The 218,419-nt window shown below is 56.8% G+C and carries 188 protein-coding genes and 6 pseudogenes; 107 read left to right on the top strand and 87 right to left on the bottom strand.

The features are described 5' to 3' along the window. The 9 genes from aiiB (RRU01S_RS18835) to RRU01S_RS18795 form a co-directional block, all read right to left on the bottom strand. Nucleotides 1–577: quorum-quenching N-acyl homoserine lactonase AiiB (gene aiiB, locus RRU01S_RS18835; RefSeq protein WP_045231755.1), on the bottom strand; the 577-nt coding region annotated here is incomplete at its 3' end. Between the two features lie 79 nt (nt 578–656). Next, the gene (locus RRU01S_RS18830; RefSeq protein ID WP_010974863.1) at nt 657–1,871 is read right to left on the bottom strand and encodes an acyl-CoA dehydrogenase family protein; all 1,215 of its coding nucleotides are present in this window, start codon (nt 1,869–1,871) and stop codon (nt 657–659) included. 88 nt (nt 1,872–1,959) lie between these two features. Next, complete coding sequence (locus RRU01S_RS18825; protein ID WP_010974864.1) at nt 1,960–3,555, bottom strand: ABC transporter substrate-binding protein; 1,596 nt, start codon at nt 3,553–3,555, stop codon at nt 1,960–1,962. A gap of 57 nt (nt 3,556–3,612) precedes the next feature. Beyond that, complete coding sequence (locus tag RRU01S_RS18820; RefSeq protein WP_045023436.1) at nt 3,613–5,283, bottom strand: dipeptide ABC transporter ATP-binding protein; 1,671 nt, start codon at nt 5,281–5,283, stop codon at nt 3,613–3,615. Further along, a complete protein-coding gene (locus RRU01S_RS18815; RefSeq protein ID WP_233278971.1) occupies nt 5,280–6,185 on the bottom strand; it encodes an ABC transporter permease in 906 nt (301 codons plus the stop codon). Before RRU01S_RS18815 ends, RRU01S_RS18820 begins: the two co-directional genes overlap by 4 nt. A gap of 35 nt (nt 6,186–6,220) precedes the next feature. Next, nucleotides 6,221–7,207, bottom strand: a complete 987-nt coding sequence (locus tag RRU01S_RS18810) for an ABC transporter permease (RefSeq protein WP_045023439.1) — start codon at nt 7,205–7,207, stop codon at nt 6,221–6,223. Further along, nucleotides 7,204–8,691 carry a SidA/IucD/PvdA family monooxygenase gene (locus RRU01S_RS18805; RefSeq protein WP_012655011.1) on the bottom strand — a complete coding sequence of 496 codons (1,488 nt, stop codon included), beginning with the start codon at nt 8,689–8,691 and terminating at the stop codon, nt 7,204–7,206. The genes RRU01S_RS18810 and RRU01S_RS18805 overlap by 4 nt, the downstream gene beginning before the upstream one ends. Nucleotides 8,692–8,701: 10 nt before the next feature. After that, nucleotides 8,702–9,928, bottom strand: coding sequence for an LLM class flavin-dependent oxidoreductase (locus RRU01S_RS18800; RefSeq protein WP_010974865.1), 1,227 nt, complete (start codon nt 9,926–9,928; stop codon nt 8,702–8,704). Further along, complete coding sequence (locus tag RRU01S_RS18795; protein WP_010974866.1) at nt 9,925–11,217, bottom strand: NtaA/DmoA family FMN-dependent monooxygenase; 1,293 nt, start codon at nt 11,215–11,217, stop codon at nt 9,925–9,927. The genes RRU01S_RS18800 and RRU01S_RS18795 overlap by 4 nt, the downstream gene beginning before the upstream one ends. Nucleotides 11,218–11,388: 171 nt before the next feature. Between RRU01S_RS18795 and RRU01S_RS18790 the strand changes: the two genes are divergently transcribed. The 12 genes from RRU01S_RS18790 to RRU01S_RS18725 all read left to right on the top strand — a co-directional run bounded on the left by RRU01S_RS18790 (nt 11,389) and on the right by RRU01S_RS18725 (nt 25,060). Next, nucleotides 11,389–12,351 (top strand): LysR family transcriptional regulator, encoded by a 963-nt coding sequence (locus RRU01S_RS18790; RefSeq protein WP_010974803.1) that lies wholly within the window; start codon nt 11,389–11,391, stop codon nt 12,349–12,351. An 81-nt stretch (nt 12,352–12,432) separates the two neighbouring features. Next, entirely contained in the window at nt 12,433–13,026 is a 594-nt protein-coding gene (locus RRU01S_RS18785; RefSeq protein WP_045231754.1) for a DUF6088 family protein, read from the top strand. A gap of 249 nt (nt 13,027–13,275) precedes the next feature. Further along, nucleotides 13,276–14,262, top strand: a complete 987-nt coding sequence (locus RRU01S_RS18775) for an AAA family ATPase (protein ID WP_045231753.1) — start codon at nt 13,276–13,278, stop codon at nt 14,260–14,262. 3 nt (nt 14,263–14,265) lie between these two features. Continuing rightward, entirely contained in the window at nt 14,266–16,776 is a 2,511-nt protein-coding gene (locus tag RRU01S_RS18770) for a S8 family peptidase (RefSeq protein WP_045231752.1), read from the top strand. A gap of 350 nt (nt 16,777–17,126) precedes the next feature. Further along, complete coding sequence (locus RRU01S_RS18765) at nt 17,127–18,479, top strand: LLM class flavin-dependent oxidoreductase (RefSeq protein ID WP_045231751.1); 1,353 nt, start codon at nt 17,127–17,129, stop codon at nt 18,477–18,479. Nucleotides 18,480–18,501: 22 nt separating this feature from the next. Further along, the gene (locus RRU01S_RS18760) at nt 18,502–19,434 is read left to right on the top strand and encodes an aliphatic sulfonate ABC transporter substrate-binding protein (protein WP_045231750.1); all 933 of its coding nucleotides are present in this window, start codon (nt 18,502–18,504) and stop codon (nt 19,432–19,434) included. A gap of 18 nt (nt 19,435–19,452) precedes the next feature. Beyond that, nucleotides 19,453–20,253: an aliphatic sulfonate ABC transporter permease SsuC gene (gene ssuC, locus RRU01S_RS18755; RefSeq protein WP_045231749.1), complete on the top strand. Its 801-nt coding sequence runs from the start codon at nt 19,453–19,455 to the stop codon at nt 20,251–20,253. A gap of 48 nt (nt 20,254–20,301) precedes the next feature. Next, the gene (locus tag RRU01S_RS18750; protein WP_045231765.1) at nt 20,302–21,081 is read left to right on the top strand and encodes an ABC transporter ATP-binding protein; all 780 of its coding nucleotides are present in this window, start codon (nt 20,302–20,304) and stop codon (nt 21,079–21,081) included. Next, nucleotides 21,078–22,025 carry a LysR family transcriptional regulator gene (locus RRU01S_RS18745; RefSeq protein ID WP_045231748.1) on the top strand — a complete coding sequence of 316 codons (948 nt, stop codon included), beginning with the start codon at nt 21,078–21,080 and terminating at the stop codon, nt 22,023–22,025. The genes RRU01S_RS18750 and RRU01S_RS18745 overlap by 4 nt, the downstream gene beginning before the upstream one ends. Before the next feature lie 31 nt (nt 22,026–22,056). Then, nucleotides 22,057–23,658: a rhodanese-related sulfurtransferase gene (locus RRU01S_RS18740; protein WP_045231747.1), complete on the top strand. Its 1,602-nt coding sequence runs from the start codon at nt 22,057–22,059 to the stop codon at nt 23,656–23,658. A gap of 13 nt (nt 23,659–23,671) precedes the next feature. Next, on the top strand, nt 23,672–24,166 hold the full coding sequence (locus RRU01S_RS18735) for a cupin domain-containing protein (RefSeq protein WP_012654853.1): 495 nt from the start codon (nt 23,672–23,674) through the stop codon (nt 24,164–24,166). A gap of 486 nt (nt 24,167–24,652) precedes the next feature. Then, entirely contained in the window at nt 24,653–25,060 is a 408-nt protein-coding gene (locus tag RRU01S_RS18725; RefSeq protein ID WP_045231745.1) for a VOC family protein, read from the top strand. Between the two features lie 257 nt (nt 25,061–25,317). On the opposite strand, the gene RRU01S_RS18720 is transcribed toward RRU01S_RS18725, so the two are convergent. Both RRU01S_RS18720 and ligD read right to left on the bottom strand, forming a co-directional pair. Then, on the bottom strand, nt 25,318–26,091 hold the full coding sequence (locus RRU01S_RS18720) for an SOS response-associated peptidase family protein (RefSeq protein WP_045231744.1): 774 nt from the start codon (nt 26,089–26,091) through the stop codon (nt 25,318–25,320). Between the two features lie 55 nt (nt 26,092–26,146). Continuing rightward, a complete protein-coding gene (gene ligD, locus RRU01S_RS18715; RefSeq protein WP_045231743.1) occupies nt 26,147–27,208 on the bottom strand; it encodes a non-homologous end-joining DNA ligase in 1,062 nt (353 codons plus the stop codon). A gap of 282 nt (nt 27,209–27,490) precedes the next feature. Between ligD and RRU01S_RS18710 the strand changes: the two genes are divergently transcribed. The 6 genes from RRU01S_RS18710 to RRU01S_RS18685 all read left to right on the top strand — a co-directional run bounded on the left by RRU01S_RS18710 (nt 27,491) and on the right by RRU01S_RS18685 (nt 36,125). Continuing rightward, complete coding sequence (locus RRU01S_RS18710) at nt 27,491–28,243, top strand: ImuA family protein (RefSeq protein WP_045231742.1); 753 nt, start codon at nt 27,491–27,493, stop codon at nt 28,241–28,243. Then, entirely contained in the window at nt 28,164–29,675 is a 1,512-nt protein-coding gene (locus RRU01S_RS18705) for a Y-family DNA polymerase (RefSeq protein ID WP_045231741.1), read from the top strand. The genes RRU01S_RS18710 and RRU01S_RS18705 overlap by 80 nt, the downstream gene beginning before the upstream one ends. Further along, nucleotides 29,672–32,935, top strand: coding sequence for an error-prone DNA polymerase (locus RRU01S_RS18700; RefSeq protein ID WP_012654873.1), 3,264 nt, complete (start codon nt 29,672–29,674; stop codon nt 32,933–32,935). The genes RRU01S_RS18705 and RRU01S_RS18700 overlap by 4 nt, the downstream gene beginning before the upstream one ends. Nucleotides 32,936–33,169: 234 nt before the next feature. Next, on the top strand, nt 33,170–34,288 hold the full coding sequence (locus tag RRU01S_RS18695; protein ID WP_045231740.1) for a hypothetical protein: 1,119 nt from the start codon (nt 33,170–33,172) through the stop codon (nt 34,286–34,288). 519 nt (nt 34,289–34,807) lie between these two features. After that, complete coding sequence (locus tag RRU01S_RS26250) at nt 34,808–34,984, top strand: hypothetical protein (protein ID WP_045024681.1); 177 nt, start codon at nt 34,808–34,810, stop codon at nt 34,982–34,984. A gap of 217 nt (nt 34,985–35,201) precedes the next feature. After that, nucleotides 35,202–36,125 carry a DUF3991 and toprim domain-containing protein gene (locus RRU01S_RS18685; protein ID WP_045231739.1) on the top strand — a complete coding sequence of 308 codons (924 nt, stop codon included), beginning with the start codon at nt 35,202–35,204 and terminating at the stop codon, nt 36,123–36,125. On the opposite strand, the gene RRU01S_RS18680 is transcribed toward RRU01S_RS18685, so the two are convergent. Further along, complete coding sequence (locus RRU01S_RS18680) at nt 36,086–36,682, bottom strand: mobile mystery protein B (RefSeq protein ID WP_045231738.1); 597 nt, start codon at nt 36,680–36,682, stop codon at nt 36,086–36,088. The genes RRU01S_RS18685 and RRU01S_RS18680 overlap by 40 nt on opposite strands. Then, nucleotides 36,679–37,140 (bottom strand): mobile mystery protein A, encoded by a 462-nt coding sequence (locus tag RRU01S_RS18675; RefSeq protein ID WP_045231737.1) that lies wholly within the window; start codon nt 37,138–37,140, stop codon nt 36,679–36,681. The genes RRU01S_RS18680 and RRU01S_RS18675 overlap by 4 nt, the downstream gene beginning before the upstream one ends. 389 nt (nt 37,141–37,529) lie before the next feature. Here RRU01S_RS18675 and RRU01S_RS18670 point away from each other — a divergent pair, with 389 nt between their 5' ends. The 3 genes from RRU01S_RS18670 to RRU01S_RS18660 all read left to right on the top strand — a co-directional run bounded on the left by RRU01S_RS18670 (nt 37,530) and on the right by RRU01S_RS18660 (nt 43,766). Then, nucleotides 37,530–38,132, top strand: coding sequence for a DUF1419 domain-containing protein (locus tag RRU01S_RS18670; RefSeq protein WP_045231736.1), 603 nt, complete (start codon nt 37,530–37,532; stop codon nt 38,130–38,132). 12 nt (nt 38,133–38,144) lie between these two features. Continuing rightward, a complete protein-coding gene (locus RRU01S_RS18665; RefSeq protein WP_045024671.1) occupies nt 38,145–38,546 on the top strand; it encodes a DUF3085 domain-containing protein in 402 nt (133 codons plus the stop codon). Nucleotides 38,547–38,675: 129 nt separating this feature from the next. Beyond that, nucleotides 38,676–43,766, top strand: coding sequence for a helicase-like domain-containing protein (locus RRU01S_RS18660; protein ID WP_045231735.1), 5,091 nt, complete (start codon nt 38,676–38,678; stop codon nt 43,764–43,766). Nucleotides 43,767–43,861: 95 nt separating this feature from the next. Here the strand turns inward: RRU01S_RS18660 and RRU01S_RS18655 are convergent, their stop codons facing one another. After that, nucleotides 43,862–44,221, bottom strand: a complete 360-nt coding sequence (locus RRU01S_RS18655) for a winged helix-turn-helix transcriptional regulator (protein WP_045231734.1) — start codon at nt 44,219–44,221, stop codon at nt 43,862–43,864. An 82-nt stretch (nt 44,222–44,303) separates the two neighbouring features. Between RRU01S_RS18655 and RRU01S_RS18650 the strand changes: the two genes are divergently transcribed. The 6 genes from RRU01S_RS18650 to RRU01S_RS18625 all read left to right on the top strand — a co-directional run bounded on the left by RRU01S_RS18650 (nt 44,304) and on the right by RRU01S_RS18625 (nt 49,393). Then, nucleotides 44,304–45,287: a zinc-dependent alcohol dehydrogenase family protein gene (locus tag RRU01S_RS18650; protein WP_045231733.1), complete on the top strand. Its 984-nt coding sequence runs from the start codon at nt 44,304–44,306 to the stop codon at nt 45,285–45,287. 380 nt (nt 45,288–45,667) lie between these two features. Further along, a complete protein-coding gene (locus RRU01S_RS18645) occupies nt 45,668–47,428 on the top strand; it encodes a ParB N-terminal domain-containing protein (protein ID WP_045231732.1) in 1,761 nt (586 codons plus the stop codon). A 96-nt stretch (nt 47,429–47,524) separates the two neighbouring features. Then, nucleotides 47,525–47,998: a UCP036055 family protein gene (locus RRU01S_RS18640; protein WP_045231731.1), complete on the top strand. Its 474-nt coding sequence runs from the start codon at nt 47,525–47,527 to the stop codon at nt 47,996–47,998. Next, nucleotides 47,995–48,882 carry a DUF7007 domain-containing protein gene (locus tag RRU01S_RS18635; RefSeq protein WP_045231730.1) on the top strand — a complete coding sequence of 296 codons (888 nt, stop codon included), beginning with the start codon at nt 47,995–47,997 and terminating at the stop codon, nt 48,880–48,882. Before RRU01S_RS18640 ends, RRU01S_RS18635 begins: the two co-directional genes overlap by 4 nt. Beyond that, nucleotides 48,879–49,187: a hypothetical protein gene (locus RRU01S_RS18630; protein WP_045231764.1), complete on the top strand. Its 309-nt coding sequence runs from the start codon at nt 48,879–48,881 to the stop codon at nt 49,185–49,187. Before RRU01S_RS18635 ends, RRU01S_RS18630 begins: the two co-directional genes overlap by 4 nt. Beyond that, nucleotides 49,184–49,393 carry a hypothetical protein gene (locus tag RRU01S_RS18625; protein ID WP_045231729.1) on the top strand — a complete coding sequence of 70 codons (210 nt, stop codon included), beginning with the start codon at nt 49,184–49,186 and terminating at the stop codon, nt 49,391–49,393. The genes RRU01S_RS18630 and RRU01S_RS18625 overlap by 4 nt, the downstream gene beginning before the upstream one ends. Before the next feature lie 19 nt (nt 49,394–49,412). Here RRU01S_RS18625 and RRU01S_RS18620 read toward each other — a convergent pair whose 3' ends face one another. After that, nucleotides 49,413–49,718: an alkylphosphonate utilization protein gene (locus RRU01S_RS18620; RefSeq protein ID WP_045024867.1), complete on the bottom strand. Its 306-nt coding sequence runs from the start codon at nt 49,716–49,718 to the stop codon at nt 49,413–49,415. Nucleotides 49,719–50,235: 517 nt separating this feature from the next. Between RRU01S_RS18620 and RRU01S_RS18615 the strand changes: the two genes are divergently transcribed. The 4 genes from RRU01S_RS18615 to RRU01S_RS18600 all read left to right on the top strand — a co-directional run bounded on the left by RRU01S_RS18615 (nt 50,236) and on the right by RRU01S_RS18600 (nt 54,002). After that, nucleotides 50,236–50,835, top strand: coding sequence for a hypothetical protein (locus tag RRU01S_RS18615; RefSeq protein ID WP_045231728.1), 600 nt, complete (start codon nt 50,236–50,238; stop codon nt 50,833–50,835). A gap of 313 nt (nt 50,836–51,148) precedes the next feature. Then, on the top strand, nt 51,149–52,075 hold the full coding sequence (locus RRU01S_RS18610) for an ArdC family protein (protein WP_045231727.1): 927 nt from the start codon (nt 51,149–51,151) through the stop codon (nt 52,073–52,075). Further along, nucleotides 52,075–53,013, top strand: a complete 939-nt coding sequence (locus tag RRU01S_RS18605) for a hypothetical protein (RefSeq protein WP_045231726.1) — start codon at nt 52,075–52,077, stop codon at nt 53,011–53,013. Before RRU01S_RS18610 ends, RRU01S_RS18605 begins: the two co-directional genes overlap by 1 nt. Nucleotides 53,014–53,684: 671 nt before the next feature. Then, nucleotides 53,685–54,002 carry a DUF736 domain-containing protein gene (locus RRU01S_RS18600; protein WP_041699416.1) on the top strand — a complete coding sequence of 106 codons (318 nt, stop codon included), beginning with the start codon at nt 53,685–53,687 and terminating at the stop codon, nt 54,000–54,002. Nucleotides 54,003–54,093: 91 nt separating this feature from the next. Here the strand turns inward: RRU01S_RS18600 and RRU01S_RS18595 are convergent, their stop codons facing one another. From RRU01S_RS18595 to RRU01S_RS18580, 4 genes are all read right to left on the bottom strand, one after another. Next, nucleotides 54,094–54,705: an ATPase gene (locus RRU01S_RS18595; protein WP_162936981.1), complete on the bottom strand. Its 612-nt coding sequence runs from the start codon at nt 54,703–54,705 to the stop codon at nt 54,094–54,096. Next, nucleotides 54,686–54,928 carry a hypothetical protein gene (locus RRU01S_RS18590; protein ID WP_003524955.1) on the bottom strand — a complete coding sequence of 81 codons (243 nt, stop codon included), beginning with the start codon at nt 54,926–54,928 and terminating at the stop codon, nt 54,686–54,688. The genes RRU01S_RS18595 and RRU01S_RS18590 overlap by 20 nt, the downstream gene beginning before the upstream one ends. Nucleotides 54,929–55,008: 80 nt before the next feature. Next, nucleotides 55,009–56,415: a HEPN domain-containing protein gene (locus tag RRU01S_RS18585; protein WP_010974890.1), complete on the bottom strand. Its 1,407-nt coding sequence runs from the start codon at nt 56,413–56,415 to the stop codon at nt 55,009–55,011. 62 nt (nt 56,416–56,477) lie between these two features. Continuing rightward, nucleotides 56,478–57,329 (bottom strand): DUF4160 domain-containing protein, encoded by an 852-nt coding sequence (locus RRU01S_RS18580; RefSeq protein ID WP_045231725.1) that lies wholly within the window; start codon nt 57,327–57,329, stop codon nt 56,478–56,480. Nucleotides 57,330–57,460: 131 nt separating this feature from the next. Between RRU01S_RS18580 and RRU01S_RS25515 the strand changes: the two are divergent. The 3 genes and pseudogenes from RRU01S_RS25515 (at nt 57,461) to RRU01S_RS26245 (ending at nt 59,219) form a co-directional block, all read left to right on the top strand. Continuing rightward, a pseudogene (locus tag RRU01S_RS25515) lies at nt 57,461–57,945 on the top strand (NUDIX hydrolase). Between the two features lie 467 nt (nt 57,946–58,412). Next, entirely contained in the window at nt 58,413–58,730 is a 318-nt protein-coding gene (locus RRU01S_RS18565; RefSeq protein ID WP_045024646.1) for a DUF736 domain-containing protein, read from the top strand. 318 nt (nt 58,731–59,048) lie between these two features. After that, the gene (locus tag RRU01S_RS26245) at nt 59,049–59,219 is read left to right on the top strand and encodes a hypothetical protein (protein WP_162936979.1); all 171 of its coding nucleotides are present in this window, start codon (nt 59,049–59,051) and stop codon (nt 59,217–59,219) included. A 41-nt stretch (nt 59,220–59,260) separates the two neighbouring features. Here the strand turns inward: RRU01S_RS26245 and RRU01S_RS18560 are convergent, their stop codons facing one another. Both RRU01S_RS18560 and RRU01S_RS18555 read right to left on the bottom strand, forming a co-directional pair. Next, nucleotides 59,261–59,539 (bottom strand): HU family DNA-binding protein, encoded by a 279-nt coding sequence (locus tag RRU01S_RS18560; protein ID WP_010891541.1) that lies wholly within the window; start codon nt 59,537–59,539, stop codon nt 59,261–59,263. A 138-nt stretch (nt 59,540–59,677) separates the two neighbouring features. Then, a complete protein-coding gene (locus RRU01S_RS18555; protein ID WP_010974892.1) occupies nt 59,678–59,935 on the bottom strand; it encodes a WGR domain-containing protein in 258 nt (85 codons plus the stop codon). Between the two features lie 431 nt (nt 59,936–60,366). On the opposite strand from RRU01S_RS18555, the gene RRU01S_RS18550 reads away from it, so the two are divergent. Further along, nucleotides 60,367–60,693, top strand: a complete 327-nt coding sequence (locus RRU01S_RS18550; RefSeq protein ID WP_045025118.1) for a hypothetical protein — start codon at nt 60,367–60,369, stop codon at nt 60,691–60,693. Between the two features lie 377 nt (nt 60,694–61,070). Here RRU01S_RS18550 and RRU01S_RS18545 read toward each other — a convergent pair whose 3' ends face one another. The 4 genes from RRU01S_RS18545 to traC are packed head-to-tail and all read right to left on the bottom strand — an operon-like array spanning nt 61,071 to nt 63,945. Further along, complete coding sequence (locus tag RRU01S_RS18545) at nt 61,071–61,472, bottom strand: hypothetical protein (protein WP_045023315.1); 402 nt, start codon at nt 61,470–61,472, stop codon at nt 61,071–61,073. Nucleotides 61,473–61,492: 20 nt separating this feature from the next. Next, the gene (gene traG / locus RRU01S_RS18540; RefSeq protein ID WP_045231723.1) at nt 61,493–63,442 is read right to left on the bottom strand and encodes a Ti-type conjugative transfer system protein TraG; all 1,950 of its coding nucleotides are present in this window, start codon (nt 63,440–63,442) and stop codon (nt 61,493–61,495) included. Beyond that, complete coding sequence (traD, locus tag RRU01S_RS18535; RefSeq protein WP_045231722.1) at nt 63,429–63,644, bottom strand: type IV conjugative transfer system coupling protein TraD; 216 nt, start codon at nt 63,642–63,644, stop codon at nt 63,429–63,431. Before traD ends, traG begins: the two co-directional genes overlap by 14 nt. A gap of 4 nt (nt 63,645–63,648) precedes the next feature. Then, nucleotides 63,649–63,945: a conjugal transfer protein TraC gene (gene traC / locus RRU01S_RS18530; protein WP_045023309.1), complete on the bottom strand. Its 297-nt coding sequence runs from the start codon at nt 63,943–63,945 to the stop codon at nt 63,649–63,651. A 256-nt stretch (nt 63,946–64,201) separates the two neighbouring features. Between traC and traA the strand changes: the two genes are divergently transcribed. The 5 genes from traA to RRU01S_RS18505 all read left to right on the top strand — a co-directional run bounded on the left by traA (nt 64,202) and on the right by RRU01S_RS18505 (nt 70,976). After that, entirely contained in the window at nt 64,202–67,786 is a 3,585-nt protein-coding gene (traA, locus tag RRU01S_RS18525; protein WP_045231721.1) for a Ti-type conjugative transfer relaxase TraA, read from the top strand. Continuing rightward, nucleotides 67,783–68,313: a conjugative transfer signal peptidase TraF gene (gene traF, locus RRU01S_RS18520; protein WP_045023305.1), complete on the top strand. Its 531-nt coding sequence runs from the start codon at nt 67,783–67,785 to the stop codon at nt 68,311–68,313. The genes traA and traF overlap by 4 nt, the downstream gene beginning before the upstream one ends. After that, a complete protein-coding gene (locus RRU01S_RS18515) occupies nt 68,303–69,499 on the top strand; it encodes a conjugal transfer protein TraB (protein WP_045231720.1) in 1,197 nt (398 codons plus the stop codon). The genes traF and RRU01S_RS18515 overlap by 11 nt, the downstream gene beginning before the upstream one ends. A 13-nt stretch (nt 69,500–69,512) precedes the next feature. Continuing rightward, the gene (locus tag RRU01S_RS18510; protein WP_045023302.1) at nt 69,513–70,142 is read left to right on the top strand and encodes a TraH family protein; all 630 of its coding nucleotides are present in this window, start codon (nt 69,513–69,515) and stop codon (nt 70,140–70,142) included. A 525-nt stretch (nt 70,143–70,667) separates the two neighbouring features. Beyond that, nucleotides 70,668–70,976 (top strand): transcriptional repressor TraM, encoded by a 309-nt coding sequence (locus RRU01S_RS18505; RefSeq protein WP_010891530.1) that lies wholly within the window; start codon nt 70,668–70,670, stop codon nt 70,974–70,976. Between the two features lie 162 nt (nt 70,977–71,138). On the opposite strand, the gene RRU01S_RS18500 is transcribed toward RRU01S_RS18505, so the two are convergent. The 6 genes from RRU01S_RS18500 to RRU01S_RS26240 form a co-directional block, all read right to left on the bottom strand. Then, nucleotides 71,139–72,878, bottom strand: a complete 1,740-nt coding sequence (locus RRU01S_RS18500; protein ID WP_045231719.1) for a methyl-accepting chemotaxis protein — start codon at nt 72,876–72,878, stop codon at nt 71,139–71,141. Between the two features lie 155 nt (nt 72,879–73,033). Then, nucleotides 73,034–73,309: a hypothetical protein gene (locus RRU01S_RS18495; RefSeq protein ID WP_233278959.1), complete on the bottom strand. Its 276-nt coding sequence runs from the start codon at nt 73,307–73,309 to the stop codon at nt 73,034–73,036. A gap of 29 nt (nt 73,310–73,338) precedes the next feature. Further along, entirely contained in the window at nt 73,339–74,043 is a 705-nt protein-coding gene (gene traR / locus RRU01S_RS18490) for an autoinducer-binding transcriptional regulator TraR (RefSeq protein WP_045023300.1), read from the bottom strand. A gap of 217 nt (nt 74,044–74,260) precedes the next feature. After that, nucleotides 74,261–75,769, bottom strand: coding sequence for a sucrose phosphorylase (gtfA, locus tag RRU01S_RS18485; RefSeq protein ID WP_236736194.1), 1,509 nt, complete (start codon nt 75,767–75,769; stop codon nt 74,261–74,263). After that, on the bottom strand, nt 75,770–77,422 hold the full coding sequence (locus RRU01S_RS18480; RefSeq protein WP_045231718.1) for a Na/Pi cotransporter family protein: 1,653 nt from the start codon (nt 77,420–77,422) through the stop codon (nt 75,770–75,772). It lies immediately after the preceding gene. Nucleotides 77,423–77,461: 39 nt separating this feature from the next. Then, on the bottom strand, nt 77,462–77,614 hold the full coding sequence (locus RRU01S_RS26240) for a hypothetical protein (protein WP_165572247.1): 153 nt from the start codon (nt 77,612–77,614) through the stop codon (nt 77,462–77,464). Between the two features lie 349 nt (nt 77,615–77,963). On the opposite strand from RRU01S_RS26240, the gene RRU01S_RS18475 reads away from it, so the two are divergent. From RRU01S_RS18475 to RRU01S_RS18395, 16 genes and pseudogenes are all read left to right on the top strand, one after another. After that, entirely contained in the window at nt 77,964–78,740 is a 777-nt protein-coding gene (locus RRU01S_RS18475) for a DeoR/GlpR family DNA-binding transcription regulator (RefSeq protein ID WP_010974787.1), read from the top strand. Between the two features lie 57 nt (nt 78,741–78,797). After that, a complete protein-coding gene (locus RRU01S_RS18470) occupies nt 78,798–80,363 on the top strand; it encodes an ABC transporter substrate-binding protein (protein ID WP_045231717.1) in 1,566 nt (521 codons plus the stop codon). Nucleotides 80,364–80,396: 33 nt separating this feature from the next. After that, entirely contained in the window at nt 80,397–81,362 is a 966-nt protein-coding gene (locus RRU01S_RS18465; RefSeq protein ID WP_233279035.1) for an ABC transporter ATP-binding protein, read from the top strand. Then, nucleotides 81,359–82,378 (top strand): oligopeptide/dipeptide ABC transporter ATP-binding protein, encoded by a 1,020-nt coding sequence (locus RRU01S_RS18460; RefSeq protein ID WP_010974903.1) that lies wholly within the window; start codon nt 81,359–81,361, stop codon nt 82,376–82,378. Before RRU01S_RS18465 ends, RRU01S_RS18460 begins: the two co-directional genes overlap by 4 nt. Beyond that, nucleotides 82,375–83,301, top strand: a complete 927-nt coding sequence (locus RRU01S_RS18455) for an ABC transporter permease (RefSeq protein WP_045231716.1) — start codon at nt 82,375–82,377, stop codon at nt 83,299–83,301. Before RRU01S_RS18460 ends, RRU01S_RS18455 begins: the two co-directional genes overlap by 4 nt. Then, a complete protein-coding gene (locus tag RRU01S_RS18450; protein ID WP_010891520.1) occupies nt 83,294–84,154 on the top strand; it encodes an ABC transporter permease in 861 nt (286 codons plus the stop codon). The genes RRU01S_RS18455 and RRU01S_RS18450 overlap by 8 nt, the downstream gene beginning before the upstream one ends. A gap of 15 nt (nt 84,155–84,169) precedes the next feature. Then, nucleotides 84,170–84,970, top strand: coding sequence for a glycerophosphodiester phosphodiesterase family protein (locus RRU01S_RS18445; RefSeq protein ID WP_045023290.1), 801 nt, complete (start codon nt 84,170–84,172; stop codon nt 84,968–84,970). Continuing rightward, nucleotides 84,963–85,781, top strand: a complete 819-nt coding sequence (locus RRU01S_RS18440; protein ID WP_010974906.1) for an inositol monophosphatase family protein — start codon at nt 84,963–84,965, stop codon at nt 85,779–85,781. Before RRU01S_RS18445 ends, RRU01S_RS18440 begins: the two co-directional genes overlap by 8 nt. Before the next feature lie 101 nt (nt 85,782–85,882). After that, entirely contained in the window at nt 85,883–86,239 is a 357-nt protein-coding gene (locus RRU01S_RS18435) for an NUDIX hydrolase (protein ID WP_233278960.1), read from the top strand. A 20-nt stretch (nt 86,240–86,259) separates the two neighbouring features. Beyond that, nucleotides 86,260–87,243, top strand: a complete 984-nt coding sequence (locus RRU01S_RS25505) for an aldose 1-epimerase family protein (protein WP_045023288.1) — start codon at nt 86,260–86,262, stop codon at nt 87,241–87,243. A gap of 34 nt (nt 87,244–87,277) precedes the next feature. Continuing rightward, nucleotides 87,278–87,373: an AAA family ATPase gene (locus RRU01S_RS25500; RefSeq protein WP_198927928.1), complete on the top strand. Its 96-nt coding sequence runs from the start codon at nt 87,278–87,280 to the stop codon at nt 87,371–87,373. Between the two features lie 639 nt (nt 87,374–88,012). Further along, nucleotides 88,013–88,357, top strand: coding sequence for a hypothetical protein (locus RRU01S_RS18420; RefSeq protein WP_045231714.1), 345 nt, complete (start codon nt 88,013–88,015; stop codon nt 88,355–88,357). Nucleotides 88,358–88,359: 2 nt separating this feature from the next. After that, nucleotides 88,360–89,619 carry a cytochrome P450 gene (locus RRU01S_RS18415; RefSeq protein WP_010974908.1) on the top strand — a complete coding sequence of 420 codons (1,260 nt, stop codon included), beginning with the start codon at nt 88,360–88,362 and terminating at the stop codon, nt 89,617–89,619. Nucleotides 89,620–89,695: 76 nt separating this feature from the next. Beyond that, nucleotides 89,696–90,871: a cytochrome P450 gene (locus tag RRU01S_RS18410; protein ID WP_010974909.1), complete on the top strand. Its 1,176-nt coding sequence runs from the start codon at nt 89,696–89,698 to the stop codon at nt 90,869–90,871. Nucleotides 90,872–91,146: 275 nt separating this feature from the next. Next, a pseudogene (locus RRU01S_RS18405) lies at nt 91,147–92,255 on the top strand (IS110 family RNA-guided transposase). A 2,549-nt stretch (nt 92,256–94,804) separates the two neighbouring features. Continuing rightward, on the top strand, nt 94,805–95,239 hold the full coding sequence (locus RRU01S_RS18395; RefSeq protein ID WP_010891509.1) for a VirK family protein: 435 nt from the start codon (nt 94,805–94,807) through the stop codon (nt 95,237–95,239). Between the two features lie 97 nt (nt 95,240–95,336). Here RRU01S_RS18395 and RRU01S_RS25480 read toward each other — a convergent pair. Beyond that, nucleotides 95,337–96,088, bottom strand: a pseudogene (locus RRU01S_RS25480) (type II toxin-antitoxin system HipA family toxin); the annotation flags it as partial. Between the two features lie 454 nt (nt 96,089–96,542). Between RRU01S_RS25480 and RRU01S_RS25470 the strand changes: the two are divergent. Next, a pseudogene (locus RRU01S_RS25470) lies at nt 96,543–96,719 on the top strand (transposase); the annotation flags it as partial. Nucleotides 96,720–97,076: 357 nt separating this feature from the next. Here the strand turns inward: RRU01S_RS25470 and RRU01S_RS26235 are convergent. The 4 genes from RRU01S_RS26235 to tzs all read right to left on the bottom strand — a co-directional run bounded on the left by RRU01S_RS26235 (nt 97,077) and on the right by tzs (nt 100,471). After that, the gene (locus tag RRU01S_RS26235; protein ID WP_165572246.1) at nt 97,077–97,214 is read right to left on the bottom strand and encodes a hypothetical protein; all 138 of its coding nucleotides are present in this window, start codon (nt 97,212–97,214) and stop codon (nt 97,077–97,079) included. A gap of 670 nt (nt 97,215–97,884) precedes the next feature. Then, the gene (locus tag RRU01S_RS18385) at nt 97,885–98,595 is read right to left on the bottom strand and encodes a hypothetical protein (protein ID WP_045023280.1); all 711 of its coding nucleotides are present in this window, start codon (nt 98,593–98,595) and stop codon (nt 97,885–97,887) included. A gap of 462 nt (nt 98,596–99,057) precedes the next feature. Beyond that, the gene (locus tag RRU01S_RS26230; protein ID WP_045023278.1) at nt 99,058–99,300 is read right to left on the bottom strand and encodes a hypothetical protein; all 243 of its coding nucleotides are present in this window, start codon (nt 99,298–99,300) and stop codon (nt 99,058–99,060) included. Nucleotides 99,301–99,739: 439 nt separating this feature from the next. Beyond that, on the bottom strand, nt 99,740–100,471 hold the full coding sequence (gene tzs, locus RRU01S_RS18375) for a (dimethylallyl)adenosine tRNA methylthiotransferase (RefSeq protein ID WP_010974913.1): 732 nt from the start codon (nt 100,469–100,471) through the stop codon (nt 99,740–99,742). Nucleotides 100,472–101,306: 835 nt separating this feature from the next. Here tzs and virA point away from each other — a divergent pair. From virA to virG, 13 genes are all read left to right on the top strand, one after another. Then, entirely contained in the window at nt 101,307–103,808 is a 2,502-nt protein-coding gene (gene virA, locus RRU01S_RS18370) for a two-component system sensor kinase VirA (RefSeq protein ID WP_045231713.1), read from the top strand. Nucleotides 103,809–104,352: 544 nt separating this feature from the next. Beyond that, nucleotides 104,353–105,090, top strand: a complete 738-nt coding sequence (locus RRU01S_RS18365) for a type IV secretion system lytic transglycosylase VirB1 (RefSeq protein ID WP_045231712.1) — start codon at nt 104,353–104,355, stop codon at nt 105,088–105,090. Beyond that, entirely contained in the window at nt 105,090–105,455 is a 366-nt protein-coding gene (gene virB2 / locus RRU01S_RS18360) for a pilin major subunit VirB2 (RefSeq protein WP_010891502.1), read from the top strand. The genes RRU01S_RS18365 and virB2 overlap by 1 nt, the downstream gene beginning before the upstream one ends. Beyond that, entirely contained in the window at nt 105,455–105,781 is a 327-nt protein-coding gene (locus tag RRU01S_RS18355) for a type IV secretion system protein VirB3 (protein ID WP_010891501.1), read from the top strand. The genes virB2 and RRU01S_RS18355 overlap by 1 nt, the downstream gene beginning before the upstream one ends. Further along, complete coding sequence (virB4, locus tag RRU01S_RS18350) at nt 105,781–108,150, top strand: type IV secretion/conjugal transfer ATPase VirB4 (RefSeq protein ID WP_045231711.1); 2,370 nt, start codon at nt 105,781–105,783, stop codon at nt 108,148–108,150. The genes RRU01S_RS18355 and virB4 overlap by 1 nt, the downstream gene beginning before the upstream one ends. A 16-nt stretch (nt 108,151–108,166) precedes the next feature. Continuing rightward, nucleotides 108,167–108,829 carry a pilin minor subunit VirB5 gene (gene virB5, locus RRU01S_RS18345; protein ID WP_010891499.1) on the top strand — a complete coding sequence of 221 codons (663 nt, stop codon included), beginning with the start codon at nt 108,167–108,169 and terminating at the stop codon, nt 108,827–108,829. A gap of 100 nt (nt 108,830–108,929) precedes the next feature. After that, nucleotides 108,930–109,817 carry a type IV secretion system protein gene (locus tag RRU01S_RS18340; protein WP_010891498.1) on the top strand — a complete coding sequence of 296 codons (888 nt, stop codon included), beginning with the start codon at nt 108,930–108,932 and terminating at the stop codon, nt 109,815–109,817. 34 nt (nt 109,818–109,851) lie between these two features. After that, nucleotides 109,852–110,019 (top strand): type IV secretion system lipoprotein VirB7, encoded by a 168-nt coding sequence (locus RRU01S_RS25460; RefSeq protein WP_010891497.1) that lies wholly within the window; start codon nt 109,852–109,854, stop codon nt 110,017–110,019. Next, nucleotides 110,006–110,719 (top strand): type IV secretion system protein VirB8, encoded by a 714-nt coding sequence (locus RRU01S_RS18335; protein ID WP_010891496.1) that lies wholly within the window; start codon nt 110,006–110,008, stop codon nt 110,717–110,719. Before RRU01S_RS25460 ends, RRU01S_RS18335 begins: the two co-directional genes overlap by 14 nt. Further along, entirely contained in the window at nt 110,716–111,597 is an 882-nt protein-coding gene (gene virB9 / locus RRU01S_RS18330) for a P-type conjugative transfer protein VirB9 (RefSeq protein WP_010891495.1), read from the top strand. The genes RRU01S_RS18335 and virB9 overlap by 4 nt, the downstream gene beginning before the upstream one ends. Continuing rightward, on the top strand, nt 111,594–112,727 hold the full coding sequence (gene virB10, locus RRU01S_RS18325) for a type IV secretion system protein VirB10 (protein ID WP_045231710.1): 1,134 nt from the start codon (nt 111,594–111,596) through the stop codon (nt 112,725–112,727). Before virB9 ends, virB10 begins: the two co-directional genes overlap by 4 nt. Before the next feature lie 40 nt (nt 112,728–112,767). Further along, nucleotides 112,768–113,802: a P-type DNA transfer ATPase VirB11 gene (gene virB11, locus RRU01S_RS18320; RefSeq protein ID WP_010891493.1), complete on the top strand. Its 1,035-nt coding sequence runs from the start codon at nt 112,768–112,770 to the stop codon at nt 113,800–113,802. A gap of 218 nt (nt 113,803–114,020) precedes the next feature. Then, nucleotides 114,021–114,782: a two-component system response regulator VirG gene (virG, locus tag RRU01S_RS18315; RefSeq protein WP_010891492.1), complete on the top strand. Its 762-nt coding sequence runs from the start codon at nt 114,021–114,023 to the stop codon at nt 114,780–114,782. A 141-nt stretch (nt 114,783–114,923) separates the two neighbouring features. Here virG and RRU01S_RS18310 read toward each other — a convergent pair whose 3' ends face one another. Next, nucleotides 114,924–115,532 carry a conjugal transfer protein VirC2 gene (locus RRU01S_RS18310; RefSeq protein WP_045023999.1) on the bottom strand — a complete coding sequence of 203 codons (609 nt, stop codon included), beginning with the start codon at nt 115,530–115,532 and terminating at the stop codon, nt 114,924–114,926. A gap of 2 nt (nt 115,533–115,534) precedes the next feature. Further along, nucleotides 115,535–116,230 (bottom strand): conjugal transfer ATPase VirC1, encoded by a 696-nt coding sequence (locus tag RRU01S_RS18305; RefSeq protein WP_010891490.1) that lies wholly within the window; start codon nt 116,228–116,230, stop codon nt 115,535–115,537. Nucleotides 116,231–116,500: 270 nt separating this feature from the next. On the opposite strand from RRU01S_RS18305, the gene virD1 reads away from it, so the two are divergent. The 9 genes from virD1 (at nt 116,501) to RRU01S_RS18255 (ending at nt 130,600) form a co-directional block, all read left to right on the top strand. Then, a complete protein-coding gene (gene virD1, locus RRU01S_RS18300; RefSeq protein WP_010891489.1) occupies nt 116,501–116,944 on the top strand; it encodes a T-DNA border endonuclease subunit VirD1 in 444 nt (147 codons plus the stop codon). A 33-nt stretch (nt 116,945–116,977) separates the two neighbouring features. Further along, on the top strand, nt 116,978–118,321 hold the full coding sequence (locus RRU01S_RS18295) for a T-DNA border endonuclease VirD2 (RefSeq protein ID WP_045231709.1): 1,344 nt from the start codon (nt 116,978–116,980) through the stop codon (nt 118,319–118,321). Between the two features lie 302 nt (nt 118,322–118,623). Further along, nucleotides 118,624–120,357, top strand: coding sequence for a protein virD3 (locus RRU01S_RS18290; RefSeq protein ID WP_234903668.1), 1,734 nt, complete (start codon nt 118,624–118,626; stop codon nt 120,355–120,357). A 73-nt stretch (nt 120,358–120,430) separates the two neighbouring features. Further along, nucleotides 120,431–122,437: a type IV secretion system ATPase VirD4 gene (gene virD4, locus RRU01S_RS18285; RefSeq protein WP_045231707.1), complete on the top strand. Its 2,007-nt coding sequence runs from the start codon at nt 120,431–120,433 to the stop codon at nt 122,435–122,437. 111 nt (nt 122,438–122,548) lie between these two features. Further along, nucleotides 122,549–125,074, top strand: coding sequence for a virA/G regulated protein (locus RRU01S_RS18280; protein WP_045024003.1), 2,526 nt, complete (start codon nt 122,549–122,551; stop codon nt 125,072–125,074). Nucleotides 125,075–126,236: 1,162 nt separating this feature from the next. Beyond that, the gene (gene virE3, locus RRU01S_RS25450; RefSeq protein ID WP_010974776.1) at nt 126,237–126,488 is read left to right on the top strand and encodes a type IV secretion system virulence effector VirE3; all 252 of its coding nucleotides are present in this window, start codon (nt 126,237–126,239) and stop codon (nt 126,486–126,488) included. Between the two features lie 115 nt (nt 126,489–126,603). Beyond that, on the top strand, nt 126,604–126,795 hold the full coding sequence (virE1, locus tag RRU01S_RS18265) for a type IV secretion system effector chaperone VirE1 (RefSeq protein WP_010891482.1): 192 nt from the start codon (nt 126,604–126,606) through the stop codon (nt 126,793–126,795). A 13-nt stretch (nt 126,796–126,808) separates the two neighbouring features. Then, entirely contained in the window at nt 126,809–128,479 is a 1,671-nt protein-coding gene (locus tag RRU01S_RS18260; RefSeq protein WP_045024005.1) for a type IV secretion system single-stranded DNA binding effector VirE2, read from the top strand. Nucleotides 128,480–128,545: 66 nt separating this feature from the next. Next, the gene (locus tag RRU01S_RS18255; protein ID WP_045231705.1) at nt 128,546–130,600 is read left to right on the top strand and encodes a virA/G regulated protein; all 2,055 of its coding nucleotides are present in this window, start codon (nt 128,546–128,548) and stop codon (nt 130,598–130,600) included. Between the two features lie 510 nt (nt 130,601–131,110). Here the strand turns inward: RRU01S_RS18255 and RRU01S_RS26840 are convergent. The 6 genes and pseudogenes from RRU01S_RS26840 to RRU01S_RS18225 all read right to left on the bottom strand — a co-directional run bounded on the left by RRU01S_RS26840 (nt 131,111) and on the right by RRU01S_RS18225 (nt 135,951). Then, nucleotides 131,111–131,794, bottom strand: a complete 684-nt coding sequence (locus tag RRU01S_RS26840) for an autoinducer binding domain-containing protein (protein ID WP_421721600.1) — start codon at nt 131,792–131,794, stop codon at nt 131,111–131,113. A gap of 71 nt (nt 131,795–131,865) precedes the next feature. After that, nucleotides 131,866–132,501: pseudogene (locus RRU01S_RS18245) on the bottom strand (sugar phosphate isomerase/epimerase family protein); the annotation flags it as partial. A gap of 23 nt (nt 132,502–132,524) precedes the next feature. Further along, nucleotides 132,525–133,052 (bottom strand): NUDIX hydrolase, encoded by a 528-nt coding sequence (locus RRU01S_RS18240; protein ID WP_045231704.1) that lies wholly within the window; start codon nt 133,050–133,052, stop codon nt 132,525–132,527. 36 nt (nt 133,053–133,088) lie between these two features. After that, entirely contained in the window at nt 133,089–133,544 is a 456-nt protein-coding gene (locus RRU01S_RS18235; RefSeq protein ID WP_045231761.1) for an inositol monophosphatase family protein, read from the bottom strand. Then, nucleotides 133,537–133,821, bottom strand: a complete 285-nt coding sequence (locus RRU01S_RS18230) for an agrocinopine phosphodiesterase (RefSeq protein ID WP_010974926.1) — start codon at nt 133,819–133,821, stop codon at nt 133,537–133,539. The genes RRU01S_RS18235 and RRU01S_RS18230 overlap by 8 nt, the downstream gene beginning before the upstream one ends. An 864-nt stretch (nt 133,822–134,685) precedes the next feature. Continuing rightward, nucleotides 134,686–135,951 (bottom strand): glycerophosphodiester phosphodiesterase family protein, encoded by a 1,266-nt coding sequence (locus tag RRU01S_RS18225; RefSeq protein WP_045231703.1) that lies wholly within the window; start codon nt 135,949–135,951, stop codon nt 134,686–134,688. A 771-nt stretch (nt 135,952–136,722) separates the two neighbouring features. On the opposite strand from RRU01S_RS18225, the gene RRU01S_RS18220 reads away from it, so the two are divergent. Then, nucleotides 136,723–137,388, top strand: coding sequence for a RolB family protein (locus RRU01S_RS18220; protein ID WP_233283094.1), 666 nt, complete (start codon nt 136,723–136,725; stop codon nt 137,386–137,388). Nucleotides 137,389–137,843: 455 nt separating this feature from the next. Here the strand turns inward: RRU01S_RS18220 and RRU01S_RS18215 are convergent, their stop codons facing one another. After that, entirely contained in the window at nt 137,844–139,415 is a 1,572-nt protein-coding gene (locus RRU01S_RS18215) for a hypothetical protein (RefSeq protein WP_045231702.1), read from the bottom strand. 1,054 nt (nt 139,416–140,469) lie between these two features. Here RRU01S_RS18215 and RRU01S_RS18210 point away from each other — a divergent pair. The 3 genes from RRU01S_RS18210 (at nt 140,470) to RRU01S_RS18200 (ending at nt 144,011) form a co-directional block, all read left to right on the top strand. After that, the gene (locus RRU01S_RS18210) at nt 140,470–141,186 is read left to right on the top strand and encodes a RolB family protein (protein WP_045231701.1); all 717 of its coding nucleotides are present in this window, start codon (nt 140,470–140,472) and stop codon (nt 141,184–141,186) included. Between the two features lie 709 nt (nt 141,187–141,895). Next, on the top strand, nt 141,896–142,588 hold the full coding sequence (locus RRU01S_RS18205) for a RolB family protein (RefSeq protein ID WP_010891466.1): 693 nt from the start codon (nt 141,896–141,898) through the stop codon (nt 142,586–142,588). A 478-nt stretch (nt 142,589–143,066) separates the two neighbouring features. Continuing rightward, a complete protein-coding gene (locus tag RRU01S_RS18200) occupies nt 143,067–144,011 on the top strand; it encodes a RolB family protein (RefSeq protein WP_065687545.1) in 945 nt (314 codons plus the stop codon). 814 nt (nt 144,012–144,825) lie between these two features. Here the strand turns inward: RRU01S_RS18200 and RRU01S_RS18195 are convergent. Together RRU01S_RS18195 and RRU01S_RS18190 are read right to left on the bottom strand one after the other, a co-directional pair. Continuing rightward, nucleotides 144,826–145,755, bottom strand: coding sequence for an SDR family NAD(P)-dependent oxidoreductase (locus RRU01S_RS18195; protein ID WP_233278963.1), 930 nt, complete (start codon nt 145,753–145,755; stop codon nt 144,826–144,828). Nucleotides 145,756–145,992: 237 nt separating this feature from the next. Then, nucleotides 145,993–147,249: a glycerophosphodiester phosphodiesterase family protein gene (locus RRU01S_RS18190; protein ID WP_065687546.1), complete on the bottom strand. Its 1,257-nt coding sequence runs from the start codon at nt 147,247–147,249 to the stop codon at nt 145,993–145,995. Between the two features lie 614 nt (nt 147,250–147,863). Here RRU01S_RS18190 and RRU01S_RS18185 point away from each other — a divergent pair. Next, on the top strand, nt 147,864–148,547 hold the full coding sequence (locus tag RRU01S_RS18185; protein WP_081880123.1) for a RolB family protein: 684 nt from the start codon (nt 147,864–147,866) through the stop codon (nt 148,545–148,547). A 508-nt stretch (nt 148,548–149,055) separates the two neighbouring features. Here the strand turns inward: RRU01S_RS18185 and iaaH are convergent. Then, nucleotides 149,056–150,459, bottom strand: a complete 1,404-nt coding sequence (gene iaaH / locus RRU01S_RS18180) for an indoleacetamide hydrolase (protein ID WP_045231698.1) — start codon at nt 150,457–150,459, stop codon at nt 149,056–149,058. Nucleotides 150,460–150,798: 339 nt separating this feature from the next. On the opposite strand from iaaH, the gene RRU01S_RS18175 reads away from it, so the two are divergent. Then, a complete protein-coding gene (locus tag RRU01S_RS18175; protein ID WP_045231697.1) occupies nt 150,799–153,066 on the top strand; it encodes an FAD-dependent oxidoreductase in 2,268 nt (755 codons plus the stop codon). Nucleotides 153,067–153,768: 702 nt separating this feature from the next. Then, nucleotides 153,769–154,488 (top strand): adenylate dimethylallyltransferase Ipt, encoded by a 720-nt coding sequence (ipt, locus tag RRU01S_RS18170; protein WP_032489582.1) that lies wholly within the window; start codon nt 153,769–153,771, stop codon nt 154,486–154,488. A 499-nt stretch (nt 154,489–154,987) separates the two neighbouring features. Here the strand turns inward: ipt and RRU01S_RS18165 are convergent, their stop codons facing one another. Beyond that, a complete protein-coding gene (locus RRU01S_RS18165) occupies nt 154,988–155,620 on the bottom strand; it encodes a RolB family protein (protein ID WP_045231696.1) in 633 nt (210 codons plus the stop codon). A gap of 437 nt (nt 155,621–156,057) precedes the next feature. On the opposite strand from RRU01S_RS18165, the gene RRU01S_RS26770 reads away from it, so the two are divergent. Continuing rightward, complete coding sequence (locus RRU01S_RS26770; protein WP_080803222.1) at nt 156,058–156,753, top strand: RolB family protein; 696 nt, start codon at nt 156,058–156,060, stop codon at nt 156,751–156,753. A gap of 424 nt (nt 156,754–157,177) precedes the next feature. Here RRU01S_RS26770 and nos read toward each other — a convergent pair whose 3' ends face one another. The 7 genes from nos to RRU01S_RS18130 all read right to left on the bottom strand — a co-directional run bounded on the left by nos (nt 157,178) and on the right by RRU01S_RS18130 (nt 165,019). Continuing rightward, the gene (nos, locus tag RRU01S_RS18160; protein WP_045231695.1) at nt 157,178–158,416 is read right to left on the bottom strand and encodes a D-nopaline dehydrogenase; all 1,239 of its coding nucleotides are present in this window, start codon (nt 158,414–158,416) and stop codon (nt 157,178–157,180) included. A 505-nt stretch (nt 158,417–158,921) separates the two neighbouring features. After that, the gene (gene ocd, locus RRU01S_RS18155; protein WP_045231694.1) at nt 158,922–159,986 is read right to left on the bottom strand and encodes an ornithine cyclodeaminase; all 1,065 of its coding nucleotides are present in this window, start codon (nt 159,984–159,986) and stop codon (nt 158,922–158,924) included. 47 nt (nt 159,987–160,033) lie between these two features. Further along, nucleotides 160,034–161,116, bottom strand: a complete 1,083-nt coding sequence (locus RRU01S_RS18150) for an NAD/NADP octopine/nopaline dehydrogenase family protein (protein WP_045231693.1) — start codon at nt 161,114–161,116, stop codon at nt 160,034–160,036. Nucleotides 161,117–161,191: 75 nt separating this feature from the next. Next, the gene (rocF, locus tag RRU01S_RS18145) at nt 161,192–162,148 is read right to left on the bottom strand and encodes an arginase (RefSeq protein WP_080803215.1); all 957 of its coding nucleotides are present in this window, start codon (nt 162,146–162,148) and stop codon (nt 161,192–161,194) included. Between the two features lie 47 nt (nt 162,149–162,195). Next, complete coding sequence (locus RRU01S_RS18140; protein WP_045231692.1) at nt 162,196–163,614, bottom strand: FAD/NAD(P)-dependent oxidoreductase; 1,419 nt, start codon at nt 163,612–163,614, stop codon at nt 162,196–162,198. Further along, entirely contained in the window at nt 163,611–163,904 is a 294-nt protein-coding gene (locus RRU01S_RS18135; RefSeq protein WP_045231691.1) for a (2Fe-2S)-binding protein, read from the bottom strand. The genes RRU01S_RS18140 and RRU01S_RS18135 overlap by 4 nt, the downstream gene beginning before the upstream one ends. Beyond that, nucleotides 163,901–165,019: an NAD(P)/FAD-dependent oxidoreductase gene (locus tag RRU01S_RS18130; protein ID WP_045231690.1), complete on the bottom strand. Its 1,119-nt coding sequence runs from the start codon at nt 165,017–165,019 to the stop codon at nt 163,901–163,903. The genes RRU01S_RS18135 and RRU01S_RS18130 overlap by 4 nt, the downstream gene beginning before the upstream one ends. A 602-nt stretch (nt 165,020–165,621) precedes the next feature. Between RRU01S_RS18130 and RRU01S_RS18125 the strand changes: the two genes are divergently transcribed. Then, nucleotides 165,622–167,658: a hydantoinase/oxoprolinase family protein gene (locus RRU01S_RS18125; protein ID WP_045231689.1), complete on the top strand. Its 2,037-nt coding sequence runs from the start codon at nt 165,622–165,624 to the stop codon at nt 167,656–167,658. A 3-nt stretch (nt 167,659–167,661) separates the two neighbouring features. Beyond that, nucleotides 167,662–169,617, top strand: coding sequence for a hydantoinase B/oxoprolinase family protein (locus RRU01S_RS18120; protein ID WP_012654954.1), 1,956 nt, complete (start codon nt 167,662–167,664; stop codon nt 169,615–169,617). Between the two features lie 118 nt (nt 169,618–169,735). On the opposite strand, the gene RRU01S_RS18115 is transcribed toward RRU01S_RS18120, so the two are convergent. From RRU01S_RS18115 to nocP, 5 genes are all read right to left on the bottom strand, one after another. Next, nucleotides 169,736–170,656: a LysR family transcriptional regulator gene (locus RRU01S_RS18115; RefSeq protein WP_012654955.1), complete on the bottom strand. Its 921-nt coding sequence runs from the start codon at nt 170,654–170,656 to the stop codon at nt 169,736–169,738. 114 nt (nt 170,657–170,770) lie between these two features. Next, nucleotides 170,771–171,496 (bottom strand): nopaline ABC transporter permease NocM, encoded by a 726-nt coding sequence (gene nocM, locus RRU01S_RS18110; protein WP_012654956.1) that lies wholly within the window; start codon nt 171,494–171,496, stop codon nt 170,771–170,773. A gap of 1 nt (nt 171,497) precedes the next feature. Beyond that, the gene (nocQ, locus tag RRU01S_RS18105) at nt 171,498–172,208 is read right to left on the bottom strand and encodes a nopaline ABC transporter permease NocQ (protein ID WP_012654957.1); all 711 of its coding nucleotides are present in this window, start codon (nt 172,206–172,208) and stop codon (nt 171,498–171,500) included. A 72-nt stretch (nt 172,209–172,280) separates the two neighbouring features. After that, nucleotides 172,281–173,132, bottom strand: a complete 852-nt coding sequence (nocT, locus tag RRU01S_RS18100; protein ID WP_012654958.1) for a nopaline ABC transporter substrate-binding protein NocT — start codon at nt 173,130–173,132, stop codon at nt 172,281–172,283. 65 nt (nt 173,133–173,197) lie between these two features. After that, nucleotides 173,198–173,971: a nopaline ABC transporter ATP-binding protein NocP gene (gene nocP, locus RRU01S_RS18095; protein ID WP_012654959.1), complete on the bottom strand. Its 774-nt coding sequence runs from the start codon at nt 173,969–173,971 to the stop codon at nt 173,198–173,200. Nucleotides 173,972–174,224: 253 nt separating this feature from the next. On the opposite strand from nocP, the gene RRU01S_RS18090 reads away from it, so the two are divergent. Further along, nucleotides 174,225–175,127, top strand: coding sequence for a LysR family transcriptional regulator (locus RRU01S_RS18090; RefSeq protein WP_041723969.1), 903 nt, complete (start codon nt 174,225–174,227; stop codon nt 175,125–175,127). Nucleotides 175,128–175,358: 231 nt separating this feature from the next. Here the strand turns inward: RRU01S_RS18090 and trbI are convergent, their stop codons facing one another. The 12 genes from trbI to traI are packed head-to-tail and all read right to left on the bottom strand — an operon-like array spanning nt 175,359 to nt 185,664. Beyond that, entirely contained in the window at nt 175,359–176,669 is a 1,311-nt protein-coding gene (gene trbI, locus RRU01S_RS18085) for an IncP-type conjugal transfer protein TrbI (protein ID WP_012654961.1), read from the bottom strand. A 12-nt stretch (nt 176,670–176,681) separates the two neighbouring features. Then, nucleotides 176,682–177,158 carry a conjugal transfer protein TrbH gene (gene trbH / locus RRU01S_RS18080; protein WP_012654962.1) on the bottom strand — a complete coding sequence of 159 codons (477 nt, stop codon included), beginning with the start codon at nt 177,156–177,158 and terminating at the stop codon, nt 176,682–176,684. After that, nucleotides 177,158–178,012 (bottom strand): P-type conjugative transfer protein TrbG, encoded by an 855-nt coding sequence (gene trbG, locus RRU01S_RS18075; RefSeq protein ID WP_041724026.1) that lies wholly within the window; start codon nt 178,010–178,012, stop codon nt 177,158–177,160. Before trbG ends, trbH begins: the two co-directional genes overlap by 1 nt. Nucleotides 178,013–178,029: 17 nt before the next feature. Then, nucleotides 178,030–178,692 carry a conjugal transfer protein TrbF gene (locus RRU01S_RS18070; RefSeq protein WP_012654964.1) on the bottom strand — a complete coding sequence of 221 codons (663 nt, stop codon included), beginning with the start codon at nt 178,690–178,692 and terminating at the stop codon, nt 178,030–178,032. Nucleotides 178,693–178,706: 14 nt separating this feature from the next. Then, a complete protein-coding gene (trbL, locus tag RRU01S_RS18065; protein WP_012654965.1) occupies nt 178,707–179,903 on the bottom strand; it encodes a P-type conjugative transfer protein TrbL in 1,197 nt (398 codons plus the stop codon). Beyond that, entirely contained in the window at nt 179,897–180,115 is a 219-nt protein-coding gene (gene trbK, locus RRU01S_RS18060) for an entry exclusion protein TrbK (protein ID WP_012654966.1), read from the bottom strand. The genes trbL and trbK overlap by 7 nt, the downstream gene beginning before the upstream one ends. Beyond that, nucleotides 180,112–180,921 carry a P-type conjugative transfer protein TrbJ gene (gene trbJ, locus RRU01S_RS18055; protein WP_012654967.1) on the bottom strand — a complete coding sequence of 270 codons (810 nt, stop codon included), beginning with the start codon at nt 180,919–180,921 and terminating at the stop codon, nt 180,112–180,114. Before trbJ ends, trbK begins: the two co-directional genes overlap by 4 nt. Beyond that, a complete protein-coding gene (locus tag RRU01S_RS18050) occupies nt 180,893–183,361 on the bottom strand; it encodes a conjugal transfer protein TrbE (protein WP_012654968.1) in 2,469 nt (822 codons plus the stop codon). Before RRU01S_RS18050 ends, trbJ begins: the two co-directional genes overlap by 29 nt. A 10-nt stretch (nt 183,362–183,371) precedes the next feature. After that, nucleotides 183,372–183,671 carry a conjugal transfer protein TrbD gene (locus tag RRU01S_RS18045; protein WP_012654969.1) on the bottom strand — a complete coding sequence of 100 codons (300 nt, stop codon included), beginning with the start codon at nt 183,669–183,671 and terminating at the stop codon, nt 183,372–183,374. Further along, complete coding sequence (gene trbC, locus RRU01S_RS18040; RefSeq protein WP_012654970.1) at nt 183,664–184,071, bottom strand: conjugal transfer pilin TrbC; 408 nt, start codon at nt 184,069–184,071, stop codon at nt 183,664–183,666. The genes RRU01S_RS18045 and trbC overlap by 8 nt, the downstream gene beginning before the upstream one ends. After that, nucleotides 184,061–185,032 (bottom strand): P-type conjugative transfer ATPase TrbB, encoded by a 972-nt coding sequence (gene trbB, locus RRU01S_RS18035; protein WP_012654971.1) that lies wholly within the window; start codon nt 185,030–185,032, stop codon nt 184,061–184,063. The genes trbC and trbB overlap by 11 nt, the downstream gene beginning before the upstream one ends. Further along, nucleotides 185,029–185,664 (bottom strand): acyl-homoserine-lactone synthase, encoded by a 636-nt coding sequence (gene traI / locus RRU01S_RS18030; protein WP_041723972.1) that lies wholly within the window; start codon nt 185,662–185,664, stop codon nt 185,029–185,031. Before traI ends, trbB begins: the two co-directional genes overlap by 4 nt. A gap of 363 nt (nt 185,665–186,027) precedes the next feature. Between traI and repA the strand changes: the two genes are divergently transcribed. The 3 genes from repA to repC all read left to right on the top strand — a co-directional run bounded on the left by repA (nt 186,028) and on the right by repC (nt 190,019). Then, a complete protein-coding gene (gene repA, locus RRU01S_RS18025) occupies nt 186,028–187,245 on the top strand; it encodes a plasmid partitioning protein RepA (RefSeq protein ID WP_041724029.1) in 1,218 nt (405 codons plus the stop codon). A gap of 229 nt (nt 187,246–187,474) precedes the next feature. Then, the gene (gene repB, locus RRU01S_RS18020) at nt 187,475–188,485 is read left to right on the top strand and encodes a plasmid partitioning protein RepB (protein ID WP_012654974.1); all 1,011 of its coding nucleotides are present in this window, start codon (nt 187,475–187,477) and stop codon (nt 188,483–188,485) included. Nucleotides 188,486–188,699: 214 nt separating this feature from the next. Beyond that, on the top strand, nt 188,700–190,019 hold the full coding sequence (gene repC, locus RRU01S_RS18015; RefSeq protein ID WP_012654975.1) for a plasmid replication protein RepC: 1,320 nt from the start codon (nt 188,700–188,702) through the stop codon (nt 190,017–190,019). An 8-nt stretch (nt 190,020–190,027) separates the two neighbouring features. Here the strand turns inward: repC and RRU01S_RS18010 are convergent, their stop codons facing one another. Beyond that, complete coding sequence (locus tag RRU01S_RS18010) at nt 190,028–190,969, bottom strand: recombinase family protein (RefSeq protein ID WP_045231688.1); 942 nt, start codon at nt 190,967–190,969, stop codon at nt 190,028–190,030. A gap of 282 nt (nt 190,970–191,251) precedes the next feature. On the opposite strand from RRU01S_RS18010, the gene RRU01S_RS18005 reads away from it, so the two are divergent. After that, nucleotides 191,252–192,361, top strand: coding sequence for an RHE_PE00001 family protein (locus tag RRU01S_RS18005; protein ID WP_045231687.1), 1,110 nt, complete (start codon nt 191,252–191,254; stop codon nt 192,359–192,361). A gap of 180 nt (nt 192,362–192,541) precedes the next feature. On the opposite strand, the gene RRU01S_RS18000 is transcribed toward RRU01S_RS18005, so the two are convergent. Together RRU01S_RS18000 and RRU01S_RS17995 are read right to left on the bottom strand one after the other, a co-directional pair. Then, entirely contained in the window at nt 192,542–195,052 is a 2,511-nt protein-coding gene (locus RRU01S_RS18000; RefSeq protein ID WP_045023411.1) for a DEAD/DEAH box helicase, read from the bottom strand. A 202-nt stretch (nt 195,053–195,254) separates the two neighbouring features. Next, nucleotides 195,255–196,442 carry a phage exclusion protein Lit family protein gene (locus RRU01S_RS17995; protein WP_045023413.1) on the bottom strand — a complete coding sequence of 396 codons (1,188 nt, stop codon included), beginning with the start codon at nt 196,440–196,442 and terminating at the stop codon, nt 195,255–195,257. Nucleotides 196,443–196,675: 233 nt separating this feature from the next. Between RRU01S_RS17995 and RRU01S_RS17990 the strand changes: the two genes are divergently transcribed. From RRU01S_RS17990 to RRU01S_RS17975, 4 genes are all read left to right on the top strand, one after another. Continuing rightward, entirely contained in the window at nt 196,676–197,392 is a 717-nt protein-coding gene (locus RRU01S_RS17990) for an antitoxin Xre/MbcA/ParS-like domain-containing protein (protein ID WP_045023415.1), read from the top strand. A gap of 92 nt (nt 197,393–197,484) precedes the next feature. Further along, nucleotides 197,485–197,985, top strand: coding sequence for an RES family NAD+ phosphorylase (locus RRU01S_RS17985; RefSeq protein ID WP_234903667.1), 501 nt, complete (start codon nt 197,485–197,487; stop codon nt 197,983–197,985). Between the two features lie 2 nt (nt 197,986–197,987). Further along, nucleotides 197,988–198,980 (top strand): hypothetical protein, encoded by a 993-nt coding sequence (locus RRU01S_RS17980; protein WP_045231686.1) that lies wholly within the window; start codon nt 197,988–197,990, stop codon nt 198,978–198,980. Nucleotides 198,981–199,077: 97 nt separating this feature from the next. After that, a complete protein-coding gene (locus tag RRU01S_RS17975) occupies nt 199,078–199,479 on the top strand; it encodes a hypothetical protein (protein WP_012654983.1) in 402 nt (133 codons plus the stop codon). A 28-nt stretch (nt 199,480–199,507) separates the two neighbouring features. Here the strand turns inward: RRU01S_RS17975 and RRU01S_RS17970 are convergent, their stop codons facing one another. From RRU01S_RS17970 to RRU01S_RS17960, 3 genes are read right to left on the bottom strand one after another with little or no spacing between them, the layout of a single operon-like run. Continuing rightward, entirely contained in the window at nt 199,508–199,900 is a 393-nt protein-coding gene (locus RRU01S_RS17970; RefSeq protein ID WP_045231685.1) for a hypothetical protein, read from the bottom strand. 3 nt (nt 199,901–199,903) lie between these two features. Next, nucleotides 199,904–200,197 carry a hypothetical protein gene (locus tag RRU01S_RS17965; RefSeq protein ID WP_045231684.1) on the bottom strand — a complete coding sequence of 98 codons (294 nt, stop codon included), beginning with the start codon at nt 200,195–200,197 and terminating at the stop codon, nt 199,904–199,906. Between the two features lie 25 nt (nt 200,198–200,222). Then, nucleotides 200,223–201,119, bottom strand: coding sequence for a LysR substrate-binding domain-containing protein (locus RRU01S_RS17960; RefSeq protein WP_045023424.1), 897 nt, complete (start codon nt 201,117–201,119; stop codon nt 200,223–200,225). Between the two features lie 117 nt (nt 201,120–201,236). On the opposite strand from RRU01S_RS17960, the gene RRU01S_RS17955 reads away from it, so the two are divergent. The 9 genes from RRU01S_RS17955 (at nt 201,237) to RRU01S_RS17910 (ending at nt 210,304) form a co-directional block, all read left to right on the top strand. Continuing rightward, complete coding sequence (locus tag RRU01S_RS17955) at nt 201,237–202,109, top strand: PhzF family phenazine biosynthesis protein (RefSeq protein ID WP_045231683.1); 873 nt, start codon at nt 201,237–201,239, stop codon at nt 202,107–202,109. 554 nt (nt 202,110–202,663) lie between these two features. Continuing rightward, complete coding sequence (locus RRU01S_RS17945) at nt 202,664–203,488, top strand: ABC transporter permease (protein ID WP_233278968.1); 825 nt, start codon at nt 202,664–202,666, stop codon at nt 203,486–203,488. After that, nucleotides 203,485–204,288, top strand: a complete 804-nt coding sequence (locus RRU01S_RS17940) for an ABC transporter ATP-binding protein (protein ID WP_080803206.1) — start codon at nt 203,485–203,487, stop codon at nt 204,286–204,288. The genes RRU01S_RS17945 and RRU01S_RS17940 overlap by 4 nt, the downstream gene beginning before the upstream one ends. 26 nt (nt 204,289–204,314) lie before the next feature. Next, entirely contained in the window at nt 204,315–205,274 is a 960-nt protein-coding gene (locus RRU01S_RS17935; RefSeq protein ID WP_045231682.1) for an aliphatic sulfonate ABC transporter substrate-binding protein, read from the top strand. 209 nt (nt 205,275–205,483) lie between these two features. After that, nucleotides 205,484–206,359 carry an LLM class flavin-dependent oxidoreductase gene (locus RRU01S_RS17925; protein ID WP_080803237.1) on the top strand — a complete coding sequence of 292 codons (876 nt, stop codon included), beginning with the start codon at nt 205,484–205,486 and terminating at the stop codon, nt 206,357–206,359. Next, nucleotides 206,356–207,603, top strand: coding sequence for an LLM class flavin-dependent oxidoreductase (locus RRU01S_RS17920; protein WP_045231679.1), 1,248 nt, complete (start codon nt 206,356–206,358; stop codon nt 207,601–207,603). The genes RRU01S_RS17925 and RRU01S_RS17920 overlap by 4 nt, the downstream gene beginning before the upstream one ends. Then, on the top strand, nt 207,600–207,752 hold the full coding sequence (locus RRU01S_RS26225; RefSeq protein ID WP_154965369.1) for a hypothetical protein: 153 nt from the start codon (nt 207,600–207,602) through the stop codon (nt 207,750–207,752). Before RRU01S_RS17920 ends, RRU01S_RS26225 begins: the two co-directional genes overlap by 4 nt. Then, nucleotides 207,749–208,519 (top strand): SDR family NAD(P)-dependent oxidoreductase, encoded by a 771-nt coding sequence (locus tag RRU01S_RS17915; protein ID WP_012654998.1) that lies wholly within the window; start codon nt 207,749–207,751, stop codon nt 208,517–208,519. The genes RRU01S_RS26225 and RRU01S_RS17915 overlap by 4 nt, the downstream gene beginning before the upstream one ends. Before the next feature lie 159 nt (nt 208,520–208,678). Further along, nucleotides 208,679–210,304, top strand: a complete 1,626-nt coding sequence (locus tag RRU01S_RS17910; protein ID WP_010974855.1) for a GMC family oxidoreductase — start codon at nt 208,679–208,681, stop codon at nt 210,302–210,304. A 134-nt stretch (nt 210,305–210,438) separates the two neighbouring features. Here the strand turns inward: RRU01S_RS17910 and RRU01S_RS17905 are convergent, their stop codons facing one another. The 8 genes and pseudogenes from RRU01S_RS17905 to aiiB (RRU01S_RS17870) all read right to left on the bottom strand — a co-directional run. Further along, entirely contained in the window at nt 210,439–211,335 is an 897-nt protein-coding gene (locus tag RRU01S_RS17905; protein WP_049783284.1) for a haloalkane dehalogenase, read from the bottom strand. A gap of 14 nt (nt 211,336–211,349) precedes the next feature. After that, nucleotides 211,350–211,973, bottom strand: coding sequence for a peroxidase-related enzyme (locus tag RRU01S_RS17900; RefSeq protein ID WP_052816127.1), 624 nt, complete (start codon nt 211,971–211,973; stop codon nt 211,350–211,352). A 139-nt stretch (nt 211,974–212,112) separates the two neighbouring features. Further along, nucleotides 212,113–213,318 (bottom strand): acyl-CoA dehydrogenase family protein, encoded by a 1,206-nt coding sequence (locus RRU01S_RS17895; protein WP_010974857.1) that lies wholly within the window; start codon nt 213,316–213,318, stop codon nt 212,113–212,115. A 53-nt stretch (nt 213,319–213,371) separates the two neighbouring features. After that, a complete protein-coding gene (locus RRU01S_RS17890; protein WP_010974858.1) occupies nt 213,372–213,941 on the bottom strand; it encodes a peroxidase-related enzyme in 570 nt (189 codons plus the stop codon). A gap of 156 nt (nt 213,942–214,097) precedes the next feature. After that, nucleotides 214,098–215,132: an ABC transporter permease gene (locus RRU01S_RS17885; protein ID WP_010974859.1), complete on the bottom strand. Its 1,035-nt coding sequence runs from the start codon at nt 215,130–215,132 to the stop codon at nt 214,098–214,100. 10 nt (nt 215,133–215,142) lie between these two features. Further along, on the bottom strand, nt 215,143–216,723 hold the full coding sequence (locus RRU01S_RS17880) for a sugar ABC transporter ATP-binding protein (protein ID WP_233278969.1): 1,581 nt from the start codon (nt 216,721–216,723) through the stop codon (nt 215,143–215,145). 2 nt (nt 216,724–216,725) lie between these two features. Beyond that, a complete protein-coding gene (locus tag RRU01S_RS17875) occupies nt 216,726–218,033 on the bottom strand; it encodes a sugar ABC transporter substrate-binding protein (RefSeq protein WP_045023428.1) in 1,308 nt (435 codons plus the stop codon). A gap of 132 nt (nt 218,034–218,165) precedes the next feature. Continuing rightward, nucleotides 218,166–218,419, bottom strand: a pseudogene (gene aiiB, locus RRU01S_RS17870) (quorum-quenching N-acyl homoserine lactonase AiiB); the annotation flags it as partial.

Here is a 218,419-nt window from a genome sequence, read left to right as displayed (position 1 = left end):
CAGCATGGCCGCTTCCGAAGTTGAGCAGGGTCACTCCAGGCGCGAGTTCTCTTTCTCTCTCATCGCGACTGACAAGATCCCAGTTTCGTGGGGCCGCAAACCACGCCTCGATATCCTTGACGATGTAAGGCGACGAATGATCCCCCGTCGCGAAATACCGGACTGCGGTTGCGAATTCATCTTCATGTGCAATCAGCCTCGACTTTCCGAAATACTCGACGCAACCGGCGTGATCATTGTGAAGATGCGACAGGACCACCGTCGAAATATCGTCCGGTGAAAGGCCGAGCTGCCTCAGCCGTTCCGGCAGATTGCATTCCGACGCCCCGATATAGGGCGCGTTCAGTTGCGATTGCGCGGGCCACCGGCCATTCGTTCCCATGCATTCCGGGTGACATCCTGTGTCGTAGAGGACCGTGGCATCGGTGCATTGGATGAGGTAGGCGGAGACCGGAATGTCGATCAGACGACTACTCACCGTCGGCTTCTGCGGCGTGACAAAAGTGGAGTTGGCGATGATGAAGTTTTCGTCGACACGAATTTCACCCAGGTCGAGAACGAACAGCTTATTTCCCATAAGATCTCCTAATTAAGTCACGCGATCTGGTTCAGCGCCGGCTGAGGTGAGGTTGACCAGCCTCGACGCGAAACATCCGCTAGGCCTTTCCAATGCCGGTGGTCCAAAGATCCGGCGGCAGGCTGCGGTTAACCGCGAAATCACCGATCTGACGCTCCTTGTAGATGACCGGATTGTGGGAGGAGATGGCGCGGGCGTTTCGCCAATAGCGATCCAGCCCCAACTCGTTGCTGAGCGCAGACGCTCCCAGTCCGTCGAAGAGGACGGTCGTCGCATCGAGGATGAGTTGGTGGACGACGACCTGTGCCTGGTAAATCTGCACCTCGAGTTTGCCGATCTCCGTTCTTTCCCTGCAGCCTTTAGCAACAGCGCGGTGATAGGCGTCGGCGGCTGAAAGTACGATCGAGTTTGCCCCGTGCGCATTGGCAAACACCTTACCGACGAGCTGGAGCACCTGCGGATCGTCGCTCGCGGTGCTGGCAGCCGCGTGGGAATATGTCCGTTTGCGTGACCGCACATAGTCCGCAACGGCAGTGGACGCCCCCCGCCCGATTCCGACAAGCGTTGCCAGATGGGCCAATTGAGCGAAGGCCGTCAGGAACGGCCACCGCGATGCCGATGGCGCAATATCGTCATCGTGCAGAAGGACCTGATCGAATACGGCGGTCCCACTGGCGGTCAGTCTCTGTCCGAAACCGTTCCAGTCATCGACAATGGACGTTCCTGGCGCCGTCGTTTTTATAAGCGCTATGATCAGCTCGTCAGCATTGTTCAAGCCGCTGACAGTCATCCATTCCGAGAACAGAGCGCCGGTCGTATAGAATTTCTGGCCGTTGAGACGATGGCCCTCATTGGTTTTTATGATGGAAGTCGAAAATTTGCCAAGCGTGGCATTTCCAACCTCCGTCGCTGCAGCGGAGATGATCTCCCCGGATCCGATGATGTCGATGCAACGCCTCGTCCAGGCGTTGGATGGTTCGTCGAGAAGCTGTCCGAGCAATCCGAAATGGGCGCGGAAGATCTGCGCGACATTCGAGTCTGCCTCTGCAAGCTCGACGAGCAATGCAAGGAGTTCCAGCGGTGTCGCTCCCAAACCGCCTTTATCTTTGGGGAGAAGCAGCGCACCGAATTTGAGCGCTTTCAGCCTTGCGACTTCATCGCGCGGGAGTGTGCGTGTCGCATCTCTTTGGCGCGAGCCTTCGGCGATTTCGGCGAACACCGGCCGGAAAATTGCCACGAGTGTGCGGAATGCGGGTGTGTCGATTGTCGGCCAGGTATGAGGATGATGGGTCAAGGGCGTTCACTTACAATTTGGAAATAATGACGGTGTTGTCGCGCTACGTGGCAGGCGGCGCCTGTGGAGCCCGCCTGCCGGATAAAGCTCAGCTTCCCAGCCACGCAGCGGCGAAGTCGACCGAATGCCCGGACGAATCCTCGGTGTGGTTGTGCAGCGTCTTGCGATAGAGCGTCAGGTTCTGGAACTGAACGAGGTTTACCGCCGGCAGATCGCGGTGAAGGATGTGTTGGAACCTGACGAAGTATTCTTTGCGCTTCGCCGGATCGATTTCGATCGATCCTTTCTCGAAGATCTCATCGACCTCGGCATTGCTGTAGCCGGAGTGATTGGACCACGGCACGCCCTTCTTGATGTTCTTCGACCAGTAGCCGCGCTGGATGCCGTCCGTCGGATCATAACCGTTGGCAAGATGCTGGAGGTCGATATCGAAGGCCGCGTCGGTATAGACGCTCTTGATGTAGGTCGCGTAGTCGTAGCTCTGGATCGCCACGTCGACGCCGATGTCGCCGAAGGCGGATCGGAGGAATTCTGCGCCGACACGGGTTGGCCCGTAGACAGGATTGTAGGTAAGGCGCAGCGCGAACCGTTTCCCATCACCACCACGCTTGTGGCCGGCCTCATCAAGAAGCGCTTCCGCCTTGGCCTTGTCGAAGGCATAGAAGCCGATACTTGGATCGTGATATTCTGCCATCGACGGTGCAATCGCGGTCGGGGACGGCACAGCATATCCCTTCCAGACGAGACGGATGTAGTCGTCGATATTGATGGCGTGAGCGAAAGCCTGGCGAACACGCAGATCGCTGAGAATCGGATGATCCAGACGGAAAAACAACTGGTTCAGACTGCCTTCAAGCTCGTAACCGCGAGTCTCGACGCCGAAGCGCGGATCGTCGCCAAGGCGCTTGATCTCGTCGAGCGGCACGGGTGTGTGATAGCCTACATCGACGTCTCCCGCCTCGAAAGCCGCCCCGCGGGCGCTGACATCAACGATAAACCGTGTCACCACAGCATCGAGCAGGGGCAGATCCTTGATCCAGTAATCGGGATTGCGTTCGAGCAGGATATGGCTGCCGCGTTCCCACTCCTTGAACACGTAGGGGCCCGTGCCTATCGGTTTTGCGTTATAGGGGTTCGCCCGAATATCCGTCTCTTCGTAGAGGTGTTTCGGGATGATGGGCGAAGCGATGCCGGAAAGGGCCGGCAACAGGAATGGAACCGGTGTCTTGAACTGGGCGACGACCGTCAGTGGATCGGGCGTGTCGATCTTTTCGAGCGATGCAAACGTCACACGCCGGCGCGGATGGGTTTCCTTCAACGTCAGCAGCGAGAATGCAACGTCCGCGGAGGTGAACGGTTGACCGTCATGCCACTTGATGCCCGGGCGCAGGTGAAAAGTGTAGGTCTTTCCATCCGCGCTGATATCCCAGCTCTCCGCAAGATGTGGTTTGAAGGTCCGGTCGAAACTGACCTTCAACAACCCTTCGATGACACGGGAACCGACGCCGGCGTTGCCGGTGTTCTGGAACAATTCGATGAGCATGGCGGGTTCGCTGGCGGCGACGATGCGGGCGGTACCGCCACGCACCGGCGTAGTTTGAGCGAACGAAATACCGGGTATGGCGGTACCCAATGCGCCGATTCCGAGGGCGGCGTTGAACGTCCGGCGCGACAGTTTGATCATGAAATTCTCCTGGCTCGTGAAGTTTCGGGTTCTGTTGTTTTAGGGAGTCCGTTGCCGTTACGAAGCTGCTGCGATCAGCTTCCTCGTGTATTCATGGGAGGGATTGCTCCATAGATTTTGGTGGTTGCCGCGCTCGATGATGTGTCCATCCTTCATGACCATGATCCTGTCCGAGATGTATTTCACGACAGCCAGATCGTGGGAGATGAAGAGATAGGAAAGACCGGCTTCCTCCTTGAGATCGGCAAGCAAGTTGAGAATTTGCGCCTGAACGGACACGTCGAGTGCCGATACCGGTTCGTCGCAGATGACGAGCGAGGGCCGCACGATCAGGGCTCTGGCAATCGCGATCCGTTGACGCTGCCCACCGGAGAATTCATGGGGAAAGCGCTCCACCGCCGAACGTGGCAGGCGGACCTGGTCGAGAGCTTCGCTTATGCGCGATTGCCTGTCGGCGGAATTGCGATACTTGTGTGCATGCAGCACGCTATCGAGAATATCTCCAACGGTCCGGCGCGGGTTTAGGGAAGAATAAGGATCCTGGAAGATCATCTGCACGCGCCCGCGGAAGGCGCGCAGGTCGGCTCCACCTGCGTGGGTGATGTCCTGACCTTCGAACAGGATCTGTCCGCCGGCAACGGGTATCAGACGGCTGAGCGCCTTTGAAAGCGAAGACTTGCCGCTACCGGATTCTCCGACCAGCCCGAGCGTTTCGCCGCGCAGGAGTTCGAAGGTCACACGATCGACGGCAGGCGGTGTCTTGCTAGCGGGGTCATAGCGAACCGTGAGATCCTCGACTTCCAGAAGCGCATCTGCCGTTGCATTGGTGCGCGGTTCCGCTGCAACCGGCGGGCTACGGATCTCGAAGCTGGTTGTGCCGTTGCTGTTCCTGTGGGTCCGGATCTCGTTCAGCCGCTCCGATGAAGCGTGGCGCCCATCGCCGAGACGGATCGATGCGCCGATCAGCCCTTTCGTGTAGGGATGCTGGCTCTCCTGAAACAGATGCTCTGCCTTGAGCTCTTCCATCCTTTTGCCGTTGTGCATGACGACCACGCGGTCGGTCCAGCGCGACACCAGTGTCAGATCGTGGGAGATGAGAAGCAGGCCCATGGACAGATCGCGCCGAAGACGATCGATCAATTCGAGGATCTGGCTCTGGATCGTCGAGTCGAGAGCCGTGGTCGGTTCGTCTGCGATCAGCAGGAGCGGCGTGAGCGCGATCGCCTGGGCGATCATGGCACGCTGTCTCTGGCCCCCGGACAGTTCGTGTGGATAGGACGCGATACGACGGTGTGGTTCCGGCATTGACACCAGATCGAGTAATTCCAGAACCCGCGAACGTGCAGCCTTCCGGGACAGCCGTTCATGGGCGTGCAGTACCTCGGCGATCTGGTCTCCGACCGTATAGACCGGATTGAGAGCGCTCATCGGCTCCTGGAAGATCATGCCGATCCGGGGTCCGAGAATGGGCCGCCATGCCTTGGGTGGGAGGCGGAAGAGATCCAGGCCATCGAAGGTCACCTCGCCGCTGCTGGACGCTTCGTCCGGCAGGAGGTTGGACAGCGCAAGGGCAGTCGTGCTTTTCCCGCAACCGGATTCGCCGACCAGAGCGACAGCCTCGCCGGCGGCGATGTCGAAGGAAAGGTTCTCGACGGCAACCGCTTCACCGCTCCGGCTGTGATATCGGACTGAGAGGTCGCGGACACCAAGCAAAGGTATCGCCATCATTCCACTGCTTTCCGCGAGCGGACTTTGCGCCTGATCCGCGGGTTGAGCGCGTCGTTGAGGCCATCCCCGATGAGGTTGAGCGCCAGCACGGTGAGGACGATGCACCCACCGGGCATGAGCGTGAGGTACCAGTGGCTGCGGATCACCTCGCGGCTGGCGCCGATCATTGATCCCCAGGTGACGGTATTCGGATCGCTAAGCCCCATGAAGGACAGCGCAGATTCCATCAGGATCGCCGAGGCAACCATGATCGATGAGACCACGATGAGCGAGGGCAGGGCGTTGGGCAGGATTTCCTGCAGAATGATCCGTGGCGCCGAAATGCCAGACGCCCTGGCAGCCATGACGAAATCCTTCTCCCGGATCGAGCGGAACTCGGCGCGGGTGAGACGCGCGATCATCGCCCAGGACACAAGTGCGATGCCGACGATGACCGTACCGATTGTCGGTGTCGCGAAGGCGACGAGAACGACCAGCAGGACGAAGCTAGGAATGGTCTGGAATATCTCGATGAACCGGACGATGAGATCGTCGATCCAGCCGCCGCAATAGCCGGCGATGGCTCCAATAAGTCCACCGAACACCAGACCGAGAATTGTTGCGGAAATCCCCACCAGCAGCGAGACACGGGCGCCATGTACCAGTCCCGCCCAGACGCTTCGACCGAGTGAATCCGTGCCGAGTAGAAAGTCCGGATTTTCTCCGGGCCAAAGACGCTCAGGGCCGACAATCGACTGCGGATCGCCCGGAGCCAGCCACGGGGCCAACAGCGCCAGGAGCATTATAATGCTGAGTGTCATGAGACCGGCTGTCGCGCCCGGGTTCGAGAGAAAGTCGCGCAGGACCGAGCGCGCAATGACAGGATTGCCGATGTTGCTCCAGGGGGCTTCACCGGCTGCCATGCGTGCGGTTGAGGATTCGATATCGAAGCCGCTCATCAGCGCACCTCGATTCTGGGATCGAGGGCAGCCTGGATGATGTCGACGATAGCGTTGACGCAAATCACCAGGACAGACGAGACCAGCATGATGCCGAGCAACAGCGTATATTCACGCGCCATGACGGCATCAAAGGCAAGCCGACCCATGCCTGGCCAACTGAAGACCGTTTCGATGACGATGGCGCCGCCAAGAATGCCGGCCACGTGGATACCGGCCACCGTGGTGATCGGGATGAGCGCGTTGCGCAGCACGTGGCGAAGGACAACCTGTCGTGGCGCCAGACCCTTCGCCTTTGCGGTGCGGACATGATCCTGCCCGATGACCTCAAGGATAGAAGATCGGGTGAGACGTGCGTAGATCGCCATGTAATAGAGCGCCAGTGACGTCGCGGGGAGCAATGCATAAGAGGCGCGGTCGATAAGCCAGCCAAAGCCCCCCGAGGAAGCGCCGATGGTTTTCATGCCGCCAGCCGGTAGCCAGCCGAGCTTCACCGAGAAGACGATGATGAAGATCAATCCGATCCAGAATGTCGGGACTGAGTAGAACAGCAGCGATGCCACCGAAAGAATGCGATCGGCCGCGCGCGTTGCGTTCAGTGCCATGATCGTGCCAGCTGCGATCCCCACCAGCAGGGCGATGACGATCGCAAGAACCATGAGCGTCAGGGTACCCGGCAGACGCTCCATGATGAGATCGGCGACGGGGACACCGTAGCGGGGAGATATGCCGAGACTGAAATGCGCCAGACTTGTATAGTAGTTCGCAAGCTGATCGAGCAGCGGCAGATCGAGCCCGAAAGCCCGGCGAATGTCGGCCACCGTTTCCTGCGTGGCGGCACCGGATTCGGCCGCCATGTAATCGGCGGCATCCCCAGGCGCGAGCTGCAGCACGAAGAAACCGAGCGTGACGATGACGAACATCGTCGGGACCGCCTGAATGAGGTTGCGTAGCAGACTGCGGCCAACCCGCGTAAGCCTCTTCATGGAGCTGCCTCCCAAGGTCCGGAGACGGGTGAGGGAGCGACGCGGTCGACCGCGATGGACGGCCCGAGGCTCGCAAGCCGCTCGTAGTCCGCGCGAGCATGGATAAAGAGTGAGCGAGCGACTGCCGCGATCAGGCGGGGCAGTGCGATCGCGGCGCTGCCGATATCGCCAGCATGGATGCCGTGACTGATGATCGCCGCGAAGGTATAGACATGGATACGCTTAAGCCATGGCGCCGAACCAGGCTCTATCTCCTGCAATTCAAAACCTTTCCCAAGATAGGGATGCGAAGACCAGCCGCTTTCCCTCTCCGCCGCCGCAACGCGGTCTTGCCAGAGGAGAATGTGGGGAGCCGCGGCGGTCAGTTCCGGCCGGGCATAAACGTTTTGCCTATAGCCGGTCGCGGCAATGACCGTGTCCAGCATTATATCGCCCGTCGTCGTTCTCGCTACGATATCGTCGCCAAGAGCTACAATCTGTTCTGCCGCAACGTTGAAATGGAGATAGTGGTTCGGATGCTGGCAGGCCCGGGCGATGGCCGCATCCGGCGCGGAGCTGCGTCGCCGGCGCTCCAAAATCAAACGCCATCGCATTGCATCATCGAATTCCGGAAAGAACAGCTTGTCAGCCGAGGGTCTGGCGGCAGCCTGATCGTTGGCCTCTACGAGATCGCCGTGTCGGACGAATTGATGCACACTCGCTGCACCATGTTCCAGCGCGACAGCCGCTGCGTCGAACGCGGATGCGGCCGCTCCGACCACACCCACGCTCAAGCCGCGAAGGCTAGCGAAATTAATGAGGTCGTTCGTGTGGACAAGGCGGTCGGGAGGAAGAGTGTGGGAAAGAACCGACGGTATATAGGGTTCGCCCAAGCCGTCCAGGCCAGTTGCCAGTACGATCGTCTGTGTTGACAGATCTATCACGCCCTTGTCCTGCAGTTCAAAGCGCAGATTGAGCGGTGCGTTTTCGGCGTCCGAACGCGGATCGATCGAAATCAGGCGATGCTGCCATCGCACGTCGATCCCCGCCGTTTCGCGATACCAGTTGAGATAGTCGAGCCAGACGGTGCGGGGTATTTCCGCCATTGCGGCAAATGCGGCGTCACCATGAAGCGCAACGTACCAGTGCTCGAATGTCAGTTCAGGGATGCCCTGTTCGAGACCGGTAAATCCCTTGCCCGCGCGAAGCGTGTGCATCCTGGCTATGGTATTCCAGACGCCCGCTGTTTCCGGCGTGGCGGCATCGAAAACCTGCACCCGTCGGATGCCGGCACGGCGCAGTCCAAACGCAATGGCAACACCACTCTGACCACCGCCGATGACGGCAACGTCCATATCTGTGGCGACCGGAGCAACCCAATCCAGAGTGACCGGTTCGAGCTGCGCGATTGCGCGACGCGTCTGTTCACTGAGCTGGTTGAGACGCTCTTGCGACACCGTTCTCCCGCTTGATCGGCCCGACGCGATTTTTTGTTGAACTGTCATCTCATCACCCCTAGAGCCGCAAACCGGCTGCCCGCATCAGCGGGAGAACGGTTCGTCCGAAATGGGTGAGGTCGGGCAGGTAGTCGAAGAAGGAGATGTGGAAACCGTCCACTCCTTCGGCATGCAAAGCGGCAAGCTGTTCGACGATCCGTTGAGGCGAGCCGACGAGCCGGACATTCCCCCCGACAGCGATCGCATCGACCGAGTTTACATCGTTGCTCTTCGCCCACGCCTGCGCGTCGCTGACCAGCCGTTTGTCGAAATCCTTCGTGTCAGCAATGTTATGCAGCCCGCCGACATTCCTCTGCTCGACGGCGGCAACAATCGCGCCATAGTATTCCTGAGCTTCCTGATCCGTGTCGCGACAGACGATGATTGGATTGAGGATGACGCGGATTGTGCGCCCGTTTCGAGCCGCAGCTGCCTTGACGGTGGCGGTATGGGCGCCGAGCGACGCCCGCGCTGCCTCGAAACTGCCCCCGCCGGGGCTAGTGACAAAGACGATATCCGATTGCCGCGCAGCGAAGTCTATGCCGGCGGGCGAGCCTGTCGCGCTGATCAGAAGGGGTCGGCCGAAACGCGGCTTCGGCGTGATGAAGCCCTCTTTGATCCGCCATGGCGATTTACCGGAAAAGGTGACGGGCTCGTCCGAGCGCCACAATGCCTTCAGCGCATTGACGAATTCGTCGGCGAGCCTGTACCGCTGATCGTGCTCGATCTGCGAGCCGCCGAACATCTCGTGTTCAATCCGGCGATGACCGGTCACGACATTGAGGCCCCAGCGGCCATTTGTGATGTGATCGAGGGTGGCGCCGGCGCGCGCCAGATGAAGCGGGTGCCAAGGTCCATACAGGATATGCACGGTCGATGCGAGCAGGATATTCTTCGTCTCTGTCGCCAGCGCAGCCATGGTGACGAAGGGGTCGAGAGAGGTGCCGTTCAGTACTTCGCCGAACCCGCCTTTCGGAAGCCATTGCGACAGTCCAAAGACGATGTCGAAGCCGAGTTCGTCAGCGATTCGTACGAGGTTGCGGTTGTAGCCGAAATCCCATGACGTCGTGCGTGGCAGATGCGACGCACTCCAGCCACCGGCATTGAGTGGCAGAAAGAGGCCGAGCATCGTCGGCTGCCGGAAGATGCGCGCGACTGGGCTTTCGTCAAAATCAGCGGGTGACGGGACCGGATCGTTCTGCGTTAGTTCCGTGGATGTGAGCGTGTGGTGAGGGTCGCGCGTCATTCACCGAGCCCCAGGTTTCCGCGCAATGTGCTGTGCCGATATTCCGACCGGAAGATGCCACGTCGCTGCAGGATGGGGATGACGCTTTCCGTAAACGAACTGAAGCCATCGGGAAAATGCGTGGCGCTGACATTGAAGCCGTCAGCCGCACCGCTGCGGAACCACAACTCAATCTCATCGGCGACCTTCTCTGGCGTCCCGGCAATAAAGCGGTTGCGTCCCTGCGAACTGAGCAGGATTTCCCGCAGCGTCGCGCCGGGCCGCCGCTCGATCATCTGCCAGGTGGATTCCGAAATCCCGGTTGAAACCGCAGGTGTGAAGTCAGCCTGAGCGCGGGTCGGAGCCGGTTTGTCGAGGTCCTCGCCACCAAGAGGGACACCAAGACGAATCCCGAACCAGCGCGCATCGGCGGCGAGGTCGCGAAGCGCGTCGAGTCGTTCAACTTTTCTGAGCGCCTCTTCTTCGGTTGAGCCAACGACCGGATAGATTCCAGGCATGAACAGCGTCCGGTCGGGATCGCGCCCCGCCTTGCGCACCGCATCCTTCGTCCTTCTGTAACCCGCCTGGGCCGCCTCGAGGTTGGTCTGGAGGCTATAGATCAGGTCGGCGTGCCTTGCGCCGAAGCTAAGGCCGACCTCGGAGGATCCGGCTTGTACCAGGATGGGCTTTCCTTGCGGGCTGGTCGGCACCTGCAAGGGCCCACGGACTTTAAAATGCATTCCAACATGGTTGAGATGGCTGACCTTCTTCCAGTCGACGAACGTGCCGCCAGCCTGGTCGAGTAATAGCGCACCGTCTCCCCAGCTTGCCCAGAGAGCCTTTGCAACGCTCACGAACTCCTCCGCACGGTCGTAACGCTCGTCATGCGTCGGCAGGTCCATGCCGAAATTCCAGCCTGCTTCCGGAAGATAGCTTGTCACAATATTCCAGGCAGCACGGCCACCGCTGATATGATCGAGCGAAGAGAGCTTGCGGGCGAGTTCGTAGGGCTCGGAAAATGTCGTGGAAACAGTGGCGATCAGTCCCACGGATTCAGTTCTCGCCGCTATCGCCGAAAGTGCCAGCAATGGATCGAGTGCGTGCCACGGTTCGACTGGCGGCTCCATCGGAAGGCTTTGGAAGTCCGATAGAAAAACAGCGTCGAAACCTGCCTTCTCCGCGATCTGCGCGACCTCGATGTGAGCGTTCACATCGAGAAACTGCGCGGGGTTGTCGATGAGGCGCCATCGCGCTGGGTGCAAGCCGAGGCCAAGATTGTAATTTGCGGTGAAATGAAGTTCTCGTTGCATATCGTTCTTTGCTTCAGGAATAAGGAGGTGCCGCGCCCATGACAGACGGTTTCAAATTGCGGGCGGCGGGCCTATTTAGGAAGCAAAAGTCTACTAATTCTATAGACGTTGGTGCATATTCCTGTCGATTATATGTTTGTTTTCGATTTCACTATTCGAGAGGTTCGAAGAATGCGGGGCACCGACTTTGGCAATCTGCGTGCTTTTATGATGATCGTGGATTCCGGCAGTTTCGTTCGGGCCGCAGCAGCCCTGAAAATCGCGCCTTCCACTCTCAGCTACACAATCCAGGTTCTGGAAGGGCGGCTTGGGACGAAACTGCTGCAGCGTACGACGAGAACGGTCAGATTGACCGAAGCTGGAAGTCGATTGGCCCGGCGCCTCGGGCCAATGATGTCCGAATTCGACACCTTGATGGAGGACCTGACGGAGCCTCGGGAAAAGCCCTCCGGGACGCTGAAGCTTTGCGTCCCGCGTATGCCGATGCGGCTTTATATGGAACCGCTTCTTAATGGCTTCGAAGCCGCTTACACGGACATTACCATCGATCTCACGATTGGAGATGTGCTCGTCGACATCGCGGTGTCCGGGTTTGATGCTGCGGTCATCCCTAACCGGAGCATCCAGGACGATCTGGTCTCTATTCGGTTAGGACCGGAATTAAAGCGCATTGTCTACGCCTCACCAAGATATCTCGCCCGTTTCGGGGCGCCCTCTGAACCGGGAGACCTCGTTCATCATAATTGCATCAACTTTCGAGGCCCCCACACCGGAGCAATCTACCCCTGGGAGTTTCAGCGCGGTCAAGAACGCTTCGAGGTTGCTGTCAGCGGTTCGCTCATCGTGTCGGATTCGACCTACACACTTTCAGCCGCTCTCAGCGGCAAGGGCATAGGCTATGGCATAGAGCCAATTTCGAAGCCTTTTCTGGACGACGGCAGTCTGATTTCACTCCTGGAAGGCTGGGTCGCCCCCCATCCGGGGTTCATGCTGTGTTATCCAAAGAACCGGAATATCTCCGCCGCACTCAAGGCATTGCTTTCGTATGTAAGAAAGCAGAGCCGTGCCGGCAGTAGACTGAACGACGACCGTGTGAATGGTCGCCTTGGATCTACTCATATTGTTCGAACATGAAGCGCGCTCTTGAATGTCAGAAAAATATAGCCTAATTTCTGACGCATGAAACCCCTCGCGACATCAGTTCCAGACCTAATTATGAAGCGTGCCCGTGCCGGCGGGCGCGGCAGTGTCTTCACGCCCAGTGATTTCCTGGACGTGGCCGCGCGCGCGGCCGTCGACCAAGCGCTTTCTCGGTTGGCCAGGAATGGAAAGCTTCGGCGCCTGACGCGAGGCCTGTACGACTTCCCAAAGGTTCATCCGCAACTTGGGGCCCTTTCGCCTAGGCCTGACGATGTGGCGAAAGCGTTGGCGCGGGAGACCGGATCTCAGGTGCAGATCGCCGGTGCGCGCGCGGCGAATGCCCTTGGCCTGTCAACACAGGTCCCCGCACATAGCATCTATCTGACTGATGGCCCGTCGCGCCGTGTTGTGCTCGATAAGCGCGTCGTTGATCTGCGCCACGCTTCGCCCAAGCACCTTATTGCTCCGGACAGTGCTGCCGGCACAGTTGTTCAGGCCCTTCGTCACGTCGGGGCGGTGCGTGCCGCCGACGTTGCGCAGATCGCCTCGCGTCGACTGTCGGCCAGCGACAAGAAGACGCTAGCATCCAATGCGGTCCGGGCTCCCGCTTGGATGCGTTCGACGCTGGTCTCGATCGCTAACGCAATGCCGAGTGAGATAGATGGATAACCATGCGAATGTATCCATCAAGCTGATAGGAAAGAATTTGCTCTCGTTGCAGTCTCAAATGTTGGGAACTGTTGCTCCGTTCAAATTGCTTTTCGCTATGGCGATCATTAAACTGGATTTTAACCAGTTCTTTGGGAGAGGCGTCTATCTCTCGAAAGTGCCAAAAAGTCACCGCGAGAGGGACACGATGACGCAAATGTGGACCATTCAATCAGAAGGAGCTCGATCTATGAACCGAGCTCAGTCGTCATGACCACGGCGCAGCAGTTGATCTCGCTGCTGAAGAGCCACGTCGAAGGCGACGACGAGCAGTTCCTGACGATTGCATTGCAGGCTGCAGCAAGTGAGGCCCGCAGGGGTCATGGAAAGGTGGCTGTGCAACTCCGCGAGCTTGTCGATGCAGCGCGCGCCAACAAGGATCGTACCTCCGGGCGCAAGAAAGCCCCTGTTCCTATTGCGCAGCCACGCGGTGATCTCGCGAACCTGGTTGCGGTGCGCTACACTGACGTTCGGTTGTCGAGCATGATCCTTCCTGCGGAGCTCGAAGCTCGTTTGAAACGAGTCATTCTCGAGCAGCGACAACAGCATAAGCTTCGCAGCCATGGGCTGGCCCCACGGCGCAAACTGTTGCTCATCGGTCCCCCCGGATCCGGAAAGACAATGACCGCGGCTGCGCTCGCCGGTGAACTCCATACGCCGTTGTTCACCGTGCAGCTCGATGGCTTGATGACGAAGTTCATGGGGGAGACCGCCTCAAAGTTGCGGCTGGTGTTCTCGGCGATGGCTGAAACCAAAGGCGTCTACTTCTTCGACGAGTTCGATGCGATCGGCGCGAAGCGCGCGGAACGCAATGACGTGGGCGAGATCCGGCGTGTCCTCAATTCGTTCCTTCAATTCCTCGAGGAGGATGAGAGTGACGGTCTGGTGGTGGCGGCGACTAATCACCCGGAATTGCTCGATCCAGCGCTCTTTCGGCGGTTCGATGACGTCATCGAGTATGCATTGCCGAGCGTTGAAGTCGCGACCGGCATTTTGCAAGCGCGCCTTTCCAGCTTCGACACCCGGGATATCAACTGGACAAAAGCGGTTACAGATGCTGCCGGTTTGAGCCAGGCCGAGATTGCTCGCGCTGCGGCCGACGCCGCGAAACTCGTCGTCCTGTCCGACCGGGACCGCATCACCCAGAACGATCTGTCCCTCGCGATAGCCGAACGCAAAGGAGCGGCGTCGCAATAATCGATGGCAGAAGAACCACCGCGTCCACTCCCACACGTTTATTTGCCCGGTCACGGGAACATCCAGGACTACACCGCCAGAGGCGGAGGTGGCGGCACAACCGTGCCGGTGCGCGATAGGGCTCAGCATGCTGTAAAGCTGACAGAAGCCCTTACCCGGGCAGTGGCAGACGCGGAAGCGCAATTGAGAGCCCGCGAGCCCGACCTTGCGGGTGGAACGCCAGGTTTCTATCTTGAGTTCGAACTCCCTTCATCCCAGAGCGAGATCGTCGATAAGCTCGAAAACCGCCAGGGCAGGTTTCCGATCGAACTTGTTAGCGTTCGCCCGATAGGGGAGGGAGGGAACGCGATTGCCGCCACCGTCTTCGTCCCCGAGCGCCAGCGCGACTATTACCTCAAGAAGGTGGCCGAATATCGCGACCAGGACCGGATCCAACGGGTCGAGGTGGACGGTGAGATCGTCGAAAGAAACAACGGACCCAAGAATGAAGTGCTCGTGGCCTCACTTGAGACCGCGCGTCTTGCGGTGGCCAGATCCCTCTATACGGATGACGAGGCGTTCTTTCCGGTGCCCGGTACGGCCATCTGGTGGGAGGTCTGGCTGCGTCTCGGGACCAGAGATACCTTTGCGACGGCGGCTGAGCGACTGGAGCTTCCGGTGCGTGAACATGCCCTTCAGTTTCCGGAGCGCGAGGTGTTGATCGTCCACGCGAGCGCCGAAACCCTCGGGCGGATCATTGCGCACACCGACACGATCGCAGAGCTACGAACCGCCCGCGATACACCGGCCTTCTTTATGGAGATGGACGGCGCCGAGCAACGCGCCTGGGCTGCGGAGACGGCGGGCCGCATTGTGGCCCCCGATGGTGACCGTCCCGCCGTCTGCCTTCTCGATTCAGGCTCTACCCGACGTCACCCTTTGATCCTCCCGGCGCTCGCAGCAGTGGATCAGCAGGCATTCGATCCCGGCTGGAACGTCGAAGACACCAGTAATCAGGGGCACGGCGGACATGGCACCCAGCTTTCCGGCGTCGCCCTATACGGTGACCTGACCGATGTTCTCGCCGGAGCCGGGCAGATCATCCTGACGCACCGACTGGAGTCGGTAAAGATTCTGCCCGACCATGGCGCGAATGACCCCGATCTCTTCGGCGCCATCACCGCCCAATCAATCGCCCGTGCCGAGATCGTTGCGCCGAACCGGCCTCGCGCGATCTGCCTTGCCCTGACCAGTGACGGCGATCACTGGCGCGGCCGTCCGTCGTCATGGTCTGCGGCTCTCGACGCACTTGCCTATGGCGCCGACAATGCGCCGCGCCTGATTGCGGTTTCCGCCGGCAATATTCGTGAGGATATCCATCAGAACGATTATCTCGTCCGCAACGATATCATGCCGATCGAAAGCCCTGCTCAGGCGTGGAATGTGCTGACGGTCGGAGCATTTACCGAGAAGACGACAATCACCGACCCTGTCTTCAACGGGTGGGGTGTCATGGCCCAGGTCGGCGATCTTATGCCACGTAGCCGCACCTCCGTCACTTGGAACTACGATTGGCCCCTCAAACCCGATGTCGTCTTCGAGGGTGGCAATCTGGGCGTAGATCCGGCGACGCTCATTGGTGATCACCTTGACGATCTCGCGCTGCTGACGACCTATCGGACGCCTGAGAACCGGGCGTTCACGACGACCGGCGAGACCAGTGCAGCAACTGCGCTCGCGGCAAGGATGGGCGCGCAGATCCTGGGGCAGCGTCCTGATCTGTGGTCCGAGACGGTCAGGGCGCTGATCGTCCATTCGGCGGAATGGACACCGACGATGAAAGCCCATCTTGGCGGGATCAACAAGAATGCCTTGATGCGGCGTTACGGTTTCGGGGTTCCATCACTGGTGCGCGCCCTTGGAAGTCTCGATAACGATGTCACCATGGTCATTGAGAACGAGATGCAACCATTCAAGACCGTGGGCAGCAGGATCGAGACCAAGGACATGGTCCTGCACGCGCTTCCCTGGCCGACGGAGGAGCTCGAGGCTCTTGGAGAAACCCAGGTCCAGTTGCGGATCACGCTCAGCTATTTCATTGAGCCCAATCCTGGGGAGCGTGGCCAAACACGCCGTCACAGCTACGCTTCGCATGGATTGCGGTTTGCGTTGAAACCGGGCGACGAGCGCCCCGATGTCTTCTTGCGTCGCATCAATGCCGCGGCCGGGGCAAGGCCGCCGGCAAGGGCGGCGGGAGACACAGGCTGGACGCTTGGTCCCGTTCTTCGCAATCGAGGATCGCTGCATGGGGATATCTGGGAGGGAAACGCCGTCGAGCTCTCCCAGCGTGACGCTATCGCCATCTATCCGACTGGCGGATGGTGGCGGGAGAATACGGGTCAGAGAAGGGGTGATACAGCAGTTCGTTATGCACTTGTCGCAACGTTGCGAACTGCGGCTGATGTCGATCTCTACACCCCGATCAGCACCCCCATCCTTCCAGAGGTGGCGCCCGAAATTCTGATTGAGACTTAAACCCTCCCGCGTGGGGCATTGGACCGTGTACGTGCCAGACGAGGGGGCCTCCCAGTCAGTCATCCGACTCGGCAGCTCATATTGGCGGGTTCCCGCCCCACCGCCTTGAAGGAGGGATGTGTGGCTTTCCCCAACAGATCAGGACACGCGTGCGACAATTTCGACGTCATCGTGGTAGGCAGCTATTCGCGAAAACTGTTGCCTACGAGGAAACTGTTTCCGCAAACCTCAGACAATTAGACCCCTGAGGCTTTCTTTCGATACCAAGCATTATTCCATTATTTCTATATTGACGGTAGATTTTATATAAATAGTCTTTCTGAGAATGATTATCTCAGGAAGGCGTACGGATGCATCTCGCTCTTTATCTCGAGGCCGGCACACATCTCGGCGGTTGGCGGCTCCCGGAGTCGGCCACCTCAGGCGGCGTCGACTGGGCGCTCTACAAGACCGTCGCCCGCCGCGCAGAAGCCGCGAAGCTGGACATGCTTTTCGTCGCCGACAAGCTTTCGATCGACGACAACTATGGCCAGCACTTTGCCGACACTGTGAAGTATCGTCTCGTCACCAGGCCCGAGCCGTTGACCACACTGGCGGCGCTCGGAGCCGTCACCGATCATATCGGCATAGGCGGCACGATCTCATCATCATATGCCTCGCCTTATGCCGCCGCCCGTATGTTGGCGAACATCGACCATATCAGCGGCGGTCGCGCCGCCTGGAACCTCGTCACCTCCGTCAGCGATGGCGAGGCGCGCAATTTCGGCCGGGAGCAACATTTCGGACACGAGGAGCGCTACCTCCGCGCCATCGAATTTGCGGACGTCATGGGCAAGCTATGGGATAGCTGGGAAGCCGATGCGCTCGTCCTCGACAAGAAGTCCGGCGTCTTCGCGGATCCCACCAAATTCCATTACATTGACCATGAAGGCGACTTCTTCAAAATCCGCGGCCCTATCAACGTACCCCGCCCACCGCAGGGTCGTCCGGTCCTCATTCAGGCTGGCGTTTCGGACCGGTTCCAGGGGATCGCGGCGCAGAATGCCGAGGTGATCTTCGTCGTCCATGCTGAACTGGAGCGCGCACGAAGCTTCTACAAGAACTTCAAGGAAAAGGTAGTCGAAGGCGGCCGCTCGGAGAACGCCGTAAAGGTCCTCCCCGGCATCGTCCCCGTGGTCGGCCGCACCCGTAAGGAAGCACTGGACAAGGAACGAGAGCTCAAGGAACTCATTCTGCCCGAGGCAGGCCTCAGCTTCATGTCGGCGAGCATGAACTTCGACCTCGCCCAGTTCCCCCAGAATGCACCCTTCCCCGATATCACCGACAAGATCACCGGCAGCGTCGGCCGCTTCCAGTACGTCATCAAGCGCGCCATTGAACAGAAAATGACAGTTGCCGAGGTCGGAAAATGGTATGCGGAAAGCCTGTCATTCTTCGCGCCCGTCGGTACGCCGGAGGAAGTCGCCAGTCAGTTGGCCCATTGGTACTCCCAGCGTGCGTGTGACGGCTTCGTCATCCTGCCTCCCTACATCCGTCGCGACGAGGACCTCTTCCTCGAAGGCGTCGTCCCGGTTCTCCAGGAGCGCGGACTTTTCCGTCGGGAGTATCCGGGAACCACCCTGCGCGAGACCCTGGGTCTCGAACGGCCAGCCAATCAATTCGAAACACGCGAGACAACCGAGAAGCGGCGCGCTGCGCTCTGACCTCGCATCAAGGAGTATTGTGATGAAGACCAAGTCAATCATTCGCCTCGCACTGTCAGTGGCGATCTCCGTCGCCGCGACTGTCGCCTCCGCCCAGGAGGTTCTTCGCGTTGGCGACCAGCGCGGCAACGCGCGCGCTGTCATGGACGCTTCCGGCGTGCTTAAGGACGTCCCCTATCAAGTCGAGTGGAGCGAATTCGCCAACGCCGCCCCTCTGCTCGAAGCTCTCGCTGCCGGAGCTCTTGACGCTGGTTCGGTCGGCGACGCGCCACTGACCTTTGCCGCTGCGCGTGGTGTCAAGGCAAAGGCCATCTTCGCCACAAAGTACGAAGGAAACGCCATCATCGTAAAGAACGACGCACCTTATCAGGGCATCAAGGATCTCGTCGGCAAGAAGGTCGCTTTCGTGAAGGGTTCGGCGGGCCACGCCCTTATCCTTCAGTCGCTCAAAGAGGCTGGTCTCAAGGAAGACGCCATCACGCCGGTCTTCCTGCCGCCTGCGGAGGCGACGCTCGCCTTGACGAACGGATCGGTCGATGCCGTCTCGCTCTGGGAACCCTACATCTCCTTCACGACGCTCAAGTCCGGGGCTCGCATCATCGTCGATGGCAAGAACTACCCCAGCCTTTCCTATTTCATCGCCTCCGAGGCTGCTATCGAAGGCAAGCGCGATATCCTCAAGGACTTCGTCGCCCGCAGCGCCAAGGCTCGCGCCTGGGGGCTCGAGCATCCGCGGGAATACTCGAAGATTATCGCCCAGCTCGTCAAAATTCCCGATGACGTGGCGCTCGGCAAGCAGACCCGCGAAAGGCACGCTCCCCAGCTGATCAACGCAGACGTCGAGAAGCTCCAGCAAAGCACGATCGATCTCTATTATGGAGCCGGGATCATCGACAAGAAGCTGAACGCCAGCGACCTGTTGGACGACTCCTTCTCTCCCAAGCAGACGGACTGACGAACGCAGAGGCTGACGATGATGACGACCAGCGCGAAGACTCCAATCACAGCAGGACGGTATCTGGCCCAGGCATTTGCTCCGTGGGCGTTTCCTGTAATCGTCGTCATTCTCTGGCAGATCGCCTCATCGGGAGGACTGCTCTCCCAAGGCATTCTACCCTCGCCGCTCGCCGTCCTGGAGGCCGCCTGGTCTCTGGCGGCAAGCGGCGAGCTTGTGCAGCATATGGCAGCCAGTTTTTGGCGAGCGGCCGTCGGCTTCGGTATAGGTGCGGCTCTGGGGCTGTTCTTCGGTTTTGTGAACGGCCTTTGGCGAACCGGGGAAACGCTCTTCGACAGCTCGCTTCAGATGCTCCGCAACATTCCATCGCTCGCCATGGTGCCGCTCGTCATCATGTGGTTCGGAATCGGCGAGGAAGCCAAGATTTTCCTCGTAGCGTTCGCCACCATGTTTCCGATCTACCTCAACACCTTCCACGGCATCAAATCAGTCGATCAGGGTCTGATCGAGATGGGGCGGAACTACGGACTGACACGAACCGGTCTTCTACGTGACATCATACTGCCTGGAGCCATGTCGTCTATTCTCGTTGGTGTGCGGTACGCGCTCGGGGTGGCCTGGATCGTGCTGATCGTCGCCGAGACGATCGCAGCGAGTTCGGGTATCGGCCTTCTCGCTACGAACGCGCGCGAATTCCTTCAGGCCGATGTCGTGGTGCTCTCGATCATCCTGTACGCGCTTCTCGGCAAGCTGACAGACTGGCTGGCGCGGCTCGCGGAGAACCGTTGGCTACGCTGGCATCCATCCTATCAGAAGTAAGAGAGGTCTCTGGTGACTTTAGTCTCCTTGAAATCGACGCGGCCGAACGTGGCAAAAGAGGTTTCGTTAAGCAACACCTCCGCGGGCGGAGCCGCGCTGGACATCCTCGGCCTGTGGAAGGGCTTTGACGGGACGGAGGTTCTCAAGGGCCTTTCGCTCAACGTACCCGCCGGTCAGTTTCTTTCGATTGTCGGCCGCTCGGGCTGTGGGAAGTCCACTCTACTGCGGCTGATCGCGGACCTCGAAACTATCGATGGCGGGACAATCCAGATCGACGGAAATCCCCTGTCCGAAATCTCCGGTGAGGTGCGGATGATGTTCCAGGACGCGCGCCTCTTGCCCTGGAGAACCGTTCTCCAAAACATCGGGATCGGCCTGCCCAATCCATGGCAGAACCGCGCACGCAAGGCGCTTGCCGAGGTTGGTCTTTCCGAACACGCTGACAAATGGCCGTCCCAATTATCAGGTGGACAGAGGCAGCGCGTTGCCCTTGCCCGTGCCCTTATACACCGGCCGCGTCTCCTGCTGCTTGACGAACCGCTCGGCGCACTGGATGCACTGACGAGACTTGAAATGCAGAACCTCATCGAAAGCATCCGTGCGCGCCACGGATTCACTGTCCTTCTCGTCACACACGACGTCGAGGAGGCCATTGCTCTTGGCGATCGCGTCATCTTGATGGAGAAAGGCGAGATCGTTCTCGAGCTGGATATCGAGCTTGCGCATCCTCGTGTGCGCAGTTCGCAGGCGTTCACGTCAATTGAGGAGAAGGTTCTTTCCAGGGTACTGAACTCCAGAAATGCACCAAGCGGAGACGATTGCAAATGAACCTCGACGACATCGAAGCTTTCATCGCCGTGGTCGGAGCCAGGTCGCTCAGCCAAGCGGCGGCTATTCTTTCGTTGACCCAGTCGGCGATCTCGAAGCGCATCCAGAACCTCGAGAAGGACCTCGGTGTTACCCTGCTCGACAGAAGCGTCAAGCCACCCGTTCCAACCACCGTAGGTCTCGGCGTCCACGAGCAGTGCCTCAATATCCTCAAGGAAGTCGACAAGCTCCGCTTGACGTTGAGTGCCCGCTCGAACCTGACGGGTGGTGCGCGCTTGGGACTGACCCAGGCGGTCTGCGATGTGATTCTTGCCGACATAGTCCATCTGCAACGGGAGCGATGGCCGGAACTGTCTATACGTGCCACCACAGGCTGGGCGAACCAGATTGTTGAAAAGCTCGTCGACGGCCAGATCGATGCTGCGATCGTATTGATGCCCACACGGAAAATCTTTCCGCACAAAGTGACCGCCGTTTCGCTGGCGCAGGTCGAGATGGCGATCGTGGGGCCGCTCGGATCGGGCGGAGACCGTGCCCAACGCCTTGGCACCCTTCACAAATCCGGGTGGATTCTGAACCCCGACGGATGCGGTTTCCGGGCGGAACTGCAGCGGGCGCATGCGGCGCTCAATCTTCCGTTCAAAGTCAATCTCGACACCTTTGCTCGAGAGACGCAGTTGGAGATGGTTGCCGCAGGTCTCGGACTTGGACTCGTTCCCGTGCCCCTTCTGGAGATGAGCCCCCACCGTACCAAACTGGAGATCATCACGGTCAGCGACTTTTCGTTGCGCGCAGAACTCTGGCTCTGTCACGCGCCGACTCTCGGTGCTCTCGAACCACCCATCAGCGCTTTTGGAGCGAGAGCCGCAACGCTGTTTCAGGGGGCGGCAGCTCCGAGCAGGCTGGTCGACTTTGAAGCTGCCAACCAGACCATCACCTCGTGAATAGCTCACGAGATCGATAGCAGGAGAAAATATGTCAGCCCCGACAACGAAGCACAGCCTCAGGTACGACGAAGTGCGGCAGCATCTTCTGGCCCGCTCGGAAATCCTTCTCGCCGACGTCCGCGAAGAAGATCCTTTCGCGCAAGGGCATCCCCTCTGGGCAGCCAACTTTCCCATTGCCCGGCTTGAACTGGATGCATGGCGCAGGATCCCACAACGCGATACGCTGATCGTTCTGTATGGTCACGATGGCATACGAGACCTCGCTCCCATCGCCGTCGAGAAACTGAAATCGCTCGGCTACACGAATGTCCATATCCTCGAAGGGGGATTGGAAGCGTGGAAGGCCGACGGCGGCGAACTGTTCATTGACGTCAACGTGCCGAGCAAGTCATTCGGTGAACTGGTCGAAGCGAAAAGGCACACGCCGCTCTGGGACGCGACCAAGGTAAAGGCGCTTCTAGATGAAGGAGCCAACGCGGTCGTTTTCGATGCACGCCGTTTTGACGAATATCAAACGATGAGCATTCCAAAGGGTATCAACGTTCCCGGTGGTGAACTCGTCCTGCGCGCACGGGACCTTGCTCCCGATCCCGAGACCCTTGTGATCGTCAACTGTGCTGGCCGCACACGCAGCATCATCGGAACGCAGTCTCTCATCAATGCCGGGATACCGAACAAGGTCGTCGGTCTTCGCAACGGAACAATTGGATGGACTTTGGCAGGTCAGACACTGGAACATGGAGCGAGCAGGAGCTTCGCTGACGTCGAAGCCAGGGACCGCTCGGAGGCGCAAAAATCCGCTGCAGCCGTCGCCGCGCGCGCGGGTGTTCGGAGCATTGCTCTGTCGGACATCGGCAGCCTTCAAACCCCGGACCGAACGACTTATCTGATCGACGTCCGCACCGAACCAGAATACCTCGAAGGCCACCTGCCGGGCTTCATGCACGTGCCAGGCGGACAGCTTGTACAGGAGACTGATCACTACGCGCCTGTCCGTGGTGCGCGTATCGTACTAAGCGACGACGAGACAACGCGTGCCAATATGGCAGCGTCGTGGCTCGCGCAGATGGGTTGGGAAGTCTATGTCGTAGAACAGGCTCCGAGTGATGCCATCAGCGAACAAGGATCCTTCAAGAGCATATCGCCCGAAGTCGAGCCGACCCCGACGATCTGCGTCCGCGATCTTTCTTCCGCGATCTCCAATCCGAATTCCGATATCGTCGTGCTCGATTTCACGACCAGCGCGAACTACCTAAAGGGGCACATCCCGGGTGCGTGGTTCGCGCTACGCTCCCAGCTCCCGGAAGCGATCAAGCGCGCGCCTCCCGCAAAAACCTACGTCGTCACATGCGGCACAAGCGCGCTCGCCATTTATGCCGCCGTCGACCTTAAGAAACTGGTCGATGTTCCAGTCCTCGTTTTTGAGGGCGGCAACGCTGCCTGGAAGGCTGCCGGTCGAATCCTGGAAACCGATGAGTCCCACCTCGCATCACCCCGCATCGATCGCTATCGTCGGCCCTACGAAGGCACGGACGCCCCCGTGGAGGCTATGCAGGCCTATCTCGACTGGGAATACGGACTGGTCGCGCAGCTCGATCGCGACGGCACGCACTTCTTCAACGTCATCTGAGCAGGACCGCACCATGAGCGACGACCATCACCACGACCACCATCACTCGGACCATTGGAAGCACAACGGGATCCGTGTCATCAAGGGCGACCAGCTCGATTCCAACACGGCCCAGACGCCTGGCATGTTCCGGCAGGCAGCCGTCAATCATGCCCGCGTCGGCGCACAGAAAATCTGGGCAGGCACCGTCGCAATCGAGCCGAACGCCAAGACCGGGGTCCACCACCACGGTGCGCTCGAAAGCGTTATTTTCGTGATCCGTGGCAAGGCCCGTATGCGCTGGGGGGATCATTTGGAATATGTCGCGGAGGCGGGACCAGGCGACTTCATCTTCGTGCCGCCTTACGTACCGCACCAGGAAATCAATGCCGATCCTGACAACGTGCTCGAGTGCGTCCTGGTGCGATCGGACAACGAGGCAGTCGTCGTCAACATCACGGATGTCGATCCTGTAGAGAAGCCGGAAGAGGTTTATTGGGTTGATCCAATACACCGCCATCCGGATTGACAGAGAGAAACCGGCCCACCATGGGCTGCTCGCATGCCGGACCTCGTCCAGCGACGCTTCGGTGTTGACGGCCGTGAACAAGTCGACAGGGAAGGTTTCCTTGGCCGTAAACCGGCCGGCGATGATCAAAAGCGGACCGCCGATTGCTCCATCGGGCAGTCCGCCCCCATGTTGGACTGCGGCGCGTTGACTCTCCGTTCAATTTTTCCAGATGCGTCGCGATCATTCTAACTCTACGAGACTCCGGCTGCGGGCGACGGTTGGTGTCAGAAATTCGTTTGATTTTGTTGGATACCGTCCATCCGGCAAACCGACTCGGCGAACTGCTGCCGTGGAACTAGGGGCTCAATTATCGCGCCGCGGCCGACGTCCGGCGGGCGGAGCGAAGCATTGCCGTCGTCGCCTCGACGCCTTGATATAACGCAACCCGATCTTCAGCCAGACCTGATACAAGCCAGGAAGAACATAGCCATAGAGGGCATAGTTATGATTGACCATATGGGCATCAGCCCCCCGGACATCGAAAGCGCACGGCAATTTTACGATGCTGCACTCAAGCCGCTCGGCATTACGACCGTGATGGAAGTGAAGCCCGGACAGACCGGCGGCTATCACGGCATAGGCTATGGAACTGGTCGAAAGCCTTTCTTCTGGCTGTCCAGCGACAGCCGCCATGCCGTCCCGGATGGTCCGCGCGGGACGGGCATCCACATCGCGTTCGAAGCCGAAAGTAGAGCAACGGTCGATGCCTTTTACGCGGCGGTGATGGCGCAAGGCGGCCGTGACAATGGTGCGCCCGGCATCAGGCCCCACTATCATCCAGCCTATTATGCGGCGTTCGTGATCGATCCGGACGGGGTCAACGTCGAGGCCGTGTGTCAGAAGTCGGAGTGAGGTCACGACCGGATCGAAGTCGGTACCGATCCGGTCATGCTGGTCATCCACCAGGCCAATCCAATCGGCGGAATACAGAAGATATTGGCGCTCAGTCACAACGCTACGTCCGACGTGTGAGAACCGGACGGATACGTACTGCCAGACAGCCTTTCGCGGGTGCGTTTGAGAGTCGTGGCGGCGGGTGTAAAATTTCGCTTCAGCCGCTCTTGTGCTTGCGAGGGCACCCCGTCTGCTTCAGCGATGGGTCGGCCCAGCTAAAGCAGCAGTTTGTGCTCTAGTGGGTCGCCCGATTTCGAGACGATCGAAGATCCGTATGGTTCGCGCGACGAAATGATCAACGCATCATCTGGCAAAGGCCGTGCCAGATCTTTGGCTTCGTCCCATGGCGCCTGCATCCACACCTCGGTCTCCTCTTCGGTCAGGAGAAGAACAGGCATCGCCTTCTCATGGATAGGCTTCACGAGATTGTTGGGATCAGTGGTCAAAAACCCATAGAGGTCGTCGGTCGTCGGCCCATCCTTCACCTTGCGGACGCTCTGCCATTGCGGGACATGGATGCCGGCGAAGAACATCAGCGACTTTTCCTCGTCCCGTGCAAACCAGGCGTTCGGCACGTTCCCCCCGGATTGCTGGCTGGCGGGATCGGGTTCGGCGAAGCTGGTGACCGGGACGAGGCATCGGTGCTCAACACCAAACCATCGTTTCCAGTGTGGGAAGGTGAGCTTGCGGACGTTGGTCGTGCCGCGGTCCGCCTCCATGCGGATGAGCTCTTCAAGATCGGCGGGCTTCCCTTTGGCTTTCAGTTTTTCGGCCTTGGCTTTGGCGGCCTTTTCCAAGGTGAACCGCGGCGAGGGAAGACCCCATCGCGCATGTGCCAATTGTTTCCTCCCATCAGCGGTGTTGCGGACAATCGGTCCCATCTGATCGGGGTTCATTTGATAGGCTGGCATGAGGTTGATGAGGCTCTCGGCGTCCTGAGCCCATTTTGAAACCCAGTCCTTGTCCTCCATCCGATAGAGATTACACATGCGACCCCCTCCGCTCGACCAAATACGGCTACTCTAGCGCATGTCGCTTGTTTCGCTAGTCGAGCTGGTAAACGTCGGCATTGTCTTGCCGTTCCCGCAGGCCCTTGTACGACGGATGACGGAGTTTCCCGTCCGATGTCCAGGCGCGAAACTCGATCTCGGCGATCAGGGTAGGCTGGACCCAGACAATGTCGGCAGTTCCGGAATGGGGCAGGGGCGGCTGCTTTCGCTTCCATCGCAGCGTGTCCAGTATCTTCCGCAACCGGATGATCTCGGCTCCCTTGAAGCCCGTGCCGACGCTTCCGACGTGGACGAGATCGCCATCGCGGTAGGCGGCGAGCGCTAACGAGCCGAAGCCGGCTGGGTACGATGCGGACCTCTCATAGCCGACGATGAAGAAAGCCTCGCTCTGGATGCATTTGACTTTTACCCAATCCCCGGTCCGGCCCGAACGATAGGGCTGATCGAGGCGCTTGCCGACGATGCCTTCCAGGCCGAGGCGGCAGACATGCTCAAGCAGGACAGCTGGCTCGGCATCGAATGTTTCTGATATCCGAATGGCGCTGGCTTCATTCGTTGGGCCGTTTATCGTGTCCTCGAGAAGGTGTCGGCGCGAACGGTATTCAACACCGCGCAGATCGTGCCCATCCAGATAAACAAGATCGAAAGCGTAAAGAACGGCGTGGGAGGCGCGCCTGCCAGCTTGTTTGCCGAATGCACCCAGCGATTGCTGCAGCAGCCCGAAATCCGGCCGCCCCTCATCGTCGAGCACGACGGCTTCCCCATCGATAATCATCGTCGCCGGCCCCAGCGCTCGGGCGGCCTGCTCTATGGCCGGAAACCGATGTGTCCAGTCGTGGCCGCCGCGAGTAAGGATCCGGATCCGCTGGGGCTCGATATGGACCGCAAGGCGATAGCCATCCCATTTCAGCTCCCAACTCCATTCGTTTCCGGTGGGAGGCTTAGCCTTCAATAGGGCCAGCGCCGGCTCGACGCGATCAGGTATGGGATCGAAGAGGAGCTGTGGTTGAGCTGGATTACGCTTCCTGCGCGGCTTTGAGCGGATCGGCGGCTCGGTGTCGCGAAGGAGGGGTTTTGATCTCGGAGGCCTCGTCATCCGGCCAGTTCATCAGAAAAACCTTAATAATACTGTGACTATCCCTATATTGTCCCCGCTATTCACCGATCAGGAGATAAGACTGCAGAAGCCAGCGAAATTTCTTGGTCGCAGCTATTCACCTGATTCTCATGAAGAATCTCGAACTTCTAATGTTCGGAACAATACTCGTACGTTTTTGCCGCCTTGACTCCTTTCTCATATGGGAACAAAAACAGAACATTGACATTTGCACGACATGAAGTCGCCCTGCCAACACGACCTTGAAGGGAGCCGTGAACAATGACTGCTGCCCGCGAAAGGGTAATCTGCGATCTGCGGGAGCGTATTGCATTGCTCGAAACCAGCACGGCGAAAAAAGCCGGTTGGTTGCCATTTGGCGTGCCGGAGATGGATGGGGTTCTGCCTGGCGGCGGCCTTGCTCATGGCGCGCTTCACGAATTTGCCGGTGGTGGATCGGGCACCGTCGATGGTGCGGCCGCTGCTCTTTTTGCAGCCGGCATAGCGGCACGGACGAAGGGGCCGATCGTGTGGTGTCTGACGCGACCAGATCTGTTTTTCCCCGCGCTTGCGCAGGTCGGACTGCATCACGACCGGATAATCTTCGTCGAGTCCGACAAGGAGGAAGACGTGCTCGCCAATATGGAGGAGGGGCTGTCCTTTGGTGGGCTCGGCGCCGTCGTCGGTGAACTCGTTCGCCTGCCGATGGTCAGCTCGCGCCGCCTGCAGCTGGCGGCCGAGCGCACGGGGACAATGGCATTGGCTGTGCGTCGTTGGAGGCGGCAGACAGAGGCCAATGATTTCGGGCAGCCGACGGCGTCGACCACGCGGTGGCGGGTGAGCGTGATGCCATCGGAGGATTTGCCAGTGCCGGGTGTGGGGAGGGCCCAATGGTTGCTGGAATTGATGCGCGTGAAAGCGGGTGAATGTGCTGAGTTTCTCGTGAGGGCGTGCGATGACAAGGGTTGTCTCGATCTATCTTCCGGATCTGCCGACGGATCGCATTCGTCGCGCCGATCCATCCATTCCGCCTGAACAGGCGATCGCGGTGATCGCCAGGAGCGGCTCGAAACGCTGGGTATCGGCGGCCGACGCAGCCGCCAGACAAGCCGGCGTTCATGTCGGCATGCCGGCTGCGAAAGCACAGGCGCTGTTTCGCGGCCTGATGCTGGTCGATGCGGATCCTGCTATGGATGCCGCAGCGCTCGAACGCATCACCCTCTGGGCGCTGACGCTTTATTCCCCGATCGTCGCGGTCGATGGGATCGATGGGATCGTCATGGACACAGAGGGTGCCGATCACTTGCAGGGCGGAGAGCTGCCGATGGTGACGAAGATCGCCAATCAGTTCCTAGCAAGGAAACTCACTCCCCGGGTCGCGATCGCCGACACCTGGGGTGCAGCACACGCCTGCGCCCGTGCCATCAGCCGCGAAACGGTCATAGTGCCTTCAGGTGAGACCGTCCGCGCCGTCGAGAAGCTGCCGATATCGTTGCTGCGCCTTCCCGGGAAAGTCATCAGCGATCTGCGCACGCTTGGCTTCCAGACCGTCGGCGAATTGGCCAACACGCCGCGCGCGCCGCTGACCCTTCGTTTCGGCCCCGAGATTGGCCGGCGGCTGGACCAGATGTTTGGCCGCGCCTGCGAACCGATCGATCCGATCCGCACCGCCGAGCTGATCGAGGTGAGCCGCGCCTTCGCCGAACCGATCGGTGCTGCCGAAACCATCAACAAATATGTCGGCCGGCTGGTCGTGCAACTGATCGAGGAGCTGCAAAGGCGCGGCCTTGGTGTCCGGCGCGCCGACCTGATCGTCGACAAGGTCGATGGCACACGGCAGGCGATCCGCGCTGGCACCGTGAAGCCGGTGCGCGACGTCGCCTGGCTGACGAAGCTGTTTCGCGACCGGACGGAGAAGATCGAGCCGGGCTTCGGGATCGAAAAGCTCACTCTGGTCGCGGTGATGGCTGAGCCCCTGGAGGAGCGCCAGAAATCCTCCTCGCTGGTCGAGGAGGAAGTGAAGGACGTGACGCCGCTGATCGATATCTACGGCAACCGCGGGCAGCGCGTCTATCGGGTGGCACCGGTTGCCTCCGACGTTCCAGAGCGCTCCGTCCAGCGCATCAGTCCTGCTGCCGATCCGGTCGAGGTTACCTGGGTCAGCCATTGGCGCCGGCCGGTCCGGCTGCTGGCCCGTCCGGAGCTGATCGAGGCAATCGCCTTGCTACCGGACCGCCCGCCGGTTTCGATCACCTGGCGCGGCAAGCGGCGGAAGGTCAAGCGGGCCGACGGGCCCGAGCGGATCTTTGGCGAGTGGTGGCAGCGCGACGCGGAGATGGAGGCGGTGCGGGACTATTTCGTCATCGAAGACGAGGCCGGCGAGCGCCTCTGGGTGTTTCGCTCCGGTGATGGCATCGATCCTGAAACCGGAAGTCACCGCTGGTTCGTGCACGGGATCTTCGCATGAGCTATGCCGAGCTGCAGGTCACGACCCATTTTTCGTTCTTGCGCGGTGCAAGCTCGGCGCAGGAACTGTTCGAGACCGCGAAGGCTCTCGGCATCGAAGTCCTCGGCGTTGTCGATCGCAATTCGCTTGCCGGAATCGTCCGGGCGCTTGAAGCATCGCGCGCCACCGGCTTACGCCTCGTTGTCGGTTGCCGGCTTGATCTGGCCGACGGCATGTCGGTGCTGGTCTACCCGACCGACCGGGCTGCCTATTCCCGGCTGACCCGCCTCATCACGCTCGGCAAGTCGCGCGGCGGCAAGAACAACTGTATCCTGCACTGGGACGACGTCGTCGCATACAATGACGGCATGATCGGCATTCTTGTGCCGGACCTACCGGATGACACCTGCGGGATCCAGCTGCGCAAGATGGCCGAGGTGTTTGGTGATCGCGCCTATGTGTCGCTTTGTCTGCGCCGTCGGCAGAACGACCAGTTGCGCCTGCATGAGATTTCCAATCTTGCGGCGCGGTTCAAGGTGCGGCCGGTCGTCACCAATGATGTCCTCTTCCATGAGCCGGGCCGCCGGCAGTTGCAGGACATTGTCACCTGCATCCGAACCCGCACGACGATCGACGAAGTCGGCTTCGAACGCGAGCGCCACGCCGATCGCTACCTGAAGCCGCCCGAAGAAATGCAGCGGTTGTTTCCGCGATACCGGCAAGCCCTCGCGCGAACCATGGAGATCGTCCGTCGCTGCACGTTCTCGCTCGAGGAACTCACCTACCAATATCCGGAGGAGGCGATCGTGCCGGGCAAGGATGCTCAGGCCTCACTGGAACATTATGTCTGGCAATGCGTGCCCGACCGCTATCCGGAGGGACTACCGCCCGACGTGTTGAAGGTCGTGCGGCACGAGCTCGATCTCATCCGTACCATGAAATACGCCCCGTATTTTCTGACCGTCTTTTCGATCGTGCGTTATGCTCGGTCTCAAGGCATTCTCTGCCAGGGGAGGGGCTCCGCCGCCAACAGTGCCGTCTGCTACATCCTCGGCATTACCAGCATCGATCCCTCGACCAACGACCTTCTGTTCGAGCGTTTTGTATCCCAGGAGCGCGACGAGCCGCCGGACATCGATGTCGATTTCGAGCACGAGCGGCGCGAGGAGGTGATCCAGTGGATCTATCGAACCTATACCAGAGAAAAGGCAGCGCTCTGCGCCACCGTGACGCGCTACCGGGCGCGCGGCGCGATCCGCGATGTCGGCAAGGCGCTCGGCCTGCCGGAGGACGTGATCAAGGCGCTGTCATCCGGCATGTGGTCCTGGTCGGAAGAGGTCTGCGATCGCAATGTCCGCGAGCTCAATCTCAATCCAGACGACCGGCGTCTTGTGCTGACTTTGAAGCTCGCACAGCAACTGATGGGCGCCCCGCGCCATCTCGGCCAACACCCCGGCGGTTTTGTCCTCACTCATGATCGGCTCGACGATCTCGTGCCGATCGAACCGGCGACGATGAAGGACCGCCAGATCATCGAGTGGGACAAGGACGACGTCGAAGCCCTCAAATTCATGAAGGTGGACATCCTGGCGCTTGGAATGCTGACCTGCATGGCCAAGGCCTTCGATCTGATCCGCGAGCACAAGGACCGCGATCTTAATCTCTCGAAAATCGAGCAGGAGGATTCTGCGACCTATGCGATGATCCGCAAGGCCGATACGCTCGGCACGTTCCAGATAGAAAGCCGCGCGCAGATGGCGATGCTGCCGCGGTTGAAACCCCGGACCTTCTACGACCTTGTGGTACAAGTCGCAATTGTCCGGCCCGGTCCGATCCAGGGGGACATGGTGCATCCCTATCTGCGCCGGCGAGAAGGCAAGGAGGCAGTCGAATATCCGACGCCGGAGCTGGAAGCGGTGCTCGGCAAGACGCTCGGCGTGCCGCTGTTTCAGGAGTCGGCGATGCGCGTCGCGATGGTCTGCGCCGGCTTTACCGGTGGCGAAGCCGACCAGCTGCGCAAGTCGATGGCGACTTTCAAGTTCACCGGCGGCGTCTCGCAGTTCAAGGACAAACTCGTCTCCGGCATGGTGAGGAACGGCTACGCGCCGGAATTCGCCGAAAAGACCTTCTCCCAGCTCGAAGGCTTTGGCTCCTATGGTTTTCCGGAGAGCCACGCGGCTTCGTTCGCGCTGATCGCCTATGCCTCGAGCTACATCAAATGCCATTATCCGGAAGCCTTTTGCGCGGCGCTCATCAATTCGCAGCCGATGGGTTTTTACGCGCCGGCGCAGATTGTCGGCGACGCGAGAGCCCACGGCGTCGAGGTGCGGCCGGTTTGCATCAACCGGTCGCGGTGGGACTGTACGCTGGAGCGGATCGGCAATTCCGATCGGCATGCTGTCCGGCTCGGTTTCCGGCAGGTGAAAGGACTGGCGGTCGCTGATGCGGCGCGCGTCGTCGCGGCACGCATGAACAATGCCTTTGTCTCGGTCGACGACATGTGGCGTCGAACCGGCGTGCCATCGGAGGCGCTTGTCCAGCTTGCCAAGGCCGATGCCTTTCTGCCGTCCCTGAAGCTTGCGCGCCGCGACGCGCTGTGGGCGATCAAGGCGCTGCGCGACCAACCCTTGCCACTATTTGCGGCCGCCGCCGAGCGGGAGATGGCTGCGATCGCCGAGCAGCAGGAGCCGGAGGTGGCACTTCGGCAGATGACGGACGGGCATAACGTCATCGAGGATTACAGCCATACCGGACTGACATTGCGGCAGCATCCAATCGCCTTCCTGCGCAAGGATTTATCAGTGCGCAACATCATCACCTGTGCCGAGGCGATGAATTCGCGGGACGGGCGTTGGGTTTATACCGCCGGACTTGTCCTGGTGCGGCAAAAGCCCGGATCGGCCAATGGCGTGATGTTCATCACCATTGAGGACGAGACCGGGCCGGCCAATCTCGTTGTCTGGCCGACGCTGTTTGAAAAACGCCGGCGGGTCGTGCTCGGATCCTCGATGATGGCCATCAATGGTCGGATCCAGCGGGAAGGGGAGGTCGTGCATCTTGTCGCCCAGCAGCTGTTCGACCTGTCAGGCGATCTGACCGGTCTGGCTGATCGCGATGAAGAGTTCAAGCTGCCGGCCGGCAGGGGTGATGAGTTCGCCCACGGATCGCCGGGAAGTTCGGATACGCGGGACAAGTCGAAGCCTGTTGTAGCCCCGCGCGACATTTTCACGCCCGATCTTCACATTGATACGCTGAAAATCAAAAGCCGGAACTTCCATTGATTTTCCCCATCCTGAGGCGCGGTGGCGCCCAGGGAGTTGTCAGTCCGCTCGCAGCAATTTTAAAGCAAAATAAAGCTTGAGCGCAATTTCCAGAACAAAATCGCTGTCTGCGCCCGAGGTTAAGTTTAGAGCATCAGATTATTATACAGGAGAGGCCAGTGGAAGCTTGGTATCGACAAGAAGACCCAGATTTCGGGACCGAGAATTCACGCAGAGCATAAAACAGAGAACCTCATGATACGCGCTTTCAAATCGTCGTCGAACTCAACCGAAATTATCAACCTCGACAGGGATGCCATCCGAGAAAACCATCGGAATGGTCGACAAACCAATATTATGTTCGACACCAATATCCTGATTGCAATCGAAAGCGCCTATAAGACTGGCCAGCGACACCAGGAACTTAAGAATGCTGGTGTTCTGGAACTGGCGAGACTCATCGAGAAAACCTCCAGGTATGGCGTATTCATCTCGCCTGCAGCGGCTTACCAAGAACTGCCCCCAGCGCGTCGAGGCGACGTTGAAGCAGCGTTCGACAGGTTTCTTGCAGACTATCTGCCAAATTTCCGTGAGGACCCAAACTCGATAAAGGTTCCGTATGCTGGTGCAAAGATGGACCCTGAGCATTTTAGCGCGCTGTCGCTGGAGCGTCAGAAGGCAATCTCGTGCTCATATGCTTCGCTGCTCGCTATGAACGTCATACATCGATTAGAGGCGTTGAATGGCCTGGAAAAATTCGCCCTCTACATCGATTATTGCGCCGAGGTACTGGATCTCATCAGTCTCAAGGAACTGACGATCGCTCGATATGTCTTCGCCCCCGAAAATGGCTTAACTGACCAACTCAGGACGCGGAAAGTAGCTATCACAAACAACTTCGTGAAACTGAAAAAGGGTGGCGGCAAAGGCTTGACACCCGTCAAAGTACTGGAGCGCATCGCTTTGAATGGAGCCAACGACCTGAAGCTGATTGCTGCTGCAGATATCGTGAACAATTCGCGCGAGCAGTTCAACTTCGGGATCATCGAGCATGATGTCTGGATCGCAACGAGCGACGATAAGCTCTACGAGTTTTGCTGCGCCTGCCCGGGCTACATGGGTCGGGAACGTGGCGGTCCCTTGGCTAGATATGTCGAGACACATACTGACGTAAAGGGAACCCGCTACTGGCGGGATTCCATCGAAATACAGCAGCGCAGACTTGAGGAGCGCTATTTCACAGTAGATCGCGAAAAGGAAATGGACTCAATTGTGCAGTCAGCCTTTGATATCGAGGCTGACCTGCTGAACGGTAAAGCTGACGATTATTTCAGACTAAGGTCATGGCGATCTGCGCGAGTGATGCATGACTAATACGGGTCCTCGCCCCGGGCCTCTAGACGCAAGCGTTCGAACCCATGCTTTCGCTCCTGCCCCTTTAGCTGTTGAGGCAGTACGGCAATGTCCTCGCTTTTCATCACGCGTTCCAATTTCTTCCTCTGTCCTGGGACCAAGAACACCAGTGCGTGCGATGGCCCTGTTACCAACACCCCAACGCGCGCACGCTGTTCTCACCAGCTCAATCTTACCGCGCCTCTGAATTGATACCAAAACCGGCCTCTGAGGAGAGCAGATCTCGGCGAGATCCGCATTCGCTATAAGGTTTGCTCCCGCATGATCATTGTCGGTTGAACGAGGTCCATAGGAGACGTCCCACCGCTCTTGATGGATGGCTTCCTGGTCCGGCCCCGGATCTCCGACGATCAACCCGCTGCGGGGTCGGCTAGCAAGCTGCCGCCGCTCGGCTACGCCCTCGCGGTGATCGCGACCGGTTCCGGACACTGACGGGAGCCATCGAGCGGGAATGGCCCGCTCCAAAGATGGAGCCTTCAGATGAACACCGATCTTTCCCTTGCGCAGAACCATGCCTTCCAGCTTTCCCGCACCCTGATGGTTCCGGTCACGCTCTTTAGGTCCGGTAACGAGTTCGGCGTTCTGCCGAGCGACGAACTCGACGACGAAGACGATCTGGAGATCGTGCATGAATACGTTCCGGGCGGGTCTCATTGAGACCCTTCTCGCCTTTTTGGTGCCGCTTGCGAGCCGCAGGCGGCAAGGGAAGCTGCGCCGCTGCTGGCACCCCGGCGGCGGCGCAAGGTGCAGATTGTCATCTTGCCAGCCGCGCCCTTGCCTCCTTTGCTCTTCGCGGCGTCCGGAGCAGGCCCCGCAAGGTGTGGGGAAAAGAAACAGAAGGAAAGGCGGGCGCAAGGGTGCGTCGGGAAGAAAAATGGAAAAGAACGAACTGGAAAAACTGCGGGACCGCGTGCAATGCGCCGCGGTGCTGGAGCAGGCAGGGTTTGCCATCGACCTGAAGGAGAGCACCCGCAGGGCGGTCAAATTCCGCGGCGGCGGGGCCATAATCATCGTGATTCACGAGGGCAGGGGCTGGTTCGATCCGCTGTCCGATGCCAAGGGTGACGTGTTCGGTCTTGTCGAGCATCTCGACCGAGTGCCCTTTGTCGAAGCCCTCGACCATGTCGCATCGCTGGTCGACTTCGTCCCGAAGGAGCCGGTCTGGACCCACGCTGCGCGCGAGATCGATCTGCCGGCCGGAGTTTCAGAACGATGGACGAAGCGCCGCAAGCCGTGGCCGGGTTCGATGACCTGGCGCTATCTCTGCGAAGAACGCTGCGTTCCTGAAGCAACCATCCGCGCAGCGATCCGGCATGATCTCGTGCGCGAAGGTCCGCGCGGCAGTATGTGGGCCGCGCACCGTGACAGCGAGGGCGCCGTCACCGGCTGGGAGGAACGCGGGCCGGAATGGCGCGGCTTTTCGACCGGAGGCGCGAAAGTGTTGTTCAGGTTCGGCGCGATCCTTGCGCCGCGCGTTTGCGTGACGGAAGCTGCGATCGACGCCATGAGCCTTGCCGCGCTGGAGAGTAATCGTCGCGATAGCCTCTATGTCAGTACCGGCGGCGGCTGGGCTCCCGCCACCGATGCGGCGATCCGTTTGTTGGCGGCGCGGACGGGTATGTCGGTGGTCGCCGCCACTGACAATAACGCGCAGGGCGATATCTACGCTGATCGGTTGGAAGCAATTACCCGGGACGCTGACTGCGGCTTTGAGCGCCTTCGTCCCCACCACGAAGACTGGAACGAGGACCTTTGCGCTCAGCTGCGCGCGAATTCGAGGAGAGGCGCGATGTCGTGATTATCCGCGGCCTGCAGTGCCGCGACGTACCGCGTGCGCAGATCTCCCACGTCGCCCAGGCTCCCGCTACCCCAGCTGAAGGGCTCGGCGCCCAGTTTTTCCACGAGCAGATCGGCGGCCAGCCGCGCGTGACGTCCGTTGCCGTTCGGAAACGGATGGATGGCGACCAGGCGATGGTGGAAACGTATTGCGATCTCGTCCGGCGCGAATGTCTCATGCTCGACCCAATACCGAACGTCATCGAGCAGCGCCGTGAGTTCGACCGGAATTCGGTAGGCCTGGATGCCGATATTGCGCTCCGTCGTTCGGAAGCTGCCTGCCCATTGCCAGACCTCGCCGAACATGCGTCGGTGCAATGTACGCATGAAGTCTTCGGTCAGCATCCTGCCGACCGGCATGCGCCGTCGTCCGCGAGCCCAGGCTGCGCCCTCGACGATGTTTTCCTGTTCTGCCTCGTTGAGATCCTGCCTGTGGGTGATCCAGCTTTGAAGCAGGCCCTCGCGCTCCTGCGGCTCGAGAGGTGTTGCGTCCTCTGGTTCCTGGAAAAGGTCAGTCATTTTTCTGACCAGAGATCGCGCTCGGAAAGCTGGTCGCGAATATAGGTCTGGACGCGGGCCTCGAGATCGCCATCGTCCGTTCCCTGTGCCTCCAGACGCATCGTATGCGCGACCCGCTGGAGTTCGCGCATTGCGATCTTGCGCGCTCGCTCATCGACGGTGGCCTCGAGCGACGTATTCGGGACCAATGCGTAGACCAGCGTGCAGTCGAGCGCCTCTGCCGCACGCCGCAAGGTGTTGAGCTGGATCGTTCCGGATGCCTCCGACTTCTCGATCGCTTCGACGGTCTGGGGCCGGATTCCCATCCGCGAGCCGAGCTGCGACCCCGTCATGCCAAGCGCGTCGCGCAACGCCCGGACCCATCCTTTCGGAGGTGCCCTGAAGCCTTCCGCCGGCTGCAGTCCGCAAAGACGCTCGTCAAGCCTCTTGCGTGCTCGTTTCCTTGCATCGTCCTTCATCGTTTATCTTTCCTCCGCCGCTCGTCATCAGACAACAGGCTGATTGCTGCGCTCAATCTATCAGGTTACAACCTGATAATCAATTCCGTTTGATCAGCCCAAAGTATGATAGGACAAGCGATTGAACCAGCCTGTAAGCTGATTTCATCTGAATGAAATAGCAAGGAGGGGAAGGAAGGAGGGGAAGGGGAAGGGGAAGGGGAAGGGGAACGCCGGTTGCCGCATGCCCGCCAGCCGCGTCAAGGGTAAAGCTTCGCCCGCTGCGCGGCCCTTGACCCGTCCGGACGGAGAGGCGGCGCCAAGGAGGGGTCAGGAAGGGCTGAAGAGGATGGCGACATCGCGAGGATGAGCCGCGTGTCTTTCCCGACGAGGCTGAAAGGAGCCCGCCCATGACTGTCTCTCCGATCCGAAAAGTCCTTGAAGGCATTGCCGATCGCCGGCAGATGTTCCGCATGTTCGACCGCCACGCGCAACGCCCGAACCGTTGGGAGGGTGACGACAGCGCACTTTATCGAGGCGAATGGTTCGAAGTTGCCCAGGCGCAACACGATTACATGTTCGAGATCCTGCCACCGCTGTTCATGCGGGGCGACATGTTCGCCATGCGCGAGTTCCTTACCGACAGCATCACCAGCATCTTTTTCACGCTGAAGATCGACGACCGGATGCGGTATTTCCATGCCTATTGCGACCTCGCTGGCAAGGGTTCGCCCGAACGGATGCGCGATGCGATCATCGAGCGCGAAACCCGGCCCGTTCGGGCAATGACGCGCGAGGAACGCCTGGACCACATCTGGTCGAGCACCCATGATGACTATCGCGGCTATGCCGGCGAGCGCTGGCCGGAACACGACCACGGCAAGCGGACCGTGCTGTTCTACGGCGGACGCCAGGGCACCGTCCTGAAGCTGCTCGACGACCTCACGGATGCGCAGATCGCATCGAAGCTGCCGGTGCACCTGCGCTACCTCCCTGACGCGATCGCGGCGTAACGGGAGGCGGCGATGTTCACCTTTTCCGTGACGGACATCCACGTCGTCATGATGCGCGGACGCCTAGACGCGCACCTCAATGGCGGCTTCCGCAATCCCCACTACGGCATGTTTCCGGGCCGCGATGAGAAGCCCGGTCTTTGGCTGGTCGGCGACGAGAGCGTGTACCTCATGTCCAACGGCAAGCTCGCAGAGGGGCAACGTCCGTTTGTCGTCTATGCCGAAGAGTGCGATCCGAAGTCGAACCCCGACTACTGGCACTACAAGCGCCAGCATTTCGGCGGCGATGACGGGATCGAGTTTCTCGACGGTGCCATGCTCGTGAAGCTAATCGCTGCCAGCCCCGCCTGCACGCATCTGAGGATCGCCTTCCACGGGGATTCGATGCAACTCACCGTGATCGCGCGAGACTAGCGATCCGCAGACGCTCGCCGTCCCGCGGCCGTCCAGCCCACCCAGTTCTCTTCATCCCCGCACGTCGTCAGCCGACTGGAACCTTCCAGGGGGGTGGCGACGCGCGCCTTCACCCAAGGAGATTCCAGCATGTCACATGACGATCCCTTCACCATCGATCTTTTCGGCAACACCGGGCTTTCGTCGGGCCTTGGCCTTGGCGTGACGGCCTTCGCCAGCAACTTCGAGCCCGACGATGATCCCGATCCTACAACTCCAGCGCCGGCCTTGCCGATCGCCGCGGTCGTGCGGCCGTCGTCCCCGGCGGGCCGTGCCCGTGGTCTGAACTTCCATCTCGCCGATGACCGTGGTCTCGCCCGCAGCTGGAAGGACCGTGCGCGCGACAATATTGCCGCGATCCGGCTCGCGGCCGAGATCGAGGCGGACGAACGTCCTGCGACGCGCGAGGAACAGGAGATGCTGATCCGCTTCACCGGCTTCGGCGCGTCCGATCTTGCCAACGGCGTCTTCCGCCGTCCCGGCGAGCTCGAATTCCGCAAGGGCTGGGACGACATCGGTTCCGATCTCGAGGATGCGGTCGGCGAGACCGACTATGCCTCGCTTGCCCGCTGCACCCAGTATGCCCATTTCACCCCGGAGTTCATCGTCCGGGCGATCTGGTCTGGCCTTCAGCGTCTCGGATGGCGCGGCGGCCGGGTGCTGGAGCCGGGGATCGGCACGGGCCTGTTTCCGGCGCTGATGCCGGAAGCGCTTCGTGATCTGTCGCACGTCACCGGCGTCGAGCTCGATCCCGTAACGGCACGCATCGTACGGCTTTTGCAGCCGCGAGCGCGGATCCTCACCGGAGATTTTGCGCGCACGGAGTTGCCGGCGAGCTTTGACCTTGCCATCGGCAATCCGCCTTTCTCGGACCGGACCGTCCGTTCCGACCGCGCCTATCGCTCGCTCGGGCTGCGATTGCACGACTATTTCATTGCCCGGTCGATCGACCTGTTGAAGCCCGGGGCTTTCGCAGCCTTTGTTACCAGCTCCGGCACGATGGACAAGGCGGATTCCTCGGCGCGCGAGCATATTGCCAAGACGGCGGACCTGATTGCCGCCATCCGCCTGCCGGAAGGCAGCTTCCGGGCCGACGCGGGAACCGACGTCGTCGTGGACATCCTCTTCTTCCGTAAACGCAAGGTCGCCGAGCCCGAGGGCGATCTTTCTTGGCTCGACACGGACGAAATCCGGCCCGCCACGGAGGATGAGGGCGCCATACGTGTCAACAGGTGGTTCGCCCAGCATCCGGAATTCGTGCTCGGTACCCACGCGTTGACCGCCGGTCCTTTCGGCGAGACCTATACATGCCTTCCGCGTGACAGCGAGGATCTCGCCGCGGCGCTGTCGGCCGCCGTCCATCTTCTTCCGGAAGGCCGCTATGACGGCGAGCCCACCGCGATCGATCTCGATCTTGAGGGCGCGACCGAAGATATTCCTGCCGATCTTCCGTCCGGCCAGCATGTCCGCGAAGGCAGCTTCTTCTTCCACAACGCCCGAGGCCTCATGCAGGTGATCGATGGCCAGCCGGTCACTATTACGGTCCGAAAGGGCCGCAGCGCGGACGGTATCCCGGAGAAGCACGTCCGGATCATCAGGAAGCTGATCCCGGTCCGTGACGCGGTACGTCAGGTGCTGAAGGCCCAGGAGCTGGACCAACCCTGGAAGGATCTGCAGGTCAAGCTGCGCATTGCCTGGTCGAGCTTCGTGCGCGACTTCGGCCCGATCAACCACACCACGGTCTCGATCAACGAGGATCCGGAGACAGGCGAGACGCGCGAGAGCCATCGCCGGCCTAATCTCCAGCCGTTCGCAGACGATCCCGATTGCTGGCTGGTCGCCTCGATCGAGGACTATGACCTCGAAAACGATACGGCAAGGCCCGGGCCGATCTTCACCGACCGTGTCATCTCGCCGCCCGCGCCGCCGGTGATCACCAGTGCGGCGGATGCGCTCGCCGTGGTGCTCAACGAACGTGGGCACGTCGATCTCGACCATATCGCGGAACTTCTGCACCGTAATCCCGAAGACGTCGTCACTGAGCTTGGCAGCGCGATCTTCCGCGACCCCGCCGACGGGTCCTGGCAGATGGCCGACGCCTATCTGTCCGGTCATGTCCGCGAGAAGCTCAAGGTCGCGGAAGCTGCGGCCGCGCTCGAGCCCGCCTATGAGCGCAACGTCTCGGCGCTCACTGCCGTCCAGCCGGTCGATCTGCGCCCGTCGGACATCACCGCGCGCCTCGGCGCTCCGTGGATACCGGCTGGAGATGTCGTCGCCTTCGTCAAGGAGACGATGGGAACCGATATCCGGATCCATCACATGCCCGAACTGGCGTCATGGACCGTCGAGGCCCGCCAGCTTTCCTACCTCGCCGCCGGAACATCCGAATGGGGAACGGACCGCCGCCATGCCGGCGAACTGCTGTCCGATGCCCTGAACAGCCGGGTGCCGCAGATCTTCGATACGATCAGGGACGGCGACAGCGAAAAGCGGGTTCTCAACGTCGTCGATACCGAAGCGGCCAAGGAAAAGCTTCACAAGATCAAGCAGGCCTTCCAGCGCTGGATATGGTCCGATCCCGATCGCACCGACCGGCTGGCACGCGTCTATAACGACCGCTTCAACAACATCGCGCCGCGAAAGTTCAACGGCGATCATCTCAAACTTCCAGGCGCCTCAGGCGCCTTTGTTCTCTACGGGCATCAGAAACGCGGGATCTGGAGGATCATCTCGGCCGGCTCGACCTATCTCGCCCATGCCGTCGGCGCCGGCAAGACCATGACGATGGCAGCAAGCATCATGGAGCAGCGGCGTCTCGGCCTGGTCGCCAAGGCGATGCAGGTCGTGCCGGGGCATTGCCTTGCGCAGGCCGCGCGCGAGTTCCTGGCGCTCTATCCCACGGCTCGCATCCTCGTTGCGGACGAGACAAATTTTTCGAAGGACAAGCGCGCCCGGTTCCTGTCGCGCGCGGCGACGGCAACCTGGGATGCGATCATCATCACGCATTCCGCCTTCAGGTTCATCGGTGTGCCGGCGGTGTTTGAACAACAGATGATCCACGACGAACTGGAGCTCTACGAAACCCTACTCCTAAAGGTCGAGGATGAGGACCGCGTCTCTCGCAAGCGCCTCGAGCGCCTGAAGGAAGGGCTGCAGGAGCGGCTCGAAGCGCTTTCCACCCGCAAGGACGATCTCCTCACCATCGCCGAGATCGGCGTCGACCAGATCATCGTCGACGAGGCGCAGGAGTTCAGAAAGCTCAGCTTCGCAACCAATATGTCGACGTTGAAGGGCGTCGATCCGAACGGCTCGCAGCGGGCCTGGGATCTCTATGTGAAATCCCGTTTCATCGAGACGATCAATCCCGGCCGGGCGCTTGTCCTCGCTTCGGGCACGCCGATCACAAATACGCTCGGCGAAATGTTCTCTGTCCAGCGGTTGATGGGCCACCCGGCGCTGATGGAGCGCGGCCTGCACGAGTTCGACGCCTGGGCGTCAACCTTCGGCGACACCACCACCGAGCTGGAGCTTCAGCCTTCCGGCAAGTACAAGCCGGTCTCCCGCTTCGCGAGCTTCGTCAACGTGCCAGAACTGATCGCGATGTTCCGCAGCTTCGCGGATGTCGTGATGCCGGCGGACTTGCGCGAGTATGTAAAGGTGCCGGCGGTCTCGACCGGCAGGCGCCAGATCGTCACGTCGAAGCCAACACAGGCGTTCAAGCACTACCAGATGGTGCTGGCCGAGCGCATCAAGGCGATCGAGGAGCGCGACCGGCCGCCCGAACCCGGCGACGACATCCTGCTTTCCGTCATCACCGATGGCCGGCATGCGGCGATCGACCTGCGCCTCGTGGATGCCGACAATGACAATGAGGCGGACAACAAGCTCAACAGTCTCATCTCGAATGCCTTCAATATCTGGAAGGCGACCGAGGGCAGCACCTATCTCCGCCATGATGGCAAGCCGTTCGAACTGCCAGGTGCTGCGCAGATGATCTTTTCCGATCTGGGCACCATCAGCGTCGAGAAGACCAGAGGCTTTTCCGCCTATCGCTGGATTCGTGACGAACTGATCCGCTTAGGCGTGCCGGCATCGGAGATCGCCTTCATGCAGGACTTCAAGAAATCGGAGGCGAAGCAGCGGCTGTTTGGCGACGTCCGGGCAGGCAGGGTCCGGTTCCTGATCGGCTCGTCGGAGACGATGGGGACCGGCGTCAATGCGCAACTGCGGCTAAAGGCACTCCATCATCTCGACGTGCCCTGGCTCCCTTCCCAGATCGAGCAGCGCGAGGGCCGCATCGTGCGCCAGGGTAACCAGCATGACGAGGTCGATATCTTCGCCTACGCCACCGAAGGCAGCCTCGATGCCACGATGTGGCAGAATAATGAGCGCAAGGCCCGGTTCATCGCGGCGGCCCTTTCCGGTGATACCTCCATCCGGCGTCTCGAAGATCTCGGCGAGGGGCAGGCGAACCAGTTCGCCATGGCCAAGGCGATCGCCTCGGGCGACCAGCGCCTGATGCAGAAGGCGGGGTTGGAGGCCGACATCGCGCGGCTGGAACGCCTGCGCGCGGCACACATTGACGACCAGCACGCCGTTCGCCGCCAGCTTCGCGACGCCGAACGCGATATCGAGTATGCCACGCGGCGGATCGCAGAGGTTGGCCAGGATATCGAGCGTCTGCTTTCGACCGCTGGCGCCGCCTTCTCGATGACGGTCATGGGCAAGGTCTATGCCGAGCGCAAGGAGGCCGGTCGTGCCTTGATGAAGGAGATCCTGACCCAGGTACAACTCCAGCAGGACGACGAGACGGTGATCGCGTCGATCGGCGGCTTCGATTTGGAATATCGCGGCGAACGCTTCGGCCATGACAATTATCGCTACACCACCATGCTGATGCGCACCGGCGCGGATTTCGAGATCGATCTGCCCGTGACGGTCACGCCGCTCGGTGCCGTCTCCCGCCTCGAGCACGCGCTTGATGATTTCGAGGGTGAACGCGAGCGCAATCGCCAGCGCCTTGCTGACGCCCGCCGCAGGCTCGCGTCATACCAGACGCGCGACGATGGCGGCGACTTTGCCTTCGCCGGCGAGCTGGCCGAGAAACGCTTGCAGCTTGCGGAGGTGGAGGCTTCACTGGCCGCGGATGTTGAGGGCGCGGCACCGCCAATGGCGGCGTAAAATTTTAACAGTGAGACAAAATCGCCGGCGTTGAATTTTCATGGGAGTTTCTATCGCGCAAGTGAAAGTCTCGCGACAGTCCGACCTTGATCGCCCTATGCGTTTTCCTCGTTTCTTTGAAGTCGCTCTCCCCAATCCCGCATCGCTATCAGGACGGGAGCAAGGGAAATGCCCGACGCGGTGAGTTCATATTCCACCTTCGGCGGCACCTCCGGGTAAACAATCCGGTTGATGACCCCATCCGCTTCCAGCTCGCGCAATTGTAAGGTCATCATGCGGGGGGTAGCGGCCGGTACGAGGCGACAAAGCGCATTGAAGCGCAGCTTTCCTTCCAGGAGGTGAAACAGGATAACCGGCTTCCAGATGCCGCCGATGACCGACAGGGTTGCCTCGACCGCGCACCCCGTCTTGTCGGCGCGGCGGCGTGTGCGCTTAATGGGGATACTATCATTCATGATACTACATGCGTAATTTGTGTGTACTTCATAGATATGACTTGTATCCCTATGGTGGATCTCTCAAAAGGAGATATCTCACATGCACCGATACATTCTGACCGGAAACGAAACCCGCCGTCTCAAGCTCACGCAAGGCGACGTGCGCCAGCCCGAAAAAGGCGAGGTTGCCGTAGACGTGCGATCTGCTTCGCTGAACTACCGGGACCTGGTTATTGCCAGGAACTTCAAGGACGTTGTTCCGCTCTCGGACGGCGCGGGCGTCGTAGCAGCTGTTGGCGAAGGCGTGGAAGACTGGAAGGTCGGCGATCGCGTCGTAATCGGCTTCATGCCCGGATGGGTGGAAGGCCCGATCACCCCCGCGAAGAAGGCCACAAGTCTCGGCGGCCAGACGATGGACGGCGTGCTGACGGAACGTATCGTTGTTCCATCGAACAGTATCGTGCGCATTCCCGATGCCATGACGTTCGAGGAGGCCGCGACCTTACCATGCGCCGGGGTGACCGCATTTTCGGCCCTGTTCGAGCGTCGGCCCTTGCAGCCAGGTGAAACGGTCCTCCTGCTCGGAACTGGTGGCGTTTCGATCTTCGCCCTTCAACTCGCAAAACTGGCGGGCGCCCGTGTCATCATCACCTCCAGTTCCGACGAAAAGCTTGAGCGTGCCCGCGCGCTCGGGGCGGATGAAATGATCAACTATCGCCGCACAACGGCCTGGGAGGACGAAGTGCTGCGTCTGACGGACGGTGTCGGTGCTGACCTGGCGGTGGATGTGGCAGGCCCCGCGACGCTCAGTCAAACGCTCAAGGCCACCCGGTTCGATGGGCGTATTTCACTCATGGGCGTGCTGACCGGCTTTGACGGTCATATCGATACAGGGGCGATTCTGGAAAAGAGGATCACGCTGCAAGGGATCTATGTCGGTCCGGTCGCGACACTCGCCGCCTTGGTGAGAACCGGCATCAAGCCGCAAGTCGATCAGGTCTTCCCGTTCGCCGAAGCCGAAGCTGCCTATAATGCACTTCGTGATGCAGGACACTTCGGCAAACTGGTCGTGAACATCGCGTAAAAACACCAGCACCCGCAGAAGGCTCAAAGCGCCTACCGCATATCTCAGGTCGATTTTCTGTATCCGGTCTTCGCAAATCGCGACCGATTATTTTGAATTTATATAATCGCTCTCCTGAAATGAGAAAATAGGGAAAGGGGGAAGCTTGCTCGCAGATCGGGCAGGCCGCTGACGCTTGCGCTCAACCGCGCCACTCGCGATCCCGGCCCGTCGCCCTGCGCAGGGCTGTCAGCCCTGCTTGACCAGCCGGGCAGGGATGCTCAGCCGCAGTTGCACCGGCCCGTCCGCTCCGCGGTCTGGGAAGTGTCTTCGGAAAGAACTGAAGACGAAAAAGGGGCTGGCAAGGCGCCGGCTCAGCAATCCCCGAAGGAGCCAATCTCATGCAAATCCTTAAACTCGACCCCCGCGGGCTGAAGGACAATCCCGACGATGCGCGCCGCTCGAAATCGTCCCCACAAGCCGATGCACTGCTGCTGGCTACGGTGAAGGCTGTCGGCATTATCCAACCTCCAGTGGTCTCACCCGAAACCGATGGCGGCAACGGCTATATCATCCAAGCAGGCCATCGCCGTGTCCGGCAGGCCATCGCCGCTGGCCTTGAGGAAATCGAGGTGATCGTCCGCGAGGCTGCCAACGACAATGGCGCCATGCGCTCAATGGTCGAAAATATCGCGAGAGAGCCTCTTGGCGCCGTCGACCAATGGCGTGGCATCGAACGTCTCGTCGCTCTCGGCTGGACCGAGGAAGCGATCGGTATCGCGCTCGCCCTGCCGGTCCGGCAAATCAGGAAGCTTCGGCTTCTGGCCAACGTGCTGCCGGCCATGCTCGACCATATGGCGCTCGGCGATATCCCCAACGAGCAGCAGCTGCGCACCATCGCGGCCGCTTCGCTCGACGAGCAGAGGGAGGTGTGGAAGGCGAACAAGGCCAAGAAGACCGAGCGGGCGGACTGGTACAACATCTCCCGGTCTCTTTCAAAGACGCGCATGTTTGCCAAGGATGCGAGCTTCGGCGACGATCTTGCCAGCGCCTACGGAATCGAATGGGTCGAGGATCTGTTTGCACCAGCTGACCAGGACAGCCGATACACCACTAACGTGGAAGCGTTTCTCGGCGCCCAGCAGGAATGGATGACGACGACGCTTCCGAAGCAGGGGTCGATCGTCGAGGTCAACAACTGGGGCCAGCCGGAGCTGCCCAAAAAGGCGGAACGCGTCTACGGCAAGCCTTCGAAATCCGACCACGTCGCCATGTATCTCGACCGTGACGGCAAGGTGCAGTCGGTCGCCTTCCGCATGCCCGAGGACAAGAAGAAGGGCAAAGGCGGCGCGGCGACCGCGGGCGGTCTAGCCGAAGCCGATGATGCAATCGTCGACACGCCAAAGCCGCGCCCGGATGTGACCCAGAAGGGGCAGGACATGATCGGCGACTTCCGCACCGACGCCCTGCATGAGGCGCTTGGACGCGCCCCGATCGAGGACGACATGCTGATGGCCCTGCTCGTGCTTGCATTCGCCGGCCTGAACGTCCGCGTGGATTCCGGCGCGACCGATACCGTGTTCGGGTCGAAGCGCTTCAAGCGCCACGCCGCCCGGCTGATCGGCGAAGACGGCAGGCTCGCCTTCGACGTGGAGACACTGCGCGTGGCCGCGCGTTCGATGCTGATCGATGTGCTGTCGTGCCGGCGGGGTATGTCCAACAGCGGGGTGATCTCCAGGATCGCAGGTCACGCGATCGGCGCCGACAACTTCCTGCCGAACATGGGCGCGGAGGACTTTCTGCTGTGCCTGTCTCGCCAGGCGATGGAAGCAGCGGCGAAGGAGGCGAACGTGCTTGCGCGCCAGAAGGTGCGGGAGACTCGTGCGGCTCTCGTTGATCATTTCAGGCAAGAGCGCTTCGTTCACACGACCGCACTCTTCGCGCCCGATCCGCAGGACATCGTGGATCTCATCAAGAGTGGCGAGGTTCTCGATGCCGACGACAGCGCGGAAGAAGCAGACGTCGATGAGTCCGACCTTGATAGAGAAGAGGGCCTCGCCACCCCCGAAGACGAGGCCGACCTTCCAGACAGCGCCGACGATGCTCCCGAAGCCGTCGATCCTGACGAAGAGCAGGATGCTTACGGGATCGCCGCGGAGTAGCCGCGTCCCTCCTTCTCCTTCCGAATGATTGTGCGCCGCCGGTGATTTCCACTGGCGGCGGCTTCGTTTCCAACTCTAAAGATCAAGGAGATCAACATGTCCGCACATCTCGCATTCCTGGCGCCGATCGGCACCGTTCTGGCGTGGTCCAACGGCCAGCCGCGCCCGCCGGAGCGCCATCGCAAAAAGCTCTCCGCGTGGAAGACCAACAACAGCAGAGGCCGGCTGATACGCAAGCAGGACGAGCGCGGCGCCGGCAACATCAGCCTGCCGCCCAGCTTCACGCTCCACGAAGGCGACTATGGCAGCGGCGGTGTTATTGCGATCCGCGTCCACCGCACATTTTCGCTGGAAACCAGCCTGATGTTCACCATCGTCGAACGTCCGGCGGTCGGCAGTTACCGTGTCTTCGACCGCCCTGGCGACAGCGCCGAGCTCGTCCATCTCGCGGCGAGCCGGCAGGCTGCCGAGGAATGGCTGACCACCCATGGCTATCCGTTCGCCGTTCTCGAGGACGTCACGGCGGATGAGATCGCCGCCGATGTTGTGGAAGGGAGGGCTGCCGCATGATCGATCTTCCCAACACGAACATGCCCGACTGCACCCCCGGATTTCCGGGGGTTTTCTTTGGTCTGTCCTGCGAAGGGTTCCCCGTCGCCCGCGTCGGCGATCACGCCTTTGCCATGCTGCCAGGTCAGGCCGGGCGGCATTATCTGGCCACCGGCTGGAAGATTGGACGTCCGCTTCCCGAGTGGCGACGGGGAGACTTCTACGGTCATTGCGGCGAACTCGCCGATGAGGCGGCTTTTAGTGCACACGTCCTCGAACAGGCCGAACATCAGCGCGAAATACAGGCGCTCGGACGTCGGAATACCGCCCCCCATGTGCATACGCCATGGGGTTCGGCCCAGCACTCGACAACCTATGCCGAGGGGATCGAATTCCACTCCACTGCAAGCCACGGCGGCTTCAGGCTCTCGGCCGACCGAAACCGCGCGGTCCATCCGCTGCTCCGGGCGGACGACGGGTTCTACGAGGAGGATTGCGCTTGGGCTGCCGTGGCGCACACCTTCCCTGAACTGTTCACCAGCTTCGAGAAGCGTTGCGCCAGCGAGACGCTAAAGGATTGGGAGCCCGATGCGTGGGAGGCGATTTTTGCGACTGTGCTTGCTCACGGCGAATCTCATGTGAAGGATCGCCGCGCGTTCGAGCTCGAGCACGCCAGCGACTGGATCGTGATCTCGGCACTTCGATCGGATCATCATCCAGGCATGACCGAGGTAATCGCCACGCGCGCAGGCAGGCGCGATCATGGCGGCGAGGAACGGCGATTTCTCGTGCCGTCACCCGAATACGAAGCGGGCCGTTTCGGCTTCATCATCGATGAAGCGCGCCACGCAGCCTACGACGGTCCATCAAGCTTTGCCTCATGGACGAGGAGGACGGCGGCATGAACCGGTCCATCGATCGACAGGCGGAATTGCGGCGCATGGAAGAAGCGTGCCGGCAGACGCGGCATCAGCTCGACATGATCGACCGCCAGATCATTCGCAGGATGACCGCGCTGATCCCATCGCTTGGACGGCGCAAATACGGATATCGCCGCGTCAGGCCTCCTGAACCCGAAGCCTTCCTCACCCGCTACCGCTCCAATCTTGCGGCGATCACCGCGCAGCGCCAGCCAGAGATCGATGCTCTGGCGCGCAAGCTTATGCGGCAGCAGTCCGCGATTGCGGCATTGCAGGAGACGATACCATGAAGCGCCATGAACCGCTTCCGTCCCTCACGGATCAGGAGGTAAAGGCGCTTCAGCATTACGCAGCGAGGCACGGCCGATCATGGAAGCGCATCCTCAACACCGTCTGGATGGGCGAAGCGCGCTGCGATGACGGCCAGATCCTTCGCAAGCTGCGCAACACGCACGGCCCGACCTGGCTGGACCGCTATCGGCTGCCGAAACCTTGAGCAATCGGCACAGCCCTGATCAACGCTTGCGCACGAACTCGGTGCGCAGGACCAGGCCTTTGATTGCATCATGCCGGCAGTCAATCTCTTCCGGATCGTCTGTCAGCCGGATCGAGCGGATGACCGTGCCCTGCTTCAAGGTCTGGCCGGCGCCTTTGACCTTCAGGTCCTTGAGCAGCACGACGGAGTCGCCATCGGCCAGCACGTTGCCGGAGGCGTCGCGCACTTCTGCGGCTTTTGCTTTTTCGGCGGAAATCTCGGATGCCGGACGCCATTCTCCGGTTGCTTCGTCATAGACATAATCGTCGCCGCTATGATCGCTCATCTGCGGTGTTCCTTTCGCGAATACTGTTGGTCGGTCGTAACGCCAGATGCGCGTCTATCGGGGAAAGGCGGGGCAAGCAAATCAGAGTGATCTGACAGGCACATCGGGCATATCGGCGATCCATTCTGGCGACGTGGAGCACCAGTGACGTCAGCATGGAAAGACCAGCTTGCAGGTGCGGGCCTGGCGCGCATTTTGCATGACCTCCTTTCCGGCTTCGGCATCCGGGATCAGCCCCTTGGCCGTTCTGTCCTTCGGTTTCGTGGCGGTCTGAACCAGCGCCCGTCCGGTTCAAGGCCGCTGTCGCGCCGCGGGACGGCCGGTCATGCCGCTCTCGACAAAACAGGAACGCGGGCTTCGCAGAACCGTGGGTTCCGCTTGCCCGCCCACCTGCTTCGCTCGATCAGGCCTGCCCGGACCCTGAACCGCCCGGCTTGCGCCGGTTCTTTTCGACCGCACCGAAGGACAGAACGGCCAAGGGGCCGATCGCTTCGGGCAAACCGAAAAGGAAACCATCATGGCAAAGCCCGCAACCTCTTCACGTCAAGCTTCTCGCCCTGCCGCCCGTGTCGTGCAGCTCCGCAAGGGCGCCACGATCGAAATGGTCCGCCTAACATGCCCCGATGAAGCGCAGGCGCTCCGGATCGCCGAAAGCTTCGGAACGGCCATCCTCGACAGCGACGGCATCCGCGACATGCACGAGCGCCTTATCGTCGAAACCGCGACTGGCCTCTCCGAGGGCCTCGGCGAACGGGCGATGCAGATCCATCTCCAGCGCATCGTCGGCGCCTATGTCGGATCGGCCCATGGCGCTGGCCAGTTCTACAGCAAGGCCGTCACCGAAGCACGCGATGCGACCGCCAAGGGTGCGTCGGACGCTCGCGACGAGGATATCGATGGCCCGGTCGGTTACGACAGCGCCGCCCAGCGCAAGCGCGAGTTCGCAGCCGACATGGGTATTCAGGCCCACGCGCTCCGCCTGGCAGCTGAAGGCGCCGTCGCAGCCTACGAACAGATTGTCGGCGAAGCGTGGAAGCCTTTCGATCGGCCGGTCGACAATCCCGGCCAGACGCTCGACCGCAAGGCGGCCGCAGCGCAGATGGACGCTCTTGGCTGAGACGTCTCCGGCGGAGCATCCAGCTCCGCCTTCGTCGGGACGAGGCCGTCTCACTCCGAGGCGGCCATTTTTTGTGTCGCCGTTGGAGTAAAGCTCAATGGGGAAACAGAGGAAAGACGAAGAGACGCGGGGCGACATCGCTGCCCCGTCCCGTTCGTCGGTCCTGCAGGATCCGGCGGCAAGCCGCAACGGCTGCGCCGTCCTCCACTGGCGTTCCGGCCGTTCCGGTGCGCCTTCCCCCTGATCGCTCCTGCTTTCGGCCCTCCGCGACGGGGCCGCGATGGGCGCGGCCTCCTGAAACGGAGGTTTGGAAATGAGCAGGAAAACAGCAAACACGCGGACCGATATCTATGCACGCATCACCGACAGGATCGTCGCCGATCTGGAAAAGGGCGTGCGCCCATGGGTGCAGCCGTGGAGTGCGGCCAATCTATCGGGCCGGGTGAGCCGGCCGCTTCGTCACAACGGACAAGCTTACACCGGCCTCAATGTTCTGCTTCTGTGGTCGGAGAGCGTCGCCAGTGGTTTCATGTCGTCAACATGGATGACGCTGCGCCAGGCAAACGAACTCGGCGCTCACGTGCGCAAGGGCGAGAGCGGCGCGACCGTCGTCTATGCCAGCCGCTTCACCAAAACCGAGACGGACGCGGGCGGCGGAGAGGTCGAGCGCAATATTCCCTTCCTGAAGGCCTATACAGTTTTCAATTGCGATCAAATCGATGGCCTTGCAGATCATTATTACAGTCGCCCCGAACCGATCGCGAAACCGCTCGAGCGTATCGAGCATGCCGATCGCTTCTTCGATAACACGGGCGCTGTCGTCCGTTACGGCGGCGACAAGGCCTATTATTCTCCTGCCTCCGACCACATCCAGCTGCCGCGGCCCGAACAGTTCCGGGACATGGCCTCTTTCGTTGCGACGAGAGCGCACGAAACCTTGCATTGGGCGGGCGGTCCCGCCCGACTGAACAGGGACCTGAGCCGCTACCACAAGGATCGCCGTGAGAGGGCGTTCGAAGAGATGCTGGTGGAGCTTGGGGCAGCGATGATCTGCGCCGATCTGGGTATCGTGCCAGAGTTGGAGCCTCGGCCGGATCATGCCGCCTATATCCAGAGTTGGGCCGAAATCCTCGGATCCGACAAGCGGGCGATCTTCAATGCGGCGGCGCATGCGCAGCGCGCTGTCGCCTATCTGCACGACCTTCAGCCGCAGGCAGCTTCCGGAAAGGAGGCGGCCTGATGCTCCAGGTGTCGAACTTTACCGGGGATGGCGCGTCCTCCCCGATCCGGCTGCGGGCGCTTTCGCTCGGCGCCGGCGTCCAGTCCACCACCATGGCGTTGATGGCAGCGCATGGTGAGATCGGGCCGATGCCCGATTGCGCGATCTTCGCCGATACTGGTTGGGAGCCAAAAGCCGTCTACGATCATCTTGAATGGTTGATGTCGCCGAATGTCGTTCCGTTCCCGATCCATGTCGTCTCGGCCGGCAATATTCGCGACAATCTCATGGACGCCGCTGCCGGCAAACGGTGGGCTTCGATTCCGGCTTTTGCAAAAACCGTGACGCCAGCCGGGAGCGCACGACCGGTTCTCGATGAGGACGACGACGGCGAACTCGTCCAGATCGGTTCCCGCGCGACATCGCGCGAGACCGTATCGATCGGCATGATGCGCAGGGCCTGCACTGCGGATTACAAGATCGTGCCGATCCGGAGGAAGGTCCGGGAATTGTTGGGCCTCACGCGCAAGCGATCACCTGATCATCCCGTCGCGGAGCAGTGGATTGGCATTTCGACAGACGAGGCCAGCCGGATCAAACCCTCGTTCGAGGACTGGCAGATCAATCGTTGGCCGTTGATCGAACAACGCATGAGCAGGCGCGATTGCCTGGCCTGGTTGCGCCGTCATGATTATCCGACGCCCCCGAAATCGGCCTGCATCGGATGCCCGTTTCACGATAACGGACGCTGGCGCCACATGCGTGATCATGATCCGGAAGCCTGGGCAGACGCGGTGAAAGTCGATCGAGCGCTGCGGACCGGCATTCGACGCATCCGTGGCGAAGTTTATCTTCATCGCTCATGTGTTCCTCTTGACGAAGCCGACCTGTCGACGGCCGCCGATCATGGCCAACTCGATCTCTGGCCCATCGAATGCGAAGGCATGTGTGGCGTCTAGGGCAGCCTTCCGGCGCTGCGGTAACGGCTGACCGCTCCATTTGGAGCGGAAGAGGCACCGCCATATGGTGGAACTCTGCCGTGAAAGACGCCGGCCCAGTCAGTTTCTGAAGTGGGGGACACGTTCCATGCCGACCAGCCGTTGCGGTGTGGGGCGCTGAGGGCAAGGGGGATCGCAGCATAGCGGAGGCCCTTGCCGGTTGGGAGGAGACACCATCCAGTCGAAGATGGCTCTGATGTCGAACGGTCGGTAATGCAGACGCACCCATCGGCGATGGCGTCGAAGGGAACGGCAGGTCCGCAGCCGTGACGTGGTGTGAGCATGGTCCCGAAAACGATTGTGCCAGCGGCGTGCTGGTGGTGAGTTCAACGATTGGTCTCGCGGCATGTCGTGGTCGATCCGGTTCGGACAGGCCACACCCACGCAGACCTCGATGAATCTGTTGTGACCGAAGGACGCCTTCGTCTCGATCGCCTTGGCCGCAACGGCCATACGCAACTTTCTTCCCCTGCGAACAGGTTCGCATTCCTCGCGGGCCAAGAAAGCCGCTCCCGGCCGTCCTCCACTTCGTTCCGGCCGCCAGCGGTGCGGCGTCGATCGCCGTCGGTCTTAACACCGTCATCGAGGACGCGATGGGCGCGGCCCGAGCAAACCGGAAAAGGAACACGACAATGGCAGTCATCGGCGAATTCACCACCAACGGCAACAACTCCATCATCGGCAACGTGCGCACGCTCACCGTCAGCATGAAGGCCCGCCTGAACCCCATCGAGCGCGTCTCGCGCGACGCTCCGGACTTCCGCATCACCGCCGGCAACGGCGTCGAGGTCGGCGCGGGTTGGAACAAGGTCTCCAACGACGGCGAGCCCTTCATCTCCGTCAAGCTCGACGACCCGAGCTTCAATGCCCCGATCACCGCAGCCCTTTGGCCGGGCGAGAAGGAAGGCGAATACGCCCTCATCTGGAACCGCCCGAAGCGGGAGGCCTGAGCACCCAGAGGAGCTCCGCTCGACAAGGCGGGGCTCTTTTTCGTCTTTTTCTCACATGGTGAAGCCGGAGGTGGGCATCGAGCCCATTTCATCACTCGGTCGCGATGGATTTCACAGCTGAAGCGACGACGGCGAGAGCATTCTCATCAAGGCCGATCACACCATCCTGTTTTTCGCCGATCAGCTTGGGCGTCGCACCGCTATTGTCCCAAATCCAGGCTCTGTCAGCTCGTTCGAGAAACCACGGAAGTTGATCGAGCGATCTTGCGTAACGGGCACGCACTTTATCAGCCGGAACGTCGTGTCCACCCTTCGCAACGCGAAGTTTGATACGTTCGATCGACCGCTCCGGGCTGTCCAAAACGGTGTAGAAAAGCCAGATGGCAAATCCCACGGCTTCAGCCGCCTCAACCAGACGGCGGTACTTATCCGTCGATAAAACGGTCTCTACCCCGATCGTCTTATGAACGGATATCGATGACTGAATCCAGGCCTCAATGCGCTGAACAGCAACCAAGTTGGCTTCCGGAAGTGGTTTGTTTTCTACCTCACTGATCCGGCCGGCGAGAAGATCGGGGTTGACGATCCATACGGAGCGCCCTTCCAACTCGAGATCCGCATTTGCGTAGACGCTGCTCTTACCGGATCCGTTCGGGCCAGCAACAATCAGAAAGACGGGCTGCTCAAGCTTTTTCAGGCGCACGATCGACAACGCCAGTCACGGCCTTATTATCACGGCGGGCCTTGGCGACATTCCTGCTGAAGACATAGGTAAGATCTTGCCCGAAAGTTTGGCTTTTTGCGTCGATCGTCCGCACAGTGACGAACTGCCCGCTGCTCGAATCCCGAACCCGTTTCTCCGTAACCGCTTTGCCACGCACTCCGGACTTAGGGCCATTAAGCTTTTTGACGACGACTTTTGCCATGTCTGCTCCAATTTTTCACCTTAATATAGCAAGCATCATAGAGCACGAAAAGACCAGTCCTCCTAATGCGTACTCTCGATTCATCCGGTGTCGCCGAGCAGGTTGCGAACAGGATCGCTGTTCGGTAGCCGACCGCTTGGGAGGCGAGAGACGAGACTGCAGAAGCATCGCGCAAACGCTGCCTGAGCACGTTCTACGTTCGCGGCTTGGCCAAGTTCCCCCGTGTGAACGATGCTGCCGCGGGCGTGGTAGAGTTCAATGATACTTTGCTGATAGGAGGAAACGCGGGGAACGCCTTTCATGCAAATTCCAGCCCGGCGCTTGATGCGTTCCGCCACGCCTGGCTGATAGTGGTCGGTGAGCAACGTTTCGAACGCCACCGCAAGAGCGACAATCGCCTCCGACTCGTTGGCATGTGAACCGAATGACTGTCGGAACCAGTCGAGCGCGGTGACGATGCGCTTGTAGAACCTCGCCTCCATCTTTGAGCCGGCCGTGAGATGGACGTGCCGGAAATATCCCTGCTCGACAGTCTTGAGCGCAGCCACGATTTGTCTTTCGAAACGCTTCATCGTGTTCGTCTCCATCGCCTCTGTCGAGACTACGGCGGCGACATCCGACAGTCTCGCGAGATCCAGCGCCGACACGTTCATGGGGACGCGCCGGGTGGCAATCTTTCCAGAGCGTCGACCTTCCCCGATCAGATAGTGGCGGATGTCGAGTGTTTCCCAGTTGTTGACGTGAGCGGACGAGCTGAATTTGTCGATCGAGCCGTCCCGCTCGACCGACAGCGCGTGAAGCATCAGTAGCGCGGACGCAGCCGACCGGATCTTGAGAGTGTAGACAAACTGGTTTTCATACATGTCTCCCGTGTGCGATGTCAGCTTGACGAGCAGCAACGGGTTAGTTTTAAGCCATTGCGCAGCATGCGAGAAATGTTCGATGTCGCCTCGCTCTATACGTTGCCGTATGCCCAACCCGCGTGCCATTTCGATCAGGCGGTCATGTGCCCGCGCGACTGAATTGGTCTGGGCGCTGACGGCAAACCCGGCCGCACGAAACAGGATGTGGCTTTTCAGTCCCGAATTCCTCCAGGGCAGCATCTCCATCTTCATGCCGAAGCTGGTTAGCGGATAAAGGACGAACCCGGGACGCTCGACTCCGGCCGAAGCGAGATCACTCAGCATTTTTCCGGGAACGCCACCCCCACCTTGCTTAGCGCATGCGAGAACATGCTCATCCAAGAGAGACGTACCGACATAAATTTCCTTTGACCACAGCGATCGGGCGATAGCCGCGCGAATATTTACGATATGGTGTTCGATTGCGCCCCGTTCACTGTCGCTGAGTTTCTTCTCATCCGTAACCAGATGATCGATCGAGTTGAACAGATTGAGCTGATTGTGTTTGCTGGCAAGGAAGGCGTCGGACTGGTTGACCGACTTTGACTGCGGAGTGACGACCGTGGCGATTGAGGGATGGCGCAACTGCTCACCATGATGGAGTTTGGACAGAGAAGGTTAATCGAAGCGGCAAAAATCGCCGAATTTTACGAGTAGCTGATGAGCTGCGTCCGGCTTTTCTGCCAGGCCTCGTTGAGATCCAAACGATGCCGTTCAATCCAGGCTACAATCTCCTCCTCGTACGGGCCGGCGCTACCTTCAAGTCGCCGGAGGGTGTCGAGGTTGAAAGCCACGTTGATTCCTCCGCCACGAACGACAACGTTTGCCGGCATCGCGAGATCAGCACAGGTTACGACAGCACTTGCACGGTCATACCCGTGTCGCGACGCGACAACCTCGCGCAATTCCTCCAAGGCCGCTTTCCCTGCCGAATAAATTCCCACGTTCTCAAGCTCGTGGCGGCCGTGAAGTTCGAAGTCATACGGGATGTAGCCGTCCTCCGTCCGGTATAATACTTCTTCAAATTCCTTAGGATCGATGGGCCGGAACGAGAGATACCAGGTCTCTTCTTTCGTCGCTGTCATCAACATCACTCTTTCCAGCTCCGAAGCGTTCAGACCCGCCACGGACTCGACGCAGGAAAGGCCCATGAACTTCGCGAACCTCGGACCGTCGTTTTTCCGGGACCAGGCAGAATAGTTGAAAAGCTTGCGGTCCCGCGTCGGAATTTTGACCTTAATTCTGATGCGCGTCTTATCGGCCGTCCACACACGCCCCTGGCGAAGCTTCGTTTGCTCGACTTTTTCAACATAAGAACGGTGCACTGGATCGAGTTGTTCTCCCGTCGTCAGTCCGTGCCCCTCGTGCCTTTCATCGGTCGTCAGCCATACGACGTCGCGCAATGGCTCTTCGGACCGCCTGGTGACGTGACCCTGGTTGAGCTGAGATGCCAAAATTCCCTCGGCAAGGGAAACAGAAGTATGATGAAAAAGGATCATTGTTATTCCGGGAGACAAATGACTGGAAGTTGCAAACTGCTATAGACCATCGAAATGCGAATGTTTACCCCTGATGGATTGATGTCGCTTAGGTCTGCCGGAAACTATGTGAGTGAAGGGAAGCGCAGCAGATGGCTGAAATTCCGATCCGATTTTTGCCGTATCCGTCGTACTTCTTCGCAGCGTCGCCGCTGGACCCGAGGTACTGCTTTTACGCCGGAATCGCACGCTGATCGGCGAGTGGTGCCAGATTGCCGGTGGAATTGAAGAGGGGGAGAAAGCATGGGAAGCAGCGCTGCGCGAAGTTCGTGAAGAAACCGGCCTGACTTGTGGTCAGCTCTATTCGGCAGACATATGTGAGCAGTTCTATGAGGCGGATCGCGACGCAATCAGCATGCTGCCGGTCTTCGTTGGTTTCGTGGATGCTGGGGCAACTGTTGTCATCAATCACGAACATAGCGAATTTCGATGGGTGCCGTTCGAAACGGCCTTGGGGATGGTGCCTTTTGCGGGTCAACGCCATGTGCTGAAGCATGTGCAGGCCGAGTTCGTACAGCGACAGCCGGTTCGACACCTCCTTATCTATTCGACGCGTGGAGCAATGCGATGTTCATGACGTCGAGTCAGAGCCGTCTCGGCATCGCTCGACTGTCGAACGACAGGTAGTTCAGACGCACCCATCGGCGATGGCGTCGAAGGAACGGCAGGTCCGCAGCCGTGACGTGGTGTGAGCAGGGTGCCGAAAACGATTGTGCCAGCGGCGTGCTGGTAGTGAGTTCAACGATTGGTTTCTCGGCATGTCGTGCGCAATCCGGTTCTGGCTGGCCACACCCACGCAGACCTCGATGGATCTGGTGTGACCGAAGGACGCCTTCGTCTCGATCGCCTTGGCCGCAACGGCCATACGCGACTTTCTTCCCCTGCAAACAGGTTTGCATTCCTCGCGGGCCAAGAAAGCCGCTCCCGGCCGTCCTCCACTTCGTTCCGGCCGCCAGCGGTGCGACGTCGATCGCCGTCGGTCTTAACACCGTCATCGAGGACGCGATGGGCGCGGCCCGAGCAAACCGGAAAAGGAGCACGACAATGGCAGTCATCGGCGAATTCAACACCAACGGCAACAACTCCATCATCGGCAACGTGCGCACGCTCACAGTCAGCATGAAGGCCCGCCTGAACCCCATCGAGCGCGTCTCGCGCGACGCTCCGGACTTCCGCATCACCGCCGGCAACGGCGTCGAGGTCGGCGCGGGTTGGAACAAGGTCTCCAACGATGGCGAGCCCTTCATCTCCGTCAAGCTCGACGACCCCAGCTTCAATGCCCCGATCACAGCAGCCCTTTGGCCGGGCGAGAAGGAAGGCGAATACGCCCTCATCTGGAACCGCCCGAAGCGGGAGGCCTGATCACCGCAACGAGCTCCGCCGAAAGGCGGGGCTCTTTTCGTGTCGCGAGGGAGAGCCGGGCGCAGGCATCGAGCCTGCTTCCGGCTTTTCCGGTGCCATACGAGGAGTTGTGGGCTGCTCAGTTCGTCCAAGGGTGCCATGGCGAAACGAAGGCGTCCAGCACGAGCGGCGCCTCCAATTTGCTCCTTCCGCCTATGGCGGCTCCCGCAAATCGGTTCCTCCCCTCGCCGCCTCCGGCGGTCGCGTCCCGCGATGCTGGACCCCTCCGCTCCGCCATGACGCGCGGCGTCGTCTTTCACAAACGTCAAGGAGACGACGATGACGATTTCTCTCGAAATTCAGCGCGAAGAGCTTCGGGCCGAATTCAGGAATGCCTGCGATCCGGCCGAGCGCCGCCGGATTGCGGCGGAGCTGGAGATGGTACAGGCGGAGCTTGCAACGATCGAGGCCGAACAGGACGGACGCATCAGCGCGGAGCCTCCTTTCTAGGAGGCTTCCATCATGCTGCCGTTTCCGGCGGCGTGGTCGCTTCAGCCGTTCAGTGCGTCCTTGACCGCTTTGCCGGGCGTAAAGGTCAGCTTCTTCGATGCCGCGATCTTGATCGTAGCACCCGTCGCCGGATTGCGTCCCTCGCGCTCCGGAGTGTCCTTCAGCTTGAACTTTCCAAATGATGGGATCGACGTTTCTGCGCCAGCAAGCGCCGCGTCGGTGATCTGCTTGAAGACGCTCTCGACGATCGTCTTGGCCTGCGCCTTGGTCAGGCTCTGTTCGGCTGCGATCTTGTCGGCGATTTCGTTGGTCGTGGTCATATTGGACATTCCTCATGTTGTTTCGGTCCCTCAGCTTTGGCAATGAAGATGTGGCGAAGAAAGGGGCAGAAAGGCAGGAATCCCCGGAAGGAGCGCGTAAGCCACAGGAAATGCAGCAATGCGGTCGATTGAAACCGGCTATTCGGTGTTGCCCGCGTCCCGATAGCCACGTCGTCTCTTCGTTCGTTCGAGACAGGAGAGTGCTGTGTTCGCATCATCCGGATGATCGAAGGTCTGCATCATCGTCTGGCCGCCCGATCCGATCCGGCCCCAGTTGCGGATGACCGAAGCCCCGCCGAACAGTGTCGGCTGGATCGCCAGAATGTAGAAGCGTCGCATGTTCTGCGCCGTCTCGATGCGGTGAAGATGAACCGGGCATGTCTCCTTGTCTTCCATGCCCTCATTGTCGCTATCTCGGCAAGCAGCGTCCAACGAGTTATCTGAATCGATCCGGTGTCACCGATTCATCGCCGTGATGATTTCAGACAGGGAACTGGGCGAGGCGGCTTCAACGCATGGCTCTATGCGCAAGCGCACCGAACCCGCAAGCGGTTTCGGCCATCCGGTTGCGATCCTCTCGCGGCCGGTTCTACCGGCAGACGGACGCGCCCTGCAGGCGCGGGTCTCTCTTCTCTCTGACTTTGTATTTTGCACCCGCCACTCCGGCGTCAAGGACGTCGTAGCACCTCCAATTTGCAGCCGCCGTCCGCGACGGCTCTTGCAAATCGGCTCCTCCACTCGCCGCCTCCGGCGGTCGCAATGCGATCCCTGACCCCTCGCGTCTACGGCGCAGCCTCCTTGCGTCAGAAAGACGAAAGGAGATTGTCATGACAGAGCAGAAAATCAAATACATCGATGGTGGCAGCCCGGAATACTGGCGTCAGCGGGAAGAGGGTTTTCGGTTGATTCGAGAAGCCGAGCGTGCACATGACCGCGTCACGCGCGCGCCAATGTACATCTCAGGCGCCTATGACGATGACGGCGACGTCATCCCTGTCGAAAACCTCGGTCCATGGGATGCGATGGACGCGGCGATCAGTGCTATCGAGGCGAACGAAACGGCCGTCGATATTCTGGTTGCCCAGCGACGAACCGAGATTGGCGACTGGCGCATCGACACGGTGATCCGTGAACTCAACGTTAGCCCCGATTAATGTCGAGGACGAAAGGTGGTGGTGCCACCTTTCGTCCGTATCCCTGTCTGCGAGCCTCGTCAGCCGGATCGACCGGCCGGCATGGCTAACGAAAGGGGGGCTGCGCCGCCCCTCTCGCCGCTCACCCCATGAGGGAAGGGCAAGCCCCTCCCTCAAACACCCTCCCATGGGGAAAGGGGACGGTTCCCTCCACCCTTTCCCCAAACCCCTATCCCTCTCCCGGGTGCGGCCTGCGGCCGGCTTAAAGCTCCGGGAGATCGGCGTCGCTCATTGGTGATTTTATGCACCGGTGATAGCCTCTCCCCCTGAATTCAGCAGCTTGTCGCAGTGTGCCGGATACAGGTCCCGTACGGCATCCGGGGACGCGCTTTCGGACGTCATGCGATGGACGGCTTCGCATCGCTGGCAGCGGCCCCCTCCTTCTCTTCCTCCCGCTTTCGTTTTCCGGTTGTGGACCGAATCCGGTTCAGCACCGGTGGCAGAAACGGAACATCTTCCCAGGCGACATCGCCTTCGAAGAGCATCTCTCTGTTTCTGTTGCGCCAGGCCACCTCTTCTCTCGTCACAAATGGCGGCGCGATCTCCGTGAACGCCGCCAGTGGCCCAAGCACCAGAGCGCAGAAAAGGCCAACCGTCTTCACGATCGTATCGCCGATCGCTGGCAGAATGGCCATGCTGACGATCGCCCCGGCGCCGAGAAACGGAATGGCGATGATGAACGCCACCCAGGTCATCAACGGCCCCATCAACGAGTACCAGTCTTTTCTCCAATGCATCATGCGCGCTTCCTTTCGTTCTGTCAGGGTGTGGAAGGTTCCGGCCCCTTGGCCGGCGCATCGCCTTGATGGAACCTGTTCTTGCCGACGATCCTCGTCATCTCGTCGCGGCGGAACCAGATGGCGCGGCCGCATCTGAGCGGCGCGTTGCCAGCCGTGAACACGATCTGCTCGTCGGTCCGCATGCGCATCACCTCATGCGGCAGGATCAGCCGCCGGTTCGAAAGCTGCTTCGACCGCGAGCGCGACGATCCCTTCATTCCGGTCGACCGGTTCGTCTGGTCGACCTCGATCGTCGTGTCGCCGCATCGCTTCGAGATGTAGTCGGCCGTGTCGGGATCGTTGATCGCCGCGAACGAGATCCATGACGCCGACTCGAACCATTTGCTCGTGGCGTCCCGACCGCCATAGGCCTCGCGCATCTGCCCGAGGCTCTGGAAGATCAGCGTCAGCGTGATGCCGTATTTGCGACCGGCATCGCGCGCTGTCTCGAGGATGCGCAGATAGCCGAGACGGGCCACCTCGTCGAGCAGGAACAGCGTCCTGCCCTCGACCTCGCCGTTGCGATTATAGATCGCGTTCAGGAACGCGCCGATCACGACGCGGGCAAGGCCCGGATGTGCCTCCAGCACTTTCAGGTCGAGTGCGATGAAGATGTCCGTCTCGCCCTTGGCGAGATCGTCCGTCGAGAAGCTGTCGCCGGACACCAGGGCGGCATAGTTCGGATAGGAGAGCCAGTGCGTTTCCTTGACGGCGTTGGCATAGACGCCGGAGAACGTCTCCGGCGTCATGTTGACGAACACCGCGACGTTCTCCCGGACGAATTCGGATTCGGACTGCTCGTAAATCCGCGTCAGCCGCTCGCGCAGTTTCGGTTCAGGCTCCGAGAGATTGGCGCGCACCCGGCGCAGCGTCTGGTCCTGTTCGTCCGTATGCCCTGACAGGCACACGTCTGCGATCAACGCGGTCAACAGCTGCATGGCGGAAGCCCGGAAGAAGTCGTCGCGGGCGGACGCAGTCCGCGCGTTGTCGGTCATGATCCAGGTCGCGACCGACACGATATCCTCCTCCTTCGTTCCGCCAAACCGCCCGATCCAGTCGAGCGCGTTGAAGCCGATGGCGGGCGTGGCGGGATCGAGCACGATCACTTTTCGGCCGGCCTTGCGCCGGTGTTCCGAGACCATCGGCGCCACCTCGCTCGACGGGTCCAGAACCACAAGCCCGCCACCCCATTTGAGCGCCGTCGGGATCGTCAACGATGTCGTCTTGAAACCGCCGGAGCCGGCAAAGACGATGCCGTGCGACGAGCCGAACGAGCCGTCGAAGCAGAGCAGCGGGGACTTGCCGCCCGCGCCCCATGTCTCGCGCTGATCGGCGCGGAACGACATGCCCGCCACACTGTCGCGATCGACGCGATAGCGTTCTCCGATGACGATGCCGCCCGCATCGGGAAACAGTCTTCCCGCTTCGACCACGCCCATCCAGTCCGCCTCGCCATGCACGGCCCGCTTGCCGCGGACACGGCGCGGCGCCGGACTGGCAAATGCAGCCTTGCCCTTGATGACGACGCGAAGTGCGAAGACGCCGGCGAGGAATGGGCCGGCCGCACCGAGCGCTGTCGCCGGGTCCGTGTAGGCGAGGACGGACTGGTCCGTGGGGACGCTTCCGGCGATGCCGGAAAGACGAGCCGCCTCGCGGATCATCGCGATGATAATCGCCGCGACGTTTCCGCTGACGACGCTCCATCCAGCCGTCTTTATGTTGGCGGCACCGTTGGCCGCGAACAGGAACATCGTACCTATCGCAGCCGCTGCGATGTAGGGCAGGGCGATGCCGAACCGCCCGAGCATCAGCTTCGCCTGCGCCGTCCTTCCGAACGCCGCCAGCCAGTGCTCGATCCCCGGCATCAGGATCACCGCGGCGATCATCGTCGTGGCGGGGACGACGGCGAGGAGAATTCTATTCGCCGTCACGACCAAAGGCCTCCGCCCCTATCGTGGTGAGGCGCGATCGCTCGGCATCGTCGCCCTTGATGCGGCGACCTGCATCGATCAGCATGCCGAGCAGCAGTGCCCGTTTCTCGTAGCGCAGCCCGGCCTTGACGATCAGGCCACCCAGCTCGATCTTCTCGCGGGTGTCCTTCTTTCGGGCGTCGGTCGATGAGGTCCGGTGCATCCGCTCAAGCCTCGCCACGGCTGCCCGCATCCGAGCCAGATGCGAGCGTCGCGCCCGGCTCGCCGGCGGTCCGGCCGTCATCGGCATTTTTCCTTCCGGATGTCCCTGCCTTACCTCCGCGAAAGCGCCCGGCGATGTCCTCGAACGCTGCCTGGAGTTCGGCCTCCTCGATCTCGATCTCGCCAAGACCGGCCTTCAGCGCGACGCGGCCGATGCGCTCGGCCTCCCGCGTCTCCGCCTGTCTGAGCTGGTCCTGAAGGCGGGCGATTTCTTCACGTATCTTCGATGACGGTTTCTTCATTCCGGTCGGATCTCCCTGGAAGTCTCGCGGTGATGTTCTCGCCGCCAGACTTCCTCAAAAGCACGTCCGAAGGAACGTGCAGATTTGCACGTCGGCAAAGCCGACACTTTGGAAGATGATCCCGCCGTTCCGAAGGAGCGGATCCAAGGGCGCAATTATACGTCGCTGGCGCGACGCGTTGCTCAATGACCCTGGCGGGGCCGCTATTCGCGACGAGCAGCTTGTTTCGACCGATTGACCGGGAGTATTCGCCGCCGTGGCCATCGCCCACTTCTCAGCCAGCATCGTCAGCCGCGGCGACGGCCGCAGCGCGGTGCTGTCGGCGGCCTACCGGCACTGTGCGAAGATGCACTACGAGCGTGAGGCGCGCACCATCGACTACACCCGCAAGGTTGGGCTCCTTCACGAAGAGTTCCTTTTGCCGGACCATGCGCCGAAATGGGTCCGGATGCTGATCGCCGACCGCTCTGTCGCCGGCGCTTCGGAGGCCTTCTGGAACAGGGTCGAGGCTTTCGAGAAGCGGATCGACGCCCAGCTCGCCAAGGACCTGACGGTGGCGCTGCCGCTGGAGCTCACAGCCGAGCAGAATATCGCGCTCGTCCGTGACTTCGTGGAAAAGCACATTCTCTCCAGAGGGATGGTTGCCGACTGGGTTTATCACGACAATCCCGGCAATCCGCACATCCACCTGATGACGACACTGCGGCCGCTGACCGAATACGGTTTTGGCGCGAAGAAGGTCGCGGTGATCGGCGAGGAGGGCGAACCTCTGCGGACGAAAGCCGGGAAGATCGTCTATGAGCTATGGGCCGGCGGAACGGACGACTTCAACGCGTTTCGCGACGCCTGGTTCGAACGGATGAACCATCACCTGGCGCTCAACGGCATCAATTTGCGCGTCGACGGGCGATCCTACGAGAAGCAGGGTATCGATCTGGTGCCGACCATTCATCTCGGCGTCGGCGCCAAGGCGATCGAGCGTAAGGCCGAAGGGGAGGGACGCAAAGCCGAGCTCGAACGCCTTGAGCTCAACGAGGAGCGGCGCGAGGAAAATGCCCGCCGCATCCGGGAGAATCCCGAACTCGTGCTGGATCTCATCACCCGCGAGAAGAGCGTCTTCGACGAGCGCGATGTCGCCAAAATCCTGCATCGCTATATCGACGATGCGGGCCTGTTCCGCAACATGATGGCGCGCATCATGCAGAGTGGGCAAGTGCTGCGGCTGGAGCGCGAGCGGATCTCGTTGGCAACCGGCAAGCGCGAGCCGTCGAAGTTCACGACGCACGAGCTGATCCGCCTCGAAGCGACGATGGCCCGGAGCGCGATGTGGCTTGACCGACGCTCCTCGCATGGTATCGGCAAGGCCGTTCTCGACGCGACCTTCGCGCGCCACGACCGGCTGTCGCAGGAACAGCGGACAGCGCTTGCGCATATCGCCGGCGCCAATCGCATAGCCGCCGTCGTTGGCCGTGCCGGAGCGGGCAAGACCACAATGATGAAAGCGGCCCGCGAGACATGGGAAGCCGCCGGATATCGCGTCGTGGGCGCAGCGCTTGCTGGCAAGGCGGCGGAGGGTCTGGAGAAAGAGGCCGGCATCATCGCGCGCACGCTGTCGTCGTGGGAACTACGCTGGCAGCAGGAGCGTGACCGCCTCGACGACAGGACCGTCATGGTGCTGGATGAGGCGGGCATGGTGTCGTCGCGGCAGATGGCGATGCTTGTCCAGGCAGCGACCGAGGCCGGGGCCAAGCTGGTGCTGGTCGGTGATCCCGATCAGCTCCAGCCGATCGAAGCGGGCGCCGCATTCCGCGCGATCACCGACCGCATCGGCTATGCCGAACTTGGCACGATCTATCGTCAGCGCGAGGCGTGGATGCGTCGCGCCTCGGTCGATCTTGCCCACCGTCAAGTCGGGTCGGCGCTCGCAGCCTATGACCGCGCGAACCTGATCCATTCGCACTGGTCGAAGGACGAGGCCATAGCCTCGCTGATCGAAGACTGGAACCGCGACTACGATCCGGCGAGGTCTTCTCTCATTCTCGCCCATCGACGACTCGACGTGCGCGCACTCAACGAACTCGCCCGCGAAAGGCTGGTCGGGCGCGGTCTCGTCGGCGAGGGCTTCGCCTTCCGGACAGAAGAGGGCGAGCGTCGCTTCGACGCCGGCGACCGGATCGTCTTCCTGAAGAACGAGGGATCGCTCGGCGTCAAGAACGGCATGCTGGCGAAGGTGGTCGAAGCCGCACCCGGCAGGTTTGTCGCCGAGATTGGCGAAGGGGAGGATCGCCGCCAGGTGACGGTCGATCAGCATCTCTACGCCAATGTCGATCATGGCTATGCGACCACCATCCACAAATCGCAGGGCGCGACGGTCGACGTCGTCAGGGTGCTCGCCTCCGGCACGATGGACCGCCATCTGACCTATGTCGCGCTCACCCGTCATCGTGATGCAGCCCGGCTCTATGTCGGCATGAACGAGTTCACCAACCGCGGCGGCGTTCTCGTCGATCACGGAGAGGCTCCCTACGAGAACAAGCCCGAGAACCACGACAGCTATTTCGTCACGCTCGAAACCGGCGAGGGGAAGCAGAACACCATCTGGGGCGTCGACCTGAAGCGCGCGATGGCAGAGGCGGCGCCTCAGATCGGCGACCGCATCGGCCTCGACCACAAGGGTTCCGAAATGGTCCGTCTTCCCGACGGCAAGAAGGTCAAGCGCCATACCTGGAAGGTCGTCGACATCCGCGAGCTGGCGCTGTCGCGGATGACGGAACGCATGTCGCGCGACGCAGCGAAGGAAACGACGCTCGACTACGAGAACGCCAGCTTCTATCGCGCGGCACTCCGCTTCGCCGACACGCATGGCCTGCGCCTCATGAACGTCGCCCGGACCATGATGCGCGACCGGCTCGACTGGACGGTCCGGCAGAAACAGCGGCTTGCCCGTCTCGGAAGCCGGCTGCTCGCCATCGGCGGCAAGCTCGGTCTCGTTTCCAGCACTCAGCAGCAACAATCGCTTTCCAGCAACATGAAGGAGGTCAGGCCGATGGTTGCCGGCATCACCATTCATCCGAAATCCCTCGACCAGGCGGTCGAGGACAAGCTCGCCGCCGATCCCGGTCTGAAGAAGCAATGGGAGGAAGTCTCCTCCCGTTTTCATCTGATCTACGCCCAGCCCGAAGCCGCCTTCCGCGCGGTCGATGTCGACGCGGCGTTGAAGGATCCGGCGACTGCGAAATCCACGCTCGCGAAGATCGCGAACGAGCCGGAGAGTTTTGGAGCGCTCAAAGGCAAGACCGGCCTGTTCGCCAGCCGCGTGGAGAAGGAGGACCGCGATATTGCACACGTCAATGCGCCGGCGCTTTCGCGTGACCTCGAACGTTATCTTCAGATGCGAACGAACGCCATGCAGCGCCTTGAAACGGAGGAGAGGGCAATCCGGCATCGCGTCTCGATCGACATTCCGGCACTGTCGCCGTCCGCCCGCACGGTGCTCGAACGGGTGCGCGATGCGATCGACCGCAACGACCTTCCCGCAGCACTCGGATATGCGGTCAGCGACAAGGAGGCCAAGCTCGAAATCGACGGATTCAACAAGGCTGTATCGGAACGCTTCGGTGAACGCAGCCTGCTGCCGAACGCCGCGCGCGAACCGTCCGGGCGGCTGTTCGAGCAGCTCGCCAAGGGGCTCCAGCCCCAAGAGAAGGAGCACCTGGCCGAGGCATGGCCGGTGATGCGCACCGCCCAGCAACTCGCTGCCCACGAGCGCACCGCCGCGACCTTGAGGCAGGTCGAGGACCTGCGGCTATCGCAGCGCCAGACACCGGTGATCAAGCAATGACGCCGCGCCGGGCGATCATCCTGATCCGTGCCTCTGTGACCGTCATTCTCTGCGAATCGGTCGTCGCCGCGGTCGGCGGCTATCGCCTGAACCTAACACCAAGCGAGCCGCTCGGGCTCTGGCGCATCGAGGCATTGAACCGCTCCCCTGAGGTCGGGGATCTGGTGTTCATCTGCCCGCCGTCGAACGCGCCGTTCATCGAGGCGCTAGAGCGCGGATATCTCCACCGCGGGCTTTGCAGGGGCGGTTTTGCGCCGCTGATCAAGACCATTGTCGCTCTTCCCGGCGACCGGGTCGAGATCGCCGGCGAGGTCATCATCGACGGCCGCCCGGTACCCGCATCCGCTGTGCGGGCGACGGATGGTGCCGGCAGGGCGATCCATCCCTATCCCGGCGGCGTCGTGCCACCCGGCCATCTCTTTCTTCACTCATCCTTTGCGAGCTCCTATGATTCACGATATTTTGGGCCGATCCCGGCATCCGGCCTTCTCGGTCAGGCGCGGCCGGTGTTCACGTTTGACCCGTGACCGCTGGCGTGTGGCGCTCCTGATCCTGCTTTCGATCGCCGTCGGAGCGGTCGGCTGGAGCGGCGAGGCCCTCCTTCTTCCGACAGCCATGCTCTTTCCGTTGCTATGGGCGCAATCTCCATCACGACTGGTTGCGGGCGCGGTGTCTGCCGGGTACTTCCTCACCGCCTCGCGCGGCCTGCCGCAGGGTGTGGCGAACTTCTACGCCGCCGATTTCTGGCCCGGCCTCCTGCTATGGCTGGCGGCCTCGGCCGGCTTTGTCGCCGTGCATGCGGCGTTCTGGCCCGCGCGCTTGCAAAAGAGGCTCCCGGGAAGGGGCGCTCTGGGTTGGGGAAAGCCGGTGCGCTACCTTGCGGCCGCGGTGCTGATGGGGCTGCCGCCCTTCGGCATCACCGGGTGGGCGCATCCACTGACCGCAGCGGGCATTCTGTTTCCCGGCTTTGGATGGTGGGGGCTGGGTGCGACCACAGCCGGCCTCGCGATGATGACATCGCGATACTGGCCGGCTGCTGCCATTGCCCTGGGAGGCTTCTGGTTCTGGTCCGCCGCTACGTGGACGCAACCTGTCCTACCGGATGGATGGAAAGGCGTCGACCTCGAACAGGGTCAAACGCTTGGACGTGATGGTTCGCTTGACCATCACCGTGACCTGATCGCAACGGTGCGCGCGGCGGCAGGAGCGGAAACCCGTGTCATCGTTCTTCCCGAAAGCGCCCTCGGCTTATGGACCCCGACTGTCGCACGGCTTTGGCAGGCGGGCTTGCGAGGGGCGGACGTCACCGTGATCGCCGGCGCGGCCGTCATCGATCCGGGCGGCTACGACAACGTCATGGTGACGGTCTCGGAGGGTGAAGCACGGATCCTCTATCGCGAGCGCATGCCGATCCCGGTATCGATGTGGCAGCCATGGTTGCAATGGACCGGGCAGGGCGGTGGCGCTCAAGCGCATTTCTTCGCCAACCCGGCCGTGGATCTCGCTGGCACGAGGATCGCGCCGCTGATCTGCTACGAGCAGCTCATCGTCTGGCCCATACTGCACTCGATGCTGTTTTCCCCCGCCGCCATCGTCGCCACGGGCAACGGATGGTGGACCGAGGGAACGTCGATCGTCGCCATCCAACAAGCAGGCGTGATCGCCTGGGCGAAACTCTTCGGGCGACCCGTCGTCACGGCTTTCAACACATAAGGAGACTTTCGCGATGGTCGATTCCGCCCTCATCAAGGAATGCAGCGATCCCGGCCTGAAGCCCGCGATCGTCGAAGAGTTCATCGAACGGGCAGGGGCGCCGGACCCGCTCGCGGTCACTGTCCGCTCCGGCAACCGCATCGTTCTGGTGCCGAAGCCGACAACGCCGGACGAAGCGCTCGCATTGATACGCCAGAACCTCGGCCGCAATATCGTTCGCGTCGGCTTGACGCAGTATCCCGCCGGCCTCGGTATCGTCGAGGCGGGCCAGTTGAAGCCGGACCTGATCGAGCCTTGCGAAAACATCAAGATGGGCACGGCCCTGTTCGCCAAAGTCTATCGTATCGTCACCAAATGGTACGGTAACCCTCCCGAAAGCGAGGTCCTTCCGCAGGTTTTTGAAGACGCGATCATCGCATGGCAAACGGGGTATTTCGAGGGGACAGCGGTGTTCCGGGCAGCCGATCCGGGCGACGTGAAGCTGCCAGAGCCGGATCCAGGGGTGGAAGCGGAAACGTCCGAAGCCGGTAGTGACAAGATGAAGGGCGGCAACGTCGATACTGCACTCGAGGCGGAACCAGCTGACCCGAACAAGGCCGGTATTCGGATCGACCTTTCCGGCATCGGCGCGCGCGGGAAGTGAGGAACAGGTTCCTCGCGTCTGCGTGGATGAACGCGGGCCAGGAGGGAAAAATCGCTCGGTCCGTGGGCCAAGCGAATCGCACTTAATGAGACCATGGCGGAAAACAACTAAGTGTCGTCACGCTTCAACAATGCATTCTATCCCTGGTCGCAAGTCGCGTTGATTTCTTCTTCGAAAGCATAGGCCTTGAGGTATTTTGTGCCTTGCATCGAGATGGGCATGTGAAGATTTGCACCGTCGTTCTGTCGATCGGCGCTGGCATCTCTTTGGAATGGCTCTTATAAGGGGCATGACGCAGTACGCGCTGTGTTGCGGCTTAGAATCCGCAGATGAACGGTTGGCGCTGACCGAAACGGTGCCAGGAACCCTCTGACCTTGTGGCCGGGGGCCTGTGACTCATGTCCAGGCGCCTCGGTGCTAAAGGTCTCAGGGCCGATTCATCTCGGATTCTAACCCCCGGCTAGGGTTCAAAGGGTTCAACGTCGGCGGGGGCGCACCGCAGACAAAACCAGGGTTAGGTCAGGAATGGAATCGGAAGATGCAACATTGACGAAAAAAGTTGAGCTCCGGCCACTGGTCGGCTTAACTCGTGGACTACACCCGGCTGACCTCGAGAAACTGACCATAGACGCAATCCGTGCACATCGGCGACTTGTCGAAAAGGCCGACGAACTTTTCCAGGCCCTGCCGGAAAGCTATAAGTCGGGAAAGGAAGTCGGAGGCCCACAGCATCTGTGTTACATCGAGGCCAGTATCGAGATGCACGCGCAGATGAGCGCTGTCAGCACGCTAATCAGCATTCTTGGCTATATCCCGAACGCCTCCGTGAACTGAACCGGCTTCCGTTTGTCTCATGGCGAATTTTTATAGCGGGCTATGATGTCATATCGGTCCTGAACTATTGCGGCAGCTCAGACCCGCTATCTTCATCGGAGGCAAGGCGGCGTGACACGAGCTCCTCCGTTCGGTCTCTTTGATACCGACCGCGGTGGAACCCTACGCAGCGAAGACCTGGGCAGCGCGGCTCGACGGTTTGGCGACTGGCGCGACGGATGGCCGATGAACCTGGCCAGCAAACGCTTGCGTTCGGCCGGTGTCATCGAACCTGAAATGCTCCAGCAGCTCGAATAGCGCGGCGGCCTCGCGAGCAAGGCTGTGGCTGGCCGCCGTCTGCTCCTCGACCATCGCGGCGTTTTGTTGCGTTCCCTGATCGACGCTGTTCACGGCCTTGTTGATCTCACCGAGAGCGTTCGACTGCTCGCGTGCCGCTTCGACAATCGCGACGACATTCGTGTTGATGTCGTGGACCTGGGTCGCGATTTCCTGCAGCGCGGAACCGGCTTTCGTGACAAGCGATACCCCGCTCTGGACCTGGCTACCCGACGCGGTGATCAGCGTCTTGATTTCCTTGGCGGCCTTGGCCGATCGCTGCGCGAGCTCGCGGACTTCCTGCGCGACGACCGCGAATCCCTTGCCCGCTTCGCCGGCACGGGCCGCTTCGACACCGGCATTCAGCGCCAGGAGGTTGGTCTGGAACGCGATCTCATCGATGACACCGATGATGTTGGAGATCTCGCGAGAGGACGTTTCGATCTGATCCATGGCGCCGATCGCGTCGCGCACCACCTGCCCGGAATGCTCTGCATGTTCGCGGGTGCGTGCAACGAGTTGGCCAGCCTCCTCCGCCCGACGACTGGAATCCTTGACCGTTGTGGTGATTTCCTCGAGCGCAGCGGCGGTCTCCTCGACCGAGGCGGCTTGTTGCTCGGTGCGTTTTGCCAGCTCGTCGGCGGCGGTCCGAATCTCGCTGGATCCCGCGGAGATCGCCCTGGCGTTGTCGGCGACAGTCGCCATCGCGCGCTTCAGCTTGTCGGAGGCGGCGTTGAAATCGGTGCGCAAACGTTCGAGCGAGGGGATGAACGGTTTTTCGATTTGCTGCGCCAGGTCACCGTCCGCCAGACTGTTCAGGCAGCCCGCGAGCTGTTCGACGTTTTCGACCCGGGCCGTCACGTCGGTCGCGAATTTCACGACTTTGAAGACTCTGCCGTTCATATCGAAAATCGGATTGTATGAGGCCTGGATAAAGACCTTGCGACCACCCTTGCCGAGCCGCATGAACTCGTCCGCCATCAAATCCCCGCCTGCAAGCATCTTCCAGAAATTCCGATAGTCGGGCGACGCGGTATAGGATGGTTCGCAGAACATCGAATGGTGTTTGCCCTGGATCTCGCTCAGAGAATATCCGAGGGCGGACAGGAAATTCTCGTTGGCGGTCAGGACGTCGCCGGTCGGCGTGAACTCGATAATCGCCTGCGCCCGCGACAAAGCCTCGATCTTGCCGGCATCTTCTGCAACTTTCAGCTTCTGGGCGGTGATGTCGGTGGCGATCTTGACAACCTTGACCGGCTTGCCACGGCGCATGACAGGGTTATAGGACGCCTCGATCCAGACTTCCTTGCCGCCCTTGCCGATGCGCTTATATTGCTGCTGGTCGAAGTTGCCGGCGGCGAGTTTCGCCCAGAACGCCTTATAGTCTGCCGATTTCACAAATGCCGGTTCAACGAACATGCTGTGATGTTTGCCGATAATTTCTGATAGCTCATAGCCAAGCGCCCGGCAGAAATTGTCGTTGGCAGTGAGTATCCTGCCGGACAGATCGAATTCGATCATGGCCTGAGACTTAGAGAGGGCAGCAAGTACCGCGCATGCATTGGCACCACGATTGAGAATATTCACTAGGCGACCTCCCAAGGATACTTACCGGACCGAAGGTCGCGGCAGAGCGCGAATAGTTGCATACGATGTTTAATCTTCATTTAAACATGGAACTGGCATCCATCAATTATGCCCGCTTAAAGCGCTCGAAGAGAAGGAGGAGATTGTATCAACAATCATGTGCCGCTCGATAAGGGCTTCCATGTTGCGATTGAGCAAAGACAGCAGCAGGTCTTTTGTGACGGCCCGGGTCTCGCTTTTTCGAGATAGAGCGGACGCCACGTGAGGTCGAGATCCTGGCTTAGGTCTTCGTGCAACTTGACTATCTCCTGCCGGGCCGCTTCCAGGCTATCGAAAAACTGAACGGTGGTGTGCCCGTGCAGCCAGTGCGCCTGGTCATCGGCAGTCGCCTGAGAATAGGTGTAGAACGTATAGGAAGTTACTGACATCATTCCTCTCCCCTGGTTTGTCTGTCACGTTTTCAGATCAGCTTTCTTCTGATTGCGAGGGCGGTGAGATGGGCCTTACTGCGAACGTCGAAGCGCTTCATGGCCTCGCGGAGCTTGACACGGACGCTGTTGTACTTGACGCCCTCCACGTCTGCGACTTCCTCCATCGTCATGCCGACGGCGATCCATCTGAGATAGGTCGCCTCTTTCGGATCGAGCCAGGCGGCATCTTCCACTGTCGGAGTGGTCTGAAGGAAAGAGATGCGGGCGTGGAGCTGCCCGACGGCGCCCGCGGCTGCGACCGCGTCGATCTCACGGTCGAGGTCGATCGCCGGCCTTTCCGACGCCAGCGTGAACATCGACATCGATCCGTTGGCGGTCTTGATCGGAATGGTGATGCCGGAGCGGATGCCGAAATCGGCCGCATGCGCGTAGAAGGCACGCTCTTCCTTCGATAGCCGCGATCGTTCCTGTTCGCCGGACCAGGCAAAGACGTGCTTCCTGGATTTCGCGCGCTTGACGACCGGATCGAGCTTGTCGAAGTTGTTCTCGAAGTAAGCCGATCGCCAGTCACGATGATAATTGGTGACCGCGATGGTGTGTTTGTGCTGGATATGGAGATAGGCATAGCCGGTGAAGCCGAAATGTTCGGCAAGGTCGGCAAGGCCATCCTTCAGGATGCACTCGTCGCCCTGAATTGCGGCAAGATCGGTCAACTTGTCCAGCCAGTGCTGCATTCCATACCCCCATATGCTGGTGTGCGATGCCTACTCTAACGTTTGCTCCCAGCAGCCGACCGCCGGGCTGAATCTGCTTTCATCCTCTTTTACCCAGACAACTCAGGCTGAGCCGAAGCATTTTTCCACGAGGCATACATGCTCCAACGCTTCACGAATATCCGTACTATCCCCCTGTACATGCTATCGAGCCGGGGAAGCGGCACTTGCGTGCAGTTCACTCGACGATCTGCATCTCGCTCTGACCAGATGCGGCAATGCTCGCCTTGCGGTCGGCAAATGAGATCTTCAATTCAGCAAAAGCATCGCCGTGTTGCCATGAAAGCACCAACGCTCCGGCATCAGCAATGGTGGCCTTGAGCGCTCCACCGAAGGCGGGATGGGTGTTCCTGAAACGGATCAGATTTGAAAGGCGATGGAAGAGCGGCGTCTCAAGGGCCGTACCGATTTCGTCGTTGCCGTAATAGTGCCGGTTAATGTCACGCCCCACGCCCGTTTTGGCGAGCAGGTCCATATCGTTTACACCGCCCAATAAACCGACATAATAGACTTGCGGAATTCCTGGAGCAAAAAACTGAATTGCCCGAGCGATGAGATAATCATTATCGTTGCGACCAAGCGCGTCATAGTAGGTGCAGTTTACCTGATAAAGGTCCAGATTCGATGCAGCGGCCCCCGTCGCCTGGCGGCTCTGGCCATCCGATCGCCTATGGATCTCTTCCACAAGATTGTCGATCGCCTGGGGTTCGAGGAGGCCCGCCCGGCCGTCGCTATGGGCACCGACATCTATAACGCCGATCCCGTCATGGGTGTCGAGAACGGTGATCGCGTTACGGGGGCTTATTGCCAGCCACTTTGCCAGCGGCGTGGCGTCTCCCGTAAACAATGCATGCAAGATGAGCGGTGGTAGTGCGAAATCATAGACCCGGTCGACCTTCTTCGCGATCTCGATTTGGTCACGATGATAACTATGAATCTCAACCAGAACCTCCATGCCGCGGTTGCGGGCCTTTCCAGCCACTTCTTCGAGGAATGCGTAGGTATCGTCGATCATGAAGCAACTGCTGCCCGCTTTCTTGATCGCGTATCCCGCGGCGTCGAGGCGGATCGCCGTCACATTCGCCTCCGAAAAGCGATCGAGGATCGTTTCGAGATAGGTTGTGCCTTTGGCGCTGTGGACATCGATGTCGATCTGCTCCGGTGTGAAGGTTGTCCAGAGCATCCGCTGAGTACCATCAGCCAGGGTCACCTTCGAAAACGGTAAACCGGGGCGCGGTCGATAGATCCTCAGAAGGTCTTCTTCGGTGGCGCCATCGGGAAATACCTTATCGAACGTCATGAACATGTCGGCAAATTCGGACGCCGAACCCTTGGCAATGAAGTCCGTGAATGCGCCGGATTGCGATGAGACATGGTTGACGATAAGATCGGCCATGATTTCCACGGATCCCGACAAAGCCCGCACATCCTCCCAGTCGCCGAGGCGCGGATCGACGATCGTGTGATCTGTTGGATCGAATCCGGCATCAGCGCCATCGATCGGATTGAAGAAAGGCAAGACATGGACGCCGCCGAACAGGCCAGCGAACTTGCCATCGACCAGTTCCTTCAATTGCCTGAAACCACCTCTGGTCAGGCGGTCAACATAGGTGATAAACTGCACTTTGTTTTGCATTTCAATTTCCAGTATGTGTCGTCTTACGAGGACGAGTTGATTTTCTTTCACTCAGTCTGCAGAGCCGCCCGCGATGAGACGGCTCTCGCCCAGTAATCCTTGCTCGTCCATGATCGGGTGAGCAACCGAGACGATATGCGCGTTGATCCGCTTGAGATCACGCAAGATGTCGAGGTGAAGCGAGCTGGTTTGAAGGCTGTCGGTGCGCCCGTCGCGCAGACGTTCCAGGTGGCGCTCGGAAGACTGTTTTTCCATGTGCCGGACTTCGACTTTCCGCTCCATGAGCTGACGCGCGAGATTGATGTCCCGGGTGATAAGGATTGTTTGTGCGATCCGGAGATTATCGACGGTGAGCTGGAAGAGTTGTGTTAGTTCGGAGAAGCCGTCATCAGAGAATTTCAAACCGTGGGCGATCTTCTTCGTGACCTCGGGCAGCAGACCTTTCTCGACAATATCCCCGATATGTTCGAGGTTGATGGCGTAGTCGATGATGACGATCGAGCGGCGGCCTTCGTCTTCCGACAGTCCAGTACGGCCGAGTTTCGATAAGTAGACCTTGACCTCCTGCTGTAACCGGTCGACCTGGCGCTCAAGCTGCGCAATATCCTTCAATCTCGCGGCATTGTTCTGCTGGAACGCGTCCGACACTCTCAAGAGCATTCTTTCGATCAGGTCTCCAACGCCAAGCACTTCGCGTGCAGCACTCGTCAGTGCTACGACTGGTGTTGATAGCTCATCCGGATCGAGGAATTTCGGTGTGTTGTCAGCCTGTTCGGACGCGGGGATGAGGACCCCCATCCACCGTGCAAGAAGGCGGGAAAACGGCATGGCCAGGAGAGCCAGGCCGATATTTAACGCGAGATGCGCGTCCACGGGAAGTTTGGACGCTGGGACCGGCAACATCGAAAGCCAGCTGGCCAAAATATCGGCCACTGGCAGGATCAGCAGGCAGCCGATTGCCCGGACAATCAGATTGCCTAGTGTGACCCGCCTGGCCGCCGCCGATGCTGATAACGACGCGATCACCGGAGGTATTGCGCCACCGAAATTGGCTCCAAGAACCAGCGCTACGACAAGCCCGCCAGAGAGGATTCCGGTGGAGGTCAACGACAAAATCAGAACGACCGCAGCCAAGCTTGAAGATGAAGCGAATGCGATGGCCGCGGAAAAGATCATCGCGACCGGCCAGGCGTTTTCAAGCAGGCCGATAAACGCTGCGAGCGCCGGCGAATGGCGAAGCGGCTCGGTCGCGTTGCTGAGTAGGTGTAGTGACAGCAGCATCAGCGCGATACCGAGCAACGCTGTTCCGGCGCCCTGCCTGGAGGTCGAACCGCCTCGATAGAGAATGATGCCGATGAAGAGTAGGGCAGGGGACACCCATTCGATGCCCGTTGCGACGATCCAGGCGGTGACCGCCGTTCCGACATTGGCGCCGAGGAGGACGACCTGCGCCATGCGAGGCTTGATAAGCTCTCGTTCCACAAACGAGGAGACCATCAGCGCCGTCGCTGTAGAACTCTGAAGCGCGACTGTGGCGACGAACCCTGATAGAAACGACCGGGCGCTGCTTTTCGTGCCGGAGGCGAGGCCCGTTCGCAATCTGGCCCCAAGCGCACGGGAGGCTCCGTCCTTCACCTGGGCCAGGCCGAACAGCAGCAACGCGACGGCGCCGCAGAGATTTATGAGAACGATTATCGATTCCAAGTCGCGCCTCTCGCTAATTCTGTTGGAAGTAAGCCTTGATCAGCGAAGCGGCTGCTCGCAACAGAGATCGGCCAGACGGGTGCCGTCTTGATTTGTCTCGAGAGGGAAGCGGTTCTCGTCGCAGACCTTGTCCAGCTTGCGGTTGATGAGGGTGCCGGTGGGCGAGCAGGGAGGAGAGCTGCCCACCGGCATCTTGCCCGCGCCGTATCGCAGGCAAGATGAATTCCAACTGGTTTCGTATTGTTGTCGTGCGGAGTAGCGCTGATCCGCGCCGGTTTTGTTGACGGCAGTTCGACATCGAATGAGTCATCACTCCTCCTAGAAGCTTACGATCTTGGTGCGGTGCGAAAGTGAGCGATTTCGATCACACTAACAAAGGCTTCCGCTTAGCTACCCGAAGCTTCTTGATCCCCAACAATGCGTAATCACTTGTAATGTATCGTTGCGATGCAACAAAACTGTCACCAAACTTTCATTTGACGAAGAACGATTACGCTCATAGTGTGAGCGATATAGACCATTTCTTGTTGGAAGGGAAGCGTTGGTGTTCAACTCGACTCAGGACCGCCAGGCGAAAATCGTTGAGCTTTTGCGCGATGAGCAGTTTTTGGCTATCGGCAGATTGACGGAGCACTTCCAGATTTCGGTGGCCACTGCGAGGCGCGACTTGAGCGAACTCCACGAGGCCGGACTCTTGCGTCGAACTCACGGCGGTGCGGTCAGCGTCACGCAGGTTACACAGGACAAGCCGAACGCTGCCCGCGCCGTCTGGAATCGGGCGGAGAAGGCGGCCATAGCCGGAGTCGTTGCCGGTATGATCGTCGAGGGTGACACGGTTCTTCTGGACGCCGGTACAACTGCGCTGGAAGTTGCCAAGAAGCTCGCTGACCGCAGAAACCTCACCTTCATCTCGAATGGTCTCGACATTGTCGAGGAATTGACGAGAGGGGAGGGCAAAAGCATCTATTCGGTCGGGGGCGAGTATACCGAAACGAACCGCTCCTTCCGCGGCCCTTTGGCGGAGCAGTTTATCCGCCAATTCAATGTCGACAAACTCATTCTCAACGCGGCGTCGATCGATGTTGATCGCGGATTGATCTGTACGTCGTCGCCCGTGAACGCGAGTGTCGCTCGCGCCATGATCGAAGTTTCGAGCCGCGTGATCGTCGTCGCGGATCATTCGAAATTCACAAAATCGAGCCTCTCGGTGACGGCCAGGATCGAGGATGTCGGCGTGATCGTCACCGACTCTGGAACCCGAACCATCATTGAGACAATACCGGAAAAGCTGCGGAAGAAGTTCGTTGTTGCGAACTAGGTTCGACGGCCGCGGGCGAATTAAACCCTCATTCAACAGAGCTGGGAGGAAAACCACATGCTTAAGACCAATCGCAGGAATTTTATGATGGGCACCGCGGCGATAGCGGTCGCTTCAACTGCCGGTGCGAAGTTCACCTTCGCGCAAGAACGCCGGGCGCTTCGCCTGGGTGTGAACGGATTGCCGAACTCGCTGGAGCCGGTCAATGCAATCAGCAATGTCGGCCCGCGTATCGTCAACCAGATATTCGACACGCTGATAGCGCGCGATTTTTTCGCGAAGGGAGCTCCCGGCAATGCCATCGACCTCGTTCCGGCACTTGCCGAGAGCTGGGAGCGCATCGATGAGAAATCGGTTCGCTTCAAGCTGCGGCAGAAGGTCATGTTCCACGATGGTGTTGAACTGACCGCGGACGATGTCGCATACACCTTTTCTTCCGAACGCCTTTGGGGTCCCGAAGCGATCAAGAAAATCCCGCTTGGGAAATCCTATTCGCTCGATTTCGATGAGCCCGTGGTCGAGGACAAATACATAGTCACACTTCGCACAAAGACCCCGAGCTATCTCATCGAGACCTTCGTCGCATCCTGGATGAGCCGCATTGTTCCCAAAGAATACTACAAGAAACTGGGAGCAGTAGATTTCGGTAACAAGCCCGTTGGAACAGGCCCGTACAAGTTCGTGGACTTTGTTGCCGGTGACCGTGTGGTGCTGGAAGCCAACGACGCCTACTGGGGTCCAAAGCCGACTGCATCGAAGATCACCTACCAGATCGTCGCAGAGCCAGCCACACGCGTCGCGGGTCTGATCAGCGGTGAATACGATATCATCACTACCCTGACGCCGGACGACATTCAGCTGATAAATAGCTATCCGGACCTCGAAACGCGCGGGACGCTCATCGAAAACTTCCACATGTTCACCTTCAATATGAACCAAGAAGTTTTCAAGGATAAGAAGCTTCGGCGCGCTCTTGCTCTGGCTGTCAACCGGCCAATCATGGTTGAAGCGCTCTGGAAGAAACAAGCATCTATCCCGGCCGGCTTCAATTTCCCGAACTATGGGGAAACCTTCGATCCAAAGCGTAAGGCCATGGAATATAATGTCGAGGAGGCCAAGCGTCTCGTCAAGGAGAGCGGCTACGATGGAACGCCGATCACCTATCACACGATGGGCAACTATTATGCCAACGCCATGCCTGCGTTGATGATGATGATCGAAATGTGGAAGCAGATCGGTGTGAACGTGGTCATGAAAACCTACGCACCGGGTAGCTTCCCCCCGGACAACCAGACCTGGATCAGAAACTGGTCCAACGGCCAATGGATGACCGATGCCTACGCCACGATCGTCCCCGAATTCGGGCCGAATGGTCAGGTTCAAAAGCGTTGGGGTTGGAAGGCGCCGGCCGAGTTCAACGAATTATGTCAGAAGGTCACGGTTCTGCCGAATGGCAAGGAGCGCTTCGACGCCTACAATCGCATGCGGGATATTTTCGAAGAGGAGGCGCCAGCCGTCATTCTCTATCAGCCGTATGACGTTTATGCCGCGCGCAAGGATGTCCACTGGAAGCCCGTGAGCTTCGAGATGATGGAATTCCGCAACAATCTCAGCTTCGGCTGAACTCGTTAATCGAGAAGGCGGCGCGCGCGAGGTGTGCGCGTCGCCCTGGAGGAGCCTAAGTTGTCAAATCTACTAACAGTTCGCGACCTGGTCGTTCAGGTGCCGGCGCGCGATATCACAATCATCAACGGTGTCAGTTTTTCACTGGATGCAGGGCAGACGCTTGGACTCGTCGGGGAGTCGGGCTGCGGAAAGAGCATGACATGTTACGCAATAGCCAAGGCATTGCCGCGAGGGATTTCGCAGACGGGCGGAACTATTGAGCTGAACAGTGGACCAAAGGCTGATGGCAAGCCGGCTATTGCCATGATCTATCAGGACCCGACCAGCAGCCTCAATCCGGTTCATTCGATCGGTTATTATCTCGAGAGCAGCCTTTATCGCCATCAGGGTCTGGAGGGCAACGATGCACGGCTCGAGGCCATGCGTCTTCTCGAACGTGTCGGTATCGACCGCGCCAAAAGTCGGCTGCGATCCTATCCTCATGAGTTCTCGGGCGGTATGAACCAGCGCGTCATGATTGCCCACGCGCTCGCTGCGAAGCCCAAGCTGATGATCGCCGACGAGCCCACGACAGCGCTCGATGTCACGACGCAGGCGCAGATCCTTCATCTTCTGGAGGAACTCAGATCTGAAACAGGCATGGCGCTTTTGATCGTGTCGCACGATCTCGGCGTGATCGCCCGCCTCGCGGATCGTGCGGCGGTCATGTATTGCGGAAAGATCGTCGAAACGGCGCCGGTTGCGGAATTGTTGGAGCGTGCAGCGCATCCTTACGCTCGCGCCCTGATCGGCTGCATGCCAACGATCGATGCGGACGACCTGGAGCCGCCAGTACCAATCCCGGGTTCTGTTCCTCTTCTCGATAACCTGCCTGCCGGATGTTATTATCACCCACGCTGTCCCCGCGCGAGCGAACAATGTTCCGTGAGCTTTCCCGGGCCTGTCAACGTCGGCGCGTTCCATGACGCGGCGTGTTACCATCCGGTGAGCCCATGAGTGCGCCTCTTCTTCAGGCCCGCGGGGTCACCAAGGTCTTTCGCCTGAAATCCGGGCTTTTCGTAAAGCCATCGGTACATGTGGCGGTTAATTCAATTGATCTCGAACTTGCGCCGCGTGAGCGGGTAGGTGTGGTCGGTGAATCTGGGAGCGGGAAATCGACACTCGGTAGACTTCTGCTCGGCTTGACCTCCACCACCGAGGGAGAGGTCTTGTTCGAAGGACTCGCGCACACAGATCGTAGCGCGCGAGACTGGTCGACGTTCCGAAAGGAGACCTCCCTGGTCCAGCAAAACCCGCTGTCCGCCCTTAATCCACAAATGACGATCGGCGAGCAAATCGCTGAAGCCGTCTGGGTTCACCGGGTTGCCAACCGCGCGGGCGCGCGTGATCGGGCGGCAACCATGCTGGACCGGGTCGGCCTCTCGAGCGCGATGATGAACCGCTATCCACATCAGATGTCGGGAGGGCAGCGACAAAGAGTTGTTATTGCCCGAGCTTTGATCCTCGACCCCAAATTGGTCGTATTCGATGAGGCGGTATCTGCGCTCGACGTCTCTGTGCAAGCCCAGGTCGTTGCGTTGCTTCGGCAGCTCTGGCAGGAGCTTGATCTGGCGTATGTGTTCATCACCCACGACCTGCGCATCGTTCGCCATCTCGTTGATCGTATTGTCGTGATGTATCTTGGCCGCGTCGTCGAAACCGGCGATATCAAATCTGTGTATGCGTGGCCACGCCATCCCTATACCCGCGCATTGCTTGCCTCCGTCCCCACTATGGACCCGACGGTCCGCAATATTGAACCACCGATCAAGGGGGAACTCGACGCTGGCAAGGTAATGACTGGCTGTGCCTTCCGGTCACGCTGTCCTTTTGCAATCGAAAGATGTGCGAAAGAAACGCCGCTGCTTCGGCCTGCGGGCGGGCAACTGGCAGCGTGTCATAGAGCGGAAGAGTTTCCGAGATCTATAGTCGCGCAGACTGATCCGGCGCAGATGATGGAGGTGGCGCGATGATTAGTTTCATCCTTGCACGCCTCGTTCGAGCGATCATTGTCATGATGCTGACCGTGACGTTTGTCTTCATCATTCTCAGGTTGGGTGGAGATCCAGCTCGGGCCATGTTGGGCGAGAACGCGACGCCAGAGGCGCTGGCAGCATTCCGAACAGCATGGGGCCTGGACAGATCCATTCCTGAACAGTTCCTGATCTATCTCGCCAGCGCGCTCAGAGGCGACTTCGGGGTATCGGCAGCCGACGGTCGTGAGGTATTCACCGTCATCGCCGAACGTATACCCAAGACATTGACGCTGACGATTTCAGCGTTCGTGCTAAGCGTACTCGTCGGTATCCCCGCGGGAATCATTGCAGCAGTCCGCCGCGACAGTGCCGCCGACAAATCCGTCATGGCAGGCGCTGTTCTCGGCTATAGCGTACCAAATTTCTTGCTCGGACTGACGCTCATCTTCGTGTTTGCCGTCTGGTTTCGTGTGCTGCCGAGCTCGGGAAGTTCCACCTGGCAGCATGCGATCCTGCCCGTTGCGACATTCGGTCTTGTCAATGCGGCTGCGATTGCGCGCTTCGCACGTTCCGCGCTGATCGAAGTTCTGGAACAGCCCTATATCGCAGCGGCTCGCGCCGATGGTATTCCCAAGTGGGAAGTGGTTATCCGCCACGCGCTCCCGAACGCGGCGATCCCGATGGTGACCATGCTGGGTTTCGTTGCAGCTGGCTTGCTGGGGGGGTCGGCTATCGTAGAGACCGTATTCGCCTGGCCCGGGCTTGGTAGCGGTTTTGTTCGAGCAATCACGCTCAGCGATCTCAATGTCGTTCAGGCAATGATCCTTCTCTTCACGGCGTTCATGGTCACGATCAACTTGATCGTCGATGTTCTCTATGCGGTGCTGAACCCGAAAATCAGGCTTCAAAAAAATGGCTAATACGACACTCTCATTACCAAAGCGGCAATTCCTGAAATCTGCCCGCCGCATTCCGATCAGTATCTGGCTATGCCTGATCTGGATTGCGGTTGTCGTCTTCGTGGGCATCACGGCGCAATGGTTGGCACCGTTCGACTATCTGCAGCAGTCACCTCTGGCGCGATTTGCGCCGCCGGGTGCGCCGGGACATTTGCTGGGAACTGATTATCTCGGTCGTGACGTGCTCAGCAACATTCTGGTCGCTACCCAGACGTCTTTGATGATCGCTCTTGTCGGTTCTCTCATCTGCGCGTTCATCGGTACGACCCTCGGATTTCTTGCGGCACATTTCGGTGGCTGGGTCGACAATCTCATTATGGGCTTCGCAGACGCGAAGGCTTCCGTGCCCTTTATAATCTTCGCGCTTGGTGTCCTGGCGTTTCTCGGGTCAAGCCCGCTGATACTTCTTATGCTCGTTGGTGTCGCATCATTCGAGCGTTATGCGCGGCTGACGCGTGGCCTCGTCTTGAGTGCGAACCAGGAGGGATATGCGGAGGCGGCGCGCATCGTCGGCGTGCCATCGCTTCGGATCTATGTGCGCCACGTCCTTCCAAACATTGCTGGACCGCTCATCGTTCAAATCACCCTGAATTTCCCGGATATCATCCTGCTCGAAAGCGGATTGAGCTTCCTTGGGCTTGGGATCCAACCGCCGGAAACGAGCCTTGGGCTGATGGTCGCAGACGGCAGAAACTATATCGCGATTGCCTGGTGGCTCATCGCGTTGCCCGGCGTTGTTATTGTTCTCACCACCCTGTCCATCAGCCTGCTCGGCGACTACTTGCGCGATCGCTTCGACGCGCGCCTGCGATAAACGAAAGGAATGAAAATGAACCCTCTCAGAATGACACCGGAGACGATCCGCCTGGGCGGCCATCGCGGCCACAGCGCCGGCGCCCCCGAAAACACGCTCGCGGCGTTTCGGAAGGCGTTTGAATTCGGCGGACGTAACGTCACATGCGAAACCGATCTCGGAATTACCCGCGATGGAGAACTTGTGCTGATTCACGACAAGACCGTCGACCGCACAACAGACGGTCACGGCATCGTTCACGACATGACCTATTCGGAGTTGTCGAAACTCGACGCAGGGAGTTGGTTCAGTTCGGAGTTTGTCGGAGAGCGTGTGCCGCTACTTAAGGACGCGCTTCAGCTCGCCCGTGAGCTTGGCATTATCTATCAGCTTGAACTGAAGATCTACGACGCGAACGACGTCTTCTTCCCAAAGTTGAGGACGCTCATCGATGAATTGGGCTGTGCGGATCTCCTCCAGTTCTCTTCCTTCGACTACGTTCAGCTGAAGGCCGTCAAGGAAGCAATTCCCGAGGTACCGACCGTTGGCCTGATGCATTCGCGCCTCATCGATCCAGCCGCCCTTGCCCGTCAGGCCAATCTCGATGCCATGAACATCGAGATCTACCATTTCGCCAGCGGTGAAGCCCGCCAACTCCACAACGAGGGATTTGCCGCTTTTTGCTACCTACCGACGGGGTACCATGAAAAACTCGCGCAGTACGGCGTGGACGTGGAAACGCAGGTCGTTCAGTGGGTTCGTGAAGGTCAGTTGGATCAGTTGCTCGGAGACGACGTCGCACAGGTCGCCAGGCTCAAGGACCGTGCAAATGGCTGATCGGGACACATCGACATCTCACGCAGGAGAAACAGCTTCGATTGTGGAAGAGATCGCGCGCAAGGCAGGCGACCTTGCCCTCGCTCATTTCCGCTCCCTATCGAGCCTGTCGGTCGAGACCAAGGGACATCTCGATCTTGTGACGAAGGCGGACAAGGAGGTCGAAACATTTCTTATCGCGCAGTTGCGGGAGGCGTTTCCCGCAGACGGCATATTTGGAGAAGAAGGGGGCGAAATCAAAGGGCGTTCAGGTCGTATCTGGGTGATCGATCCGATTGATGGGACATTCAATTTCGTCCGCGGCGGTCAGAACTGGGCAATTTCCATCGGTCTCTATGAAAACAAGCGTCCTACATTCGGGGTTATCTTCGCTCCAGTCCGAAACCTGATGTTTGTTGGAGGGAAAACGGTGGAGACGAAGCTCAACGGCATGGCGGTCAAGCCACTTCCGCCGCTCGATATGTCGCGTGCATCGACCGGGTTCAGCTACCATCCTTCGGCTTCGACAGCGGACAGGCTCGAAGTCATCCGTTATATCTCGGATGATCTCAATATCAGCTTCCGTTTCTGCGGCGCTGCGACACTCTCGATGGTCGAGGTGGCCATGGGCGAGACAGATGGCTACGTTTCATTGGGAGACTCGACGTGGGACGTTATGGCAGCGTTGCCTATTTTGAGCAATCTGGGTGTTGCGGATACGATCGACTGGGACAGGACCGACTTGTCGGCCAAACTCCGGTTTGCTTGTGGCAGCCACGACTTCCTGGAGAAGGTGAAGCCGTTGCTCGATAAAGTGGCGCTGGCCGCATAATGCGGCGCGCCTCTGACAATAACGGTCACAGATCGCCACTGGTCGACGCGGACCAATGCGGCGCGATTTGCGTACGCTCGACAAGCCTTGTTAACAGCGAGATGGAAGCGCTTCTGATCACCAGCCGCGAAACTGGCCGCTGGGTAATCCCCAAGGGCTGGTCGGAGGGCAGGAAAAAGCTTCATCGAGTCGCACGGGAGGAAGCTTGGGAAGAAGCCGGCGTGCGGGGAAGAGTCTGCAAAAACCCGTATGGTCACTACCGCTATGACAAGAAGGTATCACATGACGAATTCATCCCTTGTCTGGTTCAGGTTCACCTGCTGACCGTATCGACCCTGAAGGATGATTTCCCCGAGAAAGGACAACGCCAGATCAGGTGGTTTTCTCCGGAGGAAGCTTCTGGATTGGTTATCGAGCCGGAGCTCAAACAACTGCTTTTAAAGCTGCGACAGCAGTGACCCACACAATTGAGGACGACATGGACATCGAACTTCTCAAGAAAACACCCGACCTAAGAGCCATAGCAGATATCCGGCTGGCGACCCTCGAGGACGGTCCGGCGCGTGGCCAACGGCTGTTGATCGCTCGAAATGCAACAGGAATTGCGTTCGAAGTGGCGTTGGATCGCGGCTTCGATATTTCCAGCCTTTCGTTTAGGGGGACCAATATTGGTTGGAACTCGCCGATTCAGATGCGTTTTCCAATGGTTGATCCAGGCTCCGAAGGCGGCTGGGCTTTCATGCGCAACTTCGATGGCTTCCTTGTGACATGCGGGCTCGACCACATCAGCCGTCCTCTGGAAGTTGATATGGCCCACTATAATCATCCGCACCTGAAGACGAAAAGCATGCCTCAGCATGGCAGAATCTCGACCGAAAAAGCAAGATTGGTCGGATATGACGTCGACCCAGAATCCGGTGAGATCTTCTGTGAGGGGATCGTCAGGCAGGCAAGTGTCTTCGGCGAAAACCTGGAGCTGAGACGGAGGATCACTTTACCAGTCTTTGGTCAGGTGCTGCGGATTGACGACACAGTGACAAACCGGGGGTTTCGCCCGTCTGGACATGCAATAATCTATCACCTGAACTACGGCTATCCGTTTCTGGATCAGAACCTCGAGATCACGGGTCTTCCTGAGCTCCTTGCGGCAAAATTGGTCGTGGATCCACCTCGGCCAAGTGACGATTACGGCGAATACGTCGACTCGGTCGATAGCCTAGAGATTCCGGAAGCGGATCCGATCGTTGTCAGCAACCGTGAACTCGACATATCCGTCGGCCTGACGTTCACTCGCGACCAACTGAACAAGCTTGCTATCTGGAGAGCTTATCAGTCTGGAGTGTTTGCGCTCGGCGTCGAACCCCGCACCGACCTGGCACAGGACAGACCTTTGCTTCTGCCTGGCGAAAGCTGCAAGAACTCGTTGCAAGTTGAACTGACCGATTGCTGTTGTTCCAACTAAAGGAGCTGGTAGGGCCTCAAACGGGGGACAGGAAATGAAACGCGTCTTGATCGTCGGTTGCCCAGGTGCTGGAAAATCCACGCTTGCGAAGCAACTCGCCAAGATCACCGATCTTCCTCTCGTACAGTAGCTCGACGCGCCGAGCACGCCGAGGAACAGTTCCGCCTCGCGGATCTCACCGGTCTTGCGATCGACAATCGGCACCTTCTTGCCGGAATAATCAACGAAGACTTTGTCGCCGGCGATGTGTTCCTGGCGCATCGTCGGTGACAGGCGCTTCTCAAAGCCGCGGAACAGCTGGCAAAAACGGCTATATCCATACCCATCCGGATGGGCGCTGCGGTATTCCTCCCAAAGAATCAGCAGCGTCACGCCTGGCTTCTTCAGCTCGATTGAAAGCGGTCCCCAGTCGGGCTCTTGGCGCAGTCGCTGGCCCCGCTTGACGCCGGGGTGAACGAAGAGCTTGGCCTCGAGAACATCGTCTGTCAGGCCGCTGGCGAGGGCCCAACTCAGCCCTGCCATCGCAGCCCGCTTCAAGTTGTCCTGCACGGTGCTGCGAGCAATGCCAAGCATTACAGCGATCTCGCGGCTACTCGTTCCGCTACCCGCAAGCCGCAGCATTTGTCGTATGTGTCGCATGGTCAGCTTTCTTTTTGCAGGCATTAAATTCCCCTCGTGGATATCGAGGGGACACATGCCAATGTTGCTGACCCAGGGGAACTTGAGTGCCGGAAACTGACCGGTTATTGATAGGAATGGTGGCCGGTCAATGATTGGAATGGCGGCCGGGTTCAGAGTGGAATTCGCACATCTAACTTTTGTGCTTAAAATGGACAATGCCTTTGCGGCAAACTTAGGCGCAATCCCTACAGCTTTCCACCAATTCCGCGACGGACAAAGTTGGTCGACGGTAGCCTGCGGCCTGTGCGACGAGCGCCTCAAGCACCAAAGCCGGAAATATAATTTCGACCATATTACAGATGAAACGAGATTCAAATTTGTCGACATATCTTTTGTTGCTACGTTAAACCGAAGGCTTATTATTGAAGCTAAGGCTTTGAATTCCCATACGGTTTACGTCGATTCTGGTATCGACTTCGATGAAAGTATGTAAAAATGATCACGAGCAGCATTTCTGGGACCGACCAGCAGTTTCAAAACGCCACGCAGCCAAAAGAGCTCGATCCTGATGCTGTTCCTGTAAGCAGGCTTGATTCTGAAGGCCATGAAATTTTTGCTGAATGGCGACCTAAGCGCCCGTTCCTTCGGAGGGAGGACGGCGTCTTTTTGGTTCTCCGCGCGGATGATATCTTTCTGCTGGGCACCGATCCTCGTACGAGGCAAATAGAAACAGAACTCATGTTAAATCGAGGCGTAACCCGCGGCGCCGTTTTCGACTTAATCCGCTACAGCATGCTCTTTTCAAACGGCGAGGTCCATGTGAAACGGCGCTCAGCCTTTGCGAAGACCTTTGCATTCCGGATGATCGACGCGCTACGCCCGGAGATCACGAAGTTAACGGAGCATTTGTGGGACGATGTACCGAGAGTTGACGATTTTGACTTTGCTGAAATGTACGCGTCGAAATTGCCTGCGCTAACGATTGCCAGTGTACTTGGTTTGCCATTTGGGGATGCACCTTTCTTCACACGACTTGTTTACAACGTTTCGCGCTGCTTAAGTCCTTCGTGGGGAGAAGACGATTTTCCGGAGATTGAGGCTTCTGCCGTCGAGCTCCAGGATTATGTCCGGGCAGTGGTAGCGGATCGCAGCCGACGTATAAGCGATGACTTCCTCTCTTGCTACTTGAAAGCGGTGCGGGAAGAAGGAACGCTTTCACCCATCGAGGAGATCATGCAATTGGTGTTTCTCATACTCGCCGGAAGCGATGCAACTCGTAACGCGATGGTGATGCTGCCGACTCTTTTGCTGCAAAATCCTGTTGTCTGGTCCTCTCTATGCCACGATCAATCCGGCGTCGCGGCCGCAGTGGAGGAAGGGCTTCGCTTCGAGCCATCAGTTGGGTCTTTCCCGCGGTTGGCGCTCGAAGATATTGATCTGGATGGGTACGTATTGCCAAAGGGAAGTTTCCTAGCCCTAAGCATCATGTCCGGCCTGCGGGACGAGAGACACTACGAGCATCCTCAGCTTTTTGACATAAAACGCAAACAAATGCGCAGGCACCTCGGATTTGGCGCGGGTGTGCATCGGTGCCTCGGCGAAGCTCTGGCGCGGATTGAATTGCAAGAAGGACTTAGAACACTTCTGCGCCGCGCGCCGAGCCTTAGGGTGACAGGCGACTGGCCACGGATGATAGGTCACGGGGGTGCACGGCGCGCCACGGGGATGACAGTCAATCTGGGCGTCGATCGGTGAGGTCACCGTTCCGTTCGGTTGACGGAGATGACGTTGAGTATCACAGCCAGGATTAAATGAACCGGGAGAACTCCCAATGCAATTGGCACCAGTGGATCGCGTAACCACAATCGACGACCTTACACTTGATCCCTATCCGATTTATCGCCGAATGCGCGCGCAGACCCCGGTGGTGCGGGTCGCCTCAGTGATGCGAACGTTTCTGACCAAGGCCTCCGATACGAAGATGGTGAAGGATCAGCCCAGGCGCTTCAGTTCGGATGACCCCAACACGCCAATGAAGCCGGCCTTCCAGGCCCATACTCTAATGCGCAAGGACGGCGCGGAACACGCCCGCGAAAGAATGGCCATGGCTAAGGCCTTTGCTCCCAAAACGACCGCGGAGCATTGGGCGGCGATCTATCGGGACATTGTAAACGAGTATCTTGATCGCCTATCCCGCGGCAGCACAGTAGATCTGTTCGCGGAGATCTGCGGCCCGGTGGCTGCCCGTATCCTGGCTCATATCCTTGGAATTAGCGAAGCATCCGACGCAGAAATGATACGTTGGTCGCAGCGGCTAATTGAAGGGGCGGGCAACTTCGGATGGCGGCCTGAGCCTTTCGAGCGGGCAAACGAAGCCAATGCGGAGATGAACCGGCTCTTCGACAACTTGGTCGAAAAGCACCGGGCGGAACCGAACCCCTCGGCTTTCGCGATCATGGTGACCGCGTCTGATCCCATACCCATGAGCCAGATTTACGCCAACATCAAAATCGCCGTCGGCGGAGGCATCAACGAGCCTCGCGACGCTCTTGGCACGATCATCTATGGATTGCTGACCAATCCGGAGCAGTTCGAGGAGGTTAAGAGGCAGCAGTGCTGGGGGCAAGTCTTCGAGGAGGGCGTGCGCTGGGTTGCTCCGATCCAGGCGAGTTCGCGCCTCGTCCTGGAGGACACGGAAATTCGCGGTTTTCTTGTCCCGAAGGGCGATACCGTGATGACCATCCAAGCCTCTGCCAATCGTGATGAAGATGTCTTTGACGACGGAGAGCGCTTCAATGTCTTCCGCCAGAATAATGCGCACCAGTCCTTCGGCTCGGGGCCGCATCACTGTGCCGGTGCGCAAATCTCGCGTCAAACCGTCGGGGCGATCATGTTGCCTACGCTGTTTGAACGTTTTCCGAACATGACGCTGACTAACCCGGACGCGGTGCAATGGCGCGGCTTCGGCTTCCGCGGACCGATTAGTCTACCGGTTACGCTTATATAATCGTAACCACTGTCGCTTGGCATTAAGCCGTAGAAAGGGATCAGAACAAGATTAGTGCGAAATCGTACGTTTGGCCGGGAAAGTGATGATCGAGATGGATATCCGTTCCCAAAACTGAGTCTTAAATAGCATTTCACCCTAAAACTTCTTATTCAGCACAGGCCGCAAACTACGGGAAATATGCACGAATTCGGTTAGACCAGATGAGCGATTTTTGGCGGTAAAGCCGCTAGGTTTTCCTTGCTGAGCCAATATTGGTTTCGAAGGGAAAAGCCATGGAGAAAATAGTTTATGTAGGCCTCGACGTTCATGCTGACACGATAGCTGTCGCCATTGCTGACGACGGTCGGAATCGAGAGATCCGATTTCACGGTGTGATTGAAAATACTGCAGATAGTGTTCTAGGTCTCACCAAGCGGCTTGTTGCCGCAAACACCCAACCCATCTTCTGCTATGAAGCAGGCCCATGCGGATACGGTCTGCATCGCTTGCTCACGAAGCTTGGATTTGATTGTGCTGTCGTCTCTCCGGCCATGATCCCTCGTCGTGCAGGCGACCGGATCAAAACCGATCGACGCGATGCGGAAATGCTGGCGCGGCTGTGGCGAGCAGGCGAATTGACCCCGGTCTGGACACCGGATGAAGAACAGGAAGCTATGCGGGATCTGATCCGAACCCGCAAACAGTCCCTGGATGCGCTGAAGATTGCAAAACAGCAGCTCCAGAGCTTTCTGCTGCGGCATGGCCTTCGCTACAATCGACCTACTTACTGGACCAAAATCCATTGGCGCTGGGTCAATGAGCTGCGCAAATTCCGCTTTCCACATCAGCAACTGGCTTTTGAGGAACTGAAGCGAACCATCCGCCAGATCGAAGAGCGCATCGCCACGTTGGATCAGGCCATTAAAGATGCTGTAAAGGATTGGCGTTTTGATGCACTGGTCGATGCCCTGCGATCATTGCGCGGCGTCAACACGATCATCGCTGCGACACTGGCCGCAGAGATCGGCGACATCAACCGCTTCGACAATCCACGCCAGCTCATGGCCTGGTTGGGGCTGGTGCCAAGTGAGCATTCCAGCGGCAGGACAGTCAGACGGGGGCGCATTACAAAGACAGGTAATGCCCTGGCCCGAACCATGATGGTTGAAGCTAGTTGTCGTATCGACACCCACCTCGAGAAAGACATCCTTTTTTGAAGCGCAGTCAGCATCAGCCTCAAGAGATTAAAGATATTGGCTGGAAAGCGCAGACGCGATTGTGCAAGCGGTACCGGGACCTTTCAAAAACCGGGAAACCACAACCTCGTGTTCTGACCGCTATTGCGCGCGAACTTGCTGGCTTTATCTGGGATATTGCCCGGCACGTGCCGATCCCAGCATAGCCCGAGACGTACCGCACCTTTCTGCCTGTGCAGCATGCTGGAGATGACGGCCAAAGAACAGGGAACCCTCGACTTACGTTGGGATAGATATCCGTCCTTAGAGAGAGGCAAGCCCGCATCGAATATGGTCAGGCGGTGAAAATCCGCGGATGAGAGTATGATAACCATCGGTTCGGATCGCCATCTCCAGCACCGTGCACAGGCTGCATCAATTGACTGACCTCGCGAAAACGGGGTAGTTTAAATGCGCCCGGAAAACCTAAATCGCTTATGAGAGCGTACGATTTCGCACTAATCTTGTTCTGCCCCCAGGAATGCGACCGTTTCGACGTGGTTCGGTATCTTATTCGAGAATCGAAATGTAAAGATTCTCTTTATAATCAGTCAGCCTGCAGCATGTGCGTTAGGAGAAAAATCATGCTATAGTCTGATTAATATTACTCTATAAGATCGACCATAAGCTATTTTCTTATATCATTCCGCCTGTGGCAATCGGAATCGCTTGGCGCTTAAACGTGAGGGTGACCATCTACGGCGCTAAGACACTACTCCAGCTTTGGTTTCGGAAAATGACTACTTCAACATCGTGCATTTTCACCAGGTCAATTGAATCACAGGTTGTTAATTGCAAAAGTAATACAATAAAAATTGAGGCTCTCTCTTTATCACAGTAGGTTCCGACCGATTGAGAGAAAGAAGGAGCATGCACGATGGAGCCCAGCCAACGAAGCTTAAGTGATGAATCCGAAGCGTCCCGTACGGAAGTCCATTCTACATCGACAAATAGGGATATGCCTCCCGAGCTTTTGGCTAAGGTGGCAACTTATATTCCTACCCAGGACCCGGTAGAAACGGCACGAAATCTTGGAAGCCTGGAACGTACAGGGCGTGCAGGTCGTGAAGCCGTTACAAGTGATCCCGTCGGAAAATATCACGCGCGAATGAAACGAATTGGCGCCTCCGCCAAAACCGTGTTCGATACGGTCATTCCCGGAAATCAATTACCTGAGTGGGAGACGAACCGACCCTCTCCGACGGCCAGAACGCGAGCCGTTGGCCCAATTCTTAAGTTCCAGTCTGAAGCGGGAAAATCGAGATTTGTCACCAATATACTCAATTTGCCTGAATCTGCTCAGTGCGACGCAATTCTTAGTGTCATAAAACACTTGAATGATCTTGGTGAAGCAAACAAGACGCGACTTATCGAACGCTCTATCGAAATTTTGCGGCTAGAACCCCCTTTGACCTGGAATATGGGCCAGAAATGCCCTGCGGTCGACGTGCTGGTCCAAGGCGAAAAGTACCTAAATGCGGATCAACTGGCTCGCATACAACAAGAGAGGAGCAGCCGTCCGCGACTGTCTCCCCTGTTTGGCCGAGCCATAGCCGATTTCGAGGTTCAAAAAACCATGGACGCAAATCCTAGACGATATAGGGACGCGGCGGGGCCTGAGGTCAGAGCTGTAGACACAGTAATTGAGACAATTGAGAGATATAGTGCGTCGTTAGCAAGAGGCGGTCCAAATGCAGTGGGACTCCTAACGACGAACGAAAGCTTTGAGAAAAATATCAATGAGGTCTACAACCGTACGCGAGCCGAGCTAGACGCTTCTTCACGTGACAGAAGTCGCTCTGGACTATCGCGATAATTTCCTGGATCCACCGCGCTGTTGTAAGTTGACACATCGCATCGTCTTGCCGCTGACGGGACTTTTGGGGACGTCTTTAGTTGAACCGCCCCATGACGCGAATGCTGTTTGATCCCGTATCACTTCCCTCACAAATTCTGAAGGGACATCAGGTCTCGAATGTACGGCCCCATTTGTTTCAAATGAAGCTTTCGCCGGCGTTTCTGAAATCCTTCTGAAAACGTCCGACCCTACGTTCGTCTGTAGGGGCCGTGTCAACCGGACGTGATAGGGATGGTAGACGCAGCGGTTTTTCCGGTTTCACGCTGCGGCCTAAAACGCCTAGGTTAGAAAGCATTACCTATCCGGCCCCACCCCTCTGGTTGCGATCTGGTGCAACACGGTGATGCAACGTCGACTGCACTGAACTAAAAAATGCAAAGGGATATCAATTGAGCCGATCTTCCCTGAGTGCAGCCTTTGGAAAAGAGGACGGTTTCGGAGCCTTGTCCATGCGCGGAAATAAACAGGCGAATACGGGGCCTGAAAATTCTCAAAGTGGCGATAGTGCAACGGCGCGGCCCGCCTCCGGGGTTGCGTTTTGCTGTCCGTGAACTGCAATGTCTCGAAGCACCGGAGCGCGTGCGAATGAGCGCGTGGATCACCTCATGGCGCTCGGAGCTTCAGGGGAATCCGCCGCCCTCAACACTTCATACCAAACAGAAACATGGAGATGCCGAAAACGCCATCCTAGTGGAATCATCGTCCGCGCTGAGAGATTGCTTCTCATCAAGCAGACGGGGCGACTGCAAGGCAGGGCTTGCTAGGCGACTGACTCCTCATCTCAAAGCTCAACGTAACAGCAATTCCATAGTATCGGAATGGCTTACCTTCTTTTAGTCAATCTAAATAGGATCACCTATGAAACTTATGCTACCGACCCTGTTTGGGATACTTTTGGCTACGGCTGCAAACGCTGCCAATGATAGTCATGTACTAGCAACCTTTCCCGAGATTGCGCTTGCACTGACTACCGGCAAGCCAGTGGACGTTATGGTCGATTTAAGTTTGTGTACTCCGGGGACCGACGATACACCGCCGACGAAGACGCGCGGAGGCATTCGCATAGATGGGTATAGAATCACTTCTGACGGCACCCTCGCTTTTGCGGATCAGCACTTTACGATTGATCGTGACGGTAAGCCTATTCTTCAGTTTCTTCGCTACCAAATCCGGTTGGACGGTGACGCCGAACTGACTATGGTCGTATTCAACATGCCAAGCTACGAGAGAAAAGGTACCAGCTTGGCCTACAAGTGCGCGATCAGTCACGGGTTGAGTTTCTTCGCTCCATAGTGATCTCTGACTCCTGTGTGACGCCAATCAGAGTTGGCTTAATCTGCCCGGCGAGGCAATTTGCAGGTGGTGGTTCGAGTTATGAAAAAGGTACTCGTCATAGCGCAAGCGCTCGTTTTAAAATAAAGGCGCTGGCCATGCGATTGATCTTGGCTGAGCGGGCGCCGATCGCCTTGGCGGTATCGCGCCAGGTTGCGGTCATGGTCGCGACCTCTTTGATTATCGCGCGGGCCTGCGGCAGCGTGAGAGCGCGAAAAACTCCGACGCGGCTTCCAGCAGATCGAGCGAGCAGGTGCCCTCGTCGAGATGGATGTTCGCCGTCAGCTCCCGAGCCTTCAGATCGGTCGGAACGGGTTTGAGGTCGTATGCCGGCGAGAGCGACCAGTCCGCCTTTCCCAGTCACAGGAAACCGTGATTGCGCAGGTGATCGTCGACATTGGAAATCAGCACATGGAAGACGACACGCCGATAGAGGACATGGGCGTCCGTCTTACCTTGGGCGCCGTGTTTAGCAAGGGCATCGACGATCTCCGGAGAGCTGCCGCGCTCGCCGCCCATCGTCGCCATCGTCGACAGGAACGGGGTGCGGATCGCCCCTTCGCGATCGAAGCGTCGCGACAACATGACGGCCTTGCCGGCGAGGTCGATCAACTCGTGCCGAGGAGTGGCGATACCTGCCTGGCCGGCCAGCCGCAGCGCGATCTCTTCCCAGCTCTCCATGCTGTAGTCGTTGGTCTCCTTCGGGAATTTCGCGATTGAGAGTCGACCATGTTGGTCGATGACCGAGGCCTTCGGGCAGGCATCGCCAAGGGAGGAGCCTGGGGCAAAGATGAGCTGCAGGCCTTCATCTTAGCGGCATAATTGCGGGTGATAGCAATGAAAGCTCAATTCATGAGGTTTCTTTCCGCATCCTTCAACGAATCCCTGCCTCGACGAGGGTGCAATCTCAAATGTATCGTGAAAGCGGTTCGGCCGACCAGGCCCAAGTGGTAGAGCCGGAGCCATATTGGAGGCTGATCTACGAAGGGAGAAAAGCAGCAGACTGGCATCCCACAAGGCTCTCTCGGCGTTGGATGCAATGCCGAACGAAAAACTCATTTTCCGCCTGAATTGCTCGCCGAATTCGCGACGCACTTGCCATTCGGCAATCCATTGGAAACGGCAGATAATCTCACGAATTTTTCAGCTCGCAAGTCGCCAAGTGCGGGTGCGGTTTAGGGTAAGCGCGCAATACCCCGCACCTTTTTCCGTTGAATGAGCTGAGGCATTTGGTGTCCACCTAAAATGAGGTGGACGCCAAATCATGGAAGATGATCAGAAACTGCGTGTGAGGCTTATAGGCCGGAACGGGCGACGTCGTTTTGATCCGGTATCGAAGGAGCGGCTTGTCGCAGCCTGCCTTGAGCCGGGGGCATCGGTATCGAGACTTGCGCTCGAACATGGGGTCAATGCCAACCTCCTTTGGAAATGGATAGGCAAGTGAGTACTGACCGGCCCAATGCGCTTCGGACCGAGGAAGCTAAGCGCTTGAGCACCGAACGTCCGGTTTAAATGCGCAAAAAATGTCGCCAAGGTTGTACTCATGATCCGGACGCCAAGGTTTCTTGGATAGCAGGTCGCATATTTCGCATGAATCTTGCGATCAGAGCGGATGTTCATCGGACTTCTTTTGGGGTATTGGCATTTTGCCCTGGTCGTTGACACTATCGCCACCCCGTGTCAGCGATACGCCCTGTCACCAACTTAACCTTTGGTGACAGGGCTAATATTCAATAGATCCCCCGACCCTCAATTAGTTTGGCTAAATAGAGCACAAGCTGCGCTTGGCGGCTGGCCATCAGTTCTTTTGAACGTTTTCGAACGGCGCCTGCTCAAAATTGCGAGCTTCGATCAGCGCTTCAATAATCGCAATAGTCAGGCGCATGGTACAATAATCGGTGCTCCATCGATGACCTTCGGATGTCGAGCGCAGCAAATCCAGTCCCTGGCCGACACAATCTCCTCGGCCCGATTAATCGCCCATTCCATAAAGGTTTTTGAACCTGATCGTTTTTCCCGATAACCACAACTATCCGTGTTGCCTCCGCATTTCTAGGACGGGAAGAAAAACAAGCAGTTAAGGCGCAGCGCGTCGTCCGCTGCATGCCGGGTAACGCTATTGCTCTAAGATCACGCAGCACCAGTTCCACACCTTGCTGCTTTCAGCGAAGGCACCGGTCCGCGACGCACAACCGACCTCATCTAGCTTTAGATCAAACAATATCAGATGCACCAACCTGCCATTGTAAAAATAGGGTTCCTCTTCGTTGCTAATTGCGTTCGCGTTTCTTGTAAGGAGATGGAGCCGCTGGCCGATAGCGGCGCGAACAGTTTCTGCAATCCGACTGGGGACCTATTGACGTATCGTGGGAACATGAGTGCCAGCCGTCCAAGACAGCCCGTTCATGAATGATGCGAGGGGCGAGCGCGGCAGAATGGCCAGCCCCGCTCAAAGATGTTTTCAGCCAGCTGTTCAACACGGTTACGACGAACCGATCCTGTGCAGCACGCCTTTATAGCGAGCTCCTGAGCTTGAAAAGCGATCTGGATGACTCGTATCGATCCGTTCTCTTTCGAGCAGTGAATCCGGTAGCCGTCGCAAAACACTACTGAGCAAGCGAGCGTGGAACCGGAAAGTCTAATACTTTGCTTGTGTAACTTTCTACCAAGGTACTAAACGGCGTGCCGTCAGGAAGTTTCAGCACAGCACGATGTTCGAGCAGGAATGGCGGCAGGGTAGGAGATCCCCTTCCAGACGCAATCAAGCCGTCCATGTCCCAGCCTTCTGATAGAGGAGACCAGAGTAACTTGGCAGATAGATTGGTGCGTGTGAAATTGAGAGCCAGAACGGCTCTGCCAAACGCGATATCGCTGGTATTCAATGCCTGATTCATCTCGGCCGTTAATCTTGCCGGCACATACCAATTGTCGGCCTCGGACAAGACGCGGTCGCCGCAGACTAGGCGAACGCGGCGATAAGCGATCGGCTCGTCGGGTCCGACGGTCAGTAGTTCACGGATATGATCATCGGCCGGCTTGGCTTGCCCGCGCACACGCTGAGCTAGGATCTTGGAACCTTCCGGTGCGAGCTTGTGCCCGGCGCACCAGCGGTCAAGGGTCAACGTAGCACTGGCGTTACTCAGGAGATTGGCATTCAAGGTCTGGAGAACCGCAAGCGCTTCCACTTGAGATGCCGGCGTGTTCAACCACTGAGACCCTATAGACGGTTCTTGCGCAATTGCGATCTGGGTGCCCAGCACGATGGAGGCCGCTGCAAGTGCGGCGATTCGAAAGCATTTCGAAGGGCATAATGACACGGAGAATGAAATCCTTTGTGGAGCAAATTTGATGGGCGAACCCTGCGGTCAAATTGCGTTGATTTTGGGAGGCGAGCGCGCGTTGTCAGCATATATGATACCGGCAGCAAGATCTGGCCTGCGCCTTGGGCGCACCGTATACCGGTCAGGTTCCCGATTGACTTTCTTACCATCTTTTGATGTTCCTGCCGCGCAGGTTCGCACCTGTTGAAGCCTAGGTGCCCGAGCCGTTCTTTGCTTGCGTCACATCGATGTTGTCCATGATATCCTCCGTCCACTCGCCGACCTATAGTTGGAATTTGCAGGTGTTGACGAGTGAGATACCACGTTGGTTTTCGTCCAGCGTGGCGACAATTTTCATCATGGCACTTGGAAATCCAATGGACTTGGGTTTCAAACCAGGAGCGCGGCGGCTGGTTGGATTTCTCCCAAATCTATCGAATCGTTATTCTCACTTGCGAGTCAGCGCTCTTGGTCTTCCCCCTCGCGCGTTGCAAGATGCTCGTATAGCTGGATCGGATAAAATAGTTCGCAACCGAACGCAAAATCCAAGAGCAGTTGCTCGAAAAAGGACCTCTTCGTCGAAGTCGGGCGCTGCTGCCGGTCGGGCGATAGTTGTAGATCAGGCAGGGATACGCCGTCGATAGTTGCCAATCGCAGATGCGAGTAGCCCAGGCGCTTATCTGATTTCTTTTGGTGCCCCATGTCATCGTACTCCTTATGTAAGCTTACCGACGATATGTGCAGTCCATCAGCAGTATAATGATTACAGGAGACCAAAGATTGGTTTCAAATGTAACCGAATAAGCCTGCTGTACGTAATGGCAATCGGTCGATATCAGTCGGCACAGCCACTCGTCTTGCTGAGATGCAATGTCGACGTGTAACCAAAATGACTTTGATGGAAGTCGACTTTGAAGCCTGACCGACGCCGGCTAATCGAAATCTGCAACTGCTGGAACTCGGAAGCGGCCAAATCCCTCGAGGACCGAGCGCCGGCCGAGGTGCTTCGAAAGAAATCACTTATTCAAATAAGATGTGCGAATAGCTTTGGCGCGCCGCATGTCGCGCTTGGAGGTGACGCCGACCGATGCTGCGCCGCCGATGGCCATCCAACGCGCAGGTCAAATGATGAAGCGGCGAATCACCGAATTCGCGTCAGCGTGACCGGGCAAACAGGCTGTCCTGCGCCATCTTCTGGCCACTGAGGAAAATCGCGCTCCTGCGAGAGCGCATGTTCAAGATATTCATTAGCTATGGCCTCTATGAGCTCTACGTGCCGCCCTGCATCAATATTTGGCAACTGGCTGATTGCGAGATCGTGTTTGCGCGCAAAACGAATTGCGCAGCGATATCCGTCGATATCTTCCAAAATCGGTCGAGCGGCAGGGTAGTTCCAGAGTTCCGCCAACTCCTCCAACAACGAGGGGCGATCTTCCCGGATGGCAAACATTTCCGCAACGCGTTGCTTGGCTCGGGTGAGAAAGGCGTCCGAATCCCCAAGACGTAGCCGCTTGACATGCCATTGAAAACCCGATCTCCAAAACGGACTTTTAGCCATGCAATTGAGAAGCGAAATCGACCCGCCCTCGAGAATAAGACCCTCTTCGGACTTCCGCCAATCCACTTCGAATATGAGTCGACGATGGGCACTCTCAGCGTCAAGGATGCCCTCGGTGAGGGGGCGGGAATCCAAATATATTCTCCGCGTTGATTGCAATTCCGATTCCAAAGGTCTTCCGCTACCTGTCGCGATTTGAGGACAGCATTGCACACGATCAAGGGCAACCACCGGCCACCCGGTTTCTTGTGCGATTTGGATCGCCATGTCCGTTTTGCCGCTGCAAGTCGGTCCGTAGATGAGATGGAGTAACATGTGCGCCTCATATAAATTTAATGGGATATCCCATCTGTTCCAAACCAGATTTTTCAATTCGGATTATGATGTTTTACTGCATGATTTTTACCAGCTTTACGCAATCTGCTGAACTAATATCGCGCTACATTTGTAATCGTACATTTTTGACGTTGCCGGCTCATTCGGCCATGAGAGTTTCCATCCCGTTGTCCTCCTGAACAATTGAGGAGTTTGGCCCCGACACCTGCTTATGGTGAATGCAGCGGACCCCGTTAACGCAACGTCGAAAAGCGGATAGGCGATTTGAGTAGGGAAGCCACATCGGCCGCGCGGTATGCTCCGTCAGCACCTGACAGTTCGTGTTGCAGCTTTGCTTGGTCACTGAAACGAAAAATGCCGCTGAAGAATATTTAACGGATATGCACACGAAAAAGCCGGTTGGGTCTCATATGCGCTGACGTCCTGGCTTCGTTTCGAAGCCGACAGCCTCTAAGGTGGTACGAACACAGACCTAATATCCGCTAGTGTCCGCGGCAGCCGCCACGGCAGTTCTCGCTGCGCATAGCATAGCAACTTGCCCTGTCGACGCATGATCAGCCATATTGTTAATGTCGACGATTTCATTTTTCTCGGTGCAAACGGCGACATCCCGACCATATCGATCCTACCAGCCACCGCGCGGAGTCAAAGAACACCTCGGCAACCGGAAACATCCATTGGAATGCCGAGGCTGTGTTTCATTTGAAACACACTGAGTCGACGTTTGTTGCTTCAAACCCATTTACAAACCCTACTGTGCGGCCTAAGGGCCACCGGGGTGGGACTGAGCGCTGGTACGAGGACGTAAGTGCGGATGAATGGAAGGTATTCACCGTCTCGGCAAGATTTCAAGACAGGCGCCAAGCCTTGGTCTATCCTGGCCTTGGTAGTTGCTGCAATGATTTTTGCCTTGATGGCGATTACGTCTTGGCAGGACAATGAAACCAATCGGGCGATCCTGACCCAATTGCGAGCTATTAACATCGACAGTGCTTCGCTGCAGCGGGATGTACTCCGCGCGGAAGCGGGTGTGGTGGCGAACTACCGGCCCATTATCTCCAGGTTGGGAGCTTTGCGGAAGAACCTGGAAAATTTGAAGCGACTATTTAAACAATCTCATCTTGTGATCGGCAATGATTTCTCTCAACTGCTCGACAAGCTAAAGGTGTCCGTGGATACGACCGACGCGGCCGTTGCAGCCTTCGGAGCGCAAAACGTGCTCCTGCAAGATTCGCTTGCCAGCTTCACTCGCGCGCTTAGTATTCTTCCCAAAATGTCGTCGACGGATCAGACGGTCGAAAATTCGAACGAATTGGGCAGCCTGATGCTGCAGTTTGTGCGTCAGCCAAGCCCAACACTCTCGTTGGAGATCAGTCACGAACTCGACATGCTCCAAAAAGCTAGCGGTGGGGCTGAAGTTCCTATCCGTATACTTGCACGCGAGGGTCGCGTCATCTTGTCGCTTTTGCCCCGTGTGAACGATGCCGTAAACATGATTCAGACCTCCGACACCGCTGAAATTGCCGAAAGATTGGAGCGCAAGTGTTTGGAGGCCTATAGCTTGCAAAGCGTGAGGGAGCAGCGGGCACGGATCTTCTTGGGTTCCGTTTCGGTGGGCCTTTGCATCTACATCATCTCACTGGTCTATAGGCTGCGTCGGAAAACGGCTTGGTTAACGCGGCGTTTGGATTACGAAGAGGTAATCAAAGAGATTGGGGTTTGTTTCGAGGGGCGAGGGGCCACAGCGTCGTCCCTCAATTCGTCCGCGCAAGCTGCGCTTGGAATTATTCAACGCTTCTTTAATGCGGAATCGTGTGCACTAGCATTGGTGGACCATGGTGACAGGTGGGCTGTCGAAAGTTTCGCTGCGAAGCTGCCTGAGCCCGTCTGGGAGGACCTCGCGCTACGCGAGATGGTTTCTCTTGCCAGAGCGGATGAGCGTGCGTCAGTATTCCGCATCATGTCGACGCGAAAGGTCAGCTGCCTTCCTCCGGAGACTCCGGGCGTTTCTATGCTGCTGGCACACAAATCTACGGATCAACTGATAGCGATTTGTTCCCTCGGTTACCAGGGCTATCGTCTGAAATCTTGTCCAGGCGAAGTTCAGCTTCTTGAACTCGCCACCGCCTGCCTCTGCCACTATATCGATGTTCGGCGTAAGCAGACCGAATGCGATATTCTGGAGAGGCGATTAGAGCATGCGGAACGTCTTCAGGCAGTTGGTACACTTGCTGGTGGAATAGCGCATGAGTTCAACAACATTTTGGGAGCAATCCTCGGGTACGCTGAAATGGCGCAAAACATGCTGCGTCGGTCATCTGTCACCCGAAGACACATTGACCAAATTATTTCGTCGGGTGACAGAGCCAGGCTCATTATCGATCAGATCTTGACTCTAAGTCGAAAACTAGAACGCGTGACAAAGCCGTTCAGTGTCTCCGAACTCGTAATGGAAATTGCTCCCTTATTGCGTGTTGCATTGCAGCGCAACATCGAGCTGAAGTTCAAGTTTGACGACAAGAAGAGCGTAGTCGAAGGAAGCCCGCTAGAGGTTCAGCAGATGCTGATGAATCTTTGCAAGAACGCTTCCCAGGCGTTTACCGCCGATGGTCAAATCGACATCATCGTTAGCCGAATTTTTGTATCTCGACAGAAAGTACTGGCGCATGGTGTTATGCCAGCTGGCGACTATGTTCTTCTTTCTGTCAGCGACGACGGTGAAGGCATTGCCGAAACTGTGCTCCCCCACATTTTTGAGCCTTTCTTTACAACACGCTCTTGCAGCGGCGGCACGGGTCTAGGTCTTGCTGCCGTGCACGGTCATGTCAGCGCGCTTGCAGGATATATTGACGTTACTTCAGCCGTAGGGCGAGGGACGCGCTTCGACATTTATCTACCTCCTTCCTCGAAGAAGCCCGTCAGCCCGGACGCGTTTTTTGGGCCCTGTAAAACACCGCGAGGCAACGGAGAAATTGTGGCATTGATTGAGCCAGATCCTGTCTTGCGGGAGGTGTACGAAGACAAGATCGCCGCTCTGGGCTATGAGCCGGTGGGCTTTAAGACATGTGCAGACCTTTGCAATTGGATATCAAAAGGCAAGCAAGCCGATCTGGTTCTAGTTGACCAATCGTCTCTTCCCGAGAATCAGAGTGCTACTGCTTTGCACGCAGCCTTCAAGACGGCGTCCATCATCATTGGAGGAAGTGATCTTAAAATGTCACTTTCCAGCGATGACATGACGTCCGCGCTTTTTCTGCCCAAACCTATATCCTCCAGGACGATGGCCTACGCGATTCGTACCAAGATCAAAGCCTAGAGTTGAGGATGTTTTTCAGGAGACTCGACCAGGGTAATCAGCACGTCTGTTCGGCGCGCCTATAGCTATGGTTTCTCGCAATCGCTTTGGGCAGTCGGTTGTGGCGGTGCGTCTTCTGAGACCCGAAGGTTGGCGATTATCTGCTGGAGGTCTTCGATACCGTCTTCGAAGAACAAGACATATGTTCGCTGAGCTCGGACATAGGATAGTCGGCATAGGCGGATACCCTCGCCACGCAAATGGCGCGATCGACACCCTGATCGGAGCCTGCGAAGTGCCACAGTTTATTGAAACCATCCCCCGTTCATTCCGCCCTGGAATTTCACTTCGACGGCATTCTAGATCCTCGCCGTTGTCTTAGAGAGCCATCTTTCGTCGCCGCACCCTTAAGTGCATGGAAAGCCGTTTTCGCTTCAAATGAAATCGAAAAGAAGAAAACAAAAATCCTAGAGTAACCGACCCTCCCGATAATCGTGAACATCAGATGACAGCATTTCTTCCGACCGAAGTGGCTGTGTTGGTTATGAGCTTGGGGAGATGGGGAATGTTGAAGGCAACAGGGCCGCTGTCGATTATCTTACTGGCCTCCACGTGCCCGTCGAGCGGTGCTGCCCCACTTTCATTTGCTGAGTTCAATAATTTTGCACGCGAATGCGCTCCATCCGTTGCTCCATCTACGCTTGCAGCGATCGCTCAGGTCGAAAGTCGCTTTGATCCGCTTGCTGTGCATGACAATACCACCGGCGAAACGCTTCACTGGCAGAACCAGGCTCAAGCAACGCAAGTCGTGATGGACCGTCTCGAAGCACGGCATTCGCTGGATGTTGGGCTCATGCAGATCAATTCCCGGAATTTTTCCGTGCTCGGTCTGACACCTGACGGAGCCCTTCAACCTTGCACGTCATTATCTGTCGCCGCAAACTTGCTTGGGAGCCGCTACGCTGGCGGCAACACGGCTGACGACGAGCAATTGTCGCTTCGTCGGGCAATCTCCGCCTATAACACCGGTGATTTTACGCACGGCTTCGCGAACGGCTACGTGCGAAAAGTTGAAACGGCCGCTCAACAGCTCGTCCCCCCGTTAACCGCGCGTCCAAAAGATGATCGTGAGAAGCCGGGATCCGAGGAAACATGGGATGTTTGGGGGGCATATAAGCGTCGTTCCCCGGAGGGCGGATCTGGCGGATCATCCGGTCCGCCTCCGCCGCCAGACGAGGACAACCGCAAATCCGAAGACGACGATCAACTCTTGTTCGACTTAAATCAAGGAGGTCCGCAATAATGCGATGCTTTGAAAGATACCGTGTACATCTGAATCGCCTCTCGCTCTCGAACGCGGTGATGCGCATGGTATCCGGCTATGCGCCGAGCGTGGTCGGTGCAATGGGGTGGAGCATTTTCTCCTCTGGGCCGGCCGCGGCCCAATCTGCAGGTGGCGGCACTGACCCAGCCACAATGGTTAACAACATATGCACGTTTATCCTTGGTCCGTTCGGCCAGTCACTCGCTGTTCTTGGCATCGTGGCCATCGGAATCTCCTGGATGTTCGGTCGCGCTTCACTCGGTCTCGTTGCCGGCGTCGTCGGCGGCATTGTCATCATGTTTGGAGCCAGCTTCCTGGGCAAAACGCTGACTGGAGGTGGCTAATGAATGATCGTCTGGAAGAAGCAACCCTTTACTTGGCGGCGACACGGCCCGCATTGTTTCTTGGCGTGCCGCTGACGTTGGCGGGGCTACTCGTGATGTTTGCCGGCTTTGTCATCGTCATCGTTCAGAACCCGCTGTACGAAGTCGTTCTCGTGCCCTTGTGGTTCGGAGCGCGGCTTGTGGTGGAACGAGACTATAACGCGGCCAGCGTCGTTCTTCTTTTTTTGCAGACGGCGGGAAGGAGCGTTGATGGTCTGATTTGGGGCGGCGCAAGCGTTAGCCCAAATCCAATCAAGGTTCCCGCGCGAGGGAGAGGAATGGCGTAATGCTCGGAGCAAGTGGCACAACCGAAAGGTCTGGCGAGGTCTATCTACCCTACGTCGGGCACCTCAGCGACCAGATTGTCCTTCTAGAAGATGGATCGATCATGACGATGGCGCACGTAAGTGGCATGGCCTTCGAACTCGAAGATGCCGAAATGCGCAATGCACGTTGCCGTGCATTTAATACGCTCTTGCGCAATATCGCTGATGATCATGTGTCAATATATGCTCACCTCGTACGTCATGACGATGTGCCGCCGTCACCCGCGCGACATTTCCGCAGCGCTTTTTCCGCCAGTCTGAGCGAAGCTTTTGAGGAGCGCGTTCTCTCCGGCAAACTCCTTCGCAATGACCACTTCCTTACGCTGATCGTGTCTCCCCGGGCCGCGCTTGGCAAAGTGAGGAGAAGGTTCACCAAACGCTACAGACAAAAAGAAAACGATCTCACAGCTCAAACCAGGAACCTGGAAGATCTCTGGCATCTTGTCGCTGGCGCTCTCGAAGCGTACGGCCTGCGTCGTCTTGGTATTCGTGAGAAGCAAGATGTGCTTTTTACGGAGGTTGGAGAAGCTCTGCGGCTGATAATGACTGGTCGATTCACGCCGGTTCCCGTCGTTAGCGGTTCGCTCGGCGCCTCGATCTATACCGACCGAGTTATTTGCGGCAAGCGGGGACTCGAGATCCGAACACCAAAAGATAGTTATGTGGGATCTATTTACTCGTTTCGCGAATACCCCGCAACGACGCGACCGGGTATGCTCAACGTGCTACTGTCTCTCGATTTTCCGCTTGTTCTGACGCAGAGCTTCTCGTTTCTGACTCGCTCGCAAGCCCACTCGAAGCTCAGCCTCAAGTCCAGCCAAATGTTGAGTTCTGGCGACAAAGCCGTCACCCAAATCAGCAGATTATCCGAGGCGGAGGACGCACTAGCGAGCAACGAATTCGTTATGGGGGCGCATCATTTGAGTCTTTGCATATATGCAAATGATCTCAATAGTCTTGCAGATAGAGGTGCCCGCGCCCGGACGCGATTGGCGGATGCGGGAGCTGTTGTTGTCCAAGAGGGCATCGGCATGGAGGCGGCTTATTGGTCGCAGCTGCCAGGCAACTATAAGTGGCGCACGCGTCCGGGAGCGATCACATCGCGCAACTTCGCTGGTTTAGTCTCATTCGAGAATTTTCCCGAGGGATCCGGCTCAGGTCACTGGGGCAACGCGATTGCGCGCTTTCGTACCAATGGTGGAACCCCTTTCGACTACATCCCGCACGAGCACGATGTCGGCATGACGGCGATATTCGGTCCCATCGGGAGGGGTAAAACGACGCTCATGACCTTTATCCTCGCGATGCTCGAGCAGAGCATGGTCGACCGCGCGGGTGCGGTTGTCCTCTTCGACAAGGACCGCGGCAGTGAGCTGCTGGTTCGCGCCACCGGGGGAACATATTTGGCGCTCCGTAGAGGAGCGCCGAGCGGATTGGCGCCATTGCGTGGCCTGGAAAATACAGCGGCTTCACATGATTTTCTGCGCGAATGGATCGTGGCGCTCATTGAGAGCGATGGCCGTGGAGGAATATCCCCCGAGGAAAATCGCCGTCTGGTGCGGGGTATCCATCGGCAGCTCTCGTTTGATCCCCACATGCGCTCAATCGCGGGGTTACGCGAATTTTTGTTGCATGGACCCGCCGAAGGGGCGGGAGCGAGACTCCAACGCTGGTGCCGTGGCAATGCACTAGGCTGGGCGTTCGACGGCGAGCTCGACGAAGTAAAGTTGGATCCTTCGATTACTGGTTTCGACATGACGCATCTTCTCGAATATGAGGAAGTATGCGCTGCCGCCGCAGCATATCTTCTGCACCGCATTGGAGCCATGGTTGACGGCCGTCGGTTTGTGATGAGTTGCGATGAGTTTCGCGCCTATTTGCTAAATCCTAAATTTGCGGCGGTCGTCGACAAGTTCCTGCTTACTGTCCGCAAAAACAATGGGATGCTGATACTGGCAACGCAGCAACCTGAGCATGTCCTGGAATCGCAGCTAGGCGCCAGTCTCGTCGCGCAATGTATGACGAAGATTTTCTATCCTTCACCCACGGCAGATCGATCGGCTTACATCGATGGACTGAAATGTACTGAAAAGGAATTTCAGGCGATCCGTGAAGACATGGCAGTAGGTAGCCGGAAGTTTCTGCTTAAACGAGAAAGCGGAAGCGTCGTCTGCGAATTCGATCTGCGGGAAATGCGCGAATATGTCGCCGTACTTTCGGGGCGCGCCAACACGGTGCGCTTCGCGGATCAGCTTCGCAAAGTACAGGGGGACAACCCATCAGCCTGGCTCAGCGAATTTATGGCTCGTTACCACGAGGCAAAAGATTGATCAAAGGTGGGGAACTATGAAGATCATGCAACTTGTTGCTGCGGCCATGGCCGTCAGCCTTCTTTCGGTCGGGCCCGCGCGGGCGCAGTTCGTTGTCAGCGATCCGGCGACGGAAGCTGAGACGCTGGCGACGGCGCTCGAGACTGCGGCAAATCTCGAACAGACCATAACGATGGTGGCGATGTTAACCTCGGCTTATGGCGTCACCGGCCTACTAACTTCGCTCAACCAAAAAAATCAGTATCCCTCGACCAGGGACTTGGACACGGAAATGTTTTCGCCGCGAATGCCAATGTCGACCACGGCACGTGCGATCACCACCGATACAGATCGCGCCGTAGTTGGTGGCGACGCTGAAGCGGATCTGTTGCGATCGCAGATCACCGGTTCCGCAAATAGCGCGGGCATTGCGGCTGACAACCTGGAGACGATGGACAAACGCTTAACAGCGAATGCCGAGACCTCGACACAGCTTTCTCGCTCTCGCAATATCATGCAGGCAACCGTTACCAACGGTTTGCTTCTCAAGCAGATCCATGACGCAATGATTCAAAATGTACAGGCGACCAGCTTGTTAACGATGACCACCGCGCAGGCTGGCCTTCATGAGGCGGAAGAGGCGGCCGCTCAACGTAAGGAGCATCAAAAGACTGCGGTCATCTTTGGGGCCGTCCCCTGAGACTGGGCGACTTATTCGTGCCGCCCATCTGCACATTTCAGGATGCGAGTTCATTGTATCCGACATTCTGCGACAAGCCAGTCAAGGTCAGGTCCAAACGATGAATTTCACGATCCCGGCGCCGTTTACGGCCATTCATACGATCTTCGATCTAGCCTTTACGACAAGCCTGGACACAATGCTTGGGACGATCCAAGAGGCGGTGAGCGCGCCATTGGTCGCCTGCGTCACTCTTTGGATTATCGTTCAGGGTATTCTGGTCATGCGTGGCGAAATCGACACGCGCGGCGGTATCACTCGGGTGATCACGGTCACCGTCGTTGTTGCCCTTGTCGTCGGGCAGGCCAACTACCACGACTATGTGGTTTCAGTCTTTGAAGAGACGATTCCAAACTTTATTCAGCAGTTTAGTGGCAGCGGCCTGCCTCTGCAGACCATTCCCGCTCAGCTCGATACAATGTTCGCCCTAACCCAGGCTGCATTTCAGAGAATTGCATCTGAAATCGGCCCGATGAATGACCAGGACATCCTTGCTTTCCAGGGGGCTCAGTGGGTCTTTTATGGCACGCTCTGGTCTGCCTTCGGAATCTACGACGCCGTCGGAATTCTCACGAAAGTGCTTCTGGCGATCGGCCCTTTGATCCTCACGGGATATATCTTTGATCGCACGCGCGACATCGCGGCAAAGTGGATCGGGCAACTTATCACCTATGGTCTCCTACTTCTCCTGCTAAACCTCGTGGCGACAATAGTCATCCTAACCGAAGCGACTGCACTCACGCTTATGCTTGGTGTAATCACCCTTGCCGGTACGACCGCGGCCAAGATCATTGGTCTTTACGAACTCGACATGTTCTTTCTGACTGGTGACGCACTCATTGTCGCTTTGCCGGCAATCGCCGGCAACATCGGAGGCAGTTATTGGAGCGGCGCGACCCAATCTGCCAACAGCTTGTACCGTCGCTTCGCTCAGGTCGAGCGTCGTTAGGTCCCGCAAAAAATTCACGTCGGTGGAGAACTCTATGAAATATTGCCTGCTGTGCCTGGCTCTCGCTTTAGGCGGCTGCCAGACAAACGATAAATTGGCGAGCTGCAAAGGCCCAATATTCCCGCTGAATGTGGGGCGATGGCAGCCTACGCCGTCAGATCTTCAGCTCAGCAACGTAGGTGGTCGCCATGAAGGGGTCTGAATACGCCTTGCTAGTAGCGCGGGAAACCCTGGCTGAGCACTACAAGGAAGTGGAAGCTTTCCAAACTGCGCGTGCGAAATCAGCGCGGCGCCTCTCCAAGGTCATTGCAGCTGTCGCAACCATCGCGGTTTTGGGGAATGTTGCGCAAGCCTTCACAATTGCCACCATGGTGCCGCTGATCAGGCTTGTGCCGGTATATCTATGGATACGGCCGGATGGCACCGTTGACAGCGAGGTGTCCGTCTCCCGATTGCCTGCAACTCAAGAGGAGGCCGTCGTTAACGCCTCACTGTGGGAGTATGTTCGGCTGCGCGAGAGCTATGATGCCGATACCGCCCAGTACGCCTATGACCTGGTCTCGAACTTCAGCGCCCCAATGGTGCGCCAAAATTATCAGCAATTCTTCAATTATCCCAATCCAACTTCGCCTCAAGTCATCCTCGGCAAACACGGCAGGCTAGAGGTCGAACACATCGCTTCGAATGATGTTACTCCGGGTGTGCAGCAAATTCGCTATAAGCGAACCCTCATCGTTGACGGCAAAATGCCGATGGCGAGCACTTGGACTGCTACGGTTCGTTATGAAAAGGTGACCAGCTTGCCCGGCAGATTGAGACTGACCAACCCGGGAGGCTTGGTTGTCACCTCCTACCAGACATCGGAAGATACCGTTTCGAACGCAGGCCACAGCGAACCATGACGAAAAAAGCATTTCTCACTCTGGCATGTTTACTTTTTGCGGCGATTGGCGCGAGGGCTGAAGACACGCCAACGGCGGGCAGACTTGATCCGCGCATGCGTTATCTCGCTTACAATCCCGATCAAGTGGTGCGCCTTTCAACGGCGGTTGGAGCCACTTTGGTTGTTACTTTCGGGGCTAACGAAACGGTGACAGCTGTTGCCGTTTCCAATAGCAAAGATCTCGCGGCCCTTCCACGCGGAAATTATCTTTTCTTCAAGGCTAGCAAGGTTCTCCCACCCCAGCCAGTGGTCGTGCTAACTGCGAGTGACGCCGGTATGCGACGCTACGTTTTCAGCATCTCTTCCAAGACGCTGCCGCACCTCGATAAAGAGCAGGCCGATCTCTACTATAGCGTACAATTCGCTTACCCTGCCGATGACGCAGCGGCTCGCCAGAAGGCGGCACAAGAGAAGGCTGTTGCAGACCGTATACGTGCGGAAGCGCAATATCAACAGAGAGCAGAGGGTTTATTGGAGCAGCCTGCCACGACCGTTGGTGCCGAGGACAAGAATTGGCACTATGTCGCTCAGGGCGATCGTTCGCTGTTGCCGCTCGAAGTCTTCGATGATGGATTTACGACGGTATTTCACTTCCCAGGTAATGTACGCATACCCTCCATCTACACGATAAATCCGGATGGAAAGGAAGCTGTCGCTAACTATTCAGTCAAAGGGAGCTATGTCGAGATTTCTTCGGTTTCCCGTGGTTGGCGTCTGAGGGATGGCCACACGGTATTATGCATTTGGAATACCGCCTACGATCCCGTCGGCCGCAGGCCGGAGACGGGCACTGTGAGGCCCGATGTGAAGCGCGTCCTAAAGGAGGTGAGAGGGTGAACGACGACAATCAGCAATCGGCGCATGATGTCGATGCGTCGGGGTCCCTGGTCTCCGACACACATCACCGGCGCCTTTCGGGGGCTCAAAAGTTGATCGTAGGAGGTGTAGTTCTCGCGCTATCACTTAGCCTCATTTGGCTTGGCGGGCGTGAAAAGAAGGAAAACGGGGACGCACCCCCGTCAACCATGATCGCCACGAACACCAAGCCATTTCATCCGGCTCCGATTGACGTTACACTTGATCCTCCGGCTGCCCAGGAAGCTGTTCAGCCGACTGCTCCTCCGCCAGCACGAAGTGAGCCGGAACGGCATGAGCCGCGGCCGGAAGAAACACCGATTTTTGCGTACACCAGTGGTGATCAAGGGACCAGCAAGCGCGTTCAACAAGGCGAAACGGACCGAAGACGCGAAGGCAATGGGGAAGACAGTCCTTTGCCGAAGGTCGAAGTGTCCGCCGAGAATGATCTCTCGATACGCATGAAGCCCACCGAGCTGCAGCCCACCAGGGCTACGCTCTTGCCTCATCCCGACTTCATGGTGACGGAGGGGACGATTATTCCATGTATCTTGCAAACGGCAATCGACACCAGTCTGGCAGGCTATGTAAAATGCGTGTTACCCTGGGATGTTCGTGGAACAACGAACAACGTTGTGCTTCTTGATCGCGGCACCACCGTTGTTGGCGAGATCCAGCGCGGTTTGCAACAGGGAGATACGCGTGTTTTTGTGCTCTGGGATCGGGCGGAGACACCCGACCATGCCATGATTTCGCTTGCGTCACCAAGCGCTGACGAACTCGGTCGCTCGGGATTGCCGGGCACCGTCGACAATCACTTCTGGCAGCGCTTTAGCGGGGCCATGCTCTTGAGTGTCGTCCAAGGTGCCTTCCAGGCAGCGAGCACCTACGCTGGCAGCTCGGGTGGAGGGACGAGCTTCAACAGCGTCCAGAATAACGGTGAACAAACGGCAGACACAGCCCTCAAGGCCACGATCAACATACCGCCAACCCTGAAGAAGAATCAGGGCGACACGGTCTCCATTTTTGTCGCACGGGATCTCGATTTCTCAGGCATATACCAGCTTCGTATGGCTGGTCGCGCGGCGCGGGGGCGGGATCGCCGTCCATAACGAATTCAACTTATCACTTACAGATGGAGATACGATACAAATGGAGGTGGATCCGCAATTACGAATCCTTCTCAAGCCAATTTTGGAATGGCTCGATGACCCGCGGACCGAAGAAGTTGCGATAAATCGACCTGGGGAGGCATTTGTGCGCCAGGCCGGCGCCTTCCTCAAGTTCCCTTTGCCTGTCTCCTATGACGATCTCGAAGATATCGCTATTTTAGCAGGCGCGCTGAGAAAACAGGACGTTGGACCACGCAACCCACTTTGCGCAACTGAACTTCCAGACGGCGAGCGGCTGCAAATCTGTTTGCCGCCGACGGTACCGTCGGGCACCGTCAGCTTGACGATTCGACGGCCAAGTTCCCGTGTTTCTAGTCTCAAAGAAGTCTCGTCCCGTTACGATGCTCCGAGGTGGAATCAGTGGAAGGGACGAAAAAAACGGCATGATCAGCATGATGAAGCTATCCTTCGGTACTATGACAACGGGGATCTGGAGGCGTTTCTGCACGCATGTGTCGTTGGTCGGTTGACGATGCTGCTTTGCGGACCCACCGGGAGTGGCAAGACAACGATGAGCAAGACCTTGATCAACGCTATCCCGCCGCAGGAAAGGCTGATTACCATCGAAGATACGCTCGAACTCGTCATTCCACACGAGAACCACGTAAGGCTGCTTTATTCTAAGAATGGGGCTGGGCTGGGCGCAGTGACCGCTGAGCACCTGCTACAGGCTAGCCTGCGCATGCGACCGGACCGAATACTGCTCGGCGAGATACGCGACGATGCCGCGTGGGCTTATCTGAGTGAAGTCGTCTCAGGGCATCCGGGATCGATTTCCACAATACATGGTGCCAATCCCGTCCAAGGTTTCAAAAAGCTATTTTCGCTCGTGAAAAGCAGCGCTCAGGGGGCTAGCTTGGAAGATCGCACCCTGATTGACATGCTCGCAACCGCAGTTGATGTCATCGTACCCTTCCGTGCCCACGGTGACATTTACGAGGTGGGCGAAATCTGGCTCGCTGCCGATGCGCGTCGGCGCGGTGAGACAATAGGCGATCTTCTTAACCAGCAGTAGTTGTGATCCATGTTTCTAAATGCCGCATGGCGCGTTGTAGAATTACGTTTGTAGCAATGCTCAGCAATCTTTGTCATAAAACGGAGACATCTAGTTTGCATTTCTGTCGTGCGCGGTTTGGTCGAAATCTTGCCGAAATGCCCGTGTAGTGAGAGAAAATTGACGAGTGGAGTCTAACGAATACAACCTTTACGTGTATAAATTCTGTTGAGCTGCAAATGGCTGGCCAGGATCCTAGATTGAGAGGTGAACCGTTGAAACACGTTCTTGTCATCGATGACGATGTCGCTATGCGGCATCTTATAGTCGAGTATCTTACGATCCATGCCTTTAAGGTGACTGCGGTAGCCGACAGCAAGCAGTTCAATCGTGTACTCTGCTCCGAGACGGTCGATGTCGTGGTCGTCGATCTTAATTTGGGTCGCGAAGATGGGCTTGAAATTGTTCGTAGTCTGGCCACGAAGTCCGATGTTCCAATCATAATTATTAGCGGCGCTCGCCTCGAAGAGGCGGACAAAGTTATTGCGCTCGAGTTGGGAGCAACCGATTTTATTGCCAAGCCTTTTGGGACGCGGGAATTTCTGGCGCGCATCCGTGTTGCGTTACGCGTGCGGCCCAGTGTCGCGCGAACCAAAGATCGACGCTCATTTAGTTTCGCTGACTGGACACTTAATCTCAGGCGACGCCGCTTGATTTCGGAAGAGGGCAGTGAGGTGAAACTCACGGCAGGTGAGTTTAATCTCCTGGTTGCTTTCCTGGAGAAGCCGCGCGACGTCCTATCCCGGGAGCAGCTTCTGATCGCCAGTCGGGTACGCGAGGAGGAGGTGTATGACAGAAGTATTGATGTCCTCATTTTGCGGCTGCGCCGGAAGCTTGAGGGGGATCCGACGACCCCTCAGTTGATCAAGACTGCAAGAGGTGCTGGCTATTTCTTTGACGCTGACGTGGATGTTTCGTACGGGGGTGTGATGGCGGCCTGAGGTAGAGGTGCATTTCGCCTTTAGCAATCTGTTCCCAACGTGAGCAGATTGCTATGCGGCTTGGCAAAGCTGCCTTTCCTCGGTACTATCCGAAAAACTCAGCACTGCGGAGTGATTGGATGGGTCCTATCTTTTGAGAGATCAGCTGTTCGTTGCCTTCTCCCGAGCAAAGAAACATGCAAGCGCTGCGGTAGCCAGCTTGTGGCCAAAAGCCCGGGCGGTCTCCAATCCCAATGGATCAAAGTGATTGCGAGCGACTTCTATTAGCGAGACCGGGAACATGCGGGAGGTCTGAACGATGATTGATTTTTCGAAAGCTGTGTGAGGGATCGGATAACTCTTCGGAGCCGCACGAAACGATCCATCCGCCAGCATGTTTTCAAAATCGCCAAGCGCACGGCGCAAGATCATTTGTAGCGACTTGGAAGGACTGTATTGCAGGATCAGGTTGTCATATATCTTCGATACTTCAGGCGCGGGCGGGCGCGCTGAAAGGAAGACCTGGATCTTTCCTGGCGCTGTCGTCGAACTCAAAGCATCCACGGTCAGCATCGATTGCTGATCAGAGCTGTGACAACGCTTGGCGGTGGCTGGGGCAGGTCGTCGATCTTCCTCGTCGAGATTTTCAGGCGGCTGCGGCAGGGTCGAGTTTTGGGTGGCAACAGGCAAAGAAGGATGGACGATTTCGGGTCGAGCGGCGGCAAGCCGCCTGGCCTCCCCGACAGACAAAGCGGGTTTGCGAATTCCCATCTTCACCCCTCCAAGGCTTCGCTAACCAATTTGGAGATAGTGACGAGTTCCTCCATGGCGATTCTGAGATTCCGTTCGAGGAGGCGCATTGTCGGATCGGTTCTCATATTCAGCAATGTGAGATGCAACATGCCACGTTCCTTCATCGCGGCAAATGCGTCTCTCTCGTGCATGGGAGACTGTACAACTGGAAGGCTTGCGAGCATGTCCGACATCGCGCGCTGCGATGTGGTCAATCGACCAACCGGCACGCGTTGGCGCAATACGGCTGTCGGAATTGCCAAGTTCTCGCTCAGCAGCAGTTCAATGACATAGCGGTAGGTCGACAATGCTTCATCGATATCGAGCGGAGTTAACATGGTCGGGATCAGAAGCAGGTTTGAGCTGGCAATGATCGTGTTGTTGAGTTCGCTCGAACCACCATGCGTATCGGCCAGCGCATAATCAAATCCCTGGAGTTCGGCGTCCTCATAGGCCGCCTCAAGGAGTGCCATTTCCTCGGCGGCGTAGACTTCGCAGAAGGAGCCCCAGGTATTGCTGCGAAGGGCGTTTTCTTTCCATCGCGTTAGTGGTCGGTTTTCATCAGCGTCGAAGAGAGCCAATCGTTTGCCGTCACTTGCAAAGGCGGCGCAAAGACCCATGAGTGCCGTGGTTTTGCCGGCTCCTCCCTTGAAGGAGCAAAATGTCAGAAGTTTCATGTCCTTATCCTGTCGATTTTGTGAAGCGGAAGTGCGTCTGTACTTTTATTTGTGTGTATGATTTTGCGATCATTCATGAGTAATGTAGTAATTACCTGATTTTATATTTCAATTTTATTGTAAAATAATTTCAATTGTAATAATATAAAAATAAATATCCCTTATGTGTTCTTGATTTCGTTTTGTATATGGCTAGATTCCCATCTGCCACGACGAGGAAATGCTACGGCGGGGCAAGTTCAGATCTTTCCGTCTTCTATGGAGGAAGCTATGTCGCAAGGCAGTAGGCCCACCTCAAGTGACATTGCCGTCAACCAGCGCGAATGCGTGAAGGTTGAAGGCTTCAAGGTCGTCAGTACCCGATTAAGATCGGCCGAATATGAGAGTTTTTCTCATCAGGCACGCTTGCTGGGCCTCTCCGACAGCATGGCCATACGGGTTGCGGTGCGCCGCATTGGTGGCTTTCTTGAAATCGACGCAGAGACTCGTCATAGGATGGAGGCCATACTACAATCCATAGGAACACTCTCAAGCAACATTGCCGCGCTGCTATCTGCCTATGCCGAAAATCCGACAATGGATTTGGAGGCTTTGCGAGCTGAACGTATCGCCTTCGGTAAATCTTTCGCTGACCTCGACGGCTTGCTCCGTTCCATTTTGTCCGTATCACGGCGGCGGATCGACGGTTGCTCGCTGCTGAAAGACGCCTTGTAGCACTGACGTAGCACTTGGCGGGGAACATATTCGATGCCCGATCGAGCTCAAGTTATCATTCGCATTGTGCCGGGAGGTGGCACCAAGACCCTTCAACAAATTATCAATCAGTTGGAGTATCTATCCCGGAAGGGCAGGCTGGAGCTGCAGCGTTCAGCCCGACATCTCGATATTCCCCTGCCACCGGATCAAATCCACGAACTTGCCCGAAGCTGGGTTCAAGAGACTGGAACTTATGACGAAAGTCAGCCAGACGAGGAAAGGCAACAGGAGTTGACCACCCATATTATTGTAAGCTTCCCCGCGGGTACAAGCCAGGTAGCGGCTTATGCGGCGAGCCGGGAGTGGGCAGCCGAGATGTTTGGGTCAGGCGCAGGGGGGGGCCGATACAACTATCTTACGGCCTTCCACATCGATCGCGACCACCCACATCTGCATGTCGTCGTCAATCGGCGCGAACTTTTAGGACACGGCTGGCTGAAGATATCTCGGCGCCATCCCCAACTGAATTACGACGCCCTGCGCATAAAGATGGCCGAGATTTCACTTCGTCATGGCATTGCCCTCGATGCGAGCCGACGAGCAGAACGTGGCATCACCGAGCGGCCGATCACTTATGCCCAATATCGGCGCCTTGAGCGGGAGCAGGCTCGCCAAATCCGTTTCGAAGACGCGGATTTGGAACAGTCGTCGCCGCAAGGAGATCATCCAGAATTCAGCCAACCTTTCGATACATCCCCATTTGAAGCATCCGCGGGCGGACCGGAGGACATGCCTCGGCCCAACAATCGGCAGAATGAGTCGCAAGTTCATCTCCAGGAGCCAGCTGGTGTCAGCAACGAAGCCGGTGTCCTTGTGCGGGTTGCATTGGAGACGGAGCGCCTTGCTCAACCATTCGTTTCCGAAACCATTCTCGCGGACGACATAGGGAGCGGCTCTTCGCGTGTTGCCGAGGGCCGTGTGGAGAGCGCAAACCGCACTCCCGATATTCCTCGCGCAGCAACTGGAGCTGCCACGCACACGACACACGACCGGCAGCGGCGTGCAAAGCGTCCTCATGATGACGACGGAGGGCCGAGTGGAGCAAAACGTGTGACATTGGAAGGCATCGCGGTTGGGCCCCAGGCGAACGCCGGCGAACAGGATGGCAGTAGTGGCCCCTTAGTACGGCAAGCTGGAACGTCTCGGCCATCTCCACCGACGGCCACGACGCGGGCCAGCACCGCAACCGATTCATTGTCTGCTACAGCCCACCTCCAGCAACGGAGAGGTGTCTCTTCAAAGCGTCCGCGTGAAGATGATGATGGAGAACCGAGTGAACGCAAACGCGAGAGAGATGAGCGCAGCAAGGACGGGCGTGGGGGAAATAGGAGATAGAGAAGGACCGAGTGATGGCAAATGAAGAGTTCACCAGACACTATGCGTGGCCCGCTCCTGTGGCTTCGAATGATGAAGGGCGTGGGACCGCGCGGATCCCCATCCAGGCACAATCAATCGTTGCTGGAGAAGACGGTCGGGACACTTCGGTCCCAACGGCTTTGTCGCGACCGCCAATTGAAGATATGCCGCACGGCGTCCAAGAAACATCGGCGAGTGGCGGACGACTGGGAGCGGCCCGTCTGCGGGATCCCGTAATCCCGCCAGGAATATCCGAAGCCCGCACGGACCTATCCGCAATTTTGCGGAAAAAAAGCGGTTCTTTCCGCACCGGTATGCAGTATCTGCGTGAGCTTGAACGGGAAAATCTTGATAAACAAGACAGGGAAGCCAGTGCGTTGCCAGATTTAAGTGCAAGGGGCATAAAGCGACCGCGCGAAATTGAGTATCCCGGCAATGCAAGCGGATTAACCATAAAGAGGCAAGTCGGCTTAGGCATAGAGATCAATACTATCTCGGCATCTTCTCCCGTGAACCGGGCCGCGCATTCGTCGAACTGGCAAGGCGCGCCGGAACAGGGCGTGTACAATGTTCAGCCATCGGCAGATAGAGCACAGAAATCTGCGCAGGAAAGTTCGACGTTTCCCGATGGCACTCCTGTTTCCGCTCTCTATTCAGGCCCACTCGCAGAATGGTTCGAGAGGGATACTGGCAGCGAGACGACCAGGAATTCAGGCAACACCATTTCGTCACCGCTCCGAGGGCTGGAGGAGTTCGGCGATTCCGCGGACAGCCGGTATCTTGGGCGCGAAGCTCAGAGTCTTTCAGTTACCGTAACAACGCCTAATTCGAATGCTGAGGCAAGTTCTCATAGCGCACACACTGAAACTCTCGACGATGTCAGCAGTGACCACTCGAGCGAACAGGGGAGGGGTCCCCTTGGCGCCGCAATCCTTGGATCCCATCATGACCTTTCACCGCGTGCACAGAAGTTATCACAAACAAACCGCGATTCCCCTGAACTGACCGACGCCGAACTGGCAAAAGTCGATGCGGTGTTCGAATCTCTCTCCAAGGGGCCCCCGGCCGGGGAGTGCGCCGCACCGGACTTTCGTGAGCGCGGACCAGGCGGCGCTTTCCAGAAAGAAGGCGTGTCCGACAGGGCGAACGGGGTGCCCACTAACTGGGAGGTACCTTTTGGTCGCGGTGGCGGGCATTCACCGCAAGCGCTGAGGTCCTCAGGAGTGGAGCTCGATGACTTCCCTGATTTCACCGAGGCCGAACTGGCAAAAATCGACGCACTAGTCGAATCTCACTCCAACAGATCTTTATCAGTGCGAAATATAGTACCAGATTTGCGCGGAGCGGGAGCAGACAACGTCTTCCGGAAAGAAGGCGTTGTCGAACGCGCGGAGAAGATGCCGATCGATAGTGTGAGTCTTACCAGACTGAATGGCGAGCGTTCACGTTCACTGAAGACATCGCAAGCAAGCCTTGAGGATTTCCCCGATCTAACCGATGCCGATCTGGCCCATATCGAAGAGTCGGAGCGGATCGCAAGAACTGCTGTTGAAAAGGGGAAGCAAAAAATCTCGACCGAAGCCGATACGCGGTTTGATTTGGGCAACTCTTCTGCACCCCGGGTTAGCCCTCGATCGGTTACCCCGTTGGTTCCCAATGCCAATCAGCCGATTACATCGTGGTTCTACGAGGCACAAAAGACTTGTGACAAATTGGTAGAGAACACTTACGTGAAGCCGGCCGTTGACAGTTCTAGGGCGCGAAATGACGTCGAAAACACCGCTGCCAGGCTTGGTGACCCTGCTCCTGCTTTGGGGCATGACAATCTTGGTAGAACTCACGCGTTTACGCCCGTTCGCGACGTGATGTCTAGACCCAGCGCGGACCGACAACTGGCTAGTCATGCGGCAGAACATTCGGCAATAGACGACATTTGGAAACGGGATGACCGTGATCGCAGGACACACCCTTATAGAGGATTGGATTCGCGTTCACGTGAAGGTTACGGGCGGTAAAGGCTGTGTTGTTCGCAGCAACACCCAAATCAAAAGCCCAATTTGCGATCGATCGAAGAATCTCGGTGAAGTGATGAATTCGAGCAAGACTACGCCCCAGCGTTTAGCTGTCAGCATCGTATGTTCGCTGGCAGCCGGTTTTTGCGCGGCAAGTCTCTATGTAACATTTCGCCATGGTTTCAATGGCGAAGCGATGATGACGTTTAGCGTCTTCGCCTTTTGGTACGAGACCCCGCTCTATATGGGTCATGCGACCCCCGTCTTCTATTGCGGTTTAGCCATTGTCGTCTCGACGTCTATTGTTGTGCTGTTAAGCCAACTTATCATATCGTTTCGCAATCACGAGCATCATGGCACGGCTCGTTGGGCGGGATTTGGCGAAATGCGGCACGCCGGTTACCTGCAGCGCTATAATCGTATCAAGGGGCCGATCTTTGGAAAGACGTGTGGCCCTCGTTGGTTCGGCAGTTATCTGACCAATGGCGAACAGCCTCACAGTCTTGTTGTCGCGCCAACGCGCGCCGGCAAAGGCGTTGGCGTCGTTATTCCGACGCTCCTAACCTTCAAGGGTTCGGTGATAGCCCTCGACGTCAAAGGCGAGCTTTTTGAGCTGACTTCCAGAGCACGCAAAGCGGGCGGCGACGCCGTTTTCAAGTTCTCACCTCTGGATCCAGAGCGACGGACTCATTGTTACAATCCCGTCCTCGATATTGCAGCTTTACCGCTCGAGCGGCAGTTTACCGAGACGCGCCGCCTCGCCGCAAACCTCATCACGGCCAAAGGCAAGGGAGCGGAAGGCTTTATCGACGGCGCGCGGGACCTTTTCGTTGCGGGCATCCTTACCTGTATTGAGCGCGGTACGCCAACAATTGGTGCGGTCTACGACTTATTTGCTCAACCTGGAGAGAAGTACAAACTTTTTGCGCACCTCGCGGAAGAAAGCCGAAATAAAGAGGCTCAGCGTATTTTCGACAATATGGCGGGTAACGACACGAAAATTTTGACTTCTTATACATCAGTGCTCGGCGACGGCGGACTTAACCTGTGGGCTGATCCATTGGTTAAAGCAGCGACAAGTCGATCAGATTTTTCCGTCTATGATCTGCGTCGGAAGAGGACCTGCGTCTATCTTTGCGTCAGTCCCAACGACCTCGAGGTCGTGGCGCCATTGATGCGCCTCCTTTTTCAGCAGGTCGTGTCAATTCTGCAGCGATCACTGCCAGGTAAAGATGAGCGGCATGAAGTTTTGTTTCTCCTTGACGAATTTAAACACCTGGGGAAGCTTGAGGCAATCGAGACCGCGATTACAACCATCGCCGGTTACAAAGGCCGCTTCATGTTTATTATTCAGAGTCTCTCGGCCTTGACGGGCACCTACGATGACGCGGGCAAACAAAACTTTCTCAGTAACACTGGCGTGCAAGTATTTATGGCCACGGCCGACGACGAAACACCGACCTATATCTCAAAAGCTATCGGCGACTATACGTTCAAGGCGCGTTCGACCTCATACAGTCAAGCCCGAATGTTCGATCATAACATCCAGATTTCCGATCAGGGGGCACCGCTTTTGCGCCCCGAACAAGTGCGCTTGCTTGACGATAACAATGAAATCGTCCTTATTAAAGGGCATCCGCCTCTCAAACTACGAAAGGTGCGATATTATTCCGATCGTATGCTGAGGCGCCTTTTCGAATGCCAAATTGGCGCCCTCCCTGAGCCCGCATCTTTGATGCTTTCGGAAGGTGTCCATCGGGATGGGCAAGACCTCAGTCAACATGCCGCCGTCACGGAGGCGCAGGGCTTAGGTGACATCGATTCGATACCTAATAATATGGAAGCCGCTACACCGCAAAACAGTGAAATGGATGACGAGCAGGACAGCCTCCCAACTGGAATTGACGTCCCCCAGGGCCTTATTGAAAGCGATGAGGTGAAAGAAGACGCCGGTGGCGTGGTGCCAGATTTCGGTGTTTCAGCTGAAATGGCTCCAGCTATGATTGCACAACAGCAGCTGCTGGAGCAGATCATTGCGCTTCAGCAACGATATGGACCCGCGTCCTCGCACTCGGTGAAATGACTTCAAGCTGCCTTTCACATTGGAATCATTCGATGCGGGGCGTCGTCAGATATTCCGGTTGTATCGAATGCGGAGCTAGACCCCGAGGTTGCCGATTAAGCAGATATCGCCATGAGACCGTCAGGAAACCCAAACGTCGATCTTAGCGGTTCGACTGCATCGCTTGCCGAAGTTCCCGCCGGAGCTACCCCTGTCCTTAATCTAATCGAGCCCAGGAACCGTCCGGCTGACGACTCGCTTGAGGGCCAAACCGATCGCGGCGAGCATCCATCTGCATCATTTGACTATGATGGCATGAAGCTTGGCGCCGCGGAGCGTGAAGCATACGAGAACTGGTGTCCATCGAACCGGCCTACATGGAAAGATCTGGTACTCAGGGCGCGCCTTGATGCAATCGACAGTTCCGCTTGGCTCCCCGATTTGGGCGAGGAGTCGCCTTTGATCTTCAGATATGAAGGGATTCCGCTGGGTGAGGGGGAACGGCAAGCCTACAAAGAATGGCAAGAGGACGCTCAGCCCACATGGGAAGACCTCGTTGTCAACGCACGAATGGCGGAACCTGATCCTTGTGCTGACATCGCAGACGAGCACAATCCCCTCAAAGAAGGCGAGGAGTTTCGGTCTGAAGCGTCGAAACGCAAGCGGAAAAAACCGATCGACCAGGACGAGAATTCTTCTACATCGTTTTACCATGACGGGATGAGGCTCGGAGAACCCGAGCGCGAGGCATATGATAACTGGGGCAACGCGGAGCCGCCCACGTGGAAAGACCTGGTACTTAAGGCGCGCCTTGATGCAATTGACAGCTCCGCCTGGCTCTTTGCTTCAGAAGGGTCTTCCTCGACTTTTGAGTATGAGGGAATTCCACTGGGTGAGGGGGAACGGCAAGCCTACAAAGAATGGCAAGAGGACGCTCAGCCCACGTGGGAGGACCTCGTCGTTAATGCACGCATGGCAGAACTCGACCATTCTTCTTGGATTACAGACGAGCACAATTCCCTTGAAGAAAACTTAGAGTTTGGGCCCGATGCAAGACAGGCCAGCCTGAAGGACTCGACCGACCAGCGGAAGAGTTCTTCCGCGTCATTTATCTATGATGGAATGAAGCTCGGGGAACCCGAGCATGCTGCATACGAGAACTGGAGCAAACCGGAACGACCGTCATGGGAAGCCCTCATCCTAGATGCGCGCCAGGCTTCCATAGCAAGCTCTTCGGTTTCGAATTCGTTACTTGCAAAGACATCCTCGCCAGTCTTTCTATACGAGGGAATGTCGCTAGGGGATGCGGAACGTCAAGCGTATGGAAGGTGGAGGCAGCCTGCCCAACCGCGATGGCAAAATCTTGTGGTGAACGCGCGCCTTGCGGATCTTGATCCGTTGGCCTGGATTCCCGATGAACATGATCCGTTTGCGGAAGCCGAGGCGCTTAGCCCCACTTCGCAATCGAGTGGCGCCAACAAGTCCAACCGCGCTTTGGGTAATCAATCAGATTCAGGCCGGCCCGCCTTCGCATATCTGGCAGCACAAGAGGCGAGTCACCTGCAATCACCGGCATGCTCACAATTGGAAACGAGGCGTGCATTAAATTTCGGGTCGCCTGGACCGGATGCAAATCCAACGGAAAGCATCGCCAAATGTAATCGTTTGGATGGCGTCAGTAAAATTAAGCGATTAGGCACCAAAGGCCGCCGGGCAGTAAACGCGACTATTCACGGCGGCAAGTTCGGTGCGCAAGGACTGTTGTCCGAAGATTGCGGACAAGCGGCTGAGCCCTCTCCGTCGGAACAAACTACTCGGCCGCGAACCGATAATATTGGTACCTATGCAAGCCGGAAAAACGAACGAGCTCGGCTGGCTACAGAGACCGGGAAATACGAATCGGAGCACATTTTCGGATTTAAGGTCGTCCACGATACTTTGCGGGCGACCAAAGAAGGCCGTCGTCTCGAAAGGCCAATGCCGGCATACCTCGAATACAAGGAGCTTCATCGGCAACACGTAGGGACAGGAAGAGGACGGACTGGACTGGTCGGGCGCGGATGGCCGGATGATGCGAGCTATCGCGCAGATCAAAGGGCAACCCTGTCGGACCCTGTTGCGTCCGCGGAAGGTGCAACAGCTTCAAATGGGTACCAGTTGAACCAGCTGGGCTACGCGCACCAGCTCGCCACCCATGGTCTCCAAAGTGAAACGCCCGATGGGGTTACCATGCCAATTCAAGTTGCGACAATTAGCTACAACTATACAGTGAGCCGTGATCCGGTCCTTTCACCACCCAGCAAAGAACAAGCGCCCCCATTGCTACACCTTGGGCCTCGTGGGCAAACGGAAGCTGTGCTTGCCCGCGAGACCGCATTGACCGGAAAATGGCCAACTCTCGAGCGTGAGTGTCAAGTGTATCAGCGGTTTTTGGCCCTGTACGACGTAAAGAAGGATCTGGACGCCAAACAACTTGGTGTACGGCAGAAAAAGCAGGCACTCGTTGCGGCGTTGAACCGGACCGCCGGCTTAATTGGCGCGTCACCTTTGGAAGCTCAATCGTCGACCGCTGAGGTTGAATATACTACCGACGAGCCCGATGAACGACGGGTTTATGATCCGCGCGATCGAGGCAGAGACAAAGCGTTCAATCGCTGACAAAGTCGCCTAGACAATGATTGTTACGGCCTTCGCAATCGATTTCTTGACAGCAGTGCCATTCAACTTTTGATCCACCATCTGCTTGTCTCGTCCCTGGAAAATAATCGGCGGAGAAACGCTCGACAGCTTCTATTGCCAAGCCCCGTGCGATCGATCGTAAGCGCACAATTCACCGCACCTATTCACAGAACAGCGAATGAAGGAGTCTGTGTCCACAAGGGAGACTGTGGACACAATGACATTGGATATCTTGAATGGTTCAGGGGGTCTTCGGGCTGTGAAGGTTCTTCCCAACGGGAAGCGGCGTTTCGATCCGGTCGAGAAAGACCGGCTGATCGACGCTGCAATGAAGCCCGGGGTATCGGTTGAGCGAACGCGAACTTGACACTCAAAGATTACGCGCCGCGGAACGCGCCCTCGATAAACAAGTCTGGCAGAATCCTCCCGTTAACCCCTCCCGGTCGCAACGAGGAGATGCCAATAGTCATCTTCGAAACGAACGCGATGAGCGGCTAGAGTCGGAGATGACGATCGCGCATCAAGCCGCTTCCGTCTCCGTTGGCGAGGATCGCCAAGCTCTTGATGCCGCTCGATCGACCTTGAATGAACTGCACAATTCGCCATCGTCGGATGATAGGGCAAACTTGAGTTCGCCGAGAGCCGAAATTTGCGACCGTACAACGTATCCGCCGTCTCCATCCCATTGAATACGGATATTCCTGAGCATTGAGGTCCGTGCCAATACGTCTCCGGCAAGAGCTGGAGATTTGGCATGGCGGATGATGAGGGATTTGCTGGGCGCTTTGAGATTGTCGAGGCGCGTCGAGGAATACTATCCCCCTCGACAAGCGAAGAGTCTGATCCGTAGGGTCGAGGCCGTGCAGAACACCGTAAACGCTAACGGCGGGATCCCGAACGACCAGTCATTGTGGCATTCCGAAAGAATTACATTCACACGGCACCGGTTACTCGATCACTATCTCCTGCGGCCTTATTCGATAAAGTCGTGCTAACTCCGTGACTTGGCAAGAATTACATATGAAACGCGATATTCGTTTAATGACGGAGGCTCGGATGGTAGATTCACCGAAGGCTCAATTCTATTAGGAGTCTTGATTGTGTCCGAAGAGTGACTGCCGCTGCAGCAGCCTAGAAAGCAATGCACGGTGATGATGTTGATCGGACGGCTTTCGTCCCGCGCAGGCTACCGGCTGAAGCCGCTTACGTCGATAGTCAAGTTGACCTGGCGGCAAACCGACAACCTCACTGTGTGACTTGTTTTGAGCGACTTTTGGTTCAAGAGAAAGATGAAAACCGTCGACGATTGTGGGCTTCCGGCAAAGCATGCGCCACGTCTGAAGAGAGTTGTGCAGGAGGCCCTACACTCGCACCGGGCCATTCGGGGCCATGAAGATGGAGCAAACCTTAATTTGCACCGATAATTTTCCGTTCGATGGATTTGGGCTGGGCAGGATCGGAGCGGAAGGCACTAGGAAAATCGTAATTTCTGTAGGAGAAACAATGATATGGTGATCATCAAGCTAAATGCGAATAAAAACATGCCTGTCTTGGCGGTTGAGAAGCCGCAAGAAATTCACAAAGAGGAGTTGAGCGACCATCACCAGTCAAATGGCTTTACGAGTTTGGATCTCGAAATGATTGAACTGGAGAATTTTGTCCTTCACTGCCCGCTCCCCGAAGAAAACCTAGCCGGCTAAAAGGAGTTAGACGATGGATCCAAAGGCCGAAGGCAATGGTGAAAATATCACTGAGACCGCAGCAGGCAATGTCGAAACTTCTGATTTCGTGAATTTGAAGCGCCAGAAGAGGGAGGGCGTAAATTCCACCGGGATGTCCGAAATTGATATGACGGGTAGCCAAGAAACTCCCGAACACAACATGCACGGAAGCCCGACTCACACGGATGATCTCGGCCCGCGGTTGGATGCGGACATGCTCGATTCTCAGTCAAGTCATGTTTCTAGCAGCGCTCAAGGCAATCGGTCTGAGGTTGAAAATGAGCTATCCAACTTATTCGCGAAGATGGCTTTACCAGGCCATGATCGGCGTACCGACGAGTATATTCTTGTGCGGCAAACCGGACAAGACAAGTTCGCAGGTACTACTAAAGGTAACCTCGATCATCTGCCCACCAAGGCGGAATTCAATGCGAGCTGCCGGCTCTATAGGGATGGAGTCGGCAACTACTATCCCCCGCCCCTCGCATTCGAGAGGATCGATATCCCGGAGCAATTGGCTGCACAATTGCATAACCTGGAGCCAAGAGAACAGAGTAAACAGTGTTTTCAGTACAAGTTGGAAGTCTGGAATCGCGCTCACGCAGAGATGGGCATCACTGGCACCGACATCTTCTATCAAACAGACAAGAATATTAAGCTCGACCGAAATTATAAATTGAGGCCTGAGGATAGATATATACAAACAGAGAAATACGGGCGCAGAGAAATTCAAAAACGCTATGAGCACCAGTTTCAAGCTGGTTCACTGCTGCCGGATATCTTAATCAAGACCCCGCAAAATGATATACATTTCTCGTACAGGTTTGCGGGCGACGCTTACGCTAACAAGCGATTTGAGGAATTCGAACGCGCAATCAAAACTAAATACGGTAGCGATACCGAGATCAAGCTCAAATCCAAATCTGGGATTATGCATGACTCCAAATATTTGGAATCATGGGAGCGGGGCAGTGCGGATATCCGTTTCGCAGAGTTCGCCGGCGAGAATCGAGCTCACAACAAGCAGTTTCCGGCTGCGACTGTGAATATGGGAAGGCAGCCAGATGGCCAGGGAGGGATGACTCGCGATCGCCATGTAAGCGTTGACTACCTATTGCAAAACCTACCCAACTCCCCTTGGACGCAAGCCTTGAAAGAGGGAAAGTTGTGGGATCGAGTTCAGGTCCTTGCTCGCGACGGAAACCGTTACATGTCACCTTCAAGACTGGAATATTCCGACCCCGAACACTTTACCCAACTGATGGATCAAGTTGGTCTGCCCGTGTCGATGGGTCGGCAAAGTCATGCGAATAGTGTCAAGTTTGAGCAGTTTGACAGACAGGCAGCGGTTATTGTTGCGGATGGCCCGAACTTACGTGAGGTTCCAGATTTGTCCCCGGAAAAGTTGCAACAACTGTCTCAAAAAGATGTCCTGATAGCGGATCGCAATGAAAAGGGGCAAAGAACCGGCACTTACACTAATGTTGTGGAATATGAGCGCCTGATGATGAAATTACCGAGCGACGCAGCGCAGCTTCTCGCTGAACCGTCCGATAGATATTCACGTGCTTTTGTCCGGCCGGAGCCAGCATTGCCCCCCATCAGTGACAGCCGGCGGACTTATGAAAGCCGACCGCGCGGCCCAACCGTAAACAGTCTGTAGATTTCCTGATACCGCGTCAGTGACGAAGCCCTTTAGTTCAAAATATGCATTTGAAAGGATTCAACAATGGTCGACACGACGAAGAAGAGTGTCGCGAAGTCGCTTACGGCTGACATGCGCCGTTCTGCTAAGCGGCTTTCTAAGCAAATGCGTAAAACCTCGCTTACTGAAGAGGAGGCAACAAGGAATCTAGCCCGGCTCGAAACGCCGGACCAGAAGCGAAAATATGTCGCCGATATGCAGATAATCGACAAGCTGGAAGACGGCTTTCGAGGCGAAATAAGCTATAAAATGCTTGGAAATAAACAGCTTCGGGTCGACAGCCCAAAAGAATTAACGCGCGAGCATGGTATAATAAGAAAAACAAGAAAGGTTCTGAAGCGTAACGCAGAGACTGGCAATGTTTACTTGGGTCTCCACGAAAAGAAGACCTGGAGGAGCGTTAGCAGCCATCTTTATGCCGAGGACGGTACACTTCGCGCGAAGCATGTGAAATACAAAGACGGACGCTTTGAAGAAAAATGGGAACGAGACGAAAATGGCCTGCTGTTCCGCACGCAGTTTGTCAACCGAAATCGGCTATTTCAACCTATTTCCGAGAAGGTCAGCACACCCTACCGGAGCGGACCGGAAAACCGGCTTTTTCGTGAACTAACCCGTCGAAAAGGTTCCAAGCAGGAAACTTTTGAGCGGGACGAAAAAGGCAACCTCGAGCTCATCGGCAGCAAACGTCTCGGCTTTTCCAAGAATTCGACGAAAGCCGTGGATCGTCAGACCTCTCAGACGACGATTCGAAAACTTGGTGGCGCATTCAGCAAATCTTATAGATCCCTGCTAGACACAGAGGGCAACGAACTTGGCCGAGATATATCGAGTCATCGACGGCTCTTCAACAAGCGATCGGCTGTCTACGATGAGGCTAGCGGGCAATTGACGAGCACCAAGCATACGTTCGGTAAGATCTACAAGAGTGAAACAGCGTATTTGAACGCTGATATCAAAAAAGTCTCAAAAAAGATACTCGGCGTGACGGTTCGTCGGAAACTGACGACGCTAAGTGAACAAGAACACGACGCTCAGAAGCTGCGAAATTCGGAATCCATTGAGCATAGGAAGGCTTGGCAAGAGCGCGCAGTTATCCCTAGATCGCCTCCACGGGAGACGGCAAATGTGGATTCGGCGCCGCAGTCGCATCTGGTCAACTCTCTTAGAGACGGCCGTCGTGATGAGGCTGAGCCTAGGGTTGTGCCTGCAAAAGACCGACGATTTGATGGCGTTATACAAAATTCACCCTTGTTTCGGCAACCGAACTCCGAGCGACGGGTCGGTTCCCAAACACTACCTCCATCGTCAAATGTGCGTGCCTTAGATCCAGTTTTTCCAAGGGAAGGCGCTAAGTCGGAAAAAGGGCCAGTGGCGGTCAATCTCCAGCGTGATAATGAAAGGGAAAAGCAAGAGGAAAAAAACCTCAGTGAGAGGCGGGGAAATCTCTTCCGGTCAAGCCGGTCAATAACAGAGATGTCGTTTCCCGGATCGCCGGAAAGAATAACGATGTTAGGTTTGCGGCGGGCCTCGATAAACCCATCCGCCGATCCGCAATCGCCGGTCGGCAGAACGGATTCCCAAGCGCCGCCGATGTCCTTATTTCCGATCAATAATCATCAGTCGGATCCAAACGAGCAAGAGCTCTTGAGTTTCCTGCATAGCGTGCCAGTCCCGCCGCCTTTGGAAGTACATGGCGCACCAGGCGGGCGTGTTGAGGACAGCCTCCGTGGAGCTTCCGGAGACAGCCTGGTGCGAACGAGTTCAGTGTCGGAGAGTGTGTTCGATGAACATTCGCAAGGGCCTTTGGAACGCGATCACTCGACCAATGCGACAAGTGAGCGCTTTGATCCGCAGGCTTTGTTTGGCGAACCGGGCTTGTCGCGCGTCTCAGAAACACGACCAGAACTCTCGATGCAAGGCGACCATTTGACAAATTCGGAACAGCAAGCGTTACTGAATGAACTGCTTAGTGTGCCATTACCGGGTCCTTTGCCGAAGGCGGATCATGAGCGACCGAGGGTTTTGGAAAGCTCACGGAGCCGAGAGCGCTCCATGTCAGGAGGGCTTTCACTTTAGAATGAAATTACCGATTCAAGTGTCCACCCAGTGGCTTGATTGAAACAGGCCAAGATGTGCGGAACACACCACTTCGAGGTGATGCTCGAGGAATAGTTCAGAGTTGTGACATCCCGCTGCGCAGCCTCTACGCATATTAGATGACTCTGCGAGAACGTTTGTGTAGCTTGCAATGTAGCTATGTTGAACCGCCAGCCCATAGGAGCAATGCCGTGAGTGTCTCATCAAAGCCCACCTGCCGTGTCGTGCGGCCCCGCGATACCTATGCCGGAAAACAGGGCTTCAGCGTAACCGATGTCCTACCCCCCCCGTTGTTCTCGCCGCCCTAATCTGTGATCGGCTTTCCATGGACGAGCAACGGGAGTTTCTCCATGGAGAGTACATTGGAGTTTCTCACAACCAGGAAGTCTGGACGTGAGATTCACCGGCATTGGCCGGACGAGGTCAAGGCGCAGATCGTTTCGGAAAGCTTGAGACCTGGCGCGCGATGGTGAATGAGGGCGCCGAGCGCTATGGATTGCGGGCGAACCGCCTTTCGACTTGGCGAACGATGGCGCGGCAGGGCAAGCTTGTTCTACCTGCACCCGATGACCCAGTGGAGTTCGCAGCGGTAGTCATCGATCCACCCGTTGCGGAGCCGCTGATCAATAAAACTAGCCGCCCTGAGATCATCGTCGGCGCTGTCACCATCCGCCTGGAAGAAGGTGCGTCTGCCGCCCGCATTGCCGCTATTGCGCGTGCCTGCGCGGTTCCGGCATGATCTTTCCGTCGAACCGCGTACGGATCATGGTCGCGACCAAGCCGGTCGACTTCCGTAAAGGTCATGATGGATTGGCGGCATTGGTCAAGAATGAGCTGCGCAAAGATGCCGTAATCGGCCGCATGCGCATAGAAGGCGCGCTCTTCCTTCGACAGCCCCGGCCGTTCCTGCTCCCCCGACCATGCGAAGACATGCTTCCTGGATCTTGCGCGTTTGACGACCGGATCGAGGGCGTCGAATTTCTTGTCGAAATAGGTTGATTGCCACTCGCGGTGATAGTTGGTCACCGCGATGATATGCTTGTGCTGGATGTGAAGGTAGGCAAAACCGGTGAAGCCGAAATGCTCGGCGAAGTCCGCGAGCCCGGTCTTCAGGATGCATTCATCGCCCTCGATTGCGGCAAGATCGGTCAACTTGTCCAGCCAGTGCTGCATTCCATACCCCCATCTGTGATTACAACTATCCTTGTCGTCGCGGTCCGCCTCGACAGTCGGCGACCGGGAGCCCCAAGGACCGGGGCCATGGCGCGCAACTGATCGCGGAAATCGAGGCCGCGATAGTTGGATTCCAGGTAGGCGTGGCTGAAGTCGATCAGGGCTACGACATCCGGATGATTGACGGCTTTCACCGTTGCGGCAACTTCGGCCGGAGTCTGACGATACTGGCCCGGCTCCGTTGTGAAAATATTCTCAAAGGCGATGCGAATACCGTACGCTTTGGCATGCTCGCCCAATTCGAGCAGCGCTTCGCATTGACGCTCGTCAGCGCCGGCGCGTTGAGCGATCTGATCGGCGCGCAGAAAGCCCGCGTGCTGGACGAGAACGCGGGCGTCGATGCTGTCGCAAATCTCGACCAGTGCCTTTGCAGCATCGACCTGGTGCCGGCGCGTTGCCGGGTCCATGAAGTTCGAGGACACGAGGCCGTGCACGGTATAGCGGAAGGAAAACGTCTCAAGAAGGGTTCTGAGCCGATCGGCACGCTCTTTGACGATGCGGCCACCCGCGATCAGATCGAGGCTGGAAAGGGCGAGTTCGACCGTGTCGACGCCGATTGCCTCAAGGCGGCGCAGCTCTCTCTCGAGGCTGTCAAGCTCGCCGTCCGTCGATGCCGTATTGAAGCCCGTTGCGATAATATTGTTCATAATGATTTCCAGTTCTGAGGCGCTTAACCCGCTTTGGAGGCGACGGCGGCGGCCCGTTGGATTTCTCGTTCTTCGAGCCTCGCAAAGAGGCCGCGTAGCTCCGGCTCGCCGACCGCCGATGCCGCCAGACGGGGACTGAACCATTGAAGGTCGCGTTGATGGCGTTCCGGAAAGTCGTCTTCCATCCGCTGGACATCGAGAAGATGGACCTGGACCATTGCCGGAATGAACTCGCCGTCACCAAGCCTCTTCACGTAGGTGTAATGACCCCAAGCCTTTTTTCGGACGCGTCCCCGGACACCAGCCTCCTCCCAGGCTTCCTGGCTTGCGACCTCATGCGGCTTCTTTTTCGCCATTGGCCAACCTTTGGGTATGACCCAGCGCCCGGTACCCCGGCTGGTAATAAGGAGAACCTCGATTGGGCCTGAACTGTCATCGGTTCGCCGATAGCAAATAGCGGCGTACTGGGTCCTGATTTCGCCGGTCCAGAGCTTGTCAGCTACCATTGCCAGTCGTGCTAAAGCTGTTTGTCCTGCAGGTTCACCGGGCATGGCGTGATCCACCCTCGAATTGAGAAAGCGTAGCGGTCATCCCTGGCGCGGGTGACCGTTCAACCGTGTTGGAACGGTCTTGCCGCCGACCAGAATCAGATCTCGAACAGGTGCATAAATCACGCCGAATGACGGACGACGGTTCCCGTACAGACCAATCGAGATCGCCCAATTCTGGCCGCCGCGGACGAAGTTGAATGTTCCGTCGATCGGATCGATGACCCACACGCGCCCGGAGGCGCCAGGAATCTCGCCACTTTCTTCACCCATGATGCCATCATCGGGGAACGCCTCCCGCAAGCTGCCAATCAGGAATGCCTCAACGTCCTTGTCGGCCTCGGTAACGAGGTCGAGGTGTCCCTTTGTCTCGACGGGAAGGCTCGACAGGGAACGAAAGTGATCGAGGGCACGCTCGCCGGCTTTGCGGGCGATCTTCTCGACAATGGCAGCGGTATCCTGCTCGGCAGACTTTGGCATATTCTGATCAGCCATTTGCTTCTTCTTTCAGCCTTGCAACCTGTGCGACATCGTCTCCGAGAAACTGGTCGAGCTCCCCGTCGCGGATTCCCTGGATAACCTGAGCTTCGACATTGATGCCGTACTGCATCAGCTTTTCATGATGTCCGGCTGGCAGGTAGCAGAATGCCGCGAAGCCCTTGTCTCGAAGCTGGCGCGCCTCGCCGCTGGCGAAGTGGTATATCTCGATGTTCATCGCATCGAGGTCGGCCTGGCGGGCAATAGCGGCAGGGTCGATCAGCCGGGAATGCATCAGGCCGACAGTCGGAACTTCGGGTCCCCGACCTGTACCATTCGGTGAGCAATGGATAGGGGAGTTGATATCGTCAACCGTTCACTTCTAAAGAAATAGCGCCACTCAGCTTCCTCAGCGGCTTTATCCAGCGATTTCCTATTATGTCGGCATAGTTCTCAAGATCGACAGCCTGTCACGGTTAAGCGAGAAATGAATAAGAAGGCTGATAATTCGGATCTCTGCGAGGGAGATGATATTTGATCACAGGCAGCAACGCTCTGTCATCGTTACAATCAACATGCTACCCTCCGCGAGATCATCCGTGTTTCAAACCCGGCAGCTTGGTTGCCGTTCTTCCGAATAGCATCGGTAACATGAGCAAAGTCTGCCGCCTTACAACGGCTCTCCCGCTGACGCCGTCCCGGACTGATGGGCTGCCTGTATCGAGTGGTGATTTTGTGCCGAGCTGCCGGTCGGGGAGCTGTTGGCTGGCTGGTGGCAGGATATATTGTGGTGTAAACAAATTGACGCTTAGACAACTTAATAACACATTGCGGACGTTTTTAATGTACTGAATTCACATCCGTTTGATACTTGTCTAAAATTGGCTGATTTCGAGTGCATCTATGCATAAAAACAATCTAATGACAATTATTACCAAGCATCAATGAGATGATGTGTGTGTCTATGTGTAAATATTGCGCGGAGTCATTACAGTTATAATTATTTTACGAGTTATTTAAAGTTATAAATACATTTATATACCAAGATATATAGACTATTATAAAATATGAAAATTATATAAGTAATTCAATATTACAGAGAATAGATAGATAACATAATTTACTTCCTATGTCTGATATACGGGATTCTATAATAATATCACGGTACAGATTTTCCATCTTGCTCTATAACGTCGAGATGGGGGCAGTGGTGATCAACCCTGCGGGGAACGCCTTTGTTACGCCATTCCCAGAATGACATCTCATCCTCAGATCGGTCTGATATAACCCAGTCGGCAATCGCTGCTGCATTGCCGGGTATTCCATAGCCACGGCGAATGTACTTTCGTTCATCTGTCTCGCGTGGCATCGGTCTCCCTGTCCTGATGTTAATTGAAAATTCTGCTTTCTCGCCATTTTCCAGTTGAGCGGAGAAATCGTAGCATCTTGTTGCAGTTGCCAGCTTAAGGTGTGGACGCATCTTTCGCACTTCTGGATTGTCCTTCACATAATAGGCAAGGCGTACTGCGGCGTAATCTGCGTTGAAGGCTCTAACGATTTCCGGTTTGTCACAGAGGCCCAGCTGCTCAGGTTTTACCCTGGCCATCACAATGTGAACTGCGACCACTCTCATCGGCTGCCTGAGCATCGAATCGATCCAGATTTTGCCGCCTTCATAAAGGTCCTCGACGGCGATGTCGCTAAGATCGATCAGTTTTGCCAACCTCGGAAGTTCTTGAGGAAAAATCACCGGCATGAGCGCGACGGTTTCCCTCCAATCAGGCTCAGGGCTAACCTGTTTGACCGCGTCAAAGAACGCTTCGCCGCTGGAGTACTCGAAGGTGTAAAAGAGAAGGACCACACGTTGACGGTATTTCGGACGGCGGCTTAGCCAAGCAGTGATAATGTGGGCTTCAAAGTCGCGACCATCTAAAAAGAAGGTTGCGCCTGGATTGACGTCGAAAACCTTATCCAAAAGAGGCTCAAGAAAAGGGATGATGTCGTTTGTTACGGTGTATGATTCTGTGATCTCACCATTTGAAACCTCTCGAATGATCACCGGTATATTCTTAACATCTGCTGAATGGAGTTCTCGGATCAGTCTATCCGGTAACGTGGAAATCCGCCAGGTATTGAAGTCGTGAGACACAACGGGCAAATTGTCAGAAGTTAGTGTCGTATCCAATTCAGAAAGATTTCGCCGTTCCATCCCTCCGAGGGCAGTCAGTAATGAGGTTTCGGTACACTCCTGTACGCCCTTCCCCAAGTTGTACATGCCCCGGTGTTCTATGACTTGAAGGGGCAGTTGCTCTTCAAGGCGTTCAAGAAGGTGTGGTACCGAATGACGAGCAAGCACCTCGTCTGAAGTTACGCCTGCTGGGAGATCCCACTGGATTTCCCACCTGGGCCATCCTGTATCCTTCACTGGGAAGGGTTTGCGCTGACAGAGTACCTGAAAAAAACCGGTTAAAAACTCGGAATGAACCGGAAATCAAAAGAAAGAAAAAGATGAACCTACATCCATATTTCGAGAAAAGCGTGTGTTCGAAACGTCGGTTCGGGCTAGAGCAGGAGGGTACCGAATGATCGCAGCCGCACAGAAAGAGCGCGGTTTAGTTTGTTATAGCAAGCGCTACACAGGTCGTTTGCCCAGTTTAAATGTATAAGACAAGACTGCCAGCTGGAAGTTGAGGAATAGCGTCTTAAATTCATCATGATATAAGCATGCGCGGGAATCCCGCTCCTTTTTTGAAAGCTAAGGTCAGTGTCGGCCGCAATGGCAGTGGATACCAGAATTTTCAAATCGTACTGTTCGACGGGTCTGACTTCTTTCAATCTAGGCCGCCGAAAGTATTTCTTATATAGGAGCACGTTTATCATTTGATGTTAGTACAAACACGTTTTCGCTGTCGGCAGATGGAGGTGCATAATTATAAAAGGATGATGCCTATAAAGAAGAGACTAATATTATAATATCGGCTATTATGACTAAGGAAATTTCTTGAAATTATTGCGTTATGGTTGAATTATTATTCTAGAGGCCCTGTATTTTTGCCGACATTACTAATTTTTATTATCTGCGGCAGTGTATAGAAGCCTCATACTTTACGGACGCGCGCTCTGCAGTTAAAGTCGCTAGATTGGCAGGGGGACCTGGGAAGCACCTCCAAAGTGCAGAATGTACTACGAACGACCCGTGTTCGACATAGTCGATACCTGGGAGATAAGAGAACGGGAGGTACTTAAACCCGTCCTGAGCGTAGCTGAAGAAGATTACTGCTATTTCGTGCAGAACACGGTTGCCTCCGCGCAGCGCTCCTGGGTTGATTTAGTCGCCAATCTTTTTAACTCTCCAGATTCTGACATTGATGACGCGCTGAATCGCTTTGCAGACGCGCCCTGCTTGCATGGGCCGACACTCGAGCCGATGAACCTGATACTCAAAGGTTCTCCGATGTATGTTTATTGCTCGTTCGAAGAGATGAGAAGTTGTGCAACCAAACGATTCTATGAGGGCATTTCGAATCGCGGCGTGGTGATTTGCACAGTTCCACCCTATGCTGAGGGGGTAACGAGAGATGATATGAGTGTCTGGCAAAATCAGGCCTGTGTGAATACCTGCAGCGGGAAGAACGATTTGGATGCATACATCGCATTCTTGCCAACCAGTTCGCTTCAGGAGTCGAGCTATTGGCACACGAAGAATGGTATCTATAGTTTCTTGGCACCGTCGCAAACGGATGCCTTTTGCTGCGAAATACTTTGTGTGGGGCGGGCTCTTTTTGAAGATAGGAGCCGTAAAGAGAAACTCAGAAATTGTTTGTTGAAGCTTCTCAATTACCGTCTCAAGCTGTTATTTTGATGGCAAATGAGTTTACTGGCCCAATATCTGGGGCTGAAAGGGAGTGAAGTTAAAAGGTCCGAATATATCTAATGGCGCTTACGCTTGGTCGGCTTTTTGCCCGCGGATTCACTATAAATAAATTGTAATGTCAGATTTTCAATCTGCGTATTATGATCTGTACGCTGGGTGTTTATTTTATTGTATGTCTTTTGCATATGGATTTTTGTATTGCGTATAACGTTATGTAATCATAATGAGATGAGCAACGGCCCATAAACAAGACGCTTTTATGCTGATGCAATGACAGTTTCTCTTAGAGGAAGATGTAATGAGCTCCGTATATGTAAAGTAATAATAGAATCTTTTTAAAACGTGAATGACTGCCGTGATGCTTTTGTGTGAAGATACATTGTGCGGTGGTTTTTTTGGATCACGCGTTTTTCTCCCTCCAGGTGAAGTGGACCAACAAAATATTAAGCTCCTGAACGATCATTGAGGAGTCTCGAGCCAACGTGCATGAATAGTCTCCCCCAAAGTTTGGGAAAAAGGCTCAGGAAAAAGATCAGTACGAAGGCTATCCAGAAATGAATGTTGGCGAACCCAGCAAGAAAAGATTTTTTCGTCAGAAGCCAGTAACTCGAATTGCCCAGCACGAATAAAGTGCTTGGAAAACTTACGCCGGCGGTTGCGGTGAAAAGGCGCAACAGATCGTGCGAGCTTTGCGAATTATCCATAACGTCAACAGCGGCCCGCGCAGCTAACGGCACAAGATTGGCCGCCGCAATAAGGCCTGAATAGGCATCGGTTGGAAACGTAGAGAGGCATATCAGGCCAGCCATCGTCAGGATTGCTACTAGTATGCCTGCTTTGCCTCCCCGAGGATTGCGGTCTTTATCGTCGGCAATATGGCCGACCCACCGGAGAACCCTCAGGGCATCTTCATGGTCTTGTTTGTGGTAACCGATCTGAATACGGAGACGGTTACTCACCTCAAAGGTGTCGAGCCAGGAATAGATGATGGTGCTGGAATTCCTCAATCTTGTGTATTCAGAAGTGAAATCGGAACTCTGAGCTGTAGAAATCCTTTTCATCCGCAAGAAAGAGTATTTTAATAAATCCCGGATGTTCTTCCTGTTCTGCATCAGCATTTGCCACAGAATGCATAGTGACGCCTTCCATGCTACATCTTTGGCGGTGTGAAATGTGGTTCCCTCATGTTGGGGCATAGCAATGGCGAATAAGCCAAAAATTAAAACTGGCAATCCTCCGAGGAAGACTTCGCAAGCCAGGTGAGCGGCGAGCCTCGTGTCCGCCCAAGGATAATCAAAAATCGCAAGCACCATAAGCTGTGTTTGCAGAGTAATAGGCCCAGAGCGCAAGACGGCAACTTCCGCTCCAAGTGAGGCAGATACTATGTCGGGCAGGACAACCGCCAACTGCATTATGACCAACCAAAGCCAGAACAGACCCCTCTCCGAAAGGGGTAGGTGGCATTTTAGTTGCCACCTCATTTCTTGCGTTTGAATGGATTGCGCGCTGCGACGCAGGTACTTTTTAACTTCTTTGGGCAGGCTGGGGAGTTCAAGAATAACTCGAAAGGCGTCGTCTCTTTCCTTGCGCGCTTGAGTGGCCCAAGCGTTTCGCGTGGATAGGGGCATGCGCATGAGGATATCCGTCAAGCTGTTCTCCGAACTGGCGAATGGACGATAAGATTTGTCGGCAATATCTTCATCAGGAATGACGGCCGGTTCCGGTGCTGCTCTTAAAGCAAACGCATCTACATGGTCATGGGCCGCTGGCTGGTGCGTTGAACAAAAGACCTGCTGCATATGATGTGATACCATGCCTTCATCTTCTGGCAGTGGAGTGACGGAATGGCCTCGAATGCAGTCTGCTTCTTGGCCGACATCGGTTTCCTCAGTGATGTAAGAGTAAGGTCCTCCCAAGAAGGGTGAAGGGAGGATTTTTCTGACATGGAGGGAGTGAAGCCAGCTGCTTTTGAGCTTTCTTTCTATCGCCTCAACCGGAGTGTTCTGGTTCTCCATTGATAACTTGGCACAGCTTGAGGCATCCAGGGAATGCAAAAGCTCCTTTATTAATTGTGCTCGGATCCACCGAATAAAAATGCACCGCGTGGGTCTCGGTCCTGTTTTGGCCTATAAGTCAAAGCAGCGGCGTCGACTAGACGATAGTCAGTTGTTTTTTTAAAGGAAAACGAGTTTTCTATTCGAAAAGAAAATGTGCCGTTCGCCTAATAATGATGCCAATGACTTAATCTGTACGACGGATCGTGTAATATTATAGAGCCAAGTGCGATTCAATGAATTTCAATTGTTGGTATTTCAGCGAATTTGTATTTTTCCATTTGGAATGGTATAACAGCACGTTCATAACGTTAAAGGAAAGGGGAGGCATATACGCGGAATATTTAACTGTATCAATGAAATTGAAATATTCAATCTGGCACGCAGAACCCACATCAACAGTTTAACTCGACTCTCGGAAAGCCAGCTATCATTCGAAAATCTGTCGCTTCCTCTAGCGCCGCTGTGATTGTAGGGCGAAATGACAAACTGCGCGACGTTGCCTGAATGACTGGCTGTATGGCATGGGACGCGTTCTTGAAAGAGAGTCGCTAAGATAAACCTCTCCAACCCAACCGAAACATGGTTGCTTCCGTGTTTCGAACACAGCAGTTTCACCTCATTGGGAGACTTGTTGAGAGATTTTCAAATTTGTCGGCAGGTTCGATTGCTGACTATTGATTTACACGAAAGTGTGAAAAACAAGTCCTTATCGTGGCAGTTGGTATGATGTTCAGGAGCAACGCAATTCAAAAGTGGACCCAGGCTGTTTCACGGGTCCCATCGCGGTGCCCAAATATCTGAGTAGCATCAAAGCTCTGGTGACGGTCAAATGAATTCGTCGGTGTTCTGGGAACAAGCGTTTGAAAATGTTGATATGCTCCTTCCCACTTTGACAAGTGCGGCACGAGCGAAATAGTAACCTAATCTTTCATTATTGCGATGTTTGACAATCACTGGGCAGGTGAGTGTTATAATAGAGGGCCATTAGCCTTCGGCCATGCACACCTCACTAATGTCTTACAATCAAAATATGATACCCTCAGGGGATGATCGCCCCGTTTTTCCGACAATTGATTTGTTCGCAAACACCTCCCTGGAAGAACTTCAGCAGAGCCTATGCGCGGCGGTCGCAAATTATAGGGATTTCCTCACTCGAAAGATTCTCCCCTTCCAGCAATCGTGGGTTGTCCGAGTCCTTTCCGAATCCGGCCTAGACGAAGAGACTCTGCGCGCAATCAAAAGCTGTGTCTTCACGCCGTGTTGCAGCATTCCTGGCGCCGTCCAGCCAGATAGAATTTGCCAACATGACTCACCAATCTACATCTACACCTCCCTGAATTTATTATCGCAATACGTCGAAGGAAAAACCCTATTGCGGTGCTATCGCAAATTTGTGCTGGCTTCATCACTCCCACCATACCGAACGGATATTCCAGCAGAGGAGCTCAAGAACGTACTCAACAGTATCTTGCCAGGCGCCTATAGCATGCCGCATGCCGTAAGCTGCTTCGTGGCCATTTTGCCCAGTAAGAAATTCACGATCAGCATGTCCAAAATCACCACCCGTGGTGGCGCGGAGGAGCATTTTGTCGTTTTCAGTAGAGAAGAGAACGACATAATCCCATACGACATCGTCGCAGTGGGGAAGACGCTGTTCTCCCAGTCGGACGAGGAATTTGGTTTGCCAAATCTCAGCTTCGATGAACTACAGAACCTTATCAGCACTTAATCTGTTTTCTATTCATGGATAGAAAACAACCCTAGTGTATGGGATCAATATAACCATGCTAGTGCCACTGTGTATCTCCCGATGAGACATGTAATGATATGGATGCATGTTTCATGCAAGGATAAGAATGCGATAAAAATAATTTGATAAAAATAAGTCCGTGATGCTTTTCTGAAACATCTTTGAGGAAGTATTATTTATTGAACAGATTTTACACAAATTGAAAATTCATCCTGGTGAAACAGCGTATTTTTTTGACAGAATCGTAATGATTCGTGAGACAATGTGGGCCATCGTTTTCGGGCATCGAAAGCTGGCTTCGTCACGAGCCAAGCGAAGGCACAAGCCTCAATTTTGCGATGAGCCAGGGAGGCACGCTACGTGTCTGTCAGCAATTATAGGACTATGGTGGATGCTTTTTGACAATGTGGCGATAAGGATCACCTCGATAAGCTCGAAACCTGCTTTATGTCATTCACATGTCAATTATCGAAAAAACGGCCCTACGCTCATCCAATAGTTAAGTAACGGGTCCTGTTTGTAGTTTAACAGACAGAAATTCTGTTTCCAAAAGGTATTTCAACAGTAGAAATCCGTAAAATTACCATGATCACCTTCCCTGCACATGCGTTTTTCAGCTATAAAGCAAGATTCAATCTCTGGGGCTCCAAAGAGCTCCGGATGCTTACACCCCGCATAAAGCTTAATGATGGTATATCAGCGTCCTGTTTTCACGGTGATTAGCCTGCTGCGGATCCGGAACCGCGAAGAGGCCAAGCTCGTGCTGATCGGAGCAGTCGTGGTTTATCGCAATTTTGTGGAACAAACCTTGGCTGATGCCCAAAAAAATTGGGTCAAGTCACTCGTACTCTACGACGATCCGGGTGATGCTGTGACCGGAATCCTGACATGGTTCAGCAGGTATGCATGCTTGCACGGACCGAGGTTGGGGCCGTTGGACACAATCGCCGTGAATGATAATCCGCTCTACATTTACTGTCCTCGCAGGAAGCTTGAGGAATATGCAAAAGAACGTATTGTGTCTTTTCATTCAGAGATCGGCTCGGTCGTGTGCTCCATGTCACCCTTCGATGCAGGCGTGACGCGTGAGAAGGTCCGCTATGGGCATAACCTGATATCCCCAGGGTCTTGCCTCCTTCCGGATGCTTTGGAAGCCTATGTCGCCTTTCTCCCGAGCAAGTCGTTTCTGAAATTGCCATATAGCGTTTATGAGGTTCACAATGATCGTTATGTTCATAAGTTCTTTGCGCTGCTCCCAGGATCCCGCTTTCATTTTGAAGTCGTAGCGGTTGGTTTGGCCTATCCCGCTGCTAAAAAAAGGCCTTCTGGTCTTGGAATTCTGCGTTGTTGCTTCACCGGAAAGACAAACACCTGCCTGTAAGAAACTAAGCGTTGGAATGAAGCCAGAAGGTCCGCATCGCCGTTTACCGGTTTATTGTGAAATATCTTTTAAGTTATGATAATCTGCTGTTGCACATCGGCAGCAGATCGTGGGCTATTGCCAGTATGTACTACGTTCTGTTTTCAAGCACTGTAGCATCTTTCTAAGCGAAATAAATTATCTCGTTTGTTTGTGTTTTTGAAACAAATATTCATACAGAACAGTGCGATATGTCGTAAAATAGTAAACATGCTGTTCAAAGTTCTTATCCCCAGGCAATTGCCTCGGATACCTATAGTTTTAAAAGAATACAATACATATAACGACATATACGTTTTGATGCCACACAAAGTCAATGAATAGCGGGAAATAGTCGTAAGCGAAAGTTATCTTGTGTGTGACGAACTGTGTAATTGGATGCAGGGTCTATTTAAAGCCTTTTGAGCGGATGAGGTGAAGACCATTTCTGCAAATAGATATGATGGTTCCACCACGTCCAGGCTTCGCTCCGCTTACTCTTGAATCTATTAATGACAGAATGGAAATGCATCTATTTTTGACCAGTGCATGCATCCTATATCATATCTATATCCGCGATAATCTCCTGATTTATCAGGAGATTTGGACGAAATACTGGCGGGGACGATTGGCAGAGAGCGCGCTAAAAAACGAAATTTCCGCGTTATTTCTTCGTCTCCCATTTCCTCGTCCGCCGACGCTTCAGTCCATCGCAGAGCAGGAGGTGATCTGTAAAGACGCGGCGCCAATCTATGTTTATTGTTCCCGGGAAGCTATGCTGAGTCATGTGCAGTCTAAGGATCTTTGCCAATTCGGAAGGGCGAACCTTCTCGCATGCACGTTAGCTCCTTACCGAACCGGAGTTACAATCGAAATGGTGCGATGTTTGTTCAAGCGTTTACACGATGGAAATCGCGTCGAAGCTGGAACCGGCGAAGAAGACTTGAGTCATTTTGTGGCCTTCCTTCCCACCACGGCTTTCCGGCGAGGGCCGCGGTTTTACCTGGGTGGCGAAAGTGTCCAATTCTTTCTACGAGAAGGAGGGTTGGAACTCCCTTGCCACATCATCGCGTTCGGTAGAGCGTTGTTCAGCGAAATACTAGCTGATGGCTCGTCCTGGGACTGGAAAAGCGTCGGGGAGAGTTCTCGTTTGAATCATGTTCGGGCCAGTGTCGAATTGTCACGCAACGTTCCAACGGCGGAGACAACTGATAATTGGGCCGAAGCGGCTTTAGGAGCCGACGCCGTGTACCCCGTGCGGCCTCCAAATCTGACCCCGACGCAAGATCATCCTTGCAAACCCTTGCTTTCGGGAAATCGAGTGCCGAATGAACGTCATAGACCTTGGAAGCGCTTCTTCAAGAAGCTCCGATCTGTTTCAAAGCATTTCTACTTTAATCGCTGAATCTGTATTAATTTGCTGTCTGGTTGTGCTTTCGCTTAAATAATTATCTATGTTCGAGTGCGGTCCTTGTGATGTTGTTGAAACAAATGTTTTATTGGCTGATATGGCCACCAATAAAAATTTTAAAATAGCGATCATGCTATATTGATAGAACATGGTTGTTTGCTACAGGTAATCAGATAGGTATTTAACAGGTATTATTTGTCGAACACAAACCCGATAATTTCGCAGTTCAATTATTGAATATCGAGAATCCGAGCGACTAAGTTTGAAGTGATTTCCCGAAATTATCGCATTTTTGAAAAAATCGTAAAGACAAATGGACGTGGCCAAGGGTCACCGAGTGCGGCGTGCCGCAAAAATAGAAATCTGGTCTCCAATTATGCCACTGCAATTTTCATTCGGCACCCTGCTAGGGGAAATTATCAATCGAGTACCCCATAGTTGGTGATCAATCCCATTGACTTTTTCATCTTGGCAGATGGTGACTCTGTTCAATCATTATTTTAGCTTGTTTGATTTTCTATGAAAGGCCCTCGGAATAATTATTTCCATAAGGTTCTAGTCGTTAAAGCTGTAGACAAAACTTAGGTCATCAGGGTTTTGATTTTCCCAGAGGCCTTCATTTTAATTAACTAAAATCCGTACTGTCTCAATACAAAAGGAAAATGATTAAATCAATAAAAACACTGAGGAGTAAAGGTTTTATTCATCATAATATTTAAAATTACACGGGAACAGACATAAAGAAAACATCAAGAGTTAATCAAACAGAGCACGCGACCCGCGCAACCTATATCTCCTCCGATTTCGTTTAACGCGTGGCTTCTTTCATACACAGCACCTCAATCTTTGGGACAAAAGCGTTGTTAGGACGCTCGATAGCCTGTCGAACAAGTTCAGCTATGTGCTCGGGCTGGATCTTACCATCATCCTCAATCTCATCAGTCCAAGCACTCATTTTTGTCGCCACATAGCCTGGGCATATTTCCATTGTTCTAACGCCGGACTCCCACCCAACATGCTGGGCTGTTTTCGTGAGACCTGAGAGGGCGTGTTTTGTCATGTTGTAACCAACGAACGAGTTCAGAACCCGCTGGCCTGACATGGAGTTGATATTGACGATCCGGCCAGATCCACTTTTCGCGAGCTGAGGCAGGCACAGCATGATCATCCTCAGCGGAGCCCCAGCGTTGATCTTCCACTGTCTCTCAAGCTGCTCATAGTCAATTCCCTCCGCAAGCGCTACCCGTGTTCCATCCCCAGCATTGTTAACAAGGCCATCTATCCTCCCAAATTTTATCATGGCCGTCGATACCCACTCCTCCATCGTTTGGAGGTCCTCAGCTTCAAAACGTGCGAAGTGAAGAGATTCATTCTGAAACCCAAAAGTGGCTTCCAGTTTTTCCACGCTACGCGCTCCTAAGCTCAAACGAAAACCACGCCGCATCAGGTTGTCGACGATGGCCTTGCCTATGCCTCCAGATGCACCAGTGACCAGAAACACCCCGCTGTCTCTAGTGTGGACGTTCCAAGATGAACCATCGAATTTGAAGTGGAGAACACACGCGTTACATCTTTGCATCGCGGTCAGCTCAACCCCGAGCAGTGTAGCAACTACTGAGAGTACACCGCCATGAGAAACGAAAAGAATATTCGACCGGCGGGCATGAGTCAGTGCTCCCGCCTCTCGAGCGGAAAAGAGTTCAGTTTTTTCACAATCAGGGTAATTTTCAACAAACATTTTCCGTGGACCGAGACCACCCTCATGCATGCCAAAGTGGCGCTCGCCACCAATGAGAATTATTGTAAATCTGGCGCGAAATAACAGAGATTTAACACGTCTAAAGTTATCTTCGAAATGTAGAAAATTACATATTCATTATAATGGACAACATACATCTCGAATAAAAAGATAGAATACGCGTGAACACATTGATATATCGAAATTAATAAACATATTGTTTCAATTACGAGACTTTTATTTTGACGTTTCTATATTAAGATCCAAGTGTGGACTTAGATGAGAAACTTCACGATCGATTCCTTGATTTCGCCATTCCCAGATAGCCATTTCATCTTCAGGTCGATCTGAGATTACCCAGTCCGCAATTGTTGCCGAATTTCCTGGTGTTCCTTTTCTCCAACGTATGTGTTTCCGCTCGTCTGTCTCATGACGTCGGGCCCTGCCTGTTTTAATGTCGATGGAGAACTCACCCCGCTCGCCGGAATCCAGGAGGGCTGCGAAGTCATAGCATCTAGTGACCGCAGCAAACTTCAGGTGAGGGCGTTTAGCTCTAATCATCGTATCCTCCTTGAGGTAATACGCGAGTCTCACTGCGGCTTGATCTGAATCGAAAGCCAACAAGACATCTTTATCGACAACTTGGCCCAGCAAATTTCTGGTCACCCCGGAGAAAACAACATGTGCCGCCACGATCCTCATGTCTTGCATTAGCATGGAATCAAACCAGGCTTTGCCTGCCAAATACAAATCATCGACTGTGGGTTCAGTAACTTGACGCAGACGGGCCAGTCGGCACAGTTCTTCAGGAAAAAGAGCGGGCATCAGGGAGATTGATTTCCTCCAAGCAGATGCGGGCTGGGCATTTAAAACTGCATCAACGAAGGCACCGCCGTGTGGGTATTCAAATGTATAGAAAAGTACAACAACTCTTTGATGGTATTCCGGCCGGTGGCTAAGCCAAGCCACAATCACGTGAGCATCGTAGTTCCTACCGTCTAGGAAAATGGTGGCATCTGGATTAGCCAAAAATACCTTGCTGAATATTTCAGTTAACAAAGGAATATGATCAATGGTTTCAAGATACTTGTCTTGTATTATCCCATTTGATACCTCTCGGATAATAACAGGTACATCCTTGATTTTTGACGAGTGAATTTCATTGAAAAGCTTATCTCCCAACTTTTCAGACACTCGCCAAGTGTTAAGATCATGAGAAACGATAGCTACATTATCTGAAGTTAAACAGACGTCCAACTCGCTCAGATTGCGTCCTCCTTGCCCGAGCGCGGCCAACAATGAGCTCGCGGTGCATTCTTGAATTCGTTTCCCTAAATTGAACATTCCTCTGTGCTCAATGACCTGTAAGGGCAGGTCTTCCTCGAGCCGTTCTAGAAGCCTTGGGACAGAATGGCGTGCGAGAACCTCGGGGGGAGTAACGTTTTCTGGTAGATCCCAATGGAGTGTCCAAGCCGGCCAAACGGTTCCTTCCACCTTGAGTGGCTTACGTTGACAAAGGACCTGCGCAAAAAAAACGGGAGGTTACGAAACGACATGGTGAGTAAAATATAAAGTACTCTTACATTCACAGCCATTTGCGAGCTAAAGCGAATTGCCGGGTGCACGGCGGGAATTGCAGCGATTTCGATCTAAAAGTGACAAGCAAAATTTGTCGTGGAGTATATAGATATTGCCAAATGGAGTACTTAAATAATGCACAAATGCTGACAGTTTTAGCTAATATTTTATTGTGGGGCATAACTTAGCTGGAATCACTCCACGGATAATCAGTCATTGTTATTTTCGGCGTCAATTTGTCGGCCACTATCCGATTAGTTGCGCAAATCTTCAAATTTTCGACCTCACATCACACCTTTGTCGGTGTTTTCAGCGAAAGGCAGGTCCCATTTTTGAAAAATCCTCCATCAAGATAAATAGTTTAATAGGGTAAAAGGACGAAATACTTCGGTGTTGAGATTCGACTCAATTAATTTCAAACCAATCCCGTGATTGATGCTATAGAGTCACCCAATATAAGGGGCACTGAAGCGCGTTTAATTATTGACTGTGACTGAAATTTACATTCAAAAATAAGTAACTAGTTCGATATGTATCACAGTCGACCGATATTCAACATTATCGGTAGCTCGAATATACAAGATCGGCGTCAACTTAAACTCGTCCTACGTCACACAGAGATTGCTTATCGCAGCTTTGCACAAGAGGATCTCATACCTGTTCGACGTTCCTGGATGAATTCCATCATTAATACTGATGTTCCCATTGATCCAGCTATAGATGAAGTGGTCAAGCGCTTTTGCGAAGTTGCTTGCTTGCCAGGCCCAGCAGGTATACCCCTGAATATTATACTAAAAGATTCTCTAATGTACGTTTATTGTTCGTTTCAAGAAATGCGAAGGTATGCATGCGAGCGATTTTATGAGGGCTTTTCCGGCAAAGGCGTGGTCATCTCCACCGTTCCACCCTATGCCCAAGGATTAACAAAAGAAACTATGAGGTGGTGGCAGAACGAGGTCTGTCAAATTACAAACAATGAAAAAAATGACTTGGATGCTTATATTGCTTTCCTTCCGAATACTTCGCTTCAGAACACAAGTTTCTCGCACGTGAAGATCGGCGGCGATACCTTCCTGGCGCCATCCCGGGCTGACCCTTTCTGTGTTGAAATAGTCGCGGTCGGCAAAGCTCTCTTTCAGGATAACGGGCTGAAAAAGGCACCCAAGGCGGGGTGGACAATGGCTCTCACCTCCTTGTTGAAGCGCTTGGTCTAATACGCACATCTGTGTGTGAGCGGGAATGAAGCAACAGTGTCCGATCGTAACGAAATGTGTCAAGTCTATGTAATGATAATAAGATGATGTAGCCTGCATGCAGATAATCAGTGTATTTCCAATATGTACTTTAATTACCGATGTCGTATCGTTGTGTGCTTTATGAATAATAAATTATTTACCATAGATGTATCTGATTAATATTTTGGTCTCGAGTCGCAGTATAACTTTTGAGCCGTTCTATCAATCAAAGCAAATTAAAGGTGCAGCCTATGTAAATTGCTAATTTAATTTTGCTTTAGAATCTAATTTACCACTGAATTATAATATAATGCTTATTCTAAGCTGTGAGAAGGATTAACTAAAAATTTTATATATCGATTTTTATTATATCAAGCAGATGTTTCGATCTTGGTGGCGACACAGACGCGCTGAGTATTCTATGAATTTCAAGAATAATTATAAATGAAGCGCAGATTTATTAGACAATAATTGGCGTGGTAAACAGCTAGTTCGGCACATCTGAGAAAGAACGAAAATTTATGGCTTTTTCTAATGCTGCCCCGATTGCTAACAGACGGTGGTCTGAACCCGCTAATCCATCAATTTCCATTCCAACAGGCAAGCGATCAGGTGTAAGGCCAACAGGAAGGCTCAACCCAGGTAGGCCTGCGTTGCTGCTTGGATCCACGTTTCGCACGTAGATCTTGAAAGTGTTCACCATTGAGCCATTGTGGATGACTGAGGAATCCTGACCTATGGCTTTGGCCGCCAAGGGTGCAGTTGGGAAGAGAATTGCATCTAACCGATAGAGTCTGAAGTAGTTGCGATAAGCGGCTTGGAGCCTTGGCCTGAAGGAGTGACGCGCCAGTTCATATTCAGCGTTGGAAATTTGATGTCCCTCAATTTGTGCGTTGACAATGTCCGCTACATCGGGACTACGAATTTCTTTGATAACGTCAGAAAAAGAAACTGTTCCCACAAACTCGTCGAGATACTGTTTTAGAGCGTGTGGAAATTCATAAAGTGCAATTGGCAAGCTGGCCCCGTTGTTCAGATCCTCCAGGTGGGGAATATTGGCTTCAACGAAGGTTACGCCTCTGTTGGCTAGCAAGCGAATCGTCGTTTCAGCTGCCAAGGCCACATCAGCATCAAGGTCACCGTAAAAGTAGGTAGTGGGGAGGCCGATCCGAAGCCCCTTCAGTGGCACGGGCGGAATTCTCGCCGGCCTTCGGGATATCACCTGGTCGAGAATTACAACATCGGCTACGCACTGCGCTATGATTCCGGCGGTGTCTCGGGTCGGACTAACCGGTATTATCCGATCTCCCGGATATCGACCAAGTGTCGGTCGAAATCCTACTACGCCACACAGGGCTGCGGGTAGGCGAACAGATGCACCGGTATCGGTGCCTATGCCGCCCAACATCAATCGGCTTGCCACCGCAGCAGCCACACCACCGCTTGAGCCTCCTGGTATCAGACCTGGATTCCACGGGTTCCGCACCGCCCCGGTGGCATAGTTGTTGCTCGTAATTCCAAACGATAACTCATGCATGTTTCCCGAAGCACCCGGCAGGGCTCCAGCTGAAAAAAGTCTTTCTGCGACGCGGGATGGTATCTTTGGCAAGTGGTTTATCAGTGCCGGCGTAGCAGCGCTGGTAGGAAATATGCCGGTCGCGATGTTCGCCTTAAAACAGAGTGGAATGCCGCAAAGACCTACTCCGGCGTTTCCATGGCGATCAATTTTTTTGGCGCTTCGCCGCAAGCCATCCCAGTCTGTAGCCAGAAGGGCATTCAATGCTTTTGCAGCTTCACAACGCGCGATTAGAGTTTCTACTAGTTCTAAGCATGAGTAGTCTTTCCGTCTTAGGCGTTCTAGGGTTTGTGCTAACGAGGTAATGGGCACCATCTTTCTGGATTGGGGATTTTAAGCCCATTTCAGATCAAATAAATATACCGCGCTTGGGCCCAAATTGCGCGATTATTGGAGGGAATTTCCCAATCACGGCGTATGATCCGAATTATTGGAGGTATTAAGGGCACTTTTTCAAACGGAAACAGTATTGTATCAATCAATATTCAACCTGATTGAGCGGCGAGTTGGACCCGCGTGAATATTCTATTGAAAAACGCCAAAATTGTCGCTTTCCATTGGGATGTCAATGCACAGTATGTTCCCCGATTTTCAACTTAAATAGAAACGGTTGATGTCTTTAGTTATCTACACAAAGACCAATCTTCCCTAGCAATGTCAGCCTCATCTCTTTTTGATAAACAATGCGATCATTTCTCTACCAAAATTGTGGATCTGATAATGGTCGACAAGCCTGATGAATTGGACCGCCGCGTTGCCGCAGCCTTCTCAGAACGAGAAGCTTCGAGGGAAAGAAGAATTACTCAAATTTCCGGCGAGTGCCGCGCTGGGTTAGCTTGCAAAAGGCTGGCCGACGGTCGCTTTCCGGAGATCTCAGCCGGTCAGAGGGTCGCAGTCCTCTCCGCTTACATCTATGTTGGCGAGGAAATTCTGAGGTGGATACTCGAACCAGAAGCTTCGGTGCGAACAAGAGTGAGTGGTCTCGTTGCCATCGACCTTGCACCATCTTGCATGGATATCTCCAGAGCTCAACTTCTCCAAACCATGAATTTGCTGAGTGGTAAAAGATGTGCACCCAGCGACCTTAGTCATTTCGTGGCCATTTCAATCTCTGAGACTGCCCGCTCCCGAACCCTGCAAATGGCGCCGTACGAAGAAGGCTCGTTGAAAAGCGTTACCGGGTTTACCGTAATCATTGAAGAGGCAGTACCATTTGACATGGTAGCTTATGGTCGAAACCTGATGCTGAAGGCTTCGGCAGGGTCCTTTCCAACGATCGACTTGCTCTACGACTACAGATTGTTTCTCGACAAATGTTCAGATAGTGGGCGGATCGGCTTCTTTCCAGAAGATGTTCCCAGGCCAAAAGTAGCGGTCATTGGGGCTGGCATTTCCGGGCTCGTGGTGGCAAGCGAACTGCTTCATGCTGGCGTAGACGATGTTACAATATATGAAGCAGGTGATCGGGTTGGAGGCAAGCTTTGGTCACATGCTTTCAAGGACGCTCCGAGCGTCGTGGCCGAAATGGGGGCGATGCGATTTCCTCCTGCTGCATCGTGCTTGTTTTTCTTCCTCGAGCGGTACGGTCTGTCTTCGATGAGGCCGTTCCCAAATCCCGGCACAGTCGACACTGACTTGGTCTACGAGGGTTGCCGATACATGTGGAAAGCCGGGCAGCAGCCACCGAAGTTGTTCCATCGCGTTTATAGCGGGTGGCATGCGTTCTTGAAGGACGGTTTCCTTGAGGGAGATATTGTGTTGGCTTCGCCTGATGCTATCACTGAGGCCTTGAAATTAGGGGACATTAGGCGGGCTCATGACGCCTGGCAAATTTGGCTGAACCGTTTCGGGAGGGAGTCGTTCTCTTCAGCGATAGAGAGGATCTTTCTGGGCACGCATCCTCCCGGTGGTGAAACATGGAGTTTCCCTCATGATTGGGACCTATTCAAGCTAATGGGAATAGGATCTGGCGGGTTTGGTCCAGTTTTTGAAAGCGGGTTTATTGAGATCCTTCGCTTGGTCATAAACGGATATGAAGAAAATCAGCGGATGTGCTCTGAAGGAATCTCAGAACTTCCACGTCGGATCGCCTCTCAAGTGGTTAATGGCGTGTCTGTAAGCCAGCGTATACGCCATGTTCAAGTCAGGGCGGTTGAGAAGGAAAAGACAAAAATAAAGATAAGGCTTAAGAGCGGGATATCTGAACTTTATGATAAGGTGGTGGTTACATCTGGACTCGCAAATATCCAACTCAGGCATCGTCTGACATCCGATACCACCATTTTTCGTGCACCAGTGAACCAAGCCGTTGATAACAGCCACATGACGGGCTCTTCAAAATTGTTCCTGCTGACTGAACGTAAATTTTGGTTTGACCATATGCTCCCGTCCTGTGTCCTCATGGACGGGGTCGCAAAAGCAGTGTATTGTCTGGACTATGAGCCGCAGGATCCGAACGGTAAAGGTGTGGTGCTCATCAGTTATACATGGGAGGACGACTCCCACAAGCTATTGGCGATCCCCGACAAAAAAGAGCGATTATGTCTGCTACGGGACGCAATTTCGAAATCGTTCCCGGCGTTTGCCCGGCATTTAGTTCCCGCTTGCGCTGATTACGACCAAAATGTTGTTCAACATGATTGGCTTACAGACGAGAATGCCGGCGGAGCTTTCAAACTCAACCGGCGTGGCGAGGATTTTTATTCTGAAGAACTTTTCTTTCAAGCGCTGGACATGACTAATGATACTGGAGTTTACTTGGCGGGTTGCAGTTGTTCCTTTACCGGTGGATGGGTGGAGGGCGCTATTCAGACCGCGTGTAATGCCGTCTGTGCAATTATCCACAATTGTGGAGGTGTTTTAGCAAAGGACAATCCTCTCGAACACTCTTGGAGGAGATATAACTACCGCAATAGAAATTAATCTGCGTATCCTGTTACAAGTATTGCACGTTTTATAAATTGCTATTAATGAATATTGATGTTTAACAACGAATATGATGGTGTAAATAAAATTTCTGTAATTCTATTAACCTCCATTATGTTGAGGTGCGCAGTAATATGTTGAGGTATAGTTAAAATATCAACTGTCGCGTTTATTGAATGGTAATATTATTCCAACGGTAGAATATCTTTGATTTTGTCACAATGACAACGACTGCAAGAAGTAAATAATAGACACCGTTGTTAAGGAATTGCTATCACATGTGCCTAACAATATGGACATATTTAAGTCAAATATGAAATAGTCGCCCTTATTTTGACGTCTCACCTAATCAACTATTACAAACGATTTCACTCTCTCGCCAGCAATGATGATAATCAGCGCAGACAAGTGGCAGTAAAGCGCGGAAAAACGTCCTCAAGTGGCATGAATAGCTGCCTCTATAGTGCTGATTTAGTCAGCCTTATTTTGACTTAAAGGCGCCTTCGTTGGTGACAAATTGCTTTCAAGGAAACAGCCGTGCCCCACACTTTGTTGAAAAACAAGTTGCCCTTTGGAGAGACGCTAAAGCCATTTGCTCTTCAATAAGGAATCTCGAGGAAGACAATATAACAGCCTGTGATGATACACTTCTCGAACCCAAAAAATATCAATTTGTATTCAAGATATCGCAAAACACTTATGGATCTCCGTCTAATTTTCGGTCCAACTTGTACAGGAAAGACATCGACCGCGATAGCTCTTGCCCAGCAAACCGGGCAGCCAGTCCTTTCTCTCGACCGGGTCCAATGCTGTCCTCAACTGTCAACCGGAAGCGGACGACCAACAGTGGAAGAACTGAAGGGCACGACCCGTCTATACCTTGATGAACAGCCTCTTGTGAAGGGTATCATCTCAGCCAAGCAAGCTCACGAGAGGCTGATCGCGGAGGTTTATAATAATGAGGCTCACGGTGGGCTTATTCTTGAGGGAGGATCTATCTCGTTGCTCAAGTGCATGGTGCAGAGCAGTTATTGGAGCAACGATTTTCGTTGGCGTATTATTCGCCACAAGTTAGCAGACGAGGAGACCTTCATGAAAGCGGCCAAGGCCAGAGTTAAGCAGATGTTGCACCCCGCTGCAGGCCTTTCTATCATCGAAGAGTTGGTTCATCTTTGGAATCAGCCTCAGCTGAGGCCCATACTGGAAGGGATTGATGGGTATCGATACGCCATGTTGTTTGCTAGCCAAAACCAGATCACACCCGATATGCTATTGCAGCTTGGCGCAGACATGGAGGATAAGTTGGCTCATGGGATCGCTCAGGAGTATCTCATCCATGCGCGCCGACAGGAACAGGAATTCCCTTCAATTAACGCAGTCGCTTTCGAAGGATTCGAGGGTCATCCGTTCGGAATGTAATAGGATCTCCTGGCGCCCTGGGGATTCGCTATGTTTGCGATTGGCAACGACGAACAGCCCTATCCGATGAAGACAAAAATCGCAGGACGAGTTGGTGGAAGGTATAGCCCAGGAGTATCTCAGCTATGCTCGCCTGCAGCATCGCCGCTACGCAATGCCAAAGATAGATCTATCTTTGCATAATAAAATACGATTAAGTATATTATGGAATGTTCGATTGGTATTTGTAGATGTTTTATTTTTCATGGGCGTGTTTCATTTTGTATTGTATTTTCATAGTTTTGAAACGAGACGTTTCATAAATAAAATTACGCACGACTAATAATAGTAATAATAATATGTGTTTGGGCCACAATTGCTGTATTTAGACCATATTAATTGCATTGCGAGAGACGAAAATGACGAATTTTATTTCGGTACTGGATGATATTAGAAACATGAAAAATAACAAGATTCAAAGCACGCGTTGATAGATCAAGTTTTCTGGTAACCGCGACACCTAACGTGTGAGATGGCACGATCCCAATGCGACAATGGGATAATGAATGAGATCGGATAATTGGAACTCTCTCGTTTCCTCTTCCTCTTCCTCTTCCTCTTCCTCTTCCTCGTTTTCGATACCTTCGTTATCCTCTCCTTCCTCAACATAATTACCTAGCCTGGCGTACCAACCATAACCTTGACCGCGGATTACATCAGTCCTGATCCGTATGAACAACTGGCTCATCAGGATCGCCAAAAAAAAGCTGTTTGTACTCGGACCGTGGTGGTAATTAACGAAGCCTCCTTGACCGCAACTCTGTTGCAAGATTGCGTTCATTTCTTGTGGATCCAATAGCCATGGGGGCATTGCGGTAGCTACTGTCCCGAAGGCCGGAGAGTTGGACGGTAATAGGCGATTGAGACCACACAATTGCGCTGTTACTTCATCGACGTAAACATAGGTGAGCCTCTGGTCTGAAAGGAGATACTCGTCATCGTACGCATTTGGGTTAACAACGGAGCGGTTAAAGTATACGAATTGTGACAGGGTGGATCTGAAATCGGTACGAGCCTGGCGCAAGTGTTGCCTCAACTCACTAACTCGTAGGATGCGTCTAAGATCGCGAACCTGCCAAGTAGGAACCGTCATTTCGTATATTGCCGATTTGCCGAGGGGCTGTGACAGAAATGGAGTGATGGTTCGTGTTCTTATAGTGAATGGGCAAGCGATTGTGGCCGACTCGATAGCATTTTCGTGAGTGCACTTGGTAGCCTCGTCAGGCAATCAGCGCGCAACAGTCGCCGCATGTGGAAATATTTCTCCAATCAGGAGCATTTTTCGCTAAATGTGTCATATTTTTTGTCTTTTTTGTCCCAAAAGTCGTGGATTGGGTAATTAGATCGCAGAATGTGGCAATTCTGCGCCGAACTGCTTTTTGACATTTACGCCCCAACTTTTTCTTCGGTGGGCCACCGTCGGCACGAATTTTTGTCTTTTTTAAAGAGCGCTTGGTGCAAATTTCAGATTTCAGAGAAGATATCTGTTCCGTCTGAGGCAAGTTTCTACTTCTCAATTACAAGTTGGAAATGGAATACAATCGTCCAATGTTCCGACCGAGATACGTCAAATTTGTATCTGATTCATCGTTGGGAGATTTCCGTCTTAGGGAATCTAGGGACGCATATGTAGGGTTTATCAATAGTACATTAGCTAGTGCTCAGAAAGTGTTGGAGGAATCAATTCTAAAAACTAAGGTTTGCGCAGCCGACGGGAGGTTAGCGCATTTTTCTGAAGCGCCGTGTCTGCGGGGTCCTTCTTTTGACACCTTGTATTCAGTGCTTCCCGGCACTGATTTGTGGTACGTCTACGGTAGTTCCGACGAAATTCATCGGTTTGTGGAGTGCGGAAAATTTTTGTGCACTACGGCTTCCAGATTTGTCGCCTGTACTGAATCGCCTTACACCGACGGAGTGACATCCCAGACGATATGGAAATGGCACAACCAGATCTCACCTGGCTCTCGGCTTTCCCTGAAGGATGTGGAGGCGTTTTTCGCTTTCCTGCCGAATGTATCGTTTTTCAAGACGAACTATTCACTTCTCGAAATCCATGGCATGCATCAGCGCAAGTTTCTTGCCCCAATCCCAAGTTCACGGTTTAGATGCGAAGTTGTCGCGTTTGGTGAGGCCTTTCCGCCGTCGCCTAAGCTCGTACCAGATGCGAAGATTGTCAGCGTTGAGAGGCTTTCTAAGTGGTCCTACGGTAGTTGTTTCCGGTGTTAGATTAGCGCAGAGTGTTGATTGTGGATGTGTATTGCTTTTCAAATATTAATGTTAACTGAATCTTGAGTGTGTTTTTAACGTTATATTATATCATGGGGTTTTTGTATTGTAATATAAAGTAATTCCGGATTGTGATAATTAGTAGTTAAGAATGTCTGTGTGAGGGGATTTCCTCTAGGAAAAATTTGATTTTATACGAAATTAACATCCTTTATTTTGTTGCTAGATTAATATAGAAAACATAAAAATAACAAAGTCGAAAGCACAAAAAACACACTTGATAAGAAAAATACGCGTTACATTTTACATAAATATGATAATTCAACAGAAATTATATTAGATGCATCGCAATACGGTGATAGGGGTGCGGACTTATGAACTTTATTACAAGAGGTTGGAACGAACTGCGTGGCGCACGTCTTCTTTACTTCATCATCTCATCCTTAACAAGTATGGTGGCACCAAAGCGGATCAAGTCTCCTGACCTGAAGTTACCAATCACGCTGGATGTTTTGTCAGTTGGCGGAAAGTTTGCCTTTCCCGCATGAATAATATTGATGAACGCGCGGGTGAGGGGCATCTCGATTTTGGTAATAGTTGCAATTGCCGCGATATCCTCCAATGAGCATAATTCCTCAGAAAAATAACGATGTTCCATGTTGTCAGGGCATGCATAATGCACGTTATGAGGTGATGGTGCGAGGCAATATTCCCTTAGGGTCGCATAATTAGTGCCATATTCATCATTGCATTCCTGCAAGAGAGAATTGAGATGCAACCCACACGCTTTGGCAACCTTCCGGCGCTCTTGGTCTACCTGCTCTTGAACATTGCAAACGTAAGTGTTGGATCCTTCACCATAAAAGAAAAAGTCCGTCTCGGCTCGTGGGGTTCGCTCGTCTAGTTCAAGAAGCCACTGCTCAGCTCTTTTGGTAAGGGAATTGACAGGGTCGCGCAATCTTCCGATGTTCATAACAGCGGCAATCGCATGAGTGATATAGTTGGAAAAGAACAGCACCTGCAATGGTGGGATGGGGATGATCCTAGCCGTAAATAGCTGGGCGAAGATGATCTTGATATCTTCGGGTAAATCGATGACGCCAACATCATTTCGATGAATTGGGAAACACGACAGTCCGAAAGAAGCTTTCATTTCCTTGATGTTGACCTTACATTTTTTTTTATCCGATAGCTTAGACGTTGTGGGCGAATTATCCGTCTCGAGTATTCGCTTGCATTGCAGCTGCCTCTCGTACTTCATGGAAAACCCATGGCCGCAGACGACGAGAATATCCTTTTCTGCGAGTTCACCGTTGAAGTTGGCTAGTTCACTGACGAAGCTGTCGTGAACGTCCGCACGGGTGACAATAATCAGTAGATGGCTGGAGCGAATAACTGCGAGCAGATCATCAGAGGCTGAGACCGTAAATGAACCGTTGATCACTCCCTCGGTGGTGACGACTCCTTCGTTGGCTTTGATTGCTGAGATCGATCCTGGATGATCCGCTGGTGCCCACAGAGCCGTGGAAACGTGCCGAGAGGCGAACCAAGCCGCTAATGCAGTCCCAGCGTGACCAGAACCGAGGACACCTACAGTCAAGGGAAGCGGATGATGACCTGCGGCTGGGACAGGTAGAGAAGTTGAGGATGAAGCGAGAGCCATTATCGAATATTTTGGTTGAGAGAGAATATGAGATATCTGATTGAGTTCCGAAAGGAATTTATGTCAAACGTCAGTTGCGTTGTGGCAAGAAACTCTTGCTGGCTGACAGTGACCTGAGGCGACTTTTGTACGCCCAACAGTGGTTTCTGACGTACGTGCTTAGCTCATTAAAACTCTAGCAGCCGGCGGCTGAGTGGCTCCTTCAACTTTAAAGTTCAATCCATCCCAAAATTAAAACGGCTTGTCCAACGTCATCGCCCCGGTCAATAGCGTGGCTGCCTTAAATTTTGCGCTCCTGATCGGTTTGTCATTTTCCGTAATCAATTGTAAATATCCAGTGTTTGACAGGATATATTGGCGGGTAAACCTAAGAGAAAAGAGCATTTATTAGAATATTTGTATGTTTGTAAGAGCGTGAAAGACTCATTCGATCGTTCGTTTGTATGTGCAAGCCCCATAGAGCCCGTTCTAGATGCTCGACGGTCCACGCGCTATTGGCATCTCTTCAACTTCCCAAAGTTCGGAAAGCCTGACGACGCAGCAACATTCCAAAGAGATCTCGAGGCTCGTCCGGATCGGCTATTAGGTCGAGTGGGCTGCTGTGGCTTGATCCCTCAACGCGGTCGCGGACGTAGCGCAGCGCCGAAAAATCCTCGATCGCAAATCCGACGCTGTCGAAAAGCGTGATTTGCTTGTCGCTCTTTCGGCCGACGTCCTGGCCAGTCATTACGCGCCAAAGTTCCGTCACAGGATGATCTGGCGCGAGTTGCTGGATCTCGCCTTCAATCCGGGTCTGTGGCGGAAACTCCACGAAAATATCCGAACGCAGCAAGATATCGCGGTGCATCTCGGTCTTGCCTGGGCAGTCGCCGCCGACGCCGTTGATGTGGACGCCGGGCCCGATCATATTGTCGCTCAGGATCGTGGCGTTGTGCTTGTCGGCCGTCGCTGTCGTAATGATATCGGCACCTTCGACCGCCTGTTCCGCAGAGGTGCACGCCTCGATCTGAAACCCGAACCGCTGGAGATTGCGGCTGCAGCGAGCTGTTGCCTCCGGGTCGATATCGTAAAGCCGTATCCGATCGATATGGAGCAGCGCCTTGAAGGCGAGCGCCTGGAACTCGCTCTGGGCACCGTTGCCGATCAGCGCCATCGTGCGCGCATCTTTACGCGCCAGATATTTTGCCGCGATCGCGGAGGTTGCGGCCGTTCGCAAGGCCGTCAGGATTGTCATTTCCGACAGCAGCAGCGGATAGCCGCTATCGACATCGGAGAGCACGCCGAACGCGGTCACCGTCTGGCGTCCCGACTTCGTGTTTTTCGGGTGGCCGTTGACGTATTTAAAGCCGTAGAGGGTGCCGTCGCTCGTCGGCATGAGTTCAATCACGCCGTCCCGCGAATGCGAGGCGATGCGTGGAATCTTGTCGAAGCTTTCCCAGCGCCGGAAATCTTCTTCAATGTAGCCGGCCAGTTGAACAAGGAAGTTCTCGACCCCGGTGCTGACCACCAGGTCCATCATGTTCTCAACACTGATGAACGGAACGATGTTGAGGTTGGCAATTGCGGGCATCTTTTGGCCCCCTTCATTGGTTTGATAGACTGTCGGACGAGCCCGGATCACACGGGTTCGTCCGTGATCGCGTACCCGGCGATTACCCGTTTCCTGAGCGTGGGCAGATCGAGCGGGCCGAGGTCTGGAAGCAGGTCGTTTTCTTCGGAGAAGTCGCGTCCGTAGCAGGCGCTTAAGATCTGCACGCCGCTTTCATGCAAGGGTGCAGACAGGCCGGCTGCTTTTGCCAGATGCAGGGTCGGGATCAGACCGAAGGGAACGTCCTCGAGCACGTAGCGAGTATCAACGCTCTTTGGGCCTGCCGGGTCGCTTCCGCGCTCGACCAGGATCGACGATATTTCCGAAACGGATTGGCCGGATATGTCGAACGACAATCGGAAGTGATCGAAGGTGGATCGGACCGTCTTGCCGAAGGCGGAAGCGATTGCCAGCCTCTCCAGATCGAGCGCCTCAAGGAAGCGGCCGACGGCAGGCGTGACGTTGGTGTTCTGACCCCATTCCTCAGCTCGCTCGATACGTGACAGATTGCACAGCGCGATGCCCATATGGTCCTGGGGATTGAGATTGCTCAATGCGATCGTGAGGATATCGTCCTTCACGTCGAAGCGATCACCGAACAGAGCGACACAGGTTTCGTGCGCCCGTCCTGCGAAACGTGCCGGCACGGTCGCCATATCGACCTTTGCCCGGATGGCGCCGATGTTGAACGTATCCGCCTCCCGCAGCTTGCATGTCAGCACAGTTGTGCTCCATGCCGTGATTGGGATCTCGATTCCACGCTCGGCCAACCCTTTGGCGAGGTAGAGCGCCGCAAAGGAAAGATGGGCGCTGATGATCACCGAATGACGTGCGCTGAGGTGCGGCAGAAGAGCGTCGAGAACAAAGCGGTGACCATAGGCGGGCAGCGCCAGCACGATCACATCGGCTTCGGCCAATTCCTGGGCGTTCGTGCAGATATGCGGGTGGAACTCCGTGATGATCGCACCCGTGATCTTCACCGGTGCGCCGGCAGAGAAAGCAGCAGTTCTTTCGCGTGAACGCGACCAGATCAATGGCTCATGTCCATTCTGCAAGAGGAACGCCGCATACCCAATGCCGATCGATCCTGCTCCGGCGATTCCAACCTTCATCTTCTTCCTCCTGGTTTCGAAGGGTTGTCTCAATGCGAGAGGCAAACCTCGATCGCACCGGGCCACACCCGGTGGTCAAAATGCTGTTGTCACCCTGTCGAACACGCGCCGGCCGAACAGGCTCGCGGCAAGATCGGTCATCAGTCGGGCCGTGCGCCCTCGCTCGTCCAGAAACGGATTGAGCTCCGCAAGGTCGAGCGAGGTGACGAGACCGCTGTCATGGAGCATCTCCATGATGAGGTGTGCCTCTCGGAAAGTCGCCCCGCCCGGAACCGTGGTGCCCACCGCCGGCGCAATCCCGGGATCGAGGAAGTCGACGTCGAGGCTGACGTGCAATCTGCCCTTGGCCTTGCTCACGCGGTCAAGAAAGACGCCCAGCGGGCGTATGACCCCTTGCTCGTCCAGAACCCGCGTGTCGGAGACTTCGATACCGATCTCGGCAACCCGGCGCCTTTCTTCCGGGTCGACCGAGCGAATTCCCATCATGGATACGTTGCGGGGATCCACACGCGCGGCCAGCGGCGGTAGTCCTTCGAAGCCAGGCTGGCCCGTATAGTAGGCGACCGGCGTGCCATGAAGATTGCCGCTTGCAGTCGTGTGTAGGGTATGCAGGTCTGGGTGCGCGTCCAGCCAGAGGACGAATTGCTCCCTGCCGAGTTCGGCCGCTCGTTCGGCCTCCCCGGAAACGGTACCGGCAGACATTGAGTGATCGCCGCCGAGAAAAACCGGAAGATCGCAGCTGCGGGCCATCTCCAGCGCCTTTTTGGAGAGACTGCGCGTCCATCCCACCAGAGCATCGAGGTTCTTCACCGCGGAATTGGTGTGACTGATTTCGGGCTCCGCCGTCGGCGTCGCATCTCCGAGATCAGTGACGGCCCAGCCCAGTTCCGTCAAAGCTCGCGACAAGCCGGCAGTCCGAAACGCATCAGGCCCCATCAGGCATCCGGGTTGGGATGCGCCGCTTTGAACGGGGGCTCCCGGGATTTGGCACGTCTTCAACTCATTCTCCTTGCGACGCCGTGAGGCGTTCATTTCTTGACTGCAAATCTGGTCACCACGCTGTGGCGATGTCAGAACGATCACTCATGTATCGACGCTGAAACGACTTCCTCGGCCTGCTGAGCTGCAAGCATCGATACCGTTAAGGGAACGAAGGGAGGCCGCGGATTGAACAGGCCGACCTCGCCAGCGGTCAGACCGGCGACGGACTTCACCAGTTCGTGCACCGGGTAGCCGCACTGCCTTCCCTGACAGGGACCCATGCCCGCGCGTGTAAAACTCTTCAGCTGGTTAGGGCCTCGGCAAGCGCCACGGACAGCAGCTTCCCTCAACACGCCCGCGCTCAACTCCTCGCACCGGCAGACGATCGTTTCGTCGTCCGGCTGGGTCCGCGCAATATTCGGCGGGTAGGCCCCATCCAGAAATCGCCGGAACGACTTTTGCCGGCCATGCTGTGCTCTCAGCGGTTTTGTCTCGGTATTCGCCTGAGCGGCCGTCAGGGCGCCGTCACGAAGAAGGATACCGGTCGCGGCGATCTCTCCTTCGATCTCGGCATTGACGGCGCCGCCGATCCGAGCACCGTCCCCGGCTATGTACAGTCCGTCCGGACCTGCGTTCATCCACTCGTCGCGCTCAAGCCGGAACGCTGACTGGCCGACATCCCACATCAGTTGCGCGCCGACCGACACGGCCAACTGATGGCTTGGCACCAGCCCCTCGTGTACAAGAAGGGATTTGACCTCCAATCGGTCGGACCTGCCGTTTGAAGTTTCGAACCGTACAGTTTCCAGTCGTCCGCTTCCTTCGGCGCTGATTTTGACCACGTTGCGTACGTGCCGAACGCCACTGAACTGCGGTAACCAGGCAATCCCTTTCAGGATTTGGCCGGGCTCCTTTAGCGCCCCGCGAAAACCGCGCAGCGAACGGCTGATGAGACCCCGAGGGGTCGTATCGAGATAAGCGACGGGCTTTGTCCCGGCGAGCCGCATCTGCTGCATGTATAGTAGGGGAAGAGGTCCGCTCCCGACCACGGCAACTGGCCCCCGTGGCAGTTGGCCCGCCGTCTTAAGGAGAATCTGTGCGGCGCCGACCGTCATGATGCCGGGTAGCGTCCAGCCGGTGAACGGAACCGGGCGTTCCTGTGCGCCCATAGCGAGCAAGAGATGCCGTCCCATGACAGAACGAATTTCTCCACCCTTTACATATTCCACCGTCCAACCCTGGCTGAGCCTGCTTACCTGAGCCTCCGGAATGTAGTCGGCGCCGCTGGCCAGGAATGCTTCGATTTGCCGGATGCCGCGTCGATATTCCGCCCCCAGAACGTTTATGACCGGGCTCGTCGCGTTGCTGCCGGCATTACGCCAGATCTGACCTCCGGGCTGTGATTGCGAATCCAGCAAGACGACGGATAGGCCGCCGCGCACAGCTCGCCTCGCGGCGGCCATGCCAGCGGGGCCAGCTCCGACGATTAACAGGTCGGCGCTCGAATTCGGGTTCATTTCAGCCTCTTCGGATGGTCATGGCGTTCGACCCTCATGCCGGCTTGAACCGTTTGCTGACAGCTTCGGATCGTGCCGATGTCTTCGATGTACACGATACATTCGAAACAGACGCCCATCATGCAGTAGGGCGCCCTGGGCTGGGCGGAAGGAAAGGAGGTCCGCGTATGGATGTCGTCCAGACGCAGAAAGACGGCGGCCAGAGGCTCCCCATCACGAGCGGTCACAGTTCGACCGTCGATGGTGATTTCCACGCTTGGGCCGGAGGGAAAGAGAACTTCACTCGTCACGCCGCGATCCCCATCTTGAATCTGCTGCCGCGGAAAGCGTCGTAGGATGGCTCCCTTCCATCGGCTGCCAACCAATCGGCAAAAGGACCCGCATGCAGAGCGGCAAGGGTGACGCCGGAATGGCATGCGACGACATGGATGCCGGGGTATCGCCGCGACCGATCGTAGACCGGCACCCCATCCGGGGTCAGCACGCGGAGTCCCGCCCATTGCCTTATGACACGCAACGCGCCGACGTCAGGCATCACACTGATCGCGCGATTGGCGATATGACGTGCGCCGCCAGCTGTCACATCGGTAGACCGGCCCACACGTTCATTCGTAACGCCGAGCTGAAACGTGCCCGTCATAGTCTGACGAATACCGCTGGCGGCGTAAGGAAATACCGGGGCGACCCGTTCCGTGATGAGAAGCTGCCCCTTTTCCGGAACGAGCAGAAGTGGAAGGTCCAGGCTCTTGGCAAAAGCCATGGAGTCATTTCCCGCTGCAATAATCACCCGCTCCGCTTCTATCGTGAGGCCATCCGTTGCCAGTCGGAAGCCACCAAGCGTGGGCGCGATGCTGTCGACGTGTTCGCCCGTCACCAAGGTTCCACCGAGGCGCACAAATCCCTCCAGCAAAGCGCGAAGGACCAGGAGAGGATTGACGTCACCGTCCATATGACTGAACGACGCTGAACACACCTTCGGCCCGAGACGGATGTCGGGAAGCATGCGCTCAAGGCGCGAGCGCTCCAGCATCTCGAAACGATAGTCAGGATGAATGGCAGCCATCTTTTCGCCGATGGCTTTTTCTTCTTCCGCCTGAGCTTCCGACACACAAAAGAGCAAACCACCGTTGCGGCGGTACTCTACGTCGACACCGGTCAGCTCTTTCAACTCGGAGGCAAAACCTGGCCACAGCTCAGCGCTTTGCCGCGTGATGCGATGATATTCAGGATATTCGTCGCCCTTGCCTTGAACCCAGATCAGGCCGAAATTTGTTCGGGACGCACGCAGCGCATCGTCCGCGCCATCGATGATGATCACCCGGCGCCCCAACTTGGCTAACCCGTATCCAATTGCGGCGCCCACTACGCCGCCGCCAACAATGGCCGTCTCGAACTCGTGATCCATTTAACCTTCTCACAATACGAAGGCTTCCGTGCCCGGGCGAAACGTTCGATCCGTGGCCATTAGCCCCCAGTGAGCCAGACGCATCCTTCAATCCTCGTGCGGTCGGCTATACAGTGTGTCCAGCTGTCGCCGTTTGACGGCCAAGTTTTGAGGACCTTCTTTGCTTCGGTTTCATCAGTCTTGAACAGATGATCACCATGTGAAGCGGGTCGATTGCAGATCTGGCTATCTTGGAATTCTTGCCTTCCAGCTTAGGGATAAGGCGTTGCCGTCCATGCTACAAGGGTAGTAATAGGCATACGGCGATGTTCAAATGTTATGAAGGCGGCATGGTCCTAGGGCCGTCGCGAGCGACAGGACGCGATCTCAGTCACCTTCGTCGCCCTCAGTTTCTATAAAGCAGGCGAGTCTCATCCGTTCCGATTGATTGCCGTTGCCAATCAATCGGTGGGATATGCAAATTCTCCAAGCGGAGTGAGCAGCGTATTCATCGCTGAAATATCGCGATGATCATTCCAGAACGGAGACAGGTTTCATGCAGATCAGAATAGATCGAAATACCCCGCAGGCCGACCAACTGAAGAAGCGAGGGTGAGCGGCAGATGCTTAGAATCGGCGTTGATATCGGTGGGACGTTCACAGATTTTTGCGGGTGGCGTGAAGGAGAGGACAGGATCGTCACTCTGAAGGTTCCTTCGACTCCTCCCGCTTTCGAAAACGGTTTCCGCGAGGGATTTGAAAAACTACTGGAACGGCTCGCGCCCGAGCCGGGCGAGGCGGCCTTCGTCATGCACGGCACCACGGTCAGCACGAATGCCGTAATCGAGCGAAAAGGCCCGAAGATCGCGTTCTTCGTAACGAAGGGATATAGGGATCTGCTCGAACTGCAGCGGATCGGCGTCCGCAACCCTCTGAACCTGTTCGAGACCCGAACCAGGCCGCTGATCGATCGCGAGATGGTTTTCGAGGTTGAGGAACGACTGCTGCGCGGCGGCTTGGTTCGAACCTCGATCGACGAGGCAGCAGTCGAGGCACTTGCCCGTCGTGTAGCCGACGCAGGTGCTGCCGGCTATGCGGTCGCGCTGCTTCACAGCTACGCCAACCCGCAGCATGAACAAGCGGTCGCGCGGGCTATCCGTAAAGCGGTCGGCGAAGATGCCGAGGTCAGCCTGTCCAGCGAGATCTGGCCGCGGATCGGAGAATACGAAAGAGCGATCGTCAGTGTGCTCAACGCTTTCGTGAAGCGCCGGATGAACGAGTATATCGGCGCGGTCGAAACTTATGTGGCTGAACGGTTGCCAGGGTCGCAACTTTTCGTCACACGCTCGAACGGTGGTGCGATGGCCGCCAGTGAGGCGCGCAACTTCCCCATCCATACACTTCTGTCGGGTCCGGCGTCTGGCGTGACGGCTGTGCAATATCTCGGCCGCGCCTTGCGCGAACACAACATCCTCACCATGGACATGGGTGGCACCAGCACTGACATCTCGCTCGTGCGCGATGGCGAAGCTCTCACCTCGACTTCGGCCGAGGTGGGTGAGTTTCCGGTTGTCATGCCAGTTACCAGCATCGAGGCGATCGGCGCAGGCGGCGGTTCGGTCGTCACGATTGATGGCGGGGTGTTGCGTATCGGCCCGCGCAGTGCTGGGTCCTATCCTGGCCCTGCCTGCTTCAGCCGAGGCGGCACGGAACCCACGCTGACCGATGCCTTTTTACTTGCGGGCTATTTGCCTGAAGCCCTTCTTGGCGGCGATATGCAGCTCGATCGTCATGCCGCCGAACGCGCTATGGCGCCGATTGCGGAGACTCTCAAGACGGACGTGCTCAGCGCCGCGGAAATGTGCGTCACCGTCGCAAGCTCCAACATGGTGGCCGGTGTCTTGCCTTATCTCGCACGCCAGGGCGTCGATCCCGAAGATCTGACGGTGCTCGTTTACGGCGGAGCTGGCGCGATCCAGGGGCCGCTCCTTGCGGCCGAGATCGGCGTGAACCGCGTTCTTGTGCCGGCGACACCTTCCGTATTCTGTGCCCTCGGGGGCCTTGTCTCTGATTTGAGCAATGACGCGCTCGAAACCGTCCACGGCCTTGATATCGATGGTTCTCTCATCGCGAAGAAGTTTCAGGTCCTTCGCGAGCAGGGAGCCGAATGGTTATCGCGGCAGGCACCGCCGGAGCGTCTCGTGTCGAAAACGTTCGAGTGCTGGGCTGAGATGCGCTACGTCGGGCAGTCCTTCCAGGTTGACGTGCGGCTGCCGGATACGGCGATCGAAGCGCACGACATTGCCGCAATGCATGCCGCCTTCCACCAAGAGCACGAACGGATCTACAGCCATGCCGACAAAGCGGCGCCAGTCGAATTCGTCGACCTGCGCATGCGCGTGCGTGGATCGATGTCGATACCTCAGCCCACAACACCTGAAACGTTCGGGGCTGGCGGTGCGCTCAAAACGGTTCGTTCGATGCGCTTCCACAACAAACTCATTCCCGAGGTACGCGTCTTCGATCGCGCATCTCTCACCCCCAACGATGCGATCCAGGGGCCGGCCGTCATCGAGCAGCGTGATGCGACGATCGTCGTTCCGCCAGAGTTCGTTGCCCGCGTTGGAGCCTTTGGCGCAATTCTCATGACCCGGAGCTGATCAATGGATGCCGTTCGTACTGCCGTCATGAACAATCGATTCAACGCGATTGTCGAAGAAGCCTCTGCCGCGATCTACCGCACCGCCCACACGACTTTCGTTAAGATCGTGCAGGATTATCAGTGTGCGATTGCGACTGCCGAAGGCGAAATGTTCGCTTATCCGATGTTGTCTGGCGTCAATGTCTTCGTCGGCTCCCCGTTGAAGCCGACGCTGGATGCCATCGGCCGGGAGAACCTGAAGCAAGGCGATATCATCATCACCAACGATCCCTTTGCCACGGACGGTCTGGTGACGCACCTGATGGACGTTACGCTGCTTTATCCGATCTTCTACGACGAGAAGCTGATCGCGATCGGCTGGGCATTTGTCCATGCGTCCGATATCGGCGGCGCCGTTCCAGGAAGTATCTCGCCAGCCTTCACGGAAGTATTCCAGGAGGGCCTCCGTGTCAGGCCAATGAAGCTCTACGAAGGAGGGGTGTTGAACGAAGCGATCAAGTCGATCTTCCAGGACAACAGCCGAATTCCGACCGAGTTGTGGGGCGACATTCAGGCCATGATCTCGGGCCTGAAGAGCATGGACCGGCGCGTCAGCGAGCTTTGCGAGCGATATGATCGTGAGAGTGTCGAGGAGGGGATGCAGGACGTCATCAACTACGCGGAGACCAAGGCCCGCGCGGTGATCAGGACGATTCGGGACGGTGTATATACCTTCTCGGACTATCTTGAAGGGATCCATGATGGTCAGCTGGCCTATTTCAGCGTGACCATGACGGTGAAGGACAGCGAGATCGAGGTTGATTTTACCGGCACGGATCCGCAATTGGCGGCCGCCTACAACCTGGTAACGGGGGCAACCACCCACCCCTACATTATCCAGTGCCTTTACGCCTACATCCTGACCGTTGATCCGCTGACGCCGCGCAACTCCGGTATCTTGCGGGCGATCCACGGCCATGCTCCGCGCGGCACGGTTCTCAACGCGGTCTATCCCGCATCCGGCGGGTCTCGTGCTGCATCAGCGACACGCGCCTACGACGTTATCCTGGGGTGCCTCAATCAGGCACTACCGGAGGGCCTTGCCGCAGCCGGTGGCGGTATGAGCGGGGTTATCGTCGTTTCGGCTCCCGATCCTCGTACAGGCCGTGACCGTGTCAACGTGGTGGGTACGATCGACGGCGGCGGCGGTGCCCGCCGTGGCGTTGACGGCCTGGACGGATCGGAAGTACGCTACTCACAGCGCAGCGTGCCAGTCGAAGTCATCGAGATCGAAACGGTGCTGGTCATGCGGGCGCTCCGCCTCGTGCCGGACAGTCGCCGCGCGGGAAGATTCGCCAGCGGCGCCGCGCTCGAAATCGAAATGGAAAACACGTCAAATCGCGCGGTCATAACGGTCAGAAACCTGAACCGGTTTGTGTTCGCGCCGTGGGGCTTCAAGGGGGGAGAGATCGGTCTTCTGGGTAAGGCAATCGTCAATCCTGGCCGACCCGATGAGCGATCGGTCGGCAAGATCTCGGTGCTGGAGCTCGGACAGGGCGATATTCTCAGGATCACCAGTTCCACAGGCGGGGCGTTCGGCGAACCTCTTGAGCGGGATGTGGCGGCGATCGCGCGCGAGATCGAAAACGGCATGATTTCCCCGGAGCGGGCCGCCGACGTCTATGCTGTCGTCTTCGACCGGGACGGTAAGATCGACGAGGCGGCGACCGCGGAACAACGCCGCGAACGCGGGAACCGAAAGTCAGACGACTTCAATTTCTGCATCGAACGCCAGCGTCAGGACCAGGTGTGGTCGCAGCAGACACGCAGGGAACTGGCATCGCGGGCATTGACCTATGAACAGCGCATCCGCAGCCAGCTCGTCGATCGCGTTCATCACCGCCTGTTGGCGAAAGGTGAACGGGTTGATGCCGGGAAACTGGATCAAGTCATCGCCGAAGAAGCCGGCCGGTTGTAGCGGCAATGGTCCTGTGATGGTAATCAGTTAGTATGAACGGTCGTCTGAAAGTGCGGCTATTGGAAGGGATGCCTCCTCCAGGGGCTCCCTTTGTTCATTCAGAATTTCACAAGCGCCGCTATTTTCGTGCTGAAATCAGGTTTTGCGCAGCCAACGTCGCAAACTCGACGAAAGGCAGTATCCCTGGAACCGGGCAATCTGGATTCCAGCCCACGGCCATCGAAATCTCGACGGACATATCGTCCACAACTCGGGTAACAACGCCGTCGGGGGCCATCGCAGACACCCACTCCGGCAGGAACGTGATCCCGACGCCGGCAGTCACCAGGGCCAGAGCTGTATTGGTGTCGGAGACCGCTATGTCGTTCTCGATCAGCAGGCCGGCGCCGACAAGTTGTTCGTATACAGTCTCAAAACACGATAGCTCGAAGCGCTTGAGCGCGAAAACACCGTGTCCGGCGAAATCTGATAATTTCAACGCGGTTTTTCTCGCAAGTACCGATTGGCGGGGCATGACGGCAACAAATCGTTCCGACAACAGGTGCTGAAACCGTACCAGATTGCTGTTGGATGGCGGTCGCATCAACCCGACATGGAAGTCACCGCGCTCGATCCCTCGCAGAAGCTCTATGGAATCGACCTCTTTGATGACAAGCCTAGTCCTGGGAAACCTTTGCCGGAAACGGCTCAAGATCAAGGGGAGCAATTGACTGGTGGCCGGGCTGATCGCTCCGATGATCAGCTCTTCTCCGCCGGGACTGAGACCGCCGGCTTCCAGCTTGGCATTGAGGATCGCCTCGTCGATTTTCAAAAGGATCTCGCGCGCGTGATCAAGGAATGATGCTCCCGCACGCGTCAGCTCCACGCGCCGCGTAGAGCGGATGAACAGTTGCACCCCCATAAGCTCTTCAAGCCGCTTGATCTGCTGGCTGAGCGTTGGCTGCGACATGTTCAGTCGGATCGCGGCTCTGCGGAAATGTAGTTCTTCAGCGGCAACGACAAAACAGCGGATGCTTCCAATTTCTATTTGATACGACATCTCCGCTCACCAATACAAAGCGACGTAACATTCAAACCCTAAGATTTGAATGTTACGTCGACATTCGCCCGAGCGCACTCTTTCGATCGGTAATCCAACGGGGATTTCCAAGTTCTAATGCGTCTCCACGGCCTTCGGAGCCGTTCCGCCCACCCGGGCGCGCATGTGCGGATTGAGCCACCACTCCGCCAGAATGACCAGGCGGCTGACAATGAACGTGATGAACAGGTAGATCGCACCGGCGACGATGAACACTTCGACCGGGCTGTAGGTGGCCGAGATGATCTGCTTCGCCAGACCGGTCACTTCGACGATAGTGATTGTCGAAGCAAGCGACGTCGATTTGATGATGAGCATGACTTCGTTGCCATAGGCCGGCAACGCTTGCCGGATGGCGATCGGGAACACGATTCTCCTAAACTGGAGAACTGTGGACATGCCGACAGCGCGCGCCGCTTCGATCTGCCCGAGAGGAACCGCCTGTATGCCGCCCCGGATGATTTCGCTGGTATAGGCCGCGGTATTGAGGGCCAGAGCGAGGATCGCACAAAACCACGGTTCGCGGAACGACGACCACAGACCAATTTCCGTGAGAAACCCTCTGAACTGAGCCGACCCGTAGTAAATCAGGAACATCTGCACCAGAAGTGGGGTCGATCGGATCAGGTAGACGTAGCCGTATGCTACCGAAGAAACGATGCGGTTTTTCGAAAGCCGCATAAGCGCGACAGGTACCGAAACAACAAATCCGATGAGGAGCGATATGAACGCGAGCGCCAGCGTCGTGGGGACGGCAGCAATGAGTTTGGGGAACGACTCGATGATGAGTTGAATATCCATATTATTGGCTCCTCACACCGCGGTTCGCCCACTTTTCAGCTTTAAGAAAGCCCCGATTTGACACGGAGGAAAGAACAAGGAAGATCACGAAGGCGGTGATATAGAAGGTAAAGGGCTGCTTCGTCGAACCTGCCCCCATCGCCGCTGTCCGCATGATTTCGACCAGGCCGACAACGGAAATTAGCGACGTGTCCTTGAGCGTGAACTGCCAGACATTTCCAAGGCCTGGGAGGGCGAACCTAGCCGCTTGTGGGATCAGCACCCGCCGCAGCCGCAGCCACGGACCCATCCCAATGGACTTCGCCGCTTCGATCTGGCCGGGGGGAACAGCGAGAACGGCAGCGCGAATGACCTCGGTGGCATATGCTCCGGCACTCACACTGATGCAGAGTACGCCGATCACGAAGATTTGAGGCTCGATGTACCCCTCGTATCCGAACAGTCCATTGGCGATGGTGCGCAGGAGTGTGCCGCCACCGAAGAATACCAAAAAGATGATGAGCAGTTCAGGGACGCCGCGAACGACCGTCGTATAGACGTCACCGAGCAGGCGTAGTGACCAGAAACGGGATAGTTTTGCCGCAGCGAAAATCGAACCAAAGATGATTCCGAAAAGGTACGAACAGGCTGCGACGACAACAGTCATCATCGCCCCGCGCACCAATTCATCGCCCCAGCCGGCATCTCCCCATTGCAATAGTGTCAAGTCCATCGACCACGCCTCAAGCTTGCTAAACAGATAGAGCGCCGGCCACACGAGTGCCGACGCTCCTATTGAAAGTAATTACTGCTTGGGAGACGCGTCGTAACCGAACCACTGTTGAGACAGCTTCTGAACGGTCCCATCGGCAATCGCGGAATCAATTGCTTTGTCGAACAAGGCTTTGAGATCGGTATCCTCTTTGCGGATGCCAACGCCGACACCCTTGCCGAACACTCCCCCCGTCATCCTCGGACCAAACATCTTCAGGTCCTTGTTGTCAGGCTTGTCCGTTAGCGGCTTCAGGAAGCTGACCGAAGCCAGGCTCGCGTCGATACGGCCGGCCTTCAGATCCATTACGACATTGTCGATGGTGTCATAGGTGGAAATCTGCACGCTCGGCATCATTTGTTTCATGAACGCTTCATGAGATGTACCGGCTTGAACGCCAAACTTCATGCCTTCGAAAACCTTGGTGAACTTATCCAACTCGGTTTTCTGCTCGGGGGTGATATTGTCGAGCGGAAGGTTCTCGAGTGCCACCGGGGTCTTCAGAAGTGGACTGTCCGCTGTCGTCAGGAACGTCATCGGCGTGAGGAGATACGGGCGGGAGAACGAAATGACCTTTTCGCGCGCCGGCTGAATTCCCATCGCCGCCATAATGGCATCGTAACGACCCGCCGTGAGAGAAGGAATGATCCCGTCCCAAGCCTGCTCGACGAATTTACATTCGATGTTCATGCGCTTGCAAAGGTCGTTTCCGAGATCGATGTCGAAGCCGATCAGTTTTCCGCCCGCATCCTTGAAGTTGTACGGCGCATAGGATCCTTCGGTTGCAATCGTAATGCTCTTGTAGTCCTTGGCCTGTGAGGGGCCTGCCGCGACGAGGACGCCGGTCACAACTGCCGCAAGCGCATTTAAGTTGAAGAATTTCATAACGTTCACCTCTGTTGCTGTTATTTTTTTATTTCGAGTGTTGACTCTTCTGCGCGCTTGCGCGCTCACAGAACGCTGGAGAGAAAGGCCCGACACCTTGGTGACGTCGGGTTCTGGAACACTTCTTGCGGCGTTCCCTGCTCTTCGATTTGCCCCTTTTCGAGAAAGAGAACCTTGCTCGATACGTCGCGAGCAAAACCCATTTCGTGCGTCACCACGACCATCGTCCGCCCCTCCTCGGCGAGCTTCCTGATCACCTTCAGGACTTCACCCACCAATTCCGGATCGAGGGCAGAGGTTGGTTCGTCGAAGAGAAGCGCGCTCGGCTGCATAGCCAGTGCGCGTGCGATGCTGACGCGCTGTTGTTGCCCACCTGACAATTGAGACGGGTAGGCGTCGTGCTTGTCGGCAATACCGACCTTGTCCAGGAAATCCATTGCACGGTCGCGCACGTCGCCCTTGGGCTGCTTGAGAACGTGTACGGGGCCTTCCATGACGTTCTGCAGGACAGTCATATGTCCCCACAGATTGAAGCTCTGAAACACCATGCCGAGTTGCATCCGCATGCGTTCGATCTTTTTGCGATCGACGCCGATCAATCGGCCAGCCGCATCCGTTTTGACGACGACCTCTTCCTGCCCGACAGCGATACGGCCCTTGTTCGGGGTTTCGAGGAAATTCATACAGCGCAGGAAAGTACTCTTACCGGACCCGGAGCTGCCGATAATCGAAACCACATCGCCTTTATTGGCCGTGAGTGAAATGCCCTTCAGAACTTCAAGCGTTCCGAAGTTCTTATGGATATCTTCTGCCACCAGGGTGGGCTGCGTACCGTCCATTCGCGTTCCCTTGTTCTATCATTCCCTATCCCTTGCGATGCAGCGAAAAACCGTGCCGTTAGCACGGCCGAGAATGGCGCAGCCGGCACCTGTCCGGCTTTCATTCTCAAAGGTGAAACACGTGTTCACGTGGCCACCGCGGTACATTCTTCGAGAGTAGGACCCAGTTTTCTATTGTTACTAAAAGCTTGCCTTCCATATCGCAAGGGCAGTAATAGGCATGCGCCCATGTGTATTTGTTATGGAGAAAGCAATGATTCAATCGCGTCAGTTAGAAGCGTTCCGGGCAGTCATGCTGACAGGAGGTATGACGTCAGCAGCGAATCTGGTGAGGATCACGCAGCCCGCGATCAGCCGGCTGATCAGGGATCTCGAAGAGGAAATTGGGATCAGCCTCTTCGAAAGAACGGGCAACCGGTTACGTCCTACGCGGGAGGCCGGTATTCTGTTCAAGGAAGTGTCGCGACATTTCAACGGGATTCAGCACATCGACAAAGTCGCGGCTGAACTGAAGAAGTCTCACATGGGGTCTCTAAGGGTCGCCTGTTATACGGCGCCGGCTCTGAGTTTTATGTCCGGCGTCATCCAGACGTTCATCGCCGATCGGCCCGACGTGTCGGTCTACCTCGACACGGTTCCCTCCCAGACGGTCCTCGAATTGGTCTCGCTCCAGCACTACGATCTCGGAATATCGATATTGGCTGGCGACTATCCTGGTCTCACCATTGAACCTGTCCCTTCGTTTCGTGCCGTCTGCCTGCTGCCGCCGGGGCATCGTCTCGAAGACAAGGAAACTGTTCATGCGACGGACCTTGAAGGAGAGTCATTGATTTGCCTCTCTCCGGTGAGCCTTCTACGGATGCAGACAGACGCCGCACTGGACAGCTGCGGCGTCCACTGTAACCGCAGGATAGAAAGTAGTCTGGCACTGAATCTCTGCGATCTGGTAAGCAGGGGAATGGGGGTTGGCATTGTCGACCCCTTCACTGCCGACTACTACAGTGCAAATCAGGTTATTCAGCGCTCCTTTGATCCGGTTGTCCCCTACCATTTTGCTATAGTTCTTCCGACTGACAGCCCGCCGCCGCGCTTGGTTAGCGAATTCCGGGCAGCGTTGCTCGATGCTTTGAAAGCCTTACCCTATGAAACCATTTGATCGTCAGGTTCGCCGCAAGTTGTCAAAGAAATCGGGTTCAGCCCGGTGTCGTGGCCGGAAAGGCTGGCGATGATCGCGATGGCCGTGGATGGTATCGCTTTCCCGAAAGCAACGAAATTGTTTGGACTTGGCACATCTCTGGCTCCCGGGGTGTGATGCGATCGGTTGGGCACTTTTGTCACGGTGTTATTTCCCCGAACGCGGCAGGGTCGTTGAGACTGGGCACGCGTCTCATCGATATGTTCCGGGGAAAACAATGTCCTGATCGACAAGGACATTGAATTTGTAACCAGGCCGGATCTCGATCGTCGGCTGTACGTCCATGTTTCTCTCGATGGTCCGGTCAGCGACACGACCGAAGGTTTCGGCAAAGTTCCGACGCGCCGCATCGGAGGCCGTATCCTGCGTCGCCAGTGTCGAACTCTGCGGAACCGCCATGTCAATCCCCGTGCCGATCACGGCAATGAGGATGGCCGAACCAAACGTCTGGAGCCACTTCCGATCCACCTTATCGCGGAAACCGCTGTAGCCCTGCGCGTCCGTCCCGGACATGCCGCCGATCTGCAGCGTCGAGCCATTCGGGAAGATGATGTCGGTCCAGACGACCAGCACCCGGCTCTGGCCGAACGACACTTTGCTGTCGTAACGGCCGAACAGTTTCGTACCCTGCGGGATCAGGAGGCGGTGTCCCGTCGCTGAATCGTAGACGTTCTGGCTCACCTGGGCGGTGATGCGCCCGGGAAGGTCGGAATTGATCCCGGTGATCAATGTCGCGGGAATGACTGAGCCGCGCTTGAGTTCGTAGAGCGACTGTTGGGGGACGACACGGTTCGGCAGGTAGCCAAGTTCCTTGAGGTCGGCATTGAAGAAATCCTCCTTCGACTTCTGGCCGTTCGGATCAACATTTTGCCCGCCGAGACCGGCACGAAGAGCGGCCGCGTAGAGGTCGGGCGCTCCGGGTGTCACCGCAGTGGAAACCCCGTTCGTTGTCGCTGCTGCCGTGTCGTTTGTGTCCGCTCCTCGCCCAGCGAACTTGCCGCGGTCGACCGCGATCGGCGAATCATAGGCGGCGTCATTGGCCTGCAGCCGGGCCATTCTCTGGCGCTGCCGCTCACGAAGATATTGCTCTTCCTGCTCGCGCTGCAAGCGGGCGCGCCAGACCTGTTCCGATTCCAGTTGCGGTTCCGGCCGCGCGTCTTCCCGTTGACCGGGCTGCGGCGTGAATGGATTGACGGAGCGCTTCTCTTCCTGCGTCTCGACCGGCGTCGGCTGCAGCGTCGTCACCTGCTGCGGTTCGCCGATGATGCCGTCCGAGACCCCACGTTTGATCTGGTCGGCGAAGGTTGACGCCGGATTGCCGGAGCTTGTGTCCGGTCCGGTGTCGCGGAAATATAGCCCTCTCGATGTCAGACCGTAGAAGATGACACCAAGGAAGGCGACGACCAGCACGACCACGACGATGATCGGCAGACGGTTAATCCGGCGCATGCCAGAGCCTGTCTCGTCGTTGGCAGTGCCGCCGAGCTTGAGCGATTGAACCATGACCGCCCTCCCCTAACCGCGCTTCATGACTGAGAGTGCGCTCGCCGGCTGCGCACCCGTCGTTGTGACGGTGTAGGCGCGGCCAAGCTCGACGCTGTTCGTAGAAAGGCGGGCCAGGAGCTGCCCCTCGAACGGAATGACGACATAGGCGAGCGGCACGGTGCGCGCAGCACCATCCGTCTTCTGGTCGGTCACCACCGCATAACCCCAGCCCTTCAGGGCTGCCTCGAGCGCCTGCCCGAAAGGCGAGCTGTCCTGCTTTAGCGAGACAGTCGTGGTCCCGGGGCCGATCTGCTCGGCGAGCCTGCTCACCATATCGCCGGCGATCGCGCTCGCCGCCTGGCCTGAGATCTCGGCAGGGGCATTGCTGGAGGTCAATTCTTCCGTTCCGCGCGACTGGCATCCGGAAAGGAGAAGGGCGAGGGCGCAGGCGGCGGCAGGGCCGCGGAGGGTGTGCAAGGCGCGCGCGAGAAAGGGGAAGCTTCGCATCACCGCCCTCCCCGCCGGATCGTCACCTTCTCCTGTCTCCAGCCGACGCCGGAGACCAGGACCGCGCGGTCGACGTGGTAGTCGACCACCATCATGTCGCCCTTCATCCGATAGTTGACGATGCGGTTCTGACCACCGGAGACGACAAACAGCACGGGCGCATCCTGGCCGGAGATCGTGCGCGGGAACTGGACGTAAGTCTTCTCCCCGTCCGAATAGACGCGCGTCGGCCGCCACCCTGCATTGCCCGATACAGAATAGGCAAAATTCAGTTGCTCGGCGGGAACGCCGGCGCCGGGAATGGTGCTGGCTTCCATCCGCGCGTTGATGTCAGCGAGCTTGATGGACACGTCTTCCGGATATTCGAAGCCAACACGTGCCATGTATTGTGTCTGGTGCGACTTGAGCTGGATATGGTAGGTGCGACGCGAGGTGGTCACCACCATCGAGGTGACAAGGTTGGACTCCGATGGCTTGACGATCAGGTGGATCGCCTGCCCTCCTGCCGCTCCCGATGTTGCGGGCTCAACCTTCCACCTAACGGTGTCGCCGACGAGTACGTCGCGAACGACCTCGCCGCCCTGGAGCTCGATGTCGCAGACCTGCAAAGGTGAGCAGACGACGGAGGGCTGCACTTCGCCATAGAGGAAGATCACCTTCCCGTCCGGTCCTTTCGTGACAAGCCCGCGTGAGTCGCGCCACTGGGTGGAAATCCCCATCCCCTTCGCTTCATTGGCGGTGACGCCATCAGCTGCGAGCGCGCGGGAGGAAAGAGAAGTCGGCAACGGCACGATTGCGGCAACGATCGCGGCGGCAGCCAGCCTGGCCGGAAAACGTCTCAGTCGAATGTTCATGTTCGGGGCCATGCCTTTCAAAGCTGCGCGGTCCAGTCGAGATCCCTAAGATAGAGTCCGATCGGGTTAAGCCGGATGACGCCCTCGTCCTGCGGCGGTGTAAGCGTCACGGTGGCGATCCCGCGGAACCGGCGCGTGGCGGTCTCCTTGCCGCGGCGATCGCGCTCGAACTCGGTCCAGTCGATCTGGTAGGACTGGTTCGACAGCGCGACAATGTTGTTGACCTCGACGGCGACGGTGGCGTTCTTCGCCTTCTCGAAGGGTGAGGAGGAGCGGAACCAGGCATTGATTTTTTCTGTCGCAGGGTCCGAGGTCCGAAGCAGCGCATAGGTGCGGTCGATATATTGTTTCTGCACGACAGCATCCGGCGACACCGACCGGAAGTTCGAAACAAAACTGCCAAGCGTGGCGCGCACCACACGCGGATCGGCATACTCGATCTGCTGCGGGAAACCGGCGCTTGAGGCCGTGCCGAGCTTGTCGACCTCGACGATATAGGGCACCAGCTTGACCTGAGTGCTCTGGTAGAGAGCGTAGCTGAAGCCGACCACCGCCATGGTCATCCCGGTGACGCCGACCAGACGCCAGGCCGCGGCGGCCTTCACATAGGAGCCGTAGCGCTCGTTCCATTCCGTTCTCGCTGCGATATAGGGATTGTCGGGCGGGGTGCGTCCGGCCATGCGCGGTCAGCCTCTTACTTGTTTTCGTTGACGGGTGGAGGCGGAGGAGGCGCCGAGGGCCTGCCGGATTGCCGGGTCTGATCAAGCTTGGCATTGGCGAGGCCGAGCAGAGAGCCGGCATAGGCGCCGGGCGAAGCGATCGCCTTTTCTCGTGCCGCAGAGCTTGCCGCCCATCCGGCGTTGCCGATGCCGGACGCCATGCCGCGAAGGGCTGCTCCCGCCATCGACGATCCCCCTGCCCTCGCCGAGCTCGCTGATTCTGCCCCCTTCATCGCGGCGCCCGCGCCAAGGAAGGCGCCACCGGCGGCGAAGGCGGCCGTCTGACCACCATGGCGGATCGCCTCCATGCCGCCTGAGACCGATGCGCCCTGCACGACGCCCTGGATGATCGGCGGCACATACATAGCGATGATGAAAACCACAACGGAGATGCCGGCGATGCCGATCGTGGTGATGAACTGGTCGGAGGTCGCCGTCGGCGCCTCGGCCAGCCCTATCAGAATGTCGGATCCGATCTTCGCGATCATCACCAACGCCATCAGCTTCATGCCGACCGAGAAGGCATAGACAAGGTAACGGACCGCGAAATCCTTGGTATAGGAGCTGCCACCCAAGCCGAGCATGATCATGCCGGCGAGGAGGCCCACATACATCTCGACCATGACGGCGACAAAGATCGCGGCGACGAGGCTGAAAGCGACGACGACAACGATCATCGCGAAGACCGCGGCGATCGCCAGTGCGTTGTCCTCCCACAGCCCGAACTTCGCCTGTTCCGACATTTTGGAGGCTACGCGGATACCCGCATCGAAGATGTTGGCCGGCGACGCGGAGCCCCCGCCGGCGCCGATCTGGAACAGGCTGTCCACCACCGCCTTCGCGAGCGCCGGGCCGCGATCGAGGATGAAGGCGAAGAGACCGATGAACATGATCCGACGCACGAGCTCGGCGAACCACGCGTCGAGGCTTGCCGCATTGATAGCCAGCCACACGGCAGCAATACCGATCTCGATCCCCGCGAGGATCCAGAACAGGGACCGTGCCGCGTTCATGATCGTCGTCTCCCAGCCCTTGGCGGCGGTGACGACCTGGTTCTCCAACGTGGTGAGCACGGAACCTTGCTGTGCGAGCGTCGGCGCTGTCGCAAGAGCCAGGATCGCGATGACGATGAAAGCGGTTTCGAGCTTGCGGGACGGGCGGACGACTACCATCGCGGCTTCATTTCCTGCCCGCCGCGCACGTCGCGATCCGGGTCGCCGCCGAGGAAGCGCTCCCGGTGGTCGCGCTGCGCTGCGCCAGAACCGGACGTCCCGGCCGGTGTTTCAGTCGCAGCATCCGGTTGGACCACCACCCAGACGATCATGCCGGCTCCGAAGGCGACCAGACCCGCGACTGCGAGGACGATGAGGATGCGCGGGCTCACCAGCGCGGCTCCATCGTCTGGCCGCCGCGAATGTCATTGGTCGGCGCGTTGAAGAATTTTTCGCGTCGGGCCTGGGCGAGGTCTTGTCTCGCCTGTTCCGACTGAAACCATGTTCCCATCATCGTGGTCTGCTGCGACACCAACCCACGCAGCTTCTGCATCTGTGCCACCTGCTGGGTGGCGATTTGGTGCCCCACCTGCAGGGCCTTCATCTGGCCGTCGGCGCTCTCCGACATCGAGCGCAGCGAGGACATGGTGGATTCCTCGCTAGAAAACTGCTCGGCCGTGAGGTTAGCCGCCTTCAGTGTGCCCGCGATGGTGTCGCGATTGGTGTCGGACCAGTTCTGATAGGTCGTTGAGAAGCTCTGGCCGCCCGGCAGGTTGCTCTTCATGTCGGCAAAACTCTGGAAGCGCTGCTTCACGACGTCGTCGATGTTGCCCATCGAAAAGGCGACGCCCTGCCCCTGCGCGACGATGTTCTGGAGCTTGTTGAGGTCGTTCTCGACCTGGCCCCAGATATGGGCCGGCAGTTGCGCGGTGTTCTGCAGCAGATTCTTGTAGATGTTGATCTGGTTCTGAATCTGCTCGGCAAGCTGGCTGATCTGGGTAATCTGATTGTTCACCTGCTCGGCGGACTTGCCGACGAGACTAATGAGCTCCGCATTGTTGGCGAGTTGGGTCCATTCGGTGGCCTGTCCGGTAACGCCGCCGGCATATGCGGTAAACGGCAGAGCGACCGGGACGATGATGGCCGTGATCATGGCGGCGCGCGCCGCTTCAAGCGGCCTGGAAAAGTGTTTCGGCATGGGCGATCCCCCTTTGCTGGAGCCAGTGCTTGGGCCAATCCGCCCCGTGTTGGAAGTGAAGGGCGCGGATGCGCTTCAGGTCCTCCTTGCCGGACGCACCGACGAAGGAAAGCGCTACGGGACCGAGCGACATATCGAACAGCCGGCGGCCCTCCGGCGAGGCGACGTAATATTCGCGTTTCGGCAGTGCGGTGGCGACGATCTCGATCTGTCGCTCATTGAAACCGATGCGCTCATAGAACTCGCGCGTCCCTGGCTCGCGTGCCGCGCCGTTGGGCAGACATATCTTGGTCGGGCAGGATTCCTTCAGCACGTCGATGATACCGGAGCGCTCGGCGTCGGAGATCGACTGCGTGGCGAGCACGACTGCGCAGTTGGCCTTGCGCAGAACCTTCAGCCATTCACGTATCTTGTCGCGGAACGTCGGATGACCGAGCATCAGCCAGGCCTCATCGAGAATAATGAGGCTGGGCGCCCCCGTCAGCCGCTTCTCGACCCGCCGGAACATATAGAGCAGGACCGGGACGAGATTGCGCTCACCCATATTCATCAGCTCCTCGACCTCGAAGCACTGGAAAGCGCCGAGCGCCAGTCCGTCCTGTTCGGCATCAAGCAACTGGCCCATCGGTCCATCGACCGTGTAGTGGTGCAGCGCATCCTTGATCTCGCGCATCTGCACACCGGAGACGAAGTCCGAGAGCGAGCGGCCGCGCGATTCCGCCATCAGGCCCAACTGCCTGGAAATGGCGTTGCGATAGTCAGGCGTAACCGTGACGCCCTGCAGGGCGACGAGCGTCTCGATCCACTCCGCCGCCCAGGCGCGGTCGCCGTCCGACGCGAGTTCGGCGAGCGGGCAGAAGGCCAGTCGCGGCGAAGCCCCCTCCCCTTCTCCGGACGCGTCCCCGCCGATTTCGTAGTGATCGCCGCCGATGGCGAGTGTCAGCGGCAACATCGACCGCCCCTTGTCGAAAGCGAATATCTGCGCATCCGCATAGCGCCGAAACTGCGCGGCGATCAGCGACAGCAAAGTCGATTTGCCCGAGCCGGTCGGGCCGAAGACCAGCGCATGCCCGACATCATCGACATGCAGGTTCAGGCGGAACGGCGTCGAGCCGCTGGCGACCTGCATGAGCGGCGGCGATCCCGGCGGATAGAACGGGCACGGTGCGATGGGGCTTCCGGACCAGACCGAGTTCAGCGGAATGAGGTCAGCGAGATTGCGCGTATTGACGAGCGGCTCGCGGATATTGGCATAGGAGACACCCGGCAGACTGCCCAGAAAGGCGTCAGTCGCGTTCAGCGTCTCGATCCGGGCGCCGAATCCTTCGGCCTGGATCAATCGACGGATCGCCTCGCACTTTTCCTGAAGCCGTTCTTGCTGTTCATCGAACAACACGATGACCGGCGTGTAATATCCATAAGCGACGAGCTGCGACGATGCCTCGGCGATTGCGTCCTCCGTCTCGGCCACCATCATCATGGCGTCCTGATCCACCGAACGGCTCTGGGTCTGGAAAAGCTGATCGAAGAACGGCCGCACCTTCTGCTGCCATTTCTTGCGGGTGCGCTCCAGCTTCTGGCGTGCCTCCTGCTCGTCGAGAAAAACGAAGCGCGACGACCACCGATAGGTGAGCGGCATCAGGTCGAGGCTGTTGAGGATCCCCGGCCAGCTCTCCGCGGCTAAGCCGTCAATGGCGACGACGCCGAGGAAGCGGTTCTCGACCGTCGGCGTCAGACCGTGCTGCAGCTCGGCCGTGACCAGCCAGTCAAGATACATCGGGATATCCGGGAGCCGGACTGGATGGTTCTCACCGGTGATGCAGAAGCGGATGAACTGGAACAGCTCGTCATAGCGGGCTATCCGGAAACCCCCGCGCTCTTCGGTTTCGCGCGTCACCATGCGGCGGATGGAGACGACATTGGCAAGGTACTGCTCAACCTCGCGGATCGAGGTCCGGAAAGACTCTAGCGCCGTGTCGGCATAGGTGGCCGAACGGCTGGCAGTGTCGGAATAGACGTAGCGCGCCAAGCCGGAGCGCCGAGGCTCGGGCGGCCGCCAGGTCAGGATCAGCGCGTGTCGGCTCTCGAAATGCCCGCTCTCCCTCTCGAAATGCGACCTGCGCTCCTTATCGATGGCGCGGGTGACGGGATCGGGAAAGTGGCAGGCGCCCTCTGCCGGATAGTCGATCGTCGGGACCCGCAAAGCCTCGACCTGGATCATCCAGCCCGAGCCCAGACGTGAGAGGATCATATTGATCTGCCGCGACACCTCGTTGCGCTCTGAGTCTGTCGAGCTTTCGCTGTCCGGGCCGGCAAAATACCAGCCGGCCGTCAGTGAGCCGTCCTTCAGAAGGATCACGCCATTGTCGACCAGGCCCGCATAAGGAACCAGATCGGCGAATGACGGTCCGGAGTGTCGGAAGAGTTTCAGTGCCACCATGTCCGCCTCTTCAGAACTTGCGCCACGGCGTCGAGGTCGTCCTGTAGATGGATCGATAGGACACGTGCCGCAGATAGACGCGGCGCATCAGCGGATCGGCCTTCGCCATCATGCGGAGAGCAGCAACCGCAACCAGCCAGATAGCCAAGCCGAACAGCGCGGCGTACCAGGTCAGCACCACGAAGATCAGGATCACGGCGGCAAGGCCGGTGAGCAGAACCAGCTCGCGGTCGGCGCCCATTAGCAGGTTCGGGCGTGATAGCGCCCGATGTATTCGAGAGCGGGCAAGATTGGAGCCGGGTTCAGCCATGAGCCCCCTCCCCTTCCGTTCGAAGCTCCGAAGACAGTTCGACATTCCAAGATCCGGCTCGCCCCTCAAACTCGCCGATCGAAGCGCCCGTCGCACCGAAGAGAGCGACGATCTGGGTCGCGCCGAGTAACACGCCGCCAACAAGGGCGACGTAACAAAGCCTCCTGGCGAAGTCGTTCAGTTCTCCCCCGAAGATCAGCATGGCACCGGCGATCGCCACCGCTGCGAGTGCGATGAATCCAGCCACCGGTCCCGTGATCGACTGTTGGATCTGTTGCAGCGGAGATTCCCACGGCAACCCACCCCCGCCCGAAGAGGCGAACGCCGGATTGACAATGCTGATCCAGGAGAAGGCGGCTAGCGCTGCAAGCGCAAGGGTGATTTGGGTCTTACGCGACATGGCTATCCTCATCGATTTGGGCGTAGTGTTCGGTCTGGTAACGGGAGTTTGCGAAACCCTCGATGTGGATGACTTCGCGGACCCGCCTCCCCTTCCCCGTTCGTTCGATCGAGACGATCAGATCGACAGCCTCGCCAATCACCTCCTGCATGGGCTGCTGGCTCGCTTCCGCGGTCAGTTGCTCGAGCCGGCGAAGAGCCGACATCGCCGTATTCGAATGGATGGTGGTGACCCCGCCCGGGTGCCCGGTGTTCCATGCCTTGAGCAGCGTAAGCGCCGCGCCGTCGCGGACCTCGCCGACGATGATGCGATCGGGTCGCAAGCGCATCGTACTCTTGAGAAGCCGAGCCATATCGATTGTGTCGCTTGTGTGGAGCGCAACGGCGTTCTCAGCCGCGCACTGGATCTCGGCGGTGTCCTCCAGAATGACGATCCTGTCGTCCGGCGCATTGGCGACGATTTCGGCAATGACTGCATTGGCGAGCGTCGTCTTTCCCGAGCCCGTGCCACCGGAAATCACGATGTTCATGCGAGACGCAATCGCGCTGCGCAGAACCGAGGCCTGCGCCTCCGTCATGATCTTGTGCTTCACATAATCGTCGAGCGGGATCAGGCGCGACGCGCGACGCCGGATCGTGAAGCTCGGTCCGGAAACGATCGGCGGCAGCAAGCCCTCGAAGCGGTGGCCGCCGATTGGCAATTCGCCGGAGATGATCGGCTGCTCGTCGTCGGCTTCGGATTGCAGTGCGTGGGCGACGCTGCCAATGATCACTTCCGCCGCGGCGGGGCTGAGGTGGCCTGCGGGGGCAACCCCATGACCCAGGCGCTCGATGAAGAGCTTGCCATCGGGGTTCAGCATGATCTCGACCACTGTCGCATCATCGAGGGCGACGCAGAGCTGGTCGCCGAGGGCGTCCTGGAGTTTGCGTACCAGACGCGAATGGGAGCGCAGCTGGGTCACGCGGCACTCCTGATCGCTGCCACGTCGATCCGGGGGATGGAATAATAGCCTGGAGGGCAAACCTGCTCGAAGCTGGCACGATCGGCCCGCAGGCTTCCCGCAATGGCGATGGTGTTGCTGATTGCGGCCGGTTGGCCGAGCCGTTGCATAGGCCAGCCCGCCCGCTTCAGGATACGCTCGAAGCGAAGATCGGTCGCCGTGACGATCTCGTTGTAGCCATTGGCCATAGACCATTCGATGATGCCGGCGAACAGGGTGAGCGTAGCGACATGCAACTGGCTTGCATCCCTCCGCGAGACAAGCGCGGTATCGACACAGAAGCGCGAGCTCTCGACCATCCCGGAATGCGCGACGAGCGAACCCGTTTCGAGGAGCTGGGGGAAAGTCTGCTCCAGCATCGTAGGGCCGAAAGCCGGAAGAAGACGGGCGCAGCCTGCGACAAGTCCACTATCGGTAATCGCCAGAAGGTAGGTTGGCTTGTAACCATCGTACTGGTCGCGCTCTTCCCCTTCTGTAATGGAGACTTCCCATTCCAGGCGGCCGCCGAACACCGTCGCGCGAAGACGGTGCATTTGTTTGAGGAAGCTTCGATTACGTTCGTATTGGTCCGGCGAGACTGTCAGTATCCGCATCATGATCTCCGCATGAACAGGTCATGCGGACAGAAATCATCTCACGGCGCGTTTGCCTACGTGCAGATTTGCACCTCAGGTGATTCTACCGAGTCGGCGTTCCAGGGCGCGAAATGCGAGCGGGTGAGGCCGGCCAGACACCATCAAGGTTGTGCGAATCTGCACTTGGTGCCACGTCGCACAGAAGAAGAGAATCGGTCTAACTCACAGATAGCATTTGAAGAATCGGCATTTAGTGTGATTTCGATTGAAACGGGCGTAACCTTTCATTAACCAAAAACGTCTTGCAACCTCACCCGCATTAGGTAATCGTCACGGATAAATGGCAATACGCGCCAATTAACCGTGACAAGAGATTACACCGTGAGCAAAGCCGCTGCCATATCCCGAAATGATCGCCCGTCGGTAGATGTCACCATTGGTGAGCATGCTGAGCAGCTCAGCTCTCAGCTTCAAGCGATGAGCGAGGCTTTGTTTCCTCCGACATCACACAAGAGCTTGCGCAAATTTACCTCGGGTGAAGCCGCACGTTTGATGAAAATATCTGACTCGACGCTTCGCAAGATGACACTGGCTGGCGAAGGGCCGCAACCTGAACTCGCCAGCAACGGGCGGCGCTTTTACACCCTCGGTCAGATAAATGAAATCCGGCAGATGCTTGCCGGCTCGACTCGAGGACGTGAAAGCATTGATTTTGTGCCTCATCGCCGAGGTTCTGAGCATTTGCAAGTCATTGCCGTAACCAACTTCAAAGGTGGCTCTGGGAAGACGACGACGTCCGCTCATCTTGCACAGTATCTGGCGTTGCAAGGTTACAGGGTTCTCGCAGTCGATCTCGATCCGCAGGCTAGTCTTTCAGCACTCCTCGGCGTTCTGCCAGAAACTGATGTCGGTGCAAACGAAACGCTCTATGCGGCTATTCGGTATGACGAGACACGTCGTCCGTTGCGAGATGTGATCCGACCGACGTATTTTGATGGTCTTCACCTTGTTCCTGGAAATCTCGAGCTTATGGAGTTCGAGCATACCACCCCGAAAGCATTGACTGACAAAGGTACGCGCGACGGATTGTTCTTCACTCGCGTGGCCCAAGCCTTTGATGAGGTCGCCGACGATTACGATGTCGTGGTCATCGACTGCCCTCCTCAGCTTGGGTTTCTGACTCTCAGCGGGTTGTGTGCTGCAACATCAATGGTAATCACCGTACATCCTCAGATGCTGGATATCGCTTCCATGAGCCAGTTTCTCCTCATGACACGCGACCTTCTGGGTGTCGTGAAAGAGGCGGGGGGCAATCTCCAGTACGATTTCATACGCTATCTCTTGACGCGCTATGAACCCCAGGACGCGCCGCAGACGAAAGTGGCGGCACTGCTGCGCAACATGTTCGAGGATCACGTCCTTACAAATCCTATGGTCAAGTCGGCAGCGGTGTCTGATGCCGGTTTAACCAAGCAGACCCTCTATGAGATAGGGCGAGAGAACCTTACGCGCTCGACATACGACCGGGCGATGGAATCTTTGGATGCCGTGAACTCCGAGATCGAGGCTTTGATCAAGACTGCGTGGGGGCGAGCATGATGATGGGTGGCGCGCTTCCCGTGGGGCTGTTGGGAGCTCCCAACCGTGATGTGTTGAATCGCCCACTGGGAAACGGGAGCTGGAAATATCGCGTTGGTTTGAGACACCGACGTATGCCCCTAGCTAGTTGGCCAGGGCTCAGTCGCCTTTTCCTGTTGGGAGCTCCCAACCAGGCGCGTGTGCAATCAAAAATCCGACGGCACGCACCCAAAACCAAGAGGCCGACATTATGAGCCGTAAAGACGCAATCGACTCCTTGTTTCTCAAGAAGCAACCTGCGACCGATAGAACAGCAGTCGACAAGTCAGCCGTTCGTGTTCGTACCGGAGCGATTTCGGCCATGGGTTCGTCATTGCAAGAGATGGCCGAGGGAGCAAAAGCTGCAGCTCGGCTGCAGGATCAACTGGCTGCGGGCGAAGCCGTCGTGTTCCTGGATCCATCCATGATCGACGGGTCGCCGATCGCGGATCGGCTGCCCGCGGACGTCGATCCGAAGTTCGAGCAGCTTGAGGCGAGCATTTCGCAGGAGGGGCAGCAGGTGCCGATTCTTGTCAGACCGCATCCTGAGGCTGCCGGTCGATATCAAATCGTATATGGAAGGCGGCGACTGCGCGCGGCAGTAAATCTGCGCAGAGAGGTTTCTGCAATTGTCCGAAATCTCACGGACCGTGAACTGGTCGTGGCCCAGGGCCGCGAAAATCTTGACCGTGCTGACCTCTCGTTCATTGAGAAGGCTCTCTTCGCCCTGCGCCTCGAAGATGCGGGTTTTGATCGGGCCACCATCATTGCCGCGCTTTCCACTGACAAGGCCGACCTCAGCCGCTACATAACGGTAGCCAGGGGCATACCGCTGAACCTTGCCACGCAAATTGGTCCAGCGTCGAAAGCGGGTCGATCGCGTTGGGTCGCACTTGCCGAGGGGCTTGGGAAGGCCAAGGCAACGGACGCAATCGAAGCGGTGCTTGAGTCAGAGCAGTTCAAGCACTCCGATAGCGATGCCCGCTTTGCCCTCATTTTTAACGCCGTTTCAAAGCCGCCCGCTAAGGCTCCAAAAAAGGTAAGGGCCTGGAGCACGCCAAAGGGGAAAAAGGCTGCGACGATCCGACAAGAAACCGGACGAACAGCTCTGGTTTTCGACGAGAGACTGGTGCCAACTTTTGGCGAATATGTCGCTGACCAGTTGGATAGTCTGTACGCCCAATTTATTGAAACAACCGGAGGAGGCAAGCTCGACCAATAGCCAGGGTTTCATCCAATTCAAAGCTTCGCTCGATTGAGATGGACTGGCTCTCACCGCAAAAGAAAAAGGCCCCCGAAACGGCGTTCCGGAAGACCTTCTCTGTAGTCTCGCAGCTAAGAGAATCGCATTTCCAGAAATCGTAGTCAAGGGTCCCGTAAGGGAAAGCGTCATTTCGACGGGCGGATTTCTATTGCCTAACAAAAGGTAAAAGGAAATGCAGACGCATATCTCAACGACGTCCTTTGGGCGGCGGCCGATGACACTCGGCCATCTTGCAAGCCAGATGGTCGCAAAAGCGGTCGCATCAGACGCTGTCGCCAACAAATGGCAGGTCTTCCAGCACATCCGTGAATCCCGGGAACTGATCGGAGCCACGGACCGCTCGCTCTCGATCCTGAACGCGCTGTTGACGTTTTACCCGGAGACCACCTTGACTGGTGGCGCCGAACTGGTCGTATGGCCTTCTAACGAGCAGCTGATGGCTCGCGCCAACGGCATGCCCGCCACGACACTGCGCCGGCATCTTGCCGTACTGGTTGATTGCGGGCTCATCATTCGCCGCGACAGTCCCAACGGCAAGCGATTCGCTCGCAAGGGAAGGGGAGGGGAGATCGAGCAGGCCTACGGCTTCGATCTGTCGCCGATCGTAGCGCGGGCCGAAGAGTTCCGAGATTTGGCCCAGGCGGTGCAAGCTGAAAAGAAGGCCTTCCGGGTCTCCAAGGAACGGCTGACTCTGCTTCGCCGCGACATCGTCAAAATGATCGAGACTGGCGTCGAAGAAGGCGTTCCCGGAGACTGGGGAAGAGTTACACAGACCTATCAGGGGATCATCGGCCGCTTGCCGCGCTCTGCACCCCGTCAGCTTGTCGAGAGTATTGGTCACGAACTTCAGGATCTCTGCACCGAGATACGTGACGTATTGGAATCATTTGCAAAAACAATGAAACTGGACGGCAATGAGTCCCATTTCGGTCGCCACAAACAGAATTCAAAACCAGACTCTAAATCTGAATCTGAATACGGCTCTGGAAAAAATGTAGAAGCGGGCGGCAGCGTTGCGGAAACCGACAAGGTGCGGAGCTTGCCGAAACGCGAGCTGCCTTTGGGGATAGTGATGGATGCCTGCCCCGAAATTCAGGAACTGGCCCAGGGAGGGACAATCCGGCATTGGCGGGACTTGCTGGCGGCGGCTGAGCTTGCCCGGCCGATGCTGGGGATTAGTCCGAGCGCCTGGCGGGAGGCCCGCGAAACCATGGGCGAGCAACACGCTGCGATCACGCTGGCGTCAATCTATCAGCGGGCCGGTCAGATCAACAACGCCGGCGGTTATCTCCGAAGCCTGACCGACCGGGCCAAGGACGGGAAGTTTTCGACTTGGCCGATGGTTATGGCGTTGCTCCGGGCGAAGCTGGACGAGCAGAAGAATGCAGCCGGCGCTGGAAAGCCGCGAACTGATGAGGAGGTCGAGGATGACAGCCGCCTCCACGTATCGGAATCGCTGCTGAAAAACCTGCGAAAGCCGAGATCATGGTGATCCCCTCGCTATTCAGCCGCCGCGATGTCGACCTCGGTGATCAACCCGGAACGTCGGGCGCGATCGATCAGGTTCTTGACGGACGAGGGCGACCATTTGGATCCACCGCGCGGCGTACGTTCGTGCAATCTTTCAAGCTGGACAGCGATCTCACGAAGCTTGAGGTCCGGGTTCGAAGAATGAATGCCAGCCACAAGCGTCATCAGGCGGTCTTCGGGAAGACGGGGCAGAGATTTTTTCAGCAGCGCCGGATCCGCCATGCGTTCAGACACCATCCACTTCACAGCTCGGCGAAGACGTTCTGGCGTCCATTCGAGGCCGCGCTGCTTGAGCACTCGTGCGATGTCGTCCCATGTGTGATCCGGCCGCATGCGCCGAACGGTCGGAAGCCATTGGTTCGCCGAGGCCTGGATGCGATCGCCATATGCCGCTTTCTGGGCCGCGGTCATCCTGGCCAACACCTCGGGGCGTTTTTCCCGGATGCCGGGGTTGCCGGAAAGCTTTCCCTTGGACTTGGCTGCCCGGATACCCGCCTTCGTTCGTTCGGAAATGAGCGCGCGTTCGAGCTGCGCCACGGCGCCGAGAACCTGAAGGGAAAACATTCCCTGCGGCGTCGACGTGTCGATGGGATCGCGCAACGACCGGAAATGCGCGCCCTTCACCGTCAGATCCTCGATAACCTCAAGCAGATGGCTGACCGAGCGCGCCAAACGATCAAGCCGTACCACAACAAGCGTGTCGCCGGCGACGATCTCGCGAACGAGTTTGGAAAGGGCAGGCCGGGCACGGGAGGCGCCGGATCCGTGTTCTTGGACGATCATATCGCACCCCGCCGATCGCAAATCGATTTCCTGGGCTTCCGTCGCTTGCTCGTCCGTAGACACGCGTGCATAGCCGATCAGCCGGCCCTGTGGTCGACGGGAAGCCTTATTCTTGGTGTTAGCAGCCATTTGCAGTGCCTGAGGAGTGTTAAAGAGCATTTTTCCAAACGTAGAGGATAAGGATAAACGATCGTTTGTAAACGTCTCTTGGTCCTTTGGAGTCAAAGTAAACACGTCGCAAGTGGCTGGAAAACAGTGGTTTTCATCGATGTCACGTCCATCGGCGCTAATCCTGTACAGTTCGAACGCCTTGGCAGCTCTAAATAGTACGCGCGCGAGAAAAAGTATCTGCTATGATTGAAGTGTATGCTATTATAGCTTCAAGATGGTCTAAATAGATACGTTAAAACAATGAGATATGAAATTGGCGATTTGCCTTTGACAGTGCTGCTTCCGGCTATCGCAAGGGCAGAAGATCAAATCGCGCGTCTGGACGAAATTGTTCGTCGCAGCCCCGTCAGGCAGGGCTTTACCGAAAGGTCTCACTTCACCGAGGCGGCCGCAAGCATGTGGATCGCAGGCGAGCTTGTCCACATCGAGGATCTCGTTCTCCACGACGCAAATCGGGATGTGCGTACCCCGACCCACGAAATCACCATCGCACATTCGATCCTGAGAGCGCGGCGGCGCATCGAAAAAGCTGACCCTGACTGGGCGACGAGCAGGGCTGGGATCGTAAACCTGGTGGGGCGGTCAGAGGGCTCTGCGGAACGAGAGTCGGTAGGGAAGGGGAGATCGCCCTTGCCCGCCGAACTGACGCTGAACGAAGAGGACAACTGTTTCGCCGCGGAGATGGCCGAAATCGATGCAGTTCTTGATCGGTCGACCCGCGCACTCGAAGCGGTGGTAACGGTGGAGGGCAGCAAGGCGGATCCTCTGATGGTCGGTGAGCTCGTTGTCCGGGATCCGGGATGGGACGAGGAAGGGCGCCTTTCGGCTTGGAGAGCGGTTCTGGCTCAGGCTGACGCCTTGCCGACTACCTTGGCGGCCGCAGTGATATGGGACGCATGGGAAAGCATGGAGCCATTGCAGCGGCAGCATTGGCTTGGTACCCAACTCGTGAATTCATATTTCCGGGTGCGCGGAAAGGTGTCCTCGCACCTGTTTGGCATCTGCTCCGGTCTTAAAGCTGTGCCGCGGGAACGGCGGCGATCACACAATCGCGTATCACGAGTGCTTGCCGGGCTGGATGCAATGGCGAGCAGCGCTGAACTGGCCATGAAGGAAGTCATTCGGCTGGGACAGGCGAGGGAGCACCTCGAGCGAAAACTGAAGGGAAAGCGCTCGTCCAGCAGTTTGCCGCGCGTTGTGGACTTGCTGATGACGCGACCGATCGTGTCCTCGTCGATGATAGTCAAGGAATTGAAGGTTAGCCATCGTGCGGCGCTCGATCTCGTCGCCGAACTCGGCGTTCGGGAAGTGACGGGGAGAGGAAGCTTCCGTGCATGGGGTGTGATTTGATGTGAAGGCGGCAAACATGGTCGGTGCGAGAATTGAACGAATTGAGGCGGTCGCGTCCTCGCGCGTTTAGATGTTTCTGGTCATAGAATTCCTTTTGTTTCGCGGCTCATTCGTGGCGACGCATGTCGCAAACGACACGCATTCGCCGCCGTAAAAATCCGCAGGAGAGGGCGGCAACGTTCATTTGAACTCAGTTAAATAGATCGTCTTGATGCCGTCCGGCGTTAGGCCAGTACGACGCAATTCAGCCTCACAGCGCTCTTGAAGAGCCTCCCTGTCTCCGGGTTGCCCAATTAGATAGACATAGAGATTGCGGACCGCTCCGACGAGCTTTGTCACTTCCTCCAATTTGAGGGCGTACGTTCCCTGGGTGCTTGCTTTCCGATCGGCGATGGGCTCCGGAAGCGCCGAAACCCGCAAAGACTGCCTTCCGGGATAGCATCGCCTGAACCATTGCTCGGCTTCTAGGAGTTGAGCATGGTCGTTCTTGTAGAGCGGGTTGTCCTTCTCCTTGTCGCTTTTGGCTTCTATGACGAAATCGAACAAACCGCTCGTTCGCCACAAAACATCAGGCCCTGTTTTGTGCACTGCTTCCGGCCGCTCGGCGTCAAAACCAAGATATGCTCCAAGGTTCTTTAACGCTTCCTCATATTGGAAAGGGGAGGCGTCGGGCACTAAAGCCGAGACCGCTTCGTTATAAGCAGGAATGAGCGATCCACGACGTTGATATTCGAGGATTCGGCTAACAATCGCCATGGATTGTGGACCAGCCATTGGTCGCGGAATGTAGGCCGGTCGGATGCGAGGTGGGATATGGTTGTTGTTGGTTGCGAAAGCTGACGTCTGAAGTCGCTGACCTTTGTGATCATCATTCATATGGAAAGCGATGCGAGCTGCCAACGAGGAAAGCCATGCCCTTCTCTGACCATCCTGGGCAAGGTCTGGTGAGGAAATCAGGTGTTCGAGTTCTTGAATGGCGCTTTCATACTGTCCCACTCTTTCCAGCCGGAAAGCCCTGCGCTCAGCACCGGCGACCTTCAGCGACAGTTCGTCGATCCCCGGGGGCCGGGTGGCGGCTGCCAACTCTGACGCATGGTAGGCAACCCAATCCGGATCCCTGTTCAAACACTTGAGCATCGTTTCGCCAATTTCCTGATAGCTGGCGACAGCCTCACTCACTTCCTGTCCCACGTTGAGTTGTACCCGGCTGCTCGCGGTCAGATGCTCAAGGTTCTTCTTGCGTCCGATCCATGCAACCAAATCGCTTCCCGTCAGGACGACCACGCAGAAATCGCCGCCCCCCCTAGAGCCGCGCCCTAGGCCCTGCTCGATCCGCTGGGCCAACAACGAGTTGACCGCGGAATCTGCAAGAACACTCGTCCGAAACATATCGTAGTCGGTCGTACCCTGTGGCAGGCCATCCATAATCAGCAGGCGGCAAGACTGACCAGCCAAATCAATGCCGTCGTACCGGTTAGCAAGAACGATCGGACCCTTGAACGATCCGGCCTGCATATCTTTTATACGGTGGCTAACCGCTTCACTTGTCTCTGGATATTCCGCAGTATCCAACCATCCTTTGGCAACGGTCCCGGACGGCGCCAAAATCGCGACGCCGGCGTAACCGGCAATCCATTTCGCGATCTGTTTAACCATCGGTGTGATAGCGACATTGCCGAGCGGCATCAGCTCGGGCACCAAGATCATGCGCTCGCCTACACCCGCGAGCGATGAAGACTGAATCGGTCTGCCAACTGCAGCAGGGGAGGCACCGAATGTGCGAACAATCTCGCTGTCGTCCGAAATCGTAGCAGACATGTAGATCCGGCGTTTAGCGTCATCGAACGTCGGAAGAAGATCAACCGGCGGAAAGGTGGGGGTGATCGTCACCGATTTGCGGCTGAAGAGGCAGTGGCACATGGCCAGATTGTCACGTAGGAGAGGCCATATGTAGGGATCGACGCCCTCGACATGCTGTGAAAGAAATTCCCGAACTTCGGGGACCTTGGACAGCCAAGCCCAGCTGGGGACCTCGATCACGCCGAAGTCCTTCCCCCTCGTGATGTCAGCAAAGGCGCCGCCTCGTCCGACCTCGTCGAACGCGCCCCTGAAACGATCCGCCATCTCCTGATAGACCTCGAGGTGGTCTTTCGATGTGATCGTCAGGCTGAATGCTTTACGAACAGAGGAAAGCGCGACGTGCGCGTCGTCTAAGATGATGCCTCCGACTTTCACTGCCGGTTTGGCGGAACCTCGAACACCAAATTTGCTGCGACCACTGAAAAGGCTCTCGTAGGCCCCCACGAGAACGGCGTTACCATCAAGAAACTCGGAGGCTAAAGGCTGCCCCCTCGTGTAGGGCACCGCGCGGATTCCATATTCAGTCGCTTTGGCAATAACCTGTTCGACGAGCTGGGTAGTTGGTGCGAGATAAAGAACGGGTTCACCGAGTTCATTCATGGTTGATTGTGCCATGAGAAGCGCAACCAGGGTCTTTCCTCCCCCCGTATGCAGTTTTACAACGACATCCTTGTCGTTTCTCCGGGATGGATACCAAGCATCGAGAGCTTCGGCTTGGCTAACATAAAGGTCATTGATCCCGACGGCTTTCGGCAGGGAATGAAAGATATCTCGTGGGGCGACGGGCTTCGGCTTTGCCTTGTCCTCGCGAAGCTTTTTGAAATCGACCACCTCTTGCCCCCCATTTTACCGACAGTTCTGCTTTAACAGATGTATGCCCAAGAGAGAGGCATTGAAAATACCTACTACTTAGAAAGACGTGTTGCAGGTTATTTTTTCGGCGGGCGTTACTGACGCCTAACGATATGGCAGGAGCAGGATGACAAACCATGTTTTCTGCATCCACTAATTCACAGACGTCCAAGGTTGAAAGTCAGAAATCAATTCTGTCCTCTCGCATTTCACCACCAAGGCCAAATAAATACATGGAGCCATAAAATGACAACAGATCGCTCCGCGGCGCACCGTCGATTCGTTGTGTTAGCGCCTCGGCCACCACGCCGACGTGCTTTACGAGTGCGTCCAGATGTTGCTTTGTTGGTTGGTTCCTATCTCCAAGCGCTGCCTTCAGCGCATACAGCCGTTCAAGCGGCGCTGGATGGGTCTCGGATACCGAAAACCGAGGTATGTCGAGAAATCGGGAGCCCAAAAGTTCAATTAAGTGGAGGAAGAGAAATATGTGATAGGCGCCGTTGGAAAGGCGGAGTTTTGCATCTTTATCCGACCCGATGGCTGTAATCGCGTGGAGGTCAGCACTGAATTCTAGATCGTGGTTATAGGTTTTTAGATCCTCCAGATTTTCGGTCGAAGATGCTTCTTCCATATGACCTAGAAGCAAATGACTAAACTCATGCCCGAATGTGAATTCGAGCATGTCGTCTACATCGCGCTTGATAGCAGCGTCCACACTCGCTGGAAGTTTAGCTCGCGGATCGATGTCAAAGTCCTGGGCTTCTGACCCTATCATCGTCCGCAGGGCGATTAAGGCTGCATCAATCCGGTCGCCCATCGGAAATTCATAGTGTGCGCCATGAAAACATACAGTCATGAAATAGAGGAAGTAGCGCAACGCTTCGGAGACGATGATCACCTCGCCTACCAGGGATTTTAAGCAAGCCGCGTTCACTTCCAGGGTTGGGACGTAGCCATATGGGATTGAGCGAGCGGATTTTCGTAAGGCCTTCGGCAGTCGCTCAAGATAGCGTCTCGGAGCCAAATTGACGGTTTCGTAATAGGACGTCAGAGTCCAAGGGCGACCGTTCTGCTGGAATGCACGCTTCCGGTGGGCAAGCACCCTCGTAACTCGAGGAGAATCGGCAACGGAGTTAGCCCGAATTCGCAGCAAGTAGTCATGCGCGCTTCTCAACGACCTCAGCCGGAGAATCTCATTCTTAGAGCAGAAGGGCGCATAAACCAGTTCTTCGTTGCTGAGATCTGGATCGCGTGGTTCGATCCCTGTGACGTAGAACTCGCCACGTTCATCGCCGATGATGAAACCATTCGCGGCGCGGCGCGCTCCGGGAAATTCCTTCAGCCATTTCCGTATTTCGTGCTCTTCCATTGCGAAACGACAACCCTCGTGCCAAGTAGAAAAATACGCAAACTAAAAAGTCCGATAGTAATACGCGAATAAGCCTAACTGCCCGTCTGTAAATCAGGTCGATAAAAAGAGGGTAAGTTTGCCATCAAATCTCTAAGGGCCTCAGTGCTGGCCGCTCCCGAATCTGAGGGCAACAATCTGGACAAATCGGACAATCCGCATTATCTTGGCTGTAGTCAAGAAGGAAGACGAAGATGGTTGCTGTCACCCGTAAAACGCAGATGGGCGCAAAGCTAGAAGTCAATCCAGCTGCGGTAGCCGATGTTCTCAAGGTTCTGGCCCGACACAATCCAGGCCTTTCAAAGCCGGCTCTTGCAGCGACTGGCAGGGTCATGGCCGTGGTCTCTGCGGTAGCAGCGCGCCTTTCTGTCGAGCAACAGCGTCGGATTGCCGACGACGAAACGGAACTCGCCCATATTGTGGAAGCCGCCGTCGCCGAACTGGCTGCGAAGCCAGGTCATGTGCTCGCGGAGGTATCGGTCGAAAAACCTGTGGAGGTCAGCCGAGGTGGTGGTCTGGGGCAATCGGTAGACATTGAGGAAGGGCGCCGCAGGCTCGACGAATTTGCGACGCCAACCCGCATCGAAGACTGGGCCGGTCCGGTCGCCGGTCCGGGCGATATCGAGAAGAAGTTCGGCACGAAGCGATCGACCCTGCACGACTGGCACAAGCGCGGAGCTGTCGTCGGTCTGCTCAGGGGCGAGCGAAAGCATGTCTTTCCCCTGGCTCAGTTTGTGGATGGTCGGCCGGTCGAGGGCATGCCTCAGGTCACCAAAATCATCCGCAATCCGCGTGTAGCGTGGCAATGGTTGATCCAGCCGAAGCCAAGCATAGGCGGAACGCCGCTCGACAATCTCAAGATGGGCAATCTGGACGAGGTTCTGGATGCAGCTGAGCGCGATTTTGGTTGAGCTGAATCGTGAAACTTGATCCCCAAACGGTTCGGGAGCTCGCGCTTGCCTTTCTCCCGCAATCTTATGTCCGCATTATACCTGTAGCCCACATGTCGACCCCGCTTGGCATGGGTTTCGGCCAATCGCGATTCTCGAGCCCCAACCAGATGTTCCGACTGCTTTATGCCGCATATGATCTCGCGACCGCGATTGCGGAGACGATTGTGCGCGACCGCTTCGAGGGGACCCAGGAGCGAGTGCTGGATGAGAGCGAAATCGAGGACTGGTCGGTCACTGAGGTGACGGCCACGGATGCTCTCATTCTTCTCGACCTGCGCACGACCGGCCTCCTGAGGTTGGGCGTCAGCACGGACGCAGCCCGGGGCAAGGAACATCAGGAAGGGCAGAGACTGAGCGAGTCGATCTTTCGATCCTATGCTGTCGATGGATTGCTCTATTCCTCACGCCTCACGGCGGCAGATTGCGTGGCGGTCTACGATCGAGCTGTCGGTGAGAAACTTGTCGCCTCTCCGGCGGTCGAGTTGGTTCGTCAAGCCGACCTGATACCCGCCCTGCGGTCTATCGGGGTGTCGATCCGGGCTGGGCGTTAGGCATGCCCGTTACAGTCACTTCCGCAAACTTCTCGGGGCGATTTACGGCGTTGAATGGCACGAAAACGTTGCCAGCGACACATGCCGACATCATCCGCTCGTTGCTGACCGTCGGCTATCCCAGCCGTCGAGCCGCTGTCCGTACCGTTGGCCCCTGGCGGGAGAAAATGCTGGTCGCGATGGCGACGGGCTATCTGGATGCCTCCTTGAACACGACGGCCTATTTTCGGAGTTTGGAGCAGTCGGAGAAGGTGGGGGTTTCGTTCCTTTTCGGCGAGGCATTCACGCACTGGTATGCTCAGAGTCAGATGAGCGTCCAGTATCTCGTGCATGTCGCCGGTCTTGCCTCCTGCCGATGGGGATCCCCATCGGCTCCGGTCGTGCCGAAGGCTGGCGCAGCGCCTCCTCCTCCAAAATCGCGTCCCGACTTTATCGGCATCAAGCGAAGGGAACGCCACGTGTTCGAGAGTAAGGGTCGCATCCGAGCGCCAGCCGCAAGCACCGTTGCGAAGGCACTGGGGCAGGTTTCGGCGCTTCACACGGTCAACGGACGGGCGCCGACCACGCGCTGTGCAAGCTTCTTCATGTTCAAGGCCGGTGGTGCAGAGGGCAGAGTGCTGGATCCGCCGGCAAAGGGTGACGGCATCACCGTGACGTTTGATCTCTTCGAAGCGATTACACGAGCCTACTCCTTTATCCTCGATCAGCCGGTACTTGATCTATCCGATCAGGTTGGTGCGGGTTATGTCGGCCGCGAGATCGATGATGGTGTGTTCTTGGGTATCGACAAGGAAATCCTTGCCTTGGTACAAGAGCGGCCCCCGACTGAAGCAACGCGTCGCAGGCGTGTCGCCCAGGTCTTCTCTGCCCTTGAAGATCGGTCGCAGAACTATGCGGGTCGGCAGGATAGAAGTGTTTCGTCCGGCCTTGACGGGGTCCTGCTTCTTGACCGCCGTTCGCCGCGCGCCCTTCGACGCTTCCGGACGCAGGGTTAAATGGCCGACTTTATGTCGGGGTGTTGGTTTCACCTCCTGACCAGCAATTTCATGTGATTTACGACAACCCTATAATTCCATCAGAGATGCTCGCTCCATGACGACCCTTCTCGGCCTCACCTATATCTCAAATGAAAAAGTGCCGCTCGCGGACCTGGACGACTATGTAACCGTCCACGTGCCGAGTGCTGGGTTTGATCAGCACCTCGGAAATCATTCACCATGGTTTTGGTCGATCGATAGGAGAGGCGGCGGCGTGGATTTCAAGCAAGGGAAATATGACTATTGGGTGCGCCGGGTCGGTTCCAACCAACCAATAGGTTTTCCGGTGCTGACATCGACCTCAAAAGAGGAGGGCTGGATCTCAGTCATGGACGGCCGACATCGCATAATGGCAATTGTCGATAGCGGTCGGCAGGCCTTTGCAGCGAGACTTCCCAGACCAATGCTGGGAACGGCGCAAATGATAATTCCAGGCCTCGAAATCTTTGATCTGTAGACTACAGACGGCGCCGAGGCGCCCCCTGTCAGACTCCTCCGTCGACGACCATCGAAGTCGGGAAGCCACCATGAGGCTTCGCAATGAACGCTAGGCGCGCTTTGCGGAGTGGCCACGTCTTATCTCGCCACCAGTAAAACTCCAGATGCGATCTGCCCTGCGCGCGGATTTCCGACTCGATATCGCGGCTCTCACGTGAACCCGGGACAGCAAGAAAAGTTCCCGTCACGATGCAACGGGTGCTGCCCCTTACAGTGGCCTCGGTGTCGAAGACGGCGTCGCTGATGCAAACGCCCATGAAATCCCTGCTGCGCTGGCCTTTAGGGGTCTCAATGATGAGATCACCAGACGTGCGGTCAAAGTAGATTTTCACTCGGCTGCCGATCTCAGGTGGCTGACGAGAGACGTGCGGTATATCCATTTTCTACTCCTCTGGAGACTGCGTTGGCACCTGTGGGACGGTCGCAAACACACCCGGGGAGCTGTCTTGCACCGCCGGTAGGTCGAAACGCGGATCAGTGAGATCGAGCGCGCCAGACCGCATCAGAGGCTTCTCGAGCCGATCGAATATCCATTTATCTGCCTGTGACGTGAGCGCCATATGCGGTTTTCTCATGATGGCGCGCCGCGGATTGAGATTGCCGCCACTGCCGGCGTTCAGATTGCGTTGAGTTGGCGCAAAAGAATCCGGACCAAGTTCGATCATCATATCGACCATGGACACGTCTGCCGAAAGAGGTCCGTTAATGACACATTGGCCCGAGCGATGCCTGAAACCACTCCCTAAGTGCGACGATGTCAGCTCTTGTTTCTAACCCAATAGCGCAGGCAAAGTGATAGGCATCTCCGGCAAGCTCCCCGGAAAAAGGCGCTATCAGCAAGCCCGCAGCAAGCGCATCCGCTACCAGAACCCGGCTGGCTATGACCACGCCTTGTCCCGCGATAGCCGCCTGGACGGCTAGCATGCTATCGGGAAAGCGGGGTCCGACACTGGTGTCGACGTCGGCCACACCGGCCTGCGCGCACCAGCGCAACCAGTCTGGTTCCGGCGAGGGCCGGTTTCGTCCGTCGATATGAATCAGTATAGCGCGCCGCAGATCATCAGGGTGGGACAGACCGAGCCGTGCGCTACAAACGGGTGTCATCACGTCACGGCAAAGGTAGGTACTGACCACGCCGGGGAAGGGACCACGCCCGTAACGTATTGCAGTCTCGACACCACCCGCCCGCAAGTCCTCGACGGAGTTCGACGTATGCAGCCGGAGATCGATCATCGGAACAGCCTGGCGGAGCGTGTCCATCCGCGGCACCAGCCAGTGGCTGAGAAAAGCAGTGGTGGATGAGAGGGTGACTGTCGTCGGGGTCGTATCTGCCAGCAGTCGCGTGACTGCTCTTTCGATTTCGCCGAAACCAGAGGCCGTCGCCTCGTACAGGGTCTTGCCCTGCGGCGTTAACGTCACCGCTCTCGGCGACCGGTCCAGGACGCGCAGGCCCATATGGGCTTCGAGTTGCTTGATCTGATGGCTGATGGCCGTCGGCGTCACCGAGAGTTCTTCAGCCGCCGCCTTGAAACTCGCCCGCCGTGCAGCGGCTTCGAAAGCGCGAAGGGCGGACAATGGCGGCAAGCGAGAGCGACTCATGCTGAATCCAGTTCACCTTGAAGCTGAGTAATTTGACTTTTTCTATTTGTATAAGCGGCTGTACAGTGCTGATCGTCAAACCCTATCAAAATAAACTCATTCAAGGCAGCAGGGAAAATGGTCGAACTGGTCGCAGGTCTCATTGATGTCTTCGCAGACGCGCCATTGACCGGCAATCCGCTCGCGGTGGTGCAGGACGCCGACGACCTTACCGATGATGTGATGCGGCGGATCGCCGGTGAATTCAATCAGGCCGAGACCACCTTCATACTTCGGAGCGCACGTGCCGATTGGAAACTGCGGTCGTTCACCGCAAGCGGTGCGGAAGTGTTCGGTGCGGGCCACAACGCACTCGGTGCGTGGCTCTGGCTAGGAGAACATGGGAATCTCGGTTCGCTGACGACCGCCCGGACCTTTCAGCAGGAGATCGGTCAGGATGTTCTGCCGATCGAGCTCGAATTGATCGGCGGTCGCGTCCACGGCCGCATGCGCCAGGCGCCGCTGCGCTTGTCGGACCCGCTCAGTGATGTCGCGCCTCTCGCCGACGCCCTTGGCCTCGGTCTGGGCGACATTCTGTCAGAACCGCCGCCACGTCCCGCTGACACCGGCGCGGCTCATCTGATGGTGCGCGTTCGCAATGCCGGCACGGTTGACGAGGCGCGACCCGATGCCGGCAAGCTCCTCGCCGTTCTGAGAAAGACGGCGGCGGAAGGCTGCTATGTCTATGCGTTCGATGCCGAAGCACCGAACACTGCCTACGCCCGGTTCTTCAATCCAACCGTTGGCCTGTGGGAAGATTCTGCGACCGGAACCGCCGCTGGCCCTCTGGCGGCGTATCTTGCAGCCACGGGAAACCTCAGGAACAACGAATTGGTGATCGAACAAGGTACCAAGATGGGCCGCCGCAGCATTCTGCATATCCGGCTGAAGCCCGAACCGGAACTCTCCGGGACAGGCATTGTCGTGTTGAGAGGCGTGATCCGGCTTTAATGCTTGCACCCGGTCCTAGCGCCCGTACCGATCCTTCAAACTCCAGCAAGCCGGCGCTGTGACGTCTCCTGGTTCTGGGGCGACGACTTTATCGTGCTGCCGCCCTTTATGCGAGCCAACGGCGCTCTCTTCCTCGAACACGTGATGCCAATTCTTTAGGATCGCGGCATTTTCCATAACGACTGTACCGGCGGCGCCGACGCGAGACTTTTGCCCTGCCGCTCCCCAAAGCCAGTACGTGATGGCCCGCAGCAAAAAATCTGCATTTGAACAACTTAGAAAACTCACTTTGCTTCCTCGTGCCCATAAAAGAGAACAACATTTCATGACTTTATACATAGATTTTATAGACTGGCAGGCTCAGGCTCGTTTTAAGTCCATACCGTAAGGCACGCGGAAAACGAGGTTCACCCTACAATTGCGACGAGGAGGTTGGATGACAGCCAACGGTCTGTCCATTCTGGTGCGTTCAATTCGAGAGACGCCCTTCTCCTCGGCTCTCATTTCCTGGACGCCAAACGCAACGTCGTGGCAGCCGGGAGGGCGGAGGGATCGTGAGTAAGCAAGCTGTCTCTACCACCATTGGTCATTCAGTTCCGTCGTATCGCCCGTTCGCGCTCCTCTCCGCGTTCGCCGTTCGAGTGGGGCCGCTTGTGGTGCTCGTCACCGTTTGGCAGGTGGCATGTGATTTTGGAGCCGTGCGACCCGTGTTGCTGCCGGCCCCATCAACCATCGTTCGCACCATATGGAACATGACATTGAGTGGGGAGCTTGCCGAGCATGTGGCGGTAAGCAGCGCCCGTGTGCTCCAAGGATTCGGCATCGCCGCTGTGCTCGCCCTCGCGCTTGGCATCGTTATGGGGCTCATCGGGCCGTTGAACCGGCTGGCTGATCTAATGGTGCAGGTGTTAAAACCCATCCCGCCTATTGCCTGGATCCCGCTGTCCATCCTGTGGTTCGGTATTGGGGAGGAGGCCAAAATTTTCATCATCGTCCTCGGCGCCTTTTTTCCCATTTTAGTAAGCACTCTTGACGCTGTCCATCAGACTGATGTCCGCTATGTGGAACTAGCTCGGGTGCTGGAAGTGCCACGGCTCAACTTCATCCGTCAGGTGATGATCCCCGGCGCCCTGCCGCAGATCATGTCGGGGCTCAGGCTCGGCATCACCATGTCTTGGATGTGTGTTGTGGCAGCCGAGCTGATCGCAGCATCGAGTGGCATCGGATTCCTCATCATGGACGGCCGCGTAATGTCGAATGCCAGCGTTGTGCTTGCGGGAATGATTACCCTCGGCGTCCTTGGCAAGCTGACCGACGATGCCTTACGCTTCGCTGAGCGACGTCTGGTGCGCTGGCGCGCCGGCTTCAGCGGGTTATGAGGGGTGATATGACCGCTGCCGCATTCCCTACAACACCCCCCGCCGCTACCGATCATACGCTGCTGGTCCAGGGCGTCTCCAAAAGCTTCAGTCGGCCTGACGGGTCGGAAGTGCGTGCTCTGGACCATGTGGATCTCGTTGTACGGGACGGCAGCGTCACCTGCATCATCGGTGCAAGCGGCTGCGGCAAGAGTACCCTGTTGCGCATCGTCGCTGGCTTGGAACCACAGTTCGGCGGGACGGTGCTGCTGGGCGGTCGGCCGCTGAAGGGACCGGGCCTCGACCGAGGCATCGTGTTCCAGGACCACCGCCTCGTTCCCTGGATGACGGTGGAGGCGAACATCGCCTTCAGTCTCCACCGTTTGCCCAAGGCGGAGCAGCGGCGAGTCGTGACTGAGAAGTTGAAGCTGGTGGGCCTTGAAGGATTTGGGCGGTCCTATCCGCACCAACTGTCCGGTGGTATGGCGCAGCGCGTCGCCATCGCGCGCGCGCTTGCGCACCAGCCGGAGTTGCTGCTGCTGGACGAGCCCTTCGGTGCGCTCGATGCGCTGACCCGCCTCCAGATGCAGGACGAGGTGCTGCGCATCCGCCATACTGACAATCTGACCACCGTGCTCATCACACATGACATCGAGGAGGCCATCTATCTCGCAGACGAGATCGTGGTGTTCTCTGATCGTCCCGGCCGTGTACGTGCGCGGTTTACCGTGGAGCTGCCCCATCCGCGCGACCGCGGCGATCCCGCCTTCGCCCGTCTGCGCCATGAGTTGCATGCCCAGTTTTTCCACCACCGCAATTAGCTCATTTTGAAAGAAAGTCGTCCAAGATGCTAAAAAACATTGCCAAAACTGCCACTGCCTTGGTCGCCGCCGCACTTCTCTGGTCCGGTTCCGCTGCAGCGGAGACCGTAAACATTGGATTCATGCCGTTCGTGCCTTATTCCGCCATCCTGCTGGCCAAACAAAAAGGTTGGGTAGATGAGGAGTTTACCAAGGCCGGCTTGAAGGACGTGGAGGTAAAGTGGCACCAGTTCGCGGGCGGTCCGCCGGTGAACGAGGCCTTCGCCTCGGGCGCTCTCGACATTGCCGCGCTGGGCGACACGCCCTCCCTCATCGCCTTCGCCAATGGCATCGATACTCGCTTTGTAGGCCTCGCCTGCAAGGGGGCCAAGGCTGAGGCGCTGGTAGTGCTCAAGGACAGTTCGGTGAAGACAGTGAAAGACTTGAAGGGCAAGAAGGTCGCCACCCTGCGCGGCGGCAATGTACATGAGCTGCTGGTGCTGGTGCTGGCCGAGGCCGGCCTGAAGATTTCCGACGTGGAGTTTCTCAATCTTGGCCTGCAGGACATGGGCATCGCCCTTACCAAGGGCGACGTCGATGCCGTCCTGGTGTGGGAACCGCTACTTACCAAATTGGACAGCGAGGGTGTCTCGCGTACCCTGCGAGACGGCGCCGGCCTGAAGAGTAACCTCAACCCGATAGTCGCCTTAGGCAGCTTCGCCGCCAAGCATCCGGATGTGCTGAAGGCATATTTGCAGGCGGTAAAGCGCGGGGCCGAGGCATTGCGCTCTGATCCGGCCGGTTCAGCCCAGGTCCTCGCGCCGGTAGTGGGCCTGACGCCAAAGCAGACTGAGCTCGCCTTCTCCCGTTTCGAGTGGAAACCGACCGTAACCGAGGCGGATCAGGCAGAGCTGGCGGATTCCGTGAAGTTCCTCCTGGACAACCACTTCATCAGGCAAACCTTCGAAGTATCCAACTTCGCGGATCAGGCCTTTTTCAATTTCTAACGCGAGGCAGAGGATGCCCGAGAAAATCAGGTCAAATGCGTTTCTTATGAATACCACCGGTCACCTCGTTCCGAGGCTTTGGCGGCATCCGGAGGATCAGACCCGGAACTATTGCGATCTTGATTTTTCGACCAAAAACGCACGTTCACGCGACTTGGGTCTGGTCAGCAATACGAACACGCGTTCAGCGAAATGAGAAGGGTATGTTGATGGGCGTTCGCCAAGTATTCGGTCTTGGGCTGATGATATCAGACCCAATCACTACGGCAGATCTTGTTACGGTCGCCCGAACGGCTGAAAAGGCTGGGTTCACGACACTGACTATCGGGGGCAGGGAAACCATCCTGGATCCAACAACAATCCTGGCCGCGCTGGCGGCCAGGACCGAGCAGATCGGGCTGGTTGCGGCGGTGAACGTCGATACGGCTCTGCCTTATGATTTTGCACGCCGTCTGGCGTCTCTTGATCACCTCTCGAGTGGACGGGCAGGCTGGAAGCCATATTCGACTGCCGATGAGCCTGACGAAGCCCGGATCGCGGAGTTCGTGCATGCCGTCAGCCACCTCCTGGATAGCTGGGATGACGATGCCGCCGTTTACGACAAGGAGAGTGGAATTTATGTCGACATCAGCAAGGTTCATCGGCTCGATCACATCGGGGAATATTATAGGGTAGCTGGCCCGCTCGATATACCACGCGCCCCTCAAGGTCGACCGGTCCTGGTTCGAGAGGTCCTCGCTGCCGATCTTGCCGAAGGCGCATGGCCCACGGCGGACATCATTGAAATCGTTCCGGTCCCCGGTCAGAGCACGAACAAGCCCCTCGCACCTCGTGCCGAGGGAAATACCACCCTCCTAAGTATCGTTGCAGACACTGGCGATCTCGCGTCGATGCATGCACTGCTCAACGATGGGGACGTTGATGGAGCGACTGTCCGTGTAGCGCCACGGATCGATGCCGTCGCGCGGGCGGCGAGAGATATTGGGTTATGGTCAAAGCCGCGCGGAAGCAATTTGCGTGACACGCTTGGGTTATCCCGTCCGGAAAGCCTGTTTGCCCTTAGAAGAAATGGAGTTTCCGCATGACCAGCCGTCCTCTCGCTCTTCTGGTCAATCCCCTGCTGTGCGGCCACCACGAGGCAGCCTGGCGGACGGAACGCGCACAGCCCGAGCGGATTCACAGTCTCGATTACTTCCAGCAACTCGCCCGGACTGCCGAACGTGGACGATTCGACGCCGTGTTCATGGCCGACTTTTTCATCTTCAATCCTGCGGTCATGTACAGCCCGCGTTGGGAAGTCGAACCCGTCACGCTCTTGTCTGCGGTCGCTCAAGCAACCGAGAATCTCGGTTTCATCGCCACGGGCTCGGCGATCTTCTCCGATCCGGTTGAGGTCGCCCGGGTCTTTTCGACCTTCGACCATGCCACTGGAGGCCGCGCTGCCTGGAACATCGTGACCTCGGGCGAGCCGGCGGCCGGTGCCAACTACGGCCTCGATAAGCCGATCCCCCATGCCGAGCGCTATGAATTGGGCGCGCGCAACACAGAACAGGTGCTCGCATACTGGGACGGCGCACCGGTCCCCGACGATGTTGCACCGATTGCCCGTCCGGTCCAGGGCCGCCCGGTTCTGGTGCAGGCCGGGTCTTCCGCCACGGGGCGAGATTTCGCGGCCCGTTTCGCCGAACTGGTGTTTAGCGCCCAATGGAATTTCGAAGCTGGCAGGGACTTCAGAAATGACCTTAGGCGCCGCGCCGTGACGCATGGCCGAAACCCCGATGATGTGCGTCTTATCCTGGGCCTCAGCTTTGTCATCGGCTCCACCGAGGCAGAGGCCCGCAGCAAGAAGAAGGCGCTTGACGACTTGATCCTGCCCCACGCCTCACATGGCTGGTTACAGAGTTTCGGTATCGACCTGACCGCGTTCGATTTCGACGAGCCCCTGCCGCGGACACTCGGGAACATCGATCTGTATGAGGGCATCAAGAGCCGCTTTTCGGTCATTTCATCCCTGGTTGACAGCACATCGCCACTAACCATCCGGCAACTGGCCAGCGCCTTGGCCGGAAGCCGCGGCCATCATCTTGTTATCGGCACGCCGGAACAAATCGCTGATGCGGCAGAAACCTGGTTTGTGGGAGGGGCGACGGACGGATTTATGGTGATGCCCCATGAATTGCCTGCGGAATTCGAGTTGTTTGTGGACGAGGTCATCCCGATCCTGCGTCGTCGAGGCCTCGTGGATCGCGATTATCGTGGACATACGCTTCGCGAGAACCTTGGGCTGCCCATCAGCCCGCCCGCGCCGTCATGGGCATTCCAGACATGAATATCGAACAGGGTTCCACCGGACAGCGGCGGCACAATTCCGAGCATGTTCGGGATACGCACGTCTTTAAAGACCTGTCAGTCGATTACGGACTTGCAAGCGGCGTGCAGGGCTCGCGTTCGCATCCCATGATGGTGGGCCTGTCATGACATATCCTTCGCAAATCCCCAACATCTCGACGCTGTTTGACCTTTCCGGTCGGAGGGCCGTCATCACGGGCGGCGCTCGGGGGATCGGGCGCGCTATCGCTGACGGCTTCTTAGAAGTGGGAGCTGATGTCGTCTGCATCGACCGTGGATGGGAAAGCTCTGACCTCCCGGCCGATAACCGGCAGATTGTCACGGCCGATCTTAGCGACCGTAGCGACCTGAAGCGCGGATTCGATGAAGCTGTGGAGCGACTGGGGGGCCAGATCGATGTCCTTGTCAACAACGCAGGCATCTGGGACGACACGCCGTCGCTCGATATGGAGCTTGAGATGTGGGACAGGATCATCGAGGTCAATCTGACTGCGGCCTTCGCGCTGAGCAGGCATGCAGCCAGGCTGATGCTTCCCCGAGGCCGCGGACGAATAATAAACATTGGCTCCATCCGCAGTCTGAGGGGAGGCCACAATGCGGCTGCCTATGCAGCCAGCAAGGGAGGGATCGCCTTGCTCACTCAGACCTTGTCGAATGAATGGGCACCTTCAGGACTAAGGGTCAATGCCATAGCGCCCGGCGCTATGGTCACCGCCCTGACTGAAAAGCTGCGCCACGATCCTGAAGTGGTCACCCGCTTCATCGAGCGCATCCCTGCCAGAAGATGGGGATCGCCCGCCGATGTGGCGGGCCTGGCGATCTTCCTGGCCAGCGACGCCTCCGATTATGTCACTGGTGCAATCATCCCCTGCGACGGGGGGTTCCTTGCCGGTTAATCGAGCGAAACACGTTTTTCTGGAAAAGCAGAGACCGGACCAAAGGAAAACAGGAACTGATGAAGTGGTCTCAATCCACGCAGCGCTGGCTCGTTCGAGGCGAAACGGTTCAACAGGAACGCCGGTAAAGTTTCATTCTCAACACGTGGGAAGAAAATCTTGAAGCAAGTAGAAGCTGATGAATTCGATTTCATCGTCGTCGGAGGAGGATCCGCTGGCGCTGCCGTCGCTGCAAGATTGGCTGAGCGTGCGGACTTGCGGGTTCTGCTCCTGGAAGCTGGTCGACAGCAGTCCGGCATCCGGTTCCGGCTGCCGATATTGACTCCGTTCGCGCTTGCGAAAGAGGATGCAGTCTGGAACTTCACGACATTGCCTGAACCCGGCCTCAATGGCAGGGAACTTGTCTGGCCGCGCGGCAGGGGACTTGGGGGTTCCTCTCTCATCAATGGCATGCTCTGGGTACGGGGAGACCCGGTGGAGTATGACCTCTGGGCTGCCTCAGGCTGTACCGGCTGGTCTTATGGCGATCTGCTGGATTTCTTCAAGCGCAGCGAAACATACATTCCCGGTGATCCGGCGAGCAGAGGGCAGCGCGGGGCTGTGACGGTTACCAGGCACCGTCCAGCAGATCCTCTCTCTGATGCCTTCCTGAAGGCTTGCGGTAACATGCAGGTATCACAGCAGGATGATTACAATGCGGGTATTTCGGAAGGCGCAGGCTATCTCCAGTTCAACCAGCGCCGGGGATTGCGTCATGGCACAGACCGTGCCTATCTCTCGCCCGCCAGCAGGTGTGCTAACCTGACCATTCGCGAAGGCGCTGTTGCAAACCGCATCCTCTTCGAAGGGAAGAGAGCGATCGGGGTGGAGTATCGCGCGGCTGATGGCCTGAGATGTGCCATCGCACGGCGGGAGGTCGTTCTATCCTGCGGCACCGTCCAATCCCCGAAGCTGCTTGAGCTTTCGGGTATAGGGGACGGTGAGGTGCTTGGCCGGGCAGGTATCGTGCCACTGGTGCACCTCCCGGGCGTCGGAGAAAATCTGCGCGATCACCTTAATGTGCGCGTCGGATTTCGTACCCGTTTCCGCGGCACCCTGAATGATGTCCAACACAGCTACGTCTGGAAGGTACGCGCCATGCTTTGCTGGCTTGCGCGAGGCGGCGGTCCCCTATCTACCATAGGGGCGACAGCCCATGCATTTGTGAGAACCCGGTCGGACCTCGAACGGGCGGACGTGAAAATCCAGATGCTGCATTTCAGTGCACCCCACAATACCGGAAATATCAGCGGACGTCTGGATGAGTTTCCCGGCTTCAGCATCTCGACGTTCGTCCTGAGGCCGAATTCGACGGGTTCCAGCCACATCCGGTCGGGCGCCGCCGCGGAGCCGCCGGCGATCGTTGCGAACTACCTTTCACACGAGGAGGATCTCCGCTCGATGCTCGGTGCCTTTCGATTCATCAACAGAATTGCCTCGGATTCGGTCTTTGATGATCTTATGGTCTCACGGGACAACGACCTCGCGGGTCTGCAGAGCGATCAGGACATCCTGGAATGGGCAAAAACAACCGGTCTGACGTCCTACCATCCCATCGGAACGTGCAAGATGGGTACGGATTCCGCAAGCGTCGTCGATCCGAGACTGAGAGTGATCGGTGTTGACGGACTGAGAGTCGTTGATGCGTCCGTCATGCCGACAATGCCATCCTCCAACACGCACGGACCCACCGTCATGATTGGGGAGAAGGGGGCGGCAATGATCCTGGAGGATAGTTTGTCGTGATAGTCGTTCGACATTGACAGGTTCAGCGTCTGTGGGTGCCGCCCAAATTCAGAAGGAGAATATTTTGATCCGAGACCTGGACCTGGTTCGCAATGACTTTTCTGTTTGATTAGGGATGATTGGTAACGTTCTGCCTAATTTCCTGCAATGCGTGTTAGCCATGCATCCAGGAGGCGTGCGATCGTCTCGGGTTGCTCTTCTTGTACGAAATGGATCCCAGCGCCTGCTGCTTCTATTTCCAAATTACGGATGGTAACCTGACTCCACTTCAATATGGCATCGGTGAGTAGAAAACCAGGTTTGAATGTCAGCAGTAGCTTGGGAGTATCGCTCGTATTGAGCCAGTTTACCGCCTGTTCCAGGAATGCCACAGTGCTTGCTGGCTCGCCATCCACAGGAAGATTGCGTGGTCCTGCGAGTATCGCCTTGCGCGAGTGCGGCGTCGGAAACGGCGTTTGGTATTGCCTTAGGTCCTCCGGCGCCAAAGGGGTAAGGAAAAACCAGGGGAAAAGCTCAGTCAGGAAGCGGTTTTCCTGCTGAACGAAGATTTCACCTTCGCCCGGTTGGCGCAGCTTCGCCCGGCGGGTGACGAATTCCGGTGACAGATCCACCGAATCAATGTTCCGTAACACTGGCTCGAAAAAGGCCACGGCTCGGACGCGGTCTGGATTCCGGCTGGCCCAGTTTAGTCCAAACGCTGCGCCATAATCCTGCAGAACCAGCGTCACATTCCTTAGGTCGAGGGCGTCGAACCAAGCGTCAACGTAACGCTGCTGATTCTCCAATGTGTATTCGATATCAGGCTTGCTAGATTGGCCGTACCCGATCAGATCGACGGCCAATAGCCGACCGTGTCCATGGAGACGGCGGAATATGTGGCGCCACAGATAGGAACTCGTGGGATTGCCGTGGAGAAAGACGATTGGCGCACCTGAACCATGTTCAACCGTGTGGATTTGCAGGCCGAATGCCGGCACATCATACGCTTTCGCGCCGTCACCAAAGGCGGAATGTGGTGATTTCTCAGTCATGTGACGGTGTTCCTTCAAGCCGAAACGAAGAACTGAGGGTCGGGAAGCACGTTCAATGCTATGGTCAAACGATTGCCGTAGGAGAAGAAAGCAGAGACTTCCAGCACCTCCAGAATCGCGGGTTCGCTGAAGCCAATTGCTCGGAGCCGGGCGAAGTCGTCACTGCCCACACTATGGGGCGTAGTGGCCAGCTTCTGCGCCAAATCGGCCAGCGCTCGCTCGCGTGGTGCCAACGTCACATCATTATGGTTTCGAGCAATCCGGTCCGCCAACACACGATCTCCAAGGGCGGCTGCCAACGCCGGGCGGTGGTTGAACACGCAATAGCTGCAGCCTGTCGCTACAGACGTCACGACTGCGATCAACTCACGCTCGGATGCGCTGAGATGGCTGTTGCTCTGGTCGAACAGGTGCTCATAGAAGGCCATAATACGCAGAGCGGTACCCGGATTGGCAGACAGCGCCGTCAGGAAATTCGGGACAAAACCGAACTTCTTTCGAATCCTCATATGGATGTCGCGCAATTTCTGGGGCAGTTCGTCCTCTGTCGGAACGCGAAGACGCGAAATGGGCTCTTCCAACTGCCCGGTCGATACGGGAGATGAAGTGACGGAATGGGGCGCTGTTGCCTGGCTCATAATGGAAAGTCTCCCGATTGTGGGGTTGAAGTCGAGATCGCTGTTAAAATCCCTTTGCGGCGACTACGTCCCCGATCGCCACGATGCGTCGAGTAGCAATGAGTCCGCCACGCCAACGAATCTTGCAAAGATCGCCATGTCATTCGGCGGCTTGCGCTGCCGGAGGAAAGACGCCGAGATGGATCTGGCCAATGAGGTCGTGGGTCGCGTCGCTGTTCGGCGGATGGAAGGGGCCGGAACGGACGTCGCGCGTCAGCCGCTCCAGTTCGTTTCGACGGAGCAACGAGCTAGCGCCGGCAACCTTGCTGGCGCGATCAACGATCCGGAGTGCCCCATCGACAGCGTGCTGTTTGGCGCCAAGCAATTTGGTTGGCCAGAGTAGCCCGTGATCCACGCCCTCGGTCCATTCCGCCGCTACGCGGCTGAGAAAAGCCCAAATACTATCGAGTTCTATAGAAGCCTTGGCGATTTCGACCTGTGTTTGCGGATGATGGGCATAGGTCCGACCGGAGAGTGCCGGAGAAACGCGGGATTTAGCCGTTTCCACCGCGATGTCGAACGCGCGATTGGCAATGCCGTAGTACACAGCACCGATCGGAAGAACAGCCGAAGCAATGATGCCGTCAACAAAAGGATCGTTCGGCGGGCCGGCTGGAAGCACGCGCGTTACATAAGGTTTTGCCGCGATCACTCCCTCCAGGATTGTATCATCACTCCGCGTCGCGCGCACGCCATGCGAATCCCAGGTTTCTCGTGTGTGGTGCCCGGGATCCTGCCGGCGAATAAAAGCATGGACAATTTTTGGTGTGGCTGGATCGCTTGCATCGAGTGCATGGATTCCGAGCCAGTCCCAGACGGGTGAAAGAGAGGTAAAAATCTTCCGTCCGTGAAAGCGGTAGCCACCGTCGGCGAGTGGTTCGGCCACCACGTTGGAGCCTGCGAGGCCAAGATCGTTGCCTGGCTCGCCATGGCCGGCTGCAAAGATCCGACCCGCTGCCGCCTCTTCGAGGATCCAGTCGGTTGAGTGATCGCCACGGCGCCAGAGATAAGCAGCAGTACCGATCCAATAGAGGTGCATGTTGATTGCCAGTGCCGTGGCGGGTGCATGATAAGAAAGCCGCGCCTGTTCGGCCAGTACCTGTGACAGGGTCAGCCCCCGGCCCCCGAATTCCACCGGCAGTGCTGCCTGTAGGTACCCGACTGCTTTGAGATCGGCGAGATCCTCAAAAAAGAAGCGGTTTTCCCGGTCATAATCCGCAGCGCGACTTTGAAAAGTGTGAAGCAAGACTTCATCAAGGAGATGTTGGCCTGCCTCCAATTTTGTATCAAGGGAATAAGTGCCCATACTGATCCTTTAGTCCTCCTTGAGTCTTAAACGGACTATTGGAAAATCGGTTATTATGAGAAGAATTTATCATCCGGAAGGATCCCCAAAGATATAGTGACCCTGTTGGTGTGATTGAACCAGGAAGCTGTTTCAACAGCCTCCAATAATTCTTCATCGGAAAGCTCAAGATCCCTGAGCTTCTCGAAGTCGGCTTGCGAGATAGTTTTGGGGCTTAGAGTCACCTTGACCGCCAAATCAGCTAAAGCCCGCTGTCGCTTTGACAAGTCGGCGAGATGGTAGTCGAGCGCGACCCGACGAGCAAAACCCGGATCATTGAGCAGGTCGCCAAAGGCGCGCGTGTGATGAATCTCGCAAACGCCACATCCGTTCGTCGCTGAGACAACCACGGCGATTAACTCGCGATCCTGTAGCGGCAACCGCCTGCCCGTCGCCGCGAACAGATGCTCGAAATGACCGGTGAAGCGGCGAGCTGTGTCAGGATTGAGCGAAAGCGCCCGAACCCAGTTCTCATGGTGGTGACGATCAACTAAAGCCTGAATATCTTCAGGCAGTTCGGATTCGTCCGGAATGCGCAAACGGGAAATCCGCTGGCTCCGAGCCAGCCCGTCGATCGTTGTCATGCCATTCTCCGTCGATATTGAGGGGGCGACTGAATAAACGGAAGTCAGTTCTCTATTAATATTGTCTATTAAAAATATAGACGAACTAGACGAATCTAATTTCGCACGCGTGGGGAGAAAAACTTTCTCATCGCCGTTGCTTGGGGCACTGTGTCGTCATTTCACGATGTCTTGAAGGCTGACGCGGTCGATCGTCGTGAGCACGGCAATCACAATAACAACGCCCTTGACGATTTCCTGGGTGAACGTGCTGACGCCAGAAACGTTCAGGCCGTTGCTCAGGATAGTGATAAGCGCGACCCCGAGCAGGGTGCGCTGTGCGCCGCCGACCCCGCCTGTAAGTGCCGTGCCGCCAACGACGATTGCAGCGACTGTGTCGAGAAGATACCCGTCCCCGATTGAGGGGGTAGCGGAACCCAAACGCGACAACAGAAAGAACCCACCGATCGCAGCGAGTGTGCTTGAAAGCACAAACGCATAGGTCTTGTAGCGGTTGATAGCGATGCCGCTCAGTTTCGCGACACGCTCGCCAGCCCCTATCGCGACGATGTACCGGCCGAACCGGGTATGGGACGTTGTCAGGCTCAGCACGAGCCAAAGCAGCAGCGAAAGGAGAAGGACGTTGGGCACCCGCGGGATTATCTGCCCGTTGGCGAGCATCGAAAAGTCGTCGTCGTTGACGAACAGGGCAGTGCCATCAAGCACGTGCAGCATGATGCCCGTAAAGATGGAACTGGACGCAAGAGTTGCAATGAACGACGGCAGCCGCAGGACTGTCGAAAGAACGGAATTGAGCAGGCCGGCAGCGATGCCGAAACCGAGCACGGCGAGGAGGGCCGTTGTGTAACCCGTGCCAAATTTCTGCAGGAGAACGGCGCTGATCGCGGAGGCGAGCGCTGCGACAGCAGCAACGGAGAGGTCGATGCTGCCCATTAGCACGATGAAGGTCGCGCCGAGCGAGATCAAGAGCAGTGGCCCGGCCTGGGCTCCCATGACCGTCAGGTTGAGCGGCGACAAGAATGCGGGCTGCTGGAAAGCGAAGTAGCCAATAAGAATGAGAAGCGCCGATGCTGGCAGCCAGGTCGCCCGGTGTTCGCGCGAAACGATGGCCGTTGCAACACGCGCCTTCCAGGTTTCTATTTTGCCGGTTGCCTGCGGAACTTCAATTTCACTAATCTGCTTCGGGATCATAGGAATCTCTTCAAGGCGCAACAATCGGCGTCTTCTCGTTCGAGGCGGGACCAATCATATCGGCGACAAGGGCGTGCTCGGTCGTGAGCGTTTGGCGGTTGTCGATATCGCTGACGATCCGACCATCTCGCATGATCAGTATCCGGTCGCTGAGCGAGATCAGCTCCGGGAGATCATCTGTAACGTAAAGGATCGAGGTGCCATGAGCGGTAAGATCTCGCAAAAGCGCGTAGATTTCACGCTTGGCTCCCACATCCACGCCAGCGGTTGGATTCTCTATCAGAAGCAGCACCGGCTCGCGATGGATCCAGCGCGCCAATGATACCTTCTGCTGATTGCCACCGCTCAGTGTACGCAGGGGTTGACCTGAAACGGCCTTGATCCGCAGGGACACGATCATCTGTCTGGCGACATTTTGCTCACGAGCAGAACGCCAGATGCCGAATGCGTTGGAAAAACCGCGAGCGCCGGCATGACCGCTCGGCAGAGAAATGTTCGATGCGACATCCGCGGTCACGACTACCGCTTCGTTCGACCGATCACCGGGAATGAATGCGATGCCCCTTTGTTTCCGCTGGGCGATAGATCCTGCAAGCGGCATGCCCCCAAGCTCGACCGTGCCGTCCCGATGGGAGGTTACGCCCGCCAGAACGCGCAGAAGTTGCCCCTTGCCCGATCCCAGAAGACCGCCGATACCGACGATCTCGCCCTTTCCGACGTTGAAGGAAATGTCGGTGAGGTGCGTTAAGCGTTGCCCTGCCGACGGTCGGCTGGAACGTGAAAGCCCCTTGACGACAAGAAAGGGCTCTTCATTGAGCGTCGACCTCTTGCCCGGCGTCGTGCTTTCGAAAGCCCGGCCGACCATCAACCGGTGCAATCCGGCCTCATCGAACTGAGAAATCGGCCCTTCTCCGACGATCGCACCATCCTTCAGGACGATCAGCCGATCGCAGACGTCGAAAACTTCCTGCAGGCGATGCGAAACGAAGGCCACGCCCGCGCCTTGCCTGCGAAGCCTGCCCATGCTTTCCAGAAGCCGGACCACCTCGGCACGGCTAAGCCCGGTTGTCGGCTCGTCGAAGAGTACGAAACCGGAGGGCAACCCCAGCACTTTCGGTAACAGAATTGCCCGACAGACCTCCAGCGATTGCCGGGTGGCGAAGTCGTAGTTCAGCATCAGGTGCTTGACGTCGACCGCGATACCCATGGAACGCACGAGGTCGCGGGCAATATCAATCATCTTCGCCTTATTCAGCACCCCAAAGCGCGTGAAACGCTTTTCATGGCCGAGGAAAAGGCTCTCATAGACAGGCAGGGCCCCGATCAGCGCGGGATCCTGAAAGATCCGCCAGATCCCGCGCTGATTGGCCTCGTAATAATTTTCCAGGGCGACCGGCGTGCCGCCGATCGCTACGGTTCCTCTGGATGGTTTCAATGTACCGGAAAGCACGTTAAGAAGCGTCGACTTGCCAGCTCCATTTTCCCCAACGATACCGACAACCTCTCCCGACCGGATCGCGAGGTTTATATCGCGAAGGGCGGGCGAAGGACCAAAGGAATGGGTGAGGCTCTCGACGCTCAGAATGGACATTCTCAGGCCTTGATGCCCTTGAAGCTGAAGTCGTCCAGCTTGAGTTTGTAGGCGCTCTCGTAGCGCTTCGTGACAGCGTCGAACTCGCCCGTTTCGATAGACTTGGCATAGTCTGCCTGAGGTCGGTAATCTGCAGGCTTCTCGATGCCGGTGGCAGTGAAGTAGTCGTCGTACCTGATCGGGGCGAGCGGCGCCTGAGGGTCCCATTTGTCGCCGCTGATGACATGCGACAGCAGCTTCGGATCGAAGGGCAGGTTCGGATTGTCCACGTAGCGCGCCAGAACACCATCAACATTGTCTTTGGTGACGAGAAGCCCATTGAACCCCACGAACCTTTCCGGGGCGGACGCCTCATAGCCGTTCAGAGCATCGAAGAGCCGGGCGACAGCCTGGACACCGTAATAGGCCGGAGACTGGAACGCGGTGGCCGCGACTTTTCCGGCCTTGATTGCCCTGAAGATATCGGTTGCGCCATCCGCTCCAACCGTGAGCACTTCCTCACCGGCCTCGATCTTGAGACCGCGCAGCGCTGCCAGAACCCCGGTCAGCGATCCATCATTCTGGGCGATAATGCCGTTGGGCACGCCGTGGCGGGCGATGAGGTCCTCGGTCGCTTTCTGCCCTTCCTCGGCGCTCCAATTGCCTGGCAGACTTCCGGCGATCGTTACACCGGGAAATTCGGCAAGCGCACGCTTCACGGCCGCCGTGCGCAGATTGTCGTAGGATGAACCCTTCGAACCGGTGATATGCAGGAATTTGGCGTCCGGCCCGAACTTCTTCACCGCCAGGCCAATGGTGTATTTGACGGCTTCATACATATTACCGCCGCGATTTCCGTCCTCACGCGCAACGATTGCCTGCGCAAAGCCGGTTCCGGCGTCAATCGGAGATGTCCAGGGAATGTTGTTGCCGACATTGACCACATAGCCGCCGCCCTCTTGCGCTGTCCGGGCAATCCGCTTCAGACTGCTCCCGTCGGCGCTGACGATGAGGAAGAGTTTTGCACCTGCCGCAGCGGCGGACTGCGCCTGCGTAACGGCCGTGCCATCGTTGAGGTTGAACGTCGTCGAACTATAGGGAAGGCCGAGAACAGCTGCGGCCCGCTTTGCCGCATCGTTGATGATGGTGTTCCATTCATTGCTCAGCAGCAAAAGCTGATGCAGCGGAGCGGATTTAAAACTCTGAGCGCGTGCTTCCCAGCTGGGCAGAAATCCACTTCCCGCCACGGCAAGACCCGCCCCTGCCTGGAGCAGACGGCGGCGAGAAAGCGAGCTTGATAAGGGTGAAGAAGTTACTTTAGATGAAGTCATTTGAAGGATCCTTTCATAGGGTGAATTGGCTTATGCGGTTTGAGGTAGAGGCAATTGGGCAGTTCTACTGGGGTAGTTGCCTTGGCGTTTTCACAGCCGCGGCCGCCGCCAGTTGAAGTCCTGGCGAGCTCCTTATTCATAAAATCCGTCCGTGGATTTGATCAGGCTCGCAAACTGCTCCCGGTCGTGACCGAAGAGGACTTTGAGAGAACGGGATTCGGCGTATTTCCTGATATAGCTGACCGTCCGATCGTAACCGATCGTATCGTGGAGAACGCCGGCTCGGCGGGCCGGAGGACCATAATTTGTGGCGGTGTAACAAGCGTCTGAAACGAGCAGAAACCCGGGCCGCTTCTCAAGCTCCACGGCAATACCCAACATCCCGG

Origin of the sequence: Agrobacterium rubi TR3 = NBRC 13261, assembly GCF_000739935.1 — a bacterium.
In the GTDB taxonomy this organism is placed as follows: Bacteria; Pseudomonadota; Alphaproteobacteria; order Rhizobiales; family Rhizobiaceae; genus Agrobacterium; species Agrobacterium rubi.
This window is presented reverse-complemented; position numbering and strand designations above follow the sequence as displayed.

What these genes read in the sequence shown, in the direction of transcription:
- RRU01S_RS18825 (WP_010974864.1), bottom strand. Translation starts at nt 3,555, where the DNA reads ATGATCAAACTGTCGCGCCGGACGTTCAACGCCGCCCTCGGAATCGGC.
- RRU01S_RS18820 (WP_045023436.1), bottom strand. Translation starts at nt 5,283, where the DNA reads ATGATGGCGATACCTTTGCTTGGTGTCCGCGACCTCTCAGTCCGATAT.
- RRU01S_RS18815 (WP_233278971.1), bottom strand. Translation starts at nt 6,185, where the DNA reads ATGGCAGCCGGTGAAGCCCCCTGGAGCAACATCGGCAATCCTGTCATT.
- RRU01S_RS18810 (WP_045023439.1), bottom strand. Translation starts at nt 7,207, where the DNA reads ATGAAGAGGCTTACGCGGGTTGGCCGCAGTCTGCTACGCAACCTCATT.
- RRU01S_RS18805 (WP_012655011.1), bottom strand. Translation starts at nt 8,691, where the DNA reads ATGACAGTTCAACAAAAAATCGCGTCGGGCCGATCAAGCGGGAGAACG.
- RRU01S_RS18800 (WP_010974865.1), bottom strand. Translation starts at nt 9,928, where the DNA reads ATGACGCGCGACCCTCACCACACGCTCACATCCACGGAACTAACGCAG.
- RRU01S_RS18795 (WP_010974866.1), bottom strand. Translation starts at nt 11,217, where the DNA reads ATGCAACGAGAACTTCATTTCACCGCAAATTACAATCTTGGCCTCGGC.
- RRU01S_RS18790 (WP_010974803.1), top strand. Translation starts at nt 11,389, where the DNA reads ATGCGGGGCACCGACTTTGGCAATCTGCGTGCTTTTATGATGATCGTG.
- RRU01S_RS18785 (WP_045231754.1), top strand. Translation starts at nt 12,433, where the DNA reads ATGAAGCGTGCCCGTGCCGGCGGGCGCGGCAGTGTCTTCACGCCCAGT.
- RRU01S_RS18775 (WP_045231753.1), top strand. Translation starts at nt 13,276, where the DNA reads ATGACCACGGCGCAGCAGTTGATCTCGCTGCTGAAGAGCCACGTCGAA.
- RRU01S_RS18770 (WP_045231752.1), top strand. Translation starts at nt 14,266, where the DNA reads ATGGCAGAAGAACCACCGCGTCCACTCCCACACGTTTATTTGCCCGGT.
- RRU01S_RS18765 (WP_045231751.1), top strand. Translation starts at nt 17,127, where the DNA reads ATGCATCTCGCTCTTTATCTCGAGGCCGGCACACATCTCGGCGGTTGG.
- RRU01S_RS18760 (WP_045231750.1), top strand. Translation starts at nt 18,502, where the DNA reads ATGAAGACCAAGTCAATCATTCGCCTCGCACTGTCAGTGGCGATCTCC.
- ssuC (WP_045231749.1), top strand. Translation starts at nt 19,453, where the DNA reads ATGATGACGACCAGCGCGAAGACTCCAATCACAGCAGGACGGTATCTG.
- RRU01S_RS18745 (WP_045231748.1), top strand. Translation starts at nt 21,078, where the DNA reads ATGAACCTCGACGACATCGAAGCTTTCATCGCCGTGGTCGGAGCCAGG.
- RRU01S_RS18740 (WP_045231747.1), top strand. Translation starts at nt 22,057, where the DNA reads ATGTCAGCCCCGACAACGAAGCACAGCCTCAGGTACGACGAAGTGCGG.
- RRU01S_RS18735 (WP_012654853.1), top strand. Translation starts at nt 23,672, where the DNA reads ATGAGCGACGACCATCACCACGACCACCATCACTCGGACCATTGGAAG.
- RRU01S_RS18725 (WP_045231745.1), top strand. Translation starts at nt 24,653, where the DNA reads ATGATTGACCATATGGGCATCAGCCCCCCGGACATCGAAAGCGCACGG.
- RRU01S_RS18720 (WP_045231744.1), bottom strand. Translation starts at nt 26,091, where the DNA reads ATGTGTAATCTCTATCGGATGGAGGACAAGGACTGGGTTTCAAAATGG.
- ligD (WP_045231743.1), bottom strand. Translation starts at nt 27,208, where the DNA reads ATGACGAGGCCTCCGAGATCAAAACCCCTCCTTCGCGACACCGAGCCG.
- RRU01S_RS18710 (WP_045231742.1), top strand. Translation starts at nt 27,491, where the DNA reads ATGACTGCTGCCCGCGAAAGGGTAATCTGCGATCTGCGGGAGCGTATT.
- RRU01S_RS18705 (WP_045231741.1), top strand. Translation starts at nt 28,164, where the DNA reads ATGACAAGGGTTGTCTCGATCTATCTTCCGGATCTGCCGACGGATCGC.
- RRU01S_RS18700 (WP_012654873.1), top strand. Translation starts at nt 29,672, where the DNA reads ATGAGCTATGCCGAGCTGCAGGTCACGACCCATTTTTCGTTCTTGCGC.
- RRU01S_RS18695 (WP_045231740.1), top strand. Translation starts at nt 33,170, where the DNA reads ATGATACGCGCTTTCAAATCGTCGTCGAACTCAACCGAAATTATCAAC.
- RRU01S_RS26250 (WP_045024681.1), top strand. Translation starts at nt 34,808, where the DNA reads ATGAACACCGATCTTTCCCTTGCGCAGAACCATGCCTTCCAGCTTTCC.
- RRU01S_RS18685 (WP_045231739.1), top strand. Translation starts at nt 35,202, where the DNA reads ATGGAAAAGAACGAACTGGAAAAACTGCGGGACCGCGTGCAATGCGCC.
- RRU01S_RS18680 (WP_045231738.1), bottom strand. Translation starts at nt 36,682, where the DNA reads ATGACTGACCTTTTCCAGGAACCAGAGGACGCAACACCTCTCGAGCCG.
- RRU01S_RS18675 (WP_045231737.1), bottom strand. Translation starts at nt 37,140, where the DNA reads ATGAAGGACGATGCAAGGAAACGAGCACGCAAGAGGCTTGACGAGCGT.
- RRU01S_RS18670 (WP_045231736.1), top strand. Translation starts at nt 37,530, where the DNA reads ATGACTGTCTCTCCGATCCGAAAAGTCCTTGAAGGCATTGCCGATCGC.
- RRU01S_RS18665 (WP_045024671.1), top strand. Translation starts at nt 38,145, where the DNA reads ATGTTCACCTTTTCCGTGACGGACATCCACGTCGTCATGATGCGCGGA.
- RRU01S_RS18660 (WP_045231735.1), top strand. Translation starts at nt 38,676, where the DNA reads ATGTCACATGACGATCCCTTCACCATCGATCTTTTCGGCAACACCGGG.
- RRU01S_RS18655 (WP_045231734.1), bottom strand. Translation starts at nt 44,221, where the DNA reads ATGAATGATAGTATCCCCATTAAGCGCACACGCCGCCGCGCCGACAAG.
- RRU01S_RS18650 (WP_045231733.1), top strand. Translation starts at nt 44,304, where the DNA reads ATGCACCGATACATTCTGACCGGAAACGAAACCCGCCGTCTCAAGCTC.
- RRU01S_RS18645 (WP_045231732.1), top strand. Translation starts at nt 45,668, where the DNA reads ATGCAAATCCTTAAACTCGACCCCCGCGGGCTGAAGGACAATCCCGAC.
- RRU01S_RS18640 (WP_045231731.1), top strand. Translation starts at nt 47,525, where the DNA reads ATGTCCGCACATCTCGCATTCCTGGCGCCGATCGGCACCGTTCTGGCG.
- RRU01S_RS18635 (WP_045231730.1), top strand. Translation starts at nt 47,995, where the DNA reads ATGATCGATCTTCCCAACACGAACATGCCCGACTGCACCCCCGGATTT.
- RRU01S_RS18630 (WP_045231764.1), top strand. Translation starts at nt 48,879, where the DNA reads ATGAACCGGTCCATCGATCGACAGGCGGAATTGCGGCGCATGGAAGAA.
- RRU01S_RS18625 (WP_045231729.1), top strand. Translation starts at nt 49,184, where the DNA reads ATGAAGCGCCATGAACCGCTTCCGTCCCTCACGGATCAGGAGGTAAAG.
- RRU01S_RS18620 (WP_045024867.1), bottom strand. Translation starts at nt 49,718, where the DNA reads ATGAGCGATCATAGCGGCGACGATTATGTCTATGACGAAGCAACCGGA.
- RRU01S_RS18615 (WP_045231728.1), top strand. Translation starts at nt 50,236, where the DNA reads ATGGCAAAGCCCGCAACCTCTTCACGTCAAGCTTCTCGCCCTGCCGCC.
- RRU01S_RS18610 (WP_045231727.1), top strand. Translation starts at nt 51,149, where the DNA reads ATGAGCAGGAAAACAGCAAACACGCGGACCGATATCTATGCACGCATC.
- RRU01S_RS18605 (WP_045231726.1), top strand. Translation starts at nt 52,075, where the DNA reads ATGCTCCAGGTGTCGAACTTTACCGGGGATGGCGCGTCCTCCCCGATC.
- RRU01S_RS18600 (WP_041699416.1), top strand. Translation starts at nt 53,685, where the DNA reads ATGGCAGTCATCGGCGAATTCACCACCAACGGCAACAACTCCATCATC.
- RRU01S_RS18590 (WP_003524955.1), bottom strand. Translation starts at nt 54,928, where the DNA reads ATGGCAAAAGTCGTCGTCAAAAAGCTTAATGGCCCTAAGTCCGGAGTG.
- RRU01S_RS18580 (WP_045231725.1), bottom strand. Translation starts at nt 57,329, where the DNA reads ATGATCCTTTTTCATCATACTTCTGTTTCCCTTGCCGAGGGAATTTTG.
- RRU01S_RS18565 (WP_045024646.1), top strand. Translation starts at nt 58,413, where the DNA reads ATGGCAGTCATCGGCGAATTCAACACCAACGGCAACAACTCCATCATC.
- RRU01S_RS26245 (WP_162936979.1), top strand. Translation starts at nt 59,049, where the DNA reads ATGACGATTTCTCTCGAAATTCAGCGCGAAGAGCTTCGGGCCGAATTC.
- RRU01S_RS18560 (WP_010891541.1), bottom strand. Translation starts at nt 59,539, where the DNA reads ATGACCACGACCAACGAAATCGCCGACAAGATCGCAGCCGAACAGAGC.
- RRU01S_RS18555 (WP_010974892.1), bottom strand. Translation starts at nt 59,935, where the DNA reads ATGGAAGACAAGGAGACATGCCCGGTTCATCTTCACCGCATCGAGACG.
- RRU01S_RS18550 (WP_045025118.1), top strand. Translation starts at nt 60,367, where the DNA reads ATGACAGAGCAGAAAATCAAATACATCGATGGTGGCAGCCCGGAATAC.
- RRU01S_RS18545 (WP_045023315.1), bottom strand. Translation starts at nt 61,472, where the DNA reads ATGATGCATTGGAGAAAAGACTGGTACTCGTTGATGGGGCCGTTGATG.
- traD (WP_045231722.1), bottom strand. Translation starts at nt 63,644, where the DNA reads ATGCACCGGACCTCATCGACCGACGCCCGAAAGAAGGACACCCGCGAG.
- traC (WP_045023309.1), bottom strand. Translation starts at nt 63,945, where the DNA reads ATGAAGAAACCGTCATCGAAGATACGTGAAGAAATCGCCCGCCTTCAG.
- traF (WP_045023305.1), top strand. Translation starts at nt 67,783, where the DNA reads ATGACGCCGCGCCGGGCGATCATCCTGATCCGTGCCTCTGTGACCGTC.
- RRU01S_RS18510 (WP_045023302.1), top strand. Translation starts at nt 69,513, where the DNA reads ATGGTCGATTCCGCCCTCATCAAGGAATGCAGCGATCCCGGCCTGAAG.
- RRU01S_RS18505 (WP_010891530.1), top strand. Translation starts at nt 70,668, where the DNA reads ATGGAATCGGAAGATGCAACATTGACGAAAAAAGTTGAGCTCCGGCCA.
- RRU01S_RS18495 (WP_233278959.1), bottom strand. Translation starts at nt 73,309, where the DNA reads ATGATGTCAGTAACTTCCTATACGTTCTACACCTATTCTCAGGCGACT.
- traR (WP_045023300.1), bottom strand. Translation starts at nt 74,043, where the DNA reads ATGCAGCACTGGCTGGACAAGTTGACCGATCTTGCCGCAATTCAGGGC.
- RRU01S_RS26240 (WP_165572247.1), bottom strand. Translation starts at nt 77,614, where the DNA reads ATGCCGGTGGGCAGCTCTCCTCCCTGCTCGCCCACCGGCACCCTCATC.
- RRU01S_RS18470 (WP_045231717.1), top strand. Translation starts at nt 78,798, where the DNA reads ATGCTTAAGACCAATCGCAGGAATTTTATGATGGGCACCGCGGCGATA.
- RRU01S_RS18460 (WP_010974903.1), top strand. Translation starts at nt 81,359, where the DNA reads ATGAGTGCGCCTCTTCTTCAGGCCCGCGGGGTCACCAAGGTCTTTCGC.
- RRU01S_RS18455 (WP_045231716.1), top strand. Translation starts at nt 82,375, where the DNA reads ATGATTAGTTTCATCCTTGCACGCCTCGTTCGAGCGATCATTGTCATG.
- RRU01S_RS18450 (WP_010891520.1), top strand. Translation starts at nt 83,294, where the DNA reads ATGGCTAATACGACACTCTCATTACCAAAGCGGCAATTCCTGAAATCT.
- RRU01S_RS18445 (WP_045023290.1), top strand. Translation starts at nt 84,170, where the DNA reads ATGAACCCTCTCAGAATGACACCGGAGACGATCCGCCTGGGCGGCCAT.
- RRU01S_RS18440 (WP_010974906.1), top strand. Translation starts at nt 84,963, where the DNA reads ATGGCTGATCGGGACACATCGACATCTCACGCAGGAGAAACAGCTTCG.
- RRU01S_RS18435 (WP_233278960.1), top strand. Translation starts at nt 85,883, where the DNA reads ATGGAAGCGCTTCTGATCACCAGCCGCGAAACTGGCCGCTGGGTAATC.
- RRU01S_RS25505 (WP_045023288.1), top strand. Translation starts at nt 86,260, where the DNA reads ATGGACATCGAACTTCTCAAGAAAACACCCGACCTAAGAGCCATAGCA.
- RRU01S_RS25500 (WP_198927928.1), top strand. Translation starts at nt 87,278, where the DNA reads ATGAAACGCGTCTTGATCGTCGGTTGCCCAGGTGCTGGAAAATCCACG.
- RRU01S_RS18420 (WP_045231714.1), top strand. Translation starts at nt 88,013, where the DNA reads ATGATTGGAATGGCGGCCGGGTTCAGAGTGGAATTCGCACATCTAACT.
- RRU01S_RS18415 (WP_010974908.1), top strand. Translation starts at nt 88,360, where the DNA reads ATGATCACGAGCAGCATTTCTGGGACCGACCAGCAGTTTCAAAACGCC.
- RRU01S_RS18410 (WP_010974909.1), top strand. Translation starts at nt 89,696, where the DNA reads ATGCAATTGGCACCAGTGGATCGCGTAACCACAATCGACGACCTTACA.
- RRU01S_RS18395 (WP_010891509.1), top strand. Translation starts at nt 94,805, where the DNA reads ATGAAACTTATGCTACCGACCCTGTTTGGGATACTTTTGGCTACGGCT.
- RRU01S_RS26230 (WP_045023278.1), bottom strand. Translation starts at nt 99,300, where the DNA reads ATGGGGCACCAAAAGAAATCAGATAAGCGCCTGGGCTACTCGCATCTG.
- tzs (WP_010974913.1), bottom strand. Translation starts at nt 100,471, where the DNA reads ATGTTACTCCATCTCATCTACGGACCGACTTGCAGCGGCAAAACGGAC.
- virA (WP_045231713.1), top strand. Translation starts at nt 101,307, where the DNA reads ATGAATGGAAGGTATTCACCGTCTCGGCAAGATTTCAAGACAGGCGCC.
- RRU01S_RS18365 (WP_045231712.1), top strand. Translation starts at nt 104,353, where the DNA reads ATGTTGAAGGCAACAGGGCCGCTGTCGATTATCTTACTGGCCTCCACG.
- virB2 (WP_010891502.1), top strand. Translation starts at nt 105,090, where the DNA reads ATGCGATGCTTTGAAAGATACCGTGTACATCTGAATCGCCTCTCGCTC.
- RRU01S_RS18355 (WP_010891501.1), top strand. Translation starts at nt 105,455, where the DNA reads ATGAATGATCGTCTGGAAGAAGCAACCCTTTACTTGGCGGCGACACGG.
- virB4 (WP_045231711.1), top strand. Translation starts at nt 105,781, where the DNA reads ATGCTCGGAGCAAGTGGCACAACCGAAAGGTCTGGCGAGGTCTATCTA.
- virB5 (WP_010891499.1), top strand. Translation starts at nt 108,167, where the DNA reads ATGAAGATCATGCAACTTGTTGCTGCGGCCATGGCCGTCAGCCTTCTT.
- RRU01S_RS18340 (WP_010891498.1), top strand. Translation starts at nt 108,930, where the DNA reads ATGAATTTCACGATCCCGGCGCCGTTTACGGCCATTCATACGATCTTC.
- RRU01S_RS25460 (WP_010891497.1), top strand. Translation starts at nt 109,852, where the DNA reads ATGAAATATTGCCTGCTGTGCCTGGCTCTCGCTTTAGGCGGCTGCCAG.
- RRU01S_RS18335 (WP_010891496.1), top strand. Translation starts at nt 110,006, where the DNA reads ATGAAGGGGTCTGAATACGCCTTGCTAGTAGCGCGGGAAACCCTGGCT.
- virB9 (WP_010891495.1), top strand. Translation starts at nt 110,716, where the DNA reads ATGACGAAAAAAGCATTTCTCACTCTGGCATGTTTACTTTTTGCGGCG.
- virB11 (WP_010891493.1), top strand. Translation starts at nt 112,768, where the DNA reads ATGGAGGTGGATCCGCAATTACGAATCCTTCTCAAGCCAATTTTGGAA.
- virG (WP_010891492.1), top strand. Translation starts at nt 114,021, where the DNA reads ATGGCTGGCCAGGATCCTAGATTGAGAGGTGAACCGTTGAAACACGTT.
- RRU01S_RS18310 (WP_045023999.1), bottom strand. Translation starts at nt 115,532, where the DNA reads ATGGGAATTCGCAAACCCGCTTTGTCTGTCGGGGAGGCCAGGCGGCTT.
- RRU01S_RS18305 (WP_010891490.1), bottom strand. Translation starts at nt 116,230, where the DNA reads ATGAAACTTCTGACATTTTGCTCCTTCAAGGGAGGAGCCGGCAAAACC.
- virD1 (WP_010891489.1), top strand. Translation starts at nt 116,501, where the DNA reads ATGTCGCAAGGCAGTAGGCCCACCTCAAGTGACATTGCCGTCAACCAG.
- RRU01S_RS18295 (WP_045231709.1), top strand. Translation starts at nt 116,978, where the DNA reads ATGCCCGATCGAGCTCAAGTTATCATTCGCATTGTGCCGGGAGGTGGC.
- virD4 (WP_045231707.1), top strand. Translation starts at nt 120,431, where the DNA reads ATGAATTCGAGCAAGACTACGCCCCAGCGTTTAGCTGTCAGCATCGTA.
- RRU01S_RS18280 (WP_045024003.1), top strand. Translation starts at nt 122,549, where the DNA reads ATGAGACCGTCAGGAAACCCAAACGTCGATCTTAGCGGTTCGACTGCA.
- virE3 (WP_010974776.1), top strand. Translation starts at nt 126,237, where the DNA reads ATGCACGGTGATGATGTTGATCGGACGGCTTTCGTCCCGCGCAGGCTA.
- virE1 (WP_010891482.1), top strand. Translation starts at nt 126,604, where the DNA reads ATGGTGATCATCAAGCTAAATGCGAATAAAAACATGCCTGTCTTGGCG.
- RRU01S_RS18260 (WP_045024005.1), top strand. Translation starts at nt 126,809, where the DNA reads ATGGATCCAAAGGCCGAAGGCAATGGTGAAAATATCACTGAGACCGCA.
- RRU01S_RS18255 (WP_045231705.1), top strand. Translation starts at nt 128,546, where the DNA reads ATGGTCGACACGACGAAGAAGAGTGTCGCGAAGTCGCTTACGGCTGAC.
- RRU01S_RS26840 (WP_421721600.1), bottom strand. Translation starts at nt 131,794, where the DNA reads ATGCAGCACTGGCTGGACAAGTTGACCGATCTTGCCGCAATCGAGGGC.
- RRU01S_RS18240 (WP_045231704.1), bottom strand. Translation starts at nt 133,052, where the DNA reads ATGCCCGGTGAACCTGCAGGACAAACAGCTTTAGCACGACTGGCAATG.
- RRU01S_RS18235 (WP_045231761.1), bottom strand. Translation starts at nt 133,544, where the DNA reads ATGGCTGATCAGAATATGCCAAAGTCTGCCGAGCAGGATACCGCTGCC.
- RRU01S_RS18230 (WP_010974926.1), bottom strand. Translation starts at nt 133,821, where the DNA reads ATGCATTCCCGGCTGATCGACCCTGCCGCTATTGCCCGCCAGGCCGAC.
- RRU01S_RS18215 (WP_045231702.1), bottom strand. Translation starts at nt 139,415, where the DNA reads ATGGAGAACCAGAACACTCCGGTTGAGGCGATAGAAAGAAAGCTCAAA.
- RRU01S_RS18210 (WP_045231701.1), top strand. Translation starts at nt 140,470, where the DNA reads ATGTCTTACAATCAAAATATGATACCCTCAGGGGATGATCGCCCCGTT.
- RRU01S_RS18205 (WP_010891466.1), top strand. Translation starts at nt 141,896, where the DNA reads ATGGTATATCAGCGTCCTGTTTTCACGGTGATTAGCCTGCTGCGGATC.
- RRU01S_RS18200 (WP_065687545.1), top strand. Translation starts at nt 143,067, where the DNA reads ATGATGGTTCCACCACGTCCAGGCTTCGCTCCGCTTACTCTTGAATCT.
- RRU01S_RS18195 (WP_233278963.1), bottom strand. Translation starts at nt 145,755, where the DNA reads ATGTTTGTTGAAAATTACCCTGATTGTGAAAAAACTGAACTCTTTTCC.
- RRU01S_RS18185 (WP_081880123.1), top strand. Translation starts at nt 147,864, where the DNA reads ATGTATCACAGTCGACCGATATTCAACATTATCGGTAGCTCGAATATA.
- iaaH (WP_045231698.1), bottom strand. Translation starts at nt 150,459, where the DNA reads ATGGTGCCCATTACCTCGTTAGCACAAACCCTAGAACGCCTAAGACGG.
- RRU01S_RS18175 (WP_045231697.1), top strand. Translation starts at nt 150,799, where the DNA reads ATGTCAGCCTCATCTCTTTTTGATAAACAATGCGATCATTTCTCTACC.
- ipt (WP_032489582.1), top strand. Translation starts at nt 153,769, where the DNA reads ATGGATCTCCGTCTAATTTTCGGTCCAACTTGTACAGGAAAGACATCG.
- RRU01S_RS18165 (WP_045231696.1), bottom strand. Translation starts at nt 155,620, where the DNA reads ATGACGGTTCCTACTTGGCAGGTTCGCGATCTTAGACGCATCCTACGA.
- RRU01S_RS26770 (WP_080803222.1), top strand. Translation starts at nt 156,058, where the DNA reads ATGGAATACAATCGTCCAATGTTCCGACCGAGATACGTCAAATTTGTA.
- nos (WP_045231695.1), bottom strand. Translation starts at nt 158,416, where the DNA reads ATGGCTCTCGCTTCATCCTCAACTTCTCTACCTGTCCCAGCCGCAGGT.
- ocd (WP_045231694.1), bottom strand. Translation starts at nt 159,986, where the DNA reads ATGCCCGCAATTGCCAACCTCAACATCGTTCCGTTCATCAGTGTTGAG.
- RRU01S_RS18150 (WP_045231693.1), bottom strand. Translation starts at nt 161,116, where the DNA reads ATGAAGGTTGGAATCGCCGGAGCAGGATCGATCGGCATTGGGTATGCG.
- rocF (WP_080803215.1), bottom strand. Translation starts at nt 162,148, where the DNA reads ATGAACGCCTCACGGCGTCGCAAGGAGAATGAGTTGAAGACGTGCCAA.
- RRU01S_RS18140 (WP_045231692.1), bottom strand. Translation starts at nt 163,614, where the DNA reads ATGAACCCGAATTCGAGCGCCGACCTGTTAATCGTCGGAGCTGGCCCC.
- RRU01S_RS18130 (WP_045231690.1), bottom strand. Translation starts at nt 165,019, where the DNA reads ATGGATCACGAGTTCGAGACGGCCATTGTTGGCGGCGGCGTAGTGGGC.
- RRU01S_RS18125 (WP_045231689.1), top strand. Translation starts at nt 165,622, where the DNA reads ATGCTTAGAATCGGCGTTGATATCGGTGGGACGTTCACAGATTTTTGC.
- RRU01S_RS18120 (WP_012654954.1), top strand. Translation starts at nt 167,662, where the DNA reads ATGGATGCCGTTCGTACTGCCGTCATGAACAATCGATTCAACGCGATT.
- RRU01S_RS18115 (WP_012654955.1), bottom strand. Translation starts at nt 170,656, where the DNA reads ATGTCGTATCAAATAGAAATTGGAAGCATCCGCTGTTTTGTCGTTGCC.
- nocM (WP_012654956.1), bottom strand. Translation starts at nt 171,496, where the DNA reads ATGGATATTCAACTCATCATCGAGTCGTTCCCCAAACTCATTGCTGCC.
- nocQ (WP_012654957.1), bottom strand. Translation starts at nt 172,208, where the DNA reads ATGGACTTGACACTATTGCAATGGGGAGATGCCGGCTGGGGCGATGAA.
- nocT (WP_012654958.1), bottom strand. Translation starts at nt 173,132, where the DNA reads ATGAAATTCTTCAACTTAAATGCGCTTGCGGCAGTTGTGACCGGCGTC.
- nocP (WP_012654959.1), bottom strand. Translation starts at nt 173,971, where the DNA reads ATGGACGGTACGCAGCCCACCCTGGTGGCAGAAGATATCCATAAGAAC.
- RRU01S_RS18090 (WP_041723969.1), top strand. Translation starts at nt 174,225, where the DNA reads ATGATTCAATCGCGTCAGTTAGAAGCGTTCCGGGCAGTCATGCTGACA.
- trbI (WP_012654961.1), bottom strand. Translation starts at nt 176,669, where the DNA reads ATGGTTCAATCGCTCAAGCTCGGCGGCACTGCCAACGACGAGACAGGC.
- trbH (WP_012654962.1), bottom strand. Translation starts at nt 177,158, where the DNA reads ATGCGAAGCTTCCCCTTTCTCGCGCGCGCCTTGCACACCCTCCGCGGC.
- trbG (WP_041724026.1), bottom strand. Translation starts at nt 178,012, where the DNA reads ATGAACATTCGACTGAGACGTTTTCCGGCCAGGCTGGCTGCCGCCGCG.
- RRU01S_RS18070 (WP_012654964.1), bottom strand. Translation starts at nt 178,692, where the DNA reads ATGGCCGGACGCACCCCGCCCGACAATCCCTATATCGCAGCGAGAACG.
- trbL (WP_012654965.1), bottom strand. Translation starts at nt 179,903, where the DNA reads ATGGTAGTCGTCCGCCCGTCCCGCAAGCTCGAAACCGCTTTCATCGTC.
- trbJ (WP_012654967.1), bottom strand. Translation starts at nt 180,921, where the DNA reads ATGCCGAAACACTTTTCCAGGCCGCTTGAAGCGGCGCGCGCCGCCATG.
- RRU01S_RS18050 (WP_012654968.1), bottom strand. Translation starts at nt 183,361, where the DNA reads ATGGTGGCACTGAAACTCTTCCGACACTCCGGACCGTCATTCGCCGAT.
- RRU01S_RS18045 (WP_012654969.1), bottom strand. Translation starts at nt 183,671, where the DNA reads ATGGCTGAACCCGGCTCCAATCTTGCCCGCTCTCGAATACATCGGGCG.
- trbC (WP_012654970.1), bottom strand. Translation starts at nt 184,071, where the DNA reads ATGTCGCGTAAGACCCAAATCACCCTTGCGCTTGCAGCGCTAGCCGCC.
- traI (WP_041723972.1), bottom strand. Translation starts at nt 185,664, where the DNA reads ATGCGGATACTGACAGTCTCGCCGGACCAATACGAACGTAATCGAAGC.
- repB (WP_012654974.1), top strand. Translation starts at nt 187,475, where the DNA reads ATGAGCCGTAAAGACGCAATCGACTCCTTGTTTCTCAAGAAGCAACCT.
- repC (WP_012654975.1), top strand. Translation starts at nt 188,700, where the DNA reads ATGCAGACGCATATCTCAACGACGTCCTTTGGGCGGCGGCCGATGACA.
- RRU01S_RS18010 (WP_045231688.1), bottom strand. Translation starts at nt 190,969, where the DNA reads ATGGCTGCTAACACCAAGAATAAGGCTTCCCGTCGACCACAGGGCCGG.
- RRU01S_RS18005 (WP_045231687.1), top strand. Translation starts at nt 191,252, where the DNA reads ATGAGATATGAAATTGGCGATTTGCCTTTGACAGTGCTGCTTCCGGCT.
- RRU01S_RS17995 (WP_045023413.1), bottom strand. Translation starts at nt 196,442, where the DNA reads ATGGAAGAGCACGAAATACGGAAATGGCTGAAGGAATTTCCCGGAGCG.
- RRU01S_RS17990 (WP_045023415.1), top strand. Translation starts at nt 196,676, where the DNA reads ATGGTTGCTGTCACCCGTAAAACGCAGATGGGCGCAAAGCTAGAAGTC.
- RRU01S_RS17985 (WP_234903667.1), top strand. Translation starts at nt 197,485, where the DNA reads ATGTCGACCCCGCTTGGCATGGGTTTCGGCCAATCGCGATTCTCGAGC.
- RRU01S_RS17980 (WP_045231686.1), top strand. Translation starts at nt 197,988, where the DNA reads ATGCCCGTTACAGTCACTTCCGCAAACTTCTCGGGGCGATTTACGGCG.
- RRU01S_RS17975 (WP_012654983.1), top strand. Translation starts at nt 199,078, where the DNA reads ATGACGACCCTTCTCGGCCTCACCTATATCTCAAATGAAAAAGTGCCG.
- RRU01S_RS17970 (WP_045231685.1), bottom strand. Translation starts at nt 199,900, where the DNA reads ATGGATATACCGCACGTCTCTCGTCAGCCACCTGAGATCGGCAGCCGA.
- RRU01S_RS17965 (WP_045231684.1), bottom strand. Translation starts at nt 200,197, where the DNA reads ATGGTCGATATGATGATCGAACTTGGTCCGGATTCTTTTGCGCCAACT.
- RRU01S_RS17960 (WP_045023424.1), bottom strand. Translation starts at nt 201,119, where the DNA reads ATGAGTCGCTCTCGCTTGCCGCCATTGTCCGCCCTTCGCGCTTTCGAA.
- RRU01S_RS17955 (WP_045231683.1), top strand. Translation starts at nt 201,237, where the DNA reads ATGGTCGAACTGGTCGCAGGTCTCATTGATGTCTTCGCAGACGCGCCA.
- RRU01S_RS17940 (WP_080803206.1), top strand. Translation starts at nt 203,485, where the DNA reads ATGAGGGGTGATATGACCGCTGCCGCATTCCCTACAACACCCCCCGCC.
- RRU01S_RS17935 (WP_045231682.1), top strand. Translation starts at nt 204,315, where the DNA reads ATGCTAAAAAACATTGCCAAAACTGCCACTGCCTTGGTCGCCGCCGCA.
- RRU01S_RS17925 (WP_080803237.1), top strand. Translation starts at nt 205,484, where the DNA reads ATGGGCGTTCGCCAAGTATTCGGTCTTGGGCTGATGATATCAGACCCA.
- RRU01S_RS17920 (WP_045231679.1), top strand. Translation starts at nt 206,356, where the DNA reads ATGACCAGCCGTCCTCTCGCTCTTCTGGTCAATCCCCTGCTGTGCGGC.
- RRU01S_RS26225 (WP_154965369.1), top strand. Translation starts at nt 207,600, where the DNA reads ATGAATATCGAACAGGGTTCCACCGGACAGCGGCGGCACAATTCCGAG.
- RRU01S_RS17915 (WP_012654998.1), top strand. Translation starts at nt 207,749, where the DNA reads ATGACATATCCTTCGCAAATCCCCAACATCTCGACGCTGTTTGACCTT.
- RRU01S_RS17905 (WP_049783284.1), bottom strand. Translation starts at nt 211,335, where the DNA reads ATGACTGAGAAATCACCACATTCCGCCTTTGGTGACGGCGCGAAAGCG.
- RRU01S_RS17900 (WP_052816127.1), bottom strand. Translation starts at nt 211,973, where the DNA reads ATGAGCCAGGCAACAGCGCCCCATTCCGTCACTTCATCTCCCGTATCG.
- RRU01S_RS17895 (WP_010974857.1), bottom strand. Translation starts at nt 213,318, where the DNA reads ATGGGCACTTATTCCCTTGATACAAAATTGGAGGCAGGCCAACATCTC.
- RRU01S_RS17890 (WP_010974858.1), bottom strand. Translation starts at nt 213,941, where the DNA reads ATGACAACGATCGACGGGCTGGCTCGGAGCCAGCGGATTTCCCGTTTG.
- RRU01S_RS17885 (WP_010974859.1), bottom strand. Translation starts at nt 215,132, where the DNA reads ATGATCCCGAAGCAGATTAGTGAAATTGAAGTTCCGCAGGCAACCGGC.
- RRU01S_RS17880 (WP_233278969.1), bottom strand. Translation starts at nt 216,723, where the DNA reads ATGTCCATTCTGAGCGTCGAGAGCCTCACCCATTCCTTTGGTCCTTCG.
- RRU01S_RS17875 (WP_045023428.1), bottom strand. Translation starts at nt 218,033, where the DNA reads ATGACTTCATCTAAAGTAACTTCTTCACCCTTATCAAGCTCGCTTTCT.